Source organism: Prochlorococcus marinus str. MIT 0918, assembly GCF_027359415.1.
In the GTDB taxonomy this organism is placed as follows: domain Bacteria; phylum Cyanobacteriota; class Cyanobacteriia; order PCC-6307; family Cyanobiaceae; genus Prochlorococcus_E; species Prochlorococcus_E marinus_C.
Genome location: NZ_CP114780.1, coordinates 627,374 through 858,059, shown reverse-complemented (window position 1 = coordinate 858,059; position 230,686 = coordinate 627,374). Strand labels below are relative to the sequence as shown.

Annotated in this window: 254 protein-coding genes, 8 tRNA genes, 1 other RNA gene and 4 pseudogenes (2 of these 267 cut by a window edge); 153 read left to right on the top strand and 114 right to left on the bottom strand. The window is 34.2% G+C overall.

From position 1 onward, the window contains the following. Both O5636_RS04680 and O5636_RS04675 read left to right on the top strand, forming a co-directional pair. Positions 1-732: the 3' portion of an AglZ/HisF2 family acetamidino modification protein gene (locus O5636_RS04680; RefSeq protein WP_269623454.1), read on the top strand. Its footprint begins 18 nt before the window's first position; only the last 732 of its 750 coding nucleotides appear in the window; the start codon falls outside the window, past its left edge; its stop codon occupies positions 730-732. 106 nt (positions 733-838) lie between these two features. Next, positions 839-2,008, top strand: a complete 1,170-nt coding sequence (locus O5636_RS04675) for an N-acetyl sugar amidotransferase (protein ID WP_269623453.1) — start codon at positions 839-841, stop codon at positions 2,006-2,008. 99 nt (positions 2,009-2,107) lie between these two features. Here O5636_RS04675 and O5636_RS04670 read toward each other — a convergent pair whose 3' ends face one another. The 3 genes and pseudogenes from O5636_RS04670 to O5636_RS04660 all read right to left on the bottom strand — a co-directional run bounded on the left by O5636_RS04670 (position 2,108) and on the right by O5636_RS04660 (position 3,737). Beyond that, positions 2,108-2,608, bottom strand: coding sequence for an acyltransferase (locus O5636_RS04670; protein ID WP_269623452.1), 501 nt, complete (start codon positions 2,606-2,608; stop codon positions 2,108-2,110). A 569-nt stretch (positions 2,609-3,177) separates the two neighbouring features. Continuing rightward, positions 3,178-3,498: pseudogene (locus O5636_RS04665) on the bottom strand (thioredoxin); the annotation flags it as partial. 68 nt (positions 3,499-3,566) lie between these two features. Beyond that, entirely contained in the window at positions 3,567-3,737 is a 171-nt protein-coding gene (locus tag O5636_RS04660; protein ID WP_269623451.1) for a hypothetical protein, read from the bottom strand. A 590-nt stretch (positions 3,738-4,327) separates the two neighbouring features. On the opposite strand from O5636_RS04660, the gene O5636_RS04655 reads away from it, so the two are divergent. From O5636_RS04655 to O5636_RS04605, 12 genes and pseudogenes are all read left to right on the top strand, one after another. Continuing rightward, positions 4,328-4,570 carry a hypothetical protein gene (locus O5636_RS04655; RefSeq protein WP_269623450.1) on the top strand — a complete coding sequence of 81 codons (243 nt, stop codon included), beginning with the start codon at positions 4,328-4,330 and terminating at the stop codon, positions 4,568-4,570. 33 nt (positions 4,571-4,603) lie between these two features. Next, complete coding sequence (locus tag O5636_RS04650; RefSeq protein WP_269623448.1) at positions 4,604-4,966, top strand: DUF2237 family protein; 363 nt, start codon at positions 4,604-4,606, stop codon at positions 4,964-4,966. 558 nt (positions 4,967-5,524) lie between these two features. After that, positions 5,525-5,806 carry a hypothetical protein gene (locus O5636_RS04645; RefSeq protein WP_269623447.1) on the top strand — a complete coding sequence of 94 codons (282 nt, stop codon included), beginning with the start codon at positions 5,525-5,527 and terminating at the stop codon, positions 5,804-5,806. Positions 5,807-6,062: 256 nt separating this feature from the next. Next, positions 6,063-6,497 (top strand): annotated as a pseudogene (locus O5636_RS09740) (ATP-binding cassette domain-containing protein); the annotation flags it as partial. Positions 6,498-6,668: 171 nt separating this feature from the next. Further along, positions 6,669-7,916, top strand: a complete 1,248-nt coding sequence (locus tag O5636_RS04640; RefSeq protein WP_420063787.1) for an ABC-F family ATP-binding cassette domain-containing protein — start codon at positions 6,669-6,671, stop codon at positions 7,914-7,916. A 397-nt stretch (positions 7,917-8,313) separates the two neighbouring features. Then, complete coding sequence (locus tag O5636_RS04635) at positions 8,314-8,487, top strand: hypothetical protein (protein WP_269623443.1); 174 nt, start codon at positions 8,314-8,316, stop codon at positions 8,485-8,487. A gap of 147 nt (positions 8,488-8,634) precedes the next feature. Next, positions 8,635-8,886 (top strand): hypothetical protein, encoded by a 252-nt coding sequence (locus O5636_RS04630; protein ID WP_269623442.1) that lies wholly within the window; start codon positions 8,635-8,637, stop codon positions 8,884-8,886. A gap of 551 nt (positions 8,887-9,437) precedes the next feature. After that, positions 9,438-9,581 carry a high light inducible protein gene (locus O5636_RS04625; protein ID WP_269623441.1) on the top strand — a complete coding sequence of 48 codons (144 nt, stop codon included), beginning with the start codon at positions 9,438-9,440 and terminating at the stop codon, positions 9,579-9,581. Between the two features lie 314 nt (positions 9,582-9,895). After that, positions 9,896-10,003: a high light inducible protein gene (locus tag O5636_RS04620; RefSeq protein ID WP_011125327.1), complete on the top strand. Its 108-nt coding sequence runs from the start codon at positions 9,896-9,898 to the stop codon at positions 10,001-10,003. A 15-nt stretch (positions 10,004-10,018) separates the two neighbouring features. Continuing rightward, positions 10,019-10,222 (top strand): high light inducible protein, encoded by a 204-nt coding sequence (locus O5636_RS04615; protein ID WP_269623440.1) that lies wholly within the window; start codon positions 10,019-10,021, stop codon positions 10,220-10,222. An 11-nt stretch (positions 10,223-10,233) separates the two neighbouring features. Next, a pseudogene (locus tag O5636_RS04610) lies at positions 10,234-10,341 on the top strand (chlorophyll a/b-binding protein); the annotation flags it as partial. Positions 10,342-11,045: 704 nt separating this feature from the next. Next, entirely contained in the window at positions 11,046-11,465 is a 420-nt protein-coding gene (locus tag O5636_RS04605) for a thiol-disulfide oxidoreductase DCC family protein (protein ID WP_269623438.1), read from the top strand. A gap of 479 nt (positions 11,466-11,944) precedes the next feature. Here O5636_RS04605 and O5636_RS04600 read toward each other — a convergent pair whose 3' ends face one another. Next, a complete protein-coding gene (locus O5636_RS04600) occupies positions 11,945-12,322 on the bottom strand; it encodes a hypothetical protein (RefSeq protein WP_269623437.1) in 378 nt (125 codons plus the stop codon). A 256-nt stretch (positions 12,323-12,578) separates the two neighbouring features. On the opposite strand from O5636_RS04600, the gene O5636_RS04595 reads away from it, so the two are divergent. From O5636_RS04595 to O5636_RS04580, 4 genes are all read left to right on the top strand, one after another. Next, entirely contained in the window at positions 12,579-13,541 is a 963-nt protein-coding gene (locus O5636_RS04595; protein ID WP_269623436.1) for an aldo/keto reductase, read from the top strand. Positions 13,542-13,682: 141 nt separating this feature from the next. Further along, on the top strand, positions 13,683-14,630 hold the full coding sequence (locus O5636_RS04590; protein ID WP_269623434.1) for an oxidoreductase: 948 nt from the start codon (positions 13,683-13,685) through the stop codon (positions 14,628-14,630). Positions 14,631-14,689: 59 nt separating this feature from the next. Further along, entirely contained in the window at positions 14,690-14,992 is a 303-nt protein-coding gene (locus tag O5636_RS04585) for a hypothetical protein (protein ID WP_269623433.1), read from the top strand. A 397-nt stretch (positions 14,993-15,389) separates the two neighbouring features. Further along, positions 15,390-15,683, top strand: a complete 294-nt coding sequence (locus O5636_RS04580; RefSeq protein ID WP_269623432.1) for a hypothetical protein — start codon at positions 15,390-15,392, stop codon at positions 15,681-15,683. Between the two features lie 122 nt (positions 15,684-15,805). On the opposite strand, the gene O5636_RS04575 is transcribed toward O5636_RS04580, so the two are convergent. After that, complete coding sequence (locus O5636_RS04575) at positions 15,806-15,991, bottom strand: hypothetical protein (RefSeq protein ID WP_269623431.1); 186 nt, start codon at positions 15,989-15,991, stop codon at positions 15,806-15,808. A 91-nt stretch (positions 15,992-16,082) separates the two neighbouring features. On the opposite strand from O5636_RS04575, the gene O5636_RS04570 reads away from it, so the two are divergent. Next, on the top strand, positions 16,083-16,289 hold the full coding sequence (locus O5636_RS04570; RefSeq protein ID WP_269623430.1) for a hypothetical protein: 207 nt from the start codon (positions 16,083-16,085) through the stop codon (positions 16,287-16,289). Positions 16,290-16,329: 40 nt separating this feature from the next. Here O5636_RS04570 and O5636_RS04565 read toward each other — a convergent pair whose 3' ends face one another. Next, positions 16,330-16,557, bottom strand: a complete 228-nt coding sequence (locus tag O5636_RS04565) for a hypothetical protein (RefSeq protein WP_269623429.1) — start codon at positions 16,555-16,557, stop codon at positions 16,330-16,332. A 206-nt stretch (positions 16,558-16,763) separates the two neighbouring features. On the opposite strand from O5636_RS04565, the gene O5636_RS04560 reads away from it, so the two are divergent. The 4 genes from O5636_RS04560 to O5636_RS04545 all read left to right on the top strand — a co-directional run bounded on the left by O5636_RS04560 (position 16,764) and on the right by O5636_RS04545 (position 20,842). Further along, positions 16,764-17,285, top strand: a complete 522-nt coding sequence (locus O5636_RS04560; RefSeq protein ID WP_269623428.1) for an AbrB family transcriptional regulator — start codon at positions 16,764-16,766, stop codon at positions 17,283-17,285. A 280-nt stretch (positions 17,286-17,565) separates the two neighbouring features. Continuing rightward, complete coding sequence (locus O5636_RS04555) at positions 17,566-18,798, top strand: inverse autotransporter beta domain-containing protein (RefSeq protein WP_269623427.1); 1,233 nt, start codon at positions 17,566-17,568, stop codon at positions 18,796-18,798. Positions 18,799-18,848: 50 nt separating this feature from the next. Next, the gene (locus O5636_RS04550) at positions 18,849-19,697 is read left to right on the top strand and encodes a hypothetical protein (protein ID WP_269623426.1); all 849 of its coding nucleotides are present in this window, start codon (positions 18,849-18,851) and stop codon (positions 19,695-19,697) included. A 218-nt stretch (positions 19,698-19,915) separates the two neighbouring features. Further along, entirely contained in the window at positions 19,916-20,842 is a 927-nt protein-coding gene (locus tag O5636_RS04545; protein ID WP_269623425.1) for a glycosyltransferase family 2 protein, read from the top strand. Between the two features lie 100 nt (positions 20,843-20,942). Here O5636_RS04545 and O5636_RS04540 read toward each other — a convergent pair whose 3' ends face one another. Beyond that, on the bottom strand, positions 20,943-21,566 hold the full coding sequence (locus O5636_RS04540) for a formyltransferase family protein (protein ID WP_269623424.1): 624 nt from the start codon (positions 21,564-21,566) through the stop codon (positions 20,943-20,945). A 731-nt stretch (positions 21,567-22,297) separates the two neighbouring features. Here O5636_RS04540 and O5636_RS04535 point away from each other — a divergent pair. From O5636_RS04535 to O5636_RS04505, 7 genes are read left to right on the top strand one after another with little or no spacing between them, the layout of a single operon-like run. Then, entirely contained in the window at positions 22,298-23,044 is a 747-nt protein-coding gene (locus O5636_RS04535; protein ID WP_269623423.1) for a hypothetical protein, read from the top strand. A 47-nt stretch (positions 23,045-23,091) separates the two neighbouring features. Continuing rightward, positions 23,092-23,796, top strand: coding sequence for a hypothetical protein (locus tag O5636_RS04530; protein ID WP_269623422.1), 705 nt, complete (start codon positions 23,092-23,094; stop codon positions 23,794-23,796). Then, positions 23,793-24,998, top strand: a complete 1,206-nt coding sequence (locus O5636_RS04525; RefSeq protein ID WP_269623421.1) for an ATP-grasp domain-containing protein — start codon at positions 23,793-23,795, stop codon at positions 24,996-24,998. The genes O5636_RS04530 and O5636_RS04525 overlap by 4 nt, the downstream gene beginning before the upstream one ends. A gap of 3 nt (positions 24,999-25,001) precedes the next feature. Continuing rightward, positions 25,002-25,442 (top strand): RidA family protein, encoded by a 441-nt coding sequence (locus O5636_RS04520; protein WP_269623420.1) that lies wholly within the window; start codon positions 25,002-25,004, stop codon positions 25,440-25,442. Between the two features lie 5 nt (positions 25,443-25,447). Continuing rightward, positions 25,448-27,526 (top strand): hypothetical protein, encoded by a 2,079-nt coding sequence (locus tag O5636_RS04515; RefSeq protein ID WP_269623419.1) that lies wholly within the window; start codon positions 25,448-25,450, stop codon positions 27,524-27,526. Position 27,527: 1 nt separating this feature from the next. Further along, entirely contained in the window at positions 27,528-28,379 is an 852-nt protein-coding gene (locus O5636_RS04510; RefSeq protein WP_269623418.1) for a hypothetical protein, read from the top strand. A gap of 32 nt (positions 28,380-28,411) precedes the next feature. Beyond that, positions 28,412-29,335, top strand: coding sequence for a hypothetical protein (locus O5636_RS04505; RefSeq protein WP_269623417.1), 924 nt, complete (start codon positions 28,412-28,414; stop codon positions 29,333-29,335). Positions 29,336-29,460: 125 nt separating this feature from the next. On the opposite strand, the gene O5636_RS04500 is transcribed toward O5636_RS04505, so the two are convergent. Beyond that, entirely contained in the window at positions 29,461-29,958 is a 498-nt protein-coding gene (locus O5636_RS04500) for a DUF1543 domain-containing protein (protein WP_269623416.1), read from the bottom strand. 1,251 nt (positions 29,959-31,209) lie between these two features. On the opposite strand from O5636_RS04500, the gene O5636_RS04495 reads away from it, so the two are divergent. After that, a complete protein-coding gene (locus O5636_RS04495) occupies positions 31,210-31,422 on the top strand; it encodes a hypothetical protein (protein WP_269623415.1) in 213 nt (70 codons plus the stop codon). Between the two features lie 122 nt (positions 31,423-31,544). On the opposite strand, the gene O5636_RS04490 is transcribed toward O5636_RS04495, so the two are convergent. Then, positions 31,545-31,715 carry a hypothetical protein gene (locus tag O5636_RS04490; protein ID WP_269623414.1) on the bottom strand — a complete coding sequence of 57 codons (171 nt, stop codon included), beginning with the start codon at positions 31,713-31,715 and terminating at the stop codon, positions 31,545-31,547. Positions 31,716-32,161: 446 nt separating this feature from the next. On the opposite strand from O5636_RS04490, the gene O5636_RS04485 reads away from it, so the two are divergent. The 4 genes from O5636_RS04485 (at position 32,162) to O5636_RS04470 (ending at position 33,806) form a co-directional block, all read left to right on the top strand. Beyond that, positions 32,162-32,341 (top strand): hypothetical protein, encoded by a 180-nt coding sequence (locus O5636_RS04485; RefSeq protein WP_269623413.1) that lies wholly within the window; start codon positions 32,162-32,164, stop codon positions 32,339-32,341. A 172-nt stretch (positions 32,342-32,513) separates the two neighbouring features. Beyond that, positions 32,514-32,672 (top strand): hypothetical protein, encoded by a 159-nt coding sequence (locus O5636_RS04480; protein ID WP_269623412.1) that lies wholly within the window; start codon positions 32,514-32,516, stop codon positions 32,670-32,672. Positions 32,673-32,955: 283 nt separating this feature from the next. Then, positions 32,956-33,387 (top strand): hypothetical protein, encoded by a 432-nt coding sequence (locus O5636_RS04475; protein WP_269623411.1) that lies wholly within the window; start codon positions 32,956-32,958, stop codon positions 33,385-33,387. Positions 33,388-33,665: 278 nt separating this feature from the next. Continuing rightward, positions 33,666-33,806, top strand: coding sequence for a hypothetical protein (locus tag O5636_RS04470; protein WP_269623410.1), 141 nt, complete (start codon positions 33,666-33,668; stop codon positions 33,804-33,806). Between the two features lie 701 nt (positions 33,807-34,507). Here the strand turns inward: O5636_RS04470 and O5636_RS04465 are convergent. Continuing rightward, positions 34,508-34,876: a hypothetical protein gene (locus O5636_RS04465; RefSeq protein ID WP_269623409.1), complete on the bottom strand. Its 369-nt coding sequence runs from the start codon at positions 34,874-34,876 to the stop codon at positions 34,508-34,510. Positions 34,877-35,031: 155 nt separating this feature from the next. Then, positions 35,032-35,649 (bottom strand): DUF938 domain-containing protein, encoded by a 618-nt coding sequence (locus O5636_RS04460; RefSeq protein WP_269623408.1) that lies wholly within the window; start codon positions 35,647-35,649, stop codon positions 35,032-35,034. A 137-nt stretch (positions 35,650-35,786) separates the two neighbouring features. Between O5636_RS04460 and O5636_RS04455 the strand changes: the two genes are divergently transcribed. Further along, a complete protein-coding gene (locus O5636_RS04455) occupies positions 35,787-36,137 on the top strand; it encodes a hypothetical protein (RefSeq protein WP_269623407.1) in 351 nt (116 codons plus the stop codon). Positions 36,138-37,523: 1,386 nt separating this feature from the next. Here O5636_RS04455 and O5636_RS04450 read toward each other — a convergent pair. Beyond that, a complete protein-coding gene (locus O5636_RS04450) occupies positions 37,524-37,649 on the bottom strand; it encodes a hypothetical protein (RefSeq protein ID WP_269623406.1) in 126 nt (41 codons plus the stop codon). 862 nt (positions 37,650-38,511) lie between these two features. On the opposite strand from O5636_RS04450, the gene O5636_RS04445 reads away from it, so the two are divergent. Further along, entirely contained in the window at positions 38,512-38,868 is a 357-nt protein-coding gene (locus O5636_RS04445) for an AbrB family transcriptional regulator (RefSeq protein WP_269623405.1), read from the top strand. Positions 38,869-39,749: 881 nt separating this feature from the next. Here the strand turns inward: O5636_RS04445 and O5636_RS04440 are convergent. Beyond that, on the bottom strand, positions 39,750-40,160 hold the full coding sequence (locus tag O5636_RS04440) for a pyrimidine dimer DNA glycosylase/endonuclease V (RefSeq protein WP_269623404.1): 411 nt from the start codon (positions 40,158-40,160) through the stop codon (positions 39,750-39,752). Positions 40,161-40,463: 303 nt separating this feature from the next. On the opposite strand from O5636_RS04440, the gene O5636_RS04435 reads away from it, so the two are divergent. Beyond that, entirely contained in the window at positions 40,464-40,652 is a 189-nt protein-coding gene (locus O5636_RS04435; protein ID WP_269623403.1) for a hypothetical protein, read from the top strand. A gap of 3 nt (positions 40,653-40,655) precedes the next feature. On the opposite strand, the gene O5636_RS04430 is transcribed toward O5636_RS04435, so the two are convergent. Next, positions 40,656-40,931: a hypothetical protein gene (locus tag O5636_RS04430; RefSeq protein ID WP_269623402.1), complete on the bottom strand. Its 276-nt coding sequence runs from the start codon at positions 40,929-40,931 to the stop codon at positions 40,656-40,658. A gap of 424 nt (positions 40,932-41,355) precedes the next feature. Between O5636_RS04430 and O5636_RS04425 the strand changes: the two genes are divergently transcribed. Both O5636_RS04425 and O5636_RS04420 read left to right on the top strand, forming a co-directional pair. Next, positions 41,356-41,526 (top strand): DUF4278 domain-containing protein, encoded by a 171-nt coding sequence (locus tag O5636_RS04425; protein WP_269623400.1) that lies wholly within the window; start codon positions 41,356-41,358, stop codon positions 41,524-41,526. Between the two features lie 51 nt (positions 41,527-41,577). Continuing rightward, positions 41,578-41,760, top strand: coding sequence for a hypothetical protein (locus O5636_RS04420; protein ID WP_269623399.1), 183 nt, complete (start codon positions 41,578-41,580; stop codon positions 41,758-41,760). Positions 41,761-42,410: 650 nt separating this feature from the next. Here the strand turns inward: O5636_RS04420 and O5636_RS04415 are convergent. After that, positions 42,411-42,887, bottom strand: a complete 477-nt coding sequence (locus O5636_RS04415) for a hypothetical protein (protein ID WP_269623398.1) — start codon at positions 42,885-42,887, stop codon at positions 42,411-42,413. A 284-nt stretch (positions 42,888-43,171) separates the two neighbouring features. Continuing rightward, a complete protein-coding gene (locus O5636_RS04410; protein ID WP_269623397.1) occupies positions 43,172-43,384 on the bottom strand; it encodes a hypothetical protein in 213 nt (70 codons plus the stop codon). Between the two features lie 237 nt (positions 43,385-43,621). Here O5636_RS04410 and O5636_RS04405 point away from each other — a divergent pair, with 237 nt between their 5' ends. From O5636_RS04405 to O5636_RS04395, 3 genes are all read left to right on the top strand, one after another. Beyond that, a complete protein-coding gene (locus O5636_RS04405; protein ID WP_269623396.1) occupies positions 43,622-44,287 on the top strand; it encodes an SDR family oxidoreductase in 666 nt (221 codons plus the stop codon). A gap of 244 nt (positions 44,288-44,531) precedes the next feature. Beyond that, positions 44,532-45,851 (top strand): hypothetical protein, encoded by a 1,320-nt coding sequence (locus O5636_RS04400; protein WP_269623395.1) that lies wholly within the window; start codon positions 44,532-44,534, stop codon positions 45,849-45,851. A gap of 98 nt (positions 45,852-45,949) precedes the next feature. Further along, entirely contained in the window at positions 45,950-46,468 is a 519-nt protein-coding gene (locus O5636_RS04395; RefSeq protein WP_269623394.1) for a hypothetical protein, read from the top strand. Here the strand turns inward: O5636_RS04395 and O5636_RS04390 are convergent. Together O5636_RS04390 and O5636_RS04385 are read right to left on the bottom strand one after the other, a co-directional pair. Beyond that, positions 46,465-46,647: a hypothetical protein gene (locus O5636_RS04390; RefSeq protein ID WP_269623393.1), complete on the bottom strand. Its 183-nt coding sequence runs from the start codon at positions 46,645-46,647 to the stop codon at positions 46,465-46,467. The two genes, O5636_RS04395 and O5636_RS04390, sit on opposite strands and share 4 nt — an antisense overlap. A gap of 116 nt (positions 46,648-46,763) precedes the next feature. After that, entirely contained in the window at positions 46,764-46,964 is a 201-nt protein-coding gene (locus O5636_RS04385; RefSeq protein ID WP_269623392.1) for a hypothetical protein, read from the bottom strand. Positions 46,965-47,128: 164 nt separating this feature from the next. Here O5636_RS04385 and O5636_RS04380 point away from each other — a divergent pair, with 164 nt between their 5' ends. Then, positions 47,129-47,308: a rubredoxin gene (locus O5636_RS04380; protein WP_269623391.1), complete on the top strand. Its 180-nt coding sequence runs from the start codon at positions 47,129-47,131 to the stop codon at positions 47,306-47,308. Between the two features lie 52 nt (positions 47,309-47,360). Here O5636_RS04380 and O5636_RS04375 read toward each other — a convergent pair whose 3' ends face one another. Continuing rightward, entirely contained in the window at positions 47,361-47,759 is a 399-nt protein-coding gene (locus tag O5636_RS04375) for a DUF1824 family protein (protein WP_269623390.1), read from the bottom strand. Positions 47,760-48,083: 324 nt separating this feature from the next. On the opposite strand from O5636_RS04375, the gene O5636_RS04370 reads away from it, so the two are divergent. Next, positions 48,084-48,629 carry a DUF1643 domain-containing protein gene (locus tag O5636_RS04370; protein ID WP_269623389.1) on the top strand — a complete coding sequence of 182 codons (546 nt, stop codon included), beginning with the start codon at positions 48,084-48,086 and terminating at the stop codon, positions 48,627-48,629. 319 nt (positions 48,630-48,948) lie between these two features. Here the strand turns inward: O5636_RS04370 and O5636_RS04365 are convergent, their stop codons facing one another. After that, entirely contained in the window at positions 48,949-49,080 is a 132-nt protein-coding gene (locus O5636_RS04365; protein WP_269623388.1) for a hypothetical protein, read from the bottom strand. A gap of 362 nt (positions 49,081-49,442) precedes the next feature. Between O5636_RS04365 and O5636_RS04360 the strand changes: the two genes are divergently transcribed. Continuing rightward, entirely contained in the window at positions 49,443-49,844 is a 402-nt protein-coding gene (locus O5636_RS04360; RefSeq protein ID WP_269623387.1) for a hypothetical protein, read from the top strand. A 158-nt stretch (positions 49,845-50,002) separates the two neighbouring features. Here O5636_RS04360 and O5636_RS04355 read toward each other — a convergent pair whose 3' ends face one another. After that, positions 50,003-50,164 (bottom strand): hypothetical protein, encoded by a 162-nt coding sequence (locus tag O5636_RS04355; protein WP_269623386.1) that lies wholly within the window; start codon positions 50,162-50,164, stop codon positions 50,003-50,005. A gap of 666 nt (positions 50,165-50,830) precedes the next feature. Between O5636_RS04355 and O5636_RS04350 the strand changes: the two genes are divergently transcribed. The 10 genes from O5636_RS04350 (at position 50,831) to O5636_RS04310 (ending at position 57,489) form a co-directional block, all read left to right on the top strand. Further along, complete coding sequence (locus tag O5636_RS04350) at positions 50,831-50,998, top strand: hypothetical protein (protein ID WP_269623385.1); 168 nt, start codon at positions 50,831-50,833, stop codon at positions 50,996-50,998. A 375-nt stretch (positions 50,999-51,373) separates the two neighbouring features. After that, a complete protein-coding gene (locus O5636_RS04345) occupies positions 51,374-51,661 on the top strand; it encodes a DUF1330 domain-containing protein (RefSeq protein WP_269623384.1) in 288 nt (95 codons plus the stop codon). A gap of 124 nt (positions 51,662-51,785) precedes the next feature. Beyond that, positions 51,786-53,114 (top strand): sodium-dependent transporter, encoded by a 1,329-nt coding sequence (locus O5636_RS04340; RefSeq protein ID WP_269623383.1) that lies wholly within the window; start codon positions 51,786-51,788, stop codon positions 53,112-53,114. A 63-nt stretch (positions 53,115-53,177) separates the two neighbouring features. Then, entirely contained in the window at positions 53,178-53,558 is a 381-nt protein-coding gene (locus O5636_RS09720) for a type 1 glutamine amidotransferase (RefSeq protein WP_332299717.1), read from the top strand. A 77-nt stretch (positions 53,559-53,635) separates the two neighbouring features. Further along, the gene (locus O5636_RS09715) at positions 53,636-53,911 is read left to right on the top strand and encodes a hypothetical protein (protein WP_332299716.1); all 276 of its coding nucleotides are present in this window, start codon (positions 53,636-53,638) and stop codon (positions 53,909-53,911) included. Between the two features lie 521 nt (positions 53,912-54,432). After that, positions 54,433-55,530 (top strand): chlorophyll a/b binding light-harvesting protein, encoded by a 1,098-nt coding sequence (locus tag O5636_RS04330; protein WP_269623382.1) that lies wholly within the window; start codon positions 54,433-54,435, stop codon positions 55,528-55,530. 326 nt (positions 55,531-55,856) lie between these two features. After that, positions 55,857-55,979, top strand: a complete 123-nt coding sequence (locus O5636_RS04325; RefSeq protein ID WP_269623381.1) for a hypothetical protein — start codon at positions 55,857-55,859, stop codon at positions 55,977-55,979. A 49-nt stretch (positions 55,980-56,028) separates the two neighbouring features. Next, positions 56,029-56,520, top strand: a complete 492-nt coding sequence (locus tag O5636_RS04320) for a hypothetical protein (protein ID WP_269623380.1) — start codon at positions 56,029-56,031, stop codon at positions 56,518-56,520. A gap of 43 nt (positions 56,521-56,563) precedes the next feature. After that, complete coding sequence (locus tag O5636_RS04315) at positions 56,564-57,217, top strand: class I SAM-dependent methyltransferase (RefSeq protein ID WP_269623379.1); 654 nt, start codon at positions 56,564-56,566, stop codon at positions 57,215-57,217. Between the two features lie 122 nt (positions 57,218-57,339). Continuing rightward, positions 57,340-57,489 (top strand): hypothetical protein, encoded by a 150-nt coding sequence (locus O5636_RS04310; RefSeq protein WP_269623378.1) that lies wholly within the window; start codon positions 57,340-57,342, stop codon positions 57,487-57,489. A gap of 17 nt (positions 57,490-57,506) precedes the next feature. Here O5636_RS04310 and O5636_RS04305 read toward each other — a convergent pair whose 3' ends face one another. After that, complete coding sequence (locus O5636_RS04305; RefSeq protein WP_269623377.1) at positions 57,507-57,800, bottom strand: SemiSWEET transporter; 294 nt, start codon at positions 57,798-57,800, stop codon at positions 57,507-57,509. Positions 57,801-58,045: 245 nt separating this feature from the next. After that, the gene (locus O5636_RS04300) at positions 58,046-58,564 is read right to left on the bottom strand and encodes an adenine phosphoribosyltransferase (protein WP_269623376.1); all 519 of its coding nucleotides are present in this window, start codon (positions 58,562-58,564) and stop codon (positions 58,046-58,048) included. Between the two features lie 207 nt (positions 58,565-58,771). Here O5636_RS04300 and O5636_RS04295 point away from each other — a divergent pair, with 207 nt between their 5' ends. Next, entirely contained in the window at positions 58,772-58,918 is a 147-nt protein-coding gene (locus O5636_RS04295) for a hypothetical protein (protein ID WP_269623375.1), read from the top strand. A gap of 115 nt (positions 58,919-59,033) precedes the next feature. Here the strand turns inward: O5636_RS04295 and O5636_RS04290 are convergent, their stop codons facing one another. Further along, positions 59,034-59,207, bottom strand: a complete 174-nt coding sequence (locus O5636_RS04290; protein ID WP_269623374.1) for a hypothetical protein — start codon at positions 59,205-59,207, stop codon at positions 59,034-59,036. Positions 59,208-59,702: 495 nt separating this feature from the next. On the opposite strand from O5636_RS04290, the gene O5636_RS04285 reads away from it, so the two are divergent. After that, on the top strand, positions 59,703-60,041 hold the full coding sequence (locus tag O5636_RS04285; RefSeq protein ID WP_269623373.1) for a DUF1499 domain-containing protein: 339 nt from the start codon (positions 59,703-59,705) through the stop codon (positions 60,039-60,041). A gap of 52 nt (positions 60,042-60,093) precedes the next feature. On the opposite strand, the gene O5636_RS04280 is transcribed toward O5636_RS04285, so the two are convergent. The 5 genes from O5636_RS04280 to O5636_RS04260 all read right to left on the bottom strand — a co-directional run bounded on the left by O5636_RS04280 (position 60,094) and on the right by O5636_RS04260 (position 63,463). Further along, entirely contained in the window at positions 60,094-60,402 is a 309-nt protein-coding gene (locus tag O5636_RS04280) for an MATH domain-containing protein (RefSeq protein ID WP_269623372.1), read from the bottom strand. Positions 60,403-60,545: 143 nt separating this feature from the next. Then, entirely contained in the window at positions 60,546-61,961 is a 1,416-nt protein-coding gene (gene murD / locus O5636_RS04275) for a UDP-N-acetylmuramoyl-L-alanine--D-glutamate ligase (protein ID WP_269623371.1), read from the bottom strand. A gap of 6 nt (positions 61,962-61,967) precedes the next feature. After that, positions 61,968-62,039 (bottom strand) — tRNA-Val (locus O5636_RS04270). A 75-nt stretch (positions 62,040-62,114) separates the two neighbouring features. Further along, entirely contained in the window at positions 62,115-62,903 is a 789-nt protein-coding gene (locus O5636_RS04265) for a photosystem II S4 domain protein (RefSeq protein ID WP_269623370.1), read from the bottom strand. After that, complete coding sequence (locus tag O5636_RS04260) at positions 62,900-63,463, bottom strand: hypothetical protein (RefSeq protein ID WP_269623369.1); 564 nt, start codon at positions 63,461-63,463, stop codon at positions 62,900-62,902. The genes O5636_RS04265 and O5636_RS04260 overlap by 4 nt, the downstream gene beginning before the upstream one ends. A 101-nt stretch (positions 63,464-63,564) precedes the next feature. Here O5636_RS04260 and serA point away from each other — a divergent pair, with 101 nt between their 5' ends. From serA to O5636_RS04235, 5 genes are all read left to right on the top strand, one after another. Then, positions 63,565-65,151, top strand: coding sequence for a phosphoglycerate dehydrogenase (serA, locus tag O5636_RS04255; protein ID WP_269623368.1), 1,587 nt, complete (start codon positions 63,565-63,567; stop codon positions 65,149-65,151). Between the two features lie 25 nt (positions 65,152-65,176). Further along, entirely contained in the window at positions 65,177-66,100 is a 924-nt protein-coding gene (prmA, locus tag O5636_RS04250) for a 50S ribosomal protein L11 methyltransferase (RefSeq protein WP_269623367.1), read from the top strand. Between the two features lie 160 nt (positions 66,101-66,260). Continuing rightward, on the top strand, positions 66,261-66,560 hold the full coding sequence (locus O5636_RS04245) for a ferredoxin (RefSeq protein WP_269623366.1): 300 nt from the start codon (positions 66,261-66,263) through the stop codon (positions 66,558-66,560). Between the two features lie 109 nt (positions 66,561-66,669). Continuing rightward, on the top strand, positions 66,670-67,041 hold the full coding sequence (locus tag O5636_RS04240) for a hypothetical protein (RefSeq protein WP_420063786.1): 372 nt from the start codon (positions 66,670-66,672) through the stop codon (positions 67,039-67,041). Positions 67,042-67,206: 165 nt separating this feature from the next. Further along, positions 67,207-67,401, top strand: a complete 195-nt coding sequence (locus O5636_RS04235) for a hypothetical protein (protein WP_269623364.1) — start codon at positions 67,207-67,209, stop codon at positions 67,399-67,401. A 114-nt stretch (positions 67,402-67,515) separates the two neighbouring features. Here O5636_RS04235 and O5636_RS04230 read toward each other — a convergent pair whose 3' ends face one another. Beyond that, complete coding sequence (locus O5636_RS04230; RefSeq protein ID WP_269623363.1) at positions 67,516-68,073, bottom strand: pentapeptide repeat-containing protein; 558 nt, start codon at positions 68,071-68,073, stop codon at positions 67,516-67,518. Positions 68,074-68,148: 75 nt separating this feature from the next. Beyond that, complete coding sequence (rnz, locus tag O5636_RS04225; RefSeq protein ID WP_269623522.1) at positions 68,149-69,105, bottom strand: ribonuclease Z; 957 nt, start codon at positions 69,103-69,105, stop codon at positions 68,149-68,151. 110 nt (positions 69,106-69,215) lie between these two features. Here rnz and O5636_RS04220 point away from each other — a divergent pair, with 110 nt between their 5' ends. Beyond that, the gene (locus tag O5636_RS04220) at positions 69,216-70,481 is read left to right on the top strand and encodes a SpoIID/LytB domain-containing protein (RefSeq protein WP_269623362.1); all 1,266 of its coding nucleotides are present in this window, start codon (positions 69,216-69,218) and stop codon (positions 70,479-70,481) included. Between the two features lie 25 nt (positions 70,482-70,506). On the opposite strand, the gene truB is transcribed toward O5636_RS04220, so the two are convergent. Further along, positions 70,507-71,475 (bottom strand): tRNA pseudouridine(55) synthase TruB, encoded by a 969-nt coding sequence (truB, locus tag O5636_RS04215; protein WP_269623361.1) that lies wholly within the window; start codon positions 71,473-71,475, stop codon positions 70,507-70,509. A gap of 50 nt (positions 71,476-71,525) precedes the next feature. On the opposite strand from truB, the gene O5636_RS04210 reads away from it, so the two are divergent. Beyond that, complete coding sequence (locus O5636_RS04210) at positions 71,526-72,266, top strand: class I SAM-dependent methyltransferase (RefSeq protein ID WP_269623360.1); 741 nt, start codon at positions 71,526-71,528, stop codon at positions 72,264-72,266. Positions 72,267-72,305: 39 nt separating this feature from the next. On the opposite strand, the gene rpmA is transcribed toward O5636_RS04210, so the two are convergent. Further along, positions 72,306-72,572, bottom strand: a complete 267-nt coding sequence (gene rpmA, locus O5636_RS04205; RefSeq protein ID WP_269623359.1) for a 50S ribosomal protein L27 — start codon at positions 72,570-72,572, stop codon at positions 72,306-72,308. 49 nt (positions 72,573-72,621) lie between these two features. Next, positions 72,622-73,110: a 50S ribosomal protein L21 gene (gene rplU / locus O5636_RS04200; protein ID WP_420063785.1), complete on the bottom strand. Its 489-nt coding sequence runs from the start codon at positions 73,108-73,110 to the stop codon at positions 72,622-72,624. Positions 73,111-73,283: 173 nt separating this feature from the next. On the opposite strand from rplU, the gene kaiB reads away from it, so the two are divergent. Next, positions 73,284-73,631 carry a circadian clock protein KaiB gene (gene kaiB, locus O5636_RS04195; RefSeq protein WP_269623357.1) on the top strand — a complete coding sequence of 116 codons (348 nt, stop codon included), beginning with the start codon at positions 73,284-73,286 and terminating at the stop codon, positions 73,629-73,631. 100 nt (positions 73,632-73,731) lie between these two features. Beyond that, positions 73,732-75,237: a circadian clock protein KaiC gene (gene kaiC, locus O5636_RS04190; RefSeq protein ID WP_269623521.1), complete on the top strand. Its 1,506-nt coding sequence runs from the start codon at positions 73,732-73,734 to the stop codon at positions 75,235-75,237. 9 nt (positions 75,238-75,246) lie between these two features. Here the strand turns inward: kaiC and O5636_RS04185 are convergent, their stop codons facing one another. Both O5636_RS04185 and purD read right to left on the bottom strand, forming a co-directional pair. Beyond that, a complete protein-coding gene (locus tag O5636_RS04185) occupies positions 75,247-77,316 on the bottom strand; it encodes an ATP-binding protein (protein WP_269623356.1) in 2,070 nt (689 codons plus the stop codon). After that, positions 77,313-78,665 (bottom strand): phosphoribosylamine--glycine ligase, encoded by a 1,353-nt coding sequence (gene purD, locus O5636_RS04180; protein WP_269623355.1) that lies wholly within the window; start codon positions 78,663-78,665, stop codon positions 77,313-77,315. Before purD ends, O5636_RS04185 begins: the two co-directional genes overlap by 4 nt. Positions 78,666-78,821: 156 nt before the next feature. Between purD and purC the strand changes: the two genes are divergently transcribed. From purC to msrA, 7 genes are read left to right on the top strand one after another with little or no spacing between them, the layout of a single operon-like run. Beyond that, positions 78,822-79,565, top strand: coding sequence for a phosphoribosylaminoimidazolesuccinocarboxamide synthase (purC, locus tag O5636_RS04175; protein WP_269623520.1), 744 nt, complete (start codon positions 78,822-78,824; stop codon positions 79,563-79,565). Then, positions 79,562-81,841, top strand: coding sequence for a BamA/TamA family outer membrane protein (locus O5636_RS04170; protein WP_269623354.1), 2,280 nt, complete (start codon positions 79,562-79,564; stop codon positions 81,839-81,841). The genes purC and O5636_RS04170 overlap by 4 nt, the downstream gene beginning before the upstream one ends. A 4-nt stretch (positions 81,842-81,845) precedes the next feature. Beyond that, complete coding sequence (lpxC, locus tag O5636_RS04165; RefSeq protein WP_269623353.1) at positions 81,846-82,697, top strand: UDP-3-O-acyl-N-acetylglucosamine deacetylase; 852 nt, start codon at positions 81,846-81,848, stop codon at positions 82,695-82,697. A 55-nt stretch (positions 82,698-82,752) separates the two neighbouring features. Continuing rightward, complete coding sequence (fabZ, locus tag O5636_RS04160) at positions 82,753-83,160, top strand: 3-hydroxyacyl-ACP dehydratase FabZ (protein ID WP_269623519.1); 408 nt, start codon at positions 82,753-82,755, stop codon at positions 83,158-83,160. Between the two features lie 4 nt (positions 83,161-83,164). Then, on the top strand, positions 83,165-84,013 hold the full coding sequence (gene lpxA / locus O5636_RS04155; RefSeq protein ID WP_269623352.1) for an acyl-ACP--UDP-N-acetylglucosamine O-acyltransferase: 849 nt from the start codon (positions 83,165-83,167) through the stop codon (positions 84,011-84,013). A gap of 1 nt (position 84,014) precedes the next feature. Further along, positions 84,015-85,190, top strand: a complete 1,176-nt coding sequence (gene lpxB, locus O5636_RS04150; RefSeq protein WP_269623351.1) for a lipid-A-disaccharide synthase — start codon at positions 84,015-84,017, stop codon at positions 85,188-85,190. Beyond that, complete coding sequence (gene msrA, locus O5636_RS04145; RefSeq protein ID WP_269623350.1) at positions 85,187-85,831, top strand: peptide-methionine (S)-S-oxide reductase MsrA; 645 nt, start codon at positions 85,187-85,189, stop codon at positions 85,829-85,831. The genes lpxB and msrA overlap by 4 nt, the downstream gene beginning before the upstream one ends. A 356-nt stretch (positions 85,832-86,187) precedes the next feature. Here the strand turns inward: msrA and O5636_RS04140 are convergent, their stop codons facing one another. From O5636_RS04140 to pseF, 3 genes are all read right to left on the bottom strand, one after another. Then, positions 86,188-87,663: a leucyl aminopeptidase gene (locus tag O5636_RS04140; RefSeq protein ID WP_269623349.1), complete on the bottom strand. Its 1,476-nt coding sequence runs from the start codon at positions 87,661-87,663 to the stop codon at positions 86,188-86,190. Positions 87,664-87,710: 47 nt separating this feature from the next. Further along, complete coding sequence (locus tag O5636_RS04135) at positions 87,711-88,301, bottom strand: GIY-YIG nuclease family protein (RefSeq protein WP_269623348.1); 591 nt, start codon at positions 88,299-88,301, stop codon at positions 87,711-87,713. A 73-nt stretch (positions 88,302-88,374) separates the two neighbouring features. Then, positions 88,375-89,067: a pseudaminic acid cytidylyltransferase gene (gene pseF / locus O5636_RS04130; RefSeq protein WP_269623347.1), complete on the bottom strand. Its 693-nt coding sequence runs from the start codon at positions 89,065-89,067 to the stop codon at positions 88,375-88,377. A gap of 372 nt (positions 89,068-89,439) precedes the next feature. Between pseF and O5636_RS04125 the strand changes: the two genes are divergently transcribed. From O5636_RS04125 to pyrF, 3 genes are read left to right on the top strand one after another with little or no spacing between them, the layout of a single operon-like run. Continuing rightward, entirely contained in the window at positions 89,440-89,766 is a 327-nt protein-coding gene (locus O5636_RS04125; RefSeq protein ID WP_269623346.1) for a DUF1825 family protein, read from the top strand. A gap of 46 nt (positions 89,767-89,812) precedes the next feature. After that, entirely contained in the window at positions 89,813-91,060 is a 1,248-nt protein-coding gene (tyrS, locus tag O5636_RS04120; RefSeq protein WP_269623345.1) for a tyrosine--tRNA ligase, read from the top strand. Between the two features lie 19 nt (positions 91,061-91,079). Beyond that, positions 91,080-91,805 carry an orotidine-5'-phosphate decarboxylase gene (pyrF, locus tag O5636_RS04115; protein ID WP_269623344.1) on the top strand — a complete coding sequence of 242 codons (726 nt, stop codon included), beginning with the start codon at positions 91,080-91,082 and terminating at the stop codon, positions 91,803-91,805. A gap of 4 nt (positions 91,806-91,809) precedes the next feature. On the opposite strand, the gene plsY is transcribed toward pyrF, so the two are convergent. Genes plsY through O5636_RS04090 form a run of 5 tightly spaced genes read right to left on the bottom strand, consistent with a single transcriptional unit; the run spans position 91,810 to position 96,051 of the window. Then, complete coding sequence (gene plsY / locus O5636_RS04110; protein ID WP_269623518.1) at positions 91,810-92,409, bottom strand: glycerol-3-phosphate 1-O-acyltransferase PlsY; 600 nt, start codon at positions 92,407-92,409, stop codon at positions 91,810-91,812. Positions 92,410-92,432: 23 nt separating this feature from the next. Next, the gene (locus tag O5636_RS04105) at positions 92,433-93,500 is read right to left on the bottom strand and encodes a DUF3086 domain-containing protein (RefSeq protein ID WP_269623343.1); all 1,068 of its coding nucleotides are present in this window, start codon (positions 93,498-93,500) and stop codon (positions 92,433-92,435) included. A gap of 26 nt (positions 93,501-93,526) precedes the next feature. Further along, positions 93,527-93,946, bottom strand: a complete 420-nt coding sequence (locus tag O5636_RS04100) for a DUF3119 family protein (protein WP_269623342.1) — start codon at positions 93,944-93,946, stop codon at positions 93,527-93,529. A gap of 5 nt (positions 93,947-93,951) precedes the next feature. Beyond that, positions 93,952-94,698, bottom strand: a complete 747-nt coding sequence (locus O5636_RS04095; protein WP_269623341.1) for an MlaE family ABC transporter permease — start codon at positions 94,696-94,698, stop codon at positions 93,952-93,954. Positions 94,699-94,704: 6 nt separating this feature from the next. Beyond that, the gene (locus O5636_RS04090) at positions 94,705-96,051 is read right to left on the bottom strand and encodes an MFS transporter (RefSeq protein WP_269623517.1); all 1,347 of its coding nucleotides are present in this window, start codon (positions 96,049-96,051) and stop codon (positions 94,705-94,707) included. Positions 96,052-96,190: 139 nt separating this feature from the next. On the opposite strand from O5636_RS04090, the gene O5636_RS04085 reads away from it, so the two are divergent. Continuing rightward, positions 96,191-96,261 (top strand) — tRNA-Gly (locus O5636_RS04085). 8 nt (positions 96,262-96,269) lie between these two features. Here the strand turns inward: O5636_RS04085 and O5636_RS04080 are convergent. Further along, on the bottom strand, positions 96,270-98,336 hold the full coding sequence (locus tag O5636_RS04080) for a glycogen debranching protein (RefSeq protein WP_269623340.1): 2,067 nt from the start codon (positions 98,334-98,336) through the stop codon (positions 96,270-96,272). Between the two features lie 67 nt (positions 98,337-98,403). Between O5636_RS04080 and O5636_RS04075 the strand changes: the two genes are divergently transcribed. From O5636_RS04075 to O5636_RS04055, 5 genes are all read left to right on the top strand, one after another. After that, positions 98,404-99,057 (top strand): MBL fold metallo-hydrolase, encoded by a 654-nt coding sequence (locus O5636_RS04075; RefSeq protein ID WP_269623339.1) that lies wholly within the window; start codon positions 98,404-98,406, stop codon positions 99,055-99,057. A gap of 158 nt (positions 99,058-99,215) precedes the next feature. Next, positions 99,216-99,491, top strand: a complete 276-nt coding sequence (locus O5636_RS04070; protein ID WP_011125552.1) for an HU family DNA-binding protein — start codon at positions 99,216-99,218, stop codon at positions 99,489-99,491. 388 nt (positions 99,492-99,879) lie between these two features. Beyond that, a complete protein-coding gene (locus O5636_RS04065; protein ID WP_269623338.1) occupies positions 99,880-100,182 on the top strand; it encodes a hypothetical protein in 303 nt (100 codons plus the stop codon). 119 nt (positions 100,183-100,301) lie between these two features. Further along, on the top strand, positions 100,302-100,598 hold the full coding sequence (locus O5636_RS04060; RefSeq protein ID WP_269623337.1) for a hypothetical protein: 297 nt from the start codon (positions 100,302-100,304) through the stop codon (positions 100,596-100,598). 626 nt (positions 100,599-101,224) lie between these two features. Next, positions 101,225-101,476, top strand: coding sequence for a hypothetical protein (locus tag O5636_RS04055; protein WP_269623336.1), 252 nt, complete (start codon positions 101,225-101,227; stop codon positions 101,474-101,476). 20 nt (positions 101,477-101,496) lie between these two features. On the opposite strand, the gene O5636_RS04050 is transcribed toward O5636_RS04055, so the two are convergent. Both O5636_RS04050 and O5636_RS04045 read right to left on the bottom strand, forming a co-directional pair. Beyond that, complete coding sequence (locus tag O5636_RS04050) at positions 101,497-101,712, bottom strand: hypothetical protein (protein ID WP_269623335.1); 216 nt, start codon at positions 101,710-101,712, stop codon at positions 101,497-101,499. Between the two features lie 67 nt (positions 101,713-101,779). Continuing rightward, entirely contained in the window at positions 101,780-102,040 is a 261-nt protein-coding gene (locus tag O5636_RS04045) for a high light inducible protein (RefSeq protein ID WP_269623334.1), read from the bottom strand. Positions 102,041-102,481: 441 nt separating this feature from the next. Between O5636_RS04045 and O5636_RS04040 the strand changes: the two genes are divergently transcribed. From O5636_RS04040 to O5636_RS04030, 3 genes are all read left to right on the top strand, one after another. Beyond that, positions 102,482-102,928: an NADH-quinone oxidoreductase gene (locus tag O5636_RS04040; protein WP_269623333.1), complete on the top strand. Its 447-nt coding sequence runs from the start codon at positions 102,482-102,484 to the stop codon at positions 102,926-102,928. A gap of 83 nt (positions 102,929-103,011) precedes the next feature. Continuing rightward, entirely contained in the window at positions 103,012-104,229 is a 1,218-nt protein-coding gene (locus O5636_RS04035; protein ID WP_269623332.1) for a glycosyltransferase, read from the top strand. A gap of 81 nt (positions 104,230-104,310) precedes the next feature. Continuing rightward, positions 104,311-105,009: a sugar transferase gene (locus tag O5636_RS04030; protein ID WP_420063781.1), complete on the top strand. Its 699-nt coding sequence runs from the start codon at positions 104,311-104,313 to the stop codon at positions 105,007-105,009. Here the strand turns inward: O5636_RS04030 and cbiB are convergent. The 5 genes from cbiB to O5636_RS04005 all read right to left on the bottom strand — a co-directional run bounded on the left by cbiB (position 105,006) and on the right by O5636_RS04005 (position 109,619). Further along, entirely contained in the window at positions 105,006-106,004 is a 999-nt protein-coding gene (gene cbiB / locus O5636_RS04025) for an adenosylcobinamide-phosphate synthase CbiB (RefSeq protein WP_332299715.1), read from the bottom strand. The genes O5636_RS04030 and cbiB overlap by 4 nt on opposite strands. A 14-nt stretch (positions 106,005-106,018) precedes the next feature. Beyond that, positions 106,019-107,014: a ketol-acid reductoisomerase gene (gene ilvC / locus O5636_RS04020; RefSeq protein ID WP_269623331.1), complete on the bottom strand. Its 996-nt coding sequence runs from the start codon at positions 107,012-107,014 to the stop codon at positions 106,019-106,021. A 150-nt stretch (positions 107,015-107,164) separates the two neighbouring features. Then, the gene (locus O5636_RS04015) at positions 107,165-107,767 is read right to left on the bottom strand and encodes an ATP-dependent Clp protease proteolytic subunit (RefSeq protein ID WP_269623330.1); all 603 of its coding nucleotides are present in this window, start codon (positions 107,765-107,767) and stop codon (positions 107,165-107,167) included. A gap of 56 nt (positions 107,768-107,823) precedes the next feature. Beyond that, the gene (locus O5636_RS04010) at positions 107,824-108,471 is read right to left on the bottom strand and encodes an ATP-dependent Clp protease proteolytic subunit (protein ID WP_269623329.1); all 648 of its coding nucleotides are present in this window, start codon (positions 108,469-108,471) and stop codon (positions 107,824-107,826) included. A gap of 59 nt (positions 108,472-108,530) precedes the next feature. Continuing rightward, entirely contained in the window at positions 108,531-109,619 is a 1,089-nt protein-coding gene (locus O5636_RS04005; protein ID WP_269623328.1) for a PIN/TRAM domain-containing protein, read from the bottom strand. A gap of 102 nt (positions 109,620-109,721) precedes the next feature. Between O5636_RS04005 and hemW the strand changes: the two genes are divergently transcribed. Then, the gene (hemW, locus tag O5636_RS04000; RefSeq protein ID WP_269623327.1) at positions 109,722-110,960 is read left to right on the top strand and encodes a radical SAM family heme chaperone HemW; all 1,239 of its coding nucleotides are present in this window, start codon (positions 109,722-109,724) and stop codon (positions 110,958-110,960) included. Here hemW and panB read toward each other — a convergent pair. Beyond that, a complete protein-coding gene (panB, locus tag O5636_RS03995) occupies positions 110,893-111,699 on the bottom strand; it encodes a 3-methyl-2-oxobutanoate hydroxymethyltransferase (protein ID WP_269623326.1) in 807 nt (268 codons plus the stop codon). The genes hemW and panB overlap by 68 nt on opposite strands. A 45-nt stretch (positions 111,700-111,744) precedes the next feature. On the opposite strand from panB, the gene ffs reads away from it, so the two are divergent. Further along, positions 111,745-111,841: signal recognition particle sRNA small type (ffs, locus tag O5636_RS03990), an RNA gene on the top strand. Between the two features lie 12 nt (positions 111,842-111,853). Here ffs and ftsZ read toward each other — a convergent pair. From ftsZ to O5636_RS03960, 6 genes are all read right to left on the bottom strand, one after another. Next, entirely contained in the window at positions 111,854-112,975 is a 1,122-nt protein-coding gene (gene ftsZ, locus O5636_RS03985) for a cell division protein FtsZ (protein ID WP_269623514.1), read from the bottom strand. A gap of 169 nt (positions 112,976-113,144) precedes the next feature. Beyond that, positions 113,145-113,906, bottom strand: coding sequence for a cell division protein FtsQ/DivIB (locus O5636_RS03980; protein WP_269623325.1), 762 nt, complete (start codon positions 113,904-113,906; stop codon positions 113,145-113,147). Next, positions 113,903-114,313 (bottom strand): hypothetical protein, encoded by a 411-nt coding sequence (locus O5636_RS03975; protein WP_269623324.1) that lies wholly within the window; start codon positions 114,311-114,313, stop codon positions 113,903-113,905. Before O5636_RS03975 ends, O5636_RS03980 begins: the two co-directional genes overlap by 4 nt. 46 nt (positions 114,314-114,359) lie before the next feature. Continuing rightward, a complete protein-coding gene (locus tag O5636_RS03970) occupies positions 114,360-115,418 on the bottom strand; it encodes a D-alanine--D-alanine ligase family protein (protein WP_269623323.1) in 1,059 nt (352 codons plus the stop codon). A 40-nt stretch (positions 115,419-115,458) separates the two neighbouring features. Next, a complete protein-coding gene (gene miaB, locus O5636_RS03965) occupies positions 115,459-116,835 on the bottom strand; it encodes a tRNA (N6-isopentenyl adenosine(37)-C2)-methylthiotransferase MiaB (RefSeq protein WP_420063784.1) in 1,377 nt (458 codons plus the stop codon). 124 nt (positions 116,836-116,959) lie between these two features. Beyond that, a tRNA-His gene (locus O5636_RS03960) sits at positions 116,960-117,032 on the bottom strand. 42 nt (positions 117,033-117,074) lie between these two features. On the opposite strand from O5636_RS03960, the gene O5636_RS03955 reads away from it, so the two are divergent. Together O5636_RS03955 and O5636_RS03950 are read left to right on the top strand one after the other, a co-directional pair. After that, on the top strand, positions 117,075-118,337 hold the full coding sequence (locus tag O5636_RS03955) for an amidohydrolase family protein (RefSeq protein ID WP_269623321.1): 1,263 nt from the start codon (positions 117,075-117,077) through the stop codon (positions 118,335-118,337). 28 nt (positions 118,338-118,365) lie between these two features. Further along, on the top strand, positions 118,366-119,700 hold the full coding sequence (locus tag O5636_RS03950; protein WP_269623320.1) for an FAD-binding oxidoreductase: 1,335 nt from the start codon (positions 118,366-118,368) through the stop codon (positions 119,698-119,700). On the opposite strand, the gene O5636_RS03945 is transcribed toward O5636_RS03950, so the two are convergent. The 4 genes from O5636_RS03945 to murA all read right to left on the bottom strand — a co-directional run bounded on the left by O5636_RS03945 (position 119,683) and on the right by murA (position 123,637). After that, positions 119,683-120,942 (bottom strand): bifunctional folylpolyglutamate synthase/dihydrofolate synthase, encoded by a 1,260-nt coding sequence (locus O5636_RS03945; protein ID WP_269623319.1) that lies wholly within the window; start codon positions 120,940-120,942, stop codon positions 119,683-119,685. The two genes, O5636_RS03950 and O5636_RS03945, sit on opposite strands and share 18 nt — an antisense overlap. Further along, a complete protein-coding gene (locus O5636_RS03940; RefSeq protein ID WP_269623318.1) occupies positions 120,939-122,123 on the bottom strand; it encodes an aspartate aminotransferase family protein in 1,185 nt (394 codons plus the stop codon). The genes O5636_RS03945 and O5636_RS03940 overlap by 4 nt, the downstream gene beginning before the upstream one ends. Positions 122,124-122,131: 8 nt before the next feature. Further along, positions 122,132-122,213: transfer RNA gene (locus O5636_RS03935), tRNA-Leu, on the bottom strand. A 35-nt stretch (positions 122,214-122,248) separates the two neighbouring features. Further along, positions 122,249-123,637: a UDP-N-acetylglucosamine 1-carboxyvinyltransferase gene (gene murA, locus O5636_RS03930; protein ID WP_269623317.1), complete on the bottom strand. Its 1,389-nt coding sequence runs from the start codon at positions 123,635-123,637 to the stop codon at positions 122,249-122,251. Positions 123,638-123,802: 165 nt separating this feature from the next. Here murA and O5636_RS03925 point away from each other — a divergent pair. The 5 genes from O5636_RS03925 (at position 123,803) to O5636_RS03905 (ending at position 127,981) form a co-directional block, all read left to right on the top strand. Further along, positions 123,803-123,885: transfer RNA gene (locus tag O5636_RS03925), tRNA-Leu, on the top strand. 148 nt (positions 123,886-124,033) lie between these two features. Then, on the top strand, positions 124,034-124,852 hold the full coding sequence (locus O5636_RS03920; RefSeq protein WP_269623316.1) for a TrmH family RNA methyltransferase: 819 nt from the start codon (positions 124,034-124,036) through the stop codon (positions 124,850-124,852). A 15-nt stretch (positions 124,853-124,867) separates the two neighbouring features. Further along, complete coding sequence (lpdA, locus tag O5636_RS03915) at positions 124,868-126,313, top strand: dihydrolipoyl dehydrogenase (protein WP_269623315.1); 1,446 nt, start codon at positions 124,868-124,870, stop codon at positions 126,311-126,313. An 18-nt stretch (positions 126,314-126,331) separates the two neighbouring features. Further along, complete coding sequence (trpC, locus tag O5636_RS03910) at positions 126,332-127,216, top strand: indole-3-glycerol phosphate synthase TrpC (protein WP_269623314.1); 885 nt, start codon at positions 126,332-126,334, stop codon at positions 127,214-127,216. 96 nt (positions 127,217-127,312) lie between these two features. Then, positions 127,313-127,981 (top strand): hydantoin utilization protein A, encoded by a 669-nt coding sequence (locus O5636_RS03905; protein WP_269623313.1) that lies wholly within the window; start codon positions 127,313-127,315, stop codon positions 127,979-127,981. Between the two features lie 16 nt (positions 127,982-127,997). Here O5636_RS03905 and sodX read toward each other — a convergent pair whose 3' ends face one another. The 3 genes from sodX to O5636_RS03890 all read right to left on the bottom strand — a co-directional run bounded on the left by sodX (position 127,998) and on the right by O5636_RS03890 (position 129,496). After that, a complete protein-coding gene (gene sodX / locus O5636_RS03900) occupies positions 127,998-128,315 on the bottom strand; it encodes a nickel-type superoxide dismutase maturation protease (protein WP_269623312.1) in 318 nt (105 codons plus the stop codon). A 22-nt stretch (positions 128,316-128,337) separates the two neighbouring features. Next, the gene (sodN, locus tag O5636_RS03895) at positions 128,338-128,811 is read right to left on the bottom strand and encodes a superoxide dismutase, Ni (protein ID WP_269623311.1); all 474 of its coding nucleotides are present in this window, start codon (positions 128,809-128,811) and stop codon (positions 128,338-128,340) included. A gap of 85 nt (positions 128,812-128,896) precedes the next feature. Beyond that, positions 128,897-129,496 (bottom strand): FKBP-type peptidyl-prolyl cis-trans isomerase, encoded by a 600-nt coding sequence (locus O5636_RS03890; protein WP_269623310.1) that lies wholly within the window; start codon positions 129,494-129,496, stop codon positions 128,897-128,899. Between the two features lie 100 nt (positions 129,497-129,596). On the opposite strand from O5636_RS03890, the gene O5636_RS03885 reads away from it, so the two are divergent. Further along, positions 129,597-131,105 (top strand): apolipoprotein N-acyltransferase, encoded by a 1,509-nt coding sequence (locus O5636_RS03885; protein WP_269623309.1) that lies wholly within the window; start codon positions 129,597-129,599, stop codon positions 131,103-131,105. Here the strand turns inward: O5636_RS03885 and mnmA are convergent. Further along, positions 131,102-132,328: a tRNA 2-thiouridine(34) synthase MnmA gene (gene mnmA / locus O5636_RS03880; RefSeq protein WP_269623308.1), complete on the bottom strand. Its 1,227-nt coding sequence runs from the start codon at positions 132,326-132,328 to the stop codon at positions 131,102-131,104. The two genes, O5636_RS03885 and mnmA, sit on opposite strands and share 4 nt — an antisense overlap. A gap of 44 nt (positions 132,329-132,372) precedes the next feature. On the opposite strand from mnmA, the gene O5636_RS03875 reads away from it, so the two are divergent. Both O5636_RS03875 and O5636_RS03870 read left to right on the top strand, forming a co-directional pair. Next, complete coding sequence (locus O5636_RS03875; protein WP_269623307.1) at positions 132,373-133,947, top strand: NAD(P)H-hydrate dehydratase; 1,575 nt, start codon at positions 132,373-132,375, stop codon at positions 133,945-133,947. Between the two features lie 128 nt (positions 133,948-134,075). After that, complete coding sequence (locus O5636_RS03870) at positions 134,076-135,017, top strand: RNA polymerase sigma factor, RpoD/SigA family (RefSeq protein WP_269623306.1); 942 nt, start codon at positions 134,076-134,078, stop codon at positions 135,015-135,017. Between the two features lie 23 nt (positions 135,018-135,040). Here O5636_RS03870 and pdhA read toward each other — a convergent pair whose 3' ends face one another. Further along, positions 135,041-136,129 carry a pyruvate dehydrogenase (acetyl-transferring) E1 component subunit alpha gene (gene pdhA / locus O5636_RS03865; protein ID WP_269623305.1) on the bottom strand — a complete coding sequence of 363 codons (1,089 nt, stop codon included), beginning with the start codon at positions 136,127-136,129 and terminating at the stop codon, positions 135,041-135,043. 106 nt (positions 136,130-136,235) lie between these two features. On the opposite strand from pdhA, the gene O5636_RS03860 reads away from it, so the two are divergent. From O5636_RS03860 to O5636_RS03840, 5 genes are all read left to right on the top strand, one after another. Beyond that, the gene (locus tag O5636_RS03860; protein WP_269623304.1) at positions 136,236-138,284 is read left to right on the top strand and encodes an IMS domain-containing protein; all 2,049 of its coding nucleotides are present in this window, start codon (positions 136,236-136,238) and stop codon (positions 138,282-138,284) included. Between the two features lie 77 nt (positions 138,285-138,361). After that, complete coding sequence (gene ffh, locus O5636_RS03855; protein ID WP_269623303.1) at positions 138,362-139,822, top strand: signal recognition particle protein; 1,461 nt, start codon at positions 138,362-138,364, stop codon at positions 139,820-139,822. A 75-nt stretch (positions 139,823-139,897) separates the two neighbouring features. Beyond that, positions 139,898-140,272 (top strand): 30S ribosomal protein S16, encoded by a 375-nt coding sequence (rpsP, locus tag O5636_RS03850; protein WP_269623302.1) that lies wholly within the window; start codon positions 139,898-139,900, stop codon positions 140,270-140,272. Between the two features lie 7 nt (positions 140,273-140,279). Beyond that, positions 140,280-141,254, top strand: a complete 975-nt coding sequence (locus tag O5636_RS03845) for a PhoH family protein (protein WP_269623301.1) — start codon at positions 140,280-140,282, stop codon at positions 141,252-141,254. A gap of 69 nt (positions 141,255-141,323) precedes the next feature. Beyond that, positions 141,324-142,061: a Bax inhibitor-1 family protein gene (locus O5636_RS03840; protein ID WP_269623300.1), complete on the top strand. Its 738-nt coding sequence runs from the start codon at positions 141,324-141,326 to the stop codon at positions 142,059-142,061. 58 nt (positions 142,062-142,119) lie between these two features. On the opposite strand, the gene O5636_RS03835 is transcribed toward O5636_RS03840, so the two are convergent. Next, entirely contained in the window at positions 142,120-142,638 is a 519-nt protein-coding gene (locus O5636_RS03835) for a hypothetical protein (RefSeq protein WP_269623299.1), read from the bottom strand. 49 nt (positions 142,639-142,687) lie between these two features. Between O5636_RS03835 and era the strand changes: the two genes are divergently transcribed. The 5 genes and pseudogenes from era (at position 142,688) to larB (ending at position 146,202) form a co-directional block, all read left to right on the top strand. Beyond that, positions 142,688-143,629 carry a GTPase Era gene (era, locus tag O5636_RS03830; protein WP_269623298.1) on the top strand — a complete coding sequence of 314 codons (942 nt, stop codon included), beginning with the start codon at positions 142,688-142,690 and terminating at the stop codon, positions 143,627-143,629. Between the two features lie 7 nt (positions 143,630-143,636). Beyond that, entirely contained in the window at positions 143,637-144,362 is a 726-nt protein-coding gene (gene trmD / locus O5636_RS03825; protein WP_269623297.1) for a tRNA (guanosine(37)-N1)-methyltransferase TrmD, read from the top strand. A 258-nt stretch (positions 144,363-144,620) separates the two neighbouring features. Continuing rightward, positions 144,621-145,100 (top strand): annotated as a pseudogene (gene ispF, locus O5636_RS03820) (2-C-methyl-D-erythritol 2,4-cyclodiphosphate synthase); the annotation flags it as partial. Between the two features lie 119 nt (positions 145,101-145,219). Then, positions 145,220-145,552 (top strand): TIGR03792 family protein, encoded by a 333-nt coding sequence (locus tag O5636_RS03815; protein WP_269623296.1) that lies wholly within the window; start codon positions 145,220-145,222, stop codon positions 145,550-145,552. Then, on the top strand, positions 145,549-146,202 hold the full coding sequence (gene larB / locus O5636_RS03810; protein WP_269623295.1) for a nickel pincer cofactor biosynthesis protein LarB: 654 nt from the start codon (positions 145,549-145,551) through the stop codon (positions 146,200-146,202). Before O5636_RS03815 ends, larB begins: the two co-directional genes overlap by 4 nt. 246 nt (positions 146,203-146,448) lie before the next feature. On the opposite strand, the gene O5636_RS03805 is transcribed toward larB, so the two are convergent. The 4 genes from O5636_RS03805 to O5636_RS03790 form a co-directional block, all read right to left on the bottom strand. Continuing rightward, positions 146,449-146,616, bottom strand: a complete 168-nt coding sequence (locus O5636_RS03805; RefSeq protein ID WP_269623294.1) for a hypothetical protein — start codon at positions 146,614-146,616, stop codon at positions 146,449-146,451. A 171-nt stretch (positions 146,617-146,787) separates the two neighbouring features. Next, positions 146,788-147,006: a sulfur carrier protein ThiS gene (gene thiS, locus O5636_RS03800; protein ID WP_269623293.1), complete on the bottom strand. Its 219-nt coding sequence runs from the start codon at positions 147,004-147,006 to the stop codon at positions 146,788-146,790. After that, the gene (locus O5636_RS03795) at positions 147,003-148,040 is read right to left on the bottom strand and encodes a thiamine phosphate synthase (RefSeq protein WP_269623292.1); all 1,038 of its coding nucleotides are present in this window, start codon (positions 148,038-148,040) and stop codon (positions 147,003-147,005) included. Before O5636_RS03795 ends, thiS begins: the two co-directional genes overlap by 4 nt. A gap of 170 nt (positions 148,041-148,210) precedes the next feature. Then, positions 148,211-149,122, bottom strand: coding sequence for a bifunctional riboflavin kinase/FAD synthetase (locus O5636_RS03790; RefSeq protein WP_269623291.1), 912 nt, complete (start codon positions 149,120-149,122; stop codon positions 148,211-148,213). 60 nt (positions 149,123-149,182) lie between these two features. On the opposite strand from O5636_RS03790, the gene O5636_RS03785 reads away from it, so the two are divergent. Further along, positions 149,183-149,746, top strand: a complete 564-nt coding sequence (locus tag O5636_RS03785) for a DUF3611 family protein (protein WP_269623290.1) — start codon at positions 149,183-149,185, stop codon at positions 149,744-149,746. A 3-nt stretch (positions 149,747-149,749) separates the two neighbouring features. Here O5636_RS03785 and surE read toward each other — a convergent pair whose 3' ends face one another. Continuing rightward, the gene (surE, locus tag O5636_RS03780) at positions 149,750-150,541 is read right to left on the bottom strand and encodes a 5'/3'-nucleotidase SurE (protein ID WP_269623513.1); all 792 of its coding nucleotides are present in this window, start codon (positions 150,539-150,541) and stop codon (positions 149,750-149,752) included. A 72-nt stretch (positions 150,542-150,613) separates the two neighbouring features. Here surE and pheS point away from each other — a divergent pair, with 72 nt between their 5' ends. After that, entirely contained in the window at positions 150,614-151,621 is a 1,008-nt protein-coding gene (pheS, locus tag O5636_RS03775) for a phenylalanine--tRNA ligase subunit alpha (protein ID WP_269623289.1), read from the top strand. A 90-nt stretch (positions 151,622-151,711) separates the two neighbouring features. Then, positions 151,712-152,623 (top strand): NAD(+) kinase, encoded by a 912-nt coding sequence (locus O5636_RS03770; protein WP_269623288.1) that lies wholly within the window; start codon positions 151,712-151,714, stop codon positions 152,621-152,623. A gap of 1 nt (position 152,624) precedes the next feature. On the opposite strand, the gene cbiE is transcribed toward O5636_RS03770, so the two are convergent. After that, entirely contained in the window at positions 152,625-153,941 is a 1,317-nt protein-coding gene (cbiE, locus tag O5636_RS03765) for a precorrin-6y C5,15-methyltransferase (decarboxylating) subunit CbiE (RefSeq protein WP_269623287.1), read from the bottom strand. An 81-nt stretch (positions 153,942-154,022) separates the two neighbouring features. On the opposite strand from cbiE, the gene O5636_RS03760 reads away from it, so the two are divergent. From O5636_RS03760 to O5636_RS03685, 16 genes are all read left to right on the top strand, one after another. Next, positions 154,023-154,268, top strand: coding sequence for a hypothetical protein (locus O5636_RS03760; protein WP_269623286.1), 246 nt, complete (start codon positions 154,023-154,025; stop codon positions 154,266-154,268). A gap of 58 nt (positions 154,269-154,326) precedes the next feature. After that, complete coding sequence (locus O5636_RS03755) at positions 154,327-154,788, top strand: DUF3122 domain-containing protein (RefSeq protein WP_269623285.1); 462 nt, start codon at positions 154,327-154,329, stop codon at positions 154,786-154,788. Beyond that, positions 154,778-155,878: a bifunctional diaminohydroxyphosphoribosylaminopyrimidine deaminase/5-amino-6-(5-phosphoribosylamino)uracil reductase RibD gene (gene ribD / locus O5636_RS03750; protein WP_269623284.1), complete on the top strand. Its 1,101-nt coding sequence runs from the start codon at positions 154,778-154,780 to the stop codon at positions 155,876-155,878. Before O5636_RS03755 ends, ribD begins: the two co-directional genes overlap by 11 nt. A gap of 97 nt (positions 155,879-155,975) precedes the next feature. Beyond that, complete coding sequence (gene ftsH / locus O5636_RS03745) at positions 155,976-157,835, top strand: ATP-dependent zinc metalloprotease FtsH (protein ID WP_269623283.1); 1,860 nt, start codon at positions 155,976-155,978, stop codon at positions 157,833-157,835. A 67-nt stretch (positions 157,836-157,902) separates the two neighbouring features. Further along, positions 157,903-158,859 (top strand): ornithine carbamoyltransferase, encoded by a 957-nt coding sequence (gene argF, locus O5636_RS03740; RefSeq protein WP_269623282.1) that lies wholly within the window; start codon positions 157,903-157,905, stop codon positions 158,857-158,859. A gap of 66 nt (positions 158,860-158,925) precedes the next feature. After that, positions 158,926-159,534, top strand: coding sequence for a transcriptional repressor LexA (lexA, locus tag O5636_RS03735; protein WP_269623281.1), 609 nt, complete (start codon positions 158,926-158,928; stop codon positions 159,532-159,534). 70 nt (positions 159,535-159,604) lie between these two features. Next, positions 159,605-161,473, top strand: a complete 1,869-nt coding sequence (locus tag O5636_RS03730) for a hypothetical protein (protein ID WP_269623280.1) — start codon at positions 159,605-159,607, stop codon at positions 161,471-161,473. 343 nt (positions 161,474-161,816) lie between these two features. After that, a tRNA-Ala gene (locus tag O5636_RS03725) sits at positions 161,817-161,889 on the top strand. A gap of 360 nt (positions 161,890-162,249) precedes the next feature. Further along, a complete protein-coding gene (locus O5636_RS03720; protein WP_269623279.1) occupies positions 162,250-163,278 on the top strand; it encodes an NAD-dependent epimerase in 1,029 nt (342 codons plus the stop codon). A gap of 18 nt (positions 163,279-163,296) precedes the next feature. Further along, positions 163,297-164,664: a nucleotide sugar dehydrogenase gene (locus tag O5636_RS03715; RefSeq protein ID WP_269623278.1), complete on the top strand. Its 1,368-nt coding sequence runs from the start codon at positions 163,297-163,299 to the stop codon at positions 164,662-164,664. Positions 164,665-164,680: 16 nt separating this feature from the next. Continuing rightward, positions 164,681-166,471, top strand: a complete 1,791-nt coding sequence (locus O5636_RS03710; RefSeq protein ID WP_269623277.1) for an ABC transporter ATP-binding protein — start codon at positions 164,681-164,683, stop codon at positions 166,469-166,471. Between the two features lie 20 nt (positions 166,472-166,491). Then, a complete protein-coding gene (pseB, locus tag O5636_RS03705; RefSeq protein WP_269623276.1) occupies positions 166,492-167,511 on the top strand; it encodes a UDP-N-acetylglucosamine 4,6-dehydratase (inverting) in 1,020 nt (339 codons plus the stop codon). 108 nt (positions 167,512-167,619) lie between these two features. Continuing rightward, positions 167,620-169,599 (top strand): asparagine synthase (glutamine-hydrolyzing), encoded by a 1,980-nt coding sequence (gene asnB / locus O5636_RS03700; protein WP_269623275.1) that lies wholly within the window; start codon positions 167,620-167,622, stop codon positions 169,597-169,599. Continuing rightward, a complete protein-coding gene (locus O5636_RS03695; RefSeq protein WP_269623274.1) occupies positions 169,596-170,777 on the top strand; it encodes a glycosyltransferase in 1,182 nt (393 codons plus the stop codon). The genes asnB and O5636_RS03695 overlap by 4 nt, the downstream gene beginning before the upstream one ends. Further along, positions 170,778-171,845, top strand: coding sequence for a glycosyltransferase (locus O5636_RS03690; RefSeq protein WP_269623273.1), 1,068 nt, complete (start codon positions 170,778-170,780; stop codon positions 171,843-171,845). 108 nt (positions 171,846-171,953) lie between these two features. Continuing rightward, positions 171,954-173,102 carry a glycosyltransferase family 4 protein gene (locus O5636_RS03685; protein WP_269623272.1) on the top strand — a complete coding sequence of 383 codons (1,149 nt, stop codon included), beginning with the start codon at positions 171,954-171,956 and terminating at the stop codon, positions 173,100-173,102. Positions 173,103-173,136: 34 nt separating this feature from the next. On the opposite strand, the gene rfbA is transcribed toward O5636_RS03685, so the two are convergent. Next, positions 173,137-174,009: a glucose-1-phosphate thymidylyltransferase RfbA gene (rfbA, locus tag O5636_RS03680; RefSeq protein WP_269623271.1), complete on the bottom strand. Its 873-nt coding sequence runs from the start codon at positions 174,007-174,009 to the stop codon at positions 173,137-173,139. A gap of 52 nt (positions 174,010-174,061) precedes the next feature. Here rfbA and rfbB point away from each other — a divergent pair, with 52 nt between their 5' ends. Then, the gene (rfbB, locus tag O5636_RS03675; protein ID WP_269623270.1) at positions 174,062-175,108 is read left to right on the top strand and encodes a dTDP-glucose 4,6-dehydratase; all 1,047 of its coding nucleotides are present in this window, start codon (positions 174,062-174,064) and stop codon (positions 175,106-175,108) included. Positions 175,109-175,128: 20 nt separating this feature from the next. After that, positions 175,129-175,692 carry a dTDP-4-dehydrorhamnose 3,5-epimerase gene (gene rfbC / locus O5636_RS03670; protein ID WP_269623269.1) on the top strand — a complete coding sequence of 188 codons (564 nt, stop codon included), beginning with the start codon at positions 175,129-175,131 and terminating at the stop codon, positions 175,690-175,692. Here rfbC and rfbD read toward each other — a convergent pair. Further along, positions 175,659-176,555, bottom strand: coding sequence for a dTDP-4-dehydrorhamnose reductase (gene rfbD / locus O5636_RS03665; RefSeq protein ID WP_269623268.1), 897 nt, complete (start codon positions 176,553-176,555; stop codon positions 175,659-175,661). The two genes, rfbC and rfbD, sit on opposite strands and share 34 nt — an antisense overlap. Before the next feature lie 293 nt (positions 176,556-176,848). On the opposite strand from rfbD, the gene O5636_RS03660 reads away from it, so the two are divergent. Further along, positions 176,849-177,928 carry a glycosyltransferase family 4 protein gene (locus O5636_RS03660; RefSeq protein ID WP_269623267.1) on the top strand — a complete coding sequence of 360 codons (1,080 nt, stop codon included), beginning with the start codon at positions 176,849-176,851 and terminating at the stop codon, positions 177,926-177,928. Positions 177,929-177,966: 38 nt separating this feature from the next. On the opposite strand, the gene O5636_RS03655 is transcribed toward O5636_RS03660, so the two are convergent. Beyond that, complete coding sequence (locus O5636_RS03655) at positions 177,967-179,397, bottom strand: nucleotide sugar dehydrogenase (RefSeq protein WP_269623266.1); 1,431 nt, start codon at positions 179,395-179,397, stop codon at positions 177,967-177,969. Positions 179,398-179,674: 277 nt separating this feature from the next. Here O5636_RS03655 and galE point away from each other — a divergent pair, with 277 nt between their 5' ends. Next, complete coding sequence (gene galE, locus O5636_RS03650) at positions 179,675-180,730, top strand: UDP-glucose 4-epimerase GalE (RefSeq protein WP_269623264.1); 1,056 nt, start codon at positions 179,675-179,677, stop codon at positions 180,728-180,730. A gap of 128 nt (positions 180,731-180,858) precedes the next feature. On the opposite strand, the gene O5636_RS03645 is transcribed toward galE, so the two are convergent. Next, a tRNA-Arg gene (locus tag O5636_RS03645) sits at positions 180,859-180,932 on the bottom strand. A 67-nt stretch (positions 180,933-180,999) separates the two neighbouring features. Here O5636_RS03645 and O5636_RS03640 point away from each other — a divergent pair. After that, the gene (locus O5636_RS03640) at positions 181,000-181,728 is read left to right on the top strand and encodes a hypothetical protein (RefSeq protein ID WP_269623263.1); all 729 of its coding nucleotides are present in this window, start codon (positions 181,000-181,002) and stop codon (positions 181,726-181,728) included. 16 nt (positions 181,729-181,744) lie between these two features. Here O5636_RS03640 and O5636_RS03635 read toward each other — a convergent pair whose 3' ends face one another. Then, positions 181,745-181,981 carry a hypothetical protein gene (locus O5636_RS03635; protein WP_269623262.1) on the bottom strand — a complete coding sequence of 79 codons (237 nt, stop codon included), beginning with the start codon at positions 181,979-181,981 and terminating at the stop codon, positions 181,745-181,747. Between the two features lie 44 nt (positions 181,982-182,025). Beyond that, on the bottom strand, positions 182,026-182,922 hold the full coding sequence (gene rsmI / locus O5636_RS03630; protein ID WP_332299714.1) for a 16S rRNA (cytidine(1402)-2'-O)-methyltransferase: 897 nt from the start codon (positions 182,920-182,922) through the stop codon (positions 182,026-182,028). Here rsmI and O5636_RS03625 point away from each other — a divergent pair. Then, a complete protein-coding gene (locus O5636_RS03625; protein WP_420063783.1) occupies positions 182,918-183,835 on the top strand; it encodes a 3'(2'),5'-bisphosphate nucleotidase CysQ in 918 nt (305 codons plus the stop codon). The genes rsmI and O5636_RS03625 overlap by 5 nt on opposite strands. Before the next feature lie 10 nt (positions 183,836-183,845). On the opposite strand, the gene O5636_RS03620 is transcribed toward O5636_RS03625, so the two are convergent. From O5636_RS03620 to sppA, 12 genes are all read right to left on the bottom strand, one after another. Next, positions 183,846-186,014, bottom strand: coding sequence for a polyribonucleotide nucleotidyltransferase (locus O5636_RS03620; RefSeq protein WP_269623260.1), 2,169 nt, complete (start codon positions 186,012-186,014; stop codon positions 183,846-183,848). A 194-nt stretch (positions 186,015-186,208) separates the two neighbouring features. Next, positions 186,209-186,511, bottom strand: coding sequence for a 30S ribosomal protein S14 (rpsN, locus tag O5636_RS03615; protein WP_269623259.1), 303 nt, complete (start codon positions 186,509-186,511; stop codon positions 186,209-186,211). Between the two features lie 56 nt (positions 186,512-186,567). Next, positions 186,568-187,653: an RIP metalloprotease RseP gene (gene rseP, locus O5636_RS03610; protein ID WP_269623258.1), complete on the bottom strand. Its 1,086-nt coding sequence runs from the start codon at positions 187,651-187,653 to the stop codon at positions 186,568-186,570. A 5-nt stretch (positions 187,654-187,658) separates the two neighbouring features. Beyond that, the gene (serS, locus tag O5636_RS03605; protein WP_269623257.1) at positions 187,659-188,942 is read right to left on the bottom strand and encodes a serine--tRNA ligase; all 1,284 of its coding nucleotides are present in this window, start codon (positions 188,940-188,942) and stop codon (positions 187,659-187,661) included. Between the two features lie 5 nt (positions 188,943-188,947). Further along, the gene (locus O5636_RS03600; protein ID WP_269623256.1) at positions 188,948-190,426 is read right to left on the bottom strand and encodes an AAA family ATPase; all 1,479 of its coding nucleotides are present in this window, start codon (positions 190,424-190,426) and stop codon (positions 188,948-188,950) included. A 71-nt stretch (positions 190,427-190,497) separates the two neighbouring features. Further along, entirely contained in the window at positions 190,498-191,640 is a 1,143-nt protein-coding gene (yidC, locus tag O5636_RS03595; RefSeq protein ID WP_269623255.1) for a membrane protein insertase YidC, read from the bottom strand. 90 nt (positions 191,641-191,730) lie between these two features. After that, complete coding sequence (locus tag O5636_RS03590; RefSeq protein WP_269623254.1) at positions 191,731-192,132, bottom strand: PH domain-containing protein; 402 nt, start codon at positions 192,130-192,132, stop codon at positions 191,731-191,733. Then, positions 192,129-192,515: a ribonuclease P protein component gene (locus tag O5636_RS03585; protein ID WP_269623253.1), complete on the bottom strand. Its 387-nt coding sequence runs from the start codon at positions 192,513-192,515 to the stop codon at positions 192,129-192,131. Before O5636_RS03585 ends, O5636_RS03590 begins: the two co-directional genes overlap by 4 nt. Before the next feature lie 36 nt (positions 192,516-192,551). After that, the gene (gene rpmH / locus O5636_RS03580) at positions 192,552-192,689 is read right to left on the bottom strand and encodes a 50S ribosomal protein L34 (RefSeq protein ID WP_269623252.1); all 138 of its coding nucleotides are present in this window, start codon (positions 192,687-192,689) and stop codon (positions 192,552-192,554) included. A gap of 34 nt (positions 192,690-192,723) precedes the next feature. Further along, complete coding sequence (locus tag O5636_RS03575) at positions 192,724-193,284, bottom strand: DUF2808 domain-containing protein (RefSeq protein WP_269623251.1); 561 nt, start codon at positions 193,282-193,284, stop codon at positions 192,724-192,726. Positions 193,285-193,375: 91 nt separating this feature from the next. Then, positions 193,376-193,738: a chorismate mutase gene (gene aroH, locus O5636_RS03570; RefSeq protein ID WP_269623250.1), complete on the bottom strand. Its 363-nt coding sequence runs from the start codon at positions 193,736-193,738 to the stop codon at positions 193,376-193,378. 21 nt (positions 193,739-193,759) lie between these two features. Then, positions 193,760-194,569 (bottom strand): signal peptide peptidase SppA, encoded by an 810-nt coding sequence (gene sppA / locus O5636_RS03565; protein WP_269623249.1) that lies wholly within the window; start codon positions 194,567-194,569, stop codon positions 193,760-193,762. A 53-nt stretch (positions 194,570-194,622) separates the two neighbouring features. On the opposite strand from sppA, the gene O5636_RS03560 reads away from it, so the two are divergent. The 3 genes from O5636_RS03560 to O5636_RS03550 are packed head-to-tail and all read left to right on the top strand — an operon-like array spanning position 194,623 to position 198,526. Further along, the gene (locus tag O5636_RS03560) at positions 194,623-195,588 is read left to right on the top strand and encodes a DMT family transporter (protein ID WP_269623248.1); all 966 of its coding nucleotides are present in this window, start codon (positions 194,623-194,625) and stop codon (positions 195,586-195,588) included. After that, a complete protein-coding gene (locus O5636_RS03555; RefSeq protein ID WP_269623247.1) occupies positions 195,585-196,670 on the top strand; it encodes a glycosyltransferase family 4 protein in 1,086 nt (361 codons plus the stop codon). Before O5636_RS03560 ends, O5636_RS03555 begins: the two co-directional genes overlap by 4 nt. Before the next feature lie 32 nt (positions 196,671-196,702). After that, complete coding sequence (locus O5636_RS03550; RefSeq protein WP_269623246.1) at positions 196,703-198,526, top strand: ArnT family glycosyltransferase; 1,824 nt, start codon at positions 196,703-196,705, stop codon at positions 198,524-198,526. A 120-nt stretch (positions 198,527-198,646) separates the two neighbouring features. Here the strand turns inward: O5636_RS03550 and O5636_RS03545 are convergent, their stop codons facing one another. Next, positions 198,647-198,805 (bottom strand): hypothetical protein, encoded by a 159-nt coding sequence (locus tag O5636_RS03545; RefSeq protein WP_269623245.1) that lies wholly within the window; start codon positions 198,803-198,805, stop codon positions 198,647-198,649. A 168-nt stretch (positions 198,806-198,973) separates the two neighbouring features. On the opposite strand from O5636_RS03545, the gene O5636_RS03540 reads away from it, so the two are divergent. Beyond that, complete coding sequence (locus O5636_RS03540; RefSeq protein WP_269623244.1) at positions 198,974-199,159, top strand: Nif11 family protein; 186 nt, start codon at positions 198,974-198,976, stop codon at positions 199,157-199,159. Positions 199,160-199,357: 198 nt separating this feature from the next. Here the strand turns inward: O5636_RS03540 and O5636_RS03535 are convergent, their stop codons facing one another. Together O5636_RS03535 and O5636_RS03530 are read right to left on the bottom strand one after the other, a co-directional pair. Further along, entirely contained in the window at positions 199,358-200,422 is a 1,065-nt protein-coding gene (locus tag O5636_RS03535) for a chlorophyll a/b binding light-harvesting protein (RefSeq protein ID WP_269623243.1), read from the bottom strand. Between the two features lie 298 nt (positions 200,423-200,720). Next, on the bottom strand, positions 200,721-200,921 hold the full coding sequence (locus O5636_RS03530; protein ID WP_269623242.1) for a hypothetical protein: 201 nt from the start codon (positions 200,919-200,921) through the stop codon (positions 200,721-200,723). Positions 200,922-201,073: 152 nt separating this feature from the next. On the opposite strand from O5636_RS03530, the gene O5636_RS03525 reads away from it, so the two are divergent. The 3 genes from O5636_RS03525 (at position 201,074) to O5636_RS03515 (ending at position 204,368) form a co-directional block, all read left to right on the top strand. Then, positions 201,074-201,688 (top strand): hypothetical protein, encoded by a 615-nt coding sequence (locus O5636_RS03525; protein WP_269623241.1) that lies wholly within the window; start codon positions 201,074-201,076, stop codon positions 201,686-201,688. Between the two features lie 119 nt (positions 201,689-201,807). Next, complete coding sequence (gene glyQ, locus O5636_RS03520) at positions 201,808-202,683, top strand: glycine--tRNA ligase subunit alpha (RefSeq protein ID WP_269623240.1); 876 nt, start codon at positions 201,808-201,810, stop codon at positions 202,681-202,683. Positions 202,684-202,805: 122 nt separating this feature from the next. Continuing rightward, positions 202,806-204,368 (top strand): iron uptake porin, encoded by a 1,563-nt coding sequence (locus O5636_RS03515; protein WP_269623239.1) that lies wholly within the window; start codon positions 202,806-202,808, stop codon positions 204,366-204,368. Positions 204,369-204,538: 170 nt separating this feature from the next. Here O5636_RS03515 and O5636_RS03510 read toward each other — a convergent pair whose 3' ends face one another. Both O5636_RS03510 and O5636_RS03505 read right to left on the bottom strand, forming a co-directional pair. Next, positions 204,539-204,778, bottom strand: a complete 240-nt coding sequence (locus O5636_RS03510; RefSeq protein ID WP_269623238.1) for a hypothetical protein — start codon at positions 204,776-204,778, stop codon at positions 204,539-204,541. Positions 204,779-204,870: 92 nt separating this feature from the next. Beyond that, positions 204,871-205,536, bottom strand: a complete 666-nt coding sequence (locus O5636_RS03505; protein ID WP_269623237.1) for a Fe2+-dependent dioxygenase — start codon at positions 205,534-205,536, stop codon at positions 204,871-204,873. A gap of 150 nt (positions 205,537-205,686) precedes the next feature. On the opposite strand from O5636_RS03505, the gene O5636_RS03500 reads away from it, so the two are divergent. Beyond that, complete coding sequence (locus O5636_RS03500; protein ID WP_269623236.1) at positions 205,687-206,715, top strand: extracellular solute-binding protein; 1,029 nt, start codon at positions 205,687-205,689, stop codon at positions 206,713-206,715. Positions 206,716-206,792: 77 nt separating this feature from the next. Next, a tRNA-Ser gene (locus O5636_RS03495) sits at positions 206,793-206,877 on the top strand. 535 nt (positions 206,878-207,412) lie between these two features. On the opposite strand, the gene O5636_RS03490 is transcribed toward O5636_RS03495, so the two are convergent. Beyond that, positions 207,413-207,946, bottom strand: coding sequence for a hypothetical protein (locus tag O5636_RS03490; RefSeq protein ID WP_269623235.1), 534 nt, complete (start codon positions 207,944-207,946; stop codon positions 207,413-207,415). Between the two features lie 491 nt (positions 207,947-208,437). After that, positions 208,438-208,635 carry a 50S ribosomal protein L33 gene (rpmG, locus tag O5636_RS03485; RefSeq protein ID WP_269623234.1) on the bottom strand — a complete coding sequence of 66 codons (198 nt, stop codon included), beginning with the start codon at positions 208,633-208,635 and terminating at the stop codon, positions 208,438-208,440. Positions 208,636-208,812: 177 nt separating this feature from the next. Between rpmG and O5636_RS03480 the strand changes: the two genes are divergently transcribed. Together O5636_RS03480 and O5636_RS03475 are read left to right on the top strand one after the other, a co-directional pair. Further along, positions 208,813-209,820: an ElyC/SanA/YdcF family protein gene (locus tag O5636_RS03480; RefSeq protein ID WP_269623233.1), complete on the top strand. Its 1,008-nt coding sequence runs from the start codon at positions 208,813-208,815 to the stop codon at positions 209,818-209,820. Between the two features lies 1 nt (position 209,821). Beyond that, a complete protein-coding gene (locus tag O5636_RS03475; protein WP_269623232.1) occupies positions 209,822-210,997 on the top strand; it encodes an MBL fold metallo-hydrolase in 1,176 nt (391 codons plus the stop codon). A 38-nt stretch (positions 210,998-211,035) separates the two neighbouring features. Here O5636_RS03475 and O5636_RS03470 read toward each other — a convergent pair whose 3' ends face one another. Together O5636_RS03470 and pseI are read right to left on the bottom strand one after the other, a co-directional pair. Beyond that, complete coding sequence (locus O5636_RS03470) at positions 211,036-211,503, bottom strand: GNAT family N-acetyltransferase (RefSeq protein ID WP_269623231.1); 468 nt, start codon at positions 211,501-211,503, stop codon at positions 211,036-211,038. Positions 211,504-211,510: 7 nt separating this feature from the next. Next, a complete protein-coding gene (gene pseI, locus O5636_RS03465; RefSeq protein ID WP_269623230.1) occupies positions 211,511-212,590 on the bottom strand; it encodes a pseudaminic acid synthase in 1,080 nt (359 codons plus the stop codon). A gap of 360 nt (positions 212,591-212,950) precedes the next feature. On the opposite strand from pseI, the gene O5636_RS03460 reads away from it, so the two are divergent. Beyond that, the gene (locus tag O5636_RS03460; RefSeq protein ID WP_269623229.1) at positions 212,951-214,240 is read left to right on the top strand and encodes a DUF4910 domain-containing protein; all 1,290 of its coding nucleotides are present in this window, start codon (positions 212,951-212,953) and stop codon (positions 214,238-214,240) included. Positions 214,241-214,268: 28 nt separating this feature from the next. Here O5636_RS03460 and pseC read toward each other — a convergent pair whose 3' ends face one another. Both pseC and O5636_RS03450 read right to left on the bottom strand, forming a co-directional pair. Then, on the bottom strand, positions 214,269-215,432 hold the full coding sequence (gene pseC, locus O5636_RS03455; RefSeq protein WP_269623228.1) for a UDP-4-amino-4,6-dideoxy-N-acetyl-beta-L-altrosamine transaminase: 1,164 nt from the start codon (positions 215,430-215,432) through the stop codon (positions 214,269-214,271). A 149-nt stretch (positions 215,433-215,581) separates the two neighbouring features. Then, on the bottom strand, positions 215,582-216,823 hold the full coding sequence (locus O5636_RS03450) for a hypothetical protein (RefSeq protein WP_269623227.1): 1,242 nt from the start codon (positions 216,821-216,823) through the stop codon (positions 215,582-215,584). Positions 216,824-217,302: 479 nt separating this feature from the next. Between O5636_RS03450 and O5636_RS03445 the strand changes: the two genes are divergently transcribed. Continuing rightward, a complete protein-coding gene (locus O5636_RS03445; protein ID WP_269623226.1) occupies positions 217,303-218,343 on the top strand; it encodes a glycosyltransferase family A protein in 1,041 nt (346 codons plus the stop codon). Between the two features lie 44 nt (positions 218,344-218,387). On the opposite strand, the gene O5636_RS03440 is transcribed toward O5636_RS03445, so the two are convergent. From O5636_RS03440 to O5636_RS03430, 3 genes are read right to left on the bottom strand one after another with little or no spacing between them, the layout of a single operon-like run. Continuing rightward, on the bottom strand, positions 218,388-218,633 hold the full coding sequence (locus O5636_RS03440; RefSeq protein ID WP_269623225.1) for a 2Fe-2S iron-sulfur cluster-binding protein: 246 nt from the start codon (positions 218,631-218,633) through the stop codon (positions 218,388-218,390). Further along, entirely contained in the window at positions 218,630-220,120 is a 1,491-nt protein-coding gene (locus O5636_RS03435; RefSeq protein WP_269623511.1) for a cobyric acid synthase, read from the bottom strand. The genes O5636_RS03440 and O5636_RS03435 overlap by 4 nt, the downstream gene beginning before the upstream one ends. Positions 220,121-220,149: 29 nt before the next feature. After that, positions 220,150-220,524 (bottom strand): Npun_F0494 family protein, encoded by a 375-nt coding sequence (locus O5636_RS03430; protein ID WP_269623224.1) that lies wholly within the window; start codon positions 220,522-220,524, stop codon positions 220,150-220,152. 11 nt (positions 220,525-220,535) lie between these two features. Here O5636_RS03430 and O5636_RS03425 point away from each other — a divergent pair, with 11 nt between their 5' ends. Then, complete coding sequence (locus O5636_RS03425) at positions 220,536-221,171, top strand: nucleoside triphosphate pyrophosphatase (protein ID WP_269623223.1); 636 nt, start codon at positions 220,536-220,538, stop codon at positions 221,169-221,171. A 90-nt stretch (positions 221,172-221,261) separates the two neighbouring features. On the opposite strand, the gene psbC is transcribed toward O5636_RS03425, so the two are convergent. Beyond that, on the bottom strand, positions 221,262-222,644 hold the full coding sequence (psbC, locus tag O5636_RS03420) for a photosystem II reaction center protein CP43 (RefSeq protein WP_269623222.1): 1,383 nt from the start codon (positions 222,642-222,644) through the stop codon (positions 221,262-221,264). Further along, on the bottom strand, positions 222,628-223,704 hold the full coding sequence (psbD, locus tag O5636_RS03415) for a photosystem II D2 protein (photosystem q(a) protein) (protein ID WP_269623221.1): 1,077 nt from the start codon (positions 223,702-223,704) through the stop codon (positions 222,628-222,630). The genes psbC and psbD overlap by 17 nt, the downstream gene beginning before the upstream one ends. 178 nt (positions 223,705-223,882) lie before the next feature. Here psbD and O5636_RS03410 point away from each other — a divergent pair, with 178 nt between their 5' ends. Beyond that, on the top strand, positions 223,883-224,464 hold the full coding sequence (locus tag O5636_RS03410; RefSeq protein ID WP_269623220.1) for a photosystem I assembly protein Ycf4: 582 nt from the start codon (positions 223,883-223,885) through the stop codon (positions 224,462-224,464). 21 nt (positions 224,465-224,485) lie between these two features. Next, entirely contained in the window at positions 224,486-225,169 is a 684-nt protein-coding gene (locus O5636_RS03405; protein ID WP_269623219.1) for a peptidylprolyl isomerase, read from the top strand. A 19-nt stretch (positions 225,170-225,188) separates the two neighbouring features. Here the strand turns inward: O5636_RS03405 and ilvN are convergent, their stop codons facing one another. Then, positions 225,189-225,719 (bottom strand): acetolactate synthase small subunit, encoded by a 531-nt coding sequence (gene ilvN, locus O5636_RS03400; protein ID WP_269623218.1) that lies wholly within the window; start codon positions 225,717-225,719, stop codon positions 225,189-225,191. A gap of 5 nt (positions 225,720-225,724) precedes the next feature. Continuing rightward, positions 225,725-226,708 (bottom strand): alpha/beta fold hydrolase, encoded by a 984-nt coding sequence (locus O5636_RS03395; protein WP_269623217.1) that lies wholly within the window; start codon positions 226,706-226,708, stop codon positions 225,725-225,727. 230 nt (positions 226,709-226,938) lie between these two features. Here O5636_RS03395 and petM point away from each other — a divergent pair, with 230 nt between their 5' ends. From petM to infA, 4 genes are all read left to right on the top strand, one after another. After that, positions 226,939-227,037, top strand: a complete 99-nt coding sequence (gene petM / locus O5636_RS03390; protein WP_269623216.1) for a cytochrome b6-f complex subunit PetM — start codon at positions 226,939-226,941, stop codon at positions 227,035-227,037. 58 nt (positions 227,038-227,095) lie between these two features. Next, a complete protein-coding gene (locus tag O5636_RS03385) occupies positions 227,096-228,058 on the top strand; it encodes an NAD(P)H-binding protein (protein WP_269623510.1) in 963 nt (320 codons plus the stop codon). Between the two features lie 58 nt (positions 228,059-228,116). Then, positions 228,117-228,332 (top strand): hypothetical protein, encoded by a 216-nt coding sequence (locus O5636_RS03380; RefSeq protein ID WP_269623215.1) that lies wholly within the window; start codon positions 228,117-228,119, stop codon positions 228,330-228,332. Between the two features lie 70 nt (positions 228,333-228,402). Continuing rightward, positions 228,403-228,693, top strand: a complete 291-nt coding sequence (infA, locus tag O5636_RS03375; RefSeq protein ID WP_269623214.1) for a translation initiation factor IF-1 — start codon at positions 228,403-228,405, stop codon at positions 228,691-228,693. 14 nt (positions 228,694-228,707) lie between these two features. Here infA and trxB read toward each other — a convergent pair whose 3' ends face one another. From trxB to O5636_RS03360, 3 genes are all read right to left on the bottom strand, one after another. After that, positions 228,708-230,084, bottom strand: coding sequence for a thioredoxin-disulfide reductase (gene trxB / locus O5636_RS03370; RefSeq protein ID WP_269623213.1), 1,377 nt, complete (start codon positions 230,082-230,084; stop codon positions 228,708-228,710). Positions 230,085-230,147: 63 nt separating this feature from the next. Then, the gene (locus tag O5636_RS03365; protein ID WP_269623212.1) at positions 230,148-230,390 is read right to left on the bottom strand and encodes a hypothetical protein; all 243 of its coding nucleotides are present in this window, start codon (positions 230,388-230,390) and stop codon (positions 230,148-230,150) included. Positions 230,391-230,605: 215 nt separating this feature from the next. After that, a protein-coding gene (locus O5636_RS03360) for an EF-1 guanine nucleotide exchange domain-containing protein (protein WP_269623211.1) crosses the window boundary here: on the bottom strand, positions 230,606-230,686 show its final stretch. The gene runs 498 nt beyond the window's last position; only the last 81 of its 579 coding nucleotides appear in the window; its start codon lies beyond the right edge, outside the window; it ends in the stop codon at positions 230,606-230,608.

Genomic DNA, 230,686 nt, shown 5'->3' with positions numbered 1-230,686 from the left:
ATTCCTGTTCTTTTATTAAAGGGAGAGAGTTTAGTCAAGACAATTAAATTTAAGAACTTTACTTATGTAGGTGACCCGTGCAATTCATTAAGAATATTCAATGAGCTCGAGGTAGATGAATTAATGGTATTAGACATATCTGCAAGCAAAGAAAAGAAATCACCAAACTTTAGTTTGATTAAAGATATGTGTTCAGAATGCTTCATGCCACTTAGTTATGGTGGTGGCATACGAACTATTGAACATGCAAAAAAACTTTTTGATTTAGGAATTGAGAAGATAGTTTTAAATACATATGCCATTGAAAATCATCTTTTTATTTCTCAACTATCTTCATATTTTGGTAGCCAGGCGATTATTGTTTCGATTGACATACGCAAAAGAAGATTTGCAAAAAAAGATGTATTTTCAAATACATTTAAATCTTATTTAAATTTAGACCCTATTGATTGGGCTAAGCAAGCAGAAGAACTTGGTGCTGGTGAATTATTGCTAACTTCTGTAGATAATGAAGGAACATGGCAAGGGATGGACTTTGATTTAATAAAAAATATTTCCCAGAACATTTCTATTCCATTAATTGCTCATGGAGGAGCAGGTAATTTAGATCATATAAAAAAAGCTATCCATGAGGGAGGTGCATCTGCTGTAGGTCTTGGTAGTATGGTTACATTTCAAAAAAAAGGAATGGGAGTACTTATTCATATGCCTAAACTAGAAAATTTCAATTAATGGTATATGAAGATTATAAATTTTAGGTGCTATTATTTTAGAAGCGAAAATAATTTTCTTCGCACTTAATTTTTTAGAATTAAAGAATTTATTTCCCTTGAAATATATGAATAAGCTAGACCTGCAAGATCCTGATATAAATAATGTACAGATTAAGGTATGTAGTCGATGTATTTATGATGAAAGAGTTTCAAATATCAGTTTTGATGCAAATGGAATATGTAATTATTGCCATCAAGTAGATAAATTAAAAGAAGAATATGGAACTGGAAAGAGTAAAGGAACTCTACAACTTAATAAAATTCTAGATAAAATAAAACTTGAAGGTGCAAACAAAAAATATGATTGTATTGTAGGAGTGAGTGGTGGAACAGATTCTTCATACCTTCTATATTTAGCTAAAAAATGGGGATTAAGACCATTAGCAGTCCATTTTGATAACACATGGAATACAGCTATCGCAACAATGAATATCCATAAATTATTAAATCACTTAGAAATAGATCTCTATACTTATGTAGTTGATAATAAAGAAATGGACGATATTATTCGATCTTTTATTCTTGCCGGAGTCGCTGAAAGTGAGGCCCCGAATGATCTTGGATTTGCTTATTTACTAAGAATTGCAGCAAGAAAATATTCAATTAAGTATATATTGGAAGGTCATTCATTTACTGAAGAAGGAATTACTCCTCTCGGAAGAAATTACTTTGATGGAAAATATATTAAAAGCATACATCAAAAATTTGGTAAAAGAAAAATGAAAACATACCCTCTAATGACGTTCACCAGATTCCTTACATCAATTATATTTGATCAGGTTAAATTTATTCGCCCTCTATGGTATATTTCATATTCTAAAAAAGATGCTCAGGAACACTTAAACCAATTATGTGGATGGGAATATTATGGGGGTCATCACCTAGAAAATAGATCAGCAGCGTTTTTTCATACGATATATTTGCCAGGAAAATTTAACTCTGATTTTAGAAATAATACAATATCTTCACAGGTAAGAATTGGAAATTGTTCCAGGGAAGATGGATGGAGTATATATAATACGGCCCCTATTGTAGAACCAGATTTACTTACTTATGTTAAAAAAAGATTAGAGATATCTGACATCGAGTTTGAACATATAATGAATAAACAGCCTTTATCTTGGAAAGATTATCCAACTTATAAAAAACGCTTTGAAAGATTAAAAGGGCTTTTTTACTTATTAGCTAAACTTAACCTTGTTCCCAAATCCTTTTATATAAAATATTGTAGCTAGTAAAATATTGATTTTGGTTTCTCTAATAAATATATAAGTTATTCTTATAATTTAATATCAGTTATCTCTTCAGTATTTGAGAAATACTGCCTGTTATTATTAATCAAAATTTCTAATTCTGTTTCCATATTTATCTATTGATGCTATGGGTTTAGCAGGGGAGCCTAAGACAAGAGTATATGGAGGTACATCCTTAGTTACTGTGCTTCCAGCACCTACCATTGAATATTCTCCGATTTTTATACCACATAATATCGTTGCATTTGCTCCTATGCTCACTCCTTTGCATATTTTTGTTGGAGCAACTTCCCAATCTTTTACGAAAGCACGTGGAACTTTATCATTACAAAATGTAGCACCAGGCCCTATGAAAACATCGTCTTCAATATCTACTCCACTATAGAGATTGACACTATTTTGTATTTTACAACGATCACCGATCTTAACTAGGGTATCAATATAGGAATCTTTCCCTATATTGCAATAGGAGCCAATTATTGAATTTTCACGAACTTGAACATTTATCCAAACTTTTGTTCCTTCTCCAATAACAGCGTCATCTGATACATTTGCAGATTTGTCAATATATATTGGTTCCATTTGTAAGCTCATTGGAGACTGACAGTTATATGTGAACCCTATTTTTTAGGATTACCATTTTAATTGCCATTCACAGTAATAAGACGATTCTACATTCTTCAATGCAACCGGTGAAATTTGTTTTTTAGTCCAATAGAAAAAAAGATAAATACATTAAGCAAATTTTGTTTTGGTACAAGCAGCAGCTTGATTGATAAAAGGTTTTATTCAATGGGCTTCTAATTGGCTTCTTATTCCTCCTCTTCTAACTTTTGGTCGAGTATAGGATTTGATTAGTATAGTTAGACCCTCATGTTTTTTAGATGTTGTTTGGCAATAGAACCTCCTGAAAGAGCATTAACATATTCTGGGAATTAAGTTGATTGCCTGTCATTGGTTACTGTCATCTTGTGGGTAAAAGGTCCAGAAAAATATTCCAAGACAAATAACAATCGATGTTAATCCCATCCACCCCCAAAACTTATTCTCAACGAATAAGTCAGTGAGCATTGACTTCTCTTGATATCTAGCCTCCATTTGGTTTTGGTAAATATCAACTACTGATAGTAAGAGTTGCTTCATCTATTTAACTAAAAATCTTTTGGTCCTGAGTACCCACTTAAGGTTGCTAATTCATCTAAGGTTTTCACTCCTGAATCAATAATTCCATTGATTTCCCATGAAGGGAACCCAGTAATTCCTTTTGTTCTACAAAGTTCAGCTTGATTATTCTCGCCATCAGGAGCGCATTCAATATTATTTAATTTGGCAGCTGCTTTTCTGCCGAATAGCTCATTTTGGTCGTGACAATGTGGGCACCAATAGGCGGAATATTTAACAGCTCCAGTAGCTCTAAGATGCTTTGCTAATTCTATTGAAGATGGAGTGCTTGTTGTACTGACAATAGGAGGCTTTTCTGCAAAAACAGCTAAAGGGAATATAAGAGCTATGACTATTGCGAGTATTAAGTGTTTCATAATTAAAAAGGGAACTCAGGACTAGGTTTAAACAACGAAGCAACTTTCATAATTACCCAAAAGATTAGAGCACCTTCTAGTAAACCAGATAAGTACATTTGATATCCCGTCAATCCCAATTCTTTTTGAGCACGCTCAACAAGAGATTTATGCCAGTCAATTATTTTCCGCATTCTCTATACTAATGTTTAAAAAGATTAGTATAGATGCAATCAAGGTATCAGTTGTTTATTTTCCTTTATAAGTAATTTGATGGAATATTATTAACTTTGGCTTTGCCAGCTTCTATATTCTAGTTTTCATTAGTCAGTAGTTAAATTTCATCTTGACGATTAGGGTAAAAGGCCTCAGAAGATTTAGAGGAGAAGTCTTTTTATTGATATGTAAACACTCCGGCAATTCTTTTGGTGCTGGTTTCTTTTGGAGACTAATTTTTTTGACCACTTCTCGAATTTCCTTTCGGTCTAGGGTTACTTCTTTTGGCAGATATTTTGGGTGTAGTTGGAAAGATGCCTTAAAGACAAACAGTCGAATCGTAAAATTCAGTAGTTAGAAAGATTAAATGAGTAAATCTAAATTACTGTGGTCTTGCCATTCGATTAAATAAGCATTGATATTTGGATTTGTGTTAAATCTTTGAAGCGACAAAAATCATTAATATTCCTTATGAACAATTTTATTAAAAGTATAGTTTTGGCCTTAAAAGAAGTAGAACAGAATGAAGGGATTGAAATTTGTCTATGGGATTTCCTCACTGTTCGATATGTGTAGCTCTTGCTGTTCTATCTGTTCTATTGGTAGCCACAAGGGGCTTGTTAGGATTGATGTTCATCAAGGAGATTCTGAAAATGAAGATAGTCTGGATGAAATCGATAGAAGTCTTGTAGAGAAAGTTTATTTAAATCTCAAGGGAATAATCATTAGACGAAAGGTAGAAAATGAAATGCGAATGGTTGCAAATCCTCAAAATCCAAACCTTACAAATTTCTCCTGCCAAAATTCATGATGATATTAATTAGATAGGGGTGACTGAAGAACTATGGAATCCAAAAATGTTTTAGGCACTGAACTCCAATCTTGTAGTTGTCACCCAATGACTGGTTGGTATAGAGATGGTTTATGCAAAACAGATGAAACTGATATGGGTATGCATACTGTTTGTGCAGTAATGACAGAGCAATTTCTTTCGTATAGCAAGGCTCAAGGGAATGATTTATCAACTCCTCAGATGGGATTCCCAGGATTAAAGTCAGGAGACAACTGGTGTCTTTGTGCTCCACGGTGGAAGCAAGCTTATGAGGATGGCATGGCTCCTTTGATCAACCTTGAGGCTACTGAAGAAAGTACTTTGTCAATAATTGATCTAAATACTTTAAAGGAGTTTGATGCTCGTAATAGTTGATTGAATTTGATAGTTCTCATAAGTGATTCCTCTCTTACATGCCTAGGGTTTGTATAAACAACTCTTAAATTTATGAGACGATTAAAACTTTAAAAACCATTGACCAATATTCTCTTTTATTTATTTAGCAACTTCTTCATGAGGAAAGAATGTCATTAGGATGAATTTATCTATTCTTTGATCTATAACATCTGTGACCTGTAATTTTGATTCTAGAATAATGAATGAATTGCAAATTATTGAACTCTCAGCATGTGTAGCCGTATTAGGTGTTATCTGGGGTTTCTTTTCTAATGAGTAGACATTGAAATCACCTTTTCTGTGGGAATGTCTTCAAGATCTGTATCCAGCTACTGTACATCTCTTAATAGCTAAAGGGACGAAAATGCTTGTGGTAGGTGTTCAGACTTAAACTCCTCTTGAAACTCATTAAAAATTTGATTAAGAACAACCATATGTTAACTATCGTTCATAACAAATGATTTGTTTGGAGCTAGCAAGATAGAAATAATATGTTTTTTCTTATATTATCTATAGTAATCACAGGATCTTTCTTAGATGAATGCAATAGATGATGCCTTAAAGAGATTATTTAATTCTTTTAAAAATAAAGGAGGATACAAAGGTAGAGAAATGAAAAGAGTATTTCAATTGCGTAGGTATATAGAATGGAAAGGTTTAACTAAAGAAGAAAAGCTCTTTGCTAAAAGGCTTTTCTTTATGCCAATAGTTGCTTATTTCGTCTTTGTGTTTATAAATCAAAATTCTTTAGCGCTTATAGTTTTGATATGCATTTATTTTGCATATAAGAAATTTGAGAAAGGAACGCTAACTAAGTGAAATTACTATTGCTGGTGGCAACCTTTAAGCTTGTCCATATATCAATACTTCTTGTTAGAATATGTCAAAACTAATATCTCAATAACAGGGACTTTCAGATCTTTACCTAAGACTTGTATGTACACATTTAAGAAACATTTTCTAATAAACAGCATAGGTCGATATATGTATAAGTGTCTTTGAGGACGTGACTGTGTTAATAAGCCTTGTGAATGCTTCAAAAGATTTTGGTATAAAGAATCTTTTTAAAAACCTTAATTTATATATTAATAAAGGGGAAAGGCTTGGTCTTGTTGGCCCGAATGGCGCTGGCAAATCAACTCTATTAAAAGTTCTCGCTGGAGCGGAATCTTTGTTGGCAGGGGAAAGACAATGTTTATCCTCTTTGAGGATATCTTTAGTAGGGCAAGAAACAATCTATGACAATGAGAAAAGTATTTTGGAACAAGTACTTGATGGATGTGGCAAAAAAAGAGAAATATTACTCGAGTTTAGTGAACTAAGTAGGCAAATAGCTCAAAAACCCCAAGATAAAAAACTTTTAAAAAAACTTGGTCAAGTAAGTGAACTAATGGATGTTGTTGGAGCATGGAATTTAGAGCAGCAATGTCAGGAGATTCTGCGACGACTCGGAATTGCAGATTTGGATAAACCTGTTAAGGAACTTTCTGGTGGGTATCGCAAAAGAGTGGGCCTGGCCTCTGCATTGGTATCTCAACCTGATGTTTTATTACTTGATGAGCCGACCAATCACTTAGATGCTGCTGCCGTGGAATGGCTTCAAAATTGGCTAGATAATTACCAAGGTGCCCTTGTCTTAATTACTCATGACAGATATTTTCTCGATCGTGTCACTAATCGGATGTTAGAAATTAATAATGGAGAAGTTCGTAAATACTCAGGAAATTATCGAGAATTTCTTAAACAGAAAGTTGAACAAGAACAATCTGAATTGTCGACCAAGAAAAAAAATCAAGGCATTTTAAGAAAAGAATTACTTTGGCTAAGGCAAGGACCTAAAGCAAGAAGTACTAAACAGAAAGCAAGGCTTCAAAGAATTGCTGAAATGCAAGCCAAACCTAAAGATCAAGTCAAAGACCCATTAGAAATGAATTCACTTAGTAGAAGAATAGGGAAAATAGCAATTGAAGCTGAAGGTGTATGTCTCTTGAATTATGACAATAATAATAGCTCGACTCTTTTAGATGACTTTACCTATAGCTTCAGCCCAGAGGATCGAATAGGCATTATCGGTCCAAATGGAAGTGGTAAATCAACGCTTTTAGATCTGATTGCTGGTAAACGATCACCTACTAGTGGAAAGATCAAACTTGGACAAACAGTTCACATTGGTTACCTTGATCAACATACAAGTGATTTAAATCAAGGTAAAGGTTTAAAGCGTAAAGTTATTGACTTTGTAGAGGAAGCTGCGCTTAGAATCGATCACGGCGGTAAAGAAATAACAGCATCACAACTTTTAGAAAAATTTCTTTTCCCACCAAGTCAACAACATAGCCCTTTATCAAAACTTTCAGGAGGAGAAAAAAGGAGACTAACTCTATGCAAATTACTTATACAAGCACCTAATATATTGCTACTTGATGAGCCTACAAATGATTTAGACATACAAACACTTAGTGTGTTAGAAGATTTTCTAGAAGATTTTAAAGGGTGTGTTGTAGTTGTTTCTCACGATCGATATTTTCTTGATCGAACTATTGATCGAATATTTAACTTTGAAAACGGAAAATTGGAAAGATATGAAGGCAATTATACTCGCTTTTTGGAACTAAAAGCTGAAAAGGGGCTTGAAATAGAAAGACAGGTGCGAAATCACACAGATGATAAATCAAACATAAAGAATGATCTAAGTTATAAAATAAAATCTAAAAATATTTCAAAGCGACTTAACTTTAAACAGTTAAGGGAATTAAAAAGATTAAATGAAGAATTACCTCAGTTAGAAGAAAAGAAAAAGCAATTAGAAAAAAGAATATCTGAAAGTGATGGTAATATTTCAGAAATTAGTTATCAACTAGCATCACTTGTTGAAACTATTAAATTTTCTGAGGATAGGTGGATTGAATTAAGTGACTTGTCTGATTGAGAAGTGACAAATAATGAAAAAACTAATCAATTTTTATGGATAACTTTTCCTCTACTTGATAATAACCAGAAGTTATACCTTGGCTCGGATATGTTTATAAGATATTTGGTAAAAACTAGCAAGTTAGGCTAGCATTCATGGATTCTTTTTAAGTGATAGAGAGTCTTATAATTATAATTCACATGCTTAGAGGTTTTATCTAAATTATGACTTTCCTTTTGATTGGCCTTTTTACTTAAGCAAGTTTGTTTAAAACTTTAATAGGGTCTCTAGTCTTTATGGGTTCTCATATCGAAATTTATAAATTATTACTAGCCAAGACAATGAAAGGCCATTCCTATTGATTATTTATAATTTAAGTGTGACATTAGAAATAATTACATGATTTTAATTTGCTATGACTCAATTCTGGAGACTTTTTACATCGGACTATGTCCAAGATTTTGTCGACTCAGTATCAATACCTACTATGGAAGAATTAATTGGCGACTATCGAACTCAATTTGACAAGGAGTACAAAGCTCATCAGCAGAATATTATCAAGCTCTTACAACAGATTCCAACGGGTTAGTTATTTTTTTGCAAGAAGACTGGTTTAAGTGTTAAAACTATTTAAACCAGTTTTTCTAAATAGTAAGCCCATTTAGAAAGATTTTTTTACACATAAGAGATAGGATTGTAGATTACCTCAAAACATATTTTTATAAAGGCTAAATTCATGCATAGTGGAATAGAAAGCTCATTACAGAAAGCATTTTTTGGCGTCCTGGCTCTAGGAGTGTCTTGCATTGCAATAGAATTAATACCTCTGTCTAGACAGGCTACTTATTGGAATCGTTGTTTTGATAGCACAGTTTCATGGATTAACGAGGCACAAGATTTAAAGGAATGGAATCAAAATGCTAAAGAATCTCTCGCTGTAGGGGTTTGTAATGGAGCTGTATATGAACCCAAATTACAAACCAATTAATAAGGTTGGTCTAGGAGAATGGAGAAGAGGGTGGATATGGCTTGTAACTATATATAGCCTGAGTTGTGTTTTACCTGAACCATCTCGTTAAAACATTTAGAAATAATCTTAGATGTAATAATCATAATTCATATATTAATACCTTCCAAAATCAAAATATGTTCTAGTAATTTATGAATCTACCCATAGATTATTCAAATTGCCAAAAGTGCTTAGTTGTTTTTTAGCTCACTTTAGTCTTTAAAGGTTAAAAGGATTCATGTTGATATAATTAGAAAATTAAATTTTAATTAGTATAATTAGTTTTTAGGACTAATTTATAGTAATCCTTTTAATTGCTCCTCAATAAGTAAGATTAGACTAATAAAAGTTTGATATAAAAAATTTTTATAATAGAAATAACTCTTTTCTCACAGTTGATTTAGAGGTATGGATCTTTATTTATTTGCCTAAAAAAGAGACAAGGCTTCACATTCCGTAATATAATCTGTTATAGTTCTTTACAGGCGAGCTGATTCGGCTCACTTCAGCACTAAATGAATTTTATCAAGATGAACAAACTAACGCAAAAGTCAAAAGTTGAGCCTGAAAAGCTTCTTGCAGAACGCATTAATGGATGGGCTGCAATGATGGGATTTTGGGCTGCTGTTGGCGCATATCTAACTACAGGTCAAATCATTCCTGGAATTGTTTAGATCAATGGAACTCAATCCTTTCAAGCCTTTACAGCAGCTTGTTCAAGCTGTTTACAAAAAAATCTCTGCTAACTAAATTAGTTGTCTTAGAGCTTTTTGCCAGGAATGGCCAGAATATCTCTTACATCTATTTCTGCGGAATTATTATCTACTTTCCATAGCAATAGATAGTTGGAAATTATTTAACTCTTTTTATTATGAGCAATCTTAGGCCTTTCTAATGTTTATTTTGTTCGATAGTGGGAAGTTAAATCTTGTTCCTAGCTTGTCCTGAAAATTAACCACCAATTACCAATCAATTTTTTTATTTTGTCATGACTCCTGAAGCAGAAAAGTTTAATGGCTGGGCAGCAATGCTTGGTTTTGTTGCCGCGTTTGGTGCTTATGCCACTACAGGCCAAATTATCCCTGGGATTTTTTAAATAACTTTTTGTAAAATGCCCTCATCTCCTTACGTCACTACAGAAGCAGGTGAACGTCAAAATGTATTCCCTGTTGAGGCTAAACCTGAACTAATCGAAAATTATTCAGGATATATAGAAGAAGCTGAAAAAGCTAATGGCCGCTGGGCAATGATTGGCTTCATAGCCTTATTAGGCTCCTATATTTCTACTAGCCAAATAATTCCAGGCATCTATTAATGAACAACAACTATTGGCAAGTCGCTGAGAAAACTAACGGTCGCTTAGCGATGATTGGTTTATTTGCATTAATCATTAATTATGGATTTTTTGGCTGGATTATTCCTGGTATTTACTAGTGGTTTTCATCTGTCAAACCCATTGAAAAGTCTAGGTAATTCTTCATTAATCAATAGTTGATATAACTTAATTGCGTCACCTGCTCCTATTGATTTCGCAATATTCAATAAATGTCCTGAGTATTTTCTTCTTTTAAAGAGTCATCATAGAATGATTAAACTATCAAGATATTTCTATGGGCGAAGCTAGAAGAAGAAAAGAGCAGGGATTGGCACCTAAAGGTCCAAAGAAATCAAAAAAAAAAGATGGTTCCCAAAATCTTTTTGTTAAATACCCTCGTTTGCCTTATATCCTTGTGCTTTTAGGCATAATTTATTTGATATTTGACTTGATTAAATATTACAGCCGTTAGGTGGCATTGAGCACTGTTAAACCCTCTATAGGGATAAATAATAAATATATAAACTTCTAGCGTTTCAAAAACACATATTTCTTTTCAAAGATGTACTTATAGCTTTTTAGCTTTAATAACTTTAATTCATATTAAAATTTAAAAATTAAACTATATAAAGTTAAGAGCTTAAGTGATAAGACTTAGTGATATTACCATAAAGAATTGAACTAGGACAGCATTAAATGATAGCCTTTATTAAGTGTTTATATCATATCTTTTAAATAGATTCTTAGAACAAATTGATTTTATGTATAATTTCTAATCTTAAGAGTAAGATTAGTTTTAAGAACTACTTGTTCTATCAATTTTATGATTTCTAGTGTGAATCAGAGAAAGCTCATTATTTTATTTGATGGTGGTTGCCCTCTTTGTCAAAGAGAGGTCTCTTTTCTTAGTTCTCGAGATAGTCGACGATGTATTTCATTTGTAGATATTGATTCGCCTAATTATGAACCAATTTTTTATAAAGGGATAAGTTATCGTGAAGCGATGGGTAGGATTCATGCGATAACTCCTTCAGGAGAAATCTTGAAGGATGTTCGAGTTTTCCGCGAGGCTTACCGCTTAGTAGGACTGGGGTGGATTTATGCTCCAACAACTTGTCCATTATTAGCCCCTTTTGTTGATAAACTTTATGAGTTTTGGGCACAATGGCGTTTTGTTTTTACTTTTCGCCCATCTTTAAATGAACTTTGTGCGAGAAGAGAGGTTCTAAATAAAGAGGGTTAATACGTTATTTCATTTTTTAATCGTTGTGATTTTAAATTCATAGTGAGAAGAATTTTGAAATTACGAGGTTTTTTTTTTTTGGCCTGATAATGGGAAAAATTTAATGCTTATTCTTATAATAAGAGAAAGTTATAAAGCTAAAATTGAGAAAATAGATGCATTGTATAAGTAAGTCTTGGATTTTAAGGGCCTTGGTAACAAAACAAACTTTTAAGTGATTTATGGCTTATAAAGAAACACCAGAAGAAAGAAAAAAACACTTCAAAGATATGAGTAGTTTTGTGGGAAAGCTTTAATTAGAGAAAAAATGAAAGCAGAAAGGTTACAAGAAGGTAGTGGGGTAAAACCTTTGTCTTCTTACGATACAGAAGAAATTTTAGATTTGATCCAAATCACTAGTTTTCCTCTGAGATGCTTTTAGAAAATAATCTTTTATTTTTTTAATTAGCTTATGAATATTGAAAGTTTTTGTTTAGGCCTTAATCCTTTTTTAGACGTTGATGATCAGCTCTAGCTCTTTGATCAAGACGCTCTAGATCAGCTCTAGCCCTTTGATCAACTCGTTCTAGATCAGCTCTAGCCCTTTGATCAACTCGTTCTAGGTCAGCTCTAGCCCTTTGATCAACTCGTTCTAGGTCAGCTCTAGCCCTTTGATCAACTCGTTCTAGGTCAGTTTTGGCTCTTTGAGCCATGCTCGCCATTGAATCAACCATCATTGACAAGGCTGTGGGCACTTCCTTCCTGGAAGGAGTTAAAGACAATTGACTATCAATTGGATTATTGGAAGGTGGCCGATACGGAGCCATGGAGTTGAAATTGTGGCTGTAGAAAGTGATTTCTACTTTAAAACGGAGCATGGAGATCTAACAAACATTTCAGTCTTTTCATTAAGTTCTGAAAAATGTCCAACTTCTGTTTGTAGAGTAATTTTAGAAGTTTTTGATGATTAAAAGAGGAGTTTTTAACGAATTAACAGGAGAAAATATTATGCTTAATTGGTAAAACCTTTTGCTTGTATTGACTACGTTTTGATTTTTATATTCTCTGCAGTAAAAACTAATTTCTATCAAAGATAAGTTGTAAAGTCATCATTAATGTAATGCTCTCAAAAGATTGTCTTCTATTGGAGTTGGAACTTGGGCTTGGGGAAATAGGTTCCTTTGGGGATATCGACCAGAGACAGATGATGATTTTTTAGAAAAAACATTTAATGAGGCAGTTAATAGAGGTCTTTATTTTATTGATACAGCAGATTCTTATGGTACAGGCCAACTCAATGGCCGAAGTGAGGAATTGCTAGGTAAATTTTTAAGAAAGCTGCCACTTGCTAAACATAAAAAAATAACTGTTGCGACAAAATTAGCGCCATATCCATGGCGAATTGGCAGACAAGGTTTTAGAGATGCTTTTAAAGCAAGTAAAGCAAGGTTGGGAGGAAAGCTTGATCGCGTACAACTACATTGGAGTACTTCAAGATATGCACCATGGCAAGAAGTGCAATTGATGGATGGACTTTGTGACCTTTTTGACAGAGGGGTTATATCTCAAATAGGCATTTCAAATATGGGACCAAATAGATTGAGATGGTTTCATAACAGATTCCAAAAAAGAGGAATTCCCTTGACGAGCTTACAAATTCAGTTTTCTTTATTATCTTTAGAATTAAAAAGCTATTTCAGGATTTTTGATGTTTGTAAGGAATTGAATATTCAACTTTTAGCTTATAGCCCATTGGCACTAGGCGTTTTGTCTGTCAGACCTTCAAATTTTACTATCCCTAAGACAACCTTTCTTAGGAGTAATTTGTTTTATCGCCTTCTTCCTGCGAGCCTTAAAGTTAGGGAAGAACTATATAAAATAGCTGTTAAGCGTGGCACTTCCCAAGCACAGGTTGCTTTGAACTGGTGCAGATCTCATGGCTCAATCCCAATAGCTGGACTTCGAGACCCAATGCAAGCCATCGATGCTGCTAATGCTATGAAATGGAAACTGACATCTAGAGAAAAGAATAGATTAGATATAGTTAGCCAACATTGTAAAGTTCGAATGCCTGACAACCCATTTCAAAGTAGTTAGTTTGCATCTGATCGTATTATAAAAATCTTTATGCTCAATCTGTTGTTATCTATCACTACTACTCCCTTAACTTTATTCAAGTAGACTTTTTTACAAAGGGTCTATAAATTTCTTCCATATGGCAACGTGTTAGAACATCACATGCTTTGGTCTATTGATTCAATCCCTAACCAAAAAGATAAAACAGTACTTGTCACTGGTGCAAATAGTGGCTTGGGGTTCCAAACAGCATTAGCTTTGCTTTCAAAGGGTGCAAGAGTGATTCTTGGTTGTCGTTCTATCGAAAATGCTGAAAGAGCACGGCAAGAACTCCTTAGTAAAGTTAGTCATGGAAATATTGAAGTATTAGAAATAGACCTTGCTGATTTAGAGAAAGTAAATAAGGCGTCAGATCAAGTTATTGCTAAATATCAATCCATAAACCTCTTAATTAATAATGCTGGTGTAATGGCTCCACCTCAAACATATACGAAGCAAGGTCTTGAGCTTCAATTTGCAGTAAATCATCTTAGTCATATGGCATTAACTCTTAAGATGTTGCCATTGCTTTCTAAACAGAGTGGAGGTCGTGTTGTAACAGTCTCTTCTGGCGCTCAATATATGGGAAAAATTAATTGGGATGATCTGCAAGGTGAAAGAAACTATAACCGTTGGGCATCTTATTCTCAAAGTAAACTTGCGAATGTCATGTTTGCTTTACAACTAAGCAAGAAACTAAAGGAATCTAATGTAGATATTGCTTCTCTTAGTGCTCATCCAGGTTTGGCTAGAACAAATTTGCAGCCTCAGTCAGTAATGGCTAACGGTTCGTGGCAAGAGGATATCGCTTATAAATTAATGAATCCGATGTTTCAGAGTGCTCGTATGGGATCTCTTCCTCAGTTGCGCGCAGCAACTGATTTAAAGGCTAAAAGTGGAGAACAGTATGGACCTCAATTTAATTTTAGAGGCTATCCTGTTCTTTGCAGAGTAGCCCCACCTGCTTTAAACAGTGCTCAAAGAGAACAATTATGGGAAATGAGCGAAAACCTAATTGGCGATTTCATTAATATTCCTAGAAGTAAGGAATTTTTGAAAAAAAAGAAATAGATCTCCATTTAGCTCATTAACCTCTATAGAAATCAAGCTTCTTCACTCTGATTATTAGAATGAACTATCAACTTTTGCTAGAATATTATGCCGAAGGGTCAGAAATTACTCGACAAGAAGCTGAGTTATTGGACTTAGAACTTTATTCTCAAGTTGAAAGCATTAAATTATCTTCCTCACAAGGTTGTATTGCAGAGGCTCCAAAACATATTTGCAAAAAAGCACTTGTTTGTGAAGGTAGTCTTTGGATAACTTGTTTAGCTGCAGTCTTAGACCAATTATCCCCACCTTCATTAGGACAGAAATCACGAGGAGCAAAGGTGTTTGATGAACTGTTTAGGAATGGATATCTTCAGTCTTAATTATGCTAACTATTACTGTAACAAGACTCTCTCATTGAATATTAATCATTAGTCCATTCTTTTGTGGATCCAGTCAATCTCGCCCAAGCACTAGAAAACCCTTTGAAACAAACAAATAGCAGTTATAACTTTTATGATGCGTAAGATTGTATTCTTTTTTATTGCCAAATATTTATAGGCCTAAAAATAATTAATTCTCTGGTAATTAATTAACAATTTGATCATTATAAATAATAATCTATTGATTTAAATAATTTTTAATAATAGAAGGCTTTTTCTTAAGGACCTAGTGAGCTTTTTTTCGGTATAGATTTCCAACAGTCTGAAAACTGTACTCTAACCCCATGCAGATTAATGCCTATGTGCGTTATAAAGGTTTCCTTATTTGGTTTTAGGAATGCAATCACAAGGTGGCTTGTCTGAGTCTCAGCTTCAGGAACGTATAAAACAATTTGCTTTTGATAAATGGGAAAGCCTTCCTGCTACTCAAAAAATTTATGCAAAAAGAATATTGGGAGTGATTACATACAAATGGCGTTGGCAAATTGCAATGAATATTCCATATCTTGCAATTTTTGCTTTAGATAAAACTATTCCAGCAGTCCATGAATTCGATATGGCTTTGTTAGCTAATATTACTTCTAAACTTCCAATCCCAGCTTTTATGACTTCATTATTTGGGATTGGTTAAGTCAAACTATTTCCTAAAAGCTGATAGTTTTTTATATAGACAATTATTTTAAGATGTAGCTATGAATTTTTTTTTAAATCTAATTAATTGCTTGAGCTGATGATCAAGTTTTACAGATTTATTTATGCAGCTTTTGTATTGTTAAGTTTCATCTTATAATTAAACAAATCAATAGGCTGCCGAAAGTAATTATTGTCTTGAGTTTTGTATCTGAGTAATTCTTTGTATAGATCAGAAGTTAACTCTGCCATTTTCTTATTATCCCTAGCAATAATTTTTGGCCTAAACATTTGAGCGAAGGTGGTCATTTAAAACCTTGCAACTTGTGTTTGTTATATCAACTTATTTATTATCCGCCATAGGTAAGAACTACGATTGACCTACTGGGAATCACAGTCAGTGAATTTTTTATTTGTCTATGAATACTTTTTTTCAGTCGCTCTGGCTTTAGGACCTGTTGAAATAGGTCTCACTTTGTTTGCTGGATTAGGTTTTTTATTGATGTTTGGATATAGCTCTTTTAAAGGTGGTTATCAGGATTTAATTGAAACCACCTTGAAAAATGATGAACTCAGACGAGAAGAAAGAAAGAAGAATCTTAAATAAAATAATCACTTTGCTTGTAGATTGTATTTCTTCCTCAATCTCATTTCACTTGATAGACCTTTGATCTGCCGTTGCACTTTCGAACTGACCATTCAATTGGTGATTTTTGGCTTTCTTGATCAACGCAAATATTTTGATATTGAGCCCATTGAGCTACAGGACGCAAGCTAATTGCAATAAAAACAAGGCTAAGAGCACATAAGAAAAAAGTAAGACTAGTGAAAATTTTTTTCCAATTAAAACTTTCTCTGTCGTTAGAATCAGTCATTAAAGTTGAAAGGGATTAATTTAGTAAGGAGTGCATTGCCCTCACTAATTTTATATTGCAACTTTTAGGGTCGATTGTTAAGTACCTTCATATCATTTTTAGATAGCTAATAAATTTTTCGTTGATTCTTAATCATTTCTATTTGTTTGCCTTGATAAATCAATCCTAAAAGAGAGAAACTTGATTATATAGATCAATTAATTGAAATGACTTCTTTGGTAACTTTGTTCTTATACATGCTTGGAGGAGCAGCCTTAGGGTGCATCATGCTCTTGACTGGAATTCCTGCGGCTCCACTTCTAGGATCAATATTAGGTGCTGGATTGCTAAGTATAAGTGGTCAGCTAGAAGTAGCTGCTTGGCCTCTCGGAACAAAGACAATACTGGGGATAGCGATAGGAACAGTTATTGGTACTGGTATTAATAGAGAGACATTAGGAGAATTACAATTACTTTGGAAACCTGCATTGATTATTACGTTTACCCTTTTGATAGCTGGGATTCTAGTTGGATTATTGATTAGCAAGTTACTTGGGGTAGATCAGACTGTGGCCTTGTTAGGAGCAGCCCCTGGTGGAACTATAGGTATGAGCCTAGTTGGAGCAGAGTTTGGGGTTGGGGCCGCTGTTGCTGCTTTGCATGCAGTGAGATTGATCACAGTTCTTTTTTTGATACCTGCAATAGTCAATTTTCTTGCCCCAGCAGGTTCTATTGATGTTACGAAATAATTTCTTTCTATGGTATCGATAGCATGTACTAATTTGTTAATTAATTTATTATAATTTTGTTCTTTGAAAATATTTGAAGCATCTTGAGTATTAGCTTCAGTGTAGGTCTTGAGTTTAGGGCATTAACCTTCTCTAGTAAGTCTAGAGGGACTAGGCCTTTTACGTAATTGCGATCAATAAATCTTGGCTTTTAAAGCTTTCCAGGTTGAAATCTGTCTATTTAGGTAGTGATTATTTTTTTGAAGTGATTAATATATGCTCTGATTTAATAAATGAATAATTGAACTTTTCAAATCTAAAAAAGAAAACCTTTGCGTCTGTATTTTTAGCAGCTTTCTGCATCCCATTGGCCCAGGCAGAACAATTAGGTACTCAACAACTTTCTTCTATTATTCTTGAAGACAAAAGTATAGAGAATGAGATCTATATTCAACGACCAAAAGGAGTAATGCATCCCACAGATTGTAATCTTTTTGTTAATCCAAGATCAGTTGCGTGTTTGGGGCCAGATGATTATTCCTATCAACCACAAGATAGGTTAGATCGCCTTGTTATTAAAACAGCAGAATATGCTGGTCGCTTTGTGCCTCTTTTAAATAGTAATGCTGAAGGCAGTGCTTATACCAACATCGTAATTGATGATGGTAGACAACTTATTTCAGATGCTGGATATAAATTAGTTAACAACTTTAGCAATGATCAGATTCAAAAGATTCCTTTCTTTGCACAAACAACTGTTACTGTTAGCGGAACAAGTGATTCGCTAACAAATTTTTCTGTAGACAGCTTGATGAAGCTTAAAGAGATGGCAGTTGATTCTGAAGGTGATCTTAAAACATTATTGTTTTCACAGGCTAAGTTATCTCGGGCTTCTTCAAGTGATAGTTCAACAACCAATTTGGGGTTAGGTATTCGTCATCGTCCTAATGATTTGTCAATGTTTGGTGGTAATGCATTTTGGGATTATCGCATGACAAATTATAGTGATGCACATAGCCGACTTGGTTTAGGTGGAGAATATTTCAATCAAGGTTGGGAACTCAGAAATAACTGGTATATGTCGATCACCGACAAAAAGACTGTAACTGTAGATGGTAGTGAATTTACAGAGAAGGTTGTCCCTGGGTGGGATGTGGAAGCCGGTTATAGATTCCCAAATCGTCCAGATATGGCTGTCTTTGTAAAAGGTTTCAGTTGGGATTACACACACACACAAGACAATAGTGGGGTAGAAGGCTCGTTTAATTGGCAGGCAACACCACATGTGAACTTAGAATTCTGGGCTTCTAATGAACTTTTCGCTGGGAAAACAGTTGTTAATTCAAAGTTGCCAAATACTGATGAAAGATATGTTGGTTTGAGATTTAAATGGACTGCGCGTCCAGTTAAATTCGAAAAGCAGAATATCAAGCAAAATTTGTTAACCCAAATGACTCAACCTGTTAGACGTAAATATGATGTTTTACTTGAGCGATCAGCTGGTGGATTTGCAAATAGAGCTAAGGGCTCATAGACATTAAAACTCTGTCTCATTATTCAATTTAAAAACAACTTACAAAAACAATGAACTCTTTTCAAAAGAAACTTTTAAAAGCATCATCTGGCCTAGGGTTTTGCCTAGCAACATCTTTAGTTTTTTCTGGAACAGAAGCTAAGGCAAACTCATGCGAAAGCTTATTTGGTAGCAATCCATCCAGCATTAATAATTCTTGTTATATAACTCCAGAAACATATAGAATTACTGTTTATGAAATGGGTTTATGTACATCAGACCCTCTTGCTGGTACTTCTATTAACTCTAGTGATGATGTAGTTACTGATAATACAATTGATGAGTCAACATGTACGGCTACCTTTCAGTCTTCAACAGGGAGTCAAGTAAATCTTGGAGGAGGAGCTACCGCCACGCTGAGTGGGACAAACTTTAGGCCAGCATCAGGCACTTATCCACATGCTTACATCAAAATAAAAAATACTTTTGGATTAAAAGGTTCTTATCAATTAGCAGGTACTAATTATTATTCAATGGCTAGTGGAGCAAAAACTCAAAATTCTAGTCTCAATGCTGAATGGGATGAAGATCTTATGGATTTTAACAATGGCGCTACTTGTGGAAGCAACCCAGAGCTAGCAGGTGCAGAGGTATTTACAACAGGTATCACTGGAACGATGAAAGCAGTAGTTGCTCAAGTTAGTAGTGGTACTTATGTAGGAGATAGTTCCTGTGGTAGTTCAACAAGATTATTTGGCAGTTTTGCTCCTACAACACCAGTAACTATTAAGGATACCACTCAAGGCTTGGAAGTAACATTTAGTATTACTAATAGAGGGATGACAATTATTCCTGATGGCTCCGGAGGCATGCAAGGTTTTGCAGGTGGACCTTTTAGTCCTTCTTTTGAGACCTATTAGTAAATTTGTTATTTAGTTTGTTTGCAAATCAGACTTAAGCTAAGTAAATGAGATATTGATATTTCTAAAGGAAATTTAATACCTTTAATTAATAATAATATTACTATCAAAGAAATTAATTTTGTGCTCTCAAAGACATGTTTGAATAGGCATAATAGAATTATTTATGTAATCTTGATGATGTTACTCAAACCTTTTGCCTTGAACATCATAATAAAATGACTACCCTCTCAATTGTAAGTACTCTATATAATTCCCAAAAATATATAGAAGACTTTTATCAAAGGTCTTTATTAGTTTCTGAAGATGTCTTTCATGATATTGAGTTTATTTTAGTTAATGATGGCTCTCCTGATAAATCTATAAATGTAGCAACATCTTTATCTGAAAAAGATTTTAGAGTTAATGTAATTAATTTATCAAGAAATTTTGGTCACCATAAAGCAATGATGACAGGGTTGAAATATGCTCAAGGTGATCTTATATGGTTAATTGATATTGATCTAGAAGAACAGCCAGAATGGCTCACAGAATTCCGTGAAGTTTTGAATAATGAAAATGTTGATTGTGTTTATGGGGTTCAATCCAGTCGAAAAGGAAATGCTTTTGAAAAAATTACTGGCAGTCTCTTTTACAGCTTAATTAATATGCTTATTGGAATGGAGTTTCCTCGTAATATTGTTACAGCAAGACTTATGACTAGTAGGTATAAAGAATCTTTATGCAAATTTACGGAATCTCATCCTGTATTGAACTACCTAACTTTATTGACAGGATATGATCAAAAAGCAATAGAAGTTGAGAAACTAAGTACATCACCTACCTCGTATACCCTTAGTAAAAAAATTCATGCCTTTGTGGATAGCATCACGAGTTCAACCTCTGCCCCCTTAGTAGGAATGTTCTATTTAGGTATTATTATATTTATACTTTCACTTTTCTTATCAATAGCATTAGCTATTAATATATTAGTATTATTGAACCCTGTGCCAGGATGGGCTTCTATTATAATTTCTATTTGGCTTTCTACTGGATTACTAATATCATCATTAGGATTAATAGGCATATATGTAAGCAGAATATTTATTGAAACCAAACGAAGACCTTATTCTATTGTGAAAGAAATATATGGGAAAAGTAAGTAGTTACTATCAAATTAAAGAAATATCGCATTTAGATTGTAATATTTAATTAAGTTACTTCAGTAAAGTTTTTATACAAATAAAGATTATATGCAGTCTAATACTAATTATTTGAATCTTCTACAACATTCATTCTAAAGTAAATTCGATAGTTTTTATATTTAAAATATCCTGGGTATAAGTTTTCATCAAAAGCTCTTGAGGCTAGATATGCGTCTAAAAGAGATGTCTCATTAGATAATTCAGAGTCTTGAGGTGTTCTTTGTGCTGTATATGTTGTGGCTTTTGATTCATCTTGATGAATTTCGATCTCTAGTTTTAATGGGTCTTGGATAATATCTTTCAACATATTTATTTCCAATCTATAAGATTTTTCCAGTAGATCTGAAACATTATCTGTAAAACTCACATCATACTCTTGTTGCATTATTATAGGTCCGTTATCGCATCCAGATTTAATATGATGAATAGTGGTTCCGCTTTTATAATCATTATTAATTAAAATATATTCAAGATACCTTCCTCGATTCCTAGGTAAAAGTGAAGGGTGGCAATTTAATGCATATTTAAATCTTGAATAAAGGCTTTCATTTATTAGAAGAGGATATCCAGATGAATATAAGCATGAACCTTTGGAGTAACTATGAAATAATTGAGATTTTTGCAAAGACTTAGCTGTAAATATTGGAATCAAATGTTTGATTGCAAGGTTAAATATCTTTGTCATATTTCTTGTGTACTTAATATTACTTGGGACCACTAAACCGTAAATCTTTATGCTCTTAGATAGAAAAAAATCTATCAAGTCTGAGCGATCATAACCAGTAAAAAGGAAAATACTATTCAATTAACTCACTATTAACTATTTAATCCACCATAAATATAACCATTTCATGAAAATAATTGCAAGCATTATTAAGTTTTTATGCGAGTTAAGATTAAAACACCTATTAAGATAAATGAGAAGCCAATATAAAAGTTCCCTTCTAGTTTTATCTTGTCAAGATAAAAAGAAATGATACTTCCAAAAAGAAGTAGGGTTGAAAGGTATATAGGCCAGGCAACTGAAAAAGGTATATTTGATTTTGAACCTATTTGCCAAAGTATAATTCCTATTATATTTAAAATTATACCTAAAATGGTATACCAGAACTCTCCTGGATGTAAGCTTGCTTTGTTAATTAAAGAAAGTAATAAATCAACTATACTTCCTTTTCTAATTAAATAACTTCCCAGAGATACAAAAAAAGATGTTAATAAAATAAGTATCACAATAATAGTAAAATGTCTATTGGGTTCTTTTATTTTACTAAATTCCTGAGAATAAGTAAAACTTGTTTAAAATATTATGAAAAACATTTTTCAAGTCCTTCATTAATTAATTCAGAGTTAATAAAATATTGATTTTGATTAAATTAACATTTAGTGCTAGCATTGAACTGATTTAGATATGATTTCATGCAATATTTAGCAAAAAATATATTGCAGTTCGATGCTTGGGAGGATATATTTTTAAATCTAGAGACTGTAGCGAATAGTCTGCAGGATGGTAAATGTATTATTCTCAAATCAGCTTTTACCAAAGAATATTGTAAGAGAGTTAGGAGTTATTTGAATAATATATCTTCTAATACATTTCCCAATTATTATCCAATAAGTAATAATAGCCCTAATCATTTCAGGATTAATTTAGAAGATGATAGGGCTAGTGTGAAAGGCTTTTTCTATCAATTTAATTTCTTCCCTCATAATCAGGATCTTTTAAATACTTTTAATGTCTATAGAATGGTATTTGAGGCTAAAGATAAGATATCTGCATTAATCTCAAATAATGACTATCTATATAATAGTCTTAAAAAGCCACCGCATAATTACATTTCTAGAGTAGGTTATCAATTTTACCCAATTAATAAAGGTTATTTAAGTGATCATAGCGATATAGTAGGGAGCAACCAATATGTCGTACCCACTATATTAATGTCAAAAAAAGGTCATGATTTTATTTCAGGTGGATTTTTCTATATAATGAATGATGGAACCTATATTTATCCAGAAGATTATACTGATATAGGAGATATGATTTTTTTTAACCCAAGACTTAATCATGGAGTGGAATTAGTAAGGTCTAATTTGATTTGTGACCAAGAACTTATAGATACACATGGTAGGTGGATGGGGTTTGCTACAACTTCATCAATTACATAAAGCGTCTATAATTATTATTAAGTTATAGAATAAAGAACTGATTAAGTATGGATGAGTTACCACTTAAGGATATAAAACTAGTAAAAGCAAGATATCTAAAGAACCTAAGCTCTTTTGGTCATGATCAGAAGTCCCTAGGCTGGGGAGAGAAAGGAAGGCAATTAGAGAGGTTTAAAATTTTAATTGAGATTTTAAATATTTCAAAAAGGCATTTATTCTCAATTAATGATATTGGAGCTGGATTCGGCGACCTTTATAATTTCCTTATTGAACAAGGTTATAATATTAAGTCATACCAGGGCTATGAATTAGTCAAAGAACTTTGTGAGCAAGGTAATTTAGCTTATGGGTCTAGAAAAAACTTCAAGTTATTTGAGGGAGATTTCCTAGAAAAATATACTAATGAAAAGATTAATACTCAAGATTACTCCTTAATGTCTGGAATATTTAATTTTAAAATTAAAAATGGTAGTAATTATGAATATATAGAATCTGTCTTGAAGGCATCTTTCAATACATCTTCAATTGGAATAGCAGCTAATTTTATTACAAATAGGGTTGATTATTTAGATGAAATAATCTTCAATGCTGACCCCGCTCGCATTATAGATATTGCCTACAATATTTCTCGCAGATTTGTTATTGACCATAGCTATTTCCCATTTGAATTCAGCTTAGCTATACTTAAAGATCAATCTTTTGATGAAAATTACCCTGTTTTCAATGATAAAAGGATCCAATATTTAAAATGAATATAGTTCTTATAGCAGGAGGCTCTAATCAGCTCCCATTAGCTCAATACATCTATGATTCAGGATATAATCTTATCCTTGTAGATCCATATGAAGATTCACCCTGCGCCTTCTTAGCTAGTAAACATATAGTTAAGGATATAAGACACTCTCTTGACATTGTAGATGAAATTATTCAGGAGGAATTACAAATTGATGGTGTTGTTTCAGATCAGTCGGATGCAGCTTTAGAAACTGTTTCAATAGTCTGTAGAGAATTCTCATTAGTGCACATGAGTTTGGATACCATAAAAAATGGCATTAATAAAATGTCTCAGAATAAAATTTTGAAAACTAATAATGTTTGTGTCCCTGCCACTATACAAGGTTCAATTGGTGAAGAGATTAGACTTATTAATGAAGCTTCTAATAAATTGGACGATAAAATCAATATTATTATTAAGCCAGCTGATGCTCAAGGTTCCAAAGGAGTTTCTCTTGTTACCGATAGGTCCTCATTAAATAAATCCATTAGTTCTGCTTTTAGTTACTCGAGAAGTGGAATGATTTTAATTCAGGATTTTATTGATGGCGTAGAATATAGTGTCGACGGAGTGGTGTTAGATAATAAATTATATCCATTAGTTATTGCAAGAAAGTTTCATTACTCTTCTAATCCATGTATAGATGAGAGAAACACTTTCCTTGATGATATTTCAATAGACATAAAGTCAGATTTAATTAATTCTGCTTCTAATTCAGCAAACGCACTAAATTATAACTTTACCTTAATACATGCAGAATTGATAATAGAAAGTTCCACTGGCTTACCGTATTTAATTGAGATTTCCCCGAGAGGTGGGGGAGGCTCTATCTCTAGTAAAATTATTCCATATATTACAAATTATTCAACTTCAGAATTTCTATTAAATAGGGCATTGAATTATGATTTAAAAAAACCAAATCTTGATATATTAGATAAACAAAATAAGTATGTTATTATGCGATTTTTACCTGATAGAAATATTAAATATAGTAAGATCTCTATTGGGAAACCAAATAGTTCAGAATTAATCCATTTAGAGTTACCAAACGGCGAGGGTTCTTCTCAGTTAGTAAGAAATAGCTCAGATAGGTTAGGATATTTTGTAATTGGTAGCGATTCAAAAAAGAAGTTGTTAGAAGATGAGGCTTATCTATTAGAGTCAATTAAATACAATTAAACCATGATGATAGACCATTCAATTATAAAGCAATTGCCATCCCCATTGCCTTTTTGTCATAGCCATGCTTCTGGGACAAATGGGATTTATGTCACTTCAGGTATTGTATCTCTTAAAGACAATACTACAGGATTAAATGTAGGCGTATACAGCAACAGTAAAAATAGCGAATATACCCATTCTGTAAAAGAACAATTTAAAAGTATTGTTTATCAATTAGAATTAATAGGATCTAATATAGGAATAGATAAAGATAATATCAGAAACCATATTATTGAATCTAGAATATTTATAGTAGACTTAAAAAAATATTTTACTGATTTTAATGATGAGTACAAATCCTGGATGAATGGTTTGACTAGTTTCCCTGCAAGAACAACTATTGGAGTTTATTCTTTACCTTCTAACGTAGTGATAGAAGCTTGCTTTGTAATTGCCCAATAAAAAACATGGCATCTAGTCAATCAACATACTCTCACAAAAATACATTACCTTATGCTTATTCTATTAATAATAGAGTAGCTATAGCTAAAGATAATCAAAATAGATATGATAAGTTAACCAATATATGTTTATTAACCTATGATATAGCTACATTATGTGGAATTAAATGTAATTACTTTTCGCCTGAAAATGATTATGAAAGGTTAACCATTCCTCTAGATAAATTATCTTCAGCAATAGGTTCAAAAGTCTTTTCTCTAAAAGGATGGGATTATTTTCAGAGTTGTGTAAAAGGGTTTAATTCACTTGGTTTAATAGCAGAACAAGTAATTACTACATTGCAAAAATATCAAGAATCTCAAGAAGAATATTATAAAGATAAAGAAATATTCTTATCTTCAAGGTATTTATTAACTGAAGTGGAAAGTTGTTATCCTGATATTCAAAAATACTATCATAAATTAAAAGCTAAACCATCAAATTCCCAAGCAATCTTACCATTGGCTATATGGAAAACGCTACATAAAAGACCAATTATATGCTCCACATCATCGAATATGGGCATATCTTTGCATGAATGTATAAGAGCCTTTCAAAGCAAGCCAATAATTATTAATGATAAGGAATATGTCATGCTTAATCCAGACGAAGGTTCATTAAGGATTTGGTGCCCAGATGAAAAGGCTGATTTTATGAATAATGAAAAGTCTAATATGTTGCACAGTCTTCAAGAGGAACACCCAAAATCTACAACACTTAAGACATATATTAATAGACAACAAAGAGACCCTGGTGCTTTAAGTGAAGCTTTATCTAGTGGAGGTTATTTCTTTCCAACTAATCCCCAATCTGAAGAGGAAATTCAGAATTTATTATTTGTTGGGTTAAAAGAATTAGCAGAGAAACAAAAATGTAATATTGACCAATTGCTCTTTGATGATAATGTCACAAAATTACTTGATTCACTTTGTGCTTATGTTAAAGAAAGCCAGGTGATTGTAACTAGAGGTGTAGAAGGAGGCATAGGAGGATTAATGCTTCCATATTTTATAATGATAGAAGAACATTTAAGGTTCTTTAAGGGTAAATATAAGACTTCCACATGGAATCAAGCATCTATTGGAGCAGCTTTAGCAGCTACTGTCATAGCAGATCAAGTTTTACAAAATAATAGTCTCCTTAAAAAAGGAACCTTAGAAGAATTTAATAAGCGGTTTAAATTTATTTCAGATAACTGGAATAAAGTAAAAAAAATTACTGTTAGTTCACATATTCATGGCTTATTTGACTTGGCTAATATTCAATCATTAGCTCAATTGCTTGGGGTAGTTGTTCTTAGACACACCTCTGGAAGGGGTACAGCTTTTGTAGGCCTTGGTTCATCATCTTATTCGAATGGCAATCTTTGTTTTGATATTTTAAATGACTCTGCAAAAAATTCTGGATCTTTTAAAGGAGGTTCAAGTTTTCATCCTGCAACACATACCCTTAATTATTTTTCACAAGCTATTATCTACGGTGAAGGAATTTACCTTGAAAAGCTAAATAATAACAATAGTATTAAATTTATAAAACCAGAACCTGCAGGAGCTGCAGCATTGGCTGGCTACCTTCTTTATTTACTGGATCATAGTCTTCTAAGCATTTATGAAATTGCATTTTTGTTAAAGATATATGGCTATACAACTTCATGCTTCCTTTCTTTTACTAACTTTAGTCCATCTCAAGAAGGAAAGGATTCATTTATTCAGCTTGCTTTTGAGGAGGGACCATTTATGGGGAATTTAGCAGCTAATATTTTAAATTTATTACAATATGAAACTGAAGAACTTAGAAAATATTATTTAGAGGAAAGTAGGATTTCTAAGAAAAATAGATCAAAGTTAAAAAAATCTAGCTTTATGTTGTTAGAAAATTACATTTACTATATATATATGACTGGCGATAATACTGAGCAACCTTCAAATAAATTAAGAGAACAGATTATCTTAAATCAATCTTTAAATGCCTTAGAAGATATTCCAAGGTATTCTTATATGAATAAACAATCAGTATTTAATAAAATATTAGGTTATTTTACATAATATGGAGAATTTTTCTAATGGAGCGCCTATTTTTGATTCGCTTACGCATCCTTCATTTTCTGGAAATTGGATCGGGAAGACGATGTTTTCAGATTCAAAATTTAGTACTTTAATAGCTTCTATGGCAGATAATAATATAGAGGCTGCTGTTGCATGTAATTATACTTTAAATGAAAACATTCCAATCAAAGACTTTGTACATAATTGTATTATTAACTCTAATAAGTTAAAATTATACCCATGCCTAATAATTGATCAATCCGTTATAAATAATCCTGATATATTTATTGAAAATATAATTACTATTATTCCAATTGAATTCCCAATTATAATTAAGATAAATGCATCTTATACGTCATTTGCTGATTATAAAAATATCATTAAATGTATACATTCTATATATAAAATTATAGGGAAAAAATTAATCCTTTATATATGTACTTATCCATTCCAATGTTCTCCAACAATGCGTCGAGAGAATGTATTTAAATTAATTGATGAATTAATTATTTCAAATCCCGATTATAAAATTATTCTTCTTCATGGAGGTACTGTTGATATTTTGAGATATTCGCAATATGCACAGCACTTCAATAATATTTATCTTGACCTATCTTTTACTTTATGCAGATATATAGATTCTTCTTTACTTTATGACTTTGTCTATTTATTTAGTCAATTGGATAAAAAGTTAGTTATTGGATCTGATCACCCAGAATATGACTATTTATACCTTCGAAAGGTACTATCAATTATTGAAATGAGGCTTTTGAGAACTATGAAAAATGATTTAGTAATTCAAAAAATGTCGAATGTTATGATAAGTAATATGGAAAATATAATTAGATTTTGATTTTTTCTTGATATCAAGCATTCAATATTTTTATGCCTAATTTAGAATCCTATTTACTTATAAAACCAAATACAGGAAATCATTGGTGCAGATCATCTGTTGGTCCTAGTTTTTTCAGAGTTGTTAATGAACATACAATAGAAGCTTTTATTACTGGTAGAGATGCTGATGGAATTTCACAAATAGGAAAAGCTATAATACAACAAAAATCTAATGGACACTTACAACTTTTATCTTTAGATAAAGATCCAATTTTTACTGTAGGAGAGACTGGTTGTTTTGATGAAAGTGGTGTCTCCTACCCATGGATAGTCCAAAATAATGGTAAAGAGTATTTATATTATGTTGGATGGGTTAATGGTGGGAAGAATAGGTTCCAAAATTTCTTAGGCTTAGCAATCAAAAAATTAGATCATCATCATAATTCAGAATATCTAAGAATCAATAAAGTGCCTATCCTTGATAGGACAAATGAAGAACCCTATGGAACAGGCTCTTGTTGCGTTTTTCAAGAGGGTAACCAATGGAAAATGATATATACATCTTTTTTGCCATGGAAAGGAGAAAGCTTCATAACTGACTCCCACCCTCATTCTCAACCTAGCTATAATTTAAAAATTGCTACATCTGACGATCTTATTAATTGGAAAAGAGATGGGACTACAGTCCTTAAGTATCAACATGGAGAACATATACATGGTAAGCCTGTATTAGAATTTAGTAAAAATGATTACTGTTTATGGTTTTCATGTAGAGGAAATGCATATCAAATTGGTAGAGCAGTTGGGAAATCTTTAAATAGGCTCACAAGATTAGATAATTTGACCTTTAAATCTGATTTTTGGATAAGTGAAACCCAAGAGTATGCATTCCCTTTGAAATTAGGTGATTATAAATATTTATTTTTTAATGGTAATGGTTATGGTCGTACAGGATTGGGGTATGCATTTATATGAATTATTGTGGTCATATTTTTAGTTTAGAAATTATAAAACTACTATTACAATGAGATATATAGATTAAAAATATATTTTTTATTGGCTACTATTATATCAACTAAACAAATGGTTAGAGAATCTATTTAACTAATAACCCAATATCCAACCCAATCGGGCTTCATACCTTCATCTCTGCAATATGGATCTGGCTTTAGCAGAATTGAATAGCCTTTTAATTTAATGATTTTTGCTTTATCATCTTGATGAATTTGATTAATTAGTTCAGTCCATTTAGTAAATGCTTTCTGCTTTGCTTTTTGAGCTGATGGAGCTACAACAAGTTCAATGTGGTGCTTTTCAAGCATTTCACCTGCTTGATAGCCGCCCAGATTTACGAACCAAAGTTTATTGGATTGGCTTGCATAAGGTATATTTTCTTGTACTAATGTGACCTGATAGCCATCAACAAACCTAATCAATTTATAACTATCAATATGCAAGCCTTTAGAGTTGCCCATCCATTCCGATTTCAGTTGCGGAACAGTTGATTCAATTGTCTCACCTATGACCCAACGAACATCATGCATCTCAACGTGTCCTCCAGGAATCTTCCCGCCTAGTAGTACAAGATAAAGATTCATTATTTAGTGAAAGGTAAAATAAAGATATCACTGATTACCATTGGGATGAGTCCAATTTTAAAAATATCGAAACCTTTTTATGACATACAAGATACAATATCTATATAATGTTGATATTTTGTCAACTATGCCTACTGGCCCTACATTCTTTTTTTAAGAATAGTCATCAAAAACTTTGTAAAATATGATTTTGGGAGTTGGTTGGTTTACCTCATAATTAGATTTGTATCTTGTTAGCAGCAGTAGCTTTTTAAGAAAGTAGTTTTTATATCACAAATATGTGAAGAAAAAGTTTTTTAAAATCAATCGCAGCTAGTAATTGATTAGGTGGTTGCCTTTAATGAAGTATCTCAACGTTGCTAAATCCTGGATTAAGCTTGTCTTTAGACTTGCTCTATATAGTGGAATGCTTTTCAATTACAGATTGCCAGGGCAGGTGGACTTAAAATATCCAAAAAAGTTTAAGGCGTAATAGGTAGATCTTTTAACGGATTGACAGCTTCTTTTATCGCAAAGCCCATTTGTATTAATAGACCTCATTGCAAGATCTAAAGCTACTCAGGAACTTTATTTTGCATAGGATTTGATGGGTAAATATGTTATTTGTATTTCTAGCCTTCGAATTTTGCCTTGTAGAGCATTATTCTAAAACCCTCTCATATAAATTCTTGCATTTGACTAATTTCTTGGATACGAGACTTTAAGAATCAGTGGTTACACTCAGGAATAAATACTAATTTCTTCTTTTTATTTAAGGGCTATAAATGGTGTAGTGATGATTTCGATATGACTTCTACACATGTCACTAATTACCTGAGTTGCAAATTGCCCAGGAAGCCAGAAGCAGTAGCATTTCTGCTTTCTGTGATTTGGAAAAAAACAAAGAAAGAACGCCCAAAATGGATTCTTAATGAGCTTAGACTTTATTAAGCTAGCAATGGCTTCAATTAAGAGAATAGTAGCGTCTTGTTTTATAGATTTAGCACTCAATTAGACATTTTTTATATTCGATGAATTTTATATTTGTTTCAGAGTTTGAAAATATTGAAGTTTTTTAAACGACTCAGAACAATTCAGAACAAGTTTAGAATCTCTCAATCATGCTCAATCCATTGATATGATTAAGATTTTTGGAATTTTGGCTTGTTGAGAGTAAAGTTTTTCTGGACTCTACCCCTTGCCTAATTAGTTCCCTCAGCGTACCTTTGTAGCAGCATATACATTTAAAAGTTGCCAAAAAAGCAATCAAAATTGATCGAAGTGCCTTGGGATTCAATTAAAGACACTCGAAAGTCATGGCTTTTAAAGAATGGTACAGAACAAGTTAGATTTAGCAGGTGTCCTATGGACAATAGTTCTTTTACTATTCAGAAAGATAAAGAACGCATTCTTACTATTCAGTCTTTTCAAGCTAGAGCTACCTATAGAAAACTGATAGAAAATGGTTATAAGCTAGGCAGATAAGTTCTTTAGAGAATTAATACGGACTAATTAATTGACTTCAAAAACTAAGTTTTTACCCCACCTATTTACAATTTAATCTGGGACTTGAAAGTCGAAGATAACAAAAATATATTTACTCTATTTTAATCAGCATATCCATCGTCATCTTGAGAATGAACTCTTAGAGGGGTATTTCCTGCTTGTTCGTACCAGGGGTGAACGTAAGCTTCTTTATCAGAGTAAACTTCACTCTTTAATTCATTTAGTAAGAGCTCAAAATCCTGAATAATTCTTTTAAGATTTCGTTTTTCCATTTTGAATTGATTATGTAAAAACAGTTTAAACCTCCTAGGATTATCCTACGCTACTTTTATAGATAAAATCAGTAATCTAATTCCTGATTAATTTTCGCTTTCTTAGTAGGATAATTCCTGACAATCCTAATCCTTCTTTAACTGATTTTCTTATTTGCTTGATTCCAAATAAAAGCTAGTAAGAACACCATCCCTATAAGGGGCAATAAAGATTGTAAGAAGCTAATAAAAAAAAAGACCCCAAGGCTACCAATGCTAAAAATAGCCCATCTGGGTAAACGCTTAAAACCCTCCTTAGCTTTATGGCTAGTGGGAGGAATTACTTCAGGGTCAATTGCCATTTGAGTTGCAAAAGGCTTTTACATCTTAATAGTAGTTACAAAATTAGCAATCCCTATTGATTTATAATTAACGCTTGATTAAATAAGAAAAATTAAATTTACTTTATGTCAAACTTTAGAGAAAGACTAAATGCTCATCTTCCAATTCTATTGCAATTGATCAGTACCCTATCGCTAGTTGTAATTGCATTGTCAGCAATATGCGGCTCTCAATCTTTAAAGGAGTTATCTGAATACCATGAAGCTATTCAAACAGAAGAATTATTGGGTAATCATAACCACTAAATATGCTTGAATTCAATCTTTTCATAAATTAAAGTTGAATAAATATAGATCGACTTGTTATGTTTTTCTATCTCAACACTGTTGCTTAAAAGATTAGCAAAGTAAATACTTGTAAAGGCGTACTTGAAAGATTTTATATAAAAGTTACTGTTGTATAATTGCTTTATTATTAATGCCTGTCACAGACTTTGATGCAATTATTGATGATTATTTTTTAAATGGTGCTGCAAGATTTATTGCAAGGAAATATGAAGGTAGAACTAATGATAGAGCAGTCAAAATAATTGACGAAATCAATAAAAAAGGTGATACGGAAATTAAGGCTGCTTAAATTACTTTCATTTCTTATGTACGTAGTCAGTTAAAAATTTTTTGATTTATAATTTACCTGAGGCTCAGCCTCTCATTTATAAATATATTAAGATGTCTTTACCATTACAGATAGCTTAATATTGATAAACTTATTAATCATGTCTTAACTAATCTTCTATTCAATAATCCCTTTTAAATTTAATAAGTAGATCCAAAAAATTGCTTTTTAATGGTAAAATTTACTTTTAGGCTGAAGATTAAAATACAATTTAGTTTGTATTCTGTCTTTCAGTCATCGATAAATGACAACAGAACTAGAATTTAGTGAGGTTTTCAAACTCCTCCATGCAATTAAGGAAGGAGATGAAAGTAAGAAAGGATCTCTCGATAAAATTTTGAGTGATTTCAAAACTACCGAAACAGCAGAAAGCTTCTTACATGAATTAGGTCAGACCTTTTTGTGTGTCGGAGTTGAGGAAATATTCAAGTATACAAACTCGGATGATTTTAAATTTATTGGCCAGTTATCTAAAGAAGAGTGGGATGTTTTCTCAAAAGAAAAAAATGGTGATCTTCCAGTTCACTTAGCAAATACGATGATAAATTATTTCAAGGATAATAAAATGGGTGAAAGCCTTATATTAAAGTGGGATAAATCTAAAGGTGAGATAGAGAAGCATGTAATGCCTATGGCAAGATATATCACTGAGGGACTTATTGATGTATTAGAGTAATAAAAAGGCTTTGAAGATAAATCTTTAATTATTTCCAAAGCTTATTAATTATTTATTTAGTCTTTTTAAGCCTCTTAATATTTAAATCAGTTCAGAAGTCCCAGTTTAAATCACTAGTATCTTAAATTATGGTATTATTTGATTTTGTGTGAATAAATATTTATTTCATAGATTAATTGTCCAAGTTAACTTATTAATTTAGTTGTATTCTTAATATTTGATGGACTTGTCATTGCAGCCCTGCTAATTGTAAAAGTAATATCTAATACATTTTTCTCATGATTAATAGCAACATCACAGAGATCCTCTTAGCTGCAATTCTCCTTGCATCAACTTATGATAAAGATCAGCCTGTGATTAAGTGGGGTGGTTTAGTGGTTGCTGTTGGCGCAGTTGTATCAGCCCTATTTGGTGGTTAGAGATTTAATCCTTAAATTTACTTACTGATTTTTTCTATTCAATTATTAACCATTTAGAGAGAAGACACTCTTGCTTTATGAGGTGTCTATCTTTAAGTGGTTTTTAATTGTCAGCTTGAAGTTTCTCTATAAGGGAGACTCTCATTAGCTTTACAACCACTTCAATAAATTAGTATGTGGTATATAAGTTAAGGTCACCAGAAATCTTATTGAATAGCAGTTTTACTGAAAATCTTTTTGAGGACCTAATTTAAATATTGTTTTAGTGAGAGCCATTTCTTACTTATATGAAGTTAGTGAACTAAAAGACTTATTTTTTGAGCGTACAATTAATACTGATGCGGTTTGCAAATTTGAATTATCATTCTAATAATTAGTGTGGAGGAGAGGTTGATTAATGACTATGGCTTGGAGTCTTTTTGACGGCAGTCGAATAAATTAGACCTTGGATATGAATAATCTGAATGCGATTAGATCTTTAATTTCTATAATATATCTTTAGGTGTAGAACAAGTCTATATATGATAGTCATTCCAAAATTATCGGCTAATTTTCTTAGCCTATCATTCTCTAGTCTCATTGATCATGAAAAAACTTTTTAATAAATAGTATTCGATAGTTATAAGAATTGTTAGAGGGACAATTTGTTTTATCAGAGTCTAATCAGGTATCTTTTGTAAATGATAATTTTATTAGCTATTTTAAGGCTTGGCTGCGTTCGAGATTTTGTCAAAGATTTCTTTGCCTGAATTCTTCATCGTTTTAAGGGATGTGCCCATGGCATGATTGGACTTAGATATTTTCGGTAAAACACTAATTATTTGTCTCCCAGACTTTTGGAAAGCTTTTATGGATGAGTCCATAACAGTAGAGACTTTGTTTATTGATTCTCTAAGTTGTTGCCTTGAGTCTTTTAGTCCATCAAGAGATGAACCCATTGCATTACCTGATTTAGGTATTTGCATTTTATATATCTTTCCAAAGAAATTATCTCCCGAGTCCTTTAAAATCTTAAGAGATGACCCCATTGCACTCCTTTCAGAGGAGTTGCTATATGCATGTGTTTCCATTTTCAAAGAAACTTTTAAACCAAGAGTAATATATAGTTGGGAAATTGCCAGGTTTAGGCGTTTCGATTTTCATTGAACTTATTCATACTCAATATATTCTTCAAGAGATTTAGAAGTACTCTTAAGCGTTTAATTGTCGTTGAGTTTACAATAGATTATTCATGTTGAAAAGTTACTAACAAATTATTGGCAGGCATTTCAAAAACTTTATACTTCTTGAATCTATTTATTTCTCCTAGCTCACTAATCTCTTCTAAATCTCTAACTCCCCAACTTGGATTTTGTACTTGTAATGATTGATCAAACAGCTCATTACTTGAACTGGTGTGCTTGCCATTTCGTTTAAATGGTCCATAGAGAATTAGTAAACTATCGGAGCCTAAAACTTCTTTAGCTTCTTGAAATAATGCTATTGCACACTTTAAAGGAGCTATATGAATCATATTTATGCATACGATTGCTTTCAAGCTGTAGAGAGTCTTTTTATTTAATGGCCAAGGTGGTTTTGCTACGTCTAAATTGATCGGACCTGGCATTTTCGTGGACAAACCTTCGTGATTAATCCAGGCATTAATACTTTTTCTATATTCAGGGTTTGGATCACTTGTGTGCCAGGTAAGAGAGGAGAAACGTTTTTGAAATGTAACTCCATGCTGGCCACTGCCACTTGCTATTTCGAGTATAGATCCTTTTTTTGGGAGCAATTGTGCGAGGACATCTCCTATATAATCTTTATTTCTTTCAGTTGCTGGAAAGAATAATCTTTCGTCCATTTCAATTTTCTAGTTTTACTAATTGAAAGATTAATGCCTTTCTCATGCTTTAAGAAAGGGAAGCCTTTTTGGTATTCTGCAGTCGCAAACATTTTATAAAATGTTTGTCCCGTAATTCAATGGAACTTACAAATAACATGATTGATACTAAATCGATTGCTTGGCTTGGTGGGGGAGTACTTGTGTTTTTCTTATTTGTTTTTGTGTATGTGCTTCAGGTCAAAATTCAAAAGTGGAAAGAAGAGAGAATTTCACCATTGCCTTTAGAAGGTTTTTTATCAATTACTAGCTACATATCTGCTTTGACAGGCTTAACACTTATGTTTACTGGTGTTTTGGAAACATTTACTTTTTCCCCACTTAATTCATTTATTTCATCCTTGATACTTGCTTTTAGTTCAGGAATCCCAATGTGGGGAGTGGTCAAAGGTTTATTAAGGGAGATTGAGTCAGGCGAAATAAAAGAGATTGAACCTGGTAAATTTTAATTCAATGAGAATCTATTGAAAGATTATATCTATAACAGATTGATGAATACTTCGATTTTATTATGAGAGTATTTTCATTGTTGATCCATAGTCAATTCGCTAACTTCTTGATAATCAAAGCATTTTGAGTAGGCATTCTATTTCAAACATCTACTATGGATTTATGTAATCAAGTGATTTTTGTATATATAGGCAACATGCCACTCTTATAGAGATCATTTTTTAATAATAGATTTACAGAGACAATTATTTATTCAAAGTTTCAATATAGAAACGGTCACTCTTCTGAAGCAGATTACTAGTGAAAATCTTCGAAGTTAGATTCTTTCTTTCACCATTGATCACCAGAGTACATCAATAGCATGGGTTATTTGAAGCTACAACCTTAGGGAGGGGTAGAGTGTTTTTATAAGAACCAGAGTGAAACATTCTAGTTTTAGCCCTCTTCCTGTACTGCTCAAGATAATTTCGTCTTGACTATCCCTTTGAGTTCTTATTAAGGGCTTTAAGCTTTTTGGAACTAATTATGCGAGGTGAAAACTTATTCATCTTGATTAAAGGACTTTTCTACTTTTGTTCAAAAATAAGATTTGTTTTTTTAGTTATATGGTCTAATTATCTTAAATGGAAAAATAAACGATACTTGTGATCATCTCAGTCTTATTGAAACAGGTATTCTTTTCTTATTAGATATTGATGTATTATTCCAATATCCATCTTTGGTAATAGCTATGATGAAGTCAATTTCATCGCCATATAGTTTTGCATAAAAAGCCTGGATTATTTTTGGTGAAAAAATAGAAGAAAAATTGAGAGCCTTTATGGAATTGATAGCATTGGAATTTGTATTACCTGTTAAAAGTAAAAACTAGAATAATGATTGTTTTTAAGATTTCTCATTAGGAAATACCATATGCAGTATGTGGCGCCTGAGTAACGTTTGCATGGACCTTATCAAAATTGGGATATAAACGAAGGTTGTTTAAAAACCTAATGGACAGTGTGTTTTATTAAGTCAGTCAACACATTATGGTATTAGATAATCAAATGCTTTAGGGGCAAAATTGATATTTTTAATTAAGCAGTCTTAGAAGTAATATTGTTACGCACCTTCAGTTTGAGGTCATCTCTATTTTCCCAAAGGAAAATCAATGTGAAAGGGCAAAACAATATTCCCAAAATTGGAACAATTAAATATTCAACCATCATGAAGATTTTATTGCTACTACTATTAATAGCTTTTACAACATAGATTGGAAAGAGAAGATTTACTTATACCATTTAAAAAATTTAGAGAGGTATCGACTTTCCTTTAATTAAAGATTAAACGAGATTTCAGGATTTCAGGGCCTTAAGTTTGGTTTTCTTCTTGGTGTAATCAAAGTTTTATTTTCTACTTTTAGCAATTTGTACATAAATCATGAAACTCATTAGTACTATTAAATCGAAGCCTATATGCCAAGGACTTAAAAAAGCATTACTCATTTTTTCCCACCATAACATTTCTGCCATTATCCCCTTTTAATTAAAGTGACGTAATGCCATAATAAAAAATTAACAATCAATATGTCTTCAAAACATCTCTAGCGATCTAACCTTTATTAGAAATTGCATTACTAACTTCAAGACCCAAGTCTGAAATTAGTTAAAAAACGTTCATATAATGTAGATAAAATCAATTATCAATTCTCATAAACAAAACTATTTCTATGAGAATATGATGATTTCTCTAGATTAAGGCTTTTTCTATTTGAAGTTTCATTTTTCGAAAAGCTTGGAGATGACAATTGTGAATTGATTTATTTAAATAGCTCAAAAATTGACTTAGATTCCAATTCTAAATTTTTATCACTGGAGGTCTATATACTGTTATGCCAAGTGATCTTATAGAAAAGCATGGGGTTGTTTTTCTGTATATCAGTTTTAATGGAATGGTTTGAGAGGCGAGACCTTATATATTGTTAGCAATGTCAGGCGTTTGTACAACCTAGAAGAAGAATCCAACTTTAAGGGAGAATAAATGTGAAAGATTTTTTTGTGAAAAGGTGTCCTATTATTAGTGTCCAAAACATTTAAAGATAAGATGCTTTGGCAAGAAATTTAAAAGAATTTTCATGGGACAAGCTTGAATCATCTTCTAATCACTTTCAATAGAAGCTCTTAATAAGATAGTTAATCCTTGATATCAGCTAAAAAAGACAAGATTGATTGACTAGGAAAATATTGGTTTAGGTAAAGCAACAATAGGGATTTGAAAAAAGTTTTCGTAAGTTCTTGATCTTGGGGAAGGTATTGTTTTTAGATGTTAAGACTAATATACATATTGTCTCCTGCTTAATTATAAGTTAGTCTAGTAGTGTTTATAATTATTTTCATGCTTACGGGTAAGGATTTATTAGCCAAAGTAAAAGACTTGGGTGATGTCTCAAAGTCTGATCTTGTTAAGGCTTGTGGATATGTATCCACCAAGAAGGGAGGCGGTGAACGTCTTAACTTCACTGCTTTTTATGAAGCACTACTTGAAGCTAAAGGAGTAAATCTTGCTTCTGAAAGCGCAGGCGGTATTGGTAAAGGAGGAAGGAAGCTGAGTTATGTGGCAACTGTTCAAGGGAATGGAAACCTATTAATTGGTAAAGCCTACACAGCTCTTTTAGATCTTAAGCCTGGTGATAATTTTGAAATTAAAATGGGGCGAAAAGGATTCCGCTTAGTACCAGAAGGCGAAGGTTAAAAATTTATTCCTTCCATTTCGAATTTTATTTTGCCAGCAATCTTTTTAAGATTGCTGGCAATTTTTTTAGAAAAAAACTTTTAGTTAGCTATTCCTCATGAGTTAAACCTTTTTGGGAAAGGTTCTAGATCTTTTTCTCATTGAAATACTTCATCAATCTCATCAGGTTCTATTAGGAAAAAATACATCACTTTACATTCTCCAGCTTTTGTTATTTCAAGCAAAATTGATTTGGAGTAAGTCTAGAATCTGAATTTAATTGGTTGTTTGTCTTGCATGCATCAAAGCCAAATGTTTAGGGTTATATTTCTAGGAAATAGCTACTAGAAAAAAACGATTTTTTTAATAGAGTTGGAATAGTGTGTCTATTTTGTTTGAGAAAATTCTTTCTTGTTGTAACAGTTGATAAAGTGAAAAAAGAATTATGTTTTATTGGCCTCGATGACAATGCAAGTTTGGTTAACCACTATTTTGCTCGTATAATTACATTTTTCCTTCAATGAGTTAAGCAAAGTCTTTTTAAACCTTATTTAAAAAAACTAATTATCCATAATATTGCTGCGACTCCAACACTAATCATGTATAAGGAAGGAATTAAGTTTTTCAATAAATCTTTATTCATTGGAGTTGGATTTTAACTGCAAGAATTCTTGATTATATAGTACTATGGTGATTAGCATATGAATGTAGCTATTCTCCATTAGTGTGATCAAGATTTTATTAGCTAAGAAAATGTAGGACAATTAAAAATTTAGAAGAGATGTAAATCCAAATAATTTAGATTTAGAAAAGATATGAAGCCATGAATCTTTATTTGCTTAGGAAATCTCATATGATTGTTTCGTAGAAAAGGTTGTGAAATTTTTTCGACTAGAATAACCTTATTTTTTATTTGTCCATCTATACCAATCAGGCTTTAGATCAATTTTAGTTTTAATTCTCTCATTTATAAGCTTCAAATCATTATGCTCCGGTTCCCAGTCATTATATAATTCATCTGGCCATTGCTCTTTTTTAAACTTTCGATTTGGATTAGGATTCATTTCTCTTCTTTTCATTTCATGTGTAAGTTTGATATATCTTTTGTGAAGATACTTGCCTTTATTATAAAAAAATTTTATATGACCCTTATTTAAGGTGAATTTTTTCGGAAGAGTATTTTTTGTTTTGAGCCAATTCTTTGACTTTAGAGATCTTGCTAGTGCAGAACCCACCATGAAAATTTCTCTATACTCTGCAATTAAATGTTGATCAGAAAGCTCACTTGGATCAATTAAATTGATTCTTGTCATACTCACCTTGCCTTAAAAGGGAAGGGCTTTTTATTATTTTCTATTTATATAATAGCGTCTTAATCTTCCTCGAGTAATTTTGCGTTATTTGAAGCTATGAAATAAATGCCATTTATTTCCCCATAGTTTTAAGTTTGATTAAGTTAAATCTGAATATCTTATTACGAAAACTGTATTACTGGATCAAAGCTAGTTAATCTTGCCAAATGGCTGGGTGATGGGGATTAGTCAGCCTTTGTTCAATTGATTAAAGCTTTCATTTCTTAATTGATAGCTTTTTTACTTCTCATTAGATCAAATGCTATGAATCTAGGATCTCTTTTTCTTCAATCTGTTTCAACTGGAATAATCACCAGTGATGAGATGAATTGGATAACAGCTAATCAGCGGTATTTTTCAAGACTGGAAGAAGCAACTGCACTTAAGCTAGGTAGATTATTTGATAGAGGACTTATTCAACTTGGGTGTCGAATAGAACCATGTATTGAATAATTGTTATTCAATATTTTCTTGAGGAGTTTCATTGATTTCTTTAGATTCTTGATTGGCTTGAATTTCTTGAGCTGATTTCAATTCCAATTGCTTTTGTCTTTCTTCCCAGGCTTTTTTGGCTGCTTGTCTTTTCAGCTCTCTTTCTTGAACCTTTTGCTCCCAATCTTTTAGAGGCTCTTGATTTAGGTTCAGATCTAAGTCCTTAGAAAAAATTTGCATTAATTTTCTTTTGACAAAAACCTTGAAGATTGACCAGCTGCTTGATTTTGGATTACCCATTTGAATGAAACCTTGAGTATTTATGGTGATTGTTTGTCATCAATTAAATAATTTATGGAATATTAAAAGGTAGCGATTTATCTGATGATAGAAGTAAATTTTGTACTGGTTGTTCACCATAATACTAAAGGAAGAAGAATATGTAATTCAAGCCATCCTGCAGCAATTAAATTAAAGAGCCCCATTATTTAGTTTTTTCAGCAGCAGCTCTATACGCCTCTTTTTATGAATAGAAATACCTTTCACTTTAAGCTTAATAGGATTCATTGTGAACTTGTATCGGGATGAACAACATAGTCCCTATAAAATATATATTATAAATAATGTAGCAACGACTACAAAACGTTCAACTCGCTACAAAGCGAGCCGCATAACAGCTTAAGCCATGGAACGGGGACTTAAGTTTATTTTGGAGCTTGATTAAATGACTACTCTTCTTTATCGCGGACTTGATTACGTTCAGCACAAAAAACCTGTTGCAAAAAACTGCACTGAGCTGACTTATAGGCGAGAGCATTATAATACTTGTAGAGACACTGCTAAGTCCGAGGTTCATTCAACTCTTGCTTATAGAGGGAGCAAGTATTCTAAATAATTCTGTTTAGAAAATCTAACCTTATGCCTCTATATCTTTAGGGGCTTTTTTGTGAAAAGAGATTGTTTCTTTGAATCATTTGTGAGTGATATACAAATTACGACTACTTATGGAATAATTTCTGCCAAGCTTCTAACTCAGTGGGGTTCTCAAGGTAAATCAAAGACAAATATAAGCACAGGCGCTTGCTCAAAGTTTATTTTGCGCCCAGGAGGGTTGTTTGGTTTTTGCTAAGCATTATGATTACAATTTTGTGGTTAATGTGTATAGCGAATTAGGCTAAAACCTCTATTCAAATTCAATTTAAAAATAATAAACCTGTTGAAAGGTTAATAACTTAAGTGTCAATGGTTATTGGGCTTGGGAGGGGGTAGTCTAGAAATGCTTTAGAAATAAAGGTAAACGAAGGCTTAGCTAGAAAATGCTGGTGTGTCCTTGGTATTGCAAGACTAATTAGGAGATAAAACAATTTAACCAGATTCTTTGTATTAACCTCTTTATTTTCTTATTGTAATGAAAGGCAAGAAATTTTTTTTTGCTAATTAATTATTTATTTTTTTAAAGACACTTCTTGCCTAAAAGTTGCTATTAGAATGATAAGAGATAGCCAAGTAAATATAAATATGAATCCAATCATGCTCTTTCTCCATTATTACAAAGTTCTAATATTCTGGACTCCCAGGCGGTAATAATATTGGCTTTCAATAGGAGTATAAGAAATTGTTGAATACGCATAGTTTTTTTAAATATCCTTGGGATGCTTACATAGCAATCTCAAGCCATACCACTTAATAGTACTTTTGTACTGCTATAAAGTCAAGCCCCTTTGGTTTGTTTTCTCTGGCAGCCTCTGCATGTTTAATTAAATAGGCTAACTTTGTTTATCAAAGCTTATTTCTTTTAATTAGCATTAGCTTTTCTTGAATCATCAGCAATAAGCCAAGTTCACTTCTCTTTACCGTAACTATTGCCCCCTTTGGAGTTAAGAATATTTTTTCATAGATTATGCCTTCCTTCATTATAATTTTTTCAACTTCCCCTGTAAATCTTCCTCGGGTCCAGTCTATAGATGAGGTTAGTTTTTTTTCTTTATCACGCATCTCAGTGACTGTGTTTTGGAATGAGAGCGATATACGAAGTGTGTTTTTATTTTCTTTAAAAGCTGGAGATTTATCTATAACTTTTTTTAAGTTAATTGTATTTGACTTTTGTTTTTGCATTCCGATGTCACTTCCTCTATGAAATTTGGATATTAGATTGCCTTGTATTCTTTCGTAGGATGACTCTAGCTGCTTTCTAAACCTTTGATATTTTGAGTAAATTTGATTCTGATTTCTTTGTAAACCAGTCGATAGAATCATTTCTTTAATGTAGTTACCTATGTTGTAACTAATCTATTCAATAATTGAAAGTGCTAAATAGTTAGACTTTACAGCATGTGAAAATCCAAGGATGCAGTAGAAAACATTTTTTGGTAATTTTCTTTATTCTGGAGTATTATTAATTTGCTTTTAAACGATTTTTCTCAGATTTGCCTTATAAGAGATAATATGGATACGTAAGTATGGAAAATCTTTAGTAATTGTAAGCTCTCTAATATTTATAGTTGCTAGAACTTAATTATATAATCTAGCTAGCTATTTATTTACAAAAGGCCTTTTCTTGGTTTGTCTTTATATGGTTGTTCCCCAGTAGCAGGAGGCTCAGAATCAGGTTTTTCTGAAAAGATTGCATCGCCCATTGCTTTCATGACATTTTTAATCCATCCTTTTAGTTTGGTTGTTAATGACTCTTCCATTTCTTTAGTCTCCATCGTTAACTTATTTAAGCTAACTGCTTTTTCTAAAACAACCAACATAATCAATAAAAGATATACAAATTACATTAAGTCAAGCAAAGCAGGCAACCTTCTCGTTTAAGTATTAATGCTTACAGTAGGTCTCCTTTGAAACTTTCTTGAGCATGGGTTGGTTATCGTTAATGATTATTAATTTTTTATTTGAGTATAATCTTATTACTTGATATATATTTTAAAGATAAAAGTTTAATTAATAACTCTTTAAAGATATAAGATTTATTTAGCATTAAGATTGTTTTGGCTACTTATCTCATTACGGGTTCCAACCGAGGAATAGGTTTGGAATACTGTAAACAGTTAAATCAAAGAGGAGATGAGGTTATTGCTTCATGTAGATCATCTTCTTCTGAATTAGATGCTATTGGTGTAAGAGTTGAGGCTGGTGTTGATGTGGCTTCAGGTCAGTCAGTATTAAACTTAAGAAATAAATTACAAGGAAAACAAATAGATGTTTTAATTCATAATGCAGGAATAGCGGAATTCAATTCTTTATCAAATTTAGATCCAGATAGTATTCTTCGACAGTTTGAAGTTAATGCATTAAGTCCTTTGTGCTTTACTCAATCGTTTCTTGGCTCTCTTAAAAGAGGTTCAAAAATTGTTCTTATGACTAGTAGAATGGGTTCTATTGATGATAATTCCTCTGGAAGTTCTTATGGATATAGGATGTCTAAGGTAGCTCTTTGTATGGTTGGTAAATCTTTGGCAATTGATTTGAAACCTAATGGCATATCTGTGGCAATTTTGCATCCTGGATTGGTGAGTACAAGAATGACTGGTTTTGTAAATAATGGGATTACTCCAGAAAAATCTGTAGAAGGACTTATTAGAAGAATCGATTCCTTATCAATTCAAAATTCAGGAACATTTTGGCATGCCAATGGAGAAATATTGCCTTGGTAAAAGATGGAGCTTTTACAATAATTACTTTTATATTGATTAATAATTGAACTAATATGGAGTTGTTTTTTGAATTAGAGAATAAACACTTATATAGAATTTAATACTTCATATTAATCTTTTTGGATGGATTAGTTAGGCAAAACGGAGTGCTTAGGTTCAATGCATTTGATTTATCTTTAAAAGTTTTAGCATTCGAAATACGTATAAGAGTGCTTGAATATATTTATGTCTTTCGGATGAAAAAGTGGCAGAAAAGCAAGCAGCAGCTCAAAGGAAGCTAGAGGCAGAAAAGAAAGCAGCAGCTCAAAGGAAGCTAGAGGCAGAAAAGAAAGCAGCAGCACAAAAGAAAGCAGAGGCAGAAAAGAAAGCAGCAGCTCAAAGGAAGCTAGAGGCAGAAAAGAAAGCAGCAGCGCAAAAGAAAGCAGAGGCAGAAAAGAAAGCAGCAGCTCAAAGGAAGCTAGAGGCAGAAAAGAAAGCAGCAGCTCAAAAGAAAGCAGAGGCAGAAAAGAAAGCAGCAGCTCAAAGGAAGCTAGAGGCAGAAAAGAAAGCAGCAGCGCAAAAGAAAGCAGAGGCAGAAAAGAAAGCAGCAGCTCAAAAGAAAGCAGAGGCAGAAAAGAAAGCAGCAACTCAAAGGAAGCTAGAGGCAGAAAAGAAAGCAGCAGCTCAAAGGAAGCTAGAGGCAGAAAAGAAAGCAGCAGCGCAAAAGAAAGCAGAGGCAGATAAGAAAGCAGCAACTCAAAGGAAGCTAGAGGCAGAAAAGAAAGCAGCAGCTCAAAGGAAGCTAGAGGCAGAAAAGAAAGCAGCAGCGCAAAAGAAAGCAGAGGCAGAAAAGAAAGCAGCAGCTCAAAAGAAAGCAGAGGCAGAAAAGAAAGCAGCAACTCAAAGGAAGCTAGAGGCAGAAAAGAAAGCAGCAGCTCAAAGGAAGCTAGAGGCAGAAAAGAAAGCAGCAGCGCAAAAGAAAGCAGAGGCAGATAAGAAAGCAGCAACTCAAAGGAAGCTAGAGGCAGAAAAGCAAGCAGCAGCGCAAAAGAAAGCAGAGGCAGAAAAGAAAGCAGCAGCTCAAAGGAAGCTAGAGGTAGATAAGCAAGCAGCAGCGCAAAAGAAAGCAGAGTCAGAAAAGAAAGCAGCAGCGCAAAGGAAGCTAGAGGCAGATAAGAAAGCAGCAGCTCAAAGGAAGCTAGAGGCAGATAAGAAAGCAGCAGCTCAAAGGAAGCTAGAGGTAGATAAGCAAGCAGCAGCGCAAAGGAAGCTAGAGGTAGATAAGAAAGCAGCAGCGCAAAAGAAAGCAGAGGCAGAAAAGAAAGCAGCAGCGCAAAGGAAGCTAGAGGCAGATAAGAAAGCAGCAGCGCAAAAGAAAGCAGTAGCTAAAAAGAAGACGGAACCTTTAAATAAAGTCGCTTTAGTAAAAAGAGCTAAAACAGTTTCAGAACAGAAAAGAGAAGGCAGAATTGAGCTCTTTAAAGTCTCTCTTTATCTTGATACAGGAAAAGTTTTAGGACTTGTTGGTATTGGTGTTTTCGCAGCTTCAGTATTGATGACCACTATGGTTTTCTTCCTAAGATAACCCAAGTAAAACTGCTTCAATTTCCTTCGGTTTTTAGTTGAGTTGGTGTTTGTTAAATGCCTAGTACTTTTTCAGTGCTTGAATAGAGTACGATTTCAATGGTTTTATCAGTGATTAGAGAGAGAATCCAAGAGGTTGTCGATTTTGCCAAGACGGAATCACCTTATCGTTCTGCAAACAAAGGATGGTTAACTAATAATATTTTTCTGGAGAGAGGATCTGGCACTGATCAAAACGCAAAAAAGTTTGATCAAGTAGTAAAAATTTCTGTTCTTTGGCAACCAATAGTTCAAATAGCTTTTTCATTGCTTTGTGCAATATTTTTGGCGACACTTTTTGCATTCACTCCTTTTGCTTTAGCTCATGGGAAACTTCACTTGAATATTGTCTCTTTAAATTCAACTACTCAGGTGCAGAAAACTTCAATTCCAACTGAGAGCAAATCTCTTGATCTAAATACTCAAGAATTTTCAAAAGAAGAAACAATCAATGATGTAAAAACTCAAAGTAAAATAATTTCTTCTCCCACTAAACAAGATAAGAAAGAGGGAGAATCAACAACTATTTTCTCTCCACGCGAGAAAAGTAATAACGTAGGTTTAACTTTGAGATTTTAGTGCTTACACCATATTGCACATGTAGTAGTAACCACTGCAATTATTAATCCACCCCATTTGATAGCTTTTTGTGGAGAATTAAATGTTGTCCCTACAAGTATTGCTGAAAGATTAATTACAATAAGCTGATCAGTGCTAGGTGATATCCCCAAAAACCCTGATGTTGCAAATAGTTCCATAATTGATTGTTAAATAACAAAATTATATTATAAAAAAATTTTTTGGTGCAAAATATTAAAAATCAGCAGGAAAGGAAAAACTAGAAAAATTGGTTGTAATTGGAAATAGTTAAAACCTAAACCTTTGCAGATTTTTTACCATCTTTAAGATATTTTCTATATACCTTATCCCCCCAATAACAATCTTCATAGAAGGTGAAAATTGAAAGAGCAACTCCTGCAATTAGGAAAGCACCTATCAGAAACAAACCATGAATAAATCCCTCAGAGGGTTTCCATGTTTGAGAAAGGGCAAGGAGGAAGTGAAAATTAGTCATATTCCAGCTTCGCTTCTTTTAGCATTTAATACCAACTGAAAGAAATACTCAAAAATCGTTCTTTTATTTAAAATGTCTTTCCCTGACTTTGTTTAGGAAATAGCAGCAGTTAATTGTCAAAAAGAAGAATTCTTGCCATTTTGAATCTAGAGAACTTTAAATTTGTGGAGACCACAGCCACCAAACAAAAATATCAATGCAAAGATTGCATATATGCTTACAACCCAAAAACAGGTGACCCTTCTCAAGGAATTCCTCCTGGAACTGCATTTGAAGATTTGCCCGATGGATGGATTTGCCCTTTGTGTAAAGCAAGTAAAGCAAGGTTCAGGAAGCTCTTTTAATTCTTTCTTTGGATAAAATTTTACTAGTAACTATTAACTTATAAATAAGAATCTATTTCTTAAAAAAGTTCAATGGCAAAGGGCCTAGAGTTTGAGTACTCTTTAATTGATCATTATGTTGACAGCTTAAGAGAATACCTTCTCCCAAGCCATATTCGATGCGTATATAAATATCCCCAGTCTTTTGATTTGCTTTAAGGAATACTGGGCCATTTTTTTGAGGTTTTTCTACTACCTTCATTGCTAACCAATTAAAATGATTTTCCATTTCTTTTAAGGTTAATATGGCAAGATTAGATGAGGATGCCATTATGCCAATAGTGAACCAATCGGCATCTGCAATATATTCATTAAGCTCTTTGTGTAAAGCTTTTTTCTGATTGTGACTAAGATTAGGAGCAGAACGAAGCTTTTCGAGATCATTTAAGGTTTGAATTTCTGGCTCATTCATTTAACTTAGAACTTATAATGTTATTTCTTAATAATATCTTAGAATAAATATTGTTGATATATTAAGAAGAAAAGTTAAATAGGAGTTAGGTTGTTATTCGTATTTTTTACTTATTGTAATCAATAAACTAATCTATCTCTCAATATATTTATATCTATATTAGCGCCTATTTGCTAATATAGATTAATTGAACAAAAGTGATTTGACATTAACTTTTATTATAATCAACAGAATCGGAGTGCCTGCTAGAGGCGTATTAGAAAATAAAATTTTAGATCACTTAAAAACAGATTCTTCTTCTTATGATTACATTACTATTTTAATATGAATCAATCAAATGCTCAATTTAGTCTGTGTGGTAGGTATCGATGGAATTTGAATAGAAGGTTTAATTCTTGTAAAAAGGAAATTATATTTATTGGTTTAAATCCATCTAAGGCTAATTCTTTTGTTAATGACCGAACACTAATTAGGCTAATTAACTTTTCTAATTTATGGGGTTACGGATCATTATCAGTTGTTAATTTGTTTGCTATTATTTCTAATAATTCTTTAGATCTTAAATCATTTGCTGACCCTATTGGTAATTCTAATAATAAGGAATTAAACAATAAAATTAAGGCATGGTCTGAAAAAGAACTATGTGACTTATGGCTTGGTTGGGGTGTAAATGGAAGTTATTTGAATAGGGATAAGGTTGTTTTAAGAAAAATCCAAAATTATTATAATAAGAGAGTTCGGAATTTCCCTAAAGCTTCTCAACCCTATGCGATTGGTATAACAAAAGATGGATATCCACGACATCCCCTCTATGTCCAAAACAAAACTATTTTAAAGCCATTCTGTATAAATGCTAAGAAAATCAATTGAAAACGTTGATGGAATGTCATTTTTAATTAATAATTAATTTGACTTTATGACTTTTATTTATATGTTATATATTTCAATTTAAAATCAATTAGGTAATTATTATTAGCAAATCAGTTTTATTTTATCCCTTTTAAAATGAGAAATTACTAAAGTAGTATTGATGTCTGATGTGAATTGTTAGAAATTCTATGGTTTCCAGATAAGCTCTATAAAGAAAAATTTATTTACAACATTAAGCAAAGAGAAAAGGCCTAGGGAATAACCTAGGCCTTTTCTAAAACTAATTAAGACAAAATTCCTTTTTGAGGATTCTGTTCGCTTAGACGTCAAATTTAGAAAGATTAGGTCCTGCAATGACACCAACCACTGCAAAGAGAACTATGGAGAGTACTCCAACTGCGGCTGCTGAGGGGTTAAATCCACCTATTGCAAAAGTAGCTAGAAGATTCATAAAAAAGAGCCAATACTTGGCATGAAAATCTTATGAGCATAATAACTTACCGTTCAAAGATGACTGAATCATGGAATATCTTCTTATTTAGTTGGATTTTTGACTTTCCCCCCAAGTCATTACCAATCTTCTAAGTGATCGATTAATTCTTAGCAGATTTTATGATCACAGGCTAAATCTCAATTTTAATAGTAGATTCTGCACTCACTTTTTTGAAAGGCTATAAGTCTTATATCTGTTGAACCTTTCTGCTTGGGTTATTAGGTAGAAAAACAACGCTGGCTTAAGCCATTGAATAATCAACAAAAGATGATCTAGCTAGATTCAAAAAATAGTACATTTCTTATACAGAAAAGTTTTCCATGAAAATAATTCAAAGACCTATTACGCCTTTAGAAGAGTTTGAAAAGGCTTTAGAACTTGCAGAATTATCTGAAAGTGATAAGGAATTAATTGAATACATCAGATATAAAGGTGTTTTTTCACAGCCAACTATCGTTAAAGAGCTAAGGCTTAAGACTAAGCCTCCTGTACTATCTACTCTTTGTGTGGTTTGTAGAAAAATTGGCAAGTATATGCCAGATCACTTTGGGTTGGTACGTGAGTGGTCTAAATCAATAAATGAGCATGGAGTTAAATGGGATGGTGACCTTGTATGCAGTGCCACTAAAAATATTGATGGAATACTGTTGACGCCAGAAGCGGGTACAGCCTTATATGACATTCTTGCAGTTCATAAGGAGTTGTTTTCTGGACTTAATTGATCAGAGTAGAAAAAATTAAATAGAAAATCATTTAGTTTTATTTTCTTTATAAGGTATTAATAATCTTTGATATTCAAATAGTTCTGATTTGTTTAAGGGTATAATATAAAAAATACTAAGAGAAAAGTCTTGCTGAAATTAGATTTATCAAGTTTGTTTTATGCCATTCCTTTTGCATAAACCATTGAATAAACAGGCTCTGCTGTACCACCTCCATCTTGGTCATCATCATCATCACTTTCAAATCCTGAGATAAGTGCTATAAAGCCACCTAGTGAAAACAGAGCGGAAAAAAGAATAGTTATTAAATCTGACTCCAAAATTAAAATTAAAAATTTTAGAGATTGTAGTTGATTAGTTTTGAATTCGCGAATGCCTTTTATATGGATAGGTTTTTTGAGCCTTGTTTCATCAGTTATCTTATGACCAAAGTTATAACCCCAAAAACAAGGGCTGCCCCTACAAACCCAAGCCCAACCAGTACCGCGACTATGCCTGTGTTGAGATATACGGAGACTGTTGCCAATTCCTTTCCTTTTTTGTCAGTCATCGAATTTATATCACTGACTGAGATTCTAAAGGGCTGTGATCGCTTTTTGTGAAGGCTTACAAGATATTTGTATTTTATTTTTTCATACCACAATACAAGCAGTTTTCTGGATTTCCATAAAATATATTTTTAGGTACTTTCTCTAATATTTTTCAGATAATAAAGTCGCCTTTCAAATAGAACCTAAGAAATTAAACATTTTATGACTGGGTAAATGATATCTTTCTTATAACAAAGATTAGCTCGATTTAGTTATTGATTTGAACCAATAAAAAAATGATGATCAATTTTAGTAAGCTATTTTTATCTTGGATAAACTCTTTTAATTGCTTTATATTGAATTTAAAAGTTTTAATAAATTGCTTATCCTTTCTACTGGTTATTTTTAGGAACCCTAGTATTATCAATTCAACCAAGCTATTGTTGATTTTGACTTATGCTTTCAACTGAAACACGTTTGCGTTTGGAAGAAATTATCAATCGATTGTCTGTTGGTGGATTAGTTAGTTTAGAAGAAAGAATCCAGCTCAATAAATATTCAATGAGAGTTCCTTTCATTGCAGGAAAAGTTTCTCAGGCGATTAGGAAAAGAGAATCTATATAATCAAACTTAAGATCTTTATTACTTTTATAAGATTTTTAAGTAAGAAATTTGAAAATTTTCTAGTTATAGAAAGAGACAGGAGACAATTAGCAGTTAAATGCTTGTTTTAGCGTTGACTCCTGCCTGCATCTTGGATACAACAATGGATCACCTCCTTAATTACAATTGTAATTAGACTATCAGGACTATATGTGTTGATCAACTTTAAATAAAAAAAACCATCTACCTCTTCCTTAGTTTTGGAACTAGCTTGATAAATACTATCTTTAGACGGATTAAATTATAACTATTCATGAATTAGTAAGTTTTAAGGACTTTTGTTGAGTCTATAGATCAGATCTTGTGCGATACTTCTTCCAAATTTCTTTATCTTTCGTGGCTAAAGGCTATTGGGTCAAGCAAGTAACAATACAAAGTACGGATTTATTTATTGAATACATCCAAACTGTTATTCCTTGGCTGCTTTCAGTAGGTGGGATAGTGATAGCTAAAGATATAAAGCAAAATTCTGACTTAAATGAATGGGATGGAGGCCAATTAGGTGTAGTTGTAGAATTTGAATCTAGAGCTGCAGCTCAAAAAGCTTTTGATTCCAGCGTTTTTCAGGAATATATTGATCTTCGAAGGTTGTCTTCTGATTTGAGTTTATCAATTTTTGGTTAAGATCTAACTCATTGCTATATAGCTTTTAGAATTAAATTCCTACAACAGCTAAATATTTTTGTTTAAAACGATAGAGGTTTTCATAATTGATTATTAGAAATGAAAACACTCTCAAAGAATTTTTATGCCAATACGTGAACAATGGCGCTCTAGATGGGGTTTTGTCTTTGCAGCTGCAGGGAGTGCAGTTGGATTAGGAAACCTTTGGGGCTTTGCTTATAGAGCTTCTGAAGGAGGGGGGGCTGCTTTCTTGCTTCTTTACATATTAATTGTCTTAGTTGTTTGCTTGCCAGTACTGGTAGCTGAGATGGTACTTGGTCGAAGCACTGGGTCGAGTTCTCTAGTTGCTCCAGCTAAAGCTGCTGGATCTAGATGGGGTGTCATGGGTTGGCTTTTTGTTATAGCTCCTTTAGGTATTGGCTCTTACTATGCAGTATTAATGGGGTGGACTTTAGATACATTTTTTCATTCTCTTTTCGTTGGTTTGCCTGCAGATAAAACTGAAGCGGCAGCATTTTTTGGATCAATTAGCAGTGGCGGGAGTGTTTTGATAGGGCAGATTATAAGCTTGGTTCTTACTGCAATTGTTGTTGTTGCTGGTGTTAGGGGAGGTATTGAACGTCTTACACGTTGGTGCATGCCAATACTATTTATATTGCTTTTAGGATTAGCTTTTTGGGCATCTACTCTTTCTGGAGCATTAGAAGGATATAAGGCTTTGCTCTCATGGGATGGCTCTGAATTTTTTAAGCCTTCAACAGTAAGAAATGCGTTTGCTCAGGCTTTCTTTTCTTTGAGTTTAGGTATTGGGATCATGATTACTTATGCATCTTATTTAGGACGTCAAAACAAATTACCTAAGGAGGCTATTGCGGTTGCCTCTCTTGATACAGCAGTTGGTTTATTGGCAGGCCTTATGATTTTCCCAATCATGTTTAGTTTTGGATTAAATGAATCAATTAGTGAGAGTACTATCGGAGCCTTGTTTATTGCACTCCCTGCTGGTTTAGGAACAATAGGGATAACTGGAAGAATCGTGGCTGTTATTTTCTTTGCGCTTGCATACATAGCAGCAATCACTTCTTCTATTTCATTATTGGAAGTACCAGTGTCTTCGGTTATGGATAGACTTGGTTGGAATAGAACTAAATCAGTAATTGGTGTAACATTTTTATTGTTTTTATTAGGATTGCCTTCAGCTTTTGATATTAACTTTTTAGATAAAACAGATAAAATTGTGGGACAGTTGCTGTTAATTTTGGGAGGTTTTTTATTATCGATTTTCCTTGGCTGGGTCATTCCAAGAAAGTTTGATGAAGATCTTTCCAATTCGAATTCAAGTCTTAGAGTTCGTAGGTATTTGAAATTCATGCTTCGATGGGTTTCGCCACCAATAATTGCATGTGGTTTCATAGTTAGCCTTATAGATCTTTTTCAGAATTGGTCAAGTTAACTTTTACTTTATAAATGAAGCATTTTTAATTTATTATATGGTTTTAATGAAGTTTACTTATTCATGGCTCGTTTAATAGTTCTTCAACATATAGAAAGAGAAGGGCCTGGACTATTTGAGAAAATAGCTTTAGAGCGTTCGATGAATGTAAATATTTTCCGCTTATATTTAGGGGAGCCAATCCCTAACATATATAAAGATGATCTTTTATTAGTAATGGGTGGCTCTATGGGGGTAAGCGATATATCTAACAACATGTACCCTTGGCTTTTAGATGAAGTTAATCTTTTAAAAAATGCTTTGAAAAATAATATAAAAATCATCGGGATTTGTTTAGGGGCACAGCTTTTGGCATATGCAGCAGGTGGAAAAGTTGAGCCATTAAGTATAGGACACCGTATGAAAAAAAAGGCTGAAGTTGGTTGGGGTAATGTTTTTTTTTAAATAAAGACAATCCATTAAATCAAGCTTTTGCAAAGTCTAATTTGAGGGTTTTGCATTGGCATGGAGATAGAATAATTTTGCCTGATAAAGCAGAATTATTGGCTAGTAGCGAAGATTGCTTAGAACAATTATTCCATATTAATGATTTTTCATATGGGATTCAGTTTCATGTTGAAGTTGAAGAGAATGTCTTCTTGAAATGGATAAAAGAAGATAAAGAGTTTATAAATATCGCTTTAGGTCATGAGGGAAGTAATCATTTATTAAAACAAATAAAGTATATAGATGAATCATTAAGATCTCGTATTTTATTCTTAAACAAATTATTTGATTTATTGGGATTTAAAAAATAATTAATTCTATCCTTTAGTTATAGAATTAATATGATTATTAATTGGGAATATCTTTTATAGTTTTTAATCTATATATGTTTATAAATTATAATATAAATTATTCGTACTTAATGCATTGAATTGATTGATTTTTTTATTTTCGCTTTTAGATCTTATTTTAACGTTGCAGTAAAATAGTTATTAATCAAACTCTCTATGCTTACTCAAGATCTCGAAGAACTTAATACTTGTCATGTCAGGTAATTATTTTTTGGAGTTGAGGGCTTTATATATGACTGATTGCGCCTCTTCGATTTTTGACAAGTTTTGATTCTTCTGTCCTCTTAGAGCTTTGCCAATCTGTCTTCTTTTAAGTTGATCACAATGATTTTAGGACTAAAACTTCACTAATTCACCCTTCTGGAAAAGCACTTCAGCAAGAATTTAGTTGTTATTCATTTTTTACGGAAGTTGAACTACTCCCCCTTCAATACCAAAATGAATGTAATCTTTGTGCAGTTTTTAAAATACTTTTTTAACTTATGCAAACCTATGGAAATCCAGACGTCACCTACGGGTGGTGGGTTGGTAACTCTGTAGTAACCAACAAGTCAAGTCGATTTATAGGCTCGCATGTTGCGCATACAGGATTAATTGCATTTACAGCTGGTGCAAACACCCTTTGGGAACTTGCTAGATACAACCCAGAAATTCCAATGGGACATCAGGGAATGGTCAGCATTCCTCACTTAGCTTCTATTGGCATTGGTTTTGATCAGGCAGGTGTTTGGACAGGTCAAGATGTTGCCTTTATTGGTATTTTTCATCTGATTTGCTCATTTGTTTATGCACTTGCTGGCCTTTTGCATTCAAGAGTCTTTAGCCCAGACACTCAGAATTCTTCAGGACTTTTTGCTGAAGGTCGTCCTGAGCATAGACAAGCAGCAAAGTACAAACTTGAATGGGATAATCCAGACAACCAAACCTTTATTCTTGGACATCATTTAATTTTCTTTGGTGTTGCTTGTATATGGTTTGTTGAATGGGCCAAGTGGCATGGAATTTACGATCCAGCTCTTGGTGCTGTTCGACAGGTTGAGTACAACTTGAATTTGAATGCTATTTGGAATCATCAGTTTGATTTCCTCTCAATAGATAGTCTTGAGGATGTTATGGGTGGCCACGCATTCTTGGCTTTTGCTGAGATACTTGGTGGCGCTCATCACATTGCTACCAAAATGGGTTCTGGACTTCTTGGGGAATATACAGAATTCAAAGGTAAGAATGTACTATCAGCTGAAGCAGTGCTTTCTTGGTCTTTAGCAGGTATTGGTTGGATGGCAATTATTGCAGCCTTCTGGTGCGCTACTAATACCACTGTTTATCCTGAAGCATGGTATGGCGAACCTTTAGCACTCAAGTTTGGTATCTCTCCTTATTGGATTGATACAGGAAACATGGATGGTGTTGTTACTGGTCATACCTCTAGAGCTTGGTTAAGCAATGTTCATTATTACTTAGGATTCTTCTTTATTCAGGGTCATCTATGGCATGCAATTCGTGCACTAGGCTTTGACTTTAAGAGAGTTACAAATGCTGTAGCCAATTTGGATAGTCAAAAAATTACTTTGGCTGATTAACAGCTTTGAACTTATAGGCTGTTTTGGCCTGTAGGAACTAATTCAAAAAAACCTCGCCATAACTGGCGAGGTTTTTTTTAGCTCCTAAAGAATTTTAAATTGAAAACTTGCTTTCAGCTTCTTAATTTCATGCAAAATAGGCACCCAATCAAATATGTATAAATGCTTGAGTTATTACCCTTATAGACATTAAATTCAAATTGGCCTAGAAATAAATAGGCTTAAAAGAACTTTTTCAGTGAATTAAGAAAATTTCCTTCCACTTATTGGGAATATTCTTTTCATTGGTTTTAAGTCTTATTCAATTTCTCCAGGAGGATTCTTTTATGTCTAATCTAAAGGAATTTGTGCCTATTCTCATTGGATTGCCTATAGGTTGGTTTGTCCTCTTAGGAGCACGAGAGTTATTTAAAGAGGCTTCGGTAGTAATGAAAAGGTCAAATGCATAAGCTAAATTAAAAAAATAATTTATTTTTAGTAGGGTTCAAAAACTTTTTAATGGATTTCTCGGGATTAGCAAAGATTTCTCCTTTGTATGATTATTGGCTGTCAGCACAGACTGATGAAAATGAAGAGCAAAGGCTCTTATTAGCTAATCTTGAGAGTAAGGCTTCTTATTTGTTTGAGAAAGAGCCCTATAAGTGGGAAAATTTATTTCAAAGTATCGCTAGAGAAATTATTAATGGTGATCTTGAATCAATTCGAGGCATGAAAATATTACTTAGCACAATTAAATCTGATCAAAGGGAAAAGGTAATTAAGGCTTTTTCTAGAGAAGGGTTTTTTGATGAGTCTGTGATAAAGGAATTGAACACAAAGGAAATGGTCGAACCTTCTAATAAAAAAAATAGATTTAGATTCTTACGAATATTGCTTGTTATTTTCACTAATCCATATGGAATTGTAATTAGAAGAAAGAAAAATCATATTTATGAAAGGACAGGTGCATTAAGAAATTATTTAGTTAAAAACAGTTACTTTTCAGCTTGAATAATTATTAGATGATGTTCTAATTTGATTGGATTTTGTTCTTATGAATAAATTAAACTCTATATTAACTGAGTATCAAAGATCAAAAGAGGATAATAATGATGATTCATTATTTTATACTCAGCCTAGATTTGTTCATCATTTGGATGATGGTTTTCGTAAAAGATTAACAGAGTTATATAGAAAAGAAATATATCAAGATGCTGTTGTTTTAGATTTAATGTCTAGTTGGGTTAGTCATCTACCTAATGAGATTAAATATAAAAGAGTTATTGGGCATGGTCTTAATGAAGTGGAACTTTCTAGTAATAAAAGATTAGATTCTTATTGGGTGCAAAACTTAAATAATAGCCAGAAACTACCTTTAGAAACCGATTCGATAGACTTTTGTTTAATTGCAGCTGGTTGGCAGTATATGCAATACCCAGAAAGAATAGCCTTGGAATTAAAACGTGTACTTAGAACTCACGGGAAATTAATTATTTCTTTTTCTAATAGGGCTTTCTGGATAAAATCTCCTCGTGTATGGGTAGAAGGATCAGATATTGATAGGATTAATTACATTAAAAATGTTTTATTGGCACAAGGCTGGCCTGAGCCAGAGTATATTTCTGAAACTAATAAAAAAAATGGAGTCCTAAATCTAATGGGAATTAGTGGAGATCCTTTTTTATCTGTTTTAGCATCTAACAACTAATGAATTGATTTTTAAATCATAATCATACAATAATTATGATTTAGCTTTGTTAGTGAATTAAAAAGAAAGACTTGCATAAATTGTATTTATTTGCTTTTTTAAGTAAATAATACTTTATCAATATGCAAAAAAAAATAGAAATTTATGATGATTCTCTTTTAGGAGGAGCTGCTATGACTATAGAAGATTTACGAATGGTTGAATCCCAAGAGATTAAATGGCTTATGGTTTTACAAAATTCTGATCAAAATAACTTTGAAAATGCTGCGTAATAATTACAATCTTATTCTTAATCAGTTTTAATTAGAGTAGATTTATTTCTTTCGAAAATAAATTTAAGAGTTAATATCGCTGATCCAAGTAAAAATGTTATTACATTAAATAAAATTACAGGAAGAGAGTGTATCTCCCACCCATAGATTTCCCATAAAACTATACCAAATATAAACATAATAAACATTACATATGATATATCTTTTGCAGATTTTGAATTCCAAACCTTTAAAAGTTGTGGTACAAAAGCAATGGTTGTAAATGTACCGGCAATTAAACCAAGCAAGTCATTAGAGTCGATTTGTTCCATTTTTGAATAATTTTTTGCGAGAAGACTTTTTCTTCAATCTATTAAGAATAATTCTATAACTCGTATATTCTCAATAATTATCAGCTATAGCCTCTTGAAATATCTTTTAATGAATATGATCATACTTTGCTTCCCACAGTTTAAATTGATATAAACTTCATAAATAATAATAGTGTGAGATGTGAAAAATTTGTTTTGGTATGTAAGTTTCTATAAATCTATCTGCACTGGGAAACAAAGCTTATTTATAGTAAAACTTCTGAATAAATAGGGAAATTAAACTTATTTCTTGCTTTAAGTGAACTTAGTTCAATAGCTACACAAGCACCAGAAATTCTCTTTTTTTGTGAGGATAATATTTTTGATACACATAAAATAGTACCCCCAGTGGCTAATAAATCATCAACAATAGCAAAAGAAGTAAATTTATTAATTGATTCCTTTTGAATAGAGAGAGTATTTTCTCCATATTCTAAATCATATGATTTAGTAATTAATTCACCTGGTAATTTTCCTGGCTTTCTTGCAAGAATATGTGGCTTAGACGTTATTAGAGAAATGCCTGAACCAAGCAGAAATCCCCTTGCATCTATAGAAATAATAGCATCGGCTGATTCTAGGATAGGAGATAAAGACATCTTCTCTATTAACTCCTTGTAGAGATTAGGTCTCATAAGAATTGGAGATATATCTCTAAAAAGAATTCCATTCTTAGGAAAATTATTATAGTTTTTTATCGTTTCTTTAAGTATTGAATTTAGCATCTTACTATTTTACTGAGCTTGAATATATTTTACTAAATTGAATTTACTTTAATTAGAATTAATATTGAGAATTTTAATTAAAACGATTAAACCATAAGTGAAGAGAGTCTGTTAGTAATTAATACTTAGGTACTTTATCTTCGTTAACTTATTGGAATAACCTGGTCAGTTTTATGCTAAAAATAGATACTTAGATTGTTTGAATTAATGTCTAGTTCTCAAGATTTTCAGGCTGTTCATGACCATAATGATGCAATAGATTCCTATTTTGAGTGTATTACAGCTTGCACTCTAGGTGAGGATGAGCAGGAATGTATTACTCAATGCTTAGAGTCTCATCTGAAGACAACATAGAGAATGTGAATTGATCTGATTTATTGAGTATATTTACTTTAACTTTTTATATTCAATTGTTTTATTTTCAACGGTTTTTTCAATCCATAGAACTTCATTGAATTCTTTTAAAGTTTTAATCTTGATTATTACCTTTTTTCTTCCCTTTTAGATAATTAGATAGTATTCCATAAAGAGCGCCAAAAGCCCATGAACCAACAAGTAGTCCTATTACTACTAATGTAATAGAAAGAGCGGAAACTCCAGCGTCATTCGGGCCGTAATGAATTGCAGGGTCAAATGGGTCCATGTGATTTTGTTGAAGAAAACGGATTAATTAAAACCTTTCAATCTTATGAAAGTTTATTTAAGGACATAGCTTTTTAAAAATGCGAAACCTAATGAATTTGTTTATGAGTAAGTATCTTTTAATAATTTAGAGTTATCTATAATGAATGCAGGTTATTGTCACATAGCAATTTTTTTTCTATCTTTTCTTGAGGACTGCTTTTTACTTGCCTTAAATACCTTTTCCTTTGGCCACTGCTTTCAACTTCAACATGCCACCCACAGGAGAGTCTATGATCCATCTCCTCAAAGTTGACTGAGCTCACAAACCTTTTGCTAGGTTTTTTCTTGGAATTAATCATACTTTTTTATAGTTTATTTTATGCAATAAGTCAACTCTTTTGGTATAAATGAAATTGTTTATAGTAAGAGATGCTCGTCTCTTTTGGCTATGATGTCGAAACCATTTTTTGACTTTTGTTTATTTCTAGTGTTATTAATAGGAGCCAAGAGTTCAATGGCTTTAACAAATTTGGACAATCTACCTGAATGTCAACTCTCTAGTAACTGTGTTCGAGCAGAGTGGACTTTTCCTGATAATAACTTGGCTTATAGTAAATTAGTTAGCATCGCATCCTCTATGCCTAGAGTTTCGATATTAGAAAATACAGAAAATTATTGGCATGGGGTTATTAGAAGTTTGATTTTTAGATTTCCAGATGATCTGGAAATTCTTAGAATTTCCTCTAAAGACATTATTCAAGTCAGATCTGCATCTAGAATTGGTTTAGGTGATCTAGGTGTTAACCGAAAAAGATTAGATAAATTACATGCAAACCTTAAGCAGGCATTGTAGGAAGTTATACCTAAAAATATATAACAATTTCTTTGGCTAATACGATTACTTTTTATGATTCTTCTTCTGAAGCTTTCAATGCTTGCATTGCCATATTGATATGAGCTTCCATAGCTCCAAGTGCAAGTATTGACTTAGAATTTTTTATTTCAGTTAACGATTTTTCATTTTGTCTGAGAATAGCAAGTAATTTTTTGCTTGAAATTGACCATTCTTGAAGTGATTCTTTCAGTTTTTCTTTCTTATCTATTTTATAACTGATGTCTTTAGAAGTTGAATTTGTATCTTTCTTGGCATGTGAAAGAAACTTGTTAAGCTTTTTATGGCTTATGGATTCAGGAATTGGGAGGGGTTCATTCACAATCAATACCTATTTTTTTTATATATCTTACAATTAAAAGAAAGTTAATCTAGGCAAAATTTGGTGTAATCACCGGCCTAGCTTTTAAGCCCCTTAAAAGCTTAGAAAGTCCAGCTAAAAGATTAATTTAAAAATAAGAAAAATTATGAATTGTGCTTCTCTAAAAAATTCTTCACTAGGATTTTAAAATGATCTCCTCTTTCTTCAAAATTCTTATAGAGATCAAAACTAGCACAAGCAGGCGAGAATAAAATGCTCTTTACGTTTTTAGATAAAGCAATTTCAATAGACTTTTTGACAGTTTCTTTTAAGTCATTATAACAATAAATTTCTCCTTGAAAATTATAACTTTCAATTATATTCTTTAGTTTGTATCTGCTTTCTCCAAAGAGAAAAATAGCATATGCTTTCATCTCAATTTGTTCCATCCAACTTTTAGTGTAACCTTGCTTTAATCTACCTCCAGCTATGAGAATTAATGGGCCTAAAGTTGCTTTTAGTGCAGTTTCTGAGGAGTCAAAGTTTGTGGCTTTGCTGTCATTAAAAATCTCTATCCCTTCTAATTCAAAAGTTTTTTCTAGTCTATGAGGTATTCCTTTGAAGCTAATTATAGCATCTGCTATTTCTTTGCTAGAAAGCCCTATCTCTCTAGCAGCAGCGGTTACTAAAAGAAGATTTTGTAGATTGTGATCTCCAGGTAATTGCAATATTGAAGAGTCAAATAATTCTTTTCCTTTTTCTATTATTTTTCCATTAGATGATATCCATAGATCAGATAAAGATTGAGACTCAGTTTTTTTTTCTCTAGTGCTAACCCATAAGCCATGAGGCAGTTCTTCTCTATGATTGGATAAGTATTTGTCATCAGCGTTATATATGCGAATTGATGAGTTCTCTATTAATCCACGTTTTATCTTGTAGTAATTATCAATTGTGCCATGTCTTTCAAGATGGTCAGGAGTTAATGTCGTCCAGATACCTATTTGTGGAGTTATTTCAGGAGCACTTTCTATTTGATAGCTACTCAGTTCAATTACTAGCCATTTTGTTTTTTTTGTATGATTTCTTTTTAAAGTTAGAGCAAGTTCACTAGCTGCATTACCTACATTTCCACCAATCTCAGATTCGATAAGATTTTTGCTTAATACATGATGAAGCATATGGGTTACAGTTGTTTTGCCATTGGTGCCTGTTATTCCAACCCAAGGAATCTGTTTTAGGCTTCCCCAGGCTATAGATATTTCAGACTGAATAGTTATCCCTTTTGATCTTAATTTCTTCAGAGTTGACTGATCCCAAGGAATTCCAGGGCCAATTACAACTTTTGAAATTTGATTTAGATATGATTTAAAACTCGACCATTGCAAAGGCATTCCTAGTTTTACTTTTATACCTTCTGCATTTAATTTTTTAGCTAATTGTTGAAATAAGCTTGATTCAGACTCTTCAAATAAGACGACATTATTACCAATTGCTTTGAGATACTTTGCTGCTGCAATACCAGAAGTCCCTAACCCAATTACAATGATTATTGATTTGGCTTTTTCCGTTTTGTTCACTTTATATGGGCGATACTGGAATCGAACCAGTGACTCCTACCGTGTCAAGGTAGTGCTCTACCTCTGAGCTAATCGCCCGAAGAAAAACCATATATATTATGGCTTTAATTAGAGGTCCTTTGTTAATAAAATAGCAGTTCATGAATTTAGATTTTATTGGCGTTGTAATTCCACTCTCCATCGTTCTCTTTTTGTGAGTTCAAGATGAAGTATCTCTATGGAACCTTTGCCTTCAAGTTGAATCTTGTCTCCTAACTGAAGTTGCCGACTTGGATTGTTGACTTGATGCCAGTTCAAACGTAACTTGCCAGCTTGAATTTGCTTAATGATTTTTGCTCTAGATAAGCCAAAGCCAGCAGAAGCAATGGCATCTAATCTTTTTGAGGCCTCTACAGTTTTAATTGTTTTAGGAAGTCTTTGAGTGGGGAGTCTGAGATCTTCAAGGCTTAATGCCTTGTATTCGATTTCTACATCTCGAATAATTCCTTTGGTGTTATTTAGTGATTTAGAAACGGAGGGAGTACAAATTGCTTGAGCGCCTCTATCTCCTGTTAAAAAAATATCTCCTATCTCATTAGGTTTGACTTTAGTTTCTCTTAAAGCATTGAGGAAATCATTGGGATTTGTTCTATCGAAAAGAAAATTCCCTTGTATCTCTATTCCACTAATTGGTAATTCTTGTTCAAGGATTAATTCCTCTTGTTCTCTCCTTTGAAAAAGAATTCTTTGCCGTTCTGCATTTGGGAAACCTCCATTTGATATAAATGAAATATCAGCAACTTCATTTAATAACTTTAAAGTTTGCTCTCTGATTGGGGCAGGGGTAAATAAAGTCCAAATTGGCTCCCAGGTCTTTAAAGCTTTTTCAGCTTGTAATAAAAGGTGTTCTATCTCAATTGGATAAGCTCTGCCTTTGAATAGTTTTTTTCTAGAGAGTTTCAAATTTGATCTAGATTGACTATCTCAATAGGGTTGATTTCTTTAATTAAAGTCCAAGGCATTTCGATCTCAAATGGAGTTTCTAATAGAATTAGCCATAAACCTTGTTCATTTCTTTTTAATAGGCTTTTTAGTTCTTCATTGAATGTATTAACACTTCTTGAAGCAAAAAAACTTCCTATCCATCCAGATGCCATTCCTAACAGCCCCCCGAATAAAGATTCGCTTGATTTAGCAAGACCAAGATCTGAAAATGTATTTAGATTAGTCATTTTCGCGAAAGTTAACCCAGCGACGAATCCAAAAGGCATTAGCCAAATGGACATTTTCTTTTGACGTTCTTTTTGAGAAAGACGCGGGTTTAGTAATTTCACATCTTTAATTTTTACAGTTTGAGGAAGAGATGTACTTGGTTTTTTTATGAATTCTGATGATTGCTCTTCCTTTTCTGAATTGGGCGCTATAACTTGAAAATTAGTGATTTGTGTAGCACCTCCCTGTAATTTTTCCCAAAATTCATATGCTTTTTTTTCGTTGTTTAGTACAAGCACGCAAATAGCCACGAAAATAGCCCTCCAATTGTTTAAATTCTGACCTGTCTTATAGAAAACTGATCAGAGACATTTTGCTCATTAAAGTTTATTTAGGCATACTTTCGCCTTAAATGACAAAAGTTCTAGTTTCGGACCCCATCGATCAGTTAGGTATCGACATTCTTAGTCAGGTATCACAGGTTGATCAATTGACAGGGCTTTCCCCTGATCAACTTAAAGCAATCATAGGTGACTATGAAGCTTTAATGATTCGATCAGGCACTCAGGTTACCGCAGAAGTTATTGAGGCAGCTCATAATCTTAGAATTATTGGTCGTGCTGGAGTGGGAGTTGATAATGTCGATGTACAAACTGCGACTAAGCGAGGTGTAATAGTAGTTAATTCTCCTGGTGGAAATACCATTGCGGCTGCTGAACATGCACTGGCTTTATTGTTATCACTTTCAAGAAATATCCCACAAGCTCATTTGAGTACTTCATCAGGGGAATGGGAAAGAAAAAAATTTGTCGGCAATGAGCTCTATAAGAAAGTTTTAGGGGTTGTGGGGCTTGGCAAAATTGGCTCTCATGTTGCAAAGGTTGCTAATGCAATGGGCATGAATGTGATTGCTTTTGATCCTTTTGTATCTGCAGAAAGAGCACTTCAGATGCAAGTGAGGCTTAGTTCAATTGAAGAGCTTTTTAAAGAATCTGATTTCGTAACACTTCACTTACCCCGAACGCCTGAAACGGAGAATCTTGTTGATTTTAAGTTGTTAACCACAATGAAATCCAATGCAAGATTGGTGAATTGCGCAAGAGGAGGAATTATTAATGAATCTGATCTTGCGAAAGCATTGGATGCTGATGTTATTGCTGGTGCAGCTTTAGATGTATATGCAGATGAACCATTGCCAGGAGAATCATCTCTCTTGCAAGTTAAGAACAATCTAATTTTGACTCCTCATTTAGGAGCTTCTACAGTTGAGGCTCAGCAGAATGTGGCGATTGATGTTGCAGAACAAATTAGAGATGTTCTCTTGGGTTTACCTGCAAGAAGTGCTGTAAATATTCCGGGTCTTTCTGCTGAAATAATGGATAGTCTTAAGCCTCATTTACAACTTGCAGAAACACTGGGTGTTTTGGCTAATCAAGTTTCAGGAGGGCAAATTCAAAAAGTAGAAGTTCGATTACAAGGAGAATTTTCGAAACATCCTTCGCAGCCTTTAATTATTGCTACTTTGAAGGGATTATTATCAAGTGCTTTGGGCGATAGGATCAATTATGTAAATGCTTCATTGGAAGCTAAAGCCAGAGGAATAGTTGTTAATGAAGTGAAAGATGAAGTTAGTCCTGATTTTTTAGGTGGATCTCTTCATTTAACTACTTTTGGAGATAATGGAACTCATAGCCTTTCAGGAACAGTATTTGCCGATGGAGAGTTGAAAATTTCCAATATTGATGAATTCCCAGTAAATGTTACCCCAAGTAGATACATGTTATTTACTAGACACCGTGATATGCCTGGCATTATAGGAAAACTTGGCTCACTTTTAGGTATGCACAATGTAAATATTGCTGCAATGCAAGTAGGTAGAAAAATTGTTAGAGGCGAAGCCGTAATGGTTCTAAGTATTGATGATCCAATACCGCCAGAACTTCTTAGTTCTATAGTTGCGGTAGATGGAATTAATCAAGCTCATCCGGTTACTTTGTGAGATTGAATAAATTTTAAAAATACAAGTGGAAAACCCTAGCAAATTTTTTTGGTGGAAGCTTGTATTAGTTTTCCCTTCGGTTCTTGAGGAGAGTTTGATTTGGCAGTTAAATAAATCTAAAATAAGTAGATTCTCAATTGAATATCCTCCTGAAAATACTTTTAAAAAGAGTTTGAATATTTGGCTTCCTTCTTTTGAATGGGCAAAAGAAGATAGAGAAAATTTGGAATTGTCTTTAATGGAATTGGGAAAGGTTTTTAATCAAGAGTTTTTTTCTATTAAATGGGACAAAATAATTAATGAAGATTGGAGTTTAAGTTGGAAGAAGTTTTGGTCTCCAGACCCTATAGGTGACAATATTTTAATTTTGCCTTCTTGGTTAGGGTTGCCTGAAATCTATAACAAAAGAATTGTTATTAAATTAGATCCAGGTAGTGCTTTTGGGACAGGAAGTCACCCTACCACTCGCTTATGTTTGGAGGCTCTTGAACGTAACCCTCCATTAGGGTTGAAAGTGGTTGATATTGGATGTGGAAGTGGGATTTTAGGAATAGCAGCTCTCAAATTAGGGGCTTCGAATGTTAGTGCTGTTGATATTGACTCCTTAGCAGTTAAAGCAACTTCTAGAAACGCATCGCTGAATGGTTTAGATGCGACGAAATTAAGCGTTTCTGTTGGATCAATTGATTTATTGCTAAATCAAGGTAAAAATTTTGAAAAAGGTGATTTATTGCTCTGCAATACACTTGCTCCTGTTATTAAGGAGCTTACTCCTTATTTCTCAAAGGTAACTTTGCCTGTAAGTGATCTTTTTTTGAGTGGATTGTTAGTTGAACAAGTTGAAGATATAACAAGTGACCTAATCAAATTTGGTTGGACATTTGTCTCTAGTTACAATCAAACCAATTGGGCTTTGATTCATCTCTCTAGAAGCAGATTAGAAGCCTAACCATTGATAAGCCAAGCTTATGGTTGGCTACCCTTTTGATTGGCTTGATTGTTATTTTTAACATGTTTAAGCCACATTTGACCCAAGACAGTGTAAAAAGGGTTCATGAAGAGGTAATATTTTTTACCTCAAACCCCAAATGTCCTTCTTTTGATATCCCATGGCTTCATACAAAGTCACCCTCGTTAGTGAAAGCGAAGGTTTGAATCAGACCATTGAGGTCCCAGATGACCAATACATCCTTGATGCTGCAGAAGAACAGGGCATTGATCTTCCTTATTCATGTAGAGCAGGTGCATGCTCTACATGTGCAGGGAAAATCACATCAGGGACTGTAGACCAGTCTGATCAAAGCTTTTTAGACGATGATCAACTTGAAGCTGGATTTGTCTTAACTTGTGTTGCTTATCCAACATCTGATGTGAGCATCACTACTCATGCTGAAGAAGAATTGTATTGAGCTTCTGTTTTCTCTTCATATAAGTATTTAAATACTTGCTAATTAAGCTTTAATCAGCCACCCTCAATGGGTGGCTTTTTTTTGAATCAATTTATTTTTTGTGAGTTCTATTAAAGAGGAAAACTTTAATGCTCTTATGGAGCATGGCACTGTCCACTCAAGTCAAGGTGGCCATTTCAGTTTTCGTGTGATAGGTCCTTGTTGCAGATTATTTGATCGTGAAGAGCTTCCTTGGCCTTGCTCTAGGTTGGCTTGGAGAAGTAAAGAGCCAAGTTGGAGAAGAATTGGCATCCGCTTTGTTCCCGATCTAGCTGCTAGGCGTTGTCCCTCCTATTCCGTAGATATTCTTCAGCCAGGCTCTAAGCCTATTTCTACAACGCTTACTTTTTTTTCAAATCGATTTTCTTCAGTAATGCAAGAATGGTGGTATAGCAAACATCCTCGTTCAAAGCTTGCTAGCAATATTAATCCTATATGTTGATCTTTCTGCAGCCGTTGTGTTGTTTTCTCCATCAATGAAATCCAATTAGGATTTTTTTGTCAATTGTTTTCTGAATATAGATGAAGATAAAAGCATCATTGGCGTTTTTATCTTCATTTATCAACGATTTACTGAGATACTCTTCATATAAGCTCAATTTTAAGAATGAACTTCGATTATCACGCAGTTGCAGCACTTTTGCATACAGCTATCCCTTTAGCTGCTGGAGCGGCAGGTGTTGGCTATTACATTATGCGCTCTAAGGGATTAGGGTTCGGCACCTCGCATCTGTTAGTGGGAGTTCCTATGTTCGCTATTGGTGCAGCAGCAGCAGCTTTCTATTATTTAACTGCTCCATAGATAGTAAAGCTTGGAGAGAGCCCTTTGGACTTTTTTTCAAAGCAATAAGAATAGCCATGAATAAAGGGGCCTTTACAAGACCCCTTTATTCATGGCTATTTGAGTTTTTTTAGGTTATTCGCCTATGCCAGGGTTGAACTTATTTTGTTCTCCTGATGCAGGGACATAACTTTGATTAAGACCTCCGCATTGAAGACTATCAGCAGTTTTACCTGTTGCTCTGTCACATAATGCTTTTACTTGTGGTAAGTCGAGAACAGCATTTGTGAAGTCAGTACCATCAATAACTGCTCCATCAAAACGACTTTTTAATAGTTCTGCACCACTGAAGTTTGCATTTGAAAGATCAGCTTTATCGAATCGAGTTGCATATGCAATAACGTTTTGCATATTTGCTCCACGAAGATCTGCTTTCTGAAGATTCGAGACGCTGAAATATGAGCCGCTTAGATCTGCGTCACCGAGGTCTCTACCGGATAAGTCATATTTGACATATTCAGTGTTCTGCAGCTTTTGGCCGTGAAGACTCGTGTCTAGCGCATCCACTGAAGATGGGTCGCTGGGATATAGAGCATCTACTGCAAAAGGACTAACAGTGAGGCCGATGATTACTGGTATTAAAATCAGTAATTTTGAGAGGGATCTTTTCAGGGAAGAAATAAGAGAGGCCATTGAGGACACCAAAGACTTACGGAAACAACCGCACCAGCACATTCTTTCATGATGTGGGTTTTGTGTGCCTAGGTCTCAAGAAACTGTTGCAGGCTTTTGTATATCAATTTGAAGAAAATCCTTTGCTAACAGGGTATTAGGAAAAATTGCCTTTGCTTCCGTTAAGAGATCATTGGGAGAAAATTGGTTCCCAGGCGCATATCTAGGGCTTAGATGTGTGAGTACTAATTGCCCTACATTTGCTTCTAAAGCAATTTGGGCAGCCATAGTTGATGTTGAGTGTTGCCTCTGATAAGCCAAATTTGCATCTGCATGGGAGAACGTTGCTTCATGGATTAGCAAGTCTGTTCCAGTTGCAAGCTTTATTACCGATTCTGAGAAAATGGTATCTGTGCAATACACGAAGCTTGACCCAGCTCGTTTAGGACCACAAAATTCTTTTCCTTTAAATGATCTACCATCTGGCAATGTCACTTCTTTGCCTTTTTGTAATTGAGAGTAAATTGGTCCAGGCGGTATATTTAACGCAATAGCTTTATCTATGTCGAATTTTCCTGGTTTTGGTTTTTGATCAACTCTATAAGCGAATGCTGGGACTCTATGAATTAAAGGTGTTGATCTAACAATAAAATCTTTATCTTCAAAAATCACTTTGTTTTCATGAGCCAATTTTTCAATAGAACTGATTTGAATGGGATATGAAATTCTGCTTGCACTATTGTTTAAAACACTAAAGAGAAAATCTTTTAAGTTATTGGGTCCATAAAGGTCTAGACCTAAAGATTTCCCAGCCAACCCTAAAGTTGAAAGTAATCCTGGGAGACCATATATGTGGTCTCCATGCATATGAGTTATAAATATTCTTCGAAGTTGCGAGGTCCTAAGATCACTTCTTAGGAACTGATGTTGTGTACCTTCTCCGCAATCGAATAACCACAATTCTGAGCGTTGAGGAAGGCGTACTGCCATTGCAGAAACATTTCTGCTTCTTGTTGGGACTCCAGAGCTAGTTCCTAAAAATGTAATCAACAAAGTTTTAAAGCTTTTAAAAAAATTGACAATTTTGCTCATTTTCATTTTATCAAAATTGTCTAGGAGTAAAAATAGATTGTTAATCAGCTACCAAATACCAAGTTAGTGTTTTGCAAAGACTTTCGTTTAAAATTATATCGACGGTAAGTTTAATCTTTATCGCCAGTTCTGATGGGCTATTAGCTGCTCAGGAACCCAAAATTAGGGTTTTGCTTCGTGAGGGTAAAGAGCTTTCTTTTCGAGCGGATGGTATTAGGCCTTTACTTGTGCGAGGAATTGATCATAGGAAGAAAAAAATTAAATATTTAAGAGTTCTTTTGGAAAATGGGAAGTTGAAAGTTTTTATGAATAGAGACTTAGAAAATTGGACAAAACCGCTTAATGATAATTATATAAAATTGTGGACTAGAGACCCTAGAGGAGTTTGGTTGGGGAAGCGAAGATATAGCGGTGAATTGTGGCTTTTAAATACAGGAGGAACTTTAAAAGTAGTGAATCATTTAGGAATAGAAAAATATTTGAAAAGTGTTGTTGGTAGTGAAATGCCAAAAGATTGGCCTATTGAAGCTTTAAGAGCACAAGCTGTAGCAGCAAGAACTTATGCATTGAATCAATTAAAAAATAAACCTGAATATGACGTTGATTCATCAGTTTCAAGTCAAGTTTATTTAGGGATAGAATCAGAAACGCTTAGTACTCAAAAAGCTGTTGATTCAACAAGGTCATTAGTGATAATGAAAAATGGCAAATTGATTGATGCTGTTTTCCATAGTAGTTCAGGTGGTCAAACTGAAGAAAGTGTTTCTGTATGGGGAAAACATAGGTCTTATTTAATTAGTGTTCCTGATTATGATCAGAATAATCCGCATTATAAATGGGAGAAAAAATTTTCCCCAGAAAAACTTAAAGAAATTTTTTTTAAAATAGGAGGTGTAAATGCAATACGTATTGTAGATAAAACTAGGACAAATAGAGTTTTAAAAGCAAAGATTTATGGGCCAAAAGGTTCCCTTAGATTAACAGGCAAACAAATCCGTAGGGTGTTAGATTTAAAAAGTACATTGATTAAATTTGAAATGAAATCAATGAAAAATTCTCATCAAAATAAACAAAAATATTTTCAAGAAGATATTCCAGAAATCAAGAAAAAGGAAGCTTATTTATTACTTCAACCCCCTTCAACTTCTTACATTTATTCTTATCCTCCATCCATACCAATTCCCAGTAATGATTACTTACTTGTTAAAGGTGCTGGCTCTGGGCATGGAGTAGGGATGAGTCAATGGGGTGCCAAAAACATGGCAGAAAAAGGGTCTAACTTCAAAAGAATACTTAGTCACTTTTATAAAGGCATCACAATTACTTCATTTGAATAGATAACTAAATATATTGAGCCCAAGTTCAACTTGTTGCATTAAATACAATTTTTGGCTGAATAAAAGATTGGTCAGAAGACCATTTTGCAATACCAAACAAGTAATCTTGACCATTGAGAACTAAAACAAAGTTTTCTGAAAAATCCTTATTATTTTTAATGTAATTCTTTGAATTCATTATTCTTTGGCCTTCGATGATTAATTTTTGTCCAGTACACCAAAGCACCATTTCTTGATAACTTCTTAGCCTAAAGTAAGGTAAATGATCTAATGCGTTTAAAGGGTTAATTAAACTGGGCTTTTCTATTTCCTCTTTTTCTTGTAATTCAGGTAATGATATGGATTGATTTACATTAAAACCTAAAGCTTCTATTCGACGCAATGTAGCTAATGAACCACCACAACCAAGTCCCTCACCGATATCTCTAGCTAGAGATCTTAGATAGGTACCTGCTGAGCAATTCACTTGTAAATCAATTTGACCAGTCTCTTGATTCCAGTTTGTAATTTCAATTTTATAGAAAGTAATTTGCTTGGCAGGTAAATCAAAGAGTTCTCCTCGTCTTGCTTTTTTATATGCACGTTCTCCAGAAATGTTAACGCTTGAGAAAGAAGGAGGATATTGCTTGATTGATCCTCTGAACTTATTTAGGAAGTTATCTAAATCATTTATTTCTAGCTTAGGCCACCTTTTTTTTGAAATAATTCTACCTTCAAGATCGTCTGTGTTTGTTTTTGTACCTAGTTGTATAGTCCCTTCATATTTTTTAGATGATGGAAGGAACCTTAAGAGCTTAGTTGCATTACCTATGGCAATAGGAAGTACACCTGTAACAGCTGGATCTAGTGTACCTCCATGCCCAATTTTTTTAATACCGTAAATTTTTCTTAGTCTGTTGACGCAATCATGAGAGGTTAGGCCTTTAGGCTTGTCTATAATTAAAAAGCCAAAGTTATTAATACCCATTAAAGATCTTTGTTTATGATTTCCCATTTAACTCATATTGCTAATAGACAGAGAAAAACATTTTACTCATAACTGATATGCAGAACTTAAGTATTGAAGATTTTCTCCAAGATGGGTTTAATTTAAAAGAGCATTTATCTAATTATCTTAAACTTGAACCTCAGGAATTGGAGAGAGAGTTGAGTTCGGGGTTGAATAATATGTCTTCTATACACCCAGGTGCTTTCAACTCAGAAAATGCGACACATTTTTATGAAGATCAAGTTGGCACTTCTCATCTTTTTGACCTTGCAGCATGGCATTTAGGTAGTTCTTCATATATTGCAGATACACTTCGCCTTCAAAAAATGTTTGCGCGCGGGAAAGTTTTAGATTTCGGTGGAGGTATAGGGACCCATGCTCTTGCAGCAGCAGCTTTGGATACAGTCGAGCGTGTTTTTTTTGTAGATCTAAATCCTATTAATAGAGAGTTTGTTTTACAAAGAGCTTCACAAATGGGAATCAGTGATTTGATATCAGTTCATAGAGATTTAGATAGTATTGATAGCTTGCAATTTGATACTTTGATTTGCTTAGATGTTTTGGAACATTTACCTAACCCTTCAAAACAGCTTTTAATCTTTAAAGATTTATTATCCAGTGGATCAGTTGCCTTATTGAATTGGTATTTCTTTAAAGGAAATAATGGAGAGTATCCATTCCATTTTGATGAGAAGGAAATTGTAGAGGAATTTTTTATAACTCTTCAGAGCAACTTTATGGAGATTTTTCATCCACTATTAATAACTACCAGAGCTTATACGCTAATCAATAAATAGTTAAATCTTATATTGCTTTTTTTTAACCAAACTAATGAGTTAACTTGCTGAGGCGATATTAATTCTCTTTCTATTTTTTAGATTACGTTTGATTGTTTCAAAATTGACGATGCCATCAGTAAGTGCAAATAGAGTATCGTCTTTTCCTTTGCCAACATTTATTCCAGGCAAGATAGATGTACCTCGCTGACGAATCAGGATAGAGCCTGCAGAAACCTTTTCCCCACCATACGCCTTAACACCAAGCCTTTTAGAATTAGAGTCTCTACCATTTCTAGTAGAACCAGTTCCTTTTTTATGAGCCATGATTTAGTTATGTGAATGTTTATGGAATGTTTTAAAAAGGCAAAAAGTTTTATTCATTGGCCTTTGCCTTTTTTATTTTACTAGATGCTTTGGTTGTTGTAGTTTCTTTTGATTTACTAGCTGTTTTGGTAGAAGTAGTTTCTTTGGTGGTGGCTTTTGCTTTAGGGGCAACTTTTTTTTGTTTAGAAATCGACTTGACCATTACCCTTGTCAGTTCTTGTCTATGACCATTTTTTTTACGTGTTTTCTTTTTTGGACGCATTTTATAAACAATTATTTTAGATCCTCTTCTATGCTCCATTACTTTTAATTCAACACTTGCTCCTTCCAAATAGGGTTTGCCAACTGACATGCCTTTTTCATCATTTAATAAAAGCACTTTGTCAACAATAATTATGTCATCAACTTTTGCGTTAATACGATCAAAATCATAATATCGCTCTGGTTCAAGCCAAAATTGCTTTCCTGAGGCTTCAACAATTGCGTAAGTTTGAGAAGAAGTTTCTTCTTTGTTTTCTTTGGTAGTCATTCTATTAATCAATGGACATGAACAGGCTCAGGGCTACTGGAAAATAATTTTGAAATCCCAGATCTCTGATTTAGCCTGAATCACAATCGAAAGACAAGATTACATCCTCACTCTTAATGGGTAATTTCGTCAAGATTTAGAAAGGAAAATATTTTACCTTTAATCTAGGAGCGGTTTGTTAAATGAATTCTAGTAAAACCTACATACTGAAATTGTATGTGGCAGGAAATACCCCCAATTCAATGAGAGCATTAAATACGCTTAGAGAGATCTTAAAGAAAGATTTTAAAGGTGTTTATGCTTTAAAAGTTATTGATGTCCTAAAGAATCCTCAACTTGCAGAGGAAGATAAAATTCTTGCCACTCCAACATTGGCAAAAATCCTTCCCCCACCTGTAAGAAGAATTATTGGAGATCTTTCTGATCGTGAAAGAGTTCTGATTGGTTTAGATTTGCTTTTCGAAGAATTATGTGATGAAGATTTCTTTTCTGGACCTTTTAATGAGTCATCAGATCAGGACAAACCTTAAATCAGACTATCGACCTGGTGACCTAGATGCAATTTTCCCCTAGGTTTTAATTCTGAACAGAGCTTTTATGCCTTCTTCTACAGATTCTCTTATCCCAAAAATGCAAGTTAAGAAACTTCCAACTGGCATTGAAGGCTTTGATGATGTTTGCCAAGGAGGTTTGCCTACATCAAGAAGCACTTTGGTTAGTGGTACCTCTGGTACAGGGAAGACGGTCTTCTCACTGCAATATTTGTACCATGGCATATGTCATTTTGATGAGGCAGGAATTTTTGTCACATTTGAAGAATCGCCATTAGATATTATTCGTAATGCTTCAAGCTTTGGTTGGGATCTACAAGAATTAATAGATCAAGATAAGCTTTTCATCCTTGATGCATCTCCAGATCCTGATGGTCAGGATGTCGCAGGGAATTTTGATTTATCTGGATTGATTGAAAGAATTAGTTATGCGATCAAAAAATATAAAGCAAAGCGAGTTGCCATTGACTCTATGACAGCTGTTTTTCAACAGTATGATGCTGTATACGTAGTTAGAAGAGAAATATTTAGGTTAATAGCAAGGCTTAAAGATATAGGAGTCACAACTGTTATGACAACTGAAAGAGTAGATGAATATGGCCCAATAGCTCGTTATGGAGTGGAAGAATTTGTCTCGGATAATGTAGTTATCTTTAGAAATGTTCTTGAATCTGAGAAGAGAAGAAGAACAGTAGAAGTGCTTAAGTTGAGAGGAACTACTCATATGAAAGGTGAGTTTCCTTTTACAATGGGGGCCGAAGGTATCAGTGTTTTCCCTTTAGGGGCAATGCGTTTAACACAACGCTCATCAAATGTTCGTATAAGTTCTGGGGTGCCAGATTTAGATGAAATGTGTGGAGGTGGTTATTTTCAAGATTCAATCATTCTTGCAACTGGTGCTACTGGAACTGGTAAGACAATGCTAGTTTCCAAATTTATAGAAGATGCATATTCTCATAAAGAAAGAGCGATTCTTTTTGCTTATGAAGAATCTCGAGCTCAGCTTTTAAGGAATGCCACAAGTTGGGGAATTGATTTTGAAAAGATGGAAAGTGATGGTTTGCTTAAAATTATTTGCGCATATCCAGAATCAACTGGTTTAGAAGATCATCTTCAAATAATTAAAACGGAAATAACAGAATTTAAACCTTCAAGAATGGCAATTGATTCTTTATCTGCATTGGCTAGGGGAGTCAGTTTAAATGCATTTCGGCAGTTTGTTATAGGAGTCACTGGATATGCAAAGCAAGAGGAAATTGCAGGATTCTTTACTAATACAGCAGAAGAGTTTATGGGAAGTCATTCAATTACTGATTCTCATATATCAACAATTACTGATACAATTCTACTGCTTCAGTATGTAGAAATTAGAGGAGAAATGGCACGCGCAGTAAATGTCTTTAAGATGAGAGGATCATGGCATGACAAACGAATTAGAGAGTTTATTATTACTAGCAAAGGCCCAGAAATTAAAGACTCGTTCACGAATTTTGAACAGATATTTAGTGGAGCACCTCATCGTATAAATAGCGAAGATAAGATCCCAGGAGTTTTTAAGACTCTCGAATCACAAGAAAAAGAATAACGCGAAGTTTTAAGTTAGCTCTTCTTCTAATTTCTTATCCCATTCAAGGCTCTTTCTTTGAGACTCTATTTTTAATTCATTAGTGTCATTTCTAGCAAGTGGTAAATCAAACCAGAAAGTTGTACCTATTTCAGGGGCGCTAACCATCCTTATATTACTTCCATGTTTTTCAATTATTTCTGAGGCGATTGAAAGGCCAAGGCCTGTACCAGCTTCTGTATGGACAGAATTTTCCACTCTATAGAACCTTTCAAAAATTCTTGCTTGGCCTTCTTCTGAAATCCCACAACCGGTATCTCCGACCTCTATTCTGATTCTTGGCAATGGTGAAATAACTTCGCATGATGGCGCATTGGTTTTTTCCTCCAAAGATGATGCAATACATGAATCTGGCCATGTATAAGCACGTAAGATAATTGTCCCTCCTGATTTGCTGAACTTTAAAGCGTTACCAACTAAGTTATCTAGTACTTGCAAAAGCATGTCCCAATTGCCAAGAATAAATTCTAAATTATTTTCTAATTCATTAGTTATTTGAACATTTTTCTCTTCAGCATTTAGGCGATAATTTTTTAGAGTTTGTTCTATAGCAGGAACTATATTTAATTCTTCAAATTCAATATTTCTTGAAGTTTCTAACTTGGATAGGTCTAATACATCATTAACTAACCTTGTAAGCCTATCTGTCTCGGAATTTGCAACTTCTAGGAATTCTATTTTTTCTTGTTGAGTTAGTTTGTCATTTAGATCATGTAATGTTTCCACATAGCTTTTTATATTAAAAAGAGGTGTTCTAAGTTCATGAGAAACATTGCTAATGAAGTTTCTTTGCACAGCATTTAATTCAACTTCTCTTGTTAAATCTTGGATAGTAATTGCGATTCCTTTTAAGTTAGAGCCGCTTGAATCTCTAACTGATTGTAAAACGATTCTTAGTGTTCTAGAAGGTTCTCCAACATTACATCTAATTTCATCAGTATCAAAAACATTATTTAGTAGTGAGGTGAGGTTGGGATGTATGTCATTTGCAATTAATTCTGGTAATTCTTCAAGCAACTCTTTGCTCTCAAGCTTTCTTCCTTCCCATCTGAATAATCTTCTTGCTGTTGGATTTGCTAAAACAATTCTTCCTTTTTCATCAAGTAAAATTGCACCATCAGCCATAGTTGCAATTAATGATTGTTGCTTTACTTGAGCTGCTTTTAGTTCTTCTATATTTGCTTCATCATAATCTTCTAATTGGGATGCCATTGTATTGAATCCGTTAAGAAGCTCCCCAAGTTCTCCACTCATAGGAAGAGTGATACGAGATTTAAAGTTGCCCTTGGCTATTTCTCTTACTCCTTTGACAAGCTCTCTAATTGGACGAGTGATTGTTAAAGCATTAAAAACTGCACCAATAATTACAAGAATCCAAATCGAAATAAAAACAGCTATTGTTATTTCTCTTGTTAGTGCAGCGCTTGCAAGAGCTTTCTTGTTAGGAGTTACTCCTAAGGCTAGATTCCCTACATATTCTCCTTTAAAAAGCAAAGCAACAAAGACATCTGTAACTTGTCCTTGTGGAGTTAGGTGTTGTCTAATTAAAGGGAATTGAGGACGTTTTTTTAATTCTTGAGGCAGTTGTAGCTTCTTTTTTAATTGAAATTCGCTTTCCGAAGCATCAGGACTTGCGCTAATGGGAATTCCAAGTTGGACAGTGCCATCTGTATCAGTGAAAAAAATATATCTAATATTCCTACTGGATCTCCAAAATTTTTCTGCAACATTAAAGAGCTCTCTCTTTTGATTATTTGCGACTAGTTCTGTGACGTTACCAGAGAGTAAAAGACCTAAGTCTCTTGCGTATCTGGTGTCATTCATTCCAGCATCTCGTTGAATACTACTTAAAGCAAAAAAAGTAATTCCAGTCATTAATAAACTAACTACAAGGGTTGCTATAGCTAGTAACTTTGCTCTTAAACTAAATTCATTCCACCATTGAGATATTAAAGCTAATACACCCTCACCCTTTGAAACTTTTTCAGGTTTTATTATTTGAGGATTTTCTCGTGATTGGTTAAAACTATTGTTATTCATTGAGGAGTATTATTGATAGGTTGAAAATCACTTCTTACTTGATTGCCAATATCAAGGCGATAATTAATACCCTCGAAATGAACATTTTTTAATTCATTATAAACATTCTTAAACGCATCTTCGTAATTTTCTGCTTGTCCTACAATTGAAAGAACTCTCCCACCTGAAGTGACTAGTTCTTCTAAATCATTTTTTTTGCTTCCAGCATGAAAGATTTGAATTCGGTTCTTATCGCTTTTATCAAAATCAATTGAAATTTTATCTCCTATTTTAGGATCTTCAGGATAACCAGAGGTTGTTGCTACAACACATGCACTCATAAGTTTGCTGAAAGAAAGTTTAGGGGCTTTTTTTAAAGTTCCAAGAGCTGCTGAATAGAGAACTTCGGCCAACTCAGGTCCCATCAATGGCATTAGAGCTTGACATTCCGGGTCGCCAAAACGGCAATTATATTCAATGACTTTTGGACCTTCTTTTGTAAGCATTAAACCTGCATAAATTACTCCACGATAATTGATTCCTCTTCTTATAAGAGCTTCTAAAGTTGGGACAAGGATAGTTTCTTTTATTTCATTCAGCTCTTCTTGGCTTACTATTTTTGCAGGTGCGTATGCTCCCATTCCACCAGTGTTTGGTCCCTTGTCACCATCAAGAAGTCTTTTGTGATCTTGCGCTGGTGGAAGTGTTATCAGAGATTCCCCATCACATAATGCAAAAATCGATATTTCTGGTCCTTCTAAACATTCTTCTAAGACAACCTTTTCTCCAGCCTTACCAAATTTGCCTTTGAATATTTCATGAATAGCAGTTTCAGTTTCTTTTAAAGAACTACAGACACGTACACCTTTTCCTGCTGCGAGACCATCTGCTTTAACTACAAGAGGCTCTCCCACTTTTTTTAATATTTTTATAGCATCGTTCTTATTATTGGCAGTCCAAAATTGAGCTGTTGGAATATTAGCTTCAGTCATTAATTGCTTTGCCCAGTTTTTACTTGCTTCTAATTGAGCACCTTTTGCACATGGGCCAAAAACTATTAGTCCTGCCGCTCTAAGTTCATCTGCAAGTCCTGCCGCTAGGGGTTTCTCTCCTCCAATGACAATTAAATCTATCTTTAAAGATTTGCAGGCTGAAATTAATTCTTGTCCATTTGATTCTTCAATATTTAATCGTTTACATGAATTAATCTCTTCAGTTCCACCATTGCCAGGGGCCACAAAAACTTGATTGATTTTTTCAGATTTCGCCATAGTCCAGGCGAGAGAATTTTCTCGTCCTCCGCTCCCAATTACAAGGATTTTGGCTGATTGAGGGAAAAACAGTTGCCTAGGAGTTTTTTCGCTGTTCATAATTGCAATACTCTTATTGATAAGTTTTAGCCTGTATTCCAAATCTTTTTTAGACATATTTCTTCTTCGGGAAAAATATTTTTGCTTGCTACCCTAGGATTCTTGTATTTTTATTGGATAAGAGCTTAGTTTTTGTTTGATGTGAGAGGAAACCCAATTCAACAATCTATTTCTTCACTTCTCTATGAAGGAAAGGCAAAAAAAATTTTTACAACTCAACATCAAGATGAGTGCTTAGTTTTTTTTAAGAATGATGCAACTGCTTTTAATGGTAAAAAGCATGCTGAGGTTGAGGGTAAGGGAAGTTTGAATTGTGAAATTTCGTCATTGCTGTTTAGGTTTTTAGAATCAAATGGTATACAGACACATTTTTTAGATAATCAAGAAAATTGCTGGATGTTGGTTCAAAAAGTCGAGATTATTCCATTGGAAGTAGTAGTTAGGAATATTGCCTCAGGGTCATTATGTAAGCAAACACCCATTCCCCCAGATAAAGTTCTTAGTTGCCCTTTGGTGGATTTTTATTTTAAGGATGACTCCTTAGGAGATCCCCTGCTTACTGAAGCGAGATTGGACTTATTAGGATTAGTTTCAAATGATCAAAGAATTGAATTAAAAAGGCTTGCCTTAGAAGTGAATGGCTTGTTAAAAGATTTTTTTAAGAAAATAGATCTTTTATTGGTAGATTTCAAGTTAGAGATGGGCCTGAATCAAAAAGGACAGTTATTAATTGCTGATGAAATAAGCCCAGATACATGCAGGATATGGGATCTAAATGCTAAGGATCCTCAAGATCGAATTCTTGATAAAGATCGTTTTAGAAAGGAGTTGGGAGGAGTGAGAGAGGGGTACAGTGAAATACTTAATAGAATAAAGGGATTTTATAAAGGAAGAGAATGAAAATAAGCTTTGTCTTTAGTAAAGTTAGGTTTATCCTAGAAAAATCAACCGATGGAATTGCTGACTTTATTTCAATGAGACTATTTCGCAAAAAGACATATCTTTTAGCTTTGGTCTTGCCTTTATTTGGTGGATCAGTCAGTTCGGAATTAAATGATAAAAATAATAGCCTGAGAAATTCATCCTTGAATTTTTATAGTATTGAGATTGCAGACTCAAGTGATAAAGACATTTCAGGTAAACAAGAGCCTGAAGAAGCTCTGGTTTTAATTTCAGAAGTTGTAATAAATGGATTGGAAGATCATCCTGATAAAGGGAGATTGGAATATGCAGCCTATGATGCAATGACTATTAGACCTGGAAGTAGAGTAAGTAAATCTGATCTTAAGAGAGAGTTAAATGCTATTTATGCTACTGGTTGGTTTTCTGGGTTAGAAATACAGCCGAAAGACACTCCATTAGGAGTACAGCTTTCAGTAAATGTTAAACCTAACCCTGTATTTAAAGAAATTAAGATTATTCCTGAAGATTCCTTGATATCTAGTGAAGTAATTCAAAAGATTTTTGCTAAAGATTATGGTAAAACATTGAACTTAAATGTTATTCAATTAAGAATAAATAAATTAAAGTCTTGGTATTTAGATAAAGGTTATTCGCTAGCAAAAATTTCTGGTCCAAACAGAATCACATCTAATGGAACGGTTCAACTTACAGTTCAAGAAGGAACTATTGATGATATTCAGGTTGTTTTTCTTAATGAAGAAGGAAATTCATTAAAGGATAATGGAAAGCCAGTTAAAGGTAAGACCAAGAGATGGGTTATAGATAGAGAATTGATGAGTAAGCCTGGGGTCATTTTTAATAGAAAAAACCTTGAGGCTGATATAAAGAGACTGTATGGACTTTCTTTATTTAGTGATATCAGAGTAACTTTAAAGCCAATAGCTGGAGAACCTGGCAAAGTAATAATTGTATTAGGTATTACTGAACAGAGGACAGGTTCTCTAACAGGGGGTCTTGGCTATAGTGGAACACAAGGATTTTTTGGCTCTGCAGGCCTTCAAGAAAAGAACTTCCTAGGAAGATCTTGGTCTACTGATTTAAACTTTACTTATGGAGAATATGGAGCATTAGTTAGTTTTTCTTTGGCTGATCCTTGGATTAAAGGTAATAAATACCGTACTTCTTTCCGTACATCAGTTTTTATTAGTAGAGATGTACCTCAAGAATTTAGGAGTAAAAGTGGTGGAACTATTTTAGGGGTAAGTGATTATTATGAGGCCCCAGGTGCAACTTCTTCCTCTACTGTTTATGATATTGATCATGCACATACCGGCTTAAATAGCTCTGCATTTAGTACTGTTGCAGCAGCAAAAACAAGTCATTCTTCTACTAGTTGGTTTGACTATGAAGGTGATTCAATTCTGCTTCAAAGAACAGGTGGTAACTTTTCTTTTTCAAGACCATTAAATGGTGGTAACCCTTTTAAGAAATCCAAATGGGCTGTGCTTCTTGGAATGGATTTTCAGAAAGTTAAGCCAATAGATTACTCATCGAAAGAAAGACCTTACGGTGTACCTAATAATAGAATCTCAAAAAATGCAACTCCAAATTCTAATATTATTTGCATTGCCTTTAACTGTGCAAAAGAAAATTTACTTGTAGGTGTCCGAAGTGCAGTAACTTATAATAATTTAAATAATCCCAGAAATCCAACCTCAGGTAATTTTTTCAGTTTAGGTAGTGAGCAATATCTTTCTGTAGGAAAATATTCACCTACGTTTAATCGTTTAAAGGCTAGCTATTCTTATTTTATTCCAATTGACTGGTTAAAGATTCATAAAGGATGTAGACCTAAAGCTGGAGAAAAGTATTCATGCTCTCAGGCGCTTGCATTTCAAGTGAAATCAGGAACCGTTATTGGAGAGCTTCCTCCTTATGAAGCATTTTGTTTAGGTGGCTCTAAATCTATTAGAGGTTGGAGTTCATGTGATTTAGCAGTTTCGAGAAGTTTTGGTGAAGCTTCTGCAGAATATAGAGTTCCACTTTGGAGAATGATTTCAGGAAATGTTTTTGTAGATGTTGGTAGTGATTTTGATTCGCAAAAACATGTTCCAGGGAATCCAGGAAAGCTTCTTGGCAAAAAAGGAAAGGGGTTTTCTGTTGGTAGTGGATTGTCTTTTAATACTCCGATTGGCCCCCTTCGTATAGAGGCTGCAAGTAAGGACTTTGATGGAGATTGGAGATATAACTTAGGGTTTGGTTGGAAATTCTAGTGAAATGGAGTGGTTACCACAAGATTATGAAGGTGCTTGGACTTTAGGAGGAAATGTCTGTCGCAGAGGGGTTGGTTTGCATAGTGGAAATGAATCAGAAGTAACTCTTTTGCCTATTGAGGAAAGAGGTTTCCATGTTTCGTGGATAAATAGTGATGAGCCTCCAATTACTCTTAATCCTTCGCATGTGGTCAATAGCCAACTTTGTACTTCAATCCATTTAGGAAATAAAAAACTATTAACTGTAGAGCACCTTCTTGCAGCATTAGTTGGATGTGGTTTGACTCATGTTCATATTCTTGTTTCAGGCAATGAAATACCTTTGTTAGATGGTTCTGCTATTGAATGGGTAAATGCTATTAGGGATGTTGGTTTAGTTTCTGCAAAAACCTCGCGGTTGCCTTGTCCGGTGATACAAGAACCTTTTGTATTAAGTAAAGGATCTAGTTTAATAACTGTAACCCCTTCTAAAACTTGTAATTTAATAGGCATAATTGATTTCCCCTACCCAGCTATAGGTAGTCAGGTGCTTTCTTTAGAATTAACACCAAAAACATTTGTCAAACAGATTGCTCCTGCTAGAACATTTGGTTTCAAGGATCAAATAGAATCATTGGTAAATGCAGGTCTTATTAAAGGAGGCAGTTTAAATAATGCATTGGTATGCGATGGTCACACTTGGCTTAACCCCCCATTGAGATTTAAAGATGAACCTATTAGGCATAAACTTTTGGACTTAATAGGTGATTTGGCTTTTGTAGGATTGCCTAAAGCTCAAATTTTGGTTTACAGAGGGTCCCATGAACTACATGCTCAACTAGCTAACTTGCTTTTTCAAAAATCTTCTTCTATTTAATCTTGTTTTGACTAATCATTCTTCAGAGAAATTTGCTTTAACTAATGAGCAAATTATGGGCCTTTTGCCTCATCGCTATCCGTTTGCTTTGGTGGATAGAGTTGTTCAATATGAACCTGGGAAAAGTGCAACAGGAATTAAAAATATCACTATCAATGAACCTCAATTTCAAGGCCATTTCCCAGAAAGGCCTTTAATGCCAGGTGTACTAATTGTTGAGGCTATGGCACAAGTAGGAGGCTTGATTGTCACACAGATGCCTGATTTGCCTAAAGGACTTTTTGTTTTTGCAGGTATTGATGGCGTTAGGTTTCGCAGGCCAGTTGTACCAGGTGATCAATTGATTATTAATTGTCAATTGCTAAGCATTAAACGTCAAAGATTTGGGAAGGTTAAAGGAGAAGCAAAAGTTGATGGGAAATTGGTCTGCTCTGGGGAATTAATGTTTTCTTTGGTGGATTGAATTAATGATTGAACAGAACAAATCTAAAAAATCTATGATTAACAACACAGTCGAGATTCACCCTTTGGCTGATGTAAATACCAACGCAGAACTTAGTAGAGGTGTTGTTATTGGTGCTGGTGCAGTTATCGGCCCAAATGTTCAGATAGGAGAAAATACTATTATTGGTCCAAATGTAGTACTTGATGGAAGATTAATAATTGGCTCAGGAAACAAAATATTTCCTGGAGCCTGCTTGGGACTGGAACCTCAGGACTTAAAATATAAAGGTGCACCTACTGAAGTAATCATTGGCGATAATAATACTTTACGTGAATGTGTAACCGTTAATAGAGCTACTAATGAGGGCGAAAGGACTGTAATAGGTAATGGAAGTCTTCTAATGGCTTATACACATATAGCTCATGGATGTAATGTTGGTAATGAAGTGATTATCTCAAATAGTGTGCAAGTTGCAGGTGAAGTGGTAATTGAGAATAGAGCTGTAATAGGAGGATCTTGTGGCATTCATCAATTTGTTCATATTGGCTGTCTCGCGATGGTTGGTGGGATGACAAGAGTTGATAGAGATGTGCCCCCATATTGCTTGGTTGAGGGACACCCAGGTAGAATGAGAGGATTGAATCGTGTAGGTATTAGAAGAAGAAATCTTGATAAAAAAAACCCTGAAGAATATAGACAATTGCAAGAGGTCTGGAATTTAATTTATAGGTCAAATCATGTTTATAAAGAGGGGTTGGAATTGGCTACACAAAAAAAACTTTTACCACCAGCGAAGAAACTTTGTGATTTTCTTCATGCTTCTACCAGTGATGGTCGAAGAGGCTCTATGCCTTTAACTATTAATAATTAATATGCGCTTACTTATAAGTACTGGAGAAGTATCAGGAGATTTACAAGGAAGTTTTTTAGTCAAAGCTTTGTTAAATGAGTCAAAAAGACGTTCGTTAAAATTGAAAATAATGGCCCTAGGGGGTGCTCGTATGAAAGAGGCTGGTGCAGAGCTGATTTCAGATACAGCTTCTATTGGAGCAATTGGTTTATGGGAAGCTTTGCCTTATGTAATACCTACATTAAAAGCTCAAAGTGTAGTTGATGATTTATTTGTAAGGGAGCCTCCTGATGCTTTGGTCTTAATTGACTATATGGGGCCAAATATTCGCTTAGGGAAAAAAGTAAGAAAAAAATTCCCATCTATTCCCATAATTTATTACATTGCTCCACAAGAGTGGGCTTGGAGGTTAGGGGATGGTGGGTCAACAGATTTGATTGGTTTTACTAATAAAATATTGGCGATTTTTCAGAAAGAAGCCGACTTCTATTCAAAAAGAGGGGGTAAGGTTACTTGGGTGGGCCATCCAATGCTTGATAACTTAAAAGCGAGTGTTGATCGAAGAGAAGCATGTCAAAATCTTGGAGTTGACCCTTCTCGAAAGTTTTTATTGCTCTTTCCTGCATCAAGAACACAAGAACTAAAGTATTTATTGCCAATACTTCTTAAGGCCGCCGAATTAATCCAAGCAAGTTATCCATCTTTTTATGTTTTATTACCTGCTGCTCAAGAGAGCTTTGAACAACTTTTAATTGATGGCTTGGAAAATTCTGCAGTTGAAGGGAAGGTCTTGCCCTCAAAAAAAACTGATTCTTTAAAGCCAAGCTTTTTTGAAGTGGCTGATTTGGCTATTGCTAAGTCAGGTACTATTAATATGGAACTTTCATTACATTTTGTTCCTCAAATTGTTGGATATAAAGTAAGTAGAGTTACAGCATTTATAGCAAAAAAACTTCTGAGGTTTGATGTTGATTTTATATCACCTGTTAACTTGTTGTTAAATAAGATGTTGGTACCTGAATTGATTCAAAAGGAATTTACTCCAAAAGCTATTTTTGAGTTAGCAAAGTCATTAATAGATGATGATAGGAAAAAATTAAAAATGTTTGAAGGTTATGAGCAACTAAGGAAAAATTTAGGAGAGCCAGGCGTAACAGAAAGAGCAGCAGCAGAAATTTTGAATTTAATAAAAAAATGAATCTTTTTAGATTAAATAAATTTCAACTTATTCCATTCATTCTTTCATTATTGATAATATATCTGTGCTTATTTTTATTTCCAAATTATGCTTCTGCTACAACAGAGTCTGGTGTTTTTGCGGGAGGGTGTTTTTGGTGCTTAGAACATGATTTTGAAGATATAAAAGGAATACTTTCAGTTGATAGTGGATATACTGGTGGAAAGAGTACTAGCCCAACTTATAAGAATCATAAAGGCCACCAGGAAGCTATTCAAGTAAAATACAATTCCACAATTTTAGGTTTCGAAGACTTATTAAAGATTTATTGGAGGAATATAGATCCTTATGATGACAGAGGCCAGTTTTGTGATAGAGGTGACTCTTATAGACCAGTAATTTATTTTAGTAGTATAAAGCAAAAAGATATTGCTAAGGAAACTTTCCAAAATGTTTCTGATGAATTAAGTGTACCTATTGATAAGCTTAAAGTTAAATTGCAAAAATTAGAAAAATTTTATATCGCAGAAGATTATCATCAAAATTTTGCTAAACGAAATAAGCTCAAGTATAGTTTTTATAGAAATGCTTGTGGTCGAGATCAAAAATTGGATGAGGTATGGGGATCAAATAGTAGAAAAGGTGTTGATTGGGAAAATTAATTGAAAATTAAAAACTGAAGAAATTAATATATTATGAGGCAAGGGCTTTTCTTTTATTATTTTTTATTTGTTTTATTGGCTTAATATATAACTTTAGATCTTAATTCACAATTAGTATATTTAATTATTGTTAATGATCAAGCTTAAAAATGATATATTGGATCATGTCTGTCTACTTCTAATTCATCAAATAATCTTGCCATAGTAATACTAAAATCTTTAAAAAGCAAATTGGTAAATACTTAAACTAAAAGATTCTGCTATAAAATCTATGACTAATTAGATAATACTTAGATTGAAGAATATTATCTATTTAAAGCTTCTTAATAGAGTTAAATACCTTACCTATATATCAGTCAACCTTGACTCATTGCCCAATTTATCAGAGTCCTTACTCCATATCCAGTTGCACCAGCAGGATCTAGCCCACGATCTTTGTCTGCCCAACATGTTCCTGCAATATCTATATGAGCCCATGCGACTTTTTTATTTATAAATTCATTTAGAAATAGAGCTGCAGTAATTGATCCCCCTGACCGAGGACCTGTATTTTTGATGTCGGCAAGCATTGATTTGAGGCCCTCTTTATAAGATTTTTGAAGAGGCATTCTCCAGAGATTTTCCCCACAATCGCTAGAGGCTTTTTGTAATTCATCTGCCAATTGATCATTATTAGACCAAAGACCAGCAATTTCTTCTCCAAGAGCAATTACACATGCTCCAGTTAATGTTGCAAGATCGACTATTGAGTCTGGATTAAGTTTGCATGCGTATACCAATGCATCAGCAAGAGTTAATCTTCCTTCTGCATCTGTATTGTTAATTTCTATTGTTGTTCCATTAGATGCTTTAACGATATCTCCTGGATGCACTGCTGACCCGTTAACCATATTTTCACATGAGGCAACTATAAAATGTATTTCTGTATTGGCAGGGCACATTTCCCCTAAGGCTCTAGCGGCGCCAATAACAGCAGCGCTCCCTCCCATGTCATATTTCATCATTTCTATTTGAGATGCTCCGACTTTTAGGTTGTATCCTCCTGAGTCAAAAGTTAATCCCTTCCCTACCATTGCGATTCTTCTTTTTATTTCTCCGTTTGGTTTGTAAGTTAGATGAATAAATTTGGGTTCTAGATCAGATCCTTGAGAAACTGCTAAATAAGCTCCCATACCTTCTTTTTCGCATTCTGCCCGATTAAGGATTTTGCATTCAAGGTTGTATTGCTCTGATAATTTCAAAGCTTCATTTGCTAAGGAACTGGGAGTTAAGTCGTTTGGGGGAGCTCCAACTAATTCTCTTGCAAGTTCAACTCCAGAACAAATGGGGTCTATTAGATCTAGGATTGATTTCGCTGATTCTGGCAAGCCTAAGAGTTCAATGGATTGAGGGACTTTGTGAGATTTGGGGTCACTTTGAAAACGAAGATCTTTGAATATTGATAACCTTATTGATTCAGCCATTGCTTTTGCAACACAAGAAGAGTCAAAATTATTACAAGGGAAGTGAAAAGCCATCTTTCCTTCTGAACCAATACTTGCTCTAGAAGCAATAGCAGTTGCTTCTCTAAGAGAATTTATTGAGAATTCTTCGGGTTTCCCTAAACCTATTAAGAGAATTTGTTGAATATTTTTTTCTAATAGAGTTAGCTTGACACTTTCACCAAGGGTTGGGGAAAATTCTTTCTCTTTTAGATATTTCTCAATCAGTTGTGGGTTGCATATTCCTGATAAAATCCCCAGCTGAGCTGTTATATCTCCCTCTAGAAGCCCTATGGCTAATGTTGAGCCTGACCAGCCTTGGGGAGTCTCCTGATTTATAGAGATTTGCATTGTATTTTTAGATCTATCTTTATTTTAATGGGTTTGATTGTCTTATTTTAGTTAGTGAATGGTGTATTCCAGACTCCCCTTGTCTCCTTATTGAAAGGAGTTAACCAGCGATGTATTAATTCTTTTTCTATTTTCCTTCTGGCTTTTGTATCTGTAGGGACATCAGTCCAAAACCGAATGCTTAGGTTGGTCCCCAAGTTAACTTTTTGGAAGCTCTCAGAATAAGATTGGAGATATCCTTTGCAATCATGATCCCCTTTCCATCTTTTATCAGCAGCAATGGTTTCTCCTATATATAAAAGAATATGAGAATCTAGATTTATTGGCTTATCCATAACTAGATATATTGCAGGACCTTGATGAGGGCTCTTGGGCCATTTCCAGAAAGTTAAAGATAATGGAGTTAGATTTAATAGATTAAGGTTATTTATTGAGCCCGTTTCATATTCTTTAAAAAGAGATTCTTGACTAATTACTTTACCTTTGGCATCAAAAAGATTTTTTTGATGAGAATATATTCTTTTCTGCCAAGATAAAAGTCCTTCTTTGTTAAATGATAATTCCTTATTCAGCTTAATTGGTTGATTAAAATATTCTCTATTGTTGAATAATTCTTTTTGTCCTTTTGGTAATTGCATTGATTTAATATTATTAGTGTAACTTTTTAATGAGCTATATTTAAAATAAACTTTTTAAATATAGCTCATTTTATTACAAGCCTTTGATTTTTTTATAATTTATTATCGAAAATAACTTTTCTGCCGCATTAAAATCCTCTAAAGTATCAATGTCTTGGCATGACATTCTATCTATTTCGTACCCAACCCTTTTGCTATATAAATCATTTGCCTTTAGATTAAAGAAATAACATTGCCCAGCATCATGAAATAACTCTGGTAAATCTTGGCTTCTTGAATTAGCATATTTATCCCACATATATGATAAAGTATTGTCTTGATTTTTTTTTAAAGCTCTAAAAACTGGGTAAGGGAATGAAGTTACGGTGAACACCTCACTAGCGTTTGTTTTCAGTAACTTCTCATTGCAACCTATGAGTGTTTTAGTTGTAATAAAGGGTGCTGTAGCATATAAGTAGCAAAGAATATCAGCCTCAAGTTTTGATTCTTTCATCCAGTTTAAAAAATGAGATATAACTTCTTTATCACTAGTGAAATCACTTGAAATTTCATTGGGCCTCATAAAAGGAATTAAAGCCCCAAACTTTGAACATATTTCAGCGATTTCTTGGTTATCTGTTGAAATATATACATTTTCAAATAAACCAGATGCAATAGCACATTCTATTGACCAAGCAATTAATGGTTTCCCATGAAAATTTTTGATGTTCTTTTTAGGTATTCTTTTAGAGCCTCCTCTTGCAGGTATCACACAAATGGTTTTCATAAGTGATCAACTTTCGAATTCTTTCAGAACTTTAGTTGGAATTTGGCAGTGTTAATGAATAGCTTTAACCTAATTTGTTGAGGTCTGAAAAAAACTAGGGATTGTGACAGGCTCCTTAGATTACTTTTTATTTGAAGGAGCTAGAATTACTTTTATACCGACTCGATTGGTTTTCACTACCTATACAATTCATTGTTTTCAGAGAGAATATGTAAAACTTCTTTTTAAACCCCACCTAATATTCTTGCCAGGATTCCAGTGATTTCATTAATACAAGCCTTCAAAGGCCATTATGAATACATTGACCTTTCCTTTGGTCGATTACATATCTCAGAACTTTTTATAACAACAGTAAGCTAGGGAGCTAAAAATATGGCTTTTTTTGAATCCGATATTGTTCAGGAAGAAGCAAGAAGTCTTTTTTCTGATTACCAAAACCTTATGCAGTTAGGTGGAGATTATGGAAAGTTTGATCGGGAGGGGAAAAAAATGTTTATAAGTAAAATGGAATCCTTAATGGATCGCTATAAAGTATTTATGAAGAGGTTTGAACTTTCGGAAGATTTTCAAGCGAAAATGACGGTAGAGCAGTTAAAGACACAATTAAGTCAGTTTGGGATGACTCCTGATCAGATGTTTGACCAAATGAATCTAACTTTGGATCGTATGAGATCTGATTTGGATGAATCGATTTCTTAAATAAGTTTCTTATCCGTATAAAATTAAATTGAAAGATAAGATAATTATGCTTGAGTTATCCAAATTTTTACCCGAGTGGGCGGCTAGAGGAGTCGTAGATTTTTTCCCTCTCGAGATTAATTCTGAAAAAGTTGAAGAATTTTCATTAAAGCTATCAAGATATAAAGCAACTCAAAAGCCTTTGCGAATAAAGCTTGGGATAGATCCTACAGGAGCTGACATCCATTTAGGTCACAGTATTCTTTTTAGAAAGCTTCGAGCTTTTCAAGATGCAGGCCATACTGCAATTTTGATAATTGGTGATTTCACGGCCCGAATTGGTGACCCAACAGGGAAAAGTAAAACTAGGATTCAGTTGTCAAGTAATGAAGTAGAAGAAAACTCCCAAACCTATCTTGAGCAGTTGGGGCTTGGAAAATCTAAAAACGATTCTTTATTAGATTTTGAGACGGAAGGTCGAATAGAAGTTCGACGAAATAGTGAATGGTTGGCAGATTTTGATATGACACAAATTATTAATCTTCTTAGTAAGTCAACAGTTGGTCAAATGCTTGCCAAAGAAGATTTTTCTAAGCGTTACTCCAATGGAACTTCTATTTCGTTGCATGAATTCCTTTACCCTTTATTTCAAGGGTATGACTCTGTAGCCGTTAAGGCAGATGTTGAGCTTGGTGGTGTTGATCAAAAATTTAATGTTGCGATGGGAAGAGATATGCAACGTCATTTTGGTCAACAGCCTCAGTTTGGATTGCTCTTGCCAATTCTAGTAGGTTTAGATGGAACGCAAAAGATGAGTAAAAGCCTTGGCAACACTATTGGCTTATCAGAAGATGCTCTTTCAATGTATTCAAAGCTTGAGAAGGTTCCTGATGATCAGGTCTTAAATTATTTAACCTTATTAACTGATTTGGAATTAAATAAATTACCTGAGGATGCTAGAGAAATTCAGAAATTTATGGCATTAAGTGTAACCGCTCAATTCCATGGTTTGGCAACTGCAAGCAGTGCTCAATCAGATGCTTCTAAGCTTATGGTTGGATTGCAAGATGGCCTAGACGATATTCCTGAGGTATCTATTTCAGATGTTAACTTTCCATCAAAGGCTTTCTATTTGCTTAGTGCTATAGGTTTGTTTTCGAGTAGCAGTGAAGCAAGACGCCAGATTAAAGGTGGTAGTGTAAGGATCGATGGAGAAAAGATTTTAGATCCTAATTTTGAATTTTGTAATAAAGATGAACTTAGTGGAAGAATATTACAAATAGGGAAGAAAGTTTTTAGGCGTATGTCTTCATAATAAATATTATTTTTATATTATGACTTCAACATTTAAGGCTGAAGAAAAATTAATTCTTGCTTTAGATCATATGAATGAATCAGAAGTGATTTTGTTGCTAGATAAATTACCAAATTTAGTTTGGGTTAAGGTTGGCTTAGAATTATTTACTTTGTTAGGGCCTGAAATTGTTTTCAAGTTAAAAAAACTAGGAAAAAAAGTATTTCTTGATCTTAAATTCCATGATATTCCAAACACTATGGCAAGGGCTTGTTATCAGGCTGCTTCTATAGGAGCAGATTTAATTACCATACATTCATGTGCGGGTAAGAAGGCTTTAAAAGAATGTAAGAAATCATCAATTCAGGGTGCCATCGATGTTGGACTATCTCCTCCTGGACTACTAGCAGTAACTGTTTTAACTAGTTGGGAAGAACAAGAATTTATCGATGATCTTGATATTAATCAATCTATAAATAAGAGATCATTATTATTATCAGACTTAGCATTTCAAGCTGGAATCAGCGGTTGTATTTGCTCCCCTATAGAAGCACAGAAATTAAGAAAATTCTTCCCTGAACCTTTTTTGATTATTACTCCAGGCATACGTTCTGAGGGTGTTAACCGGAATGATCAAGCAAGAGTAATGACACCTTTAGAAGCATTAAAAGCAGGTTCTTCCAAATTAGTAATAGGTAGAGAAATTAGTCTTGCAAAAGACCCTTCAAAAGCTTTTAAAAGAATTTGTGAGCAGATTAGTTATTAACTAGCTAGCTAGCCTTGGTACCAATTTTAGGTTCTGTACCAGATGTTATTCGTCTAAAATTGCTTCTATGTCTCCATAAGACCAATGACATAGCGACAAGGCTTACTAATAAATAAGGAATGGAAAGTTTAGATTGGAAACTTAAGAGCATTAATAATGGAAGGCTTATAGCAGCACAGATACTTGATAAAGAAACCATTCGCCAGAAACTTAAAATTAGAAGAAAAATTCCAAGCGAACTTAATCCTACTTTCCAAGAAATTCCAAGGAAAACTCCTAGACCTGTAGCAACAGCCTTTCCCCCTTTCCCTCTTAACCAAATTGGCCAAATATGACCAGCTAATGATGAAATCCCTACTAAAACTTGCCAACTTTCATCTAGAAGTAGTGATTTGGCAAGTAATACAGCTGCAGCACCTTTGCTTACATCTAAAGCAAAAACAATTAAGGCAGGCCACTTGCCTACATGCCTTAGAACATTTGTTGCCCCTGTAGAACCTGAACCAATTAGCCTAAGATCTATTCCTGCTAACCATTTGCCTGCAAGGTATCCACTGGGAAAAGATCCAAGTAAATATCCAATAAATATTAGAAACAATGCAATAGAAGAAATGGTGCAATCCTCCCTCAAATCAATTCTTCATCAATATAAAGTTCTTCAGGGTTAGCTGCAAAAGCAAGCCATATTGGAAATTGGAGAATAGGTATTTCTACTTTTCTTTCAGCAGCATCAATAAGGATTAAAGGTACTTCCTCTCTAGCTTCTAATCTGTCAGCGCATTCCACTAAAGCTTCGGAACGTTCAAAAAGCACTATGCCACTATTTGGCCCAAAGTCTTCTCGATTAAGTCCTAATGCATCTTGAAGACCTCTTCTCCATTCGCCAAGTCTTTCAGGTTGACTGGCTAGAATAAGTGCCTGAAAACGATCTCCATATATTTCACCTAAAATAGCAATTAAAGCTGCTGATAATAATATATTTCTTGAACGGGTTCCCCTGCTTTGTTGTGCTCCTCTACCACCCATGTTGAAAAACCAGTCTTCAAGAATCTCTACATCTTTTGGCTCTAAACTCCTTCTAAATTTCCAGGGATCAGCATAATAATCTGGTTGACCTAAATATTGATCTAGGCATTTAAGTATCAATTCTTTGTCTGGTTTAAATGTATCTGATATTGCCAATACATTTTGTACCACTTCTTTTTCTTCTGACTCTTTATTTTTATCAAGTGGGGATGGTGCTACTACTAATGGTTGTGAAATAAGGTCTAATTGTTCAACAGAATTAGTCAAACCTTGCATTGCCCCAGTAAGATAATCTTGAAAACCTTTCACTTGCCTTGCAATTGAATCTGACTTGCCAGCAAATGAATTATTTGAATCTTTCTCAATTTGGACCTTTCTAATCTCTAATTCTTTAATCTCATTTTCTAGATTAATACGCTTATCTTTAAGTTCTTTCAAAGCATATTCGAAGAAACTCTCTTTATTTAAACCTTCTAATATATTCTGGTTTAATATTTTATTTGAAGATTGCTGTTCAGGGCCTTTTATGTCTAAAGATTGATTAATCTGCTCTTGAGATTTATCATTTAAATCTTTTTCTTTCGATATTATAGTTTCATTAGAGCTTGACTCAACAGATTGTTCTGCTTTGATCTCATTTTCTCTAGAGAGGTCTTCTGGTAGTGTCATTAATTTATTTAGTAAATTGGAATGATTTAATTAATTTCTTTTTTATTATTTATCTCTAAATTACCAAGATGTAATTTTAATTGGAGTTCAAGCATTTTTTTATCAAATATTATTGGTAAGAGATGAGGACTTGCCGTTTCACGGAAATAAAGAATTCCTGGTAATTGAGGGAAGAAAATTCTCCAAGCAACCCAATTTTCATAAGGAAAACGCCTTATTTCTTTTCCTAATTGCAAAACAATTAGATCTTTGTCCGTAAATTTTATTCTAAGAGTAAAGGTTTGAAGTAATAAGAAAAAGCCAAAACTACTTATTAACACTCCAATCCATATTGGTAATGGTGTCAAAAATATTGGTACGCCTGTAAGAATTATTAGTGCAGGGAGCCTATACATTGGTTCTAATACAATCTCATTAGATTCGTGTTTTTCTGATGAAGAGTTCATAAGAGTCATCCAAAAAGTATTTTGGTTAAAACTACATCCATCAAAGAAACAGTTAATAGAGTCATTACTACAGCACCAGTAGTACTAGTCCCTACTTCTTTTGCTCCACCTCGAGTAGTTAAACCCCATCCACATGCTATAACAGCAATTTGCAATCCGAATACAATAGATTTGATTAGCATGGATGGGAGATCGCTGAAAACTAGCCATCCCTTTACAGAAGTCCAAAAAACATCTCCAGGGATACTATAAAAGGCAGTACTACTTATTTGCCCACTCCAGAGTGCTACTGAAAAAAACAGTAAGCACTGTAAGGGTGCCATTACAACCATTGCTATTAACCTTGGTACTACGAGATATTCAACTGGATCAGTTTTTAACATAGTTATTGCATCGATCTGTTCTGTAACCTTCATTGTTCCTAATTGTGCTGCATAAGCTGTTGCTACTTTGCCTGTAAGAAGTGTTGCAGTCAGTAGAGGTGCAATTTCTCTGGCAAGTCCAATAGCAAGTAGCCCACCTACTTCAGAGCCAAGACCTTGTCGACTAAGTTCCGCTGCGACTTGAATATTAAATACTGTTCCTGCTGATATACCTGTGATTAGAATTATTAGAAAACTTGTGGGACCTGCTTCCATAAGTTGATCTATTAAATCTGATTTATTGAAATTTCCTTTAACTGTAGAAGTAATTGCCTGACCTCCTATGAGCAGGCTGCTTGCAAGTCGATTTAGCCAACGTGGTGTCTTCATTTTTTATTAGACAGAAATGCTTGGCTTCTTGTTAATCCAGTCTTTCATTATTAGTAGCCCAATCGCGACTAATAATGAAGGGATCAACCCCATGCAAATTCGAATAGTTGTTATAGCAGTGGAAGGTTGATCAATGGAATTGGCTAAAGAAAAACAATCAACAGAGGATTTATAGCCGGAGAAAGTAAGTAAAACACCAAGCATCCAAACGCTTAAGCCAATACCTATTTTTTGAATAAAAACCATCCAGGCTGTATAAATGCCAGCAGGTTTTTCTGGATCTGCATCAATAGCATCAGGTAGTAAAGACCAAGGAATTAAATAAGCAGTAGAAGCTCCAAACCCGACAAGTAGAATTATCAATAGTAAAGTAAGAAACTTTAAAGATTCTAGATTGTTAAATATAAAAAAGCTTTCCATAGATATTCCAGAAGATATTGGAGGTAAAAATATTGCAATTAAGCACGCTCCAATCCATAAAGAACCTCCTCTAAATAAAGCGGCGATTCTTCCATATTTGTTGGAATAAATACTCCAGAATTGCAGGCCTAAAAGAGCACTGATTTGGAAAGGAATAAGAATCCATGCAGAAGTCCCACTAGGTACTTTTATTACTTGTTGTAAGTAAATAAGCGAAACTGTTTGCATTAACTGAAGACCACACCAGAGGAGTAAATAAAGCAGAATAATTTTATGAAAAAGTTTATTTTTAAGTATACGATTTATTTGAAGCTTTAAAGGCTCTGAAGTCCCTGATGGTTTTCTAGCTTTCTTTGCAAAAGGAGCTAAACCCCAGCATGAAATTAAAGTAGTTAGAGTTGCTATTGAGCCAGTAATTTTTCCCATCAAGGTGTAGCCAGAACTCCCTGAAGATACAAGCCCAGCAGCAACTATTAACCCACTTAATCCAGCTATAATTGACCCTGTAAATCGGGCTGCATTAAGTCTGGTTCTTATTGAGGTTTCCTCAGTTATTTCTGTAGATAGAGCTGCAAATGGAAGGTTTACGCTGGTATAAGCAGTCATGAGAAGAATTGTGATGAATATGTAATAAAACGTTTTTGTAGTTATACCTCCTGCTGGTATCCACCAAATAGCAGCAAGGCTGATCCCCAGAGGTGCTGCAGCCCCAATCATCCAAGGCAACCTAGGCCCCCATCTTGATTTGGTATGGTCGCTAAGCCATCCAATTAAAGGATCATTTATTGCATCCCAAATCTTTATTACCATTAGTAAAGAGCCAGCGAGGAAAGCAGGTAATCCTGCAGCGCAAGTAAAGAAAGGAAAAAGGTAGAACCCCAATTGAGAAGCTGCTAAACCTGTTCCAGCATCTCCCATTCCATAGGAAAGCATTAACCTTCTGCGTGACTGGTTATTAAGAGACTTACTCTTTCTTTTTCTCGTTAAAGGGGACTCCACAACGTAATAATAGAAAAGTACTAAGATGGGTATTCAGATCCTATATTTGGGACTGATTAGAGTACATCTTTGTGCGGGCGTAGTTTAGTGGTAAAACCTCAGCCTTCCAAGCTGATGATGCGGGTTCGATTCCCGCCGCCCGCTTTTTTCAATCAAGAATGCTCACTGACTTGTTTGCAATGTTCTGATGCAGCAATTAGAACAAGGCTTCTGCTTTCTATTTTGATTCCTTTTTGGTTTTGGATTTGTTTGGGTTGCATATCATCATGAGTAAAAGCAGTATCGATTAATTTTATCCAGGGTGATGAGGGGGTCGGCAATTCGAAATTCATTGCTTGATCATATGCATTTAGGCCAAGCCATAAAACAGGTCCAATATTACCTTTGTTTATGCTGTAGCTAATTGTGTGAGACCAGCTACTCCAATCTGGGGAGTTGGTCTTTACGCCATGCCATTGAACCCAAAAACCATTTGGATCTTCTGGCTTTTTTGTAATTGGTGTATATTCAGGACTGAAAAATTGCAATAGGTTTTTTCTAATATATATAAGTCTATTGACGAAGAACTTTAGATCAAAGTCACAATCATCTGGGTGCCATATCATCCAACCAAGAGGTGTATCTTGACACCATGCATTATTATTACCTCCTTGACTTCTTCCAACTTCATCACCCATTAGAATCATTGGAATACCTGGAGATAATAATAAACTTGCTAATAAATTACGCTGTTGACGACTTCTTATATTCTTTAAATTATTATTTGTGCTAGGTCCTTCTATTCCATGATTCCAACTATTGTTGTGGTTCTCACCGTCACGATTATTTTCCCCATTAGAAAAATTATGTTTTTGGTTGAAACTCACTAGATCAATTAAAGTAAAACCATCATGAGAAGTAATAAAATTAATAGATTTCTTTACCGAATTTTTTTTATTTTTATACATTAATGGACTGCCAATAAGACGATCTTTTAGAGGCCAAGTACTATTTTTATCTCCTTTCCAAAACTTTCTAAGATCATCTCTAAAATGACCATTCCATGTGCTTATTCTTTTTGCGGGGAAGTCAGATAGCCTATATAATCCTCCACAATCCCAAGGTTCACTTATAAGTTTTAACTCACTTAAAACAGGATCTGATTCTATTTCTTCAAAAATTGGTGGCTGATCAAGAGGTAATAGATGTTTCCCTCTACTTAATGCAATACCTAAATCAAATCTAAATCCATCAACCCCTAATTCATATGCCCAGCATTTAATTGATTCAATAATTAATTGTCTAACGAGAGGATGGTGAGCAGCAATTGTATTTCCACAACCAGTTACATCTAAGAAATCTCCGATTTCATTTTTATGATAATAAAGTGATTCGCTAAAGCCCTTCCAGCTAATAATAGGACCGTCCTTATTTCCTTCTGATGTGTGATTATATACAACATCTAGAATAACTTCTATTTGATTATTGTGGCATTTTTCTACAAATTTTCTAAATTGATCTCTTGGTGATAATGAGTTTGTTTTTGAAATGAAATCATGATGAGGTGTAAACCAATTAATAGGGCTATATCCCCAATAATTTTTTACCCCATGCGGGGCATCTGATGGATCAAATGAAAAAACAGGAAGTAATTCAATTGAAGTAATTCCCATTTCTTTTAAATAAGAAATTTTATCCATTAACCCTAGAAACGTCCCTTTTAGATCGTCAGTTACTTCAGAGCATTTGTTTTTTGTAAAACCACCTACATGTAATTCATAAATAATTGTTTTATTCCATGGATGTTTAGGACGGGGATATTTATTAAAATTAAATTTCTCTCTTTCAGTAACAACTCCCTTTAGTGGTATATCTATTTTATTTGATATTTCTTTTGTGGACTTTCTTTGAAACAAATCCCATCCTGCTATCTCTCTGGCACAAGGGTCTAATAGTATTTTATTAGAATAGAAATCATGTTTTTCTCCTCTTTTTAAATCAACTATTCTATATGCATAAAGGCATCCAGAACCTACTCCATGAACCTCAACGTGCCAATAATCTCCTGATCTATTTAGCTTGCTTAATTTAATTACTTCTTGTGGTTCAGAATCATTAGAATCGTTAAATAATAAAAGTTCAACCAAATCTGCTTCAGGAGCAGCAACTGAAAAATTAACCCCTTCTTTGGTTATTGTGCTACCTAAAGGCCAAGCAGTGCCAATATTTATTTTGCTCACTGGTTTTTTTATAAGAGACAGTAAGCATTAAAAGCCAATTACTATTTTAGTCATCTTTAGCAACTCAATGTCTAAATTGTCTGCAGATCCACTAAGTAAGTCTGTTCAAAAGGTTAGAGATTGGTTGTGGATGTTCCCTTCGTCAAGCAGTTCTAATTCACTTACTTCATGGTGGTTAAATTGCTCACCTGAGCCTGTATTAATTGATTGCCCGGACCTCTCCCCCGAAGTGATTAGTGATTTAAGAAAGCTCAGTATTGGACTTCAGCCAAAGATTATTTTAACTAATCGAGACTCTCATGGAAAAGTTTCTCAATTGCATAAGGAATTTGGATGGCAAGTTCTTCTTCATGAACAAGAAAGTTATTTGTTGCCTGGTATAGAGAAATTGGAAACTTTTTCAGAAGAAGCGATTACTTCTTCTGGGTTAAAGCTCTTGTGGACGCCTGGCGCGACACCTGGCAGTTGTGTTGTTTATGCTCCTGCCCCTTGGAATGTGCTGTTCTGCGGACGTTTGTTAATTCCAGTTGCAACAGATCAATTAGGTTTAATTAGGTCTAAAAGGACCTTCCATTGGAGTATTCAGAAGAAAAGCTTTAAAAAATTATGCCAATGGATTCGTTCAGATCAATTGCCATTATTAGCTTCTGGAGGATCAGTGCATTTGCTCGGAGATGAGAAAATTTTGCCATGGGGAGCTGTACAGACTCTGAGAAATTAGTTCACAGAATGAAAAAACTTGGTATAAAGCTTTGCAGCATCATACTTTTCTATTGCATCAAGTGCTTTGTCTCCATACGATTAGCGGGTTCGGGTGTTTGATGATTAATTCTTAATTGGGTTTTCATTTTTCACTCTCTGCTACAACACACTTTTTAAATGAACAAAGCAGATCTGGTTAACTTAGTTGCAGCTCGTACTGAGCTCACTAAGACAGACGTGGCACTTGTCGTCGATGCTGCCATAGAAACTATTGTTGATTCAGTAGTGGAAGGCAAAAAAGTCTCCATACTTGGTTTTGGGTCATTTGAGCCTCGTGACCGCTCAGCTCGTCAGGGGTTAAACCCAAAAACTGGCGAAAAAATTAAAATTCCTGCAAAAAGAGTTCCCGCATTTACAGCAGGTAAATTGTTTAAAGATCGAGTTCAAGGCTGATCTGATTTTTCGAAAATTATTTTTGCTTTCAGCTCATTTTTTTGGCCATAGAGCTTTAATGCTCTTATAGAGCCACCCCTCTATGGCCTTAAACATTTTTTATAGCCATTCCATAGGCTTTTATGCGCCTTCAGGGCCATGAAATATCCTTTTAAAGCATGGAAGATATCTTTTCTTAGGATGTCTTAATCTATGCTTTATTTTCATGTTTTAAAATCTCTAATGATTTATGTAGGCGTATAATTTTGGGATTATATGATATCTTTAAGTCATTATTGATAACAATATATTGAATTATTTGATTTAATATTTTATATATTTAATATTTAATAATTCTCTAACAAACCAATACAAGATGAAGTTTATTAGAGTAAAGAAAATCATTGTAATGACTACTGTAATTATTGGAACTTCTAATTTTTACCCAATAATGTCTCAGTCAGAACATTATGAACCTATGATGTATTTATCAAAAGAATGCTTTGCTAAGAGAAATAAGAAGGTCTGTAAAAAAGCCTTAAATAAAATACAATTATACAAATCATTAGAAAATTTGAAAGATAATTATTCATGCCAAACAAGATTGTTGGGATTAGAGGCTCAATTGATAATGGTAATTATGAAAATGACAGAAGAGAGGGGATTATCTTTAGGAATGCTTAGGGATCTTCAAAAGAATTGTAGCTTTTAATAAAAACTTTTAATAGCTCTCATCCTATTAGATGGTTTTAAAATATTTAGTTTTGCCCTTATAAATGACTTTGGATAGGATTTACTGCTAATTCTGATAAGAAGTACATTGGCTTTCTAATGGGTAAAGCAAAACCTTCTTCTGAAGAAGCAAGTCAATCTCAACCAGAGAGTTTTCTAAAAAAATCAAGTAAGTTTAAAAAGGGCACTGCACCAGCTAAGGATAATGTTAACTCTGCTTCACAAGAAGTTTTGATTAAAGTAGGAGGCTTTGAATATAAAACCCCAACAAAAAAAACCCGTATCTTTATTGCTTCGCTTGTTATAGGTCTAAACCTTCTTCTTGTTATTGCTGTATTGCTTTATTTCTATAACCCTTGGTTTAAAGACTTTATCTACAATGTAGGTAGGACTTGATATGGATAGTTAAAAGTTGCCTTATCCCTTACAGAAATGGAATTTATACTTTGTATTGATCATCAATTCTGTCATATGCATCAAATTTATAAATATTTTTTGAACATAAAAAAGACCCTACATAGTAGGGCCTTTTTATTAGGTACTGCCTTGGAAGTCTTTCCTAGTTTCGACTCCTTAGCAAATACCTGCTCCTCACAAATATATTATGACTAGCTTTTATGTTTCTCCAAGGCCTCTAGAGGCAACTAAGCCAACTGGCACAGTGCCAGTTGGCTTAGTAACTTATGGATTTGTATTCCACTAAGAATAAGAAAACATTTATATTTTGCTAAGAGGCAATCTTGCTAAGAAATTTTTTTAGCATAATTTTTTCAAGTCATTCTTATGTGAAAACATCTATATAGGTATACTTAAACTATTTACAAAAAATAAGTAATTTAATGAAAATATGTCTAACTCTATTGTCTCATCTAAGGAATATTTCTGGAAGTTTTTTAACATTAAGCGAGGTAGTATTTTTTTTTCAAGATAAACACAAATTAATCGATGTCTTAGTTTTAAGCTTAAGAATGAGACTTAATTCAGTTTAGGTACTAGAATTAAAGATCAATTAAGTTTTAATTATGAGAATAACTCTTATTCTTTCGGTTCTGTTTTTATTGGGGGCTATTTTGACCTTAGAGGTGTATAGATTTTTCCCTGATTATAAATCAGCCTTTGAAGCAGATCAGCAATGTCATTATGAGGCTCTAAGCCTTTTTGAAGTTGAAGGAACGCTTGAATGTGACCATGACCTAGAAACCCGTCAGTGGATACTTTTTTCAGCTGGTAAAAATAATGAGAAGGCAACTGTCTTTAAAAGATTTAGGTATTAATATAGATTGCTAACTCGTAGTCAATGTAAAAATTTATCTGAGAAATTTTTAAAGATAAAAGTACCAGCAATAAGTGATATTAAAGCTGTAATTATGAAGGTAATTGCCTGACCTAATGAGCCTGCTTCGTATACATTATTACTTAATAAAGGAAAATCAATTAAAGAGCCAACTGTACCCCAAATGATTACCCAAATAGATACATAAAGAATGCTGAGTATGTCTTTCTTAGTCATGGAAGGATTTAAATTTGCTTTCAATAGTCTATTATATGAACTATTGTTTTTTATCAATATTAAGTTATTAATTAATCCCAAATATTGCTAAGGTTACAGGCTTACCGTTGAAAATTAATTCTGTTAATATTAACATTAAGAAACCAATCATAGCCGCTCTTGAGTTGACTAGCTCTGCATTCGGGTTAAAGCCAAATACTTGCTTGACTTCTTTATTTTCATTGTCCAACCATTTTACACCTGATGATTCAACTGAATTATTATTAGTTGGAGGGCTTTGAATTGATTGATTTGTTTTTTGATTATCAGTATCGTTAGAAGTTGCCATGGACTGGTGCTTGCATTATCTAAATATTTTATTTCTTTTTTTTCTTTTAGGCAATTTATTTCTTCTTTTCTTGATCATCCTATTATTCCTAAAAAAACTATAGTCGATTTCATATAAATAAAGCCTGAACCCTATTATTGATATCAAGAAAACTATAATAATAATAAATAAATAGATCTTCATTTTCTAAATGAGCTTAAGAACTGTCTTAATTTATTGTATTTATATAGGTTTTCCATTCCATATTAAAAAAATAGAATAGAAGCCTCATGATTAAATAGATATTTGTTCATGTAATTTTACTAAAGAAGCAGTAGAGGTTAGCTGTTTAAGAAGAATGTATCAGCATGATGAAAATATTTTCTTATGTTTTAGAATTATTTTGTGGCTAAACTCATTTTTTTGTGAGCTTGGCTTTCGAGATCATGGCCCGTTCAACTAATGCTATCCATTTCAAAAATTGCTTTTTTTATACCTGCGACTCCTTTTCTTGCAGCTTGCCTAATTTTAATTCTTTTAATTAGTTTCAATAGAACAGTAAATAGGCTTTCTAAGCCTGTTACTTTCATAATCGTTAATAGTGTGGTTTTGCCAACTTTAGTAGCAATGTTTTTATCTTTCAAGCATTTATATGGTGAAGTAGTTAACTCTTCTATTAATTTATTTGGTTTACACTATCTAATTAACTTGAAATTAGACAGTGCTTCTGAGATATCTATAATTTTTATTGGTTTAATTTCTTTATTAATTATGATACTTTCTTATGTTAGATTGCCTAGACAAAAAGGATATGTTAGATATTTTATTTCTTTAGGGTTTATTTCTAGTATATTATTTTTAGTTGTGCTTAGTAATGATTTTAGCTATGGGTTTTTATCAAATTTCTGAAAAGAATAAATCATTTAACTTAAAGCTTCATGAGTTATTCTAATTATTTTATATTCTTTTGTTCAGCCTTTATTTTATAGATTATGCAGGATTTCCCTAATAAGATAGCCCTTATTCATGAATGGTTTAATACACGTTCTTCTGGAGGATCTGAGCAAGTAGTCCATGCTTTCGATGGCCTAATTTCCTCTCTTGGAAGTACAGCTGATCTTTTTGCATTAGTTGACGGCGATAGTCATATTGCCGATAGCTGGTTATTTAATAGAAATATTAAAACTAGTTTTATTCAAAAGATTCCATTTGGTAAAAACCATGTTCAGAAATATCTCCCTCTACTACCATATGCGATTGAACAATTTGATTTAAGAGATTATCCATTAATTATTAGTAGTAGTCATCTTGTAGCTAAAGGTGTTCTTACTTCTCCTGATCAGCTCCATTTAAGTTATGTCCATACGCCTGTTAGGTATGCTTGGGATCAAATGGATGTTTATTTAGAAAGATCTTTTCTAAGAAAAATCGGATTAGGACCTTTTGTTAGATGGCAGTTACACCATTTACGACAATGGGATCAATTAAGTGCTGGGAGAGTAGATTGTCTTTTGGCAAACTCTCGTTTTACTGCAAGAAGAATATCTAAATATTGGGGCCGGAACTCCGAAGTCTTGCATCCACCAGTTGAAGTTGAACGGTTTAATTGGAACAATTCTAGGGATGATTATTATTTGTGCCTTTGTCGTCTTGTTCCTAATAAAAAAGTAGATTTAGTTATTCAAGCTTTTAATATACTTCGATTGCCTTTATTGGTAGTTGGAGATGGTCCAGAGAAGAACTATTTGAGAAGCCTTGCAGGTCCAACTATTCAAATAATGGGTTATCAAAGTAAGGAAAATGTTGAAGATATGATGCAAAAGTGTAGGGCCTATGTTTATGCAGGTATTGAGGACTTTGGGATTGCTCCTGTAGAAGCTATGGCAGCTGGAGCACCTGTAATAGCATTAGGTATTGGAGGTTTATTAGATACGGTTAGATGTGTAACTCAAAATTTAGAATTCTCTACTGGAATTCTTTTTAAATCTCAGAAAGTGAAATCTTTAGTAGACGCAGTGAGTTGGTTTGAAGAACAGAAACTTTGGAAAAGAATGGACCCTGAATTGATCAATAAATGGGCGCAGAATTTTAGCTTAGAATGTTTTAACAAACGATTTCAAAATCTACTTGAAAAGGCCTGGAGTGAAAAAATAAGAGAATCTGAGTTTGCATCAACCGATCCAGTAGCTTTCAAAAAGTTTGATTCTTAGATTCGTTTTTCGCTAATGCGAATTTTTTAGTAAAATCTATTTAAAGGAAATATTTTTCTTATTAAGCATTAGAGAAGTTCTTTGGATTATTCTTCTGCATCTAAACCTCCCATCTCTTCTGAGAAATTATCTACTAAGGACTTCCTTCAAAGACAATGTCGTTATGATAGAACTTTAAAAAGAACTGGAGATATTATATTTTCTATTATTGTATTAATATTTGGGTCTCCTTTTTTTCTTTTAATTGCTTTATTAGTTAAACTAAGTTCTAGAGGTCCAGTTCTTTATTTTCAAGAAAGGGTAGGTCGTGATTTTATTCCTTTTGGATGTATTAAATTCCGTACAATGCATCCTGAAGCTGAAAGTTTACTTGAAAATTTACTTGAAAGAGACCCTTTATTAAAAGATGAATTTGAAAAAGATTTTAAACTACGTAATGACCCTAGAATTACACCAATTGGTAAGTTTCTTCGTAGATCTAGCTTAGATGAACTCCCGCAATTTATAAATGTTTTAAAAGGTGATATGAGTGTTGTGGGACCTAGGCCAATAGTTGAAAATGAAATTGAAAGATATGGAGTTAATATAAGTGAATTTGCATCAGTTAGGCCTGGGATTACAGGGTTATGGCAAGTTAGTGGTCGTAATAACTTAACTTATAAGAGAAGGATAATGCTAGATTTGTTGTATGTTCGAAAAAGAAATTTTTTAATGGATATAAGGATTTTTATAAGGACTTTTGGCGTTTTAATTCTTCCAATGGATAGAGGTGCATACTAGAGTATTAATATAAACTTATTTATTAATATAAAGCCTAAAACCCATGATAATTCAAGTAAGAGTGTAAGACTTAGTATTCTTTTTATACTGTTTCTATTTGCATTTGGACAATTTTTAGCAATAATTTTTTTGGATACTAACTTGTCTTTATAAATATTTGTTCCTCCCATCCTAACTTGTGCACAATATGCAAAAATCGCTTCAGAAAAACCAGAATTTGGAGATGAATCATATGAACCATCTTTAATAGCTTTTTTAATTATGGATGGTGCTTTTATCCAATTATGACTAATTAATGGAAGTGTTAATAAGACTAATCTGCATGGGATAAAGGTGAGAATGTCATCTAGCTTTGCACCTGATTCTCCTATCCATCTTAATTTTTCACTTTTATATCCGATCATTGAATCAATTGTACTGCTTGCTTTATAAAACCAAGCGAATGCTAAAGGCCCAGGTAATCCAGGAGCTAATTTCCATATGAAGCTTCCAGCCATCATCCAAAACAATGGAGCAAATATTCCGTCTACTGCGTTTTCACTAGCTGATTCAGCAGCTGCACGGAGTATTTCTTGTTTTTGAAGGTTTGAAACATTTCTACCAACTATATGAGCTAGCTTCCTTCTGGCTAATCCCAGATCCTTGTCATCGTTATTTAGTGCATTTATTACCAAAGAAACACTTTGATTTAGGCTTTTAGATGCAAGTGAACTTGCTAAGGCAATTAGAACTATAAAATAGATAAAACTTTTTAATATAGGAGCAGATTTTGTAAGAAGTAGTTGCTCTAAAACCCAGCCGCCAAAAAAACTTGCAAAAACAACGCTAAAGGTAAGTAATAATCCTCCAATTCTTAATAGGAATATATTTTCTTGAGCTAAACCCTCTACTTTTGTCTTTAAATATTTGATTAGTATGCCAATTATTTCTACAGGGTGAATTAGAAATCTAGGATCTCCAATAAGCAGGTCTAGTAAAACTGCTCCAATAATCAATGAAATGAAAATAATTAATCAGTTTTAAGCCAACTAAACATTGCGCGAAGACCTTTCCCCACTTTTTCAATAGGGAGTTGAGCATCTTCATCTCTTATCTTTTTCATTTCTGGTTTACCTGCATCACATTCCGCTACAAAATTCTTGGCAAATGTTCCATCTTGAATATCAGCTAAAATTTTTCTCATTTCTGTTTTTGTTTCATCTGTAATCAATCTTGGCCCACTTACATAATCCCCATATTCTGCAGTATTTGAAATTGAATCACGCATAGCAGTTAGTCCACCTTTGACCATTAGATCAACTATTAATTTGACTTCATGAAGGCACTCAAAATAAGCTAATTCAGGTTGGTAACCTGCTTCTACAAGAGTTTCAAAACCAGCTTTAACCAGTGCTGAAAGACCACCGCAAAGCACTGCTTGCTCGCCAAATAAATCGGTTTCAGTTTCTTCTTTGAAATTAGTTTCAAGAATACCTGCCCTTGTTCCTCCAATACCTTTTGCATATGCCATTGCCAGATCACGGGCTTGGCCAGATGCATCTTGCTCTATCGCAAAAAGAGCTGGTACTCCTTGTCCATTTTGAAATTCCCACCTAACTGTATGACCAGGACCTTTTGGCGCAATCATTACAACATCAACAAATGATGGAGGTTTAATTAAGCCGAATCGAATGTTGAAGCCATGAGCAAAACTTAAAATTTTGCCTGGTTTCAGATAAGGTCCAATGTCTTCGTTGTAAATGTTTTTTTGAAATTCATCTGGAACAAGAACCATTATCCAGTCAGCTTTGGCTGAAGCATCAGCGACACTTAGAACTTCTAATCCATCTGCAGATGCTTTGCTTGCTGACCTACTGCCTTCATAGAGGCCCACAACGACATTTACTCCACTATCTTTAAGATTCAAGGCATGAGCATGTCCTTGAGAACCATAACCAATAATTGCGACTGTTTTGTTGCTAAGAAGATCGAGGTTTGCGTCTGAGTCGTAAAAAAGTTGAGCCATTCGAATGATTTAAAGGCTTTCTTGAAAGAAAGCTTAAGAGATTTAAATTATAAGTAAGAACCTTTTTTTACAAAGTCTTTTTTTTTTATTATTTGGTTTTTGTGTTGATATCAAATGAAGAGAATTTTCTTTCTAGGTTTTACTAGGGAATCAAGCTTCATTTGGATGAGAGATAACTCTATCAATTAATCCATATTCTTTAGCTTCGTGAGAGCTTAGGAAGTAATCCCTATCAGTATCCTTGTCAATTTTTTCGAAAGGCTGTCCAGTCATATCAGACATCGCAAGATTAAGCATTTTTTTTATGCGCAGTATTTCTGTAGCTTCAATCTCGATGTCACTTGCTTGCCTTTGCGATGTGCCCCCTAGTGGCTGGTGAATCATAATTCGACTATGTGGCAACGCAAGTCTTTTACCTTTGGTTCCAGCTGACAAAAGAAAAGCACCCATGGAAGCAGCAAGTCCAACACAAATGGTCACAACATCACTTTTGACATATTTCATCGTGTCATATATGGCTAGCCCAGCAGTTACAGATCCCCCTGGACTATTTATATATAGATAAATAGGTTTTGTACTGTCTTCAGAATCTAAATAAAGCATTTGTGCTACAAGACTATTTGCAACCGCATCTGATACTTCTTGCCCCAGAAAAAGAATCCTTTCTGCTCCTAACCTTGTATAAATGTCTACCCAGCGTTCGAATTGACTGCCGGGTAGTCTATAAGGAACACTTGGAGTACCAATAGGCATAATAAAAATCAGATAAATTTGGGAAGAAGAACTTGTGAATTAAGTTGGAGATTGGTTTAGATCTTTCGAGTCGATAGAACTTTGTCGATTAGGCCATATTCAACAGCTTCATTAGGAGTTAGGTAGCTCATTCTGTCTGAATCTTTAGTTAATTGCTCCACAGTTCTTCCCGTGTTCTTGGAAAGAATTTTTAGCATAGCTTGTTTGTTATGAATAACTTCTTTAGCTCTAATTTGAATATCGGTAGCTTGTCCACTTGCTCCACTTCTTGGTTGATGGAGCACAATTGAAGCATGAGGTAATGCTGCACGTTGACCTTTTGCACCAGCAGACAGAATCACTGCTGCAGTTCCCATTGCTTGGCCTATACAAATAGTATGAATAGGTGGTTTGATATAACTAATTGTGTCGCATATAGCAAAAGCTTCTGTCTCAAATCCAATAGCATCTCCAGTATGCCAACTAGTTCCAGTTGAATTTATATAGAAATAAATTGGTTTTTCGGGATTGTCAAATTCAAGAAATAGTAATTGGGCAATTATTAGTTCAGTTACATCCATGCCAAGTTGTCTTTTAGCATCATCATCAGAAAACAAAGGAAGCCCTAAATATACAATCCTTTCTTTAAGTAATAATGATGGCAGGTCTGGTGGAGGTGTTCGCATTACTGCTGAATCACCGTAATAGGGTGCAGATACTGTCATATGAATCAGTTTTATTAGGTTTTGAGCTTAGCTATATTTAGGTATAAGTTGCTTAGCTTTTATTGCTTTTGTTGGGAGGAGGATTTTTTTTCAAGTTTTCCAAACACTAGCCTTCCTGTAGGAGTCTGCAAAGTACCTGTAATTATTACTTCTAATCGTTCGCCCATTAATTCTTTAGCACCTTCAACAACAACCATTGTTCCATCTTCAAGATATCCAACCCCTTGATTCTCCTCTTTACCCTCTCGAACTATTTTTAGAGATAATTTTTCACCAGGTTGCACTTCTGGTCTAAGGGCTATTACCAAATCACTTAGGTTTAAAATATTCAGTTCCTGCAATTCAGCTACTTGGCAAAGGTTGTAATCAGCAGTGATTAGTATCCCACCTGTATCTTCTGTAAGTTGTAACAGCCTGTCATCAGTTCCTTCTCCTTCGTATTTTGTTCTGTTAATTACAAGTCTTTTTCCAAGGTTTTCACGTAGTTCAGTTAGAATTTTAAGCCCTCTTCTACCTTTTGATCTTTTTTCACTATTACTTGAATCAGCTAATTGTTGAAGTTCATCTATAACTGTTTGAGCAATTATAATTTTCCCTTCTATTAGGCCGAAATTAATTAGGCCTTTAATTCGTCCATCAATGATGATACTTGTATCAATAATCTTAGCTCTTGCAGGAGTAAGAATTCCTTCTGAGACTAAAAGAGCTTCTGTACTATTAGGATTAAGGAGTCTAAGGAAAGTTCGACCATGTATCCCTGCAAGATTGTAACCAAGAATACCGAAGAAAATATTACTTATTACGGCTGCAATAGGTTTAATAAAAAAGAATTCTTTAGATAATGGAAGAAGTAGAATAGGAGCTAAAATAAGGTTGGCTGCAAGTAGTCCAAGTATTAAACCAACAGATCTACTTACAATTAAATCTGTAGGGGTAGTCCTGATTTGTTGTGTTAGCTTTTTTCTTAATCCTTGAAATAAAAGTCCTATTAATAATCCTGAAACACTGGTTAAACCTGATGTAACTGTTTTTGTGTCAAATATGGAAGGTAGCTTATCTACAATTATTGGTGAAAATAAGTCAATCCCCAACCATCCAATAGCTGCTCCAGCTATTGCAAATACAATTAGTATCAGGGAGTCCATCATAGGATTGATTCTTAGGATTTTCCCTATGGTCTTTTATTATTATTAAATCTATTGCTTTAAACGAACCTGCATACCTTTGTGTATTGATTTATAAGTCAAATTGTGGATTGCCCTATCAGCGCTTATTTACATATTCCTTTTTGCCATAGACGTTGTTTCTATTGTGATTTTCCTATTGTCCCTCTGGGAGACAGAGCTGGAGGCGAGTTGGGACCTGGCAGTAATTCGATAAAGGCATATTTAAAACTTTTGCATAGAGAGATTGATTTATTTCAAAACGGAAGTCCTTTATCAACTGTATATATAGGAGGAGGTACGCCTTCTCTTTTAACTTCTTCTCAACTGTTTAAGCTTTTAGATCATTTGAAAAGAAAATTTGGTTTACAATATGGAGCAGAAATTACACTTGAGATTGATCCTGCAAGTTTTGATCAAAATTCTTTGATAGGCTTCTTAGATGCTGGTGTAAATAGAATAAGTTTGGGTGCACAAAGTTTTGATAATAATGTTCTTGCTCAATTAGGCAGAAGGCATAATTCTAAAAATGTTTTTGAATCTTGTAATTGGATTAATGAAAGTTTTAGGAAGGGAGATTTGTTTAGTTGGAGTCTCGATCTAATTCAGAATTTGCCTGAACAAACATTAATTGATTGGAAAAATCAATTAATGAAGGCAATTAATTTTTCTCCACCACATTTATCGATTTATGACCTTTCTATTGAAAAAGGGACTGTATTTGATTGGAGAAAAAAACGAGGTGAATTGTCTTTGCCTAGTCAAGATCTTGCTGCTGATATGTCAATGTTGACTAGTGAAACTCTTAGGAAGGAAGGATTCTCGCGCTATGAAATTTCTAATTATGCATTGCCAGGTCATTCATCTCGTCATAATCGAGTTTATTGGAGTGGTGCAGAATGGTTGGGCTTTGGCCAAGGTGCTACAAGTTATTTTTATAGAAAGAGATTTTCACGACCAAAAACTCGTGAAGGTTATAAAAGATGGATAGAACAATTAGAGAAACAAGGTATTAAGAGTTTTTTTGAAAAATCTAATGAAGTAGAAAAAATAAACTTAGATGATTTACTTATTGTTGGTTTAAGAAGAAGAGAAGGAGTAAATATTGGAGAATTGTTAAGTCAATGGGGGTGGGATAAAAAACAAGTTAATGAAAATTTGAAGTCATTAAAAAGATATTGGAAAAAGTTTATTGATATGGGTTTACTTAAACAAAATGGTACCAGATTTAAATTGACTGATCCTGAAGGTATGGAACTTAGCAATCAAATTCTTGTTGAGATGTTGTTTTGGTGGGATTCTTTATCTGATTCACCCAATCTTTGAGTGCATTTATAAAAAGCTCTCTTGATTCAATTATGGGTTTTGCAAAAGGAGGCTGCTTAGATGTTAGTCCTAACAAATCAGCAGTGACTCTTACTTGCCCGTCACAATCTTCGCCAGCTCCAATTCCGATAACAGGAATCTTTAAAAGGTTTCTAATCTTTCCTGTGATTTGTGAAGGTACATGTTCGATAACCACCGCGAAACATCCTGATTCCTCAATCTCAATAGCCTGCTGAATTAATTTGTCTTGACTTAACTTGTCTTTAGCTTGTTTTTGATATCCAAGATTATGGACTGATTGGGGTGTGAGTCCAAGATGCCCCATTACTGGAATTCCCATTCTAATAAAGCGGTTAATAACCGCTAAAACTTCTGGCTCAGCTCCTTCAAGTTTAACTGCTGCTGCGGAAGAATTTTTTAATAAATAGCCTGCGGCTGAAACTGCCTTGTCTTCTCCACATTGATAGCTAAGGAAAGGCAGGTCACAAACTATTAAAGGTTGTTCACTTATTGACTTAGTAAATCCTCTTTCAACTGCTTGAGTGTGATGGAGCATTTGTTCAAGTGTTATAGGAAGTGTTGTTGTATGGCCATGAATAAACATTGCTAATGAATCTCCCACAAGAACAACGTCTGCTCCTGCTGCTTCAACAAATGCAGATGACAGACTGTCCCATGCTGTGAGTATTGTGATTGGTTTGCCAAGTTCTTTAAATCGAACTAATTCCTTAGGAAGCATTTAGCTTTTATGTTGCTAAGAGATTTAGATTGCTAAACTTTAGAGGACTCGGACCTATGCGGCCTCAACGCCCAAAACTGGTCAGGACCGGAAGGTAGCAGCCAAAAGGGATGCTTGAAGCTGGCGTGGACTCCGGGTCACCTAATTAAAGGAATTAATTATCAGGTTCTCTTCTGAGTTGTCTCAACCTTAAAAATTCAGGAATACTTGCCCCAGTTTCTTTATTTGATACTTGTCTATATAGAGATTGATTTGATGTTTTGTTGCTTAATCTTTGTTTGTTATATGGTTGATTGCCAGTAAAACCTGTTGCAATAACTGTTACTTGTAATTCACCTTCCATTGCTTCATCAATAACAGCACCAACAATAATATTTGCTTCTGGATCCACCACTTCATATATGACTTCAGAGGCTGAAGTCATATCTTCTAGAGTCATGTCTTTCCCTCCAGTGATGTTCACTACACAGCCTTTTGCACCATCTATGCGACCTGCTTCTAATAAAGGACTGCTAATTGCTGATTGAGCTGCTTCAGTTGCTCTGGAACGTCCAGAGCCTTTGCCTATTCCAAGTAATGAGGTTCCTGCTTCAGTCATGACTGAACGAACATCAGCAAAATCAACATTCACAAGTCCTGGACAAGTAATTATGTCTGTTATGCCTTTTACTCCCATTCTTAATACGTCATCTGCACTTCTAAAGGCTTCTTGAAGAGGTGCACCAACAATTGCTTCTTTAAGGCGGTCATTAGGTATAACAATTAAAGTATCAACATTTTCAGTAAGTTTTGATATTCCTTCGTCTGCCTGACGCATTCTTCTACGCCCTTCAAATCCAAAAGGCTTTGTAACTATACCAACTGTAAGTGCACCACTCTGTTTAGCTACTTCTGCTACTACAGGGGCCGCACCTGTTCCTGTTCCGCCTCCCATTCCCGCAGCAATAAAAACCAAGTCAGCACCTTCTAAGGCTTGTTGCAGCTCTGCTCTGGACTCTTCAGCAGCTTTTTCTCCAATACTTGGATTCCCTCCAGCTCCTAATCCTCTTGTTAATGTCTGGCCTAGTTGCACTCTGTTCTCTGCTGATGATTGCAGTAAAGCTTGTGCATCTGTATTTAAGACTCTGTAAGAGACTCCTTTTAGATCGCTATTTATCATTCGGTTTACAGCATTGCTGCCGCCACCCCCTACCCCAATGACTTCTATTCGAGCATTCTGACTTGGTTGAATGCCCTCGGTTCTATATCCAGAACCAGAATTGTTTCCCATACCCATCACCATATTGAAAATTTAAATAATGCTTTTTTGTGCATTATGAACTGGCTAGAGATTTATGTTGGCTTTTTCAAGAAAGTCTCTTTTTTCTTTAAGAAATAAAATCAGAATTCACTGACTTTTCTATAAAATTTCTTTTGAAAATTCCCTTTTTGCAAAGCTTGGATAGTTAAATCTCCTTTTTTTGGAAAAATAATTTTGGTTTTTCTGGATTTTTTAAATCGAGGATTGTTTTTGAACCATTTTTCAAATCAGATGATAAAGACCGAGATAATTCATCGAAGGCATCTAATTGCTTTTTCAGTAAAGCTTTTTTACTCCCTAAATCAACTAGCAAAAAATCTTTGGTTTGAAGTCTTATTTGGCCGTCATTATTAAAGATTATTTTTTTTAGTTTTTTTGGGGATTCTCTTTGATGATTAAGAATCAGAGTAATCCACGGCTTGTTTCTAGAGCTCCACCCTTCAACTATTAACTGATTTAAATCATTTGTATATTCTGCAGATTCAAAAATAGGTATCCAATCTCCTTCTTTGTCTATCATCCCTGCTTCTTTACCGCTTGTCTTTGAGCGGAATGCTAACCCTATTGGCTTTTTCTCAAGAATTTCAACATCTATGCCTAAAGGAGAAATCCTTCGACTAATAGCTACCGATTGGATTGGTAAGTTTTTTTGAATTTTGCTTTCTAATTCTTTGGGATTAATTTTTAATAGAGATGTCTTGGCCCTTATACCAAGGGCTTCAATTATTTGCTCTTTGGGAATATTTATATTTCCTTTGACATTTATTTGGTTGGTTGCAATTGGTTCCCATCCTTTATTTGCAAGCAATATTGCTAATAATAATGATATTGAAAAGTAGCAAAATATACTCCAGACTTGTTTGATTTCCTTAGGTATTGATTTTTGATTCTTTTTTAAGCTTTTCATAAGTCGCATCGTGCCTTAGTCATCAGTTGATTCATCCATTGACGAGCACGATCTGCATCAGAAAAAGGAATGTCTATTTCTTTCCCACATCCAATTAGTCTTAATCTACATTGACCTTGAGATTCATTTGTTAAAGGGGCTTCTCCTGAACTAAGAGCCATTAACTCAAGAAGTTCTAATTGTTTTATTTCAAAAGTTTCTTTTTCTTTAAAAGTACCTGCTTCAAAACTGCTCCAACTAAGAAGCCCTTCTTTTAGCCGAGCTGCACATGATCCATCTAATTTTGCGAGCTCAGAACCTTTTGCCCAATCTCTATAAAGGTTTTGCCTTCTTCTCTCAAGCCAACCTAGTGCTGTTAGAAGCACAAAAACTATAAGTAAAGGAAACCAGAGAAGTCCATGAATCATATTTTTCGGAATGGATTGTTTAAATAACCATTCAAGTGGAACTCATTTATTCTTTAGCGCTTTCTATCAACCTTGACACTAGTTTTGAGAGATTTATTCCAGAAGCTGCCCAAAGCATTGGATACATGCTTTGGGAGGTGAACCCAGGTAATGTATTTATTTCATTGATCAACAAGTTACAAGTATTTTCTTCATAAAAAAAATCAACCCTTGCAATTCCTTCCACTGCAATTGCATTGCAAGCATAAAGAGCTAACTTTTTTATTTTATTTGATAGTTCAATTGATATTGGAGCAGGAATTAAAATTTCATTTGATTTTTCTGAATATTTAGTTGAATAGTCATACCAATCAGACTTATATCGAACTTCTCCAACGCAAGATGTGATCATTTCTTTTTTACCAAGTACACCGCATTCAAGCTCTCTTGCTGTAATTCCTTTTTCTACTACTACTCGATTGTCTAGCTTAGAGGCTATTTTAATTCCTTGTAAAAGATCTTCTTTGTTATATGCCTTGCTAATTCCAACGGAAGATCCAAGATTTGCAGGTTTGATAAAACAAGGATAACCTAAATTTAACTCAATTTTTTCTATTAATAAAATAAGATTTTTTTTATCTAATAAATCCTTTTTATATACTTCACAATAACTAACTTGCGGTAATCCAACTGATGAAAAAATATTTTTCATGGCAATTTTATCCATACCTAAAGCAGAACCTAGAACGCCTGAGCCTACAAATGGCTTACCTGTAAGTTTGAAAAGCCCTTGAATAGTTCCATCTTCACAATTTGGGCCATGAAGAACTGGAAACCAAATATCTATTTTTTCTATTTCTTCTGGAAAACAATTTAACCCTATAGAACTATTTAATTTATTATTAGTGGTATTAGGTATGGAATCTGCGTGTAAAATATTTTCAGCAGCTTCCCCTTGTAACCATTTTCCTTGTTTATCAATATAAAAGGGGGTTCCTTTATATTTTTTGGAATTAGAAGTTTCTCTTAAAGCAGTTAAAATTGTTTTAGCTGAATTGATGGAAACCTCATGTTCTCCTGATACGCCTCCAAAGACTATTCCAACATTTGTAACTTTGTTTTTCATTTATGAGGATCTTTTATTAAATAAAAATTATAATTAGCTTTTATATTAAAGGGATGCCACTGAGGGAGAATGATCTTATTGTTTGAATTTTAACTTTAACAAGATCTCCAGGTTTATATGCAACATTTCCAAGAGCCTGATTAGGAAAAAATGTAAGTCGATTTGTCCTTGTTCTCCCCATCAGTTGATCTTTATCTTTGGGATTTACTTTTTCCGCAAGAACTTCTACGACTTCGTTTTTATAGCGGGCATTTCTAATTTTTGCTGTTTGTTCGACTAATTCATTCAGTTCTCTTAATCGTTCAATTTTGATTTCTTCAGGAAGTTGATTGAGCCATGATGCTGCAGGGGTATTTGGTCTTGGTGAATAAGCAGCTGTATTGACTTGGTCAAAACCTATTTCACTAACAGCTTTAAGAGTATTCTTGAATTGGCTTTTATTTTCCCCTGGGAACGCAACAATTACATCGGCGCTAATAGAGGCATTTGGCATAAGATCCCTAATCTCATCAATTATTCTTTTGTATTTCTCAATTGTGTAACCTCTGCTCATCCTTTTTAGTATTTCATTGTCACCGCTTTGAAAGGGGATATGAAAATGCTCGCAGAGTTTTGGTAATTCTGCGCAAGCTTTAATTAAGCGATTTGTGAAATAACGTGGATGGCTAGTTGCGAATCGAATTCGTTCGATTCCTTTTATGTCATGAATGTAATAAAGAAGATCAGTTAAGGTGTTTTTACGTCTTCCAGAAGGAGAAATGCCAGGTAAGTCTCTACCATATGCATCAATATTTTGTCCTAGTAAGGTAACTTCTTTAAAGCCTTTAAGAGCAAGATCTTCTATTTCTATTTTTATTGCTTCTGGTGTTCTTGATTGTTCTTTACCTCTTACAGATGGCACTACGCAGTAAGTGCATCTTTCATTGCAACCATAAATCACATTTACCCATGCACATATATTGCTATCTCTTCTAGCTGCAGTTAAATCTTCAAGGATTTGATTTTCATTTGTTGCTACAACTTGGGAACCATTGTCGACTTGGTTTAGAAGTGTCTCTAGGCGATTTGCATGTTGAGGACCCATTATAAGATCAATTTCAGGAACTCTTCTAAGCAAGGACGCTCCTTCTTGCTGAGCAACACATCCTGCAACGACTAGTTTTAAATGCGGAGTTGTTTTTTTTCTTAAGGCTTGTCTTCCTAAATAGCTATATACTTTTTGCTCTGCATTGTCCCTAATTGTACAGGTGTTATATAAGACAAGATCAGCATTCAATTCTGTCTGAGCTTCTTTATATCCCATTTTTTGGAGGATTCCTGCCATCTTCTCAGAATCTGCTTTATTCATTTGACATCCAAAAGTTTTAATCCAATAACTTCCTTTATCTTCTTTAGAGGTTTCTAATTCTCTATATATTTGTTTTGAATTAGTTGATGGCACTGTTTTGATAGAAACCTGAAGATTTAATAAAATGATTTTCTAATTTTCGCCTGAAACATCACTTTTGCCTGTGATCTTTCATAAGATTCTATTAAATAAGGGCGAGCGAGGGGATTCGAACCCCCGAATAGCGGCGCCACAAGCCGCTGCCTTAACCACTTGGCGACGCCCGCCGCATATATACAAATTTACCAATTCGGCCTTGCTTGATATAAATGTTTGCGCAAAAAAAGACATCTACTGATATTCAAAGCATTGAGGCATTAGTTCCAAGAAGCTTAATTACCAGTGGTGGAGATGTTTTAGGTGCCGAAATCTCTTCTGAAGGACTTTGTCCTTTAAGAGTTCATTTGCAAGAAGGTGTTATTAGAAAATTCGAGATAATCGAAAATTTTGCAAATCCTTCTATGGGGTTACTCCTCCCAAGACTGATTGAACCGCATACTCATATTGATAAGGCATTTACCTGGCAGTCTTGGCCAAATTTATCAGGCACTTATCAAGGTGCATTGCAAGCAAATTTAAATGAATATAAAGAGCGAACTATTAAACAAGTTAGGGCAAGAGCTAATAAAGCATTAAATTTGTGTTTGAGAAATGGTTTAAGAGCAGTTAGAACTCATGTTGACAGTTTTGGGTGGATTGGTGATCAGAGCTGGGAAGTTTTATTAGAGCTTAAAAAGGATTGGCAACCATTTATTGATTTGCAATTAGTAGCTTTGGTTCCTTTGGACTATTGGATTACTGACCATGGGAAAACATTGGCGCGTAAAATTTCTAGAAATAGAGGTTTGATTGGAGGAGTTATTGCCCCACCTTATGAAAAAAGAAAATTAAGAAGTCTGTTGATGAATTTATTTTCTTTAGCAAATGATTTGAGTTGCGGTGTTGATCTCCATATTGATGAAACTTCTATTACTCCTTCAGGAGGATTACGTGAAATGCTTAATGTTCTTGATCATATTAAGCTAGATGTGCCTGTAACTTGTAGTCATTTAAGTAGTATGGGATTGCTTTCTCAAAAAGCAATAAATTTCTTTGCAGATAAATTAGCGCACCATCAAATAAATGTAATTTCTCTCCCAATTACAAATTATTGGTTGTTATCAAGATGCCCTAAATCAACTCCAATTAAGCGCCCATTAGCACCTGTCAAGCAGCTTCAATATTCTGGAGTCAATGTTGCTATTGGAGGTGATAATGTTCAAGACCCTTGGAATCCAGGTGGTAATTTTGACCCAATTTCTTTGATGGCTAATGCAGTATCTATGACTCATATTGCCCCATGGGAAAGATTGGGATTATCGACATTTATAACAGCGCCATCTAGATTGATGGGATTGGAATGGGATGGAACTTTTCAAAAGGGAAGTTCTGCAGATTTTGTTTTATTAGATATTGATAGTTGGTCAGGAGCAATGTCTAGACCTCCGAGCAGGAAAATAATGATTAAAGGAAAGTGGCTTGAATTAAATTAATTATTTTTTAAACAAAGTTCTTAAGCAAATGCTCAATAAATCTTTCTTGAATGACCTTTTAAATGAGATAAAAGGGTTTAATGATTTGGCAATACTTTCAAGACCTTCTGAAATTAATAGATATTCTCGTGATTTTTATGATTATTCGCCTGTATTGAAGAATCAACTTTCTGGATGTTGTGCGGATCTAGTAGTAAAACCCTTATCGATTCAAGCAGTAATTAGAGTTGCAAATGTCTGTACTAAATATCAAATTCCATTGACTTTGAGAGGAGCAGGAACAGGGAATTATGGTCAATGTGTTCCTCTTAAGGGTGGGGTTGTGATGTTGATGACTTCTCTTACAAAAATAAGAAACTTTGATTTAAATACTGGTGAAGTAACTGTAGAAGCTGGATGTTTGCTGGGAGATTTAAATACATATTTGATTAAAAATGGACGACAATTGAGGTTGTTGCCAAGTACTTGGAGAACTGCCTCTATAGGAGGTTTTATAGCAGGGGGTTCTGGTGGGATAGGTTCGGTTCGATGGGGTTTCTTACGAGATCCTGGTCATTTATTAGGGCTGGAAATTGTTACTTTAGAAAGCCCTTCTAGAACAATCACTCTTAACGCAACTTCAGCAGAAGCATTGAATCACGCATATGGAACTAATGGAATAATTACTGCTTTAAGACTCTCTACTTGTCCTGCAGTGGATTGGCAGGAGGTTGCAATAGATTGTGAAAGCCTTTTTGATTCAATAAAACTATTTGAGACTTTCACAAGAGCAGCTGTTGATTTATTTTTGTGCAGCTTTTTAGAAAGAACCATTGTTCAGTTTCTACCTAGTTGGAGTGGAGAACCAAAAGGGAAAAATCGTTTATTGCTTTTGGTTGCTCCGGATGGGGTTTGTACTGTAGAGAGATTAGCTAAAGCTTATGGGGCCGATTTCAACCATCTAGGATCTGAAAAAGCTGGTAATGGTTTTAGAGAATTAAGTTGGAACCATACGACTTTGCACATGAGAGCAATTAATCCAGATTGGACTTATCTCCAGATGCTTTTACCTCAGCCCGAAATCAAGATAATTCAAAATCTTAAAAGTAAATGGGGAGATACTTTGCTTTGGCATTTAGAAGCGGTTAGGCAACAAGGAGTACAACGAATAGCTGCATTGCCATTGGTTTTATGGAAAGGTAATGATTATTTAGAGGAATTAATTTTAGATTGCAAAAATGCTGGTGCAATTATATTTAACCCTCATGTAATTACAGTTGAAGACGGTGGGTTAGGTGTCATTGATTCTGACCAGGTTTCTGCTAAGAAAAAATATGATCCAAAAGCATTACTTAATCCAGGAAAGTTAAAAGGATCTCTTTGAAGATTTAAATGGATTAATTGTTTTTTTAAATAGATCCCCTATTAGGTATAGCGAACCTGTTATTACAGGAGGTGGTTTTGGCCATTCTCCTTTTGAGCGAAGATGCTTTAAAACTTCTATTAATCCCTCAGATTCATATAATTGATGAGATAATTCTGGGCAATTATTGGCAATGCTTTGTTTGTCCCAGCTTTCATGGTAAGGAATAGGAATAATCCAAGCAAGGTCTTTTGCTTTTAATAAATATCTCAACATTGTTTGACTATCTTTATTTTTCTGTATACCAATTATCCAAGTAACTCCTTTGTCTTCATCTTCCCAAGTTAAACGTTCTTTTGAAAGCTGTTTTATTGCATCTGGGTTATGAGCACCATCGACCAATAAAGGTAGATTTTCCCAATTTGTTTTTTGTAGTCTTCCTGGCCAGGATGCAGATGCAAGGCCTTTTTTGATTTGATCATTGTTAATTACCCACCCAAAACTTTTTAATGACTCTAAGGCAGCCTTTGCAACAGCAGCATTTTCTCTTTGTATATTCCCTTTTAGTCCAAGCTTCCAATTTTTAGATAAAGGTTTAACCCAAGTAATCTTTGCGTTGTTTTTTTTTACAGCTTTTTCGAGCACCTTCTTCACTTCAGAATTTTGTTTAGCACTAATTATTGTGGAACCTTTGGTAATTACAGCTGACTTTTCTTGTGCTATTTCGGTTAAGCTTTTACCAAGGTGCTCACAGTGATCTTTGCTGATACTTGCCATTGCAATTATGGGCCTATTGGGATGAATTGTTGTTGCATCTAATCTTCCACCTAGACCGACTTCTAAAACCATTAGTTCAACATCTTTACTAGAAAAATGATGAAATGCACTGGCGATTAAAAGTTCAAAAGGAGTTAATTCATCTCCCTTAATTAACGAATTAATGCTAAAAATTGCTTCTCTGAGCTCTTTATCAGTAATCATTTCTCCATTTACTCTTATTCTTTCACACCAGTTAATTAAGTGCGGTGATGTTGTACAACCAGTTTTAATTCCTGCTTTGACTAAGCAATTTTCAAGGAAACATGCAATTGAACCTTTACCATTCGTCCCTGCTATTTGAATTGCTGGAATATTTTTACAAGGGTTTCCCATTTTATTTATTGCATTCTCTATTCTTGCAAGACTAAGATTCATTCCCTTGAGCTTAAATGAAGGAATTAGGTCGTCTAAATCATTATTTAGATTTGAAGTTGAAATATTCAAGTTATTAAATCTTCAAAACAAATGTTAAGTATTCTTAGTATTTCTTTAATTTGTTTTTTCTTGATAATTAATGGTGGGACTATTCTAATTACTTTATCGCCAGCACCAATAAGAAGAAGACCTTCTTCTATAGATTTTTTTATAAATATAGAAGATGTTAAATTACTTTCTTCTTTTATTATTAGCCCTTGCATTAAACCAAGTCCTCTTACTTCTTTAAGATGATTTGGGTATTTTCTCAGTATCTCCTGAAGGCCTTCTCTTAATTCAATACCTCTTAGAGTGGAATTTTTTAGAAGATTTCGATTCTGTATTTCTTGAGCGACAGTCAAGGCTGCTTTGCAAGCAAAAGGATTCCCACCAAAAGTACTTGCGTGATCTCCAGGTTTAAAAATATTTGCTTTTTCTTTTACTAATAAAGCGCCAATGGCATGACCTCCTCCTAACCCTTTTGCAATTGTGAAAGCATCTGGTTCTACATCAAGGTTCTCATATCCCCATAGCTTTCCAGTTCGACCCATGCCTGATTGAACTTCGTCAAAAATTAATAAAATTTTATTTTCATCACAAAAATCTCTTAAGAATTTAAAGAATTTAGGGTCTCCAGGATGAATTCCACCTTCTCCTTGGATTGGTTCTATTAAAATTGCTGAAACTATACAGCCATCATTTTTTAATTGTTGGTATAGGTTCTCAACAGATTTTGAATCATTAAAAGAAAAGAAGTCAAATCCTTCTACTAAAGGCTCAAAGCCTTTTTGATATTTGGGTTGTCCTGTAGCGCTAATTGCAGCGAGTGTTCTTCCATGAAAGCTTGACTTTGCAGAAAGAATAATTGGGGTCTTGCTAACACCATTGATATGACCATATTTTCTAGCAAGTTTGATTGCTGCTTCATTAGCTTCTGCACCACTGTTGCAGAAAAAAACACTGTCAGCACAACTTTCATTAACTAACCAATGTGCTAACTCTTCCTGCTCTGGAATGTAGTAAAGGTTGGAAACATGTTGAATCTTGTTAAGTTGCTTGCTAAGAGCTTTTGATAACTTCTTGTCACTATGACCAAGAGTGCATGTTGCAATACCAGCTACTGCATCTAGGTACCTTCTCCCCGTATCATCCCATAACCATACTTCTTTCCCTCTAACGAATTTTAGAGGTATACGGTTATAAGTATTCATTAGACAAATGGGAGCGGTCGGACTTGAACCGACAAACCCGAAGGTGCCGCATTTTGAGTGCGGTGCGTCTACCAATTCCACCACGCTCCCTTAAATTTGCTTTTGGGATTGATTATTGTTTGATTTTAGGCCACTTCGGCATCAGAAGAAACAATGTTTGGTTGTTCTAGTATTTTTGTATTTTTTTTCATTCTATTTGGACTTTTTATCATGCTCCTTGAGATGTTGACTCCTAAAGAACTTAGTTTATCTTCGAAATTTTCATAGCCTCTGTCCAAATGACTTAATCCTTCAACAATGCTAATTCCTTGAGCACTTAGACTGGCTAATACCATTGCAGCAGAAGATCTTAAATCTCCACCAGTAAGAGAAGTTGCTTTTAAACTCTTTACTCCTGAGACAAAAGCAGTATTTCCTTGAAGTTGGATTTTGCTCCCCATTCTTTGCAATTCACCCACATGTTGCATCCTTTTTTCGAAAATGGTTTCTTTAATTTTGGAAGTTCCTCTGGCAGTAGCCATAAGTGCCATATAAGGTGCTTGTAAATCAGTAGGGAACCCTGGATAAGGCATTGTTGTGATATCTACTGAATTTATAGTTTGAGGGGGTATGATTTTTACTTGTTCATTTGATTGTTCAATTAAACATCCTGCTTCTTCAAGCTTGGAGATCACCGATTCAAGATGATGAGGGATTACTGGTGAAAGAGTGAGAGGACTTCGAGTAATAGCTGAAGCAATTAGAAATGTTCCCGCTTCAATGCGATCAGGTATAACTCTATGTATACAACCATGTAATCGATTAACTCCTTCAATATTGATTTGGGATGATCCAGCCCCTTTAATGTTTGCCCCCATTTTGTTTAACATATTTGCTAGATCTTGTATTTCTGGCTCTTCAGCAGCATTCTCAATAATAGTGGTCCCATGAGCCAGAGTTGCTGCCATTAAGATTGTTTCAGTTGCACCAACACTTTTACATTTAAAGTTTATTTTTGTACCTATTAATTTTCTGAGTGGATTAGTGATTTTAGCAATTATATTTTCATCTTTTATTCTTACATTAACTCCTAATGCTTGCAGCCCATTAATATGCTCATCAATAGGCCTTGCGCCGATCCTGCAACCTCCTGGTAAAGGGATTTTAACTTCTTCGAATCTTGTAAGAAGCGGTCCTATGCAAACTAAGCTAGCCCTGAGAGCATGAACTAGTTCATAAGGTAATTCTTTTTGATTGCCATTTAATCCAGATGCATTTATTTGGAGTTTATTCTTGTTACGTTTTATATTTGCCCCTAAAGATTTTAGAATATTTGTCATTACATCAATATCGGTAAGCTTTGGAATATTATTGAGAACAAGAGTTTCTTTACATAAAAGAGATGCCGCCATCAAAACTAGTGCAGAATTTTTGGCACCACTAATATTTACATGACCCGATAAACAAGATTTCCCTTCAACCCTTAAATACGGTAAAAGACTATCTTCTTTGAGTATTGATGACACGCTATGCATGTCTTAAATGAAACCATGAATACCCCTATCATGCAAGGTTATATAAAGTCGTCTAGCTTTATGAAATAGAAAAAGACTTTTCACTTAAAACCTAGGGCAGTCAGATCACATTCTTATTTAGCTAAGGAGAAGTAGATTGATGCTTTTTTATAGTGAATTGATCATGCGGATGTGGCGGAATTGGTAGACGCGCATGTTTCAGGTACATGTGGCTTTGTGCTATGGGAGTTCAAGTCTCCCCATCCGCATTAATGAAATATTTTGCTGCTTATTCGATTTAAATTCTTATTTACATCCTCCTTTTTTGGTAACTGATAAAGAATCTTTTAAAAAATTATTTAGAATAGAAATTCTAGTTCTTCAAGAGGTTTAAAGATTAAAACGTCTGCTCTGACTTTGATTACTAGTTCTCGGAATCCTTTAGTGCGCCGCTTGAAAGCATTATCTGCTCCTAAGGAACGTTATCAAAAATCAAGTTTCTTACTTGAAGGAAGTAATTTGTTGAAAGAAGCTTTAAAAACTAGTTCGCTGCCTTCTGAAATAATTGCCACTCCAGAATGGATTGAAAAACATTTAGAGATAATGGAATGTTTACCTGAAAGTGTTCGCCTTCATCTTGTTTCGAAATCTGTGCTTAAGGCATCTCTTACAACTGTAAACCCAGATGGAGTTGCATCTCTTTTGTCTTTAGATTCGCTCCCTAAAGTAAACGATAAAGCTGATTTCATTTTAGCTCTTGATAGATTGCAAGATCCTGGCAATTTAGGAACTTTGTTTAGAACTGCTTTGGCCGCTGAAGTAGAAGATGTTTGGTTAGCGATGGGAGCAGATCCACTTAGTCAAAAAGTTTTAAGATCATCTGCTGGAGCAATTTTCCATCTTCCTTTTCAACGTTTAGGTAATTCTGAAGAAGATGCTGTTAATGAATTGTTTACGAAGTTAAAAATGGCTAAAGATAGAGGATTCCAAATTGTTGGAACTTATGGGCCAGGAGCTCATGCAATTACAAGGGTTTCTCCCTATTGGGAGATTAATTGGAGTGAGCCAACTATCTTAGTTTTAGGGAATGAAGGCTCAGGCCTTCATCCGAAAATCCAAGCTTCTTGTACGCATGCAGTAACGTTGCCTCATAATGTACTTGTTGAGTCTCTAAATGTTGCATCTGCAGCCGTTCCATTACTGTTGGAACGGTTGCGAGCCAAAATGACCTCTTAGTACCCTGAAAGAAAGGTGAGTCAAACAAATTACGATTTCGATGTAATTGTCATTGGGGCAGGTTATGGGGGCTTTGATGCCGCCAAACATGCTGCTGAACATGGTTTGAAAGTGGCAATTATTGAATCTCGAGAAATGGGTGGCACATGTGTTAATAGAGGTTGTGTCCCCTCAAAAGCATTGTTGGCAGCAAGTGGCAAAGTTCGGGAACTTGCTGATTCTGATCATCTTGCTTCGTTTGGTATTCATTCAGCACCTGTTAGGTTTGAACGAAGCAAAATTGCAGATCATGCAAATAATTTAGTTTTGAACGTGCGAAATAATTTAACTAAGACTTTAGAAAGGTCAGGTGTAACTATTTTGCAAGGCAAAGGTCGGTTGGAAGGACAACAAAAAGTTGGTCTAAGAGAAAATAATGGTGTCGATCGAGTTTTAGTCGCTAAAGATGTGATTTTAGCTACTGGATCAGATCCTTTTGTCCCTCCAGGGATAGAAATTGACGGCAGAACAGTTTTTACAAGTGATGAAGCAATTAGTCTTGAATGGCTTCCAAGATGGATAGCCATTATTGGAAGTGGTTATATAGGTCTTGAATTTGCAGATGTTTATACAGCTTTAGGTTGTGAGGTGACCATGATAGAGGCTTTGGAAAGAGTCATGCCTACTTTTGATCCTGATATCACTAAGATTGCTTCTCGCAATTTAATTGCTGGTCGCGATATAGATGCTAAGTCAGGTTTACTTGCAAGTAAGGTAACGCCAGGATGTCCAGTTAACATCGAACTTTCTGATGTTAAAACAAGAGATTTAGTAGAAGAATTAGAAGTTGATGCTGTACTTGTAGCTACGGGAAGAATCCCTAGTAGTAAGGATTTAAATTTAGAATCTATGGGTGTTAAAACCAATAGAGGTTTTATTCCTATTGATGACTCAATGAGGGTTTTGGTTGATGGTAAGTTAGTCCCCAATCTTTGGGCTGTTGGGGATGTTACTGGGAAATTAATGTTAGCTCATACAGCTGCAGCACAAGGCACTATCGCAGTTGATAACATTCTTGGTGTCGATAGAAATATTGACTATAGAAGTATCCCTGCGGCCACTTTTACTCATCCAGAGATTAGTTCGGTGGGATTATCTGAAGAACAAGCAAAAGAATTATCTAAAACCGATAGTTTTAAGCTAGGAATTGTTCGGAGTTATTTCAAAGCCAACTCCAAAGCTTTAGCTGAATTAGAGAGTGATGGATTAATGAAATTACTTTTTCGAAAAGATACTGGTGAAATACTTGGTGCACATATATATGGACTTCATGCAGCTGATCTAATTCAGGAAGTTGCAAATGCATTGTCTAGGAAACAGAGTGTATTGGAATTGTCTAGAGAAGTTCATACTCATCCGACTTTGAGTGAAGTTGTTGAGGTTGCTTATAAGCAAGCTGCTCAACAATTAAAAGGACAATAATTAATCTACTTTTTTTTAATGGAGATTCGTCGACGCCCACCTAATCCAAAAGTTAAGGTAGCTAATCTTGAGTATTCAATTCCTCATGCTGATGCAGAGCCTCGTAATATTCTTGAAAAAATAGTTTGGGAAAAAGATAGAGAAGTTAGTGTTGCCCGTAAAAATATCCCTTTAGAGAAACTCAAATCAAAAATTGAAAAACTACCTCCTTGCAAAGATTTTTTAATGCAATTAAAAGAGTCTTCAGTTAAACCAGCTGTAATAGCTGAAATTAAGAAGGCTAGTCCTAGTAGAGGAGTTATTAGAAAAAATTTTGATCCTGTTGAGATAGCAGTTGCCTATCAAGAAGGAGGAGCAACATGTTTGTCGGTATTGACTGATAAAACTTTTTTTGCAGGAGGGTTTGATGTGCTTATGGAAGTTAGACAAGTAGTTGATCTTCCTTTGCTTTGTAAGGACTTTATGTTGCATCCTTATCAAATTTATCAGGCAAGATCTGCGGGAGCTGATGCAATTTTGTTAATAGCATCAATACTCTCAGATCAGGACTTAATTTATATGAGAAAAATTGCTTTAAACCTTGGCCTTTCAATATTAGTTGAGGTCCATAATTCAAAAGAATTAAAAAGAATTCTTGCCTTAGGTGGATTTCCACTCATTGGCATTAACAATAGAAATTTGACAACTTTTAAGACAGATATAAATAATACGGAGAAAGTTATTAGAAATTTTTCAAAACCTTTAGCAGATCAGGATGTTTTTTTAGTTAGCGAGTCTGGACTTTTTATTAGAGAGGATATTGAAAAGGTTTCGTCGTTTGGTGCTAGAGCAGTTTTGGTTGGGGAATCTTTGATGAGAAAAGAAGATTTAAAAAGTGCGTTGCAGGAAATAATCGGATTGTAATTTGAAAAAACCCTATTATTAAAGTTATTGTTCTAATAAAATGTTTAACGAATCTATTGCCTTTCAGGCAGCAGGCTTAAAAACTGTGTGATTTAAATGATAATTAGTGTTTTAACTGGCTTTGCTGCTGGAGCTCTTCACGTAATTGGTGGTGCTGATCATTTGGTTGCCATGGCACCTTCCGCATTTAACAAGCCTAGATTTGCCCTTAAAGATGGTTTTGCTTGGGGCTTAGGACATTCTACTGGTGTCCTTTTGCTATCAGTATTGGCAATATTGATTAAAGATTTTGCTCAAATAGAGCGAATGTCCACTATGGCTGAGTTAAGTGTGGGTATTTTTCTTTTAATAGTTGGTGTTCTAACTATTAAAACATCGTTAGGTCTTCATATTCATACTCATACTCATACTCATAGGAATGATGGGAAACATCAACATTTTCATTTACATTTAAGAGGTGGAAAAAAACATAATAGACATTCCCATACTTCTATAAGTCTAGGTTTACTTCATGGTTTAGCAGGTGCCAGTCATCTTATAGCTGTTATTCCTGCTTTGGCTTTGCCTAGAGTAGGTGCTGTTTTATATTTATTTTTTTATCTTCTAGGTTCTTTTTTATCTATGGGTGTAATTGTTACAGCAATGTCTTTAGCAACACTTAGAGCAGGTAAAAAAACAATTCCTATGTTCTTTGGATTTACTGGGGCTCTTTCTGTTATGACAGGATTCTTTTGGATTCATAAAACTTCAAGTTTTATTCTTTAAAATACAAGAATCATTATTATTGTATAGGAATTATTTTTTCAACAATTCCTTTAATTTGATTTTTATTTACTTTTCCAAATTGACGACTGTCGATACTTATTGATTTATTGTCGCCAATAATTTCTACACTATTTTCATTTATTTTAGAAATTCTTTTGACAATTAATGAATCTCTATCCAACGGGTTTTCTACTAAAATCAATAAGTTTTCTAGAAGAATATCTTTGTTAATAAAAAAAGGTTTGTAGATAAGAAAATCACCGTCACTAATTGAAGGGGTCATTGAATTCCCAACAACACGGCAGTGTCGTCGGGAACCAATTAATAAAAGCAAGAGAGATTTTAGAATCTTCTTTTTAGCTTGCTGTTATCCAAGCATCAGAGCGACCTTTGGATTTCCAGAACATGTGATGAACTTTTTCTACAGAAGCTAATAAATCGTCTGCTTTTGATTTGTCAATATTGACTTTGCAAGCACTGCAAAGTTTTGATGCTTTCCAAAAAGTCTCATGAAGATCTGGGAAAGTAGAAAGGTGCTCTGGTTTGAAATAGTCAGTCCATAAAATCAGGAGTTCCTTTTTTGTTTCTTGAGCTTGTTCTTCTTTTATAGAGACATAGCGGGAAAATGTATTGTTATAAGTAGCCCATTCTGCAGGGTTATTCCCTGATGGAGGAGTTAAATCCAGAAGTTTTTTTGTCATAGAAACCACTGCTTCTGCTGCTACTCGAGCCGATGCAGGGTCATAAACACCACAAGGCCCATCGCAATGAGCAAGTACATTTTGGGCTGGAAGCCTTTTGATAATTGATGAAAGAACCGAACGCAACATTTGGCATTAATAAATAACCCTTATGACACATTACTTGCCAATGTCTATTAATGAGTGATTTTTTATCTATTTACTAGAAAGATTTCTATTCAACACTTAATAATTCAACTTCAAATATCAACGTTGCATTTGGAGGGATAACCCCTCCCCCTGCACCTCTTTCGCCATATCCCAAAGAAGGAGGGATGATAAGTTCACGCTTGCCACCTACTTTCATTCCGGCGACACCTTCGTCCCATCCTTTAATTACGCGCCCTGCACCAAGTTGGAAAGGAAAAGGTGCTCTGCCATAACTGCTGTCAAATTCCTTGCCATTCTCAAGTGTTCCTTTGTAATTTACAGATATTTTTTTGCCTGCTGTAGCTTCATCTCCTTCTCCAATTTTAAGGTCTGTAACTCTTAGGCCTGATGGTTTTATTTCTGTTTTTATTGATCCGCCAAGAGAATTGTTAGAGGATTGTTTTTCGCTAGCCATTTTAAAAAGAGAGGGATTAGGGTCGTCTGGGTCTAATTCCAGAGGATTGTTTATAGCTTGTATTGTTTCAGTATTAACAGGCTTAGTTTTAAAAGCATTATTAAAATCGTTGCTATTTGCTGAAACTATTGATGGAGAAATAATTTGACTGGCAATTGCGACGATTACGCATGCAAGAAAAATTGAGAAACTTAGAAAAATTTCTTTCATGGCAATTTATAATTGATTTAATATTAATTCTTGCAGAAGATTTGCAGTTGGAAACTACTTTCTGTTTTGAAGCTAATAAAAAACTAAATATTTTTTGTATATGTTTTTTCCTTGTAATAAAAGCCGCTATAAGTATTTTATTTGGGCAATAGGGGCTTTAGGAGGATTTTTTGCTGGATTCGCTCTTTCTCAGAGTGGGTTTATTTTTATTTTTTTAGCACTTCCTTTGCTTTGGGAAGCTAAGCAATTCCCTGTTGCGGGTTTCCTTTGGGGCTTTGTATCAATCCTTTTAAGTCATCGTTGGTTACTATCTCTTCATCCTCTGACATGGCTAGGAGTGCCAGAGTTGTTTAGCTTGCCCATAGCAATATTGCTGTGGTTGAGTTGTGGGGTCTTTGGTGGGGCGTTGGTTTATTTATGGTGTTTGGTTGGGAAAATAACTTTTTTTGAAAAGGCTTGGAAAAGTTCTTTAAAACAACAGGTTCTAACAGCTTTTATTTTATCTGCTTTATGGGGTCTTGTAGAAGTAATTCTTGCTAAGACTCCTTTCTTTTGGATTGGTATTGGTGAAAGCCTTTTGCAAGGTGATAGGTGGCTGGTTGGCTTGGCCAGATGGTTTGGGGAAGGAGGATTGGCGACATTAGAACTTTTTTTAGGCTGGTGGCTATGGAGAGTTGGATATGTTTTTAGAAAAAGGTTGGCATGGAAGAAGTTCTTTTTTTTAGGAGTAGCTTTTCTTTTATTTGTTCATGCTGTTGGATGGTCTTTATTAGTAGAAAGTGATTTTTCATCTACTAAACGTATAGCTCTTTGGCAAACAAATATTCCTATAAGAAAAAAATTCTCTAGAGAATTTTTGTTGAATTTGCCAGGTTCTCTTCAAGATGCTTTATCTCAATCAGAAAAATTAGGAGCTGAGATTATGGTTGCACCTGAAGGAACATTACAGCTTGGTCAGAAGCTTCTGTCTCCTTCTCAAGTTTCATTGCTTTCAGGAGGTTTTAGAGTGGTAAAAGATAAACAACGCAGTTCTTTGCTTGTTTTTAATAAAGGGGAATATTCTTATTCAGAAGCTATTGATAAATATCGATTAGTTCCTTTAGGTGAGAAGGTACCTTCTTTCCCAGGTTTTATTTTTAGAGGATTATCATTTGTAGGAGGTATTTATCCTGGAGAGGCTTCGAGGCTTCTTAAGTGGGAAGAAGGACCTTCAGTAGCAGTTGCAATTTGTTATGAGTTAAGTGATGGTAATGCTTTGGCTAAAGCCACTATGAATGGAGCTGAATGGATTTTGTCTATTGCCAACCTTGATCCATATCCAATGCTGCTTCAAAAACAGTTTCTTGCTATGGCACAAATAAGAAGTATTGAATCTGCTAGGGACTTGATTAGTGTCGCTAACACTGGCCCATCTTCATTAATTTTAAGTAATGGCAAAATCACATCAGTTATTGAGCCATTTGTAAAAGGTATTGACACTATAGATATTCATTTGTCTAACAAAATTAGCGGTTACGTTAGATGGTCAGATCTACCCTTATTCGTTAGCTTTTTAACTGCTATATTTTTTCTTTTAAGTTTTAGTATAAAGAATCAATTCTCAGATTAATTTTCACTTGATTCAATAATCCCACCTCCAAGAAGAATTTCGCCATCATAAAAAACAGCTGCTTGCCCAGGAGTTATAGAAAACTGTTCAGAGTCAAAATCTAGTTTGCAACGAAATGGACGGTTTGCTTTTATATCTTTTTCAGATGCATTAATAGGAGTTAGGTTTGCAATAACAGGATTGCTTCTATATCTTAATTGCACTTCTACTTTTATTGGTTTAGTTGGTGGTTCAATTGAGACCCAATTAATTACTCCTACAGTACATTTTTGCTTGCTTGCTTTTGACCTAGGAGCAACTATTACTCGATTTGTAGAAGCTTGAATTTCTATTACATAAAGAGGCTCTTCCCAGGCAACACCTAAACCTTTCCGTTGACCAATAGTGAAATGCTCAATTCCATCATGTACACCAATTTCCTTCCCGGTTTCAAGAATTATTTTCCCTTCACGTGGAGGCAAATAGTTATCCAAAAAAGCTTTCATTGATCCATGATGTTCAACGAGACATAAATCTTGGCTTTCAGGTTTTTTGGCTGTTTTTAATTCTAATCGACTCGCTTCCTTTCTTGTATCTGATTTTTTCAACTCACCTAGGGGAAAAATAACTTTTGCAAGTATCTCTTGAGAAAGGTCATAGAGGAAATAACTTTGATCTTTATTTGGATCTAGACCTCTTAGTAGAAGATGACGTTTCTTTGATTTTTTTTGGGGAGATCCTTTTTCTTTTTGAGGGTCACAATGTCTTATCCGAGCATAGTGTCCTGTAGCAATACGATTTAGTCCAAGATTTGTTTTTGCCCAGTGCAATATTGGTGAGAATTTCACAAATCGATTACATCTTGAACATGGTGACGGAGTGATGCCTTCCTTATAACCGCTTACTAAGGATTCAATAATTTCTTTTTGAAATGTCTCCCTTGTATCAACTATGTGGTGATCTATTCCAAGTTGATTGCAAATACTTGCGGCATCAACTAGCCCTTCTGAGCAGCATGATCCTTTCCCACTCATTAGCCAAAGAGTAATACCTTTTACATCCCACCCCGCTTCAACAAGAAGAGCAGCAGTTAGAGAGCTGTCAACACCGCCTGAAAGCCCTACTGCAACAGCATGTTCCCCTGGTATTGATTTCAGCTTTGCTAGGACTTCATCCCCTTGACGAGTCTCTTTGGAGTTTGTGGGGGTAGATAATTCTTTTTTGTTCGTAGTAAAAATAGTCATTACGGTATTAATTTCTTCATAGTGGGGAAATATGCGGAAAAGTTTTGACCTGGCCTAATTTGGATGCAAACCATTTAATTGTCTCATCTTCACAGATGAAAGGCATAGAGGAGAAACTTTTTTCATATGGAATGCCAGTAGAGGCATTAATGGAGAAGGTAGGTTTAGAAATGAAGAAATGGTTTATAGAAAATCCTAGGCTGCTTGAAAATGGGGTAGTTGTTTTAGTTGGACCTGGCCATAACGGAGGAGATGGATTGGTTTTAGCAAGAGAACTTCATTTATTAGGTGTTGAAGTTTTTTTATGGTGTCCATTTGTCAATAAAAAATCATTAACAGTTCGTCAACTTTCTTATTGCTATTCAATTGGTATTAAAGAGTTACAAAGCCCACCAGACCCAGCTGGCAATTTTCTTTGGATTGATGCTTTGTTTGGGCTTGGGCAAAACAGGCCTTTGCCTCAAGAAATAGGGTTCCTTTTGCAATCACGAGAAAGAGTTAAACCAGGTAAATTGATTAGTCTGGATGTGCCAGCTGGTATATGTTCAGACACTGGGAAATCTTTTGATGCAGGCGTTGCTACAGCTTTATTTACTTTGACTGTGGGCTTAATTAAGTCAGGCTTAATACAAGATATAGCTTTGAGGTATGTAGGAACACTTGTCAGAGTTGATATTGGGATCCCAGAAATAGCTTTTGAATTATTACCTGCGAGTGTTCCATTGAGAATTTATTCAAAAGATATTGATTCGTTTTTATTGCCTAGAACACTTCCAAATGCAACTAAATATCTTAGGGGAAGAGTAGCGGTTATTGCAGGTAGTGATCAGTTTAAAGGTGCTTCTTTATTAGCATTGCAAGGAGTTATTGCGAGTGGAGTTGGAAGTGTTCAAGCTGTATTGCCAAAAGATATTGTGAAATCTATTTTTGCTCAGGTGCCAGAAGTGGTTTTTTATAACTATTCAAACGATTCAAATGAACAATCTATTTTTATTCATAATTGCCTGAAAGAAATTAACCTAGATCGAATTGATAGTTTATTAATTGGCCCAGGATTAGGTGGTGCAGATGAACAATGGTCTGATTTTTCTCCCATGCTTGAAGACTTTATTGGACTATTGGTATTAGATGCAGATGCATTAAATAGGCTTGCATTGTCTCAAGAAGGATGGAAATGGTTGCCTAGGAGAAAAGGCCCTACTTGGATAACACCTCACTTAAATGAGTTTCGTCGTTTATTCCCTGATATTGCAATTTCTTCTCCCTTAGAGGCAGCTGTTTTAGCAGCACGGATTAGTGGTGCAGGGATTTTGCTAAAAGGTGCAAATAGTGTAATTGCCACGCCTAATGGCTTGGCTTGGCAATTAGTTGACACTTCTCCTTATGTTGCTCGTACTGGATTGGGTGATGTTTTGGCTGGCTTTACAGCAGGTTTTGGAGCATTGGGAGTTTGTTCAGAGGGAAAACTAGATTTTGATTTATTTGCGTTTGCAGTTCTCTTACATTCCCACGCAGCTAAGAATTGTAATGAAGGAACTAATGCAAGCTCTATTTCTAGATTTCTGGGAAAACTTGTAAAGACGATTCAGATGCAAAATGTTCAAGCGGATACACTTTAGTGTCTAATATGACGTTTTTTAGCCGAAATGTTTACGTTTCAAAGCAAGAATCTGAAGGGTTTTTGAAGCATTGACCTGTTTTGCAAAATCTGTAGGAAAGTCAACTATCACGAGTTTGGGAAAAAAAAATGGTTTCATCAGCACCCAAGCCAGCTGAAACGCAGAAAAGGCGTAGTACTGATCCAATCAGTTGGTATCTGGCAACTATTGGAAGAGTGCCATTGCTCACTCCTGCTGAGGAAATTGAACTAGGCAATCAAGTTCAAGTAATGATGAACTTGACAGAAGATGGAATGGTTGATGAGCAAAAGAAAAAATTCACTTCTCATGAACGTAGATTGATTCGCATAGGCAGAAGAGCTAAAGAAAGGATGATGAAAGCAAATCTACGTCTTGTAGTTAGTGTCGCTAAGAAATATCAAGGAAAAGGATTGGAGCTTCTAGATTTAGTTCAAGAAGGTTCTCTTGGTTTAGAGAGAGCTGTAGAAAAGTTTGACCCCACACGTGGCTATAAATTTTCTACCTATGCTTTTTGGTGGATTCGTCAAAGTATGACAAGAGCCATTGCTTGTCAATCACGCACAATTCGTTTACCAGTTCATTTGAGCGAAAGACTCGCAACCATAAGAAAAGTAAGTTTAGATTTAGCCCATAAATTAGGAGCTATGCCCAATAGACTTGAAATTGCTGAAGAGATGGATATAGAGGTTGAGGAGCTTGATTCAATATTGAGACAAGCACTTACTACTAGTAGTCTTGATGCTCCAGTCAATGGAGATGATGGAAGAAGCTTTTTAGGGGATCTTATAGCTGATGGATCTGCTGAAGAACCTTTAGATAAAGTTGAGCAAAGTATTCATCAAGAACAATTAGGGAGATGGTTAACTCATTTAAGTGAGCAAGAACAACATGTTCTTAAATTAAGATTTGGACTTGAAGGACATGACAGACATACTCTTGCGGAGATAGGAAGATTGTTAGAGGTCTCTAGAGAACGTGTTCGTCAAGTTGAATTGAAGTCTTTAAGAAAATTAAGGAATTTGACTCGCAAACTACCTAGTGGAATTTAAATAATTAACTTATTGATTTGTGTTTATTCTGCCCAAATATATTTTGTGAGTTCAGCTGGGTCTGGATCTGGAGCTCCTAGAGCAAATTCGACTGCATCATTAACTTCTTGATCGATTTCTTTTTCTATTGCTCTTAGTTCATCTTTTGAGATCAAATCTTCTTCTAAGAGATTTTTTTCAAGAAGTTTTAAGGGGTCTCTTTCGGCCCAAAAATTCTTTTCTTGAGCAGATCTAAGTTCGTCAGGATCAGCTAGAGAATGGCCTCTGAATCTATAAGTTAGGCACTCAATAAGAGTTGGGCCCTCCCCTGATCTAGCCCTCTCTATAGCCCTTATTGCAGCCTCTCTAACTGCAAGAACATCCATGCCATCAACTTCCTCTCCTTTCATTCCAAAAGCCTCTGCTTTTCGCCATATCTCAGGTTCGCTAGTAGCTCGATTATGAGCCATTCCAATAGCCCATTTATTATTTTCCACAACGAAAAGAATTGGTAACTTCCATAACTGAGCCATGTTTAGACATTCATAAAATTGTCCAATATTGCATGTTCCGTCTCCAAAGAAGGCTGCTGTAACAGAGTTGCTATTGCTGTCGTTAAAAACTTCTTTTTTATAACGACTAGTAAAAGCCGCTCCAAGAGCTACAGGAATTCCTTCTCCAATAAATGCATAACCACCTAATAAGTGGTGCTCTTTAGAAAATAGATGCATTGATCCTCCTCTCCCTTTACTGCACCCAGTCTCTTTACCAAAAAGTTCACTCATGACTTCTCTTGCTGGTACTCCTGCACTTAAAGCATGAACATGATCGCGATAAGTACTGCAAAACCAATCATGTTTTAACTTCATTGCTCCTATAACCCCTGTACTAACAGCTTCTTGTCCGTTGTATAAGTGAACAAAACCAAACATTTTGCCTCTGTAATACATTTCAGCGCATTTATCTTCAAACCTTCTGCCCAGAGTCATATCACGAAAGAGTCTTAGGCCTATGTCTTTACTTATTGAAATTGGCTGTTGATTGGAAATTTTAATAATGCGTTCTGAATGACTCTCTTTAGAGGTAGGAGCCTGGTTGCCAGATTGATTAGCCACGTTTGTTGAATGAATCATGTTAACAACTGTCTATCTATGTATAACTTTAAAGGGCTATGGGGTGAATAAGCATTGCAGAGATCTTTGTTCTGTCTAAAGTTTATGACTAATAGCTTGGTTTTGATTGGAACTGCCGATCGATCATTTTCGTTTACTAGGCGTAAATGCCTCTGCAGACCCTGAAGAGGTTTTGAGGTTTTTTCATTTACGCTTAGATCGCCCTCCGGAACAAGGTTTTACTCCTGAGGTCCTAGATCAGCGTTCAGAGCTTTTACGCCGCTCTGCTGATTTGCTATGCGATAATGAGTTGAGAAAAAATTATGAAACGGATCTATTGAATGGTGCTTTAGGTCTCGAATTGTCATCGAATCGAGAAGTTGCTGGCTTAATATTGTTATGGGAAGCAGGTAATTCTTTTGAAGCTTTTAAATTAGCTAGAAAATCTCTGCAACCTCCTCAAGCACCTGCACTTGGGAGTGGTAGAGAGTCTGACCTGACACTTTTAGCGGCACTTTCCTGCAGTAATGCAGCTTCTCAAGAAAAAAGTCAAAGGCACTATTCATCTGCTGCGGAGCTTTTAGAAGAAGGCATTCAATTGTTGCAACGGATGGGGAAACTTCCAGATCATAGGCAATCACTTGAGAAAGAGTTAGAAGAATTACTTCCGTATAGGATTCTTGATTTATTAAGTAGGAACTTGTCAGATCAAAAGTCTCATCAAGATGGAATTAATTTACTTGATGGATTTGTTTTACAGAGGGGAGGATTGGAAGGTAGAAAGATTGATTTAAGTTATGATTTAAAGCAATCAGATTTTGAAATATTCTTTCAACAAATTAGAAAGTTTCTTACAGTTCAGGAACAAATAGATCTTTTTTCTCATTGGTATAAGAATGGATCTTCTGATGCAGGCTTCTTATATTCAATTTCTTTAGTTGCTTCAGGTTTTTCTCGAAGAAAACCAGAATCGTTGAAAAAAGCAAGGAAGCAAATATCTAAACTTAATTTAGAAGGCTTTGATGCAATGCCATTGCTTGGATGTATAGAGCTTTTACTTGCTAATGTTTCTTCTGCTGAGGAGCAATTTGCAAAAAGTTCTGATTTAGATTTACGCTATTGGTTGGATAGCTATCCAGGTGAGAAATTAGCAGCTTTATGTGACTATTGTAGGAACTGGTTAAAAGAGGATGTATTAATAGGTTTTAGAGATATAGATGTTGATTCAGTTGATTTAGAAGCTTGGTTTGCAGATCGAGATGTTCAAGATTATATAGCAAAAATAGATAGGAGAGGAGCTTTTGGAATGGCTAGGGCAGGATTCTCTTTTGTATCAGGACGTGCTAATGAAAACCCTAATAGAAAGAAAGATTTTAATTTATTTAAAGAAGAGGAAAAAGAGTCTTTGGATAATAAAACAAGTGGCGATTCTTTAGAGGAGGGTGATTTTGAAGATTATGATAGTAGCTCTTTTATTCTCTTAGAAAGAATTACCTCTGGATATAGAAATATAATTAATAATATCACGAATCCACTAAATAACTTTTCAAAATCTAATTTGAAAATTAGAGAAAATAAATTATTGATTAGTTCCTTTTTATTTATTTTTCTATTCTTCTCTGGGGGGGTAATAGGATGGCTTTCAATTAGAGATCAGATTAAAGAAAATAATATCTCTACATCAATTAAAATTGAAGATAAATTAAAGTCTAAAGATCAAATTGAGAAAAAAATTTCTGATTCTCAAGAATCTCTAATTTTAAAAAATAAATCGGATTTTAAGCCTTTAATTGATAAATCTCCTAGTAAAGATCAAATCCTTGAGCTCATAGAGGTATGGCTTTTAGCTAAAGCTGATATTCTTTCAGGCGGACAAAACAAAAATTTACCTATTGTTGCTAGGAACACTCTTGTTAAAATCGTTAATGAGCAACGTTCCAAAGATAAAGACTTAGGAGAAAAACAGATTATCAAGACCAAGATAGAATCCATTAATATAGAAGATCAAACTAATAAAAGGATTGCTGTTAAAGTTATAATTACTTATCAGGATAAAAGAATTAAGGAATCTGGTGAAGTAGTTTCTGAGACAAATATTCCTTCTTTAACAGTTAAATATATTTTAGGTAGAGAAAAGAATCTATGGCAGTTAGTTAATTTTTCGAGCGGAACTTAAATAGCAACTATTATTTTTTCCTTATAGGTTCATTTTTAGCTAAGATAGTAAAGATAAAGATTTAAATTTCTTCAGAGATGTTTGACGAGCTTTCCGCACGTTTTGAGGATGCAGTAAAAGGTCTCAAAGGAGAAAATAAAATTAATGAAGATAATGTAGATGTTGCTCTTAAGGAAGTTCGCCGAGCTCTCTTAGAGGCTGATGTAAGTCTTTCAGTTGTTAAGGAATTTGTAGAAGAAGTACGTCAAAAGGCTATTGGGGCTGACGTTGTTAGGGGCGTAAAGCCAGGTGAAAAATTTATTGATGTCGTTCATCAAGAATTGAAAGAGGTTATGGGAGGTGCAAATGCTCCTTTAGCAAATGTGACTAATAAGCCCACTGTCATTCTTATGGCAGGTCTTCAAGGAGCAGGTAAAACAACAGCCACAGCAAAACTGGGTCTTCATTTAAAAGAAAAAGGACTTAGAACTTTATTGGTTGCAGCAGATGTATATCGTCCAGCGGCGATAGAACAATTAAATACTTTGGGCGAACAAATTGGCTTAGAGGTTTTTAGTCTTGGTAAAGAATTGAAGCCAGAAGAAATTGCTTTATCTGGATTAGCCAAGGCTAAAGAAGAAGGATTTGACAACTTAATTGTTGATACGGCAGGTCGATTGCAAATTGACGAAGAAATGATGAATGAAATGGTTCGAATTCGTTCAGCAGTTAATCCAGATGAAGTGCTATTAGTTGTTGACTCAATGATTGGTCAAGAAGCAGCAGAACTTACAAGAGCTTTTCATGAAAAAGTAGGAATAACAGGAGCTGTCCTTACAAAATTAGATGGTGATTCAAGAGGAGGCGCGGCACTTTCTATAAGGAAAGTCAGTGGTCAGCCAATTAAATTTATTGGTACTGGAGAGAAGGTTGAGGCTTTAGAACCTTTTCATCCCGAAAGAATGGCAGGAAGGATTTTGGGGATGGGTGATGTTTTGACTTTGGTAGAAAAAGCTCAGAAAGAAGTAGAGATTGCAGATGCTGAACAAATGCAAAGAAAATTTCAAGAAGCAACTTTTGATTTTTCAGACTTTGTAAAGCAAATGAGACTTATTAAGCGGATGGGGTCATTAGGAGGATTAATGAAAATGATTCCAGGGATGAATAAAATTGATGATGGGATGTTAAAAAGTGGCGAGCAGCAGTTGAAACGCATAGAAGCAATGATTGCGTCTATGACTGATGCAGAGCGTAAACAGCCAGAATTATTAGCCGCTCAACCTTCCAGACGAAGAAGGGTTGCACTTGGAAGTGGTCATACTTCCGCTGAAGTTGACAAGGTTTTAGCAGACTTTCAGAAGATGAGAGGACTTATGAAACAAATGGCTAGTGGGGCTGGGTTGCCTGGCATGGGAGGGCTCCCTGGCCTTGGTGCTCCTGGTGGAATGCCTGGCATGGCGACTAATCAATCTCCTTCAAGAGGTGGTCGAGGGAGCTCTTATGGGACTCCTAAACGTCAACGTCCTCATAAGAAAAAGAAAGGTTTTGGAGATTTATGAACCTCGACAAGTTAAAGTTGATATTTGGTAAGTGATTAATCACTGCCTTTGTTCAACATAAGAAGTTAAGCGAAGATGATCAAGCTCCGCCTTAAGCGGTTCGGAAAGAAGAGGGAAGCCAGTTTCCGCCTAGTTGCTTGCAATAGCACTTCCAGACGAGATGGCCGTCCTCTCCAGGAATTAGGATTTTATAATCCACGAACTAAAGAAACTAGACTTGATACTGAAGCACTTAGGTTGAGACTGAGTCAGGGTGCTCAGCCTACTGATGCTGTTCGTTCTCTTTTGGAAAAGGGAGGTTTGCTTGAAAAGAAAATTCGGCCTGCTGAAATAGTAGGTAAAGCTAAACAAGCTGAATCAAGGAAATCAGAATCTAAGAATGCTTCAAAAAAAGTAGAAAAAGAAAAGTCTAAAGACGAAGAATCCAAGGAAATCTCTACTGAGGCTTAAATTGTATATGGCAGAAGCAGAGTCTTCTGGAAAATTTTTTATTGACTTACCTGATTCTGATTCTGCTATAGCTCTTGCTGGTGCAGGTCAGTCAACATTACATCGTCTGGAATCTTTAACAGGTGTTTCAATTGTTTTAAGAGGCTTACAGCTTGAAATAAGCGGACGTCAAAGTCAGCTTGAAAGAGCAGTCGCTTTGGTTGAGTTAATACGTCCAGTTTGGCAAGAAGGTCAAATAGTTTCTCCTGTTGACTTAACTGCAGCACTTACTTCTATTGATACAGGTAGGCAGGCTGATCACGCATCTTTGGGAGAAAAAATTCTTGCAAGAAGTCAACGAGGTCAGTTATTGCGACCAAGAACACTTAGGCAAAAAACTTATGTAGAAGAAATGGAATCAAATGACCTTACTTTTTCTCTAGGTCCTGCAGGAACTGGAAAAACTTTTCTTGCCACATTATTAGCTGTTCGAATGTTGACTGAGAAAAAAATAGATAAAATTATTCTCACAAGACCTGCTGTAGAAGCAGGAGAAAGATTAGGATTTCTTCCAGGTGACTTACAACAAAAAGTTGATCCTTATTTAAGGCCTCTTTATGACTCTCTTCATGCTTTGCTTGGTTTAGAAAAAACATCAATTTTGCTTGAAAAAGGAATTATTGAAGTCGCGCCTTTGGCTTATATGAGGGGAAGAACTTTAGAAGATGCTTTTGTGATTCTTGATGAAGCTCAAAATACTACATCAGCTCAAATGAGGATGGCTCTGACTAGGCTTGGGGAAAAGTCTCGTATGGTTGTAACAGGAGATATTACACAAATTGATCTTCCCTCAGGAGTAACTAGTGGATTGGTTGAAGCTATTAAAGTATTAAAAGGTGTAAAAGGGATTTCTATTTGCAAATTGACTTCTGCAGATATTGTTAGGCACCAACTTGTTCAGCGAGTAGTAGATGCTTATGCAAGAAAAGAGAAAAGTTCGTGACATCCGCACAAAATAATTCGCGTAAATATTTTTTTTCTGTCAAAGTAGTGATTAATTACCTTGATACATATGCCAGCAAGTAGCAATTTTCAACAAGCCATTCGTGAGGCTCAGTCAGGCTCTTTAGTAGGGCCAAATGTAGTTAATAAGGCTTTGCCTTATGTTGGTGGGGGTATGGTTCTTACGGCTTTGGGAGTCTTGAGTGGATTATCTCTCTTGGCTTCTAATCCTGCTCTATTTCAGCCTCTGTCATTTGTTGCCCTAATTGCAGAAATAGTTCTGTTTTTCATGGCTACAAGTGCTGCAAACAATGCAAACAATGCAAAAGCATTGCCATTACTTACTGCTTTTAGCCTCTTAACAGGCTTTACTCTAAGTGGAATTGTTGCTATCGCTATTGGAACAGCAGGTATCGGTTCAGTTGGGACAGCAGCTTTTGCCACAGGAATAACCTTTGTTATAGCTTCAGCAGTTGGTAGAAAAATGAGTGATAGTGTTGGCCAGGCTTTAAGTGGGGCTGTTGGATTAGGTCTTATAGGTTTAATAATTGCAATGGTTGTTCAATTTATTGGAGGTTTCTTTGCTCCTGGAATGTTTGGTGGGACTGGTTTTGAGTTGATGATTGCAGGTTTTGGAACAGTTCTTTTTGTTGCAATGTCTTTTGTAGATTTTTATACAATGCCTCGTAGATATAACGATGAGCAGTATCTTGCAGGAGCTTTGGGGATGTATTTAACTTATATCAATTTATTTGTTTTCATACTTCGTTTGATTATTGCTTTGCAAGGTGGTGGACGCAGAGATTAGTTATTACTAAAATCAATCAAAAAAAGAGGGGGAGAATTAAATTCTCCCTTTTTTTGTCTCAATATTCAGGAACTGAGAGAATTGCTTTAGCAATTTCTTTTTTCTGAGCATCGTCGTAGTTCCAACGAGTAAGAAAATCCAAATCTTTTCCTTTCCCTTTTGTTCCTTCTAAAAGACTTTCAAGCCTTTTTTTTACAGAATGTGGTTCTAGCAATCTCAAAAGTTCTATACATCTTCTTTTGATATTCTCAGATGCAGCTTGTTGGTCAGGTTTTTTATCAAGTTTATGATGCCATGCCATGGCTGTACTCATTGCAAGGTTTTTTACTATAAGGTCAACAACTATTTCACCAGCTTCTCTCAGATGAAAAATTAGTACATCAGGGAGACGATCCATCAGTGGTGAGTTGCTTGAAAGACTGAATGCAAAGAAACCTCTACTCCCGTTTCTAGACTCTAATAGCTCAGAAACTCTATCAGCTAAAACTTCATCACTTAGCTCTCCCTCTTCCCATGCGGTACACCATAAAGAAGCAGCATTTATTGCTTCTTCAAAACTTGGACTTTTCTTTTTCATAGCTTTATTTATCTTTTGAGTCAGGCTAGATGAGGAAAGTATTTAGAGCATGTCATCCTTACAGTCATCTAGAGAAGATTTTCGGTCAGGTTTTATAGCTTTGATTGGAAGACCGAATGTAGGGAAGTCAACTTTGGTAAATAAACTTGTTGGTAAAAAAGTTGCAATTACTTCACCTATTGCTCAAACAACTAGGAATCGATTAAGAGTTATTTTGACTACTCCCAAAGCCCAAATTATTTTTGTAGATGCGCCTGGAATTCATAAGCCTCATCATTTGTTGGGTGAAAGATTGGTGCAAAGTTCAAAAAATCTTATAGGTGAAGTGGATAGTATTTTGCTGATGTTTGAAGGTTGCAAACCCCCTGGAAGAGGAGATGCTTTTATTGTGCAATTACTTGCACAGCAATCTATTCCTGTATTAATTGCTTTAAATAAATGGGACCTTGTTTCAAAAGATCAAGCTCAAAATAGATTAAACGAGTATAGAAACCTTATTGAGCAACATATATGGCCTATTTATTGTTGCAGTGCAGTTAATGGTGAAGGTTGTGAGATATTAACTAAAAATATTATTAACTTTCTACCTTTTGGCCCTTGCCTTTATCCATCTAATATAACTTCAGATCAATCTGAAGAGATTTTTTTAAGTGAACTTATACGTGAACAAGTGTTATTAAATACTAGAGAAGAGATCCCACATAGCGTTGCAGTATCTATTGACCGTATTGAAGAAATGCCAATAAAAAATAAATCTTCTAATATAAAAAGAACTGCTATCTTGGCAACTATCTTTGTAGAGAAAAAAAGTCAAAAGTCAATTTTAATCGGAAAAGGTGGCTCTATGCTCAAAATAATTGGAAAAGGAGCGAGAAGTCAAATGAAGAAGATAATGAATGTTCCTATATATCTGGAACTTTTTGTAAAGGTTTTACCTAATTGGAGAAGTCGCTCAGCGAGACTATCTGAATTGGGATATAAGGCAAAATAGTTTAATTATGCAACCAATACGAATTGACGTTATAAGCCTTTTCCCAAAGTCTTTTGAGAAGATTAAAGAACTGGGTGTTATTGGGCGTTCTTTCTCAAAAGGGATTGCAGAGCTTAATGTATATAATCCGCGTGATTTTACTAATGATGGATATCACAAAGTAGATGACCAACCATATGGTGGTGGTGCTGGTATGGTCTTAAAGCCAGAACCCTTTTTTGAGGCATTTGAATCTATACCTATTTGTGAAAATAGAAAGGTTTTGATGATGACTCCACAGGGAAAAACTTTGTCTCAAAAAGATCTATTTCGATGGTCTAAGGGATGCAGTCAATTAGTTATCCTTTGTGGTCAATATGAGGGGTTTGATGAACGGATTAGAACTCTTGCGGATGAGGAGATTTCTTTAGGAGATTTTGTTTTAACAGGTGGTGAATTGGCTGCAATGATTATCATAAATGGAGTGGTTCGACTTCTACCTGGAACTATAGGAAGCTCGGAATCATTGGAAGATGAGAGCCATGCAAACTTTTTGCTTGAACATCCTCATTACACTCGCCCAGTTAAATTTCGCGATCTTGAAGTTCCAAAAGTTCTGCGGAGTGGTAATCATGCTGAAATCTCGCAATGGAGACAGGATCAAAGAGAGATTAGAACAAAAAATCGTCGTCCAGAATTATATCAAAAGTGGTTAGAAAGAGAAAGATTATATAATGATGAAAAAGATAATTAAGACCTCTTGATTTATATATTCTCTAACTAAATTTTTTACTCAAAATCATACTTAAACCAATTATATAACTAATTAATTCATGCTTTTAAAAATTAAAGTAGTTTGAGAGCTGGGAAATAGAGTTTATTCTGCATTTTGCTTTTCGCTTGTTTTAGAAGAAAGTAAATTTATATATATTATGGAAGGGGAGAGGTTTTGATAACTTCTTCTCATTTCTTTAAAAAACAACAAATCCCCATGATTGAAAAGTTGCCAAAAATTCGGATAGGCAACGGTTATGACATCCATAGGTTAGTGCCAGAGAGGGACTTGATTATTGGAGGAGTTAAACTTGAACATCCTGATGGGTTGGGGCTTGATGGTCATAGCGATGCAGATGTGCTTGTTCATTCTTTAATGGATGCAATGCTTGGAGCACTTTCTTTGGGAGATATTGGGAAATATTTCCCTCCTGATAATCCGAAATGGAAAGATATTGATAGCTTATTGCTTTTAGAAAGGGTTGTTGAGTTAATAAAGATAAAAGGTTGGCAAATTCTCAATGTTGATTCGGTAGTTATTGCTGAGCGCCCTAAATTAAAGCCTTATATTAATTTTATGCGTGAAAATCTTTCTAAGAAAATGCTTGTAGATGTTGACTGTATTGGTGTTAAAGCTACAACAAATGAGTTGTTAGGTGCAGAGGGTAGAGAAGAAGGAATTAGTTGTCATGCTGTAGTTTTATTAGAGGAAATATGATTATTTCTCTACTTCAATATTATTGGAACAAGATTTTTCAATTTCTATTATTATGTTTTTCTGTTCTTATTTTTTACTTTTGGAACACTCCCATTTTATATGCTGTTGAAAGTTTTCAGGTGATTAATTCAAATACCTCAATTGTTGAATATTTAAAGCTTAGTGTGTCTAGGCAGGATAAAGAGGCTTGGTTATCTGCTGAGAAAAGGACATGGGAGCCTTGGCTAGAAAAACAAAAAGGTTTTTTAGATAGACAGCTTTTTTGGGATCCTCTTAATGAGGAAGCGATTGTGCTTATTCGTTGGGCTAGTCGCGAAGAATGGAAGGCTATCCCACAAGTTGAAATTGATCATGTGCAGGAGCTTTTCGAAAAAATAGCAAAAGACTCAACAGGGGAACAATCTTTAAATCCCTTTCCGATCAAATTTCAAGGTGAATTGTCTGCTCTATGACAGATAAGTTTGCAAGGTTGGATTTTGAACGTTTAAAACGTTTGGGAATGGTTGAGGCCGTGTGGGGCGAACATAAATCATCGGAACAAATTATCGAAATCTTGCATCAATTTGAAATTGCTTCTCAATTAGCCCTTGTAACTAGAGTTGACAAAACTAAGGCAGGAGAAGTTTTAGCAAATATTTCTTATGCTAAATATCATTCAAATGCATCTTGTTTGAGTTTGGGGAAACCTCTCCCGATGAAAGCCTCTCTTGGCGAGGTTTTAATTGTCAGTGGAGGGACTAGTGATCTAGCAGTAGCGACAGAAGCAGATCTTTTTTTGCAATTTCATGGAATAAAAACTGAGCTTTTGATGGATATAGGGGTTGCTGGGTTGCATAGGGTTTTAAGTAATTTGGATAGATTCAAAAAAGCAAAGGTTGTAATTGCCTGTGCTGGAATGGAAGGAGCTCTCCCAACAGTTCTTGCAGGTTTAATTCCACAGCCTGTCATTGGCTTACCTATTTCTGTTGGATATGGAGTAAGTAGTGGCGGATTTGCTGCTCTTCAAGGAATGTTGGCAAGCTGCTCACCTGGCTTAATGGTTGTTAATATTGACAATGGATATGGGGCTGCAATGGCAGCTTTAAGGATTGTCAAGTCTTAAATATTCACTTGAAAAATAATTGAACTAAATATTTAAAGAGTTTTATTTGAACTTATTTCCAAAATTTGTTCAATCCACAATTTCATAGAATGAGTTAATCTTCCTTTTTCATATCGATTTAATGCCTCCATTAGTACAGGAGTGTTAACCCAAATTAAAGATTTCTTTGTTCTCAAAAACTAAATTTAGAATAGATATTCTGAATTCTGAGTTTATTTTCCCTTTACGCAATAGCTATATTTATAATTAGTCTTCTTTGTCATATTTTGTTCCTAATCTAGAAAGCTCATCACTATGTGTGGTCGACTCAACATCAAGTAAACGATTTACTAATTCAGAAAGGTCTTTTTGAGCTAATTCACCATTGCTCTCCCACTTCATTGAGCGTGATTCAGTTTTTGATGAAAAAGACACCTAACTTGATAAAAAACATGTAGCTACAACTTAAATGTGAGGAACCACTGATTTGGGAGATATTGCGAGATTTTAGCGAAAGAAAATCTAAAGATTTTCAAAAATGGCTATTTCAAGGCTTTTTTTTTATAATGATTTTAGATTTGACCCCATAGTTAATAGATATTTCCTTTATGGGCTATCTCCTCCACCGACAATAGTAACGATTTCCAATATGTCGTCAGCTTGAATTATTTGCTTGCTCCATTCTTTTGGATTGATTATTGCCCCATTTAGTTCAATAACAATAATTTTAGGATTATGTCCAAGTAATTTTACTATTTCGATTAGTGTAGGACTACTATCTGTTGTTCTTAAACTCTTTAATTCTCCATTTATTGTTAGTTTCATTTTAGGTTCTCTAATAGTTTTTTACTTGTTGAAAAAGGATCTTTTGAATTAATAATTGCATGAATAACTGCAATTCGGTTTATTCCAGTTGATTGCAACTCGGATAACTTCTCTTCATTTATTCCACCTATTGCAAATATTGGTATTTGACTTATCTTCACAGCTTCTTTTAGAAGTTCAGTTCCTATAGCTAATAGCTCAGGTTTGAATTGTGTTTTATAAACTGGACCTAAGCCTATGTAATCGCATTTTTGCTTGTTTGCGTTGTAAACCTCTTCTAGAGAATGAGTGCTAAGACCTATTAATTTTTCAGGTCCAATTAATTTGCGAGCAAGATCTATTGGGATATCTTTCTGACCAAGATGTACTCCATCTGCATTTGTTGCAAGGGCAATATCTACTCGATCATTGATTATGAAAAGACATTGATGCTTTTTGCATAAAGATGCTAATTCCTTTGCTTGAGAAATTGAGTCGAAATCATTACTTTCTTTACATCGGTATTGCACCATTGTAATGCCAGCTTCAAGAGCTTTCGAAATGATTTTAATTAGATCTTTATGAGGATGAGTGATAAGACAAATTTTGCATGAATTCATTCTTTCTAGCAAAATTTGTTTTTTCTCTAGTTTGAAGAAAACTTTCTCAAAGTCATAAAGTTCATATCTAATTTTTGATGAAGTTAATGATAGTTCTGGATGATAAATGCGGGAAAACTCCTCTAGAACTCTCAGTGCTTCTTGAACTCTTGCAAAGTTTGCTTCAACAATTTGCTTTGCAGAAACCCGTTTTGATTGAGAATCATGGCCTAGACCTAAGCCTTTGTCAGAATTTATAGAACGTGATTCTTTATAGCTTTCATGATGAAGTTGCCCTAGCTGATGTCTCCAGTCTTTAAGCGTTATTACTAGTCCTTTATTTTTTATTGCAAATCTACTCCAATCTTCAATTACTCTTAGCCCTTCTCTTGCTCTGTCTAGATTGGCATCTATGAGCTGAGCTACACGTTGATCTGGATTAGGGGTGACACTCATCTATCTAATGCCTAGTTTAAAGAAAATGGACATCCCTTTAATTAATGGAAAAAGCTGATTTTGGTAATACTAATGTCCTCATTTGGGGTGCGGTTTTGTTAGGAGGTATAGGTTTCTTTGTGGTTTGGGGTTTGACGAATGCATATCCATAGCCATATTCAATTTTATATTTAAGTCAATATTGAAAGAGCTAATTTGGCATCTAATTGAATTTGATTACTTAAGGCTTGGATGGATTCGAATTTTTTTTGAATTCTAAGCTTTTTTACGGGTTCAACTGTTAATTCTTTTCCTTTTAGGTTTATTTCTTTATTCAATAAGTGAACCTCAGTGGCTGATGGAGTATTTGGATCAATTGTTGGTTGTGTCCCCAAATTCATAACAGCTGGGGAAAAAGATTTCATCGAAGATTCTTTGGCTAATACTGCATATACACCAGGCCCTGGGAGTAGTTTTCTTCCATCTACGCGAAGATTAGCTGTTGGCCAGCCTATTTGCTTTCCCAGGCCTTTCCCGCTGACTACTTCACCTTGAAAGCGATATGGTCTACCTAAGAGCTCTTTAGTCATTTTTAAATCGCCAGCTTTTAGTGCGGCTCTAATTCTGCTACTACTCATTCTTCCTTTCTGATCCTTTAGTATTTCAACAACAGTTATTTTGATATTTGCATCTTTCCCAAGCTCTAATAAAGTTGATGGATCACCTTCTCTATTTTTACCAAATCTGAAATTAGCACCTACAGAAATATGTTTTGCTTGTAATTCCTCTAAAAGTATTTTATGAAAAAAATCTTTGGCACTTAAAGATGCTAATGATTGATTAAAAGGAACTAGTACAAGTTGTTTGATACCTAAAGGTTCTAAAAGTAGTGTCTTCTCAGATGGGAGATCAAGTCTTAATCGAGATTCTCCATAAAGGACTTCTCTAGGATGAGGCCAAAAGCTTACACATGTTGGGATGCCATTTTTGCTAGACGCTATTTCACTAATAACGCGTTTATGACCAGCATGAAGGCCATCAAAACTGCCTAGAGCAAGAGCAGTTGGAAGTTGAGCTTCAAGTGGCGAACAGAGTGGTATCAAGATGAACGTGCAATTTTCTCAATTAGATGGCAAGTTTGAATTACTGCCCATGTTTTTGTAATGGCTGACCAGCCCGATTTCCCTTTGCTTGCTTTAGGCATGCGTCGAATTGGTTGGATCCGGTTTTGGATCCAAACAGTACTTGGAGTTGTTGTAGTAGGGGTGTTGCTTTTTAACAATGTAGGAAGCAGCTTGGCTAGAAATTCTGAGAGAGCTTTGGGATTAGGGCCTGGTTTGTCATTGACCAGTTTGTCTTTCCTATTATTGTTATACAGTCTTTGGCAGGGATGGTTGATAGTTCGTACTGGTAGGGCCATTAATACTCCTGCTCGTCCAAGTAGAGGTGAAACAAGTCGGTTGTTAAAAAGAGGAGTATTTGTAGATCTTTTAGGATTAGTTTTTTCTTCAGTTGGTTATCAATCTTTAGCAGGTGCATTGTTTGTTCAGGCTTCAATGCAAGCGCCAGGTATTTCGATAGGAGCTGGAATGAGATCAATGGAAAATTATCCTATTACGTCTTTGGAAATGCTTTCAGTGTTAAGTAATACACAGGTTTTATTTGCTCATTTAATTGGATTGATTTTTTCTCTTTGGTTACTTCAAAGGATTTATCGCGTTAAATAAATTTTATATTAATAACTTTGGTAACTCAGATATATTCCCTCTCCAGAATAAATCTGGTTGTATAGGAGTTAAAGAAGGGGATTGGGATTCTATTTGAGAGACATCGCTTGGCCACTCAATAGGGCCATCACCTGCAGATTTTAAATCTTTCACTGCTTCACCAGCCATCCAATAGTAGGTATTACCTCTGGGGTCTTTTCGTTTACTAAATTGTTCTTGATATTGTCTAATTGAAAGTCTAGTCCAGGCTAAATTTCCCATTTCTGATGGATTGCATGGTGGGACATTTAAATTTAGAAGTAGATTCTCAGGCCAAAATTGATTTAAGGCTTTTTCTGCAATCTTTAATGCTAAATCTCCTGCAAAATCAAAGTGTCGCCATTGAAAACTTGCAACACTTACAGCAAGAGAAGGAATGCCTACTAGTGTTCCTTCCAGTGCTGCAGCTACTGTGCCAGAGCAGAAAATATCTGTACCTAAATTAGGCCCATGATTTATGCCTGAAAGAATTAGATCAGGTTTCTCCTCTAAGATTTCATTTAGAGCAAGCTTCACACAATCTGCTGGCGTTCCATTGCAACCCCAGGCTTGGATAGAATGATCAAATAATTCATTAGCTTTTTCTGCTCGTATAGGAGCTTGCAATGTAAGTCCATGGCCTGTTGCTGATCTTTCTTGATCAGGACAAACAACTGTGACTTTATGCCCCCGATTTGCGGCTGCAATAGCAAGAGTTCTTATACCTTTAGCAAAGACTCCATCATCATTACTAATTAAAATTTTCAAAGAAGTCATTGATGAATTTCGTTTTTTGTCAAAATTAGTCACCATGATTGATTTAAAATTTCTATTGAGTCTCTTCCCCCTGTGAGTAATAACGTTTCTCTTGATCAACTAAATTCAGACCTTGCGAGGTTAGAAAAAGAAGCTGAACAAGATATTTCTAATTTAAGTGATGCTGAGTCTTTAGAACGACTCCGAATTCATTTACTTGGCAAGAAAGGTCGTTTGTCCAAGATTCTAGGTTCTATGGCCGGTTTAAGTAAATCAGAACGGCCTGTTGTAGGGCAAAGGGCAAATTTATTAAAGACACAAATCCAGGATCTTTTGAAAATACGTCTGAAAGAATTAAAAGAGAAAAACCTGAATGAATTAATTGAAAAAGAAAGAATTGATGTTACTGCTCCTTCAATAGGAATGCCTTTTGGGCATAGACATCCTTTAATAACTACGTCTGAGGAAATAGTTGATCTTTTTTGTGGACTTGGTTATGAAGTTAATGAAGGACCTGAAATAGAAAATGATTATTACAACTTTGCAGCATTAAATATTCCTCAAGACCATCCTGCAAGAGATATGCAGGATACTTTTTATTTGGAAAATAATTTACTTTTAAGAACCCATACTTCGCCAGTACAGATAAGGTGTTTAGAAAAAAATTCTCCTCCGATAAGAATTGTTGCTCCAGGAAGAGTTTTTCGAAGAGATGCGGTTGATGCAACCCACTCACCAGTTTTTCATCAAGTAGAAGTTTTAGCTATTGATGAAGGGTTGGATTTCAGTCATCTCCGAGGAACTGTTATGGCATTCCTAAAGGCATTTTTTGGAGATTTACCAGTGCGATTTAGAGCTAGTTATTTCCCATTTACCGAGCCTTCTGCTGAGGTAGATGTTCAATGGAGAGGTAAGTGGCTTGAGGTTATGGGATGTGGAATGGTTGACCCTTCTGTTTTAGAGGGATTAGATCTTGACCCAGAGAGATGGTCTGGTTTTGCAGCTGGAGTAGGAGTAGAGCGGTTTTGTATGGTTAAGCACGGTATCGATGATATTAGAAGGTTTTATACAAGTGATCTTAGATTTTTGGATCAGTTTTAATTTTCGGGAGATTCTTATATTTTTTAAATTAGAATTTTCTTAAAAATAAAGTTTTAATTAGACTGAAAATGTTGTTTAAGTTTTTTATTAGTGCCTAGTCGATTAGGACTAATTTTTAATGATGGTAAAGAGCTTGCTTTAGAGACAGCTCAGAATATCCATAAAAGGCTTGAAAAAGCAGGTTATGAAGTAGTTCTAGCAAGTAGCTCAGGTGGGATGGTTGGTTTTGCTAATCCTGATCAACATATGAGAACCCTTGGTTATAACGCTTGTGTGCCAGATGGTTTTGATAAGTCTATGAAATTAGCAATTGTATTGGGTGGTGATGGAACAGTGCTTTCAGCAGCAAGGCAAACTGCTCCTTTGCAAATACCAATACTTACTATAAACACAGGTCATCTAGGTTTTTTAGCAGAGACTTACTTGCCAGATTTAGATAGAGCTATCGATCAACTTCTATCAACTCAATGGAATATCGAAGAGAGAACAAGTTTAGTAGTAAGTGTTATGAGAGGTGATCAAAGAAGGTGGGAAGCACTTTGTCTTAATGAAATGGCATTACATAGAGAACCTCTTACAAGTATGTGTCATTTTGAGATATCTATAGGAAAGCATGCACCTGTTGATATAGCTGCTGATGGGGTAATCCTTTCAACACCTACAGGATCTACCGCTTATTCTCTCAGTGCAGGTGGACCAGTAATTACTCCTGACTGTCCAGTGCTTCAGTTAACCCCAATAGCTCCTCATTCTTTAGCATCAAGAGCACTTGTTTTTAGTGACGTAGAACCTGTAACTGTTTTCCCTGCTACCCCGGAGAGATTAATGATGGTAGTTGATGGTACTGCAGGTTGTTATGTATGGCCTGAAGATAGAGTTTTGATTCGTAGAAGTAATCATCCTGTTAGGTTTATCAGGCTATCTGACCATGAGTTTTTTCAAGTACTTAGAAATAAATTGGGATGGGGATTGCCACATGTAGCAAAACCTGAAAAAGATTAGTTTATAAAAGTTTTTTTTCTAGTTTTGCTTTGATAATAAAAACAGGATTCATAGGTTGGAAACGAGTCCCTTGCTTTAATGGGACACCTCTATAATTTTGGTGTTGACTTATTTTTAACTTGCATTTAGCACCTCTTAGAATACTCATTATTTTTTCTAAATTATCTATCGTTGCAAGAGGGATAACTATTATTCCTCCTGGGCAAAGGTTTCTTAATATCTTTTTCAAAAGTTCAATTTTCTTATAACTGCCTCCCCCTAATATGACTCTTTTGGGTTTTGATATATATATAGGAATTTCTTCTTTAACCAGAACATCTAATGCTTCTGCTTCAATTATTTTCTCTGGTTTAACTGAAAGAAGATTTGCATTTTCTTCGATTAGGCTCTTGCTCCCTATTCGCTTATCGATACAAAGTAATTGCAGGTTTGGACTTATTCGTAAAGCTTCCAGCCCAATGCTACCTACTCCTGCACCAACATCCCATATGACTCCGTTTTTTGGTAATTCAAGATCTGCTAATACTTGAATACGTACTTCTCTTTTTGTCATTAGGCCTGGCCTATCGTCATATTGTTTAAAAAAGTCGTCTTCGATTCCAAAAAGCGGTATGTCTTTTCTTTTATGCTTTTTCTCTTTATTCCTTATTAAAATAACTAAATGAAGTGGGTCAATATAGGGTAACTCTTCGTCGGGTGATAATTTGTAGATTTTTTCATTAACATCCCCAACCTTTTCAAATATCCAGAAGAAATAATCATATTCAAGGCCAAGTGAAAATAAAATCTCTCTGACTTCTTTTGCTCCACCATTGTTTGGATCTATAAGTATCCCAATTGTCTCGGGGCTTGTTTTTAAAAGTTTTAATAGAGAGATTGACTCTCTGCCATGAAGACTTGTCCATGTTGCATCTTGCCAAGGCCTTGCTAAACGAGAGAAAGCTAATTGCAAGGAGGTTGGAGAAGGGTGGAAAGTGATTTTCTCCCTTGGAAAATGTTCAATCAATATTCTTCCAATTCCAAACCAAAGAGGATCTCCAGTTGCAAGTAAAATAGTTTTTTTATCTTGTTTTTTAAGCCAAGATATTAGTTCCATTGGCTTATCACTTGGGAAGAAATCTGGGAAGGGTTTTTTTGAATGTTGAGCTTTCCACCAATTAATTAAAGGACTTAAAAGTCTTTTAGGCGCTGATATCTTTTCTCCCGATAAAATTAAATTCTGTAGAGAGGTACAAAGATCAACTACTCCAGATGCAGGAACGCCTATCACTTCAATAGTATTAGATTCGTTTTTTGTATTTGTATTGCTTCTTGTCATATTAAACTCCTGATTTAAACCCTTGATTGATTAGATTCTTCTTGGTTATTGAAAGATTCATTGGACAAGTCAAACAGCCAGGTGTCTAAAGATTCTATTAGGCGTCAGCGACAACATGAAATTTTGATCGCATTGATTCAACAACAAAAAGATTTGGAACTGTTGGATTCAAATGAAACTGCCTTCAACTTTGATAGTAGAGAGTCTATTGACCCTGCTGAATTTATTAATCGAAACCGACGAATTTTGATTAAATATCAAGCTTTGGTCAGGTCATGTAAGACTCTTGATTCATTACTTGACTCAGAGGTGATTCAAAGTGAATAAAGTGCTATTTAGAAAAACAATAAAAAAATTTCTATTGCATTGTCTAACATTAGTCATTTTGCTTACATTTAACCCATTAAAGGCTGAAGCAAAATTAGATTTTACTGAGAATACTAATGGAGTTGGTGTTCAAAGAAGTATAGAGAACTTGCGAGATTTGGATTCACAAAGTTGGCAGTTAGTTGTTTACCCATTATCAGATAATGATAATAGAATAGTCCTTAGAATTATTGGTTTTAAAGGAAGCCTTAGAATTAGTCATCCAACACCTTTAAGAATTTCTTCAGGAATTAAATTTTGGGATTTAGAAGATGTAACCCTGGATAATTCTCAATTGTTTAATGATAAAAGAGAAGCAGCTGTGGAGTTTTTAATAGAACCTATGCTCAAAGAAATAAAGAAGCCTAGACCTTTAAGATTATCTTTAGAACGAGGTTTTACAGAGTTGCCAGTTCCTCCATATGTTGTAAGTGAATGGCAAACACTTGCTTCAACGACCAAAATGCAAAATGACAATTAAGTCAATTAATCAAGTTTGGACTTCTTGGATGAGGCGAGTATTGGAGTTGGCTTCTTTAGCAGATGGCCAAACCAGTCCAAATCCACTAGTTGGAGCTGTGATATTAGATGTTAACAATCAACTGGTTGGTGAAGGGTTTCATTCTTTGGCAGGAGAGCCTCATGCAGAAGTAGAAGCTTTAGCTCAAGCAGGAGCTTTATCAAAGAATGGAACACTTATTGTTAATCTTGAGCCTTGTTGTCATCAAGGGAAAACGCCTCCTTGTACAGAAGCAATCTTAAAAGCTGGTCTTTCAAGGGTTGTTATTGGAATTAAAGACCCAGACCCAAGAGTTTCAGGGAAAGGGATATCTTTGCTAAAAAAAGCAGGTATAGAAGTTATTACAGGAGTGCTGGAAAAAGAAGCCTCTTATCTAAATAGAGCATTTATTTTTAGAAATCGGACAGGTAGATCCTGGGGAGTACTAAAATGGGCTATGAGCCTTGACGGTCGAATCGGATTGCCTAATGGATCTAGTAAATGGATAAGTGGAGAAATATCTAGAAATTCAGTTCATTGTTTACGAGCCAAATGTGATGCAGTAATAGTTGGAGGAAGCACAGTTCGCAATGATGACCCGCTTTTAACTTCTAGAGGGCTTGCTGAAACTGAGCCATTAAGGGTTGTTTTTAGTTCAAGTTTAGATCTTCCTAGTAATGCAAAAATTTGGAAAACGGATTTGGCGAAAACATTAATTTGTTATGGCCCTGAAAGTAATCCAGAGTTACTAGAAAACTTACCTAATGGGCCTAAAAGATTACCTCTCTCAAAGAGTACACCAAAAAAATTACTAGAACGTTTAGCAGAATATGGATGCAACAAGGTTCTTTGGGAATGCGGCCCTTCTTTAGCAACAACTGCAATAAATCAGAATTGTGTTCAAGAATTAGTACTTTTTATAGCGCCTAAATTATTAGGTGGCGTTTCAGCAATGACTCCTCTTTGTGATCTAGGATTTAGTTCTATGGAGCAAGTTATAAAATTGTCTGAAATAGCTTCTTCAAGAACAGGAGAGGACTTTGTTTTTAAAATGGTTTTAGGGGAGTATTAATGGCGTAAATTTTCATCTCGTTCGGTCTTTACACCCCATTTTTGTTCTGCGACTTGCTCATATTTGTTAGCTTTGTATCCACTTCATTTTTATTCTCATGCCTATTCGCCAAGATGAGAATCAACCAAATAGACGTTTTGGGATAATAAATCTTGTTTTGATTGGGTTTGGAGCTCTTTTGCTTTTTAGCAGCTTTCTTCCAAATCAAAATATGCAAGTCCCAAGAGTTCCATATTCTTTGTTTATAGATCAAGTTAATGATGGAGCAGTTAAAAGGGCATATATCACGCAGGAGCAAATACGTTATGAACTTTCTTCTCCTGTAGAAGGGACACCTTCAGTGTTGGCAACCACTCCTATCTTTGATATGGATCTGCCTCAGAGATTAGAAAGTAAGGGCGTAGAATTTGCAGCAGCTCCTCCAAAGAAGCCAAACATTTTTACAACAATTCTTAGCTGGGTTGTACCACCATTAATTTTCATTTTAGTTCTCCAATTTTTTGCACGCCGTAGTATGGGAGGGGGAGGTGCCCAAGGTGCGCTCAGCTTTACTAAGAGCAAAGCAAAAGTATATGTTCCCGGTGAAGAATCAAGGGTTACTTTTGATGATGTTGCAGGAGTAGATGAAGCTAAAGATGAATTGACGGAGATAGTTGATTTTCTAAAAAGGCCACAACGTTATTCTGATATTGGAGCGCGCATACCAAAAGGTGTTCTCTTAGTAGGCCCTCCAGGGACGGGTAAAACATTGCTTTCTAAAGCTGTCGCAGGTGAAGCAGAAGTTCCTTTCTTTATTATTTCAGGATCAGAATTTGTAGAGCTTTTTGTTGGAGCTGGTGCTGCAAGAGTTAGAGATTTATTTGAACAAGCTAAGAAAAAAGCACCATGTATCATTTTCATTGATGAATTAGATGCGATTGGTAAAAGTAGATCTGGATCTATGGGCGTTGTGGGAGGAAACGATGAAAGAGAACAAACTCTTAATCAATTACTTACAGAAATGGATGGGTTCTCTTCAGCAGATAAACCAGTAATTGTTTTAGCAGCTACTAACCAACCAGAGGTTCTTGATGCAGCTCTTCTAAGACCAGGACGTTTTGATAGACAAGTTTTGGTAGACAGGCCTGATCTTTCTGGAAGAAAAACTATCCTTGAGATTTATACGAAAAAGGTCAAATTATCTGAAGGAATTGATTTGGATTTAATCGCTCAAGCAACGAGTGGTTTTGCTGGAGCAGATCTCGCTAATATGGTTAATGAAGCTGCGTTATTAGCAGCCAGAAATAAAAGAAAGAAAGTAGAGCAACAAGACTTAAATGAGGCTATTGAGAGAGTAGTAGCTGGTTTAGAAAAGAAAAGCAGGGTTCTCCAAGAAGATGAAAAGAAAGTAGTTGCTTATCATGAAGTAGGCCACGCAATTGTTGGACATCTAATGCCTGGTGGTAGCAAAGTGGCTAAAATTTCAATAGTACCAAGAGGTATGAGTGCTCTTGGATATACTTTGCAGCTTCCTACTGAGGAAAGATTCCTCAATTCTAAGGATGAGTTGAAAGGTCAAATTGCAACTCTGCTTGGAGGAAGGTCTGCTGAGGAAATCATATTTGGGAAAATAACTACTGGAGCATCAAATGATTTGCAAAGAGCAACTGATTTAGCTGAACAAATGGTAAGTACTTATGGAATGAGTGACATCTTGGGCCCTTTGGCTTATGACAAGCAAGGAGGAGGTACGTTTTTAGGAGGAAATAATAATCCAAGAAGGGCAGTGAGTGATGCTACTGCTCAAGCGATTGATAAAGAAGTAAGAAGTCTTGTTGATGAGGCTCATGAAAGTGCTTTAAATATCCTTAGACGTAATTTGCCTTTATTAGAAAATATTGCTCAAATGATTCTAGAGAAGGAGGTTATTGAGGGTGATGATTTAAAATCTTTACTTTCAGAAACTGTATTGCCATAAATAGCTTTAAATTTATATTTTACTAATTAGCATTTTCTACCGATAAATTTAATTTAAGAGTATTTATATGGACTTGTCTTCTCAATCAATCTCTAGTCAACTTAGTAACTTAAATGGTTGCGATTATATATCTTGCTCAGACTTGAAATCAGAGCAGATTTCAGCTCTTTTGGAATTAGCAACACAACTAAAAAAAGGTAATCGCAGGATAGACCTTGGGAATAGAGTATTAGGATTGCTTTTTAGTAAGGCTTCGACGAGAACAAGAGTAAGTTTTCAAGTTGCAATAGCAAGACTAGGGGGACAAACAATTGATTTAAGCTTGCAAGCAACTCAGGTAGGAAGAGGCGAGCCTGTTAGAGATACTGCAAGAGTCTTAAGTCGTTATTGTGATGTGTTAGCAATAAGAACTTATTCTAACGATGAAATTCTAAACTATGCTAAATGGGCTTCTATTCCTATTATTAATGCACTTACAGATTTAGAACATCCATGTCAAGCTTTAGCTGATTTTCTTACTATCAAGGAAGTATTTGGTAGTTTTGATGGCTTAAAACTTTCATATATAGGAGATGGAAATAATGTTGCTAATTCTTTAATGATATGTGGAGCTATTTTAGGAGTAGATGTTCATATAGCTTCTCCAAAAGGCTTTGAACCTTTATCACTAATTATTAAACAAGCAAAAGCACTAGCAGGTTCAGCATCACGAATAGAAATATCAAATGATCCTTTGGAAGTAGTAGAAGGAGCTCATGTTGTTTATACTGATGTTTGGGCATCTATGGGACAAGAAAAAGAGCAATTGCAAAGAAAGGATTCTTTTCAGGGATTTACGGTTGATAAAAGTTTGATGGCAAAATCTCATAAAGATTCAATAGTTTTGCATTGTTTGCCTGCGCACAGAGGAGAAGAAATTAGTGAAGAGGTTTTTGAAAGTAATGCCAGCAAAATATTTGATCAGGCTGAAAATCGTTTGCATGTGCAACAAGCTCTTTTAGCTGCTTTGCTTGGCGGGCTATAAACCTTGCAGAAAAGCAATTCATTAGGTACATATGTATTGGAGAACAAATGCATTACTTGAGGGCTAATGGAAGGCGAAGAACTTACTTCAGCACAGCAGGAGCTTTTTGATTGGTTATCCGATTACATAGCTGCGCATCACCATAGCCCTTCTATTAGGCAGATGATGACTGCTATGGGGCTTCGATCTCCTGCTCCTATTCAGAGTCGTTTAAAACATCTTCAAGAAAAAGGTTGGATTACTTGGAAAGAAGGTCAGGCGAGGACATTACAGTTAGTAGATAATGCATTATCAGGAATTCCTGTTCTTGGAGCAGTTGCTGCAGGTGGTTTAGTAGAAACTTTTGATGATGTTCAAGAAACATTAGATATGAGTACAGTTCTTCAAACTAGAGGTCTATTTGCTTTGACAGTGAATGGGGATTCAATGGTTGATTCTTATATAGCTGATGGAGATGTAGTTTTAATGGAGCCCGTTAGGGAACCATCTTTTATTAAAGATGGAACTGTTGTTAGTGCAATGGTTCCAGGATCAGGGACTACACTCAAACATTTTTACCGTAATGGTTCCTTTGTAAGGTTAGAGGCAGCAAACCCTGCTTATGATCCAATCGAATTAGAAGCTGAAATGGTTCAAATTCAAGGCAAACTTTTAGCTGTTTGGAGAAAAACCTGAGTAATTGATGTTATAGTGCGATTTCAAAAATTGTTTTCTATAAGTCCTTAGATCTTGGATAATTAAAATAATGAAGGCAATATATAGTAAAGATTTAGTCTTATTCATAAAAAAAATATTACTAAGAAGGTCAAGTTTTGCATATTTATTTATCCTGGCTTTTATTTTTAGTCCCAAGAATCAATCAAAAGCTGATAATTCCAATGAAAATATTAATAATGAAATTAAATGGGAAAAAATCTCATTGCCAAATCTTTATTTGGAAAACCAAGTTGAATGGGAATATTTGGAAGATGATCAATTAGAGGACAGCTTAGAAGAAATAATTAACATCCAAAACGAATCAAATTCATTAGAAGATGTAGAAGAGTCAATAATGCTAATCGAGCCTAGAGATTTAGATTTTATAAAACCACTTCGTCTAAGTCCTTCTTTTCCTACTGATAATTATTTAGATAAATCAGACTTCTTACAATCATTCTTTTCTGTTTCATCTTTTTCGGGAGGTGCGGCCGGTGGTACAGGAAATCAGAACTATTCCTATCAAATTGATTATGGAGTTAACAAAAACCTCCAGGTCTCTGGTTTTTACTCTGTAGCAGATGATGGTTTATATTCATTTGTTAATGGTAATAAATTTATCCCTAATTATTGGGAAATATATGGAACTTCTGTAAAAAAGAGAATAATTAATACCGATAAATGGTCATCTTCAATATTTCTCTCACTTGAATCATGGCATATACGAAATGGAGATAGTGTAAATGGAAATATTTTCAATAATTATATCTCTTCAGTTTCATCTAAGAATTTAATTGGTTCTATTCACGTACCTTTTACTAGAAAAATAAATGATAAAATTGATTTAAATTTTATCACTACGGCCACATTTTTGCCAAGTAATCTATCTAGTAATAATAATAATTTTTATGGAAATAATCTTTACTTTGGTACAGGAATTACTTGGGAAATTAGCCCAAGGATATACTCAGTTGCATCAGTTCTATCTCCTATTGGTAATGGTAATAATTCATTTAATTCAAGCTTGCAATTTAATAAAAGCAATATTTATAATTTAGGAATTAATTGGAATGTAAATCCTATTATAGGCATAGAGGGACGTATTACAAATGGCTTTGGAGCAACTCCTTCTACATCTACTCTTACAATACCTTCAGATAATCAGCCACTTTATTTTGCTGGTATAAATTATAGGCCAGGCCTGATAGATTCGCCTCAGAGGACCTTAACAACTCGAGAAAGATCTTTAAGTAATTCTGGTTTAACAGTTGCTACAGCATTAGTACCTCCGCGAGGCTCAACGATTTTATCTAGCAATATTGATAATTATAGTAATTTCTTTATTAAACTAGGACATTCGTTATCTAATGCTTTTCAACTAGAAGTGCTGAATTTAGGTTCTTTTTCTAATGTAGAGAATCGTAATGGTGCAAATAAAAGATTTGCAAACTCCTTTATGGGATCAGAAAATTTTAATACACGAATAGGCGGTAAATTTGTTTTGCTTAGTCCATTAAGAGGAAGTAATTCATGGCTTTCTACTAGAATTAGTGTAGGAAGAAATCAGGAATCTAAACAAGGGTATATGTTTTATGAGCTAATTAATACTTATGATATAAATAAGTCTTTAGCAATTAATTATAATCCTAAAATAGCTTGGAGTGGCTATGGGGCTTTAAGTAGTTTTGGGGTTTCTACAAATCTTCAATTGGCTGAGAAATATCAATTCATATCAGAACTCAACCTAGCAATACTTGACTCATCAGAGACAAATTATACGTTTGCTTTAAGAAGACTATTTAATGATTATTTTAATCTCGATCTATATATAAGTTCTGCAGAAGGCATTCAAGATATAGGTCAATTTTTTAAATCTAAAAAATTAAGAACTGGTTTTAAATTAAATATTATATATTAGATAAGCTATTCTATTAGAATTAATTGTATAATTTAATTTTATCATGATTAATATAATGTAAATTATTTAGATTAATTTTTATGCATTGTTAAATTAGCAATAATTGGATAGTTTATATAACCAATGTTCTTAATTGAATAATTAACTTTTTCAATATGGTTTGATTTTTCCACTAGAGAAATCTTCCAGTTGCTTGGGTTGATCAGACAGGAAGTTATTTGATAAAGACTGATTAGGAATTTGCAAGTCCTAGTGTTTTTTAAGAGAAATTAAAACATTACAAGAATCTAAAGATTTTTACATAATTTTTTATATGCTTAATATCAAGGCAAAATATAATTACGGGGCCATAGCTCAGCTGGTAGAGCACCTGCATGGCATGCAGGGGGTCAGCGGTTCAAATCCGCTTGGCTCCATAATGATCTAAAGATTAGTCTTGCTTCTTGAAAAAAAAGTAAAGTTTTTTACTACAGTTATGAAGAATAATGATTTTTATAAATATTATAGATTATATGAAATGAAATGCCCGCAACTTTATTTTGAGTTTAATAGAAATTATATATATTAAGAATTAGGTTGGTATTAATAATTAATCTAAGATGTTATTAAAATGGATTAAAATTCTAATACTATTATTTCAATGAAAAATTATTTCAGCATATTTTGATTATTTTTTGCTTTAAAAGTGTCAGATTTATAGATATTTTAAAATAATTCTGGTCATTAATATTATTTGATTTGATAGAATACGAATGATTTTTTAATTTGCCAATAAAATGAAAAAGGCTGTTTTGGTGACTGGTTCAGCTGGCTTTATTGGCTTTCATCTCTCTAAATATTTGATTAGCAAGGGAATTTTTGTTATTGGCTTAGATAATTTAAATTCATATTATGATAGAAATTTGAAGCTAGCACGTTTAGGGATCTTAAAAGACGTATCTAAAAAAGACATGAATTTTGAATTTGTTGAGGATGATCTAGTAAATAGAGAAGGTCTTAATAAGCTATTTGATATTTATAAACCATCAATTGTTATTAACCTTGCTGCTCAAGCAGGAGTTCGTTATTCGATAGAAAATCCCATTGCATATATTGATTCAAATATAGTCGGATTTGCAAATATACTTGAGTGTTGTCGCCATAGCAATGTCCAACATCTTCTTTATGCAAGTAGTAGTTCGGTTTATGGAGGTAATGAAAAAATCCCGTTCTCTGAAAAAGATTCAGTTGATCATCCTATGAGTTTGTATGCCGCTAGCAAAAAAGCTAATGAACTAATGGCACATACTTATAGTAATTTATATGGACTTCCTACAACAGGACTGAGATTCTTTACTGTTTATGGTCCTTGGGGGAGACCTGATATGGCTTTATTTCTATTTACTAAAGCAATTTTATCTGATGAGCCTATTCAGATTTTTAATCATGGTGAAATGACTAGAGATTTTACTTATATAGATGATATTGTAGAGAGCTTGTTTCTTTTATTAGATAAACCTCCTTCTCCAGACCCTATGTTTGATAAGGAATTTCCAGAACCTCATAAAAGTTGGTGTCCATATCGTATCTTCAATATTGGCAATTCAAACCCAGTCCCTTTAATGGACTACATCTCGGCTTTAGAACAGTCATTAGGTAAAAAAGCTACAAAAAAATTCTTGCCAATGCAGCCAGGTGATGTACCAATGACTGCTGCTGAAACAAATGAGTTGGAAAGTTATATTAACTTTAGACCTAAAACATCAATAAGTGATGGGATTAAAAAGTTTGTAAGTTGGTATTTAGAGTTTTACAAAGCTATATAGATAAGATATATTATCTAGATGAAGTTTCCTGAATTAACTAGTTGCACTGTTGCCGTAATGGGATTGGGATATGTCGGGTTGCCTATAGCAATTGAACTTTCCAAGTCAAAAAAATGTTTATTAACGGGAGAATTACTACAAAGAAGAATTATAGGATTTGATGTTAATAAAGATAGACTAAAGGAATTAAATAATTTTTATGATAGAACAAATGAAGTATCAAAAAATGATTTTAATGAGGCTAAAGATTTAATCTTTACTAATGAAATTAGTTTGCTTTCTGATGCAGATGTTTTTATAATTACTGTCCCGACACCTATTGATTCTTTAAAAAGACCTGATCTCTCAGCTTTAAAGAAAGCAAGTAAAACTGTTTCTTTAGCGCTTTGCGCAATGAAAAACAAGGAAGAGTTTATAGATAAGAAAAATACACCGATAATTATTTATGAAAGTACTGTTTACCCTGGAGCAACTGAAGAAGTATGTATTCCTATACTTGAAGAATCAGGCTTAGCTCTAAATAGCCCAGAACAAGGAAAAGGCTTTTGCTGTGGGTATAGCCCAGAAAGAATAAACCCAGGAGATAAAGAACACAAATTAACAACTATTACTAAGGTAACTAGTGGTAGTAATTCTGAAGCCGCTAATTGGGTTGATAATTTTTATGGTTCAATTATCCAAGCTGGAACATATAAAGCAAAAAGTATTAAAGTAGCTGAAGCTGCAAAAGTGATAGAAAACACCCAACGTGATCTAAATATTGCTCTTGTTAATGAATTTTCAATGATATTTCGTAAGATGGAGATTGACACCCTGGATGTTTTAGATGCGGCTCGCAGTAAGTGGAATTTTCTTGACTTTAGACCAGGTCTTGTTGGTGGACATTGCATAGGTGTTGACCCTTATTATTTAACTTACAAATCAGAACAGCTTGGATATAGCCCACAAGTAGTATTAGCTGGTAGGCGTATGAATGATGGTATGAGCGATTGGATTATTGAACAGTTACTTATTGAAATGTCAAAAAGAGGTTTAACTATAGGGGGCAATAAAGTTTTAATATTAGGACTTAGTTTTAAAGAAAATTGCCCTGATTTAAGAAATACAAAGGTTGCTGATTTAGTAAATTCATTGGCAAAATATTCTATTGTTACAGATTTAATTGATAATTATGTTGACCCACAAGAAGCAAAAGAAATATATAATATAAATGTTTTAAAAGATTTTCATCCTGAAAAAAAATATTCAGTAGTTATTGCGGCAGTTCGACATCAGAATTTTGTTGATTTGCCTGTATTAAAATGGAAGGCAGTTTTAGAAAAAGATGGCTTTATTATTGATTTAAAAGGATATGTACCAAGGGAATTGAACCCTATTAGAATATAGTTAATTCATTTCCCTAATGAATATTAAACAAGCTAAAAGTAAGAAGTTAATACAACTCTTAATTAGATTATGGCGTATGCAAAATCAAAAGAGGAAAAAACAGATATATATATTAATTATAATAATGTTTATAAGTAGTTTGTCTGAAGTTGTTAGCCTTGCATCCGTGATCCCTTTGCTACAGGTATTAGCTAATCCAGAATATTTATGGAGCCAACCTTTTATACAACAATATTCACATTTAATTGGAATTAGAAATTATGATCAACTTTTATTGCCATGTTGTTTGCTTTTTAGTGCTACAGCAATTCTCTCTGGGTTAATTCGACTATTTAATATCTATCTAAATGGAAGGATTTCAGCATCAGTTGGATCTGATTTGAGTTTAGAATCTTTAAGAAGAACACTCTATCAGCCATACGCTTTTCACATTTCAAAAAATAGCAGTAAGAGTATTAATTCTATTAAGGATGATATTGCAAATGTAATAAGTTTAGTTCTCAATCCTTTACTACAATTAATTAGCTCGTTTGTTATATCATTTAGTATAATTGTAACCTTGTTAGTTATAAATTGGCAATCAGCCATCTTTGCAGCATTATTTATATTAATTATTTATTATTTAGCCATAGCTAATGGTAGAAAACCTTTACAACGAATGAGTAGAAAACAAGTCGATTATAGGATCAGGCAGATTAAAAGTATTCAAGAATCATTAGGAGCTATAAGAGATATTATTTTAAATAATACGCAGCTACATTATACATCTTCTTATGAGAAAGTTGATAGAAGATTAAGAATTTCAGAAGTAAACTCTAGATTTATCTCTCTCTATCCTAGGATGCTATTAGAGCCTATTTCGATGGTAATAATTGCATTCATAGCCTATTACCTTTCATTAGAAGGAGGATTAGATAAGACTTTACCTATCCTAGGAGCATTGGCATTAGGGGCTCAAAGGTTATTGCCCAACTCGCAAAAGGTTTATGAAGGCTGGGCTCAATGTAATAGTGCAATTACTAGTTTGGAGAATGTTATTAATCTAATAGAAAAACCTATAACTTCTCAGTCATTAATTATTAAGCGTAATCAATTACATTTGAAGGATAAAATCATTTTTAAAAATGTTTCTTATCAATATGAGAAAAATCTTTCTAATGTAATTCGTTCATTTAATCTTAGTATTCAAGAAGGCGAACGATTAGGTATTATTGGCAGAACAGGAAGTGGAAAAAGTACTTTTATAGATCTTCTCATAGGTTTATTAAAACCTACTAATGGACAAATTATAGTAGACGGTAAGGATATTCATTCTCAAAGTGATAAAAGCTTTTTATATCAATGGAGATCTATTATTGCTCACGTACCTCAAGATATATTTCTTACAGATTCTTCTATCGCTGAAAATATTGCATTAGGGGTAGCATTTGATTCTATTGATTTAGAGAAGGCCACATTAGCTGCCAAGAAGGCTCAACTACATGACTTTATAATTAGTACACCTCAAGGATATAAAACAATTGTTGGGGAAAGAGGGGTAAGCCTTAGCGGAGGTCAGCGACAGAGAATTGGTATAGCTAGGGCTCTATATAAAAATGCTCAAATTATTGTTTTTGATGAAGCTACTAGTTCATTAGACAATCTTACGGAAAAGTCTCTCATGCATGCAATCGATAGCCTTAGCCGTAAATTTACAATCATTCAAATTGCTCATAGATTAAGTAGTGTCGAGAACTGTGATCGTGTTATAAGAATTGAGAAGGGGACTGTTCACTCAGAAGGCCCTCCAGAGACTATGCTCAGTTAGCTCATGCACTATTAAAATATATGAAATTAAATTCAGATTCTTCAATCCTTATTACTGGTGGAACAGGAAGCTTTGGTAAAGCATTTGTTTCTAAGGTTTTAAATTTATATCCAAATATTAAACGATTAGTAATATTTAGTAGGGATGAATTAAAGCAATGGGAGATGCAACAGGTCTTCTCTCCAGATAAATATCCACAGCTTAGATTCTTTTTAGGTGATATTAGGGATTATAATCGATTACAAAGGGCTTTGAAGGGAATAGATTTTGTAATTCATGCTGCTGCTTTGAAACAAGTTCCAGCAGCTGAATATAACCCAACAGAGTTTATTATGACTAATATAATAGGCTCACAAAATATTATTCATGCTTGTTTAAACTCTAATGTTAAAAGAGTTATTGCTTTAAGTACTGATAAAGCAGCAGCTCCTATCAATTTATATGGAGCAACTAAATTATGCTCCGACAAATTATTCGTGGCAGCAAATAATGTAGTAGGTGATAGTGATATTCGTCTTTCAATTGTTCGCTATGGCAATGTAATGGGATCTAGGGGATCAGTAATTCCTTTTTTCCTTGAGAAAGCAAAAGCAGGACTTCTTCCTATTACTGATGAAGACATGACCAGGTTTAATATCTCTTTAAATGAGGGCGTGGATATGGTCCTTTGGTCTTTAGATAATTGTTTGGGAGGTGAGTTATTTGTTCCTAAAATACCTAGTTATAAAATATTGGACTTAGCTGAAGCAATTGGCCCAAATTGCAGAACACAAATAGTAGGGATCAGGCCAGGTGAGAAAATACATGAAGAAATGATTACCAAATCAGATAGTTTCTCTACTTTGGACCTTGGAAAATATTATGCAATACTACCCTCAGATTGTAAATTATTAAATATATATAAGGATTTAAATAGAGAATTTGAGCCTGTTCCAAAAGGTTTTTCATATAACTCTGGGACAAATTCATCTTTTCTTACTGTAGACGAAATCAGAGATCTAATCGTTGAAAATGTTGATAATAATTTTGTTCCAATTTGATTTATAGAGTTATAAATTTAATTATTTATTAGAAACTTATAAACATTTAATATGATTGTGAAATTCAATTAAAGCCTTTATAATAATTAATAACTGTAGATTTTTAGGATGTGTGGATTTGCTGGAATATATTGCTTTAATTCAAAGGCTCAATCTGATATTCATTTCTATCTTGAATCTATGGGTGAATCTATAGATCATAGAGGACCAGATCACAGAGGCTATTATATAGACGAGATGGAATCATTTGGCTTTGTTCATAATAGGCTTTCAATAATTGATTTAAGTTCAACTGGTAATCAGCCAATGGAAAGTCTTGATAAAAGATTTATAATTTCATTTAATGGAGAAATATATAACCATCAAGATATTAGGCATGAGATAAATAAAGATTTTGCTGGTTATCCATGGAAAGGCCATAGTGATACTGAGACATTGCTTGCATCAGTTCAAATATGGGGATTAGAAAAAACTTTAAAGAAAATTACTGGTATGTTTGCAATTGGTTTATATGACAAACTAAATAAAGAACTAACATTAATTCGCGATAGATTTGGAGAGAAGCCGCTTTACTATGGATTTACTGGAGATCAATCTCATCGCTCTTTTATATTTAGCTCTGAACTTTCATCATTTAGATCTCTTCCTTTTTTTAATAATTCAATAAATAGATCATCATTGGCCCAGCTTTTAAGATTTACTTTTATTGCAGCTCCAAACTCCATTTATAATGGAATCTTACAATTACAGCCTGGCAGCCTATTCAAACTAAAATTTCCTATAGTTAATTATTCACTTGAAGGATCATGTTGGTGGAATCTTTTAGATGAATATCAAAGGCTTAGCCAGAATCAATACACAGATGATAACTATGCTTTAGAAATCTTAGAAGAGAAGCTTACCAAGTCTGTTTTACAGCAGAGCGTTTCAGATGTCCCTATAGGAACATTTTTGTCTGGTGGTATTGATTCATCGTTAATAACTGCGTTGCTTCAAAAAAATAGTATAAAACCTATTAAAACATTTACAATTGGAACTAAAGATAATAGTTTGAATGAATCTGATTATGCTAAATCTGTTTCTAATTATTTAGGAACTGATCATACTCAACTCATTATTCAGCCAGAAGAAATAATTAATAATATTGTTAATTTGCCCAGCATATATTCTGAGCCATTTGCAGATTCTTCTCAATTGCCAACATATTTAGTAAGTAAACTCGCAATAGATAATGGTCTTAAGGTTGCTATATCTGGAGATGGTGCTGATGAATTATTTGGTGGTTATGTAAGGCATATTTATGGACCTTCTTTATGGAAAAAGATCTCATTGATTCCGTTCTCTTTAAGAAGAATACTAGGGAAATTATTATTATTAATCCCACCCCAATTTTGGAATCTCCTAGGGCTATATCTACCGGTAAGTCAATTGAGTAATAAGGTGTATAAACTCTCAAAGAGGCTAAAATATATTAATTCTATAGATGATCTTTATATATCCCTAGTAACAGTCTGTGAGGATTCTACAGCTCAAATTATTACTTCTAGCCAAGATCAGATTGTAAACAAAGCACCTTCTCCTTTAGATTTCGAATTACCTAAATCTGCTTCTGATAACCCCGCTTTGAAAATGATGTTGATGGATACACTTAATTATCTACCTAATGACATATTGACCAAGGTTGATAGAGCTTCTATGAATGTGAGTTTAGAAACAAGAGCACCATTTCTTGATCATAATGTTTTTAATGTTTCAGCACGATTACCTCATTCACTTAAAATAAACCCCAATTTAAAATACAATAATTCTAAATGGGCTTTGAGACAAATATTATATAAATATGTTCCCCCAGATTTAATTGACCGTCCTAAGGCAGGCTTTGCAATCCCTATAGGAGATTGGTTAAGAGGCCCATTAAGACCTTGGGCTGAGGACCTTTTAAATCCATCTAAAATTATCAATCAAGGATTTCTTAACCCTTCAATGGTAAATAAAACTTGGGAAAAGCATTTGAATACACATAAGAATAGCCCATATAAAATATGGACTATTCTTATGTGGCAAGCTTGGCTTGAAAAATGGACATGAAAAATGTATTATATTTAACTAGAAATGCGCTGTTAGAACCACTTGGACAAAGTCAGATACTACCTTATTTAAAATACTTATCTAAATCATATAACATTACTATTATTTCATTTGAGAAAGAAAATATTAGTAATTTCATTTCTTATAAGACTAGTTTAAATAATGAACTGACTACGCTAGGGATTACATGGATTCCTTTAAAGTTTATTCAAGGAAAACCACTACTCTCCCTTTTACAATTATTATTGGTTTCTATAATAGAGATCATAAAAAAACGTAAATATCATTTAATTCATGCACGCTCTTATGTACCAGCTTTTATAGCTGCTTTTATTTATAAAATTCTTCGTGTTCCTTTTATTTTTGATATGAGAGCACTTTGGCTAGAAGAACTTGTTTCTTCTAAACGTCTTAATAGAGGTTCATTAAGATATAGGATTTTATCTACTCTTGAAGGAATTTGTATTAAGGATTCAGCAGCAGTAGTTTCTTTAACTAATGGTGCTATTGGTTATTTAAATAGTAAATATAATAATCATTTTTCAAATAAGATTTATTCTGTGATTCCAACTTGTGTAGACGTAGATAGATTTTTTTCTAATTTAAACCCTAACTTAAATCCTAGAATATATGGATGTTATGGTACTGTTCTAAGTGGATGGTTTCAAATAGATTGGTTGATAGAGTTTTTTAGTTTGCTCTCAATTAGAGACCCAAATGCATTATTCGAAATAGTTACTAATGACAATCCTTCTGATATTAAACATTGTTTTAAGAATAATTTAAAATTACTTTCTAGATTAAGGGTTTATTCAGCTGATCCAATTCAAATGCCATCAATTATTAGTAGATTTTCAGCTACTGTTATGTTTTTTACACCAGGATTAAGCAAATTAGGAAGTTTCCCTACAAGGTTAGCCGAATCTTTAGCTTGTGGAAGACCAGTTGTAATCAATTCTGGTGTAGGCGATTTGGATCAATTAATTCGAAATTTAAAGTTTGGAATAGTAATTAGTAATATAGACACCAAAGCTATTTCAAGCTCTTTAGACGAGTTAGAATTGCTAATAAATAAACCTGATATTAATCTTGTATGTAGAGAAGTTGCTATGAATAACTTCTCTTTATATTATGGAAGTTCTGAGTATAATAAATTGTATAAAAGGATTATTATATAAATGCCCCTTCGTATTCTTGGACTAGCTTTATATGGTCCTAAGGCAGCCAGTCATAGAGTCAGGCTATCTCAATATAAAGATTTTCTTTTAGAAAATGGAATCATTTTAGATATTCACTCTTTACTGGATAATGAATATCTGGAACGAAGGTTTAATAATCAGACACCTAAGCTTTTTAAGTTAATTAAATTATTAATAACTAGAATTATAATTTTATTAAGGTCAACATCGCAATATGATATCTATATTATTCAAGGTGAATTGCTTCCATTAGTACCTTTTTACATTGAAAGATTATTTTTAAAATTACCTTATATCTACGATTATGATGATGCATTTTATCTAAAATATAATTATTTTCCTCTTAATATTATTCTGAAAAATAAATTTAAAAATGTTATTAAAAATGCCTTATCTGTAGCAGCTGGTAATAATTTACTCTATAAGTATGCCTTTAAAAACAATCAATATGTTTTTAGACTACCTTCAGTAGTTGATACCAATATTTATAAATCGCTTCCTATTTTGAAAAATAAGAATGATGTATTTACTTTAGGCTGGTTAGGTAGCCCAACCACAGCTGATTACTTGAAAATACTTATAGAGCCTTTAAAGTTTATTTCACAAAGAATACCAATTAGATTAGTAGTTATAGGAGGGGAACCCCCATCTATACCTGGCATACAGATAGTGCAAAGGAAATGGAATCTAAATACTCATGTTGAAGAAATACAAAAATTTGATGTTGGATTAATGCCTTTACCTGATAATGCCTGGACTAGAGGTAAATGCGCTTATAAATTAATTCAATATATGAGCTGTGGTATACCTGTAATAGCTTCATCAGTAGGAGCAAATTTAGATGTTGTTCCAAGTAATTGTGGTTTTCTTGTTTCGAATAAACATGAATGGATAGAAGCTATTCAATTACTATCATCTGATAAGAATTTAAGAGAATCAATGGGGAAAGCATCTTCCAAATGGGTTCTAAATGAATATAGCTTACAAAAAAATAAGTCAGAGCTATTGAAAATGCTAATTGACACTAAATCTAGAATTAAACACTAAAAGATGAGATTTGCCTCCCCGCTGCCTTGTCTAGTTAAGCTAGAGATCTCTAGAAGATCTAGTATAATTAAGCTTACGCAATTAGCCTTGTTTAACTGATTTTAGTTTATGGCAAAGAATATATACAATCCTAAAGTACTTTTGGTAGCTAACTCTGGTTGGTATATTTATAATTTTAGATTATCACTTCTGGAGCAATTGGTAGCGGAGGGGTTTGATGTTCACATTGTAGTTCCATTAGATTTTTATTCAGATTTAATTTTCAATAGAGGATTTACTGTTCATCAGTGGAAAATTTCAAGAAGGTCGATTAATCCTATTAAAGAATTTCTATCTTTGATTGATTTAATTAGAATATATAAACGAGAAAAGCCGATAATTCTCCATCACTTTACAATCAAAGCTTGTATTTATGGAACTATTGCGGCAAGAAATGCAGGTATATATAAAGTTATAAATGCGATTACTGGATTAGGTCATGTTTTTTTATCAACAAAGAAAAGAATGCGCTTTTTACGAACATTCTTTAAGCCTTTATATAGAGCACTTTTTATTGATAGTAGGGGCTTAGTTGTTTTTCAAAATGCAGATGACCAAGAAGAACTAATTAAAATGGGTTTAGTCAATAGTACTAACTCTAAACTTATACGTGGATCTGGAGTAGATATAGATTATTTTAAAAATATTGAAGAACATAAACTCAACAAACCATTAAAACTTTTATTCCCAGCAAGATTAATTAGAGAAAAAGGAATTCAAGAGACAATAAATGCATGTAAGGAATTATGGGATGATAATTATAAATTTAAATTAATTATAGCTGGTGAAATAGATTCAGGTAATCGAAGTTCATTAACAAGTGTTGAAATTGATGAATTAAAATCTCTACAAAATATAGTTATTTTAGGTCATGTTGAAGATATGAAAAGTGTTTACGCAGATGTGGATATAGTTATAATGCCGTCTTGGAGAGAGGGCCTATCTAGATCATTAATAGAAGCAGCTGCGATGCAAAGGGGAATAATAACTACAGATGTACCTGGGTGTAAAGATGTAGTTGAGCATGGAATTTCTGGAATATTAATTCCTCTTAAGGATCAATATGCAATTAAGTTGGCAATACAACTCTTTTACCATAATCCTGAGTTAATTAATAAATATGGTTTAGAAGCAAGAGAAAAAGTCAAAAGAGAATTCCAAGTCCCTCTTGTCATTAAAAGTACAGTTGAGGAGTATTATAAACTTCTAAATAATTAAAATTATTTTTTTAAAATTATCTAAGTTAGACTACTTACTTTACTAATTCAATTAGGTACTTACCATATCCACTTTTTTCTTGTTTATTTGCTAATTCTATTAATTGATCTTTATTTATAAGACCTTGTCTCCATGAAATTTCTTCTGGACAACCAATTTTAAGCCCTTGCCTATTTTCTAATGTTCTTATGTAACTTGCTGCATCATGAAGCGATTCACAAGTTCCTGTATCTAACCATGCTGTCCCTCTACTCATTAGTTCTACATTAAGAGTATCTTCATTAAGATACATTTGATTTATGTCTGTAATTTCTAACTCACCTCTCTTAGAAGGCTTAACCTTTTGAGCCTTTTCAATAATACTAGAGTCGTAAAAATATAGGCCTGTTAAAGCATATTTACTTTTTGGAACTTTAGGCTTTTCTTCTATACTTATAACTCTACCATTTTCATTTAACTCTATTACACCATATCTCTCTGGATCTTTAACTGGGTATGCAAAAACAGTTGCTCCTTTTTTTCGATCATTGCTTTTTAATAATTGTTTTCTTAGTTGGTCTCCATGGAATAGATTGTCTCCCAATATAAGAGCAGCTGGGCCATTTTGAAGGAAATCCTTACCAATAATAAAAGCTTGAGCTAATCCATCAGGATGATTTTGAACTTCGTATTTTAAATTTATACCCCAACAACTTCCATCGCCTAAAAGTCTTTTAAAATTAATATGTTCATGAGGAGTTGTAATAATTAAAATATCTTTTATTCCAGCTAACATTAATGTAGTTATAGGGTAATAAATCATAGGCTTGTCATAGACAGGTAATAATTGTTTGCTAACCCCTTTAGTGATTGGATGAAGTCTAGTGCCCGAACCACCCGCTAAGATAATTCCCTTTCGTTGTTTCAATTACTCTGATGTATTATTAATATGATTATACCTCTGTGGAGTTAACCTTAAAGTGAAGCGTAACCTGCTTATTACTGGTGGAGCTGGCTTTATAGGAAGCAACTTGGTTTTTAATTGGATTAAAAAAAATCCTGATGATAAAATAATTGTCTTGGATGCATTAACTTATGCTGGTAATATAAGTAATATCAAAGATTTAATTGAGAATAAGGATATTATATTTGAGCAAGTAAATCTTCTTGATAGAGTTAGACTTGATTCAGTAATTAGCAAATATAATATTACACATGTTATACATATGGCTGCTGAAAGTCATGTAGATCGATCTATACTTAACCCCAAGATGTTTATCGAGACAAATGTAGTTGGGACTTTTAATTTATTAGAATCCTTTAGATTGCATTGGCAGAAATCCGACTATAATGCTAATTTTAAATTTTTACATGTTAGTACTGATGAGGTTTTTGGCGCTTTAAGTGATAATGAAGAAAGCTTTTGTGAGACTACAAATTATAAACCAAGCTCGCCCTATTCAGCATCAAAGGCTTCAAGTGATCACCTGGCTTGGTCTTGGCACAAGACTTACAATTTGCCTATATTAATTAGTAATTGTTCTAATAACTATGGACCTTTTCAATTCCCTGAGAAGTTAATACCTTTAACAATTCAAAATATACTTTTAGGGAAATCAATACCAATTTACGGTAAAGGATCTAATATTCGAGATTGGTTACATGTTGATGATCACTGTAGAGCCTTAGATTTAATCCTATCTAAAGCTAAGCCAGGCTCTAGGTATTGTATAGGAGGAAATAATGAGATAAGGAATTTAGATTTAGTGATTTTAATTTGTGAATTAATGGATCAATCTAGTTATCAGTTGCCTATTACTCCAAGTAAGGATCTTCTTAACTTTGTGACTGATAGAGTAGGTCATGACTATAGATATGCTATTAATTCTGAGTGTATTAATAATCAATTAGGTTGGAACCCAGAGATTTCCCTAAAAGATGGATTGAAGAAAACTATAAAATGGTATATAAATAACCAGCATTGGTTGCAAGATATCTCAATGAAGAATAAATTTACTTCTAGTTAAGTTAACCTATTAATTTGATTATGAATATCATAGAAATGTCTATACCAGAAGTTCTTCTTATTGAGCCTAAGGTATATTCTGACGATAGAGGATTTTTTTTAGAAACAACAAGACATAGCATTCATAAGGAAATAGGATTGCCTGATTTTGTACAACATAATCAGTCAAGAAGTTCTATTGGAGTTTTAAGAGGGTTGCATTATCAATTAGTACAACCTCAGGGGAAATTAGTAAGGTGCAGTAGAGGTAAAGTATTTGATGTAGCAGTTGATATAAGAGTAGAATCTGAGAACTTTGGGAGATATGTTTCAGTTATTTTAGATGACGTCGATCATAATCAGCTTTGGATCCCACCTGGATTTGCACATGGTTTTCTTGTATTAAGTGAAATCGCCGACATTTGTTATATGTGTACTGAATATTATTATAAAGAGTATGAATTTGGAATTTTATGGAGTGATCCTGAAATTAACATAAAATGGCCAAAAATTGATAAAGTAAAAAGACCTATACTTTCACAGAGAGATTTAAAAAATAAAAAACTCTCAGATCAATCTAATGATAATTTGCCTTCCTTAAATTGATATATAACCTCAATTAAGGACTCTCTCCAATGTATTTGTTTTAAATCAAGTATTTGTTTAGAGTCAATACAATCTAAGACTGAATAATGAGGTCTTTTAGCTGCTTTAGGGTAATCAACAGTTCTTATCGGAATAATATCTTTTGCTTTTTTAAAGAATCCATATTTTTCACCTAATTCTGCTATTGCAACTCCAAAGTCATACCAACTTGCACAGCCACTATTAGACCAATGAAGTATATGTTTCCCTTTCAGGTTTAGTGATAATGATTTCCAACATGCCTTTGCTACCTCCATTGAGGTTGTTGGGGTGCCTATTTGATCAGATACAATTTTTATTGGAGACATATTTTTATTATCATTAGCATGTATTTTCAACATTGTTTTTAAAAAATTTTTCCCAAAAGCTCCATATATCCATCCAGATCTAAGAATTATCGATTTATCAAGTTCTAGAGCCGCTATCTCACCTTTGGCTTTACTTAAACCATAGTTATTAATTGGATTTGTTGGTTGTTCAGGTTTATACGGCTTGCTTTGTTCTCCATTGAAAACATAGTCAGTACTGATTTGTAATAAGCCTCCTCCTGTATCTGATAGAGCCTCTTGAAAAGCATGAGGTGCTCCTGCATTAATTGAATGGCAGGTAGCAAACTCTTCTTCAGCTTTATCTACTGCCGTATAAGCACCAGCGTTAATAATCCAGTCAGGGTTATATCTTTTTACTGAATTAATACACTCATCTTTTTTTGATAGATCTAGATCTCGATGTGCCAGCGCTATGAGTTCAATGCTTTTTGGTTTACTGATTTGTAATGCTTGGCCTAACTGGCCCGTAGCTCCAGTTAGTAACACCTTTAGCATATTCTCTTTAAATTTAAATTAAACTATTCAATATATAATTTATAAGGGCCTAAGCTTTTTGTTGACCCTGTTAAGGTTTTTTAATAAAACAACTTAAATTTAATAGATTAATTGGAGATTATTAATCACTAAAAATTTATGTCTAGAATCTATAAATTATTTTTAAGATTAACTTCTAAAAGGCATTTTATATATATTATCTATTTGTCTTTTGTTATTCCTAAAAATTAATACTATAAGCATGTTAATGTATAGAAATGCTAACTAGCAAATTGGAGCATTGTTTGCCCTATATGCATTCTCGAGAAATTTTAGCTCTTGTTACTATGCTAATTACTGCTGTTATAACAGCAGTAATTAGCATACCTGTCAGATCCATTGGTTTAAAACTGGGTTTTGTAGATCAACCTAATAAACGTAAACAGCATCAATTTAAATTAGTTAGGATAGGAGGTTTGGCTATGATTGCAGCCTATTTAACTTTAGCTATCTTCATTATATTTACAAATAATTTTACCTTGGTTAATTCCAATCAGTCTATTTTAATAGCTAGTTTAATAGGCTCCGTAGGTTTTTTTCTAATTGGTTTTGCTGACGATATATTCTCTATTTCACCCTGGTCAAGGCTTACCTTTCAGACTGTAATAGCCACTTATGCTTGGTCTAATGGCATTAAATTTCAAATTTTAGATGTTCCTTTTTTTAATAAATTTTTCTCTAGTTTTTTTACTTCGGATATTTTAAGTTTATTCATAACAGTTTTTTGGCTTGTAGCTGTTACTAATGCAATAAATTGGATTGACGGAATGGATGGATTAGCATCAGGAATTTCTGGCATGGTATTAATAGGTCTTGGATCAATTGCTATATCTAACAATAATTTAGGCGTTGCACTTTTGGCTTTTGCAACAACAGGTTCTTGCTTAGGATTTCTAGTACATAATTCTTATCCAGCCAGAATATTAATGGGAGATGGGGGCTCTTATTTCCTAGGCTTTAACCTTGCATCTTTAAGCTTATTGGTATCTATTGATAGTTCGAACCTAATTATTCTTAGAGATTTAAATTTTTTGTTGCCACTAGTATTCCTTGCATTACCAATGGCAGACATGACTATAGTAATTCTATTAAGATTACTTAGGGGAACTTCTCCTTTTTACCCTGATAGAAATCATTTCCATCATAGGTTATTGGACTCGGGTTATAAATATTATCATACCCTTCTTATATTATTTACAATTACATTTGTAATTATTCTACTTTCTTCTTTTTTAAGCTCCCTATTATCTTTATTTACATTATTGTTATTAATAGGCCTATATGTATATATATTGGCATTCCCTTTACTTAAGGTTAGATTAAATATATTTTAAAAGCACTTATATATTTAATTAATTAAAGCTTATCAAGCTTAATTCTTTTCATTATCCATTCCTACTCTCCATACATTTATCCCATATGATTTAGCTTTTTTTAGATCGCATATTGACCTAGTATCAAAAAGCCAAGAAGGTTTTCTCATTAATGAACTTATTTCTTCCCAGTTTAAGTGTTTAAACTCTTCCCATTCAGTTAGAACTATAATTGCATCTGAATCTTTTATTGCTTCTATAATTAATTTGCATATTGTAACTGTGCTTTCTATAGGGTAATTTATTTGATTATTTGTTTTTAATGTAAATAAATCATTTTCTATTTGTGATAAACTTACTTTAGGATCATAAATATTTAAGTTAGCACCTTCTTCAATTAAGTCTTTGCATATATCTATAGCAGCTGACTCTCTTGTGTCATTTGTATTTGCTTTAAAGGCAAATCCTAGGACTGCTATTTTTTTACCAGAAATAGTTCCAAACAATTTATTTACAACAATATTTGAGATTCGTTTCTTTTGCCAATTATTTATTTCTAGTACTTGTATCCAATAGGATGAAACATGATTTAATCCATAATGGTTACATATATAAATCAAATTTAGAATATCTTTTTTAAAACAACTCCCTCCAAATCCAGGTCCAGACTGTAAAAAATGACTACCTATTCTCTTATCAGCACCTATAGCTGTGGCTACATCATTGATATCAGCACCTGTAGATTCACATAAAGCAGAGATAGAGTTTATAGAACTTATCCTTTGAGCTAGAAATGCATTAGCAGTTAATTTTGAAAGCTCAGAACTCCATAAATCTGTTGTTAATATTTTTGTTTCATCTACCCAGTTTAAATAAATATTGACTAGTGCCTTGATCGACTCTTCATTATCTCCCCCAATTAAAACTCTATCAGGGTTTTCCAAATCTTTTATAGCTGTTCCTTCGGATAAAAATTCAGGATTTGATAGAACAGTAAAGCTTTTTGATTGAGTTTTATATTTAGTCTGATCAACATTTGAGAATTCGAGAATATTTTTAATAACCTCAGCTGTTTTCACAGGTAATGTACTTTTTTCAACTACTATTGTTTTGCCATTAGCGTATTCTGCAATTTTGCGTGCAGATGCTTCTATCCACTTTAGGTCACTTGCTTGACCAGCTCCTATACCTTTTTTCTTAGTAGGTGTATTTACAGAAATAAATATCATATCCGCTGTTTCAATATTCTTCTCTACTTCATTAGAAAAGTGAAGATTTTCGCCTCTACACTCTTCGATTATTTTTTTTAGTCCTGGTTCATATATAGGAAGTCTTTCTAAATCTTTTTCATTCCAGTTTCGGATTCTTTCTCTATTAATGTCGACAACATTTACTTGAATATGAGGACATTTTTGAGCAATGACAGCCATAGTAGGACCTCCTACATAGCCAGCTCCAATACAACATATGTTTTTGATTTGACATTCCATACCTAGTATTTTTTTGTGATAATTATATGTCTTTTAAATTTATTAAATTAAATTATATCATGAATTGCTTTTCTTGACATTCAAATCTTTTATTATGGCTCGTAATTTTTATTCAAAGTTCAGAATCAATTAATTAAGCTTATAAATTAGCTGTTTAAACTACTAAGACCTGAAATTCAATCTTCCTGATCAGAAATTTCTTTAGACTTTAAGATTTTTCTATATTATGTTATTTATTTTATTCACTAAACTATTATATAATGGTTATCCCTATTAGATGAAAAGACTTTTAATTACAGGAGGATCAGGCTTTATAGGCAGCCATACGTGTGTTGTTTTACTTAAGCAAGGTTATGAACTATATGTTTTAGACTCTCATTGCAACAGCCATCCAAAAGTAATTGATAGAGTTGTTAAAATTACTGGTGATGAGGAATCCTCAACCATTAACAAAGTATTTTTAATAGAAGGTGATCTCAGAGATCAAAATCTTTTAAATAAATTATTTTCAGATTCTATTTATCAAGGAAAACCTATAGAAGGAGTAATACATTTTGCAGGTTTAAAATCTGTCCAAGAATCTACTGCGAATCCTTTGCTTTATTGGGATTCGAATGTAAATGGATCTATCAATCTTTTACGCTCAATGGATCAATTTGATTGTAGAACAATTGTTTTTAGCAGTAGTGCAACTATTTATGGAGCGTCCAAAAAATCTTTCTTGCCTGAAACTTCTCCAATTAACCCTCTTAACCCTTATGGACAAACCAAACTTGCAGTCGAAAAGCTTTTACGTGATGTTTTTAAAAGTTCACCAAATAAATGGCGTATAAGCAATTTACGTTATTTCAATCCTATTGGGGCCCATTCCTCAGGTGAAATTGGTGAAGACCCTTTGGGAATTCCTAATAATTTGTTCCCTTTTATTACCCAAGTTGCAGCTGGACGTAGAGAAAAACTAACAATATTTGGTAAGGATTGGCCTACTTTAGATGGCACTTGCATTAGGGACTATATACATGTGATGGACCTTGCAGAAGGACATTTATTGGCGCTTGAATGTTTATTGGCAGAAGAACCGCAGCTAATGAATCTCAATTTAGGTACGGGACTAGGTACTAGTGTTTTGGAACTTGTAAATACATTTCAATCAGTCAATAATTTAGAGATGCCTTATGAATTTGCTTCAAGACGCAAGGGGGATGTTCCACAAATAATCGCAGATAACTCTATGGCATTATCTCGTTTGCACTGGAATCCATCTAGAAATCTTGAGGACATGTGCCGAGATGGATGGAAATGGCAAACTCTTAACCCAAAAGGCTATTTATAAGTTCCTAGAAATTACTTTTGTTTTTATGGGAATTGGGTTTTAACTTGCTCTCAATCAAATGTTTAAAGGTTTTGAAAGCGAAATAATACTGCCTTTAAGTTTCTTCTGAAGCTCAAAAATAATGATTACGCTCCGTTCAGGATTCGAACCTGAGGCCCACTGCTTAGAAGGCAGTTGCTCTATCCAGCTGAGCTAACGGAGCATTCTTCACATTCTACTAATTGAGAGTCATGGCCAAGTAAGTTTGGTTAATTGCATAGTTATTTTTTGTGGTTAGCAAACTCACAGAGAGTCAAAAAAACGAGATATTAGAGGGGTTTCGTTCTGGGAAGACTCTTACAAGTCTTTCTAAAGAATTTGGTTGTACCCCCAGCACAATTACCAGAACAGTTAAATTTTTCTTGAGTGATGCAGAATATCATCAATTAAAAGGTGGCAGAAGAAAGAATAATTTAAAGCAGAAAAGAGATTCTAATAGTCAATTAGAGTCATTTTCAACAACACCTTTAGAAAATAAAAACAGCAAAGAAAACCTTGAATTTAATGAAGTTAATATCAAAGATTCAAATAAAATTCTAAATAATAGTGAAATTGATAAATCAGCTCAAATTTCTAGTAATGATAATGATTTCTTTCAAGAAATCATTCCATTAAATACTGAAATTGCTTGGGATAAACAAAAAGAAGTTGCTTGTATACCTTTATCTAATAATTCGTTACCTGAAACTGTTTATATGCTAGTAGATAAAAAGGTTGAACTTGAACCTAGGCTTCTAAAAGATTTTGCAGAATGGAGTTTTCTTTCAGAACAAGATCAGACTAGGAAAGCAATTCTTCTTTTTTCTAATCAGAGATCTGCTAAGCGGAGTTGTTCAAGGAGTCAGAGAGTCTTAAAAGTACCAAATTCTAGGGTGTTTCAAGTCTCTTGTTCTTATTTGCTTGCTAAGGGTATTACTAGATTAATTATTGATGATTCTCTTATCGCCTTAGATGCCTAAAGTTAGAAATATTGACTTAGTAATATTTTCTTGCTTTAGAAGGAATTAATAAAGTTGAAGTTAACCCTCCACTTAGAGATCCTAAAGCAACAGAAATACCAATCAAGAATCCAGAAGGATACTTTTCCGTTTTAGAGATGCCTAAGTTAATGCTATGCCTTGTGCTGAGATTTTGAGACCCTAGGCAAATCATTCCTACCAGTAACAAACTGTTTGTAATTGTTATGCTTGCAACTAGTATTTTTTTAATCATTACTAAATTAAAAGAAATAGATATTTATTTGGCATTTTTCTATATTAAATACTTGTTTGCTTTTTGCTCTGAAGAATTAATGAATAGAGAAAGTTCTTTGAAACCCCTTTTTTTAGAGATAATTCTTTTGCAATATCATTAGAGCTTTTCCCTTGGCTTAAAAGCTGTTTTATTGTTTTAAGCAAATCTTCTTTCGTTGTCTCTGCCTTAATTATTGAGCATAGCCCTCCTAAAATAAGGGTAAATTCACCTTTAGGCTTAGTAATTAAGAAATGTTTGATGACAGAGTTAATTGTAGGGCCAATAAATTCTTCATGCTTTTTAGTCAGCTCTCTTGCAACTTGCAAAGGCCTATTCTTGCCACAATGGTCAGATAATTCTTTTAGTAGTTTTAATAACCTATGAGGTGATTCGTAAATAATGATTGTTCTTTTTTCTTTTGCAATGAGCTTAAGAATTGACTTTCTATCTTTAGGTTTTGAAGGCAAAAAGCCTTCGAAGCAAAATCTGCTTGAAGGCAAGCCACTGCTTACAAGTGCTGTTATGGCTGCACATGGCCCAGGAATACAAATAACATTAAATTGATTGTCTTTTGCTTTTGCAACTAACTCTTCTCCTGGGTCATTAATTCCAGGAAGACCAGCATCACTTATTAGGGCAATACTTTTGCCTTCACTTAAAGCTTGCATTAATTTTGGAATTCTTGAAAATGTATTGTGTTTGTGAAAGCTTATTAGTTTAGCTTTGATCTTAAAGTGTTTAAGAAGTTGTCCACTATGTCTCGTGTCTTCACATGCAATGATTGTTACTTTAGAAAGAATATACTTTGCTCTGGGAGATAGATCTCCAAGATTACCTATTGGAGTTCCAATTACATAAAGAGCGCCAGAACTTGGTTCTAATTCTCCTGCCGCAATGTCATCTGTTTCTAGTTCCATCATGAATAAAGAGTTAGAACTTCCTGAAGGTGTTGTATTGGAAGATCTATTAGAGAAACTTAGGCTGTTGTCTTGGGGTGCTTCAGATATTTTGCTGGCATATTCAAGAGGAGAAAAGCCACCATTCGGATTCCCTCATGTTCTTAATGTTAAAGATAGTGGAGACGGACCAGTTTCTGCAGCAGATTTAGCTGTTAATAGTTGGTTGCTTGATGGTTTGAAGGCACATTTTCCATTAATTTCCTGGTCTTTAATAAGTGAAGAAACTGCTAAGAGTAGTCCTCTAAAAGATGATTCTGTCAAAGATGAGTGGTTGTGGGTTTTGGATCCTTTAGATGGAACAAAAGACTTTCTTCTTGGAACTGGGGAATATGCAGTTCATTTGGCTTTGCTTAATCGCAATGAGCCTGTTTTGGGTGTAGTTTTAATTCCTGAGTTAGAAGAACTTTGGATTGGAATAATAGGCATAGGAACTTGGTGTGAAAACCGTTTAATGAATAAAAGAAAAACTAATTTTAGTAATAGAAAAACAATTAGTGAAATGATTCTTGTTGCTAGTAGAAGTCATAGAGATGAGAAGTTTGAAAAGTTATTAGACTCTATTCCTTATTCTCAGAAGAATCTCGTAGGAAGTGTTGGGTGTAAGATTTCTAAGATTTTAAAAGGTGAGGCTGACTTTTATATATCTTTATCAGGAAAAACTGCTCCAAAGGATTGGGATATTGCTGCCCCTGAAGTAATTCTCAGAGCTGCTGGAGGTCATTTTACCTACTTAAATAAAACAAGTATTTGTTATAACAATGGAGATATTAATCAGTGGGGATGTTTAGTAGCTAGTCATGGGAAATGCCATGATTTACTGTGCCATGAAATTTCAAGGGAATTATTAGTAATTGAAGCTTCTAATCAAGTTTAATTGAATATTTTTACATTAAAGGGGCTACAGGGGTTGGTGTTGGTTGAGGATAATACTGCATATCACCATTTTGAGGAATACCTCTCAATGTGAGATTAATTCTGCCTCGATTATCTATTTCTCTAACTCGCACAGTTACTTCATCTCCTACTTTTACTACGTCTTCAACTTTTTCAACTCTTGCTTCTGATAATTGGGAAATGTGTATCATGCCTTCCTTGCCTGGGAGAATTTCCACAAAAGCTCCTATAGGAATAATGCGGGTTATAGAGCCTGTAAATACTTCTCCTTCATGCACTTTTCTGGTAAGTCCTTCTATAATCTTCTGAGCTTCTTCTGCGGCGACACCATCATGAGAAGCAATAGTTACTATTCCACCGTCTTCAATATCAATTTTAGTATTTGTTCTTTCGGTGATTCCTTTAATTGTTCTACCCCCTGGTCCAATTACTGTACCTATGAGCTCTGGATCTATTCTGAAACTAAGAAGCCTTGGTGCATGAGGGGATAGAGTCTCTCTAGGCTTGTCAATTGCTTCAACCATTTTTTCAAGTATATGAGTCCTTGCTGGCTTAGCTTGGTTGATTGCATCACCAATGATTTTTATTGGCAAACCAGATATCTTCATATCCATTTGAAGCGCAGTAATACCTTTTTCCGTACCTGCAACTTTGAAATCCATGTCTCCTAAGAAGTCTTCAATCCCTTGAATATCTGTAAGTATTTTGACTTCATCACCTTCTTTAATAAGCCCCATAGCAGCTCCGCTTACAGGAGCTTTAAGAGGAACTCCTGCATCGAGTAGTGCAATGGTACTGCCACAAACAGAACCCATTGATGTTGAACCATTTGAACTCAATACTTCACTTACAACCCTTAAAACGTATGGGAATGATTCTTTTGGAGGTAAAACAGGAATTAAAGCTCTTTCGGCAAGTGCTCCATGACCAACTTCGCGGCGACCTGGTGTTCTCATAGGCCTTGTCTCGCCTACTGAATAAGGAGGGAAGTTGTAGTGATGAATATAAGTTTTATCAGTACTAGGGTTGAGATCATCCATTTCTTGGGCATCACTAGGTGTACCTAATGTTGCAGATGAGAGAACTTGAGTTAAACCTCTTTGAAAGAGTCCAGAACCATGTACTCTTTTTGGTAAAACACCTGCTTCAGCTGAAATTTCTCTCACTTCATCAAGAGCTCTACCATCAACACGTTTGTCATCTTTTATAATTTGATCTCTCATAAGTTTCTTTGTGAGAGCTTTGAAGCTTGTTCCAAGTAATTTTGAATTTGCTGTAATTGATTTTTTGACAGCGTTGTCTTCTTTTAGAGCATCTATTTTTTCTGAACAGCTGGATTTTATTTCTTCCAGTTTTATGTCACGTTCTTCTTTAGATAATTCGAATTCTTTAAGAAGAGAACTAATTCCTTTTGTGCAATTTTTTTCTACATAAGTTGGAACAGTCTCATCAAGTTCTTGTTTTTCGGGCTTTATTTGCTTTTTACCTGATTCTTTTAAAATAGATTGTTGTGCTTTGATAAGTTCATTTACTGCTTCATATCCAAAATCTATAGCTTCAATTACATCTTGTTCTGAAAGTTGATTAGCTCCTGCTTCAACCATCACTACGCCATCAGGGGTCCCTGCAACAACTAGATCTAGATCACCACGTTCAATCTCTCTAAAACTTGGATTAAGTACAAAGTCATCCCCTAATAGACCAACTCTAACTGCTGCCATTGGCCCATAAAAAGGTATGCCTGCAAGCAAAGTTGCCATGGATGAACCAGTTACTGCCAGTACATCTGCTGGTACTCTTTCATCTAAAGATAAACAAGTTGCTACTACTTGAATTTCATCTCGCATCCAATGAGGGAATAATGGCCTTAAAGGACGATCTATAAGTCTGGAAATTAAGGTTGCTCTTTCTGGTGGCCTTCCTTCTCTTCTCATGAAGCTACCAGGAATTCTTCCAGCGGCATAAAGCCTTTCTTCATAGTCGCAACTAAGAGGCAGGAAGTCAGCTCCTTCTCTCCCTTGACCCTGAGTTGCAGTGACTAGTACGGCAGTATCACCGCATTCGATCATTACTGAACCACCAGCTTGTGGTGCATATCTCCCTGTAGTTAGCCGTATTTCTCGACCATCGAAAGAGACCGACGTTGTCTGACCTTGCACGTTTGCTTATGTCTTTAATTATCTGAGTCTATTCTTGCATTAGATAGGCACTTTAGTGATTATTTCAACGGAATTAGTTTGTTTATACAATCTAAAATAATTAGTTGCTTTTTGCTTTAAACCATTTACAGGACTGAAGTGTTGGCAGAACTTAATCTTTGTATTGATGCACAGAAAATTCTTGATTTCCCTATTTACCAGCTTGATTTAACAACCCCAGGGAGTTCTCCTTTATGTGCTCTTTCTCTAAGTTGATTGCGACAAAGACCAAAATCACGATATACACCTCTAGGTTTGCCAGTAGCCCAGCAGCGATTCCTCATGCGATTTGGTGCACTATCTCTTGGGAGAGCTTGAATCTTTCTATGGATTTCCAATCTTGCCATAGGATCTTTAGCAGCTTTGAACTGATCTAATAAATTTTTTCGTTTTGCTGCATAGCGCTCAACAATTTTTTTACGCTTTACATCCCGCGCAATCATAGATTTCTTTGCCATTAAAATTTTCTGTTTTGTATTCCTATGATATTACTCTCTCACCATTGATTTTTTGATTAGTGCTTGGTGAATTGCTGAAATATTTCTAATTGACTAGTATCTCTGATAATAAGCAAAACGCTTAGGCCAACTAAAAGCACAAAACCTGATTGCATAAAAATTAGTTGTATTTTTTCTGGTATTGGTTTTCCTCGAACAGCTTCAATAATCGTTAGTGTGAATTGTCCTCCATCCAGTAAAGGGAATGGTAAAGCATTTAATACTGCTAGATTAATTGAGATTAAAGCTGAAAATAGAATTAACCCTGAAGGTCCTTTCCCAGAAAGTTGAGCTCCTAATTCAATTATTTTGACAGGACCACTTAGCTGTTTGGATGTTGAACTGAAATTTGTAAAAAGACTTTGATAACCTTCGATTGTTTTTATTAATAAAGTAGAAAATTTTTCATTAGTATAATTAATTGATTCTTTAAAGTTTTCTGCTGGAATAAGTACGCTATCTATATTTGGTTGTAATTGTGCCCCTATCTTGCCAATTCCTGCGTATTCAGTAGGGGTAAGTTTTATTGTTTCTTTGTATCCATTTTTACTTTTTTCTAAAGAAATTATTTGGCCTGGAGAGCTTTTTATTTGGTTAACTAGAAATTCTACTGCCTTTTGTCCTGTCCCTAAGTTGACACCATTAATGCTTAAAATCTTGTCCCCTGGCGACAGCCCAGAGAGGGAAGCAGCTTGGCTTTGTTGAACATCTAAAATTAAGACTCCTGGTTCTGCCTGACTTGGAAGACCTATAAAGGTTGCCTGTCCAAATAAAACAACCCATGCAATCAATAAATTTGCAATTACTCCAGCAGAAATAACCAATAATCTTTGAAAGATAGGTCTATTGGAAAGTAAATCAGGATCGTCTTTACAAAAATCTTCGTTTTCTTGATCATCATCTGGAAAAGAGACAAAACCGCCTAATGGTAAAGCTCTGATTGAATAAGTCACTCCTTGAAATTGTTTTTTAATAAGAGCAGGTCCGAAACCTATTGAAAAACCACTGACCTTAATTCCTTGCAATTTTGCAGCAAGAAAATGTCCAGTCTCGTGAAAAAAAATTAATAGTGCCAGAACAGTAATAGAAGCTAATAAATGCATATTTTTTAATTTCTCTGAGGTCTTAGTTTATTCTCGCCAAAATATGGCACAAGGGCCTTTGGGAGAATAACTGTTCCATCGGGTTGCTGACCATTTTCTAATAATGCTGCCATTGTTCTTCCAATTGCAAGCCCACTAGCGTTAAGAGTATGGACTAATAGAGTTTTTTTATTTTCCTTTGTTCGAATCGATGATCTTCTAGCTTGAAACTCATCACAGTTGCTAGAGCTTGAAATTTCTCTATATGAATTTGCACCAGGAAGCCAAACTTCTAAATCATAAGTTCTAGATGCAGAAAACCCAAGATCTCCTGTGCATAATTCGGAAACTCTATAAGGCAACTCTAATTCTTTAAGAATAGCTTCTGCATCAGATGTTATTTGGTTGTGGGCTTCATTTGAATTCTCTGGGTGAACAAACCAAAAAAGCTCAACTTTATTGAATTGATGAAGTCTTATTAGTCCTCTAGTGTCTCTGCCATAGCTTCCTGCTTCTCTTCTAAAGCAAGGGCTATATGCAGCATATTTTATAGGTAGTTTTTCTTGTGGAATAATTTCATTTCTATGAAGAGAATTCAAAGGCACTTCGGCCGTAGGAGTAAGCCATAAGTCATCTTCTGAACAACGAAAACTTTCTTCTGCAAATTTTGGAAGTTGCCCTGACCCTTGAAGACTTGCACTATTAACTAAAATTGGTGGCAAAACTTCCGTATAACCATTTGAAGCGTGAAAATCAAGCATGAAATTAATAAGAGATCTCTCTAATCGAGCACCTTGATTAAATAGAGTGACAAACCTACTTTTTGCAATTCGAACTGATTTCTCAGTATCAAGAAGACCAAGCTCTTCGGCTATTTGCCAGTGTTCTTTGTAATTTGAACCTTTTAAAGGATTTCCCCAATAACGTATTTGAATATTATCTTTTTCATCTTTACCTTCAGGGCAATCTTTATGAGGTATATTTGGTAAATGAAGAACTTTTTCTGATATTGAGTTTGCAAGAGCTTTTTCTTTTTCCTCCAAGGTATTTACTTGTTTTTTAATTTCATTTCCTTTATTACGTAAAAGATTAATTTCATCAGATTTAGGAGAAATACCACTTTGTATTTTTAGTCCTACTTCTTTTCCTATTGCGTTTCCTTTTGCTTGTAAATTGTTGCGTTCTTGTTCTAAATCTTTGAGATTATCACTATCAATCTGCAAAGAAGTTAAATCAACGTCTAATCCTCGACGTTTTAATCCTTTTGCAATAAGTGCAGGGTTATTTCTGACTTGTTTTTGATTTAACACTTTTTCTAATTAATTTTAAGTGATGCAGGTCTTGCTCTACCTGATGAAGCCCAGTCTTTAAGAAAATCGAGTTGTTCCTTTGCAGTTTTTGATAGTGGAATAAGTTGTGAAGATGCAAGTATTAAATCTGTTTCTAATAATTCTCTTTTTTCTGAGAAAGCATGATGCATACCTTCAATTACTGTTTGTTCAAGCTCTGCCCCTGAAAAACCTTCAGTTCTATCAACTACTGTTTGAATAGGAATATTTAAATTAGGACGTCGTTGGTTTATATGTAACTCTAGGATTTTGTGACGTTCAAGTTGGCTAGGAAGATCAAGTAAAAAGATTTCATCGAAGCGTCCTTTCCTAAGAAGTTCTCCTGGCATTCTGTCAACCCCATTTGCAGTAGCAACTACAAAGACTGCTGAGGTTTTTTCTGCCATCCATGTCAGAACATTTGCTAAAACCCTCTGACTAGTACCACCATCACTTCTTGCATCTCCACCAAAACCTTTATCAATTTCATCTATCCATAAGACACAAGGTGCCATTGATTCGGCATATTGAATTGTTTCTCTGGTTTTTGCTTCACTAGCTCCTACTAGTCCAGCGAAAAGTCTTCCTACATCAAGACGAAGAAGTGGCATTGACCAACTATGAGCTATTGCCTTTGCGGTTAAAGATTTTCCTGTACCTTGAGGTCCAATTAATAAGACTCCTCTAGGTAATGGCAAGCCAAATTCTCTTGCTTCATCTGAAAAAGCTTCATGGCGTTGATCTAGCCAAATCTTGAGAGCATCTAGTCCTCCTATATCAGAAGGACTAGCTTTTGTTTCGAAGTATTCAAGCACTTCACTTCTAGCAACAGCTTGGCGCTTTTCTTCAAGAACTTCTTCAAGGTCTGAATTGCTTAATTTCCCTCTTTGAGCAAGAGCTCTTGCTGCGACTTGACGTACCCTTATTTCACTTAAACCACTACATGCATGGGTTAACTCTTCAAGACTTTCTTTACTTAGATTTGAATCGCTCGCTTCAGCAATGTTAGTAAGTAAAATTCTTAATTCATTTTCTTGGGGTAATGGAAGATCAAGAATAGTTAGAGAGTCATTTAAATCAACTGGAGGTATCCAGTCATAAGCACATATAATTAGCGTGTGGGTTTTTGATCTTAATTCAGAAGATAAATTTTTAAGCATTCTAGAAATCCCAGCATCCTCTGAAAAACGATGAAAATCTTTAGCTAGTAGTATTGTTGGGAGAGAAGGATCTACTTTTTGAAGCCATTCCAATACTGCCATTGGTTGTCTTGCCGCATGGCCTTCTGAATTGAGAATTCCTTTTAGACCATCTATATAATTCCAAGTTGCTAAACGTTTTGGATTTAGTCGCTTAGTTGATTCTTGGATTAATGTTTCAACTCGCTCTTCTTCTCTGCTTCTTAAGAGAATTAATGGAGTTCTTGATTTAATTAATAAATCAAATTGTTTATTCCAGCTTTCCATTTTTTTTTAAACTAATGAAAAGTAAAATAAATTAAACTTCTTATAATCCATTAATTCTGACGTAATTAATATTATTTATTGCTTTTGGGTTCAAAAGGAAGTCTATCTGAATCAACTATTGGAGAGGGAGTTAATTTTTCTTTATTTTGCTGATTTAATTGATCATTAAGGATTTTTTGAAGATTATCAGGTAAAGCTTCTTTGCTGAGAAGAAATGTTTGAAAAGCTTGGAAAATATTTGCTATAACCATATATAAAAGTACTCCTGCAGGTAAAGGAAAAAATAAGAACATCCCAGTAATCATTATTGGAGTAATTTTTTGAGCAGTAGCTTGTTGAGGGTTTGGAGGCATCCCTTGACCAGATAATGCTTGTGAGATTACAAGTGTTAGTCCAAAACCAGCGACAAGAATTGCTATGTCCCAGTTTATTGAGCCATCAACATAAAAACCTACTTGGCCAAGTGCTTTTATAAATAGGAATCCACTCTTAGCTGCTAATCCAGGGATTCTCCCTTCAACTGTTGCATCACCAGGGTATCTTGCTGTTACTTTCCCATCTGAGGAAACACTAGCTATGTCAGAACCCTTTGTGACCTTCCAGGTTGGAGAAAACTTTGTACCATTATCAAAACGACTTATGAGATTGCTATATTTTTCCCCTGTTAAAGTTTCTAGTTTTATATCTACTGAGTCTCCCGCTGCAATTTTCGTACCTCCTGGTAAAGAAGCTATTACTGGAAAATGATCTTTGTCAGTAATAAAAATAGAGTGCCTTGGACTTGTGAAAGGCTTTGGCTCGATTGTGGCTACTTGTTCTGGTGGAAGAATTTTTAAATTAACAAGATAAGGTACGTCGGCAAATGGTGATCCTCTCAATGTTGCGAATAAGGCAAAGAGAATAGGCATTTGAACGAGAAGAGGAAGGCAACCAGCCAGTGGGCTACCGAATTCACCCATAAGTTTACCTAGCTCTTCTTGCTGCTTTTGGGGGTTATTTGCGTAACGGCTTTTGATATCAGCTTGACGCTTTTGCATAACAGGCTGAGCAATACGCATTCTCCTGGCACTTCTGATTGAACCAGCACTTAGAGGGAAGAGTGCCAGTCGAATAACTATAGTTAATGCAACAATAGCTAATCCATAGCTAGGAACTAATCCATAGAAGAAATCTAAAATCGGGATAAGAAGATTGTCAGAAAGGTACCCGATCACGATGGTTCAGTTAGAAAGGACAAAAAAGGCTGATGCCATATTAATTAAGATAATAAATTAGCTTAATAATTTGGCTAATTTAATTGAAGTTCAAAACCCTACTACGTCATCTGAAGATTTTCTTGAACTTATTTGATTAATTTGACTTTTAATAAAATCTTCTACCTCTCTAAATTTTGGAATAGAACGCATTTCTAGCCTTGCATTATCGTTCATAACTAAAACCATATCGCCATAAGTGCCTAAGCCTCTAGGAATAGAGCGGACCTCTTTGATTTGGCTATAAGAAATCTGAGATTTATCTTTGCCAAGCCAACCACCTGTGACGGAGATTCTTTTATTGGTAATTTTAAAACGTAGCCACATTGCTCTCACTATTGCGCCCACAGTAAATGGCAGACCAATTAATGTAAAACCCGCAAGAATGTTCAAAATAAGGTCTTCTTTGGCAGGAGCTCCTTCGAAAAAAATTTTTTCTGAGGAGTTAATCATGATTTTAAACCAGCTTTCATAAATAATTTATCGCATTCTTTCAGCAAATTTTCTTGGCTTTCCTCTAGGCAATTAGGAGTCAAACTAAGTAAAGCCCAATTGTTGCCAAATTCACTTTTCCTTAAGAGTTTTTTCCTTAAGTGATCATGGAATAGTCTTCTTAATCTATTTCTTACAACAGCCTTTTTGCTTACTTTATTGCTGATTGATATAGCGCATTTACAAGAAACTGGAATGGGATTGTTAATAGAGGTGTCTATTAGATTTGGTTTTGCAGTTGTTACTTTGAGAATCATTGAGGAACTTTTATATCTCTTAGCAGATTTATGAATGTAATCAAAGCATTTATAACCTCTCAATCTCATCTCTTTGGGTAAAACCATTTTTAAAAACTGATTTTGAAAAAACCTATTGATTTGTTAAACAGCAATACGCGACCTTCCTTTTTTTCTTCGGCTTCTAATAACACTTCTGCCTGTATGGCTTCTCATCCGAACCCGGAATCCGGAAACACGTTTCCTTTTCCTACTTGTTCCACCGAAAGTTCTCTTAGTCATGTTTTTTTCTATGTAGATTAACTAATTTATCAGTTCACTCGACAGACATATTCCATGACCCTACATAACTGGAGATTGGGAGAGCCCCAGGGGATTGGGCATATGCATGAAATTGAAACATACCAGCTCTTCTTGGATTAAAGATTTTCATTTTCAATGCATAAGTCTTTTTGTCTACAGGAATAGGTTGATCTGGAAAAATCTCAATAGAGGTTTGATCGTCACTAATTTCTATAATAGCGGGAATATCAGTCACACATTTTGTTCTTGAACTAAACCCTCCTATTTTGGCTTGACAGAATGAAAGTTTTTCTCTTTTTATATTTGCATCAAAATAGTCAGGAACTTTAATAGATAGTTTTAGAATCCCTGTCTTGCGATCTCTCCCTCTAAGAAATAGATAGTACGTAGACCTGTCTTTCTTTTCTTTAGAACTCTGCAAATACTTCAGCTTGATATAGCTTGGATCAGGGTCCCACATGAAATCTAAGCCTGTGTTTCCTGCAGAAGGATTAGGTTTGAAAAAATCTATACCTATAAATGTTCCTATTAATAATGAGGAGGTAATTATTACTTTGGAGATGGTTTTAAACATTTTTAAGAGTTTGTGACAGATAAAAAATTAGAAGTTTGATTGATTTTTGAAGAAGATTTGTATTAGCAGGAAGGCATTTCATGTGTCATCCCTAAATTGATCTATCTGGCCTTAGCATACTTGCTTTGCCTAAATAAGGGTGCTGCGGGATTTGTTCTTCTGGAAGTTTTACATGAGCAAGAATTCTAATGCAATAAGGCAGATCACCTTTGACAAACATTTGTTGACAATCAATTAAAGCAACATCTTCCCATCCATCTTGTTTCCTTGCTATAGCTGCAGGGAAACAGGCATTTAGATCATTTGTTACAGAAAAGATTACTGAGATAATTTGAGTTGGATTAAGTTTATTTCTAGTAACCAGCTCAGAAATTAATTCTTTTACAGATGCTTGAATAGCACTTGATGAGTTATTTGAAGTTGTAGTTGCTCCTCTTATTGCTTTTAAATTCATTGTTTTAAGCACGTTGTAAAATCATGGTTTAAATAACCAAAGAATTTGTCCATTGCTTGAAAGTTCCATTTCTATTAGATCCATTAATTTTGAAAATATTCGACTACCTGGTAATAAATTCATAAGTTTCTTTTTTGGTTTCCCTAGAGTTATTGGTTTAATCTTGTCATCAAGGTCTGCAAGTTGAGCTGCTAAAAGTCTTGCATCATTTTCATCACCAATATCATCCACTAAACCTAGTTCTTTTGCCTGTATTCCAGTAAAAACTCTACCATCTGAGAAACTTTTCACAGTTTCTTCATTTAGATTCCTCCCTTCGGCTACAGCCTTAACAAATTGATCATAACTGCTATCTATAAGAGATTGCAGAAGCTCACGCTCATCAGTTGTAAGAGCTCTATCAGGTGCGAGAATATCTTTAAACACCCCGCTTTTAACCGTTTCGAATCGGATCCCAATTTTTTCTAGTAATTTTGAAAGATTATTACCTCGAAGAATGACACCAATTGATCCTGTAATAGTTCCTGGATTTGCAATGATTTTTTCTGCTGCAACACCAACATAAACTCCACCAGAGGCAGATATGTTTCCAAAACTTGCTACAACATGGCATCCCTTTTCTCTAAGTCTCAAAAGGGCTGAATGGATTTCTTGGCTATCCCCAACAGTTCCTCCTGGGCTATCAATGCGAAGTAATAAAGCAGGAAATTCTCTATCTTCAATTTGTTTTAATGCTTTAAGCACAAGTTTACGAGTGCTTCCATTAATAGGCCCATCAATTACAACTCTTGCCATCCGTTTTTTGGATTTTCGTTTCCAAGGCCAAATCATTTCAGTAATTCATACTCCACTTGATATTAAAAAGAAGATCTCAAGCTTTGTCCATGTTTGAAAAGTTTAATTGGTTATTAATGGTTTTACCCTTTGCATTGTGGGGGTCAGCTATGGCTGCAATGGCTCCTTTGGTTGACTCAGGTGGACCTGAGGTTGTTGCTACTTTAAGACTTCTTCCTGCAGGCTTTGTAGTGCTTCTAGCAGCATACTTCTTTAATAGATCTTTGGTCATTGCAAGGATTGATTGGGGTTGGTTTCTTGTCTTTACATTTGTCGATGGGAGTTTATTTCAATTTTTCTTAGCAAGAGGTTTGGTTGAAACTGGTGCAGGTTTGGGGTCGGTTTTTATTGATTCTCAGCCATTAATAGTTGCTCTTCTTGCAAGGACTATTTTTGGAAATGCAATTAATCCCATTGGATGGATTGGCTTAATACTTGGTCTTGGAGGAATTCTTTGCATAGGCATTTCCCCAGGATTACTTGTTAATTGGTTTTTAATGGGAGATGCAGCTATAGAAGTCAATTTTTTAAGCCATGGAGAGGGTTGGATGCTTGGTGCTGCTATGGCTATGGCTTTAGGAACGATTTTGATACGTTTCACCTGTAAGGAGAGTGATCCAGTTGCAGTTACAGGCTGGCATATGGTTTTTGGTAGTTTGCCATTAGGTCTTTGGCATTTGGCTGATAAAAATTGGCCTTTATTACCTGAATGGTCTATATCAGATTGGACTTTAATGGCATATTCCACTTTCTTAGGCAGTGCTCTAGCTTATGGATTGTTTTTTTTATTTGCTAGTAGTAAAGAAATAACAAGTTTTAGTACACTTGCATTCTTAACGCCTGTATTTGCACTTTTATCTGGTGGAATTTGGCTTGGGGAAAGGCTTGAGCCACTGCAATGGATTGGAGTGTTTTTTGTGCTTTTATCTGTTTTTCTTGTTAGTCAGAGAAATAGGTTGTGGAATCCTATTAATAAAGGGAAAGATGATTTAGTTAAGAGTAGTGTTTCAGGATGATTGTTAAATCTTTAAAACTTATTTTAATTAGTACACCTATTGGATTTTTAGGAAGTGGAAGAGGAGGTGGGGTTGAATTAACGTTAACTTCTATAGTTAAGGGTTTTTTAGATATGGGCCATAGAGTCACTTTGGTTGCCCCTAAAGGATCTATTTTGCCTTTTGATTGTGAAAGAGCTGAACTTATTACTGTTGGAGGGATTGATCAACCAAGCTGGCAACATCAAGATTCTCATGCATCAATGGTAATTCCATTAGAAGGTGTACTGCCTAAACTTTTAAATGTGGCGCTTGAGCTTTCAAAAGAAGCAGATGCAATTTTAAACCTTGCTTATGACTGGTTGCCTTTATGGATAACGCCTCTTGTAGAAACAAAAATATTTCATTTAATCAGTATGGGAGGTGTATCTAAAGTTATGCAAAATGAAGTAAATAATTTATCTAATACCCATCATTCAAGATTGGCTTTTCATACATATAGTCAGGCCTCTGATTATGAATTAAAAGATGATCCTATAATATTAGGAAACGGTTTTGATCTTAAAAACTATCAATTTAAATTAGATAATAAAGGGCCCTTAGGTTGGGCTGGAAGAGTTGCTCCTGAAAAGGGTCTAGAGGATGCTGTTCAAGTAGCTGCTGCTTTAGAGGATACCTTAGTCGTTTGGGGATTTTTAGAAGATAAGGAATATGCTTCAAAAATAGAAGCTAGTGTACCTTCTGGAACAATTGAGTGGCGGGGGTATTTGGATACAGAAGTTTTTCAGAATCAATTAGGGGCATGCAGAGCATTTATTAATACTCCAAAATGGAATGAAGCATATGGAAATGTTGTTATGGAAGCGATGGCATGCGGAGTACCAGTTGTTGCTTACGATAGAGGAGGACCTAGTGAAATCGTAAAGTCAGGTATTACTGGATGGCTTACCACTCCTGATGACATTGATGAACTTACTCAATCTATTTCTAAAATAGATCAAATAAATAGGATTAATTGTAGGGATTGGGCTGTAGAAACTGCTTCCTATCAGGCTTTTTGTAAACGTATTTTTTCATGGATTTCTAGAGAAATAAATATATAAGGAACTCTTTAATTATTATGGTTTTAATTTAATTGAGAAAAGCTCTATCCCCCAGCCAACATCGAAGAGGACTGATTTTAATCCTTTTTCTTGGAGTTTTGATTTGTCTTTGGCAACTCGGTTCAACTGGTTTAATTGATGAAACACCTCCTCTTTTCGCGGCTGCTAGTCGAGCAATGAGTGAAACGGGGAATTGGATAACTCCGAGAGTTAATGGATTACCGCGATTTGATAAACCACCATTGGTTTATTGGTTGATGGGGTTTTTTTACTCATTGCCAGGGCACAATTTTTTTGACCCTTTGGGCTCTTGGGCGGCCAGACTTCCTTCAGCGATTTCTACAGTCTTATTGATGCTTGTGGTTGGGGATACTCTTATGAAATGGCCAGGAGAAAATATTCTTTATCCAAGGAAAACGGCTGTTATAGCTGCACTTGCCTTTGTTCTTTCTCCATTAGTAATTATTTGGAGTCGCATTGCTGTTAGTGATGCACTTCTTTGCAGCACATTAGGAATTAGTTTGATACTTACTTGGAGAACATATGTAAACCCTATCCATAAATACTGGTGGGCTTCATGGTTTGTATTGGGGTTGGCTGTTTTATCTAAAGGTCCAGTTGCTTTAGTTTTAATGGCAATGACATTGTCTTTCTTTGCTTTAATACAGAAAGAATATTTATATTTATTTAGAAGAATAAAAGCTTTTAAAGGCATATTAATTACTTTATTGATAAGCATACCTTGGTATATTGTTGAGCTATTAATTGAAGGAAAGCCTTTTTGGGATAGCTTTTTTGGATATCATAATTTCCAGAGACTAACAAGCGTTGTCAACAGTCATTCGCAGCCTTGGTGGTTTTTTTTGATTATGTTGATTATAGGTTCATTACCATTTACGCCTTTTCTTATAGTTTCTTTATTTAATTTTTTTAATTACTCTTTTAAAGCAAATTCTCCTTATTCAACAAATAAAATAAACTCTTTAATTAACTTTGTTGGTAGTTGGATTATCTCGGTATTTCTATTATTCACCCTTGCTGCTACTAAGCTTCCTAGTTATTGGCTACCTGCAACCCCTGCAGCTGCTATTATGATTGCTTTGTCGTCATCCAGTATTTATCAAAGATATAGAAGTCAATCAATATTGTATTTATTAACAGCATTATCAATGCTTATTTTGGCAATTTCTTTGTCTCTGCCTTCGTTGTGGATCTTTTCAATAAATGACCCTGAAATGCCTACTTTTGCAGTTGATCTTCTTGGAAGTAATTTGCATATTAAGGCCGCTATATTGTTTTTAATAGCTTCTTTTATAGCTTTATATCTCGTATTTCAGCAAAAGTATAAAAGTATAATTTATATTCAGATTCCATTAATATTTTTTCAGGTTTTTGTTATGCTTCCTATGTGGAAACTTGGCGATAAGTTAAGACAATTACCTTTACGCGAATTGGCAAAAGAAGTTCTTTTGTTAAATAACCTTGATGAACCTATTGCTATGGTTGGTATTCGAAAACCTTCCCTGCATTTCTATACCAATAAAATAATAACATTCGAATCTAATGATGGAGTTGCTTTAGTAAATCTTTCTGAAAGATTGCGTAGAGAAATTAGGCAAAAATGGAACAATAATAAACCCCATTTCTCTAGTAAATCTAATACTGTACTTCTTGTCATTGATAAACAGACTAGTACTTATTCTCATTGGAAAGATTTAAACCCAGAGCGTCTTGGAGGATATGGTATTTATAGAATTTGGAGGATAGAAAGGAGTGTTTTAGAGGAAAGAGAGTTTGCCTTAAAGAAAAATGGTGTAATATCTGACTGGAATGAAACCAAAAAAGAAAGATATTGAGAATAGTTTTATATAATCAATATTTAATAAACTTTTAAATCTTTCTTATAAAAGAATTTTCTTTGTTAATTGATAATTTAAACTTGAGATTATTAAAGAAATTCAAAACATATTAAAGAATCAATTAAATAATTTACTTCTGTAGATGCTTGCATTGGCTTGAATTATGTCTTCTCTGAGATAGATTTCACGAAGAGCAGATTGCAATGCATAAGCAAGCCTAGGCCTATCTTTTTTAGAAATTATGACCGTGCTCCTAAAACCTTCAATTTGATTCATCTCTAACAACCTTAAGAAAACCTTAAGGAAAGATTACCATGTTTTTAGGGCAAATTGACTTGAAGGTTTTCCAAGATAGCTTCTTCGGCTATCATGGCGAAGTGCCAAAGTGGAAATAAATTTGGCACTACTTTTTAGTATTTCCTAGGTGTTTTAGCTTTTAAGTTTATGTCGGAAGATGAGTTGAGTAAATTTATAGGAAAAGTGAATCAATTGAATGATTTGATAGCTTCTTTGGATACCTTCCCTGAACGCAGAAAAGAAATTGCTTCTTGCGATAATCATGAACAAGTTGTTTCACTTGCTAAAACTTGGGGCTTTGATATTGGAAGACGATGGGGAGATAAGCCTTGATAGCTTAGCTTGAGAGTTTAAATTTAATCTAAGCTAGTAATAGTTATAGATCTCAGTTTATTGATAGGTTTAATTATAGAAGAATAATCTTATTTATAAATCAATATGATGCGTTAAAAAAAATTATCTTTTGTCATATAGAAAATAAAAAAGCCTCGTTATAAACGAGGCTTTGAAGTGCTTATTGAATTAGTTCTTTTAGCTAGCAGCAACTCTTAATTTCGCACCTAGGTCTTTGAAATTATATCCCATTGCTCGAAGAGCATGCCAAATGTGGCCTTGTAGTGCAAAGAATCCCGCAATGTAATGGAAATTTGCTGTGTAACAGCGTCCAGAATGGGCTAATGGAGCAATTCCATTACTGTAATCAACTGAATCCACAAAAGCAGGAGCAATTAGGAAAACTTGCTTGAGAGGTTCACCATAAAATTCAACTGGATAAACAGTTGTATTTGTGGCGCACCAGAATGCTGCAACTATTGCCATCCAGCCAATTCCTGCAAGAGAGAATGCAAGAATAGCTTCAGCAGAAAGAATCTCAGAGCCTTTGAATTTACTCCAGTTACCTAGGCGCTTATTTTCCCATTTAGTAGATCCAGCAATTACATGAAATGCACCACCGGTAATTTCTGCAAATGCTAAGAATGCATGACCTCCCATAACATCTTCAAGACTGTCAATTCTTAGGAAATTTACCTGTCTTTCCCAAATCATTGATAAATCAAGATTGTAATTTACCTGTCTAACTGCACCTACTGCAGGATCATAGATTCCATGAATCCTTGCCCATTCTACAAACCAGATACAAGCTACACCAAACAGTATTAGATGGTGACCAAGTATAAAGGTTTGATTGTCAGGGTTGTTCCATTCCAATTTAAACTTTCTTGCTTGTGCAATAGTGCTTTTTTGCATGTCATCAGGGAAATAAATCGCATGCATTAACCCACCAGCTCCATAAACCATGGAAAGGATTAAGTGAACTATTGCAATTGTCACTACGCCAGCACCAGTCCAAACGCCAGCCTCGTCGAAGCCAATACCTACTGAAGCTAAATGAGGTAAGAATACAAGGCCTTGATCACCCATAGGTAAAGAAGGGTCAAAGCGAGAAAATTCAAAAAGTGTGTTTGAGCCAGCCCCAAAAGCGATCATTCCTGTATGCGCAGCATGCGAGGCAATGAATCGACCAGAGCGATTGGTAACACTAGAGTTGCCAGCCCAAAAGTCATAGGTGACGTCTGGATTACCATAGGTCTGCATAATTTTTGACGTTCCGAAGGTATAGATCTAGCCAAACATTACAGCTATTAGAGTTTTTATGCTCAATTTAGTTAAAGGTCTTATTATTTAATCAATTTTTATAAAGGAGAAAAATTCATCTAAATAATATTAAAGTCATTATTTAAAGATGAGTTCTAAATTCAAGGAGTAATAAAAAAATAGATTTTAAAATTCTTTAGACTATTAACAGCAAAAGGTTTAATAGTTAATAGATACTAGAAAAATTAGGTCTAAAATAAATAGGATTCTATTGATTTTTACAATCATTAAATCGAAATTATTTATTACCTTTAGAGTTGTTTCTTAAATCTTGCTCATATTTTCGAAGGGCTATATTAATTATTTCATCTATGCTTATGCCAAGTCTTTCGGACATTTTAGTCAATAAAAATACCTCCTCTTCTTCAAGATCAATTTGTAACCTTATTTTCTTTTGGTCCTCCTCTGACCCATTAGTCCCTTTATCTAGGTTTGCCAAAGATAATACCTACATTAATCTCCACCCCATTCTGTCTAGATTTTCCTAGACATGCCTAGAGTAGATATGCTCTGTTCCCAAACACTCATAAAATTGGTTAGTATTTAGATAAGTTTCGGTAGATTAGAGTTTAGCTTATTTATTTTGTATTAATGCCACGATCACAATTAAATATAAATATAGACCCATCCCTATTAATTCAGCTTAAGCAAAAAGCAAGAATTGAAGGTAAAACTATTACTGCATTTATTTCTGAAGTTCTTTCAGATACGCTTAAGGATCAACCAGCTCAGCCTATAAGCGAGCAGATTAGTAAAATAGAAGAAAAAATAAGACATCTAGAAAAAACGATAAACAGCATTATTTCACCTCAGAAAAAAATAACACCCTTTACTGATGAAGAAGCTAATAGATGTTCTGAATTTGTGAGAGCAGCTTTTTACTGTCAAATGAAAAAACTTGGAATTACTAATAGAACAGAAGCTTTTAATCAACTTCTCAATCACATCAAATGTTTTCATCAATGGAATCAAGTATATTCACTTCGCTTAAAAGAAGTTTTGTTTATAGACGACTATTTACCTTTCACAAGTGCAGAATTCAATGATTTATCTACTGGAAAGCAATGTCCTTGCCCTATTAGAACTGGTCTAGTTAACTGGATTGAAGGTCTAGACGAAGGCCAATGCTCCTGCGAAAATGATAACTTCCCAACTCAACAAGAAATTTGCAATAAAGGAGAAAAGGTTTTGGCAGAAATTTTTTAAATCAATTCAATCTTTTATTTATTTGCAAATGAAAAACATATTAAATTAACTTTATATGATTAACTAGACTATTTTTAACCTATTCTTAAAGAGTTCTAAATCGATTAATAACAATTGTTATGTTTTTTGAGGACATTATTTCAGAATTAAATATTTTTTGGAAAAAAGAAGGTTGTCTTTTATTGCAACCTTATGACACTGAGAAGGGAGCTGGAACAATGAGTCCACATACTGTTTTGAGGGCAATTGGCCCCGAACCTTGGGCGGTTGCATATCCAGAGCCTTGTAGACGGCCAACGGATGGAAGATATGGAGATAATCCAAATAGAGCTCAGCATTATTATCAATATCAAGTTTTAATTAAGCCTTCTCCTGCTCAGATACAAGAGTTATATTTATCTTCATTAGCAGCGTTAGGGATAAATCAAAAGGAACATGACATTCGCTTTGTAGAAGATAATTGGGAATCCCCAACCCTTGGTGCATGGGGAGTGGGCTGGGAAGTTTGGCTTGATGGTATGGAAGTTACTCAATTTACTTATTTTCAACAATGCGGCGGATTAGATTGTCGACCAGTATCTATTGAAATTACCTATGGTTTAGAAAGAATTGCTATGTACCTTCAAAATGTAGAAAGCATTTGGGATTTAAATTGGAATGATCGTTATAAATATGGTGATATATGGTTGCCTTTTGAGAAGGCAAATAGCAAATATAATTTTGAAGATTCAGATCCCAATCGTTTAATAAAGTTATTTGACCTTTATGAAGAGGAAGCTAAGTCTTTAATATCAAAAAAGCTTCCAGCACCTGCATTAGACTTTGTACTTAAATGCAGCCATACTTTTAATCTTTTAGAAGCAAGAGGTGTTATTTCAGTTACTGAAAGGACCTCTACAATTGCACGCATTAGAAATTTAGCGAGAGATGTAGCCCAGCAATGGATGGAAGAAAGGAAAGAAATGGGATTCCCCCTTTTAAATCACAATAAATAATCTTTAATTACCTTACTTTGTATCAATAGATGCATAGGCAGGTGCTCTCAATTACCTTTTGAGCTTTGAGCGTTCTCTAGAGTGGGTTTGCCCAGCAATGGGTTTATTGTGAGGAATCCTAAATGAAGCTTTTTCAGCAACTTCTGCTGGCACCGGCTGCTTTGGGTCTTTTAGCTCCTTTAGCTGCTAACGCAGCTGAAGTCAACATCAATGATGTTGCTAGTTATGCTAATAAGCCAGCCAAGCAAGCTAATGCTGTCAGATCAACTCAATACTCCGATGTTGTTCCTGGAGATTGGGCTTATACAGCTCTTCAAAATCTAGGTGAGAGCTATGGCTGTGTAGACAATGCCTACACACAAAATCTTAAGAGTGGTCAGGCTCTAACTCGTTATGAGGCTGCTGCACTTATTAATGCATGTTTAGAAGGCGGTTTAGCTTCTGCTGACGTTGATTCTGATGCAGTTCGTCTTTCCAATGAGTTTGGCACTGAAATGGCCATCCTTAAAGGACGTGTTGATGGACTTGAGTACAAAGTTAAGGAACTTAGTGCTGGACAGTTCTCTTCCACCACTAAATTAGATTCTAAGGTTGTATTTAATACTGGTTATATTTCTACTAATAAAGACTCTCAAATTCCATCAGGACAAAAACTTACTACTTCTTACGTTGCTCAGTACAACGTAAATACAAGTTTCTCTGGTAAGGATAGGCTTTATACCCGTATAAAGGCGGGCAACATGGCAAGCACTCCTTGGGAAGACACCACTCTTGGTACTCACCTCAGTGCTGCTCATAAAAGTTCTAGTGCTCTCAAAGTTGATAAGCTTTGGTACGAGTTTCCTATCGGCGATAACCTCAAAGTTTGGGGTGGTCCTCTTATAGAGAACTACTACATGCTTGCTAGTTCACCTTCTATCTACAAGCCTGTATTGAAACAGTTTGCTTTAGGTGGTAATGCTGCTACTTATGGTTCTAGTACAGATGGTGGTTTTGGTGTTGCTTGGACTCAATCAGTTGAGGACAGATTTTCACCAAGATTTGCAGTTAGCACAAACTATGTAGCTAAAGGTTCTGATGTTGCTACTCAAGGTCTTCTGACTAATGAGACTCAGGCTAAGTGGTTATCCAAAATTGAATATGGATCACCTAAATGGCAGGTATCTCTTGGTATGGCCAAAAACATTTGTGCTGCTGGTAACAGCTGTAAGCAATGGTCTGAGTACTACGACACTAAATGGGGTGGTAATGTAACTGGTGATTCAACAGCCTATGCTTTAAGAGGCTATATCAGACCAGATACAGATAGTCAAATTGTCCCTGATCTTCAGGTTGGCTTTGACTGGGTTAACGTTACCGATGATGGTACAGCTAATGGTGCAAATACAGATGCATCAACTGAATCAGCATCTGCATGGATGGTTGGAATGATGTGGGCCGATGCGTTTATTGATGGCAACCGTTTAGGTGCAGCTTTCGGTGGACCTCAGCATGCAACAGATAGAGTAGGTACTGCTAAAGATGCTGCTGATGGAGCATTTGCGTGGGAACTTTATTACGACTATAAAGTTAGTGATGGAATTACAGTTACTCCAGCAATCTTTGGAGCCTCTAGCCGCTATGACGGATCTGATGCTTCCAATGATTTCTTTGGTGCTTTAGTTCAAACTACCTTTAAGTTCTAATTTGATTTTCTAATTAGTTAGTTCTTAGATTAAAAAGTGGCCACTGAAAAGTGGCCACTTTTTTATGAAAATATATAGAGTTATTTTTCACCCTCTGTTACCTATAGAAATTACTTTTTCTCTTTAATCAATTCTTAGATTTATTAATTATTTAATTCATATTATTTTAATTACCAGCAATTTTCTCCTTCACCAATAGGTATGCAAATGTCTTCTTCTTTTGCTTTTTTTCTAGCTTTTTTAGCTTGATCATCAAGTTTACTATCTTCATCTATTGCCTGATCTGTTGTCCATTCTTTAAGCCCCCCCATTTCATTTTCTCCACAATGAGCAATATTGGTGCTAAGGGTGTTTGCTGCTATAAGCGTTGAAGCAGCAATAAATATCGCGACAGGTGATCTACTACTCATGAGAAAGCTTTTTTTTATAACTATATATTGGCCTTATTCAGGCATAAACCAGGTACAAAACTTACTAAGGGGAGTAACATTTGAAACTTCTTTCAATCTCCTAGTCTTCTAAGTAAATTGCTATAGGCTTGAAAAACCAAATCCAGCTCTTTAGATCTACCACTATTTGCAAGAATTCCTCTTGCTCCTGCATCTAACCCGAATAGTAAATTTCTATCTTCATTATTAACCACATAACTTTGTATCCACCCTACGCAAACTATTCTTTCACCTGCGGTCACCTTGTTTACAGAATGTAGAGTTGTGCTGGGATAAATAACAATATGTCCTTTTGGCAGCTTGATTGTTTTTTCATCTTGTAATGATTGAATTGACAGCTCACCTCCTTCATATTCATTTGGATCGTTTAGAAATAATGTAAAGGATAAATCGCTTCTTCCTGTACTCATATATGCATTGTCTATATGGCTACCATAACCTTGTCCCTTACAGGTTTTAGTGAACATTACACTATGTACTTTTCTTGGCAATGCAAAGCTTTTAATTAATTGATCTGAAGTAATTTCTTCAACAATTAGATTGCTATTTGATATAGCAATCTCAGATTTTTTACTTAGTTGTAGATTATTTTTTTGCTTAGCAGCTAATGAACCAGCTGTGTTTTTTCCGCTTTCCCATGAGGTTGGATTTATTTCGATACTCTGAATAATTTTTTCTGCCATGTTCTTTTCTAAGAGTGGTTTTATTAAGCATTCCATTAGTATTAAATGAAAATTTGAGCAATTCTATTTTAATCACTGACTTCCATGAATCATTTGATACTTTGCAATGTATCGTTGGTATGAAGAACTTAAGTTGTCTCAACTTTTTTATAAACTTAGGTTAGACAATTTTCTTTAAGTAAGTAAATGAAAACTCTAGGTCGTTTTATCTCCTCTTTGACTGCGACTACAATTTTTATTGGATCAGGTCTGGGGGTGACATCAAAAGCTTCAGCTAGAGAAGTTCGGGTTTATTCAGGGCGCCATTACAATACTGATAGACAAGTATTTAAAGATTTTGCAGAAAAAACTGGGATTAAAGTGCGATTAATTGAAGCAACAGGAATTTCTTTAATAGAAAGATTAAAAAGAGAAGGTTCTAATTCAAAAGCAGATGTTATTTTACTTGTGGATGCAGCAAGAATAAGCAATGCTGCAAAAAGCGGACTTTTGCAGCCTTATAAATCGGAGAAGCTTGATAAAAATGTACCCATCAAATATAGAGACTCCAGATCAAGGTGGTATGCCTTAACTAGAAGAGTAAGAGTCATGGTTGCTAACCCCAAAATAGTTGATATTACTAAGATTAAAAATTATTCCGACCTTGCAGATCCTTCTTTAGCAGGTTTAGTTTGCTTAAGAAAAAGAAATAGTCCTTATAATCAATCTTTAGTTGCAAACCAATTAATTCTTAAGGGAGAAAAGCAAACGAAAAAATGGTTGAAAGAAATGCTTTCAAATGTATCTCAACCATACTTCCCAGGTGATATTGGTATAACTAGAGCTGTAGCTCAGGGTAACTGTGGCATTGGAATAGTTAACCATTATTATGTTGCACGAATGTTGGCTGGTGTTAATGGAGTTAATGATAAAGGTTTGGCAAGGAAAGTTAAAGTAATAACTCCTAAACCAGCGCATGTAAATGTTAGTGCAGGTGGATTGGCTAAATACGCTAAAAATAAAATTGAAGGTATTAAATTACTAGAATTTTTAGCTTCTCCCCAAGGTAGTTCTGGTTTAGCAGGCCCTACTTATGAACATCCTTTAAAAGGATTTAATAATAGTAAAGAAGTAAAGAAATTTGGTAAATTTGTTCCAGATAATGTTTCTATAAGTCAGCTTGGTAATAATAATACAAAGGCAATAAAACTTATGACAGAAGCGGGTTGGAAGTAATCACTAAAAAATACTTCATTTGTTAGAAGGGAAAAAGCTTTATTCTATAAAAGTGAATTCAAAAAGGTCTCTTTTTGGGAGGGGTGGCTGAGTGGTCTAAAGCGAACGACTCGAAATCGTTTGACAGGAAACTGTCCGTGGGTTCGAATCCCACCCTCTCCGTTTCCATAGACATGTGTCCATACAATGTTTAAAAACACTAGTCTATGAAATCGATCTGGAGAATTTTAATGAAGTGGATTATTGGGTCCATTTGTTGTATGTAGTGGAATTTGTTGTGGGATATACCAAAATGTTGTGGGATGGAATCGTGTGTTGTGGGATATATGAACCGATTTGGAATTATTGTTCCCATACTTACCACCTATGCTTCATATATACCCGATACATTGTTGGAGAATTTCTCAAAAAACTATGCATTTAAAGGGATCTATATCTATTATTCTTTTTAGATTCATTCGCTTGCAGTTTTCTAATGTGATCTTCTTCCCAATGAGTTTCTGATTTTGACTTTCTTCCCAATAATATTCAGGCGTAAGTCCAATTACTTTGCTTATATCTTTGATTGCTCCTTCAAAATCTATTGTGCTCTCTTTTGCTTCTGAACGCCCGCCATAAAGAATCCAATCGTCGTGAGTAGAGATATCTATTACCTTTGAAAAATCAGAAATAGAATTTGTAAATTGATTTTATATTACTAAAATTGCTTGTATATAAGTGCGGTGCATAAATCTTTCTTTACTATTTTAAAAATTGGAAGTGAATTTTCACCAAAACGAGCACAATATTGAGTATTATTTTCCATTATTCCTTCAATGTATCTGAATTGAAATTCTCTTAGAGTTTCTTTATTAACGCTAATGAATTGGTATGCATTTATGTCTCCATTAGGTGACTTATGTATTGATATTTTTTCTATCTTAGGAAGATTTTTTGAGAAAGTAAATTTGCAGCCTTCTAATTTGTGCCAACTTCCATAATTTGTTTTCCACCCACCGCCTGTCTCTTTACAACTTTTAAGTTCCTTTTGTAAAAGTTTAGGATTTAGCAAGACTTGTGCCTCATATGGAAGAGAAGAGATAGGCTGAAGAATTGGCTCAGCTGGCTCTTCTTGTTTTAACGTTTCTGCATTTTTTGCGCACCCAACTAATAGTGGAAATAGCAATATTATACTTATTTTGTTTTTATTAAATATACTTAATCTTTTCAGGATAATTGTAATTATTGACATTTAGCTTAAGCGAACGCCTTGTCTAGTTTATCTAGTGTACGCGAACTTATTTATCTAGTCAATCTAGTAGAAGAACTAGTTATACTCTTATATGCTTGTTTTGCAGAGAGAAGTGCTAAATCAAGTATTTTGATTATTTAAGATTTGATTTTTAAAAATTGAGGGAAAAATAGGTGAGTGATTTCGGTATAGATCAAAACAAGAAAAAATGCATAAGGGATATTGGTATATCTTGTCTCATGAAATCTAATGCAAGTTCAAAGATCCTCAGCTAGAAATACACTCCCCCTTCCATTCCATTGATATCAGAAGGCATCCTATTTCTAGAAAGGAAAAAATTTATTGTTAGTGACCATAAAAAAGGGTTTGGGTCGAAATAGCTGCAAGAGTTATTGTTAGATAATTTTTTTTAGTTAGATATTATTATTCATGATTAAAATTATAAATGCTAGAAAAGAAATTTCTTCTTTTAGCGCACATTGAAAATATAGTTATTTAATTTCTTTATGGATGGTCATCTTATTGAGTTGAGGACAGAACTTTTTAAGTTCTAACCTTTCAGTTGTGTTTCTCCGATTCTTTTCGGTGGTGTATCTTGAAACTCCAGGAGAGCGCTTTTCTGAAGCTGGAGCTGTACGACACTCAGTACACTCTATGGTGACTACTATCCTGGTACCTTTCTTTGCCATGAATATGCTTTCCGCTTTAGGAGAGTATTAATATTAATTATAATCCTACTACTTAATAGGTTGATTTTAAAAGACACTACTGAATTCAATTCTTGTTGTTGCGCATGATAATAAAGTGCAAATAATACGAGCTGTATGTTGTAGGGTATAAGAGGAAAGGTTGTAGGGTATTTTTAAATGTCTCTGAGGGATAGGGATCTTAGAGAATTAAAAGCTAAGAATAGGAGGTATAAAGTTTCTGTTGGGAATGGAATCTATGTTGAAGTTTACCCTAATGGTGGTAAATATCTACTATGGAAATATCATTTTCCTTCTGGGAGGAAGGGGCAACAAAGATGGTATCAAATTGGACCATATGGAAATTCAGATGGTCAATGGACAATCAAAAATGCTCAAGAAGAGAAAGATAGATTAGATGTTCTTAGGAAGGAGGGAATTGATCCAAGGCTTAATAAATTATCGTTAAAGGTTAAGCGAAAATCACAATTGATTTGTTCAAATAATTCTATAAACCCTGTAAAAAATCTCGCCAATATAAAAGAGAAAATTATTGCGGAGCTTATAGAATTCAGAGACATTTCTAATGATCTTGGCAATCAAGTTGTTGAAAAGGATCTTTGCTATATAATTCTTGGTCATGAAATAGATCAAAAAACATTTGAATTATCAACTTCTGGTAAAAATCGGTGTAAAGTACTTGCTCAACAAATAAAATCATCACTAACTAAAAAATATTGCGTGTTTTTTATGGGATTAGGCAGACTACAAGGTAAATGTAAGTTATCAATATCAGAATGTATGTTTAAATATTTTTCTGATAATTATTTTATTCCTGAGCAGTATGTTCTTGAAAAGAGATCATTAGATACTGTTGGTGATGCTGTCTTCTCTTATGAACTTCTCAACTTTATTGGCTTTACTAAACATGTATGTGTCGTAACATCTGATTGGCATTTGAAAAGATCTAAAGTTATTTTTAAGAAAATATTTGATTCGAGATTTAAGCTTTCTTTTTGTGCGACTTCGGAATTAGATGATATGGCAGAAATGGATAAAATCAAGATAAATAATAATGAAGAAAAGTCTATTAAATTATTTAGAAAACAATTTAAAAACTATAATCCTAAACAATTATGCGCATCTAAATTTCTTAAGATTAATCATCTTCTTTATAATAAGAACTAATATGAAGTTAACTCATCTAAACCATAGTAGTGTTATTTGTGAATCTGATGATCAATTATTGATAACTGACCCTTGGATGTTCAGTAATGCTTTTCATGGCTGGTACCAATCCCCTTATCCACACTCATGTACGGTTAAAAAGATTTTACCTTCATCAGGCAAGTTATCTCTTGTAGTTCTTTCACATGCACATGATGACCATGTTGATGATATTTTCCTTTCTCAACTTTTAAGAGAAACGAAGGTTATAATTCCAAAGATTAGAAACCATAGCTTTGTAAACAGAGTTTTAAATTCTGGAATAGATGAAGAATGTATAATTGAAGTTGATGATAAGGGTGTTAGCATAGGGAACTATTTCATTTCATCTTTTTTTGATGGCTCTTTAAGTAAAGAAGACTTTATATTTACTATTTCTTGTGGAGACTCTTTTTTTATACATGCTAATGATAATTGGCGAGAATTTTCTGAAACAACGAAAGATTATATTAAGGAAAAAATCTCTATTAGTAGATCAAGTAATATTGTATTGATGGCTCAGGTTGGCTTAGCAGATTCTTATCCCCTATTTTATAAGGGTTTCCCCTCATCTAAGAAAAAAGATATAATTTCTAGTAAAATAGAATATATGTGTGAGTCTTTAATATCTAATTGTTCTAAATTTGGAATTAAGACCGGTTATGCATATGCAAACCAAAGTAGATTTACAAACGATTTTCTAATTGATGATTTAGACTTTGATCCGTATTTACTTAGAGATCAAATTATTAATAAATACTCAAAACATATAAAACAGTTGTACCCTTCAGATCAAATTATAAATGGGCAACATATAATTGCTGATGGAAGCCAAGAATCAATAATCCAGGCTAGACTAAGAAAATTTCAGCAATTATATTCGAAATATAAAGATTCTAAAACCGCTAGGACTTTGAACGTTGAATTTAGATTAATTGATGATATTAAAAAGAAAAAAGATACTATATTCTTATATGCTCCAGCTAATATATGGAATGATATTTTAAATGGTACGATAAATTTAGAGTCTATAATCACAGGTGGAATGGGATTTATAGATAAACCAGAAGATTATAATATGAAAAATGAGTACTTATTATTATCTAGTTGGGCTTATATAAATCAGATTAAGGCCAAGAAGGAACTTAATCTGCCTTAGTATTCAGCTGATTGATTTAGGGAATACAAATAAAATAATTAATTACATTTAATATTTTCTAAAATATACTTATTTATATTCTGCTCAGTTTTATGTAGTTTGAAATAGCATTTTTTGAAAAGACTTATGCTTTTAACATTTTCTTTTTTTATTTCTGCAATTATAAGTTTTATATCCCCAACTTCTTCTGCTAATCTTTTCACTGCTTTTTTAAGTAAAATCTCTGCATAGCCTTTCCCTCTGTAAACAGGTGCAATAGTTATACTTATTGTATAGGTACTTTGATTAGAGTCTTCTTTTTCAAAACGAACAATTCCCATTGATTTATTATTCAATTCTCCAATATATATTATTTTATTCTTATCAATGAGAGCATTTTTAAACCATTGCGAATGTTCATTCCAGTCGATTGCCTCAGTATTTTTAGACATCCTTCTAGTTAAAATCTCATTTCTCCATTCCCAAACTTCTTTCTTATGAGAGTTATTTAATTTAGATAGTTTCATTTGATAATTAATCTAATGATACTTCCCCCATAATCATACTTAGCTCAAATGCCTCCCCATATTCTATATCTCTTGACGCTCTGTGCCCAATTATTTTGTTTATATATTTAGGTAATAAGCCTTTGCCTGGTCTTATTGATCTAACATTATCAGTTGTTATCAACTCACCTTTATTTATTTTTTTAACAACATAAATTGATCTTCTGTTTTTTAATACAATTGATTCTGAATCTGTAGGTTTGAATGCCGGAGTTCCTTTGGCAATATTTGCTGACTCGCAATCTTGTACTAGTTTTTCTAATTCTTTAGGTTCTATTGAGAATTCACTATCCACTCCTCCTTTAGAACGATCAAGTGTAAAATGTTTTTCTATAACAGAAGCGCCTAAAGCGATTGCTAATGTTGGTATAAATGTACCTTTTGTATGATCAGATAGACCTGTAATAACATTAAACTTTTCTCTAATTTCACATATTGTAGACAGGTTGGCCTCTTTAATAGGAGCTGGGTAAGAAGATGTACAATGAAGAACCACTATTTGATTAGCACCCTCTAAATTAGCAGTTTTAATCGCTTCTTCTATTTCAAATAGAGTTGCCATACCAGTTGAAATTATAAGAGGTTTTTTCGTCTTTGCCATTTTTTTGATAAGCTCCAAATCTATTATTTCCGGTGAGGCTATTTTATATATAGGATTATTGAGGGATTCAAGTAGATTTACAGCTGTGTAATCGAAAGGAGAAGAAAATAAAGTGATTCCTATTTTTTTAGCATATTCAAACATCTCTTGATGCCATTCCCATGGAGTATGAGCTTCTTCATAAAGTTCATATAATTTTCTCCCTTCCCATAAGCCATCTTTTATTATAAATTCAGGTCCATTATGATTAATTGTAATAGTGTCTGGAGTATAAGTTTGAATCTTTACAGCATCAGCACCACATTCATTAGCAGTCTTTATTATTTTAAGAGCATTTTTTATACTGCCATTATGGTTGCCTGACATTTCTGCAACTATATATGGTTTATTGCCTTCTCCTATTTTCTTTCCATCTATTTCAATAATAGAACTATTAATTCTAGTCATTTAGTAGAAAAGGTAGAAAAAATCATTTTAAGTTCTATAGTCCAAGAGTAGCAGTGAATTGTTTAATTTGATATATTAATATAATGATCAAATTAAATTCAACTAAGATTAGAATAATAAAGCTTAGAATTGATTTTAGATTCTTCTTAGGACTATTCTCTTTGGATCGTTTAGCTCTATCGATTTAGCACTTTTGTAAATATTAAAGTGATCTATCTATATAATTCTTTTAGGGTTTAATGCTTTTAACTTTGATTTTTTCATTTAAGTACACTATTAAGCTTTTTAATATTAAATCAGTAAATTTTCCATTATTCTAATATAGGAATCTTGTTATATTAAAATCTAATTTCAGAAGACATGAGTAATCAGATCAATTACAACGATATTCCCTTAATAGATCATATTAAGAAGTTGTACCCTTATTGCAGGTCTCTTACAGGTGATGGTGCCAGAGAAACATTAAAATATTTTGAGAAATATCACCCTGAATACAATAGGTTGGTTTTCCCTTCGGGTACTAAGGTATTGGATTGGGAAATACCTTATGAGTGGAATATCCAAGATGCATATATTGAACATTTAGATACTGGACAACGTTTTGCAAGATTTAGCAAAGATAATTTACATATAGTTGGATATTCAGAACCTGTTGACAAGATAATTGATTATAAAGAACTATTACCTAGAATTCATACATTAAAAGAACAGCCAGATTGGGTCCCTTATGTAACTAGTTACTATAAAAAATATTGGGGGTTTTGCATGTCGGAATCTGAAAAAAAACAACTTCCAAAAGGTAAATACAGAGTTTTTATAGATTCTACTCTTCATAAGGGAAACCTTGAAATTAGCCATGCTTTATTAGAAGGCCAATTAAGTCAAGAAATCCTTTTCACTTCTTATATTTGTCATCCGTCAATGGCAAATAATGAATTAAGTGGCCCTGTCGTTTTAAATGCATTAATGTCTTATATTAAAAAGACATATAAAAGTACTAAATATACTTATAGATTTATTATGGAACCTGAAACTATTGGTAGTATTGCATATCTTTCTTTATTCTCTAATACTTTAAAAAATAATGTAATTTGTGGTATTAATTTAAGTTGTGTAGGAGATAATAGAGGTTATTCCTATGTACAGACACCATATAATAATACTTTGGCTGATAAAGCTTTAAGGTCAGCTCTTTACCAATTAGATAACGTTAAGGAGTATAGCTTTTTACAAAGGGGATCAGATGAAAGACAGTACTGTTCACCAGGAATAAGACTTCCCGTATGCACATTTTGTAGAACTAAGTTTGGAGAGTATCCTGAATATCATACTAACGCTGATAATTTAAATGTGGTCAATGAGGAAGGTTTGCAAGGAGCTTATAGTGTTTTAAAAAATATAATAGACTCATTTGAAATAGGTCTTTATCCTAAAACGAAAGTTATAGGTGAACCTCAATTAGGTAAGCGAGGACTATATCCAAATATTTCAGAGAAGAACGCATATCAAAAGGTGAAAATAAGAATGAATTTATTAGCATATAGCGATGGGAAAACATCTATATTTGATATTTCTAGCTTTATAAAATGTAGCTTAAATGAACTTTTGATTGAATATAGAAATCTTAAGAATAATGGATTAATAGAATAGTCTAAGCTTAATAATCTTTGATATATTACTACAATAATGAGCTTAAATCATTATAAATACGCTTTAACTCATTATCACTTAATCCAGGAAATATTGGAAGCGACATGGCATTGCTTGAGTATTGTTCTGCTTTTGGAAAAAGTCCATTCCTAAACCCATATTCTTTATAATAAGGTTGAAGATGTACAGGTGTGTAATGAAGCTGTACACCAATATTCTTTGAGCGCATTCCATCAAAGACTTTTCTATGGTATTCTTGATTTTTATTATTTAATCTAATAATAGCTAGATGATGAGAAGACTTAATATTGTCTGGCACCTCTAGAAAATATAATGGTAAATCTGAAAAGATATTCTTATAACTTTTAAAAATACTTTGTCTTTCTGAAATAAAATAATCTAGCCTCTTAAGTTGACTTAGACCTAACGCTGCTAATACATCAGTCATTCTATAATTGAAACCTAATAATTGTTGCTCATAGAACCAACTATTAGCTTTTTTATTGATGAAATCATTTTTATTTTTGACAATACCATGACTACTTAAGAGTCTTAATTTTTTAGCAAGAAGACTATCATTAGTCGTAGCAAGCCCACCTTCTGCACTAGTAATTATTTTTACTGGATGCAAGCTGAAAACAGTGATATTACTGAATTTACAACTTCCTACAGGATATTCCTTATAAAAACCTCCTATTGCGTGACTTGCATCTTCAATGATAGAAAAACCATATTCCTTAGAAAGTTTATAAATAGTTTGCATGTCACAACTAGTTCCAGCTAGATGAACAGGGATCACTATTTTTGGTAATTGGTCTTGTTTTTCAGCTTCTTTTAGTTTTTTCTCAAGCTCATCTGTAGACATAAGACCTGTTTTTGGGTCAATATCAACAAAATCAATCTCAGCACCACAATATCTGGCACAATTAGCTGAAGCTACAAATGTGATAGGGGTTGTCCAAAGAATATCTCCTGGATTTAGATCTAAGGCTAAGCAGGCTATATGAAGAGCACTTGTGCCACTATTAACGGAAACAACATATTTACAAGATACTTTGAGTGATGCTTCTTTTTCGAACTCCCCAGTAATTGGCCCTTGTGTCAGGTAATCGCTTTTTAAAACCCTAATAACACTATCAATATCATCTTGACTAATATTTTGACGTCCGTATGGGAGGAATGGCAGATTCATAATCTATTGTAGTTACCAATGGAGATAAACAAAAGAACAGTGGTTTGATCTTTAATAGCTTACAGCTTCAATTAGAATTAGATTTTTCGAGTTAGAAGAAATTGTAGATTTTAGTAAGAATATTTTCAATGGAAGCTATTTAATTATAATTACCCATTAATTCCTGTTAGAAAGCTTACTCTGATAGAAGTTAAAATAATTCCTATAAAAATAGGTAATAAAAAAATAAATCCAAGACTATCTTTTTTAGCTAATTTCTTGGAAATAATATCTAGACATTTTAAAATACCAATTGTGAATAGAAATGAAAAAACAAATGAATATCCTTGTAGATGAACAGCTGATCCTTGTTGGAATAACATTATATATAAAATGAAAGACCAGCTTATAGGGAGTAAAAGCCATCTAGAATTTATATCACTTTTAATAAGTATAAAGATTCCAACTATAGAAAATAAAGAAATTATCGTTAATCCTGAGATCGACATAATGCAGTTGAAAGATGCAATATTTCTCATTAATATTGATAAGTCTTGGTTGCTTAAGCAAACACTTAATCTATTGCCTCCTAGGAATTGTAAAGAGCTGAGGAACCCACCATGATGAATGTTTTGATAACTGTCAATACCTATTCTAAATAAAGAACTAGAACCATTATGAATAATTCCAAATGTTGAATATTTGGCAAGATTTAGTTGAGTGAAATATATAAGAGTAGGGAGTAGAAGCACCAATTTATAATAGATGCCTTCATTATTCTTTGATAAATAGGGAGGCATTACCTCATTTAGCCTTTGTTTACTTGAAATATTTAATTTTACAAAAATGTATATAATTATATTAAAACTAAAAATAAAAAATGACCATATAAAATTGCATAACCCAGCAATTAATATACTTATCAAACCTAATTTATTTTTTTTATATCTGAATAATAATAATGCTGTAAGCATAAACCCTAGGTAAGGGACATCAGACCAGGGTGCAAGCATCATTCTGTAAGTCCAAGGTGCAGTTATAAATAATATAAATGCTTCTGAGCTAATAATTATATTACTATTACTCTTCTCCTTACCTAAGATAAAAATAGCTAGCTCTGCAACCAAAATTCCAACTGAACTTATAAATAAATAATCTAAGAATGGACCATATTGTACTATTTCCATATTTGGCAATATCTTTATTAAGGGTATGTAGTGAAGATAAGTAATTGCAGGAACTAAATATAAATATAATTGAGTTTCTCCTAGTGAATTTATATCTATTTTTTCCCAGGAAGTAAGTCCAAATTTTAGCAAATAGTTATTATTAAATATATTTTGAACAGCATTAATCACCCTATCTTCATGAAAAGGTCTCCACTCTATACCTAGAGAAGAGTTCGCATCCATTAGTCTATAATAAATTACTGATATTAATATATATATTATAATTCTTACTAGGAGATTATTTGCGTTTGATTTATTAATAAAGTGTTTTAAAAAAATCTTAGGATTGACTTTTATAAATTGAGGATAATTTTTTGAACTCATTTTAATTTGAACAATTCAATTCATATATTCCAATTATATGATAGCAACATCTTTTTTTAGAGAAAAATCCAATAGATTGATTTTTCTTCAGGATAAATTTGTTATTCTTAGCTAAGCTTTTTTTAGTCTCTTTTTCCATAGATCTCAGTAGAAAAATCAAGAGATCCCTTCTCTTTGCTATCTATCAGATTTATTTTAAATCTCTTTTATTTATCTTAGAGGTTGCAATTAAAGATCAATGTTAGTAAAATTTAAAAATATTGATGTATTCATATAAAAAATACGTCATATCATAAGCGAAAACTCTCAACATAGCTTAGACATATTCAAAAAGCATCATGGACCAATATCTTAATGGTAAAAACACTATAAATACTATTAATTCTCCTTTTTCGATTTCTTTAGTAATTGGATGTATTTTTGATGATATAGATATGTGTAAAAAGATTTTGGGTGGATTAGGTCAGAATTTAGATTACCTTGATGAAATTATATGTGTGATAAGCAATGTGCCTCAGGAACAACTTGACGATCTAACTACTCTTCCTGAGAAATTGCAGCTTTCAAAAAAATTGTTTGTTTATGTCTTTAATCAGGTTTTACTCCCAGGAGAAGCGCGCAATTATTGCATTAAACAATCAACCAGTAATTATTTAGCATTTCTTGATGCTAGAACTATTCCTGAGAATAACTGGTTATCAAATGCCTGTGAAATTCTTAAAAGCAATAATAAATTGGCTATTTTAGGTAGGACTAGGTATATATGGTCTTCTACATTTGAGGAATGTTTTATAGCCTCAACTTATGGTCAAAAGGCTTTAATAACTATACCTGGAATGGTTATTAATAAAGCTTTATTTTGTAAAATAGGTTTTTTTATTCCTTCTTTAAGATCTGGTGAAGACGGTGAATGGATAGAGCGAGCTAGATATTTTTCTAAGAAGCTCAAGGATCAGAATATGATTCCCTTAAGATATGAGAATATTAAAGGTAAGACCTTCTTAGAACTGTGTAGAAAATGGTATGAAAATTATTCAAATAATTCAGTAAAATTATTAATATATCAAAAGCAAAGATATCTTTATATACTTTTTTTTGCCGGTCTATTAGTATCCACAGCATTAAGCTGGAATAATAATATCGCAGGTTGGGATCAAGACTATTTTTTATTTATACCTCATATTTCTAAGATTACTGTAACCTCACTTGCCTTAATTTACTTTGCCTTTAGGGTTTTTATTATCCCATTTAAAAAAGGTATTAAGATATTTAAGATTGGCCCAAAGAAAATAATATTTATTTTTCTTATTAGCTTTACTCTTGATATTATTAAGACGCTTGCTTTCTTTAGAGCAAGTATAAAATCAGACTCTGGCTAATTTAGTTATGCTTTTTTATATAACTTTCTAAATTTTAATAATAATTACCAATATGGATCATAGGAAAAACTAACTTTATGTAATAGCTTATTAGACTTAGGAATGTTGCTGATACAAGCCCTGACGACTTTTCCATTTACTTCGATTTCACATGCACCACAGCTACCAGTAAGGCAACCAGTCGGTATGCTAATACCAGCTTTATTGGCTTCCGCTAGCCAATCACCTCCTACGTTGGCAATAGAAAAAACCCCATTAGGCCATTCAATTTTAACTCTATCTTCTTTCATTCTTTCAGAACGGGTTCTAGATTAATATGTTTTTCAAAAGCATCAGTTAAGCGATTGATAAGCTTCTCTCTTTTTGCAGTATGATTTTCATTAATTAAAGGTAATTCTTTTAGATTTTGTTTTATTCTTATTCTATTTATCCACATTCTCCTCCACTCACCATTTTCAAATATTCCATGAAGATATGTACCGGCTATGTTTAATTGACTTTGATTATTGCTTACCCAACCTAAGGAAGATTCTTCACACAAAGAAGAAATTTCTTTTCTTTCAGAATCTATCGGTTCGCTGATCCCATGATGAATTTCGAAACCAGAGATAGTTGATTGATTTGGCCAATAAGCAAGTATATTTTTTGTTGATAAGGTTTTCTTAGGTTCAAATATTGTTTTGATTGGTAAAAGATTTAAACCCTCAAATTTATATTTATAGTTATCTTTGTAGGTTTGTTCCAAACAGTGAGGATCTTCTAAAGTTCTACCTAGAATTTGTAAGCCTCCACATATTCCAAAAATTATTCCTCCAGATAGGGCATATTTTTTTATTTGATCACCAAGTCCACTGGATTGAATCTTTTCAAGGTCTTTGAGAGTTTGTTTGCTACCAGGAATAATTATTGCATCAGGATTACCTAAAAAGTCACCAGGTTTAACCCATGTTAATCGAATATTAGGTTCTGCTTCTAAGGGGTCTAAATCTGAAAAATTACTAAGATAGGGAAGCTTAATAACTGTTATTTTAGTTTCAACATTTTCTTTAATTGCTTTCCTTTCCAGTAAATCTAATGAGTCTTCTGGCGGGAAAATTTCGTTCAGCCAGGGCATAATTCCTAATACAGGTATTCTTGATTCTTCTTCTATCCATTTTCGACCTTGGTCAAATAATGATATATCTCCGCGAAATCTATTAATAATAATCCCTTTAATTAAAGCTTTCTCATTAGCTGAAAGTAATGCAAGAGTTCCTATTAATTGAGCAAATACTCCACCTCTTTCAATGTCAGCAACTAATATACAATTTGCATTTAAATGCTTTGCTAATTTTAAATTAGTTAAGTCTCTATGTTTGAGATTTATTTCTACTGGACTTCCAGCTCCTTCTAAGATTAATCTACTATTTTTAAAAGAAGATTGGATATCTTCTAGCCCTTTATTAATAGCTTCCCAGCCTGGCATGAACCAATCTTTGTAATATCTAGCTGCTGTTGTAGTCCCCATACTTTTTCCAAGATGTATTACCTCGCTTAGAGAATCTCCTTGAGGCTTTAAGAGAATAGGATTCATTGCAGAAGTAGGTTCTAGTCCTGCTGCCCAGGCTTGAACAGCTTGTGAATAAGCCATTTCGCAATTATTTTTATCTAACCATGCGTTGTTGCTCATGTTTTGACCCTTAAATGGCACAGGAGTTTCTCCTCTTCTAAGGAGTAATCGGCAAATTGCTGTTGTAATTAATGATTTACCAGCTCCACTAGAGGTTCCTAGAACCATTAGTGAGTTAGGGTTGTTTATAGAAGTAATCACGATGTAAACAAATTTCTTAATATCCAATTTCTTATTAATTCATAGGCTGAAGCTTTTTGATTGGCTAAATCAGGTTCGTTTTTCAGAATAAAAGTCCCTAATGGCGTAAGACGAACTTTCGATGTTAAACCTTGCCCATCCACTTCTCTTCGAAGAATCCCAATTTTTATTAACCAGAGAAAGCAAGCTTCTATTTTTTCTGGATTTGTAAAACTAAAGAGATTTCTTGAAATATATTTCTTTTTCATTTGTAGAACTTTACTTGCTGATAAACCAGAAACCTCTGCATCTTTATAAAACTCTGTCGAGAGAGAAAGACACTTTATAGCTCTTTTGCTTCTATTAATAATATGCTTATCAAATAAATCCATTTCATTTTTTTGTGTTAATACTTGCTTCTGCTTCTAAGGCTCGAAGGAGTTTACTCAATCAGTTAAGCATTAATTTTGAAGTAATGGTTAGTAATATTGATGAAGAAAATTCTCAATTTAGAAATATAAAGGATTTGGTTCAACGTCTTGCTATTGCAAAAGCTCAATTTGTTCAGTCTGAAATTGAAAGTAATTATAATGATCTATCAAAAAACAAAAAAATATTAGGAGTTTTGGGATGTGATTCTTTATTTGAATTTAATGGCGAGATTTTTGGCAAACCAAAAAACGTTTTCGAAGCTTCTCAACGTTTGAAGATGATCTCATCTCAAAGTGGAGTTTTACATACTGGACATTGCTTGGCTTATAGAAGAATAAATAAGGCTAACAAAAGAGAAGAAAGTTTTGAAGGTCTTATTAAAGGTGTCGTAAGTACTTCGATTGATTTTTGTGAGATAAGTGATGACTTTATAGATTATTACGTAAATACCTTGGAACCTTTAAAATGTGCAGGGGGCTTTTCTATAGATGGGAAAGGTTCAACTATTATAAAAGGAATAAATGGTTGCTATAGCAATGTTCTTGGACTTAGTTTGCCTTGGTTATGGGATTCTTTAGATAAAGCTTCTATTAATACATATGGATAAAGTTTTGGGGCAATAAGTTTTTACAAATACAATTTAATTGCATAAAAAAAAGCCCTCAAAATTATTGAGGGCTTTTTTTATTTAGATTTTTTAATCTAGATCAGACATGGAAAGGGCAGGTTCGGTTTTGCGATCAATACCTTTCTCAAAACCACCAGCAGCAGCTCTAGCACGGCCAGCATGCCAAAGATGACCAATAAAGGTAAACCATCCTAGGAAGAAATGAGCTGAAGCAAGCCATTGACGAAGGTTAACGAAGTTAACTGCGTTTGGCTCTGTAATGATTCCACCAACAGAGTTGATAGAAGCATTAGGAGCATGAGTCATATACTCAGCTGCTCTTCTAACTTGCCAAGGCTGAATATCATTTTGGATTTTATCCAGACTTAGACCATTTTCTCCTCTTAGTGGTTCAAGCCAAGGGCCTCTGAAATCCCAGAAACGCATTGTCTCCCCACCAAATATGATTTCTCCTGTTGGAGAACGCATTAGATACTTACCTAATCCTGTAGGTCCCATTGTTGTGCCAACATTGGCTCCAATTCTTTGGTCTCTTACAAGGAAAGTGAAACTTTGGGCCTGAGATGCCTCAGCATTGGTAGGTCCATAGAATTCAGATGGATAGGCGGTGTTGTTAAACCATACAAATGTAGAAGCATAGAAGCTTGCTACACACAATCCACCTAATGCATAACTTAGTAAGGCTTCTCCATTCCAAATGAAAGCTCTACGAGCCCAACCAAAAGGTTTGGTTTGCATGTGGAAATGACCACCTAAAAGTTGGATGATGCCTAGGTAATAATGGCCACCGACGATATCTTCAACAGAATTAACTCCAACCATATTTCCTCCACCACCCCAAGGGGTTTGGAAGAGATATCCAAAGATAATTCCTGGATCTGTTGTTGGAGTTATTAAACGTACCTCTCCTCCACCTGGAGCCCATGTGTCATAAAGACCTCCAAGGAATTGCCAGTTGATAGCAAAAGCAAGTGAACCTAATCCAAGAACACATAAATGACGTCCTAGAATGGTTGTCATTTGATCTTTGTCTCTCCAGTCAGTGGAGAAGAATGGGAATTCTTCTTCTAATTTTTCTGGACCTGCAAGGGAATGATAGATACCCCCAAAACCAAGAACTGCTGAAGCAATTAGATGTATAACACCGGCTTGGAAATATGGCATTACATCAACAACTTCTCCACCTGGTCCAATGCCATAGCCAAACATAGCTACATGAGGAAGGAGGATTAATCCTTGTTCCCACATTGGCTTGTCAAAGGTGAAATGACTCACCTCGTAAAGCATCATTGCTCCTGCCCAGAAGACCATAAGTCCTGTATGAGCAATGTGGGCTCCTAGTAGTTTCCCAGAAAGATTGATTAAACGAGCATTGCCTACATACCAGGCATAACCAGTTTCTTCAATGCTTTGGTTAGGAGCTTTTAAAAGATTATTAAAGGGCGTTTCCACGTGGGAGTACCTCCTCAGGGAATACAAAGTTTTCGTGTGGCTGGTCCACAGAAGACATCCAAGCTCTCATACCTTCATTTAAAAGTATGTTTTTGGTATAAAAAGTTTCAAACTCAGGATCTTCAGCAGCTCTGATTTCTTGGCTTACGAAGTCATAGGCCCTTAAATTTAGAGCAAGCCCAACTATGCCTATGGCTGCGCACCACATACCCATTACAGGTACAAAGAGCATCAAGAAGTGAAGGAATCGTTTGTTTGAAAAAGCAATACCAAATATCTGACTCCAAAATCTGTTAGCAGTAATCATGGAGTAAGTTTCTTCTTCCTGAGTAGGATCAAAAGCTCTAAAAGTAGTGCTCTGAGTCTTTCCACCTGTATAAATACTGGTGTCTTCATAAAGAGTGTTCTGAACTGTTGCACCGTGAATTGCACAGAGCAAAGCTCCACCAAGAATTCCAGCTACACCCATCATGTGAAATGGATTTAGCGTGATGTTATGGAAACCTTGAATAAAGAGAATGAATCGGAAAATAGCTGCCACCCCAAAAGAAGGAGCAAAAAACCAGCTGTGTTGTCCTAAAGGATATATAAGGAAACATGCTGTAAAAACAGCTATTACAGCAGAAAAGGCTAGAGCGTTGTAAGGCCTAATACCTACAAGTCTTGCAATTTCAAACTGACGCAGCATGAAACCAATAAGGCTGAATGCGCCATGGAGAACAACGAAATTCCATAGTCCGCCAAGTTGAAGCCAGCGAACAAGACTGCCCTGAGCTTCTGGTCCCCATAGGAATAGAAGACTATGACCCATGGCGTCACCAGGGGTACTAACAGCGGCAGTAAGGAAATTACATCCTTCTAGGTAAGAGCTGGCAACACCATGGGTGTACCAGGAGGTTACGAAGGTTGTGCCTAAAAACCATCCACCGATCGCCAGATAGGCAGTAGGGAAGAGAAGAAGACCAGACCAACCAACAAATACGAATCGGTCGCGCTTTAACCAGTCATCGAGGATGTCGAACCATCCTCTTTCTTGGGCGCCACCAACAGCGATCGTCATGAGAGCAACGTTGCTGAACTTTTGGGATACGCTCGAGACTTTAACAATTTCAGAACCCTCTCGGGGGAAATTTTTATCAGATGAAATCCGTTGTTGTATTGCTAATCAATCCAAGAAATGAATTTTTACGTTTTTTTTACCCTATTTCATAGACAATGGAATTTACTTATGCCCTGTTATGTCAGCTGATCTTCAGGAATCCCCAAATACGGGAGACCCTTCAGAAACCCTTCTGGAACAATTTGTTAAAGGTTCAAAAAAAACTTCTAATTATATAGTTGCTTCAATGCTGACAATAGGAGGAATTGGTTTTTCATTAGCTTCTATATCAAGTTATTTGGGAAAAGATCTTCTTCCTTTAGGTAATCCTTCAACTTTGATTTTTGTTCCTCAAGGATTATTTATGGGGTTTTATGGTATTTCGGGTACTTTAATTGCTTGTTACCTGTGGGCGTTAATAAGAGTGGATTATGGTTCGGGCTTTAATCGCTTTGATAAGGAAAAAGGTGTTCTTTCAATAGATAGGCAAGGATTTTTTAAGAAAATTACTATTGAAATTCCTATCAATGAAATTCAAGCAGTTAAATTGGAGATTCGTGAGGGATTTAATCCAAGGAGAAGAATAGTTTTAAGACTTCAAGGAAGAAAAGACTTGCCTATAAGTGAAGTTGGTGGGCCTCAACCTCTTCTTTACCTTGAAAAACAAGGCGCTGAGCTTGCTAGCTTTTTAAGAGTTAATTTAGAAGGCCTTTCTAATTAATTGTCATTGACACATAAAAACATGGACTTGCATTTTTTGCGCAAGTTTTTACCTTTGACTTCATTAATTATATTTAATTTATTTGGTTGCTATAACCCAAACAAAAGCTATTATAGTCAATTTTGTAAATCAGTAGAAAATATCTGTTTAAATGGTAAGAGTCGGGTTGAGATGATTACAACTAAAGGGACAATTTTGATAGAGGTAAATTCTGATCTAGCACCAGTAACCTCATCTAATTTCCTTGATTTAGTTGACAAAGGTTTTTATATTGGAACTACTTTTAATAGAGTAATCAAAAAGCCATTTCCTTATATTATTCAGGGTGGGTATAAAAGTAATAATTTTATTTTCGATCGACAAAACAATTTTGGCAATAAATTAATTAATAATAAAAATCGAATTTTTAGAACTATACCTCTTGAGATAAAGTTAATTAATGAAAAATACCCTCGATATAATCAACCTGTTTTAAAAAATGATGATTTTATTAATATTCAACTAACTCATAAAAGAGGGGTTTTAGCAATGGCAAGAACTAAGTTACTAGAGTCATCCTCAATTCAATTTTATATAGCTTTAAAAGATTTACCAGAATTAGATGGAAGGTATAGTGTTTTTGGAAAAGTTCTAAAAGGAATGGCTGTTATAGATTCTCTAGAAGAGGGAGATGAAATATTAGATGTAATTCAGATAAATAAATAATTCCAATATTATATATATTTTAAGCAGGTAAATTATTTAAATTTGAGGATGATTTTAACATCTCAGTGTTAACACCTGATGCTCTTTCTAATGCGACTTTCCCTGTTCTTGCTATTTCAAGTATTCCATAAGGCTTTAATAATTTCTCTAATGCAACTAATTTCCCTGGGTCCCCTACAACTTCTAAAGTAAGAGCATCATCGGAAACATCAACTACCTTAGCCCTGAAAACCTGAACCAAATCAAGGATACTTGACCTTTGTTCGTTTTTTGCGGCAACTTTTAAAAGCATTAATTCTCTTTCTACAGCTGGGAATTTACTTAAGTCGATAACATTTAAAACGTTGATTAATTTGTCGAGTTGCTTCGACATTTGTTGGAGAGTTAAATCATCTCCTTCTACAACCATTGTCAAACGAGATATCCCAGGGGATTCAGCAGGACCAACTGCAAGGCTTTCTATATTGAACCCTCTTCTGGCAAATAACCCTGATATCCTGCTAAGAGCTCCAGATTGGTCTTCTACAAGTACTGAAAGTGTGTGCTTCATATCTTTTATATATACCCTTCTAAATTATTTTTCAACCAATGTAAAACGTATTGGTTAAAGTTTTTAGGAGATTCGTCATGAGGGCAATGACCAGTTCTCTCAATAATTGATAATTGTAACCATGAATGATCTTTAATAAGTTTTTTTCCTATTCGTAAAGGTACAAATTTGTCTTCACTTCCCCATATTATTAGGATTGGCATATGTTTTGGAAAGGATGCTATTCGAGATAGGAGAGAAGGTGCTTTAGAAATTTCATCACGAGTTGACATGCCAATACACATAGAGCGAAGAACCCTTCCAGCACTATATCTTTTAGCAGGTTCAAGAATTATTTGTTTTAAGTCGAAGTCGTTTTTTACCGAGTGAGAATAAGCAGATTGAATAGCAATATCAATTAATTTTGTTTTTATAATAAATCTAACTATTGTTCTTAAAGGTAGAAAATTAAAAAAGGTTTTAATAAAGAAATTTTTGATTTTTAATAGCCACTTGGGTATGGTTAGAAATTTATCTTGTATTAATGCTGGGTCAGGTAATGGAGCTGCAATTACTGCTTTAACAAGGTTTGGATGACAAGCTGCTGTGGTTAATGCTGTTAGGCCGCCAAGAGAATTTCCTAAAAGAACTACTTTCTCATCGTTTTTTGGAAAAACTATTTCTTTTACGAAAGCAGCTACTTGATTAGCCCAAAATATATTATCTAATTTTTTCAGCTTTCTTTGACTAGGTTGTTCAGACTTCCCAAATCCAATTAGATCTAATCCATAGACTTTAAATCCATTTTCAGCCAAAAAACTAGCGTTATATCTCCAATGAGAACTGCTTGCGCCAAAACCATGAAGCAAAATAATTGATTTTTGGTTTTCTTCTCCTAATAGTCTCCAATGACAAAATAATCCGTTCCAATTCCAAAAATGTTGTTCTCCCCAATTTGGGATGTTTTGAGAAGCTATACCATCATTAGCTTCTGCTTGGTTTGCATTCAATGAGGTAGGAGCTAGTTTATTCAAACTATGCTAATAAGAAATTACCCTACCTAAGGTTTTTCCTTTGAAATGAATTTATAACAAACGTTGAATAGTGCTCTTAGCAAATTTCATTTAATTCGCTAGCTAAGCTTTAAGAGTTTATTTTTTTTATTGCTTTTGGGTTAAATAGCTTGGGGATTTATATGGTAGGGGTTTTAATAGATACTTAAATGATATAAATTAATTAAATGGCTTCAGAGATTTTTGGTACTGCTGCAATTTTTTGGGTTTTAATACCTTTGGGCCTTATCGGAGGTGCTTTCCTTCTTAAGGTTCAAGGGAAATGATATCTCTCACGTTATTGATTGCTTACCACTAAGCTTCTGACTGATAATGACCTCTGGAATGAAGGTTTTAATTGTTGGTGGAACTGGCACCCTAGGCAGGCAGATAGCCAAAAAGGCTATTGATGCTGGCTTTCAGGTTAGGTGTATGGTTCGTCGCCCTCGCAAAGCTTCCTACCTACAAGAGTGGGGGTGTGAATTAACTCAAGGAGATTTGCTTAATCCAAAAGATATTGAATATTCTCTTAAAGATATTGATGCTGTTATAGATGCGGCTACTAGTAGACCAGATGATCCTAGAAGTGTTTATGAAACAGATTGGGAAGGTAAATTAAATCTTTATAGAGCATGTGATTCTACTGGAGTAAAAAGAGTTGTATTTTTATCTTTATTGGCAGCAGAAAAATTTAGAAAAGTTCCATTAATGGACATCAAATATTGTACAGAAAGCTTATTGATTGATTCTTCATTGGACTTCACTATCTTGCAAGGCGCTGCTTTTATGCAAGGTGTTATTGGTCAATTTGCCATTCCAATTTTAGATAGTCAACCTGTCTGGATTAGTGGTAATTCAAGTGATATTGCGTACATGAATACAGAGGATATGGCTTCTTTTGCTGTGGCAGCATTAAGTAAGCCTGAAACAATTAGAAAAAGTTTTCCAGTTGTTGGTCCAAAATGTTGGAGTAGTCAGGAAGTAATTGAATTGTGTGAAAAGTTCAGTGATAAGAAGGCAAAGATTCTAAGAGTATCTCCTGCTTTTATAGGTTTAGCTAAGACATTAGTTTCTTTTTTTCAAGCCTCATTGAATGTTGCTGAAAGACTTTCTTTTGCAGAAGTTAGCGGCAGTGGCATTAGTCTTAATGCACCTATGGATGAAACCTATAAGATTTTTGGATTAGACCCTGCTTCTACTACTAATTTAGAATCTTATATACAAGAATATTATGATGTGATTCTCAAGCGACTTAGGGAAATGGAGAAGGATTTAAATAGAGAACAGAAAAAAAAGCTTCCTTTTTGAATAGAGTACTTGAAAAAGGATAGTTTGTTTGTACTATGGGATTTGATTGGTTTTTTTTATGTCAATTAATCAAATTAAAAATTTAAATAGAAGACTTGAGAACCTTGCTTTTGAAGCAACTAAGGAGCTTGACAAGGCATCTGGTACGGAGTTATGGAGAACTATTGGCTTTGAGGCTTTTGATGGCTTACAAGACAGTGATAGAAGGGCAATAGCTAATTATTACTTTGGTCAATTACAGACTGTTAAAGAACTTCAAGAGGTTTTGAGCTAGTAACGATGGATTCTAAAGATACTTTTTAGAATAGAATTAAGGTTAGGTTCTTAAAAAATGTAAATTACGAATGATTGAAACATCCGGAGTTATAGAGAAAGAGCAAGGTAATGGCTTTTATTTAGTCACTCTTGAGCAACCTGAAGGTCATCAATGCTTATGCAGAGCAGCAGGAAAACTCACAAAATTCCGTATAAAACTTCTTGCTGGCGATAAAGTTTTAGTTGAAATTAGTCCATATGATCTTACTCGAGGAAGAATTACTTATAGAGAAAGGAATGCCGGGGCAGGTTCAAAGCCAGGCAATAGGCCAGGCAATAAGCCAGGAGGAGCAAGATCTGGAGGAGGTCGAAGAAGGTAAAAAATAATTTTGAATTAATTTAAAAGTTTATATATTGCTTCTTTAAATACACTTCTTTGTTTGACCCCTTTCCATTCAGATATAAGGTTCTTATTTTTAAAAAGCTGAACAGTTGGAGTTCCATTTACTCCAGCTTGCTTGGCTATATCACTTTCTAAATCAATATCTATCTCAATTCCTTGAGCATTACCTTTTAGCTCTTCAAGAACTCTTTTTAATTGAGGTTTTAATACATGGCATGGACCACAATTTGGAGATGTGTAAATAACTAATATTGGATTAAGACTTTCATGATAAAGCTTTCTTAATGCATAACTTCCTTTTTGCCATAGAGCTTTGGGGTTGAAATTTTCTTTTGTTGATAATTGAACCTCTTCTTTTTTTTCTATTTTAGATGGCTCAATAGATTCTCTTTTGATTAAAGAAGAAAGATTTGTTTTGGCAAGCCATCTTTCTGCCGCTAGTGCGGCTTTGCATCCACTGCCTGCTGCTGTAATTCCTTGACGCCATTCAGAATCTGCAACATCTCCTGCTGCGAATACACCATCGATTGAGGTTTCAGGTCTGCCTGGTTTGGTAACGATATATCCATGGGGATCTTTATCAAGAAGACCTTGAACAAGGGTGGTATTAGGGGTGTGCCCAATTGCGTAAAAAACACCTTTTACATAGATTATTTCTTCTTGAGAATTCGATCCTTTTCTAATTTTTAAGCTTGTCAACCATTCCTCTCCTTCTACATCTACTAATTCTGTTTCCCAATGAATTGTTATTTCAGAGTTTGCAAGTACCCGATCAGACATTGCTTTACTAGCTTTTAATTTGTTTGATCTAACTATTAAATGAACATGACTTCCATATTTTGTGAGATAAACGGCCTCTTCACATGCAGAATCACCTCCTCCAACAACTGCTAATTCTTCATTTCGAAATTGAGGAGTTGCTCCATCACATATTGCACAAGCACTGATTCCTCTAGACCAATACTTTTTTTCATTTGGTATTCCTAATTTATTGGCTCTTGCCCCGGTAGCAATTATTAAAGAGTGGGTATTAATGGATTTTTCTAAGGTTTTAATTTGAAATGGTCGTTGACTAAGATCAACTGCTTCTGCATCTAGTTCTAATAGTTTAGTTCCCCATCTAATAGCTTGAGATTTGATTAAATCCATTAATTCTGGTCCCATGATTCCATCTGGGAAACCTGGGAAATTTTCTACAAAGGTGGTTGTCATTAATTGGCCACCAGGAATGCCTCCGAGTTGAAAACCTGTAATTAATAATGGTTGGAGATTAGCTCTTGCTGCATAAATGGCAGCTGTATAACCTGCTGGACCTGAGCCTATTATTACTAGATTTTCAATTGGTAGTTTTTCTTGTGCATTATCCATAGATATTATTTATATCTCTTAGTTAGATGATTATAGTTATTAAAAAAAGAGTATGTTTGTTTTTTAAAGTTCAAGCAATTCATCTTGATCACTAGTTTCTTCTTTAAGTGAAATCAATTTATTTGGAACTTTAAGCATAGATGAGTCTAATTGAGAAGGATTACTGCCTAGGCATACTATCCATTCACGAAACTCTTGGGTTATTGCATAACTGTCTTCGTAGCGCTCAATACTATCTAATAGTGAAATTCTGCTAGATGCCCAGCAACTAGCAATGTTAATGCGTCTTTCTAGAGGTTTGTCCATAAAGTCCTCCCAATGGCAGATACCTTTGCATAGACATCTGACCTGTTGAGGTATATTTTTTACAAAAAAGTATTTTTCTCTACAAATAGAATTAATGTCTTAATAAATTCTTTATATCTAAAACGTAAACAAAGGGATTTGACTAATAATAAATATTTCCTTAAGACTATTAATCTAGGTTTAAAAGCATTTGAAAATTGACTTTTTCTATTTTTTTAGAGAGATTCAGCATGGTTTAAAAGTAATTTTTTAACTTCAACAATTCCTTCGTGAGCAGCTTTTCTTGCAATATTAAA

Bases quoted from the DNA above. Each gene is read 5' to 3' on its own strand.
- O5636_RS04675 (WP_269623453.1), top strand. From the start codon at position 839: ATGAATAAGCTAGACCTGCAAGATCCTGATATAAATAATGTACAGATT.
- O5636_RS04670 (WP_269623452.1), bottom strand. From the start codon at position 2,608: ATGGAACCAATATATATTGACAAATCTGCAAATGTATCAGATGACGCT.
- O5636_RS04660 (WP_269623451.1), bottom strand. From the start codon at position 3,737: ATGCGGAAAATAATTGACTGGCATAAATCTCTTGTTGAGCGTGCTCAA.
- O5636_RS04655 (WP_269623450.1), top strand. From the start codon at position 4,328: ATGTGTAGCTCTTGCTGTTCTATCTGTTCTATTGGTAGCCACAAGGGG.
- O5636_RS04650 (WP_269623448.1), top strand. From the start codon at position 4,604: ATGGAATCCAAAAATGTTTTAGGCACTGAACTCCAATCTTGTAGTTGT.
- O5636_RS04645 (WP_269623447.1), top strand. From the start codon at position 5,525: ATGAATGCAATAGATGATGCCTTAAAGAGATTATTTAATTCTTTTAAA.
- O5636_RS04640 (WP_420063787.1), top strand. From the start codon at position 6,669: ATGTTAGAAATTAATAATGGAGAAGTTCGTAAATACTCAGGAAATTAT.
- O5636_RS04635 (WP_269623443.1), top strand. From the start codon at position 8,314: ATGACTCAATTCTGGAGACTTTTTACATCGGACTATGTCCAAGATTTT.
- O5636_RS04630 (WP_269623442.1), top strand. From the start codon at position 8,635: ATGCATAGTGGAATAGAAAGCTCATTACAGAAAGCATTTTTTGGCGTC.
- O5636_RS04625 (WP_269623441.1), top strand. From the start codon at position 9,438: ATGAACAAACTAACGCAAAAGTCAAAAGTTGAGCCTGAAAAGCTTCTT.
- O5636_RS04620 (WP_011125327.1), top strand. From the start codon at position 9,896: ATGACTCCTGAAGCAGAAAAGTTTAATGGCTGGGCAGCAATGCTTGGT.
- O5636_RS04615 (WP_269623440.1), top strand. From the start codon at position 10,019: ATGCCCTCATCTCCTTACGTCACTACAGAAGCAGGTGAACGTCAAAAT.
- O5636_RS04605 (WP_269623438.1), top strand. From the start codon at position 11,046: ATGATTTCTAGTGTGAATCAGAGAAAGCTCATTATTTTATTTGATGGT.
- O5636_RS04600 (WP_269623437.1), bottom strand. From the start codon at position 12,322: ATGCTCCGTTTTAAAGTAGAAATCACTTTCTACAGCCACAATTTCAAC.
- O5636_RS04590 (WP_269623434.1), top strand. From the start codon at position 13,683: ATGCTTTGGTCTATTGATTCAATCCCTAACCAAAAAGATAAAACAGTA.
- O5636_RS04585 (WP_269623433.1), top strand. From the start codon at position 14,690: ATGAACTATCAACTTTTGCTAGAATATTATGCCGAAGGGTCAGAAATT.
- O5636_RS04580 (WP_269623432.1), top strand. From the start codon at position 15,390: ATGCAATCACAAGGTGGCTTGTCTGAGTCTCAGCTTCAGGAACGTATA.
- O5636_RS04575 (WP_269623431.1), bottom strand. From the start codon at position 15,991: ATGACCACCTTCGCTCAAATGTTTAGGCCAAAAATTATTGCTAGGGAT.
- O5636_RS04565 (WP_269623429.1), bottom strand. From the start codon at position 16,557: ATGACTGATTCTAACGACAGAGAAAGTTTTAATTGGAAAAAAATTTTC.
- O5636_RS04560 (WP_269623428.1), top strand. From the start codon at position 16,764: ATGACTTCTTTGGTAACTTTGTTCTTATACATGCTTGGAGGAGCAGCC.
- O5636_RS04550 (WP_269623426.1), top strand. From the start codon at position 18,849: ATGAACTCTTTTCAAAAGAAACTTTTAAAAGCATCATCTGGCCTAGGG.
- O5636_RS04545 (WP_269623425.1), top strand. From the start codon at position 19,916: ATGACTACCCTCTCAATTGTAAGTACTCTATATAATTCCCAAAAATAT.
- O5636_RS04540 (WP_269623424.1), bottom strand. From the start codon at position 21,566: ATGACAAAGATATTTAACCTTGCAATCAAACATTTGATTCCAATATTT.
- O5636_RS04535 (WP_269623423.1), top strand. From the start codon at position 22,298: ATGCAATATTTAGCAAAAAATATATTGCAGTTCGATGCTTGGGAGGAT.
- O5636_RS04530 (WP_269623422.1), top strand. From the start codon at position 23,092: ATGGATGAGTTACCACTTAAGGATATAAAACTAGTAAAAGCAAGATAT.
- O5636_RS04525 (WP_269623421.1), top strand. From the start codon at position 23,793: ATGAATATAGTTCTTATAGCAGGAGGCTCTAATCAGCTCCCATTAGCT.
- O5636_RS04520 (WP_269623420.1), top strand. From the start codon at position 25,002: ATGATGATAGACCATTCAATTATAAAGCAATTGCCATCCCCATTGCCT.
- O5636_RS04515 (WP_269623419.1), top strand. From the start codon at position 25,448: ATGGCATCTAGTCAATCAACATACTCTCACAAAAATACATTACCTTAT.
- O5636_RS04510 (WP_269623418.1), top strand. From the start codon at position 27,528: ATGGAGAATTTTTCTAATGGAGCGCCTATTTTTGATTCGCTTACGCAT.
- O5636_RS04505 (WP_269623417.1), top strand. From the start codon at position 28,412: ATGCCTAATTTAGAATCCTATTTACTTATAAAACCAAATACAGGAAAT.
- O5636_RS04500 (WP_269623416.1), bottom strand. From the start codon at position 29,958: ATGAATCTTTATCTTGTACTACTAGGCGGGAAGATTCCTGGAGGACAC.
- O5636_RS04490 (WP_269623414.1), bottom strand. From the start codon at position 31,715: ATGGAAAAACGAAATCTTAAAAGAATTATTCAGGATTTTGAGCTCTTA.
- O5636_RS04485 (WP_269623413.1), top strand. From the start codon at position 32,162: ATGTCAAACTTTAGAGAAAGACTAAATGCTCATCTTCCAATTCTATTG.
- O5636_RS04480 (WP_269623412.1), top strand. From the start codon at position 32,514: ATGCCTGTCACAGACTTTGATGCAATTATTGATGATTATTTTTTAAAT.
- O5636_RS04475 (WP_269623411.1), top strand. From the start codon at position 32,956: ATGACAACAGAACTAGAATTTAGTGAGGTTTTCAAACTCCTCCATGCA.
- O5636_RS04470 (WP_269623410.1), top strand. From the start codon at position 33,666: ATGATTAATAGCAACATCACAGAGATCCTCTTAGCTGCAATTCTCCTT.
- O5636_RS04465 (WP_269623409.1), bottom strand. From the start codon at position 34,876: ATGGAAACACATGCATATAGCAACTCCTCTGAAAGGAGTGCAATGGGG.
- O5636_RS04460 (WP_269623408.1), bottom strand. From the start codon at position 35,649: ATGGACGAAAGATTATTCTTTCCAGCAACTGAAAGAAATAAAGATTAT.
- O5636_RS04455 (WP_269623407.1), top strand. From the start codon at position 35,787: ATGATTGATACTAAATCGATTGCTTGGCTTGGTGGGGGAGTACTTGTG.
- O5636_RS04450 (WP_269623406.1), bottom strand. From the start codon at position 37,649: ATGGCAGAAATGTTATGGTGGGAAAAAATGAGTAATGCTTTTTTAAGT.
- O5636_RS04445 (WP_269623405.1), top strand. From the start codon at position 38,512: ATGCTTACGGGTAAGGATTTATTAGCCAAAGTAAAAGACTTGGGTGAT.
- O5636_RS04440 (WP_269623404.1), bottom strand. From the start codon at position 40,160: ATGACAAGAATCAATTTAATTGATCCAAGTGAGCTTTCTGATCAACAT.
- O5636_RS04435 (WP_269623403.1), top strand. From the start codon at position 40,464: ATGAATCTAGGATCTCTTTTTCTTCAATCTGTTTCAACTGGAATAATC.
- O5636_RS04430 (WP_269623402.1), bottom strand. From the start codon at position 40,931: ATGGGTAATCCAAAATCAAGCAGCTGGTCAATCTTCAAGGTTTTTGTC.
- O5636_RS04425 (WP_269623400.1), top strand. From the start codon at position 41,356: ATGACTACTCTTCTTTATCGCGGACTTGATTACGTTCAGCACAAAAAA.
- O5636_RS04415 (WP_269623398.1), bottom strand. From the start codon at position 42,887: ATGATTCTATCGACTGGTTTACAAAGAAATCAGAATCAAATTTACTCA.
- O5636_RS04410 (WP_269623397.1), bottom strand. From the start codon at position 43,384: ATGTTGGTTGTTTTAGAAAAAGCAGTTAGCTTAAATAAGTTAACGATG.
- O5636_RS04395 (WP_269623394.1), top strand. From the start codon at position 45,950: ATGGTTTTATCAGTGATTAGAGAGAGAATCCAAGAGGTTGTCGATTTT.
- O5636_RS04390 (WP_269623393.1), bottom strand. From the start codon at position 46,647: ATGGAACTATTTGCAACATCAGGGTTTTTGGGGATATCACCTAGCACT.
- O5636_RS04385 (WP_269623392.1), bottom strand. From the start codon at position 46,964: ATGACTAATTTTCACTTCCTCCTTGCCCTTTCTCAAACATGGAAACCC.
- O5636_RS04375 (WP_269623390.1), bottom strand. From the start codon at position 47,759: ATGAATGAGCCAGAAATTCAAACCTTAAATGATCTCGAAAAGCTTCGT.
- O5636_RS04370 (WP_269623389.1), top strand. From the start codon at position 48,084: ATGAATCAATCAAATGCTCAATTTAGTCTGTGTGGTAGGTATCGATGG.
- O5636_RS04365 (WP_269623388.1), bottom strand. From the start codon at position 49,080: ATGAATCTTCTAGCTACTTTTGCAATAGGTGGATTTAACCCCTCAGCA.
- O5636_RS04360 (WP_269623387.1), top strand. From the start codon at position 49,443: ATGAAAATAATTCAAAGACCTATTACGCCTTTAGAAGAGTTTGAAAAG.
- O5636_RS04350 (WP_269623385.1), top strand. From the start codon at position 50,831: ATGCTTTCAACTGAAACACGTTTGCGTTTGGAAGAAATTATCAATCGA.
- O5636_RS04340 (WP_269623383.1), top strand. From the start codon at position 51,786: ATGCCAATACGTGAACAATGGCGCTCTAGATGGGGTTTTGTCTTTGCA.
- O5636_RS09720 (WP_332299717.1), top strand. From the start codon at position 53,178: ATGGCTCGTTTAATAGTTCTTCAACATATAGAAAGAGAAGGGCCTGGA.
- O5636_RS04330 (WP_269623382.1), top strand. From the start codon at position 54,433: ATGCAAACCTATGGAAATCCAGACGTCACCTACGGGTGGTGGGTTGGT.
- O5636_RS04325 (WP_269623381.1), top strand. From the start codon at position 55,857: ATGTCTAATCTAAAGGAATTTGTGCCTATTCTCATTGGATTGCCTATA.
- O5636_RS04320 (WP_269623380.1), top strand. From the start codon at position 56,029: ATGGATTTCTCGGGATTAGCAAAGATTTCTCCTTTGTATGATTATTGG.
- O5636_RS04315 (WP_269623379.1), top strand. From the start codon at position 56,564: ATGAATAAATTAAACTCTATATTAACTGAGTATCAAAGATCAAAAGAG.
- O5636_RS04310 (WP_269623378.1), top strand. From the start codon at position 57,340: ATGCAAAAAAAAATAGAAATTTATGATGATTCTCTTTTAGGAGGAGCT.
- O5636_RS04305 (WP_269623377.1), bottom strand. From the start codon at position 57,800: ATGGAACAAATCGACTCTAATGACTTGCTTGGTTTAATTGCCGGTACA.
- O5636_RS04300 (WP_269623376.1), bottom strand. From the start codon at position 58,564: ATGCTAAATTCAATACTTAAAGAAACGATAAAAAACTATAATAATTTT.
- O5636_RS04295 (WP_269623375.1), top strand. From the start codon at position 58,772: ATGTCTAGTTCTCAAGATTTTCAGGCTGTTCATGACCATAATGATGCA.
- O5636_RS04290 (WP_269623374.1), bottom strand. From the start codon at position 59,207: ATGGACCCATTTGACCCTGCAATTCATTACGGCCCGAATGACGCTGGA.
- O5636_RS04285 (WP_269623373.1), top strand. From the start codon at position 59,703: ATGGCTTTAACAAATTTGGACAATCTACCTGAATGTCAACTCTCTAGT.
- serA (WP_269623368.1), top strand. From the start codon at position 63,565: ATGACAAAAGTTCTAGTTTCGGACCCCATCGATCAGTTAGGTATCGAC.
- O5636_RS04245 (WP_269623366.1), top strand. From the start codon at position 66,261: ATGGCTTCATACAAAGTCACCCTCGTTAGTGAAAGCGAAGGTTTGAAT.
- O5636_RS04235 (WP_269623364.1), top strand. From the start codon at position 67,207: ATGAACTTCGATTATCACGCAGTTGCAGCACTTTTGCATACAGCTATC.
- O5636_RS04230 (WP_269623363.1), bottom strand. From the start codon at position 68,073: ATGGCCTCTCTTATTTCTTCCCTGAAAAGATCCCTCTCAAAATTACTG.
- truB (WP_269623361.1), bottom strand. From the start codon at position 71,475: ATGGGAAATCATAAACAAAGATCTTTAATGGGTATTAATAACTTTGGC.
- O5636_RS04210 (WP_269623360.1), top strand. From the start codon at position 71,526: ATGCAGAACTTAAGTATTGAAGATTTTCTCCAAGATGGGTTTAATTTA.
- rpmA (WP_269623359.1), bottom strand. From the start codon at position 72,572: ATGGCTCATAAAAAAGGAACTGGTTCTACTAGAAATGGTAGAGACTCT.
- kaiB (WP_269623357.1), top strand. From the start codon at position 73,284: ATGAATTCTAGTAAAACCTACATACTGAAATTGTATGTGGCAGGAAAT.
- kaiC (WP_269623521.1), top strand. From the start codon at position 73,732: ATGCAAGTTAAGAAACTTCCAACTGGCATTGAAGGCTTTGATGATGTT.
- O5636_RS04185 (WP_269623356.1), bottom strand. From the start codon at position 77,316: ATGAATAACAATAGTTTTAACCAATCACGAGAAAATCCTCAAATAATA.
- purD (WP_269623355.1), bottom strand. From the start codon at position 78,665: ATGAACAGCGAAAAAACTCCTAGGCAACTGTTTTTCCCTCAATCAGCC.
- O5636_RS04170 (WP_269623354.1), top strand. From the start codon at position 79,562: ATGAAAATAAGCTTTGTCTTTAGTAAAGTTAGGTTTATCCTAGAAAAA.
- lpxC (WP_269623353.1), top strand. From the start codon at position 81,846: ATGGAGTGGTTACCACAAGATTATGAAGGTGCTTGGACTTTAGGAGGA.
- fabZ (WP_269623519.1), top strand. From the start codon at position 82,753: ATGGGCCTTTTGCCTCATCGCTATCCGTTTGCTTTGGTGGATAGAGTT.
- lpxA (WP_269623352.1), top strand. From the start codon at position 83,165: ATGATTGAACAGAACAAATCTAAAAAATCTATGATTAACAACACAGTC.
- lpxB (WP_269623351.1), top strand. From the start codon at position 84,015: ATGCGCTTACTTATAAGTACTGGAGAAGTATCAGGAGATTTACAAGGA.
- msrA (WP_269623350.1), top strand. From the start codon at position 85,187: ATGAATCTTTTTAGATTAAATAAATTTCAACTTATTCCATTCATTCTT.
- O5636_RS04140 (WP_269623349.1), bottom strand. From the start codon at position 87,663: ATGCAAATCTCTATAAATCAGGAGACTCCCCAAGGCTGGTCAGGCTCA.
- O5636_RS04135 (WP_269623348.1), bottom strand. From the start codon at position 88,301: ATGCAATTACCAAAAGGACAAAAAGAATTATTCAACAATAGAGAATAT.
- pseF (WP_269623347.1), bottom strand. From the start codon at position 89,067: ATGAAAACCATTTGTGTGATACCTGCAAGAGGAGGCTCTAAAAGAATA.
- O5636_RS04125 (WP_269623346.1), top strand. From the start codon at position 89,440: ATGGCTTTTTTTGAATCCGATATTGTTCAGGAAGAAGCAAGAAGTCTT.
- tyrS (WP_269623345.1), top strand. From the start codon at position 89,813: ATGCTTGAGTTATCCAAATTTTTACCCGAGTGGGCGGCTAGAGGAGTC.
- pyrF (WP_269623344.1), top strand. From the start codon at position 91,080: ATGACTTCAACATTTAAGGCTGAAGAAAAATTAATTCTTGCTTTAGAT.
- O5636_RS04105 (WP_269623343.1), bottom strand. From the start codon at position 93,500: ATGACACTACCAGAAGACCTCTCTAGAGAAAATGAGATCAAAGCAGAA.
- O5636_RS04100 (WP_269623342.1), bottom strand. From the start codon at position 93,946: ATGAACTCTTCATCAGAAAAACACGAATCTAATGAGATTGTATTAGAA.
- O5636_RS04095 (WP_269623341.1), bottom strand. From the start codon at position 94,698: ATGAAGACACCACGTTGGCTAAATCGACTTGCAAGCAGCCTGCTCATA.
- O5636_RS04090 (WP_269623517.1), bottom strand. From the start codon at position 96,051: ATGCTTTCCTATGGAATGGGAGATGCTGGAACAGGTTTAGCAGCTTCT.
- O5636_RS04075 (WP_269623339.1), top strand. From the start codon at position 98,404: ATGTCTAAATTGTCTGCAGATCCACTAAGTAAGTCTGTTCAAAAGGTT.
- O5636_RS04070 (WP_011125552.1), top strand. From the start codon at position 99,216: ATGAACAAAGCAGATCTGGTTAACTTAGTTGCAGCTCGTACTGAGCTC.
- O5636_RS04065 (WP_269623338.1), top strand. From the start codon at position 99,880: ATGACTACTGTAATTATTGGAACTTCTAATTTTTACCCAATAATGTCT.
- O5636_RS04060 (WP_269623337.1), top strand. From the start codon at position 100,302: ATGGGTAAAGCAAAACCTTCTTCTGAAGAAGCAAGTCAATCTCAACCA.
- O5636_RS04055 (WP_269623336.1), top strand. From the start codon at position 101,225: ATGAGAATAACTCTTATTCTTTCGGTTCTGTTTTTATTGGGGGCTATT.
- O5636_RS04050 (WP_269623335.1), bottom strand. From the start codon at position 101,712: ATGACTAAGAAAGACATACTCAGCATTCTTTATGTATCTATTTGGGTA.
- O5636_RS04045 (WP_269623334.1), bottom strand. From the start codon at position 102,040: ATGGCAACTTCTAACGATACTGATAATCAAAAAACAAATCAATCAATT.
- O5636_RS04040 (WP_269623333.1), top strand. From the start codon at position 102,482: ATGCTATCCATTTCAAAAATTGCTTTTTTTATACCTGCGACTCCTTTT.
- O5636_RS04035 (WP_269623332.1), top strand. From the start codon at position 103,012: ATGCAGGATTTCCCTAATAAGATAGCCCTTATTCATGAATGGTTTAAT.
- ilvC (WP_269623331.1), bottom strand. From the start codon at position 107,014: ATGGCTCAACTTTTTTACGACTCAGACGCAAACCTCGATCTTCTTAGC.
- O5636_RS04015 (WP_269623330.1), bottom strand. From the start codon at position 107,767: ATGCCTATTGGTACTCCAAGTGTTCCTTATAGACTACCCGGCAGTCAA.
- O5636_RS04010 (WP_269623329.1), bottom strand. From the start codon at position 108,471: ATGACAGTATCTGCACCCTATTACGGTGATTCAGCAGTAATGCGAACA.
- O5636_RS04005 (WP_269623328.1), bottom strand. From the start codon at position 109,619: ATGATGGACTCCCTGATACTAATTGTATTTGCAATAGCTGGAGCAGCT.
- panB (WP_269623326.1), bottom strand. From the start codon at position 111,699: ATGCTTCCTAAGGAATTAGTTCGATTTAAAGAACTTGGCAAACCAATC.
- ftsZ (WP_269623514.1), bottom strand. From the start codon at position 112,975: ATGGGTATGGGAAACAATTCTGGTTCTGGATATAGAACCGAGGGCATT.
- O5636_RS03980 (WP_269623325.1), bottom strand. From the start codon at position 113,906: ATGAAAAGCTTAAAAAAGAATCAAAAATCAATACCTAAGGAAATCAAA.
- O5636_RS03975 (WP_269623324.1), bottom strand. From the start codon at position 114,313: ATGATTCATGGACTTCTCTGGTTTCCTTTACTTATAGTTTTTGTGCTT.
- O5636_RS03970 (WP_269623323.1), bottom strand. From the start codon at position 115,418: ATGAAAAACAAAGTTACAAATGTTGGAATAGTCTTTGGAGGCGTATCA.
- O5636_RS03955 (WP_269623321.1), top strand. From the start codon at position 117,075: ATGTTTGCGCAAAAAAAGACATCTACTGATATTCAAAGCATTGAGGCA.
- O5636_RS03950 (WP_269623320.1), top strand. From the start codon at position 118,366: ATGCTCAATAAATCTTTCTTGAATGACCTTTTAAATGAGATAAAAGGG.
- O5636_RS03940 (WP_269623318.1), bottom strand. From the start codon at position 122,123: ATGAATACTTATAACCGTATACCTCTAAAATTCGTTAGAGGGAAAGAA.
- murA (WP_269623317.1), bottom strand. From the start codon at position 123,637: ATGCATAGCGTGTCATCAATACTCAAAGAAGATAGTCTTTTACCGTAT.
- trpC (WP_269623314.1), top strand. From the start codon at position 126,332: ATGGAGATTCGTCGACGCCCACCTAATCCAAAAGTTAAGGTAGCTAAT.
- O5636_RS03905 (WP_269623313.1), top strand. From the start codon at position 127,313: ATGATAATTAGTGTTTTAACTGGCTTTGCTGCTGGAGCTCTTCACGTA.
- sodN (WP_269623311.1), bottom strand. From the start codon at position 128,811: ATGTTGCGTTCGGTTCTTTCATCAATTATCAAAAGGCTTCCAGCCCAA.
- O5636_RS03890 (WP_269623310.1), bottom strand. From the start codon at position 129,496: ATGAAAGAAATTTTTCTAAGTTTCTCAATTTTTCTTGCATGCGTAATC.
- O5636_RS03885 (WP_269623309.1), top strand. From the start codon at position 129,597: ATGTTTTTTCCTTGTAATAAAAGCCGCTATAAGTATTTTATTTGGGCA.
- mnmA (WP_269623308.1), bottom strand. From the start codon at position 132,328: ATGACTATTTTTACTACGAACAAAAAAGAATTATCTACCCCCACAAAC.
- O5636_RS03870 (WP_269623306.1), top strand. From the start codon at position 134,076: ATGGTTTCATCAGCACCCAAGCCAGCTGAAACGCAGAAAAGGCGTAGT.
- pdhA (WP_269623305.1), bottom strand. From the start codon at position 136,129: ATGATTCATTCAACAAACGTGGCTAATCAATCTGGCAACCAGGCTCCT.
- ffh (WP_269623303.1), top strand. From the start codon at position 138,362: ATGTTTGACGAGCTTTCCGCACGTTTTGAGGATGCAGTAAAAGGTCTC.
- rpsP (WP_269623302.1), top strand. From the start codon at position 139,898: ATGATCAAGCTCCGCCTTAAGCGGTTCGGAAAGAAGAGGGAAGCCAGT.
- O5636_RS03845 (WP_269623301.1), top strand. From the start codon at position 140,280: ATGGCAGAAGCAGAGTCTTCTGGAAAATTTTTTATTGACTTACCTGAT.
- O5636_RS03840 (WP_269623300.1), top strand. From the start codon at position 141,324: ATGCCAGCAAGTAGCAATTTTCAACAAGCCATTCGTGAGGCTCAGTCA.
- O5636_RS03835 (WP_269623299.1), bottom strand. From the start codon at position 142,638: ATGAAAAAGAAAAGTCCAAGTTTTGAAGAAGCAATAAATGCTGCTTCT.
- era (WP_269623298.1), top strand. From the start codon at position 142,688: ATGTCATCCTTACAGTCATCTAGAGAAGATTTTCGGTCAGGTTTTATA.
- trmD (WP_269623297.1), top strand. From the start codon at position 143,637: ATGCAACCAATACGAATTGACGTTATAAGCCTTTTCCCAAAGTCTTTT.
- larB (WP_269623295.1), top strand. From the start codon at position 145,549: ATGACAGATAAGTTTGCAAGGTTGGATTTTGAACGTTTAAAACGTTTG.
- thiS (WP_269623293.1), bottom strand. From the start codon at position 147,006: ATGAAACTAACAATAAATGGAGAATTAAAGAGTTTAAGAACAACAGAT.
- O5636_RS03795 (WP_269623292.1), bottom strand. From the start codon at position 148,040: ATGAGTGTCACCCCTAATCCAGATCAACGTGTAGCTCAGCTCATAGAT.
- O5636_RS03785 (WP_269623290.1), top strand. From the start codon at position 149,183: ATGGCTGACCAGCCCGATTTCCCTTTGCTTGCTTTAGGCATGCGTCGA.
- surE (WP_269623513.1), bottom strand. From the start codon at position 150,541: ATGACTTCTTTGAAAATTTTAATTAGTAATGATGATGGAGTCTTTGCT.
- cbiE (WP_269623287.1), bottom strand. From the start codon at position 153,941: ATGACAAGAAGCAATACAAATACAAAAAACGAATCTAATACTATTGAA.
- ribD (WP_269623284.1), top strand. From the start codon at position 154,778: ATGACAATTAAGTCAATTAATCAAGTTTGGACTTCTTGGATGAGGCGA.
- ftsH (WP_269623283.1), top strand. From the start codon at position 155,976: ATGCCTATTCGCCAAGATGAGAATCAACCAAATAGACGTTTTGGGATA.
- argF (WP_269623282.1), top strand. From the start codon at position 157,903: ATGGACTTGTCTTCTCAATCAATCTCTAGTCAACTTAGTAACTTAAAT.
- lexA (WP_269623281.1), top strand. From the start codon at position 158,926: ATGGAAGGCGAAGAACTTACTTCAGCACAGCAGGAGCTTTTTGATTGG.
- O5636_RS03730 (WP_269623280.1), top strand. From the start codon at position 159,605: ATGAAGGCAATATATAGTAAAGATTTAGTCTTATTCATAAAAAAAATA.
- O5636_RS03720 (WP_269623279.1), top strand. From the start codon at position 162,250: ATGAAAAAGGCTGTTTTGGTGACTGGTTCAGCTGGCTTTATTGGCTTT.
- O5636_RS03715 (WP_269623278.1), top strand. From the start codon at position 163,297: ATGAAGTTTCCTGAATTAACTAGTTGCACTGTTGCCGTAATGGGATTG.
- O5636_RS03710 (WP_269623277.1), top strand. From the start codon at position 164,681: ATGAATATTAAACAAGCTAAAAGTAAGAAGTTAATACAACTCTTAATT.
- pseB (WP_269623276.1), top strand. From the start codon at position 166,492: ATGAAATTAAATTCAGATTCTTCAATCCTTATTACTGGTGGAACAGGA.
- asnB (WP_269623275.1), top strand. From the start codon at position 167,620: ATGTGTGGATTTGCTGGAATATATTGCTTTAATTCAAAGGCTCAATCT.
- O5636_RS03695 (WP_269623274.1), top strand. From the start codon at position 169,596: ATGAAAAATGTATTATATTTAACTAGAAATGCGCTGTTAGAACCACTT.
- O5636_RS03690 (WP_269623273.1), top strand. From the start codon at position 170,778: ATGCCCCTTCGTATTCTTGGACTAGCTTTATATGGTCCTAAGGCAGCC.
- O5636_RS03685 (WP_269623272.1), top strand. From the start codon at position 171,954: ATGGCAAAGAATATATACAATCCTAAAGTACTTTTGGTAGCTAACTCT.
- rfbC (WP_269623269.1), top strand. From the start codon at position 175,129: ATGAATATCATAGAAATGTCTATACCAGAAGTTCTTCTTATTGAGCCT.
- rfbD (WP_269623268.1), bottom strand. From the start codon at position 176,555: ATGCTAAAGGTGTTACTAACTGGAGCTACGGGCCAGTTAGGCCAAGCA.
- O5636_RS03660 (WP_269623267.1), top strand. From the start codon at position 176,849: ATGCATTCTCGAGAAATTTTAGCTCTTGTTACTATGCTAATTACTGCT.
- O5636_RS03655 (WP_269623266.1), bottom strand. From the start codon at position 179,397: ATGGAATGTCAAATCAAAAACATATGTTGTATTGGAGCTGGCTATGTA.
- galE (WP_269623264.1), top strand. From the start codon at position 179,675: ATGAAAAGACTTTTAATTACAGGAGGATCAGGCTTTATAGGCAGCCAT.
- O5636_RS03635 (WP_269623262.1), bottom strand. From the start codon at position 181,981: ATGATTAAAAAAATACTAGTTGCAAGCATAACAATTACAAACAGTTTG.
- rsmI (WP_332299714.1), bottom strand. From the start codon at position 182,922: ATGATGGAACTAGAAACAGATGACATTGCGGCAGGAGAATTAGAACCA.
- rpsN (WP_269623259.1), bottom strand. From the start codon at position 186,511: ATGGCAAAGAAATCTATGATTGCGCGGGATGTAAAGCGTAAAAAAATT.
- rseP (WP_269623258.1), bottom strand. From the start codon at position 187,653: ATGCATTTATTAGCTTCTATTACTGTTCTGGCACTATTAATTTTTTTT.
- O5636_RS03600 (WP_269623256.1), bottom strand. From the start codon at position 190,426: ATGGAAAGCTGGAATAAACAATTTGATTTATTAATTAAATCAAGAACT.
- O5636_RS03590 (WP_269623254.1), bottom strand. From the start codon at position 192,132: ATGATTAACTCCTCAGAAAAAATTTTTTTCGAAGGAGCTCCTGCCAAA.
- O5636_RS03585 (WP_269623253.1), bottom strand. From the start codon at position 192,515: ATGGTTTTACCCAAAGAGATGAGATTGAGAGGTTATAAATGCTTTGAT.
- rpmH (WP_269623252.1), bottom strand. From the start codon at position 192,689: ATGACTAAGAGAACTTTCGGTGGAACAAGTAGGAAAAGGAAACGTGTT.
- O5636_RS03575 (WP_269623251.1), bottom strand. From the start codon at position 193,284: ATGTTTAAAACCATCTCCAAAGTAATAATTACCTCCTCATTATTAATA.
- aroH (WP_269623250.1), bottom strand. From the start codon at position 193,738: ATGAATTTAAAAGCAATAAGAGGAGCAACTACAACTTCAAATAACTCA.
- sppA (WP_269623249.1), bottom strand. From the start codon at position 194,569: ATGATTTGGCCTTGGAAACGAAAATCCAAAAAACGGATGGCAAGAGTT.
- O5636_RS03560 (WP_269623248.1), top strand. From the start codon at position 194,623: ATGTTTGAAAAGTTTAATTGGTTATTAATGGTTTTACCCTTTGCATTG.
- O5636_RS03555 (WP_269623247.1), top strand. From the start codon at position 195,585: ATGATTGTTAAATCTTTAAAACTTATTTTAATTAGTACACCTATTGGA.
- O5636_RS03545 (WP_269623245.1), bottom strand. From the start codon at position 198,805: ATGAATCAAATTGAAGGTTTTAGGAGCACGGTCATAATTTCTAAAAAA.
- O5636_RS03540 (WP_269623244.1), top strand. From the start codon at position 198,974: ATGTCGGAAGATGAGTTGAGTAAATTTATAGGAAAAGTGAATCAATTG.
- O5636_RS03535 (WP_269623243.1), bottom strand. From the start codon at position 200,422: ATGCAGACCTATGGTAATCCAGACGTCACCTATGACTTTTGGGCTGGC.
- O5636_RS03525 (WP_269623241.1), top strand. From the start codon at position 201,074: ATGCCACGATCACAATTAAATATAAATATAGACCCATCCCTATTAATT.
- glyQ (WP_269623240.1), top strand. From the start codon at position 201,808: ATGTTTTTTGAGGACATTATTTCAGAATTAAATATTTTTTGGAAAAAA.
- O5636_RS03515 (WP_269623239.1), top strand. From the start codon at position 202,806: ATGAAGCTTTTTCAGCAACTTCTGCTGGCACCGGCTGCTTTGGGTCTT.
- O5636_RS03510 (WP_269623238.1), bottom strand. From the start codon at position 204,778: ATGAGTAGTAGATCACCTGTCGCGATATTTATTGCTGCTTCAACGCTT.
- O5636_RS03505 (WP_269623237.1), bottom strand. From the start codon at position 205,536: ATGGAATGCTTAATAAAACCACTCTTAGAAAAGAACATGGCAGAAAAA.
- O5636_RS03500 (WP_269623236.1), top strand. From the start codon at position 205,687: ATGAAAACTCTAGGTCGTTTTATCTCCTCTTTGACTGCGACTACAATT.
- O5636_RS03490 (WP_269623235.1), bottom strand. From the start codon at position 207,946: ATGTCAATAATTACAATTATCCTGAAAAGATTAAGTATATTTAATAAA.
- rpmG (WP_269623234.1), bottom strand. From the start codon at position 208,635: ATGGCAAAGAAAGGTACCAGGATAGTAGTCACCATAGAGTGTACTGAG.
- O5636_RS03480 (WP_269623233.1), top strand. From the start codon at position 208,813: ATGTCTCTGAGGGATAGGGATCTTAGAGAATTAAAAGCTAAGAATAGG.
- O5636_RS03475 (WP_269623232.1), top strand. From the start codon at position 209,822: ATGAAGTTAACTCATCTAAACCATAGTAGTGTTATTTGTGAATCTGAT.
- O5636_RS03470 (WP_269623231.1), bottom strand. From the start codon at position 211,503: ATGAAACTATCTAAATTAAATAACTCTCATAAGAAAGAAGTTTGGGAA.
- pseI (WP_269623230.1), bottom strand. From the start codon at position 212,590: ATGACTAGAATTAATAGTTCTATTATTGAAATAGATGGAAAGAAAATA.
- O5636_RS03460 (WP_269623229.1), top strand. From the start codon at position 212,951: ATGAGTAATCAGATCAATTACAACGATATTCCCTTAATAGATCATATT.
- pseC (WP_269623228.1), bottom strand. From the start codon at position 215,432: ATGAATCTGCCATTCCTCCCATACGGACGTCAAAATATTAGTCAAGAT.
- O5636_RS03450 (WP_269623227.1), bottom strand. From the start codon at position 216,823: ATGGATGCGAACTCTTCTCTAGGTATAGAGTGGAGACCTTTTCATGAA.
- O5636_RS03445 (WP_269623226.1), top strand. From the start codon at position 217,303: ATGGACCAATATCTTAATGGTAAAAACACTATAAATACTATTAATTCT.
- O5636_RS03440 (WP_269623225.1), bottom strand. From the start codon at position 218,633: ATGAAAGAAGATAGAGTTAAAATTGAATGGCCTAATGGGGTTTTTTCT.
- O5636_RS03435 (WP_269623511.1), bottom strand. From the start codon at position 220,120: ATGGTTCTAGGAACCTCTAGTGGAGCTGGTAAATCATTAATTACAACA.
- O5636_RS03430 (WP_269623224.1), bottom strand. From the start codon at position 220,524: ATGGATTTATTTGATAAGCATATTATTAATAGAAGCAAAAGAGCTATA.
- psbD (WP_269623221.1), bottom strand. From the start codon at position 223,704: ATGACGATCGCTGTTGGTGGCGCCCAAGAAAGAGGATGGTTCGACATC.
- O5636_RS03410 (WP_269623220.1), top strand. From the start codon at position 223,883: ATGTCAGCTGATCTTCAGGAATCCCCAAATACGGGAGACCCTTCAGAA.
- O5636_RS03405 (WP_269623219.1), top strand. From the start codon at position 224,486: ATGGACTTGCATTTTTTGCGCAAGTTTTTACCTTTGACTTCATTAATT.
- ilvN (WP_269623218.1), bottom strand. From the start codon at position 225,719: ATGAAGCACACACTTTCAGTACTTGTAGAAGACCAATCTGGAGCTCTT.
- petM (WP_269623216.1), top strand. From the start codon at position 226,939: ATGGCTTCAGAGATTTTTGGTACTGCTGCAATTTTTTGGGTTTTAATA.
- O5636_RS03385 (WP_269623510.1), top strand. From the start codon at position 227,096: ATGAAGGTTTTAATTGTTGGTGGAACTGGCACCCTAGGCAGGCAGATA.
- O5636_RS03380 (WP_269623215.1), top strand. From the start codon at position 228,117: ATGTCAATTAATCAAATTAAAAATTTAAATAGAAGACTTGAGAACCTT.
- infA (WP_269623214.1), top strand. From the start codon at position 228,403: ATGATTGAAACATCCGGAGTTATAGAGAAAGAGCAAGGTAATGGCTTT.
- trxB (WP_269623213.1), bottom strand. From the start codon at position 230,084: ATGGATAATGCACAAGAAAAACTACCAATTGAAAATCTAGTAATAATA.
- O5636_RS03365 (WP_269623212.1), bottom strand. From the start codon at position 230,390: ATGGACAAACCTCTAGAAAGACGCATTAACATTGCTAGTTGCTGGGCA.